204 protein-coding genes and 2 pseudogenes (2 of these 206 running past the window's edge) are annotated in these 225,060 nt (G+C 73.5%); 82 read left to right on the forward strand and 124 right to left on the reverse strand.

Annotated elements, in window-relative coordinates; translation table 11 throughout:
• Positions 1-1,474: the 5' portion of a hypothetical protein gene (locus ACZ79I_RS02760; protein WP_471493722.1), read on the reverse strand. The gene continues 23 nt to the left of window position 1, outside the view; only the first 1,474 of its 1,497 coding nucleotides appear in the window; it begins with the start codon at positions 1,472-1,474; the stop codon falls past the left edge of the window.
• A 319-nt stretch (positions 1,475-1,793) separates the two neighbouring features.
• Between ACZ79I_RS02760 and ACZ79I_RS02765 the strand changes: the two genes are divergently transcribed.
• Positions 1,794-2,180 (forward strand): anti-sigma factor antagonist, encoded by a 387-nt coding sequence (locus ACZ79I_RS02765; RefSeq protein ID WP_471504715.1) that lies wholly within the window; start codon positions 1,794-1,796, stop codon positions 2,178-2,180.
• A 62-nt stretch (positions 2,181-2,242) separates the two neighbouring features.
• Here ACZ79I_RS02765 and ACZ79I_RS02770 read toward each other — a convergent pair whose 3' ends face one another.
• From ACZ79I_RS02770 to ACZ79I_RS02805, 8 genes are all read right to left on the reverse strand, one after another.
• Positions 2,243-4,381 (reverse strand): DUF1996 domain-containing protein, encoded by a 2,139-nt coding sequence (locus tag ACZ79I_RS02770; protein WP_471493723.1) that lies wholly within the window; start codon positions 4,379-4,381, stop codon positions 2,243-2,245.
• 104 nt (positions 4,382-4,485) lie between these two features.
• Complete coding sequence (locus ACZ79I_RS02775) at positions 4,486-5,481, reverse strand: ribose-phosphate diphosphokinase (protein ID WP_471493724.1); 996 nt, start codon at positions 5,479-5,481, stop codon at positions 4,486-4,488.
• 102 nt (positions 5,482-5,583) lie between these two features.
• On the reverse strand, positions 5,584-7,344 hold the full coding sequence (locus ACZ79I_RS02780) for a complex I subunit 5 family protein (RefSeq protein WP_471493725.1): 1,761 nt from the start codon (positions 7,342-7,344) through the stop codon (positions 5,584-5,586).
• On the reverse strand, positions 7,344-7,691 hold the full coding sequence (locus ACZ79I_RS02785; RefSeq protein WP_471493726.1) for a sodium:proton antiporter: 348 nt from the start codon (positions 7,689-7,691) through the stop codon (positions 7,344-7,346). Before ACZ79I_RS02785 ends, ACZ79I_RS02780 begins: the two co-directional genes overlap by 1 nt.
• A complete protein-coding gene (locus ACZ79I_RS02790) occupies positions 7,688-8,434 on the reverse strand; it encodes an MnhB domain-containing protein (RefSeq protein ID WP_471493727.1) in 747 nt (248 codons plus the stop codon). The genes ACZ79I_RS02785 and ACZ79I_RS02790 overlap by 4 nt, the downstream gene beginning before the upstream one ends.
• Entirely contained in the window at positions 8,431-8,694 is a 264-nt protein-coding gene (locus ACZ79I_RS02795; protein WP_471493728.1) for a Na(+)/H(+) antiporter subunit B, read from the reverse strand. Before ACZ79I_RS02795 ends, ACZ79I_RS02790 begins: the two co-directional genes overlap by 4 nt.
• Entirely contained in the window at positions 8,687-9,139 is a 453-nt protein-coding gene (locus ACZ79I_RS02800) for an MrpF/PhaF family protein (protein ID WP_471493730.1), read from the reverse strand. The genes ACZ79I_RS02795 and ACZ79I_RS02800 overlap by 8 nt, the downstream gene beginning before the upstream one ends.
• Positions 9,136-9,318: a hypothetical protein gene (locus tag ACZ79I_RS02805; protein ID WP_471493731.1), complete on the reverse strand. Its 183-nt coding sequence runs from the start codon at positions 9,316-9,318 to the stop codon at positions 9,136-9,138. Before ACZ79I_RS02805 ends, ACZ79I_RS02800 begins: the two co-directional genes overlap by 4 nt.
• Positions 9,319-9,628: 310 nt before the next feature.
• Here ACZ79I_RS02805 and ACZ79I_RS02810 point away from each other — a divergent pair, with 310 nt between their 5' ends.
• Positions 9,629-10,858 (forward strand): ricin-type beta-trefoil lectin domain protein, encoded by a 1,230-nt coding sequence (locus ACZ79I_RS02810; protein WP_471493733.1) that lies wholly within the window; start codon positions 9,629-9,631, stop codon positions 10,856-10,858.
• 85 nt (positions 10,859-10,943) lie between these two features.
• Here the strand turns inward: ACZ79I_RS02810 and ACZ79I_RS02815 are convergent, their stop codons facing one another.
• From ACZ79I_RS02815 to ACZ79I_RS02830, 4 genes are all read right to left on the reverse strand, one after another.
• Positions 10,944-11,321 (reverse strand): peptidase inhibitor family I36 protein, encoded by a 378-nt coding sequence (locus ACZ79I_RS02815; RefSeq protein ID WP_471493734.1) that lies wholly within the window; start codon positions 11,319-11,321, stop codon positions 10,944-10,946.
• Positions 11,318-12,016, reverse strand: a complete 699-nt coding sequence (locus ACZ79I_RS02820; protein WP_471493736.1) for a hypothetical protein — start codon at positions 12,014-12,016, stop codon at positions 11,318-11,320. The genes ACZ79I_RS02815 and ACZ79I_RS02820 overlap by 4 nt, the downstream gene beginning before the upstream one ends.
• A 2-nt stretch (positions 12,017-12,018) precedes the next feature.
• Positions 12,019-12,369, reverse strand: coding sequence for a hypothetical protein (locus tag ACZ79I_RS02825; RefSeq protein WP_471493737.1), 351 nt, complete (start codon positions 12,367-12,369; stop codon positions 12,019-12,021).
• 232 nt (positions 12,370-12,601) lie between these two features.
• Positions 12,602-12,838, reverse strand: a complete 237-nt coding sequence (locus ACZ79I_RS02830) for a hypothetical protein (RefSeq protein ID WP_471493739.1) — start codon at positions 12,836-12,838, stop codon at positions 12,602-12,604.
• Between the two features lie 184 nt (positions 12,839-13,022).
• Between ACZ79I_RS02830 and ACZ79I_RS02835 the strand changes: the two genes are divergently transcribed.
• Positions 13,023-14,060, forward strand: a complete 1,038-nt coding sequence (locus ACZ79I_RS02835) for a PHP domain-containing protein (RefSeq protein WP_471493740.1) — start codon at positions 13,023-13,025, stop codon at positions 14,058-14,060.
• Positions 14,061-14,098: 38 nt separating this feature from the next.
• Positions 14,099-14,785, forward strand: coding sequence for an HAD family hydrolase (locus tag ACZ79I_RS02840; protein ID WP_471493742.1), 687 nt, complete (start codon positions 14,099-14,101; stop codon positions 14,783-14,785).
• 220 nt (positions 14,786-15,005) lie between these two features.
• Here ACZ79I_RS02840 and ACZ79I_RS02845 read toward each other — a convergent pair whose 3' ends face one another.
• Together ACZ79I_RS02845 and ACZ79I_RS02850 are read right to left on the reverse strand one after the other, a co-directional pair.
• On the reverse strand, positions 15,006-15,254 hold the full coding sequence (locus ACZ79I_RS02845) for a hypothetical protein (protein ID WP_471493744.1): 249 nt from the start codon (positions 15,252-15,254) through the stop codon (positions 15,006-15,008).
• 306 nt (positions 15,255-15,560) lie between these two features.
• Positions 15,561-16,850: an ROK family transcriptional regulator gene (locus ACZ79I_RS02850; RefSeq protein ID WP_471493746.1), complete on the reverse strand. Its 1,290-nt coding sequence runs from the start codon at positions 16,848-16,850 to the stop codon at positions 15,561-15,563.
• 349 nt (positions 16,851-17,199) lie between these two features.
• Between ACZ79I_RS02850 and ACZ79I_RS02855 the strand changes: the two genes are divergently transcribed.
• Complete coding sequence (locus tag ACZ79I_RS02855; protein WP_471493748.1) at positions 17,200-17,478, forward strand: hypothetical protein; 279 nt, start codon at positions 17,200-17,202, stop codon at positions 17,476-17,478.
• Between the two features lie 36 nt (positions 17,479-17,514).
• Here ACZ79I_RS02855 and ACZ79I_RS02860 read toward each other — a convergent pair whose 3' ends face one another.
• The 3 genes from ACZ79I_RS02860 to ACZ79I_RS02870 all read right to left on the reverse strand — a co-directional run bounded on the left by ACZ79I_RS02860 (position 17,515) and on the right by ACZ79I_RS02870 (position 19,719).
• Positions 17,515-18,030, reverse strand: coding sequence for a GNAT family N-acetyltransferase (locus ACZ79I_RS02860; RefSeq protein ID WP_471493750.1), 516 nt, complete (start codon positions 18,028-18,030; stop codon positions 17,515-17,517).
• Positions 18,031-18,081: 51 nt separating this feature from the next.
• Positions 18,082-19,401 (reverse strand): hypothetical protein, encoded by a 1,320-nt coding sequence (locus tag ACZ79I_RS02865; RefSeq protein ID WP_471493751.1) that lies wholly within the window; start codon positions 19,399-19,401, stop codon positions 18,082-18,084.
• A 93-nt stretch (positions 19,402-19,494) separates the two neighbouring features.
• The gene (locus ACZ79I_RS02870; RefSeq protein WP_471493752.1) at positions 19,495-19,719 is read right to left on the reverse strand and encodes a hypothetical protein; all 225 of its coding nucleotides are present in this window, start codon (positions 19,717-19,719) and stop codon (positions 19,495-19,497) included.
• 344 nt (positions 19,720-20,063) lie between these two features.
• Between ACZ79I_RS02870 and ACZ79I_RS02875 the strand changes: the two genes are divergently transcribed.
• The 3 genes from ACZ79I_RS02875 to ACZ79I_RS02885 all read left to right on the forward strand — a co-directional run bounded on the left by ACZ79I_RS02875 (position 20,064) and on the right by ACZ79I_RS02885 (position 23,027).
• A complete protein-coding gene (locus ACZ79I_RS02875; RefSeq protein ID WP_471493754.1) occupies positions 20,064-20,558 on the forward strand; it encodes an FBP domain-containing protein in 495 nt (164 codons plus the stop codon).
• An 81-nt stretch (positions 20,559-20,639) separates the two neighbouring features.
• Positions 20,640-21,917 carry an FUSC family protein gene (locus ACZ79I_RS02880; RefSeq protein ID WP_471493755.1) on the forward strand — a complete coding sequence of 426 codons (1,278 nt, stop codon included), beginning with the start codon at positions 20,640-20,642 and terminating at the stop codon, positions 21,915-21,917.
• Positions 21,918-21,974: 57 nt separating this feature from the next.
• Complete coding sequence (locus ACZ79I_RS02885; RefSeq protein WP_471493757.1) at positions 21,975-23,027, forward strand: hypothetical protein; 1,053 nt, start codon at positions 21,975-21,977, stop codon at positions 23,025-23,027.
• 135 nt (positions 23,028-23,162) lie between these two features.
• Here the strand turns inward: ACZ79I_RS02885 and ACZ79I_RS02890 are convergent, their stop codons facing one another.
• The gene (locus tag ACZ79I_RS02890) at positions 23,163-23,771 is read right to left on the reverse strand and encodes a TetR/AcrR family transcriptional regulator (RefSeq protein ID WP_471493759.1); all 609 of its coding nucleotides are present in this window, start codon (positions 23,769-23,771) and stop codon (positions 23,163-23,165) included.
• Between the two features lie 118 nt (positions 23,772-23,889).
• Between ACZ79I_RS02890 and ACZ79I_RS02895 the strand changes: the two genes are divergently transcribed.
• Positions 23,890-25,401: a cytochrome P450 gene (locus tag ACZ79I_RS02895; protein WP_471493760.1), complete on the forward strand. Its 1,512-nt coding sequence runs from the start codon at positions 23,890-23,892 to the stop codon at positions 25,399-25,401.
• Here the strand turns inward: ACZ79I_RS02895 and ACZ79I_RS02900 are convergent.
• From ACZ79I_RS02900 to ACZ79I_RS02950, 11 genes are all read right to left on the reverse strand, one after another.
• Entirely contained in the window at positions 25,363-26,193 is an 831-nt protein-coding gene (locus ACZ79I_RS02900; protein ID WP_471493761.1) for a pentapeptide repeat-containing protein, read from the reverse strand. The genes ACZ79I_RS02895 and ACZ79I_RS02900 overlap by 39 nt on opposite strands.
• 201 nt (positions 26,194-26,394) lie before the next feature.
• Entirely contained in the window at positions 26,395-27,285 is an 891-nt protein-coding gene (locus tag ACZ79I_RS02905; protein ID WP_471504718.1) for a sigma-70 family RNA polymerase sigma factor, read from the reverse strand.
• A 34-nt stretch (positions 27,286-27,319) separates the two neighbouring features.
• Positions 27,320-28,063 carry a PIG-L deacetylase family protein gene (locus tag ACZ79I_RS02910; RefSeq protein WP_471493763.1) on the reverse strand — a complete coding sequence of 248 codons (744 nt, stop codon included), beginning with the start codon at positions 28,061-28,063 and terminating at the stop codon, positions 27,320-27,322.
• 66 nt (positions 28,064-28,129) lie between these two features.
• Positions 28,130-29,431, reverse strand: a complete 1,302-nt coding sequence (locus tag ACZ79I_RS02915) for an alpha/beta fold hydrolase (protein ID WP_471493765.1) — start codon at positions 29,429-29,431, stop codon at positions 28,130-28,132.
• A gap of 158 nt (positions 29,432-29,589) precedes the next feature.
• Complete coding sequence (locus ACZ79I_RS02920; protein WP_471493767.1) at positions 29,590-30,615, reverse strand: LacI family DNA-binding transcriptional regulator; 1,026 nt, start codon at positions 30,613-30,615, stop codon at positions 29,590-29,592.
• 75 nt (positions 30,616-30,690) lie between these two features.
• Complete coding sequence (locus ACZ79I_RS02925) at positions 30,691-32,109, reverse strand: BNR repeat-containing protein (protein WP_471493768.1); 1,419 nt, start codon at positions 32,107-32,109, stop codon at positions 30,691-30,693.
• Between the two features lie 24 nt (positions 32,110-32,133).
• On the reverse strand, positions 32,134-32,454 hold the full coding sequence (locus tag ACZ79I_RS02930) for an L-rhamnose mutarotase (RefSeq protein ID WP_471493770.1): 321 nt from the start codon (positions 32,452-32,454) through the stop codon (positions 32,134-32,136).
• A gap of 17 nt (positions 32,455-32,471) precedes the next feature.
• Positions 32,472-33,560: a rhamnose ABC transporter substrate-binding protein gene (gene rhaS, locus ACZ79I_RS02935; protein WP_471493772.1), complete on the reverse strand. Its 1,089-nt coding sequence runs from the start codon at positions 33,558-33,560 to the stop codon at positions 32,472-32,474.
• A 13-nt stretch (positions 33,561-33,573) separates the two neighbouring features.
• Positions 33,574-34,581 carry an ABC transporter permease gene (locus ACZ79I_RS02940; protein WP_471493774.1) on the reverse strand — a complete coding sequence of 336 codons (1,008 nt, stop codon included), beginning with the start codon at positions 34,579-34,581 and terminating at the stop codon, positions 33,574-33,576.
• Positions 34,574-35,614, reverse strand: a complete 1,041-nt coding sequence (locus ACZ79I_RS02945) for an ABC transporter permease (RefSeq protein WP_471493776.1) — start codon at positions 35,612-35,614, stop codon at positions 34,574-34,576. Before ACZ79I_RS02945 ends, ACZ79I_RS02940 begins: the two co-directional genes overlap by 8 nt.
• A gap of 120 nt (positions 35,615-35,734) precedes the next feature.
• Positions 35,735-37,252: a sugar ABC transporter ATP-binding protein gene (locus ACZ79I_RS02950; protein ID WP_471493778.1), complete on the reverse strand. Its 1,518-nt coding sequence runs from the start codon at positions 37,250-37,252 to the stop codon at positions 35,735-35,737.
• A gap of 260 nt (positions 37,253-37,512) precedes the next feature.
• Here ACZ79I_RS02950 and rhaI point away from each other — a divergent pair, with 260 nt between their 5' ends.
• The 6 genes from rhaI to ACZ79I_RS02980 all read left to right on the forward strand — a co-directional run bounded on the left by rhaI (position 37,513) and on the right by ACZ79I_RS02980 (position 45,295).
• The gene (rhaI, locus tag ACZ79I_RS02955) at positions 37,513-38,673 is read left to right on the forward strand and encodes an L-rhamnose isomerase (RefSeq protein WP_471493780.1); all 1,161 of its coding nucleotides are present in this window, start codon (positions 37,513-37,515) and stop codon (positions 38,671-38,673) included.
• Between the two features lie 160 nt (positions 38,674-38,833).
• Positions 38,834-40,873: a bifunctional aldolase/short-chain dehydrogenase gene (locus ACZ79I_RS02960; RefSeq protein WP_471493782.1), complete on the forward strand. Its 2,040-nt coding sequence runs from the start codon at positions 38,834-38,836 to the stop codon at positions 40,871-40,873.
• Complete coding sequence (locus tag ACZ79I_RS02965; RefSeq protein WP_471493784.1) at positions 40,870-42,318, forward strand: rhamnulokinase; 1,449 nt, start codon at positions 40,870-40,872, stop codon at positions 42,316-42,318. The genes ACZ79I_RS02960 and ACZ79I_RS02965 overlap by 4 nt, the downstream gene beginning before the upstream one ends.
• Before the next feature lie 73 nt (positions 42,319-42,391).
• On the forward strand, positions 42,392-43,147 hold the full coding sequence (locus ACZ79I_RS02970; RefSeq protein WP_471493786.1) for a (Fe-S)-binding protein: 756 nt from the start codon (positions 42,392-42,394) through the stop codon (positions 43,145-43,147).
• A gap of 28 nt (positions 43,148-43,175) precedes the next feature.
• Positions 43,176-44,651, forward strand: a complete 1,476-nt coding sequence (locus ACZ79I_RS02975) for a LutB/LldF family L-lactate oxidation iron-sulfur protein (protein ID WP_471493788.1) — start codon at positions 43,176-43,178, stop codon at positions 44,649-44,651.
• Entirely contained in the window at positions 44,648-45,295 is a 648-nt protein-coding gene (locus ACZ79I_RS02980) for a LutC/YkgG family protein (protein ID WP_471493790.1), read from the forward strand. Before ACZ79I_RS02975 ends, ACZ79I_RS02980 begins: the two co-directional genes overlap by 4 nt.
• A 63-nt stretch (positions 45,296-45,358) precedes the next feature.
• Here the strand turns inward: ACZ79I_RS02980 and ACZ79I_RS02985 are convergent, their stop codons facing one another.
• Positions 45,359-46,822: an aminotransferase class I/II-fold pyridoxal phosphate-dependent enzyme gene (locus ACZ79I_RS02985; RefSeq protein WP_471493792.1), complete on the reverse strand. Its 1,464-nt coding sequence runs from the start codon at positions 46,820-46,822 to the stop codon at positions 45,359-45,361.
• Between the two features lie 29 nt (positions 46,823-46,851).
• Complete coding sequence (locus tag ACZ79I_RS02990) at positions 46,852-47,610, reverse strand: UdgX family uracil-DNA binding protein (RefSeq protein ID WP_471493793.1); 759 nt, start codon at positions 47,608-47,610, stop codon at positions 46,852-46,854.
• A gap of 131 nt (positions 47,611-47,741) precedes the next feature.
• Between ACZ79I_RS02990 and ACZ79I_RS02995 the strand changes: the two genes are divergently transcribed.
• Entirely contained in the window at positions 47,742-48,098 is a 357-nt protein-coding gene (locus ACZ79I_RS02995) for an ANTAR domain-containing protein (protein WP_471493795.1), read from the forward strand.
• A gap of 234 nt (positions 48,099-48,332) precedes the next feature.
• Here ACZ79I_RS02995 and ACZ79I_RS03000 read toward each other — a convergent pair whose 3' ends face one another.
• The 6 genes from ACZ79I_RS03000 to ACZ79I_RS03025 form a co-directional block, all read right to left on the reverse strand.
• On the reverse strand, positions 48,333-49,127 hold the full coding sequence (locus ACZ79I_RS03000; protein ID WP_471493796.1) for a SigB/SigF/SigG family RNA polymerase sigma factor: 795 nt from the start codon (positions 49,125-49,127) through the stop codon (positions 48,333-48,335).
• A gap of 295 nt (positions 49,128-49,422) precedes the next feature.
• A complete protein-coding gene (glgB, locus tag ACZ79I_RS03005; RefSeq protein ID WP_471504720.1) occupies positions 49,423-51,732 on the reverse strand; it encodes a 1,4-alpha-glucan branching enzyme in 2,310 nt (769 codons plus the stop codon).
• Positions 51,660-53,060 carry a maltokinase N-terminal cap-like domain-containing protein gene (locus tag ACZ79I_RS03010; RefSeq protein ID WP_471493798.1) on the reverse strand — a complete coding sequence of 467 codons (1,401 nt, stop codon included), beginning with the start codon at positions 53,058-53,060 and terminating at the stop codon, positions 51,660-51,662. Before ACZ79I_RS03010 ends, glgB begins: the two co-directional genes overlap by 73 nt.
• A 46-nt stretch (positions 53,061-53,106) precedes the next feature.
• Entirely contained in the window at positions 53,107-54,840 is a 1,734-nt protein-coding gene (gene treS, locus ACZ79I_RS03015) for a maltose alpha-D-glucosyltransferase (protein ID WP_471493800.1), read from the reverse strand.
• Positions 54,837-56,879, reverse strand: coding sequence for an alpha-1,4-glucan--maltose-1-phosphate maltosyltransferase (locus ACZ79I_RS03020; protein ID WP_471493801.1), 2,043 nt, complete (start codon positions 56,877-56,879; stop codon positions 54,837-54,839). Before ACZ79I_RS03020 ends, treS begins: the two co-directional genes overlap by 4 nt.
• A 90-nt stretch (positions 56,880-56,969) precedes the next feature.
• The gene (locus tag ACZ79I_RS03025) at positions 56,970-57,227 is read right to left on the reverse strand and encodes a DUF5133 domain-containing protein (RefSeq protein ID WP_471504722.1); all 258 of its coding nucleotides are present in this window, start codon (positions 57,225-57,227) and stop codon (positions 56,970-56,972) included.
• Between the two features lie 330 nt (positions 57,228-57,557).
• Between ACZ79I_RS03025 and ACZ79I_RS03030 the strand changes: the two genes are divergently transcribed.
• The 3 genes from ACZ79I_RS03030 to ACZ79I_RS03040 all read left to right on the forward strand — a co-directional run bounded on the left by ACZ79I_RS03030 (position 57,558) and on the right by ACZ79I_RS03040 (position 60,316).
• Positions 57,558-58,067, forward strand: a complete 510-nt coding sequence (locus tag ACZ79I_RS03030; RefSeq protein WP_471493802.1) for a pep a2 — start codon at positions 57,558-57,560, stop codon at positions 58,065-58,067.
• Positions 58,068-58,221: 154 nt separating this feature from the next.
• Positions 58,222-59,625: a Si-specific NAD(P)(+) transhydrogenase gene (gene sthA / locus ACZ79I_RS03035; protein WP_471493804.1), complete on the forward strand. Its 1,404-nt coding sequence runs from the start codon at positions 58,222-58,224 to the stop codon at positions 59,623-59,625.
• 70 nt (positions 59,626-59,695) lie between these two features.
• Positions 59,696-60,316 (forward strand): L-threonylcarbamoyladenylate synthase, encoded by a 621-nt coding sequence (locus tag ACZ79I_RS03040; RefSeq protein WP_471493805.1) that lies wholly within the window; start codon positions 59,696-59,698, stop codon positions 60,314-60,316.
• A gap of 29 nt (positions 60,317-60,345) precedes the next feature.
• On the opposite strand, the gene ACZ79I_RS03045 is transcribed toward ACZ79I_RS03040, so the two are convergent.
• From ACZ79I_RS03045 to ACZ79I_RS03080, 8 genes are all read right to left on the reverse strand, one after another.
• The gene (locus tag ACZ79I_RS03045; RefSeq protein ID WP_471493807.1) at positions 60,346-60,897 is read right to left on the reverse strand and encodes a hypothetical protein; all 552 of its coding nucleotides are present in this window, start codon (positions 60,895-60,897) and stop codon (positions 60,346-60,348) included.
• A gap of 77 nt (positions 60,898-60,974) precedes the next feature.
• Complete coding sequence (locus ACZ79I_RS03050) at positions 60,975-62,033, reverse strand: Acg family FMN-binding oxidoreductase (RefSeq protein ID WP_471493808.1); 1,059 nt, start codon at positions 62,031-62,033, stop codon at positions 60,975-60,977.
• Between the two features lie 155 nt (positions 62,034-62,188).
• A complete protein-coding gene (locus tag ACZ79I_RS03055; RefSeq protein ID WP_471493810.1) occupies positions 62,189-63,085 on the reverse strand; it encodes a universal stress protein in 897 nt (298 codons plus the stop codon).
• A 63-nt stretch (positions 63,086-63,148) separates the two neighbouring features.
• The gene (locus ACZ79I_RS03060; RefSeq protein ID WP_471493812.1) at positions 63,149-64,051 is read right to left on the reverse strand and encodes a universal stress protein; all 903 of its coding nucleotides are present in this window, start codon (positions 64,049-64,051) and stop codon (positions 63,149-63,151) included.
• 150 nt (positions 64,052-64,201) lie between these two features.
• On the reverse strand, positions 64,202-66,571 hold the full coding sequence (locus ACZ79I_RS03065) for a glycoside hydrolase family 65 protein (RefSeq protein WP_471493813.1): 2,370 nt from the start codon (positions 66,569-66,571) through the stop codon (positions 64,202-64,204).
• A gap of 207 nt (positions 66,572-66,778) precedes the next feature.
• On the reverse strand, positions 66,779-67,654 hold the full coding sequence (locus tag ACZ79I_RS03070; protein ID WP_471504724.1) for a universal stress protein: 876 nt from the start codon (positions 67,652-67,654) through the stop codon (positions 66,779-66,781).
• Positions 67,655-67,809: 155 nt separating this feature from the next.
• A complete protein-coding gene (locus ACZ79I_RS03075; protein WP_471493815.1) occupies positions 67,810-68,010 on the reverse strand; it encodes a hypothetical protein in 201 nt (66 codons plus the stop codon).
• A gap of 299 nt (positions 68,011-68,309) precedes the next feature.
• The gene (locus ACZ79I_RS03080; protein ID WP_471493817.1) at positions 68,310-68,825 is read right to left on the reverse strand and encodes a hydrogenase maturation protease; all 516 of its coding nucleotides are present in this window, start codon (positions 68,823-68,825) and stop codon (positions 68,310-68,312) included.
• A gap of 350 nt (positions 68,826-69,175) precedes the next feature.
• Here ACZ79I_RS03080 and ACZ79I_RS03085 point away from each other — a divergent pair, with 350 nt between their 5' ends.
• Positions 69,176-69,634 (forward strand): Crp/Fnr family transcriptional regulator, encoded by a 459-nt coding sequence (locus tag ACZ79I_RS03085; RefSeq protein WP_471493818.1) that lies wholly within the window; start codon positions 69,176-69,178, stop codon positions 69,632-69,634.
• Positions 69,635-69,717: 83 nt separating this feature from the next.
• Entirely contained in the window at positions 69,718-70,371 is a 654-nt protein-coding gene (locus tag ACZ79I_RS03090) for a CBS domain-containing protein (RefSeq protein WP_471493820.1), read from the forward strand.
• A gap of 137 nt (positions 70,372-70,508) precedes the next feature.
• Here ACZ79I_RS03090 and ACZ79I_RS03095 read toward each other — a convergent pair whose 3' ends face one another.
• Together ACZ79I_RS03095 and ACZ79I_RS03100 are read right to left on the reverse strand one after the other, a co-directional pair.
• Positions 70,509-71,099: an Rv1733c family protein gene (locus tag ACZ79I_RS03095; protein WP_471493822.1), complete on the reverse strand. Its 591-nt coding sequence runs from the start codon at positions 71,097-71,099 to the stop codon at positions 70,509-70,511.
• Positions 71,100-71,236: 137 nt separating this feature from the next.
• Positions 71,237-71,956: a CBS domain-containing protein gene (locus ACZ79I_RS03100; protein WP_471493824.1), complete on the reverse strand. Its 720-nt coding sequence runs from the start codon at positions 71,954-71,956 to the stop codon at positions 71,237-71,239.
• A gap of 363 nt (positions 71,957-72,319) precedes the next feature.
• Between ACZ79I_RS03100 and ppdK the strand changes: the two genes are divergently transcribed.
• Complete coding sequence (ppdK, locus tag ACZ79I_RS03105) at positions 72,320-75,016, forward strand: pyruvate, phosphate dikinase (protein ID WP_471493826.1); 2,697 nt, start codon at positions 72,320-72,322, stop codon at positions 75,014-75,016.
• 72 nt (positions 75,017-75,088) lie between these two features.
• On the opposite strand, the gene ACZ79I_RS03110 is transcribed toward ppdK, so the two are convergent.
• The 4 genes from ACZ79I_RS03110 to ACZ79I_RS03125 all read right to left on the reverse strand — a co-directional run bounded on the left by ACZ79I_RS03110 (position 75,089) and on the right by ACZ79I_RS03125 (position 78,389).
• The gene (locus tag ACZ79I_RS03110; protein WP_471493828.1) at positions 75,089-75,916 is read right to left on the reverse strand and encodes a universal stress protein; all 828 of its coding nucleotides are present in this window, start codon (positions 75,914-75,916) and stop codon (positions 75,089-75,091) included.
• A gap of 139 nt (positions 75,917-76,055) precedes the next feature.
• Entirely contained in the window at positions 76,056-76,556 is a 501-nt protein-coding gene (locus ACZ79I_RS03115) for a pyridoxamine 5'-phosphate oxidase family protein (protein ID WP_471493830.1), read from the reverse strand.
• Between the two features lie 71 nt (positions 76,557-76,627).
• A complete protein-coding gene (locus ACZ79I_RS03120) occupies positions 76,628-77,299 on the reverse strand; it encodes a helix-turn-helix domain-containing protein (RefSeq protein ID WP_471493832.1) in 672 nt (223 codons plus the stop codon).
• Positions 77,300-77,318: 19 nt separating this feature from the next.
• Positions 77,319-78,389: a zinc-dependent alcohol dehydrogenase family protein gene (locus ACZ79I_RS03125; RefSeq protein ID WP_471493834.1), complete on the reverse strand. Its 1,071-nt coding sequence runs from the start codon at positions 78,387-78,389 to the stop codon at positions 77,319-77,321.
• A gap of 295 nt (positions 78,390-78,684) precedes the next feature.
• Between ACZ79I_RS03125 and ACZ79I_RS03130 the strand changes: the two genes are divergently transcribed.
• The 3 genes from ACZ79I_RS03130 to ACZ79I_RS03140 all read left to right on the forward strand — a co-directional run bounded on the left by ACZ79I_RS03130 (position 78,685) and on the right by ACZ79I_RS03140 (position 81,250).
• On the forward strand, positions 78,685-79,071 hold the full coding sequence (locus ACZ79I_RS03130; RefSeq protein ID WP_471493835.1) for an STAS domain-containing protein: 387 nt from the start codon (positions 78,685-78,687) through the stop codon (positions 79,069-79,071).
• A gap of 203 nt (positions 79,072-79,274) precedes the next feature.
• Positions 79,275-80,414, forward strand: coding sequence for a site-2 protease family protein (locus ACZ79I_RS03135; RefSeq protein WP_471493837.1), 1,140 nt, complete (start codon positions 79,275-79,277; stop codon positions 80,412-80,414).
• A gap of 137 nt (positions 80,415-80,551) precedes the next feature.
• Entirely contained in the window at positions 80,552-81,250 is a 699-nt protein-coding gene (locus ACZ79I_RS03140; RefSeq protein ID WP_471493839.1) for a universal stress protein, read from the forward strand.
• Positions 81,251-81,334: 84 nt separating this feature from the next.
• Here the strand turns inward: ACZ79I_RS03140 and ACZ79I_RS03145 are convergent, their stop codons facing one another.
• From ACZ79I_RS03145 to ACZ79I_RS03155, 3 genes are read right to left on the reverse strand one after another with little or no spacing between them, the layout of a single operon-like run.
• Entirely contained in the window at positions 81,335-81,847 is a 513-nt protein-coding gene (locus ACZ79I_RS03145; protein WP_471493841.1) for a flavodoxin domain-containing protein, read from the reverse strand.
• Positions 81,848-81,864: 17 nt separating this feature from the next.
• Positions 81,865-82,596, reverse strand: coding sequence for a CBS domain-containing protein (locus ACZ79I_RS03150; protein ID WP_471493842.1), 732 nt, complete (start codon positions 82,594-82,596; stop codon positions 81,865-81,867).
• Positions 82,597-82,609: 13 nt separating this feature from the next.
• Positions 82,610-85,303 (reverse strand): bifunctional acetate--CoA ligase family protein/GNAT family N-acetyltransferase, encoded by a 2,694-nt coding sequence (locus ACZ79I_RS03155; RefSeq protein ID WP_471493844.1) that lies wholly within the window; start codon positions 85,301-85,303, stop codon positions 82,610-82,612.
• 291 nt (positions 85,304-85,594) lie between these two features.
• On the opposite strand from ACZ79I_RS03155, the gene ACZ79I_RS03160 reads away from it, so the two are divergent.
• A complete protein-coding gene (locus tag ACZ79I_RS03160) occupies positions 85,595-87,547 on the forward strand; it encodes a PAS domain S-box protein (protein ID WP_471493845.1) in 1,953 nt (650 codons plus the stop codon).
• Between the two features lie 60 nt (positions 87,548-87,607).
• On the opposite strand, the gene ACZ79I_RS03165 is transcribed toward ACZ79I_RS03160, so the two are convergent.
• From ACZ79I_RS03165 to ACZ79I_RS03185, 5 genes are all read right to left on the reverse strand, one after another.
• Positions 87,608-89,989 (reverse strand): phosphoketolase family protein, encoded by a 2,382-nt coding sequence (locus ACZ79I_RS03165; protein WP_471493846.1) that lies wholly within the window; start codon positions 89,987-89,989, stop codon positions 87,608-87,610.
• Positions 89,990-90,071: 82 nt separating this feature from the next.
• Positions 90,072-90,944, reverse strand: coding sequence for a universal stress protein (locus tag ACZ79I_RS03170; RefSeq protein ID WP_471493848.1), 873 nt, complete (start codon positions 90,942-90,944; stop codon positions 90,072-90,074).
• Positions 90,945-90,949: 5 nt separating this feature from the next.
• Positions 90,950-91,972 (reverse strand): zinc-dependent alcohol dehydrogenase, encoded by a 1,023-nt coding sequence (locus ACZ79I_RS03175; RefSeq protein ID WP_471493849.1) that lies wholly within the window; start codon positions 91,970-91,972, stop codon positions 90,950-90,952.
• A gap of 20 nt (positions 91,973-91,992) precedes the next feature.
• Positions 91,993-92,898, reverse strand: coding sequence for a universal stress protein (locus tag ACZ79I_RS03180; protein ID WP_471493851.1), 906 nt, complete (start codon positions 92,896-92,898; stop codon positions 91,993-91,995).
• A gap of 187 nt (positions 92,899-93,085) precedes the next feature.
• Positions 93,086-93,715, reverse strand: a complete 630-nt coding sequence (locus ACZ79I_RS03185) for a hypothetical protein (protein ID WP_471493853.1) — start codon at positions 93,713-93,715, stop codon at positions 93,086-93,088.
• A 251-nt stretch (positions 93,716-93,966) separates the two neighbouring features.
• Between ACZ79I_RS03185 and ACZ79I_RS03190 the strand changes: the two genes are divergently transcribed.
• Positions 93,967-95,682, forward strand: coding sequence for a SulP family inorganic anion transporter (locus tag ACZ79I_RS03190; RefSeq protein WP_471493855.1), 1,716 nt, complete (start codon positions 93,967-93,969; stop codon positions 95,680-95,682).
• 21 nt (positions 95,683-95,703) lie between these two features.
• On the opposite strand, the gene pflA is transcribed toward ACZ79I_RS03190, so the two are convergent.
• The 6 genes and pseudogenes from pflA to ACZ79I_RS03220 form a co-directional block, all read right to left on the reverse strand.
• A complete protein-coding gene (pflA, locus tag ACZ79I_RS03195) occupies positions 95,704-96,441 on the reverse strand; it encodes a pyruvate formate-lyase-activating protein (RefSeq protein WP_471493857.1) in 738 nt (245 codons plus the stop codon).
• Between the two features lie 11 nt (positions 96,442-96,452).
• Positions 96,453-96,758, reverse strand: a pseudogene (locus ACZ79I_RS03200) (glycine radical domain-containing protein); the annotation flags it as partial.
• A gap of 282 nt (positions 96,759-97,040) precedes the next feature.
• Complete coding sequence (locus ACZ79I_RS03205; RefSeq protein WP_471493859.1) at positions 97,041-97,964, reverse strand: carbamate kinase; 924 nt, start codon at positions 97,962-97,964, stop codon at positions 97,041-97,043.
• Positions 97,965-97,967: 3 nt separating this feature from the next.
• Positions 97,968-98,288: an ornithine carbamoyltransferase, subunit I gene (locus ACZ79I_RS03210; RefSeq protein WP_471493860.1), complete on the reverse strand. Its 321-nt coding sequence runs from the start codon at positions 98,286-98,288 to the stop codon at positions 97,968-97,970.
• 28 nt (positions 98,289-98,316) lie between these two features.
• Positions 98,317-99,531, reverse strand: coding sequence for an arginine deiminase (locus ACZ79I_RS03215; RefSeq protein WP_471493862.1), 1,215 nt, complete (start codon positions 99,529-99,531; stop codon positions 98,317-98,319).
• A gap of 33 nt (positions 99,532-99,564) precedes the next feature.
• Positions 99,565-101,061, reverse strand: coding sequence for an APC family permease (locus tag ACZ79I_RS03220; RefSeq protein ID WP_471493864.1), 1,497 nt, complete (start codon positions 101,059-101,061; stop codon positions 99,565-99,567).
• A gap of 338 nt (positions 101,062-101,399) precedes the next feature.
• Here ACZ79I_RS03220 and ACZ79I_RS03225 point away from each other — a divergent pair, with 338 nt between their 5' ends.
• Positions 101,400-101,858, forward strand: coding sequence for a pyridoxamine 5'-phosphate oxidase family protein (locus tag ACZ79I_RS03225; RefSeq protein WP_471493866.1), 459 nt, complete (start codon positions 101,400-101,402; stop codon positions 101,856-101,858).
• Here the strand turns inward: ACZ79I_RS03225 and ACZ79I_RS03230 are convergent.
• Positions 101,818-102,654, reverse strand: coding sequence for a universal stress protein (locus ACZ79I_RS03230; protein ID WP_471493868.1), 837 nt, complete (start codon positions 102,652-102,654; stop codon positions 101,818-101,820). The genes ACZ79I_RS03225 and ACZ79I_RS03230 overlap by 41 nt on opposite strands.
• Positions 102,655-102,724: 70 nt before the next feature.
• Positions 102,725-103,633 carry a universal stress protein gene (locus tag ACZ79I_RS03235; RefSeq protein ID WP_471504726.1) on the reverse strand — a complete coding sequence of 303 codons (909 nt, stop codon included), beginning with the start codon at positions 103,631-103,633 and terminating at the stop codon, positions 102,725-102,727.
• 406 nt (positions 103,634-104,039) lie between these two features.
• On the opposite strand from ACZ79I_RS03235, the gene ACZ79I_RS03240 reads away from it, so the two are divergent.
• Both ACZ79I_RS03240 and ACZ79I_RS03245 read left to right on the forward strand, forming a co-directional pair.
• Positions 104,040-104,504: a cyclic nucleotide-binding domain-containing protein gene (locus tag ACZ79I_RS03240; protein WP_471493869.1), complete on the forward strand. Its 465-nt coding sequence runs from the start codon at positions 104,040-104,042 to the stop codon at positions 104,502-104,504.
• Positions 104,505-104,532: 28 nt separating this feature from the next.
• Complete coding sequence (locus tag ACZ79I_RS03245) at positions 104,533-105,258, forward strand: CBS domain-containing protein (protein WP_471493870.1); 726 nt, start codon at positions 104,533-104,535, stop codon at positions 105,256-105,258.
• Positions 105,259-105,831: 573 nt separating this feature from the next.
• Here ACZ79I_RS03245 and ACZ79I_RS03250 read toward each other — a convergent pair.
• Positions 105,832-106,419, reverse strand: a complete 588-nt coding sequence (locus tag ACZ79I_RS03250; protein ID WP_471493872.1) for an Rv1733c family protein — start codon at positions 106,417-106,419, stop codon at positions 105,832-105,834.
• A 234-nt stretch (positions 106,420-106,653) separates the two neighbouring features.
• Here ACZ79I_RS03250 and ACZ79I_RS03255 point away from each other — a divergent pair, with 234 nt between their 5' ends.
• Complete coding sequence (locus tag ACZ79I_RS03255) at positions 106,654-107,355, forward strand: response regulator (protein ID WP_381082200.1); 702 nt, start codon at positions 106,654-106,656, stop codon at positions 107,353-107,355.
• A gap of 156 nt (positions 107,356-107,511) precedes the next feature.
• On the forward strand, positions 107,512-108,510 hold the full coding sequence (locus ACZ79I_RS03260; protein ID WP_471493874.1) for an Acg family FMN-binding oxidoreductase: 999 nt from the start codon (positions 107,512-107,514) through the stop codon (positions 108,508-108,510).
• Here the strand turns inward: ACZ79I_RS03260 and ACZ79I_RS03265 are convergent.
• Positions 108,496-110,226: a sensor histidine kinase gene (locus ACZ79I_RS03265; protein ID WP_471493876.1), complete on the reverse strand. Its 1,731-nt coding sequence runs from the start codon at positions 110,224-110,226 to the stop codon at positions 108,496-108,498. The genes ACZ79I_RS03260 and ACZ79I_RS03265 overlap by 15 nt on opposite strands.
• Positions 110,227-110,443: 217 nt before the next feature.
• On the opposite strand from ACZ79I_RS03265, the gene ACZ79I_RS03270 reads away from it, so the two are divergent.
• Positions 110,444-111,643 carry an AI-2E family transporter gene (locus ACZ79I_RS03270; protein WP_471493878.1) on the forward strand — a complete coding sequence of 400 codons (1,200 nt, stop codon included), beginning with the start codon at positions 110,444-110,446 and terminating at the stop codon, positions 111,641-111,643.
• 63 nt (positions 111,644-111,706) lie between these two features.
• Here ACZ79I_RS03270 and nadD read toward each other — a convergent pair whose 3' ends face one another.
• From nadD to ACZ79I_RS03315, 9 genes are all read right to left on the reverse strand, one after another.
• Positions 111,707-112,321 carry a nicotinate-nucleotide adenylyltransferase gene (gene nadD / locus ACZ79I_RS03275; RefSeq protein WP_471493880.1) on the reverse strand — a complete coding sequence of 205 codons (615 nt, stop codon included), beginning with the start codon at positions 112,319-112,321 and terminating at the stop codon, positions 111,707-111,709.
• A 67-nt stretch (positions 112,322-112,388) separates the two neighbouring features.
• On the reverse strand, positions 112,389-113,465 hold the full coding sequence (hypE, locus tag ACZ79I_RS03280; RefSeq protein ID WP_471493882.1) for a hydrogenase expression/formation protein HypE: 1,077 nt from the start codon (positions 113,463-113,465) through the stop codon (positions 112,389-112,391).
• Positions 113,458-114,582, reverse strand: coding sequence for a hydrogenase formation protein HypD (hypD, locus tag ACZ79I_RS03285; protein WP_471493884.1), 1,125 nt, complete (start codon positions 114,580-114,582; stop codon positions 113,458-113,460). Before hypD ends, hypE begins: the two co-directional genes overlap by 8 nt.
• Positions 114,579-114,887, reverse strand: coding sequence for a HypC/HybG/HupF family hydrogenase formation chaperone (locus ACZ79I_RS03290; protein ID WP_471493886.1), 309 nt, complete (start codon positions 114,885-114,887; stop codon positions 114,579-114,581). Before ACZ79I_RS03290 ends, hypD begins: the two co-directional genes overlap by 4 nt.
• A 52-nt stretch (positions 114,888-114,939) precedes the next feature.
• On the reverse strand, positions 114,940-117,339 hold the full coding sequence (hypF, locus tag ACZ79I_RS03295) for a carbamoyltransferase HypF (RefSeq protein WP_471493889.1): 2,400 nt from the start codon (positions 117,337-117,339) through the stop codon (positions 114,940-114,942).
• Complete coding sequence (gene hypB, locus ACZ79I_RS03300; protein ID WP_471493892.1) at positions 117,336-118,097, reverse strand: hydrogenase nickel incorporation protein HypB; 762 nt, start codon at positions 118,095-118,097, stop codon at positions 117,336-117,338. Before hypB ends, hypF begins: the two co-directional genes overlap by 4 nt.
• A 3-nt stretch (positions 118,098-118,100) precedes the next feature.
• The gene (locus ACZ79I_RS03305) at positions 118,101-118,496 is read right to left on the reverse strand and encodes a hydrogenase maturation nickel metallochaperone HypA/HybF (RefSeq protein ID WP_471493894.1); all 396 of its coding nucleotides are present in this window, start codon (positions 118,494-118,496) and stop codon (positions 118,101-118,103) included.
• Between the two features lie 221 nt (positions 118,497-118,717).
• Positions 118,718-119,272, reverse strand: coding sequence for a hydrogenase maturation protease (locus ACZ79I_RS03310; protein WP_471504728.1), 555 nt, complete (start codon positions 119,270-119,272; stop codon positions 118,718-118,720).
• Between the two features lie 892 nt (positions 119,273-120,164).
• The gene (locus tag ACZ79I_RS03315; protein ID WP_471493896.1) at positions 120,165-121,871 is read right to left on the reverse strand and encodes an enoyl-CoA hydratase-related protein; all 1,707 of its coding nucleotides are present in this window, start codon (positions 121,869-121,871) and stop codon (positions 120,165-120,167) included.
• Between the two features lie 286 nt (positions 121,872-122,157).
• Between ACZ79I_RS03315 and ACZ79I_RS03320 the strand changes: the two genes are divergently transcribed.
• Together ACZ79I_RS03320 and ACZ79I_RS03325 are read left to right on the forward strand one after the other, a co-directional pair.
• Positions 122,158-124,947, forward strand: a complete 2,790-nt coding sequence (locus ACZ79I_RS03320) for a SpoIIE family protein phosphatase (RefSeq protein ID WP_471493898.1) — start codon at positions 122,158-122,160, stop codon at positions 124,945-124,947.
• 142 nt (positions 124,948-125,089) lie between these two features.
• Positions 125,090-125,947: a chitosanase gene (locus tag ACZ79I_RS03325; protein ID WP_471493900.1), complete on the forward strand. Its 858-nt coding sequence runs from the start codon at positions 125,090-125,092 to the stop codon at positions 125,945-125,947.
• On the opposite strand, the gene ACZ79I_RS03330 is transcribed toward ACZ79I_RS03325, so the two are convergent.
• The 4 genes from ACZ79I_RS03330 to ACZ79I_RS03345 all read right to left on the reverse strand — a co-directional run bounded on the left by ACZ79I_RS03330 (position 125,932) and on the right by ACZ79I_RS03345 (position 131,482).
• Complete coding sequence (locus tag ACZ79I_RS03330; RefSeq protein ID WP_471493902.1) at positions 125,932-127,851, reverse strand: DUF2264 domain-containing protein; 1,920 nt, start codon at positions 127,849-127,851, stop codon at positions 125,932-125,934. The genes ACZ79I_RS03325 and ACZ79I_RS03330 overlap by 16 nt on opposite strands.
• Positions 127,848-128,879 carry a hydroxyacid dehydrogenase gene (locus ACZ79I_RS03335; protein WP_471493903.1) on the reverse strand — a complete coding sequence of 344 codons (1,032 nt, stop codon included), beginning with the start codon at positions 128,877-128,879 and terminating at the stop codon, positions 127,848-127,850. Before ACZ79I_RS03335 ends, ACZ79I_RS03330 begins: the two co-directional genes overlap by 4 nt.
• Before the next feature lie 141 nt (positions 128,880-129,020).
• Positions 129,021-129,359 carry a GNAT family N-acetyltransferase gene (locus ACZ79I_RS03340; protein ID WP_471493905.1) on the reverse strand — a complete coding sequence of 113 codons (339 nt, stop codon included), beginning with the start codon at positions 129,357-129,359 and terminating at the stop codon, positions 129,021-129,023.
• Between the two features lie 26 nt (positions 129,360-129,385).
• Positions 129,386-131,482, reverse strand: coding sequence for an ATP-binding SpoIIE family protein phosphatase (locus ACZ79I_RS03345; protein WP_471493907.1), 2,097 nt, complete (start codon positions 131,480-131,482; stop codon positions 129,386-129,388).
• A 406-nt stretch (positions 131,483-131,888) separates the two neighbouring features.
• Between ACZ79I_RS03345 and ACZ79I_RS03350 the strand changes: the two genes are divergently transcribed.
• Together ACZ79I_RS03350 and ACZ79I_RS03355 are read left to right on the forward strand one after the other, a co-directional pair.
• Positions 131,889-133,133: an MFS transporter gene (locus ACZ79I_RS03350; RefSeq protein WP_471493909.1), complete on the forward strand. Its 1,245-nt coding sequence runs from the start codon at positions 131,889-131,891 to the stop codon at positions 133,131-133,133.
• Between the two features lie 71 nt (positions 133,134-133,204).
• Positions 133,205-134,074, forward strand: coding sequence for a LysR family transcriptional regulator (locus tag ACZ79I_RS03355; protein ID WP_471493910.1), 870 nt, complete (start codon positions 133,205-133,207; stop codon positions 134,072-134,074).
• Between the two features lie 20 nt (positions 134,075-134,094).
• Here ACZ79I_RS03355 and ACZ79I_RS03360 read toward each other — a convergent pair whose 3' ends face one another.
• A complete protein-coding gene (locus ACZ79I_RS03360) occupies positions 134,095-134,883 on the reverse strand; it encodes a uracil-DNA glycosylase (RefSeq protein WP_471493912.1) in 789 nt (262 codons plus the stop codon).
• Positions 134,884-135,028: 145 nt separating this feature from the next.
• Between ACZ79I_RS03360 and ACZ79I_RS03365 the strand changes: the two genes are divergently transcribed.
• Positions 135,029-135,406, forward strand: coding sequence for a DUF488 domain-containing protein (locus tag ACZ79I_RS03365; RefSeq protein ID WP_471493914.1), 378 nt, complete (start codon positions 135,029-135,031; stop codon positions 135,404-135,406).
• Positions 135,407-135,497: 91 nt separating this feature from the next.
• Here the strand turns inward: ACZ79I_RS03365 and ACZ79I_RS03370 are convergent, their stop codons facing one another.
• From ACZ79I_RS03370 to ACZ79I_RS03380, 3 genes are all read right to left on the reverse strand, one after another.
• A complete protein-coding gene (locus ACZ79I_RS03370; protein WP_471504730.1) occupies positions 135,498-135,932 on the reverse strand; it encodes a hypothetical protein in 435 nt (144 codons plus the stop codon).
• 254 nt (positions 135,933-136,186) lie between these two features.
• Positions 136,187-137,098, reverse strand: coding sequence for a universal stress protein (locus ACZ79I_RS03375; RefSeq protein ID WP_471493915.1), 912 nt, complete (start codon positions 137,096-137,098; stop codon positions 136,187-136,189).
• 75 nt (positions 137,099-137,173) lie between these two features.
• A complete protein-coding gene (locus ACZ79I_RS03380; protein ID WP_471493917.1) occupies positions 137,174-138,046 on the reverse strand; it encodes a CBS domain-containing protein in 873 nt (290 codons plus the stop codon).
• A gap of 168 nt (positions 138,047-138,214) precedes the next feature.
• On the opposite strand from ACZ79I_RS03380, the gene ACZ79I_RS03385 reads away from it, so the two are divergent.
• The 10 genes from ACZ79I_RS03385 (at position 138,215) to ACZ79I_RS03430 (ending at position 146,523) form a co-directional block, all read left to right on the forward strand.
• Positions 138,215-138,652 carry a hypothetical protein gene (locus ACZ79I_RS03385; protein ID WP_471493918.1) on the forward strand — a complete coding sequence of 146 codons (438 nt, stop codon included), beginning with the start codon at positions 138,215-138,217 and terminating at the stop codon, positions 138,650-138,652.
• Positions 138,649-139,590: a hypothetical protein gene (locus ACZ79I_RS03390; RefSeq protein ID WP_471493920.1), complete on the forward strand. Its 942-nt coding sequence runs from the start codon at positions 138,649-138,651 to the stop codon at positions 139,588-139,590. Before ACZ79I_RS03385 ends, ACZ79I_RS03390 begins: the two co-directional genes overlap by 4 nt.
• The gene (locus ACZ79I_RS03395; RefSeq protein ID WP_471493922.1) at positions 139,577-141,040 is read left to right on the forward strand and encodes a V-type ATPase 116kDa subunit family protein; all 1,464 of its coding nucleotides are present in this window, start codon (positions 139,577-139,579) and stop codon (positions 141,038-141,040) included. The genes ACZ79I_RS03390 and ACZ79I_RS03395 overlap by 14 nt, the downstream gene beginning before the upstream one ends.
• Entirely contained in the window at positions 141,025-141,441 is a 417-nt protein-coding gene (locus tag ACZ79I_RS03400) for an ATP synthase subunit C (protein ID WP_471493923.1), read from the forward strand. The genes ACZ79I_RS03395 and ACZ79I_RS03400 overlap by 16 nt, the downstream gene beginning before the upstream one ends.
• Positions 141,442-141,443: 2 nt before the next feature.
• Positions 141,444-141,674, forward strand: coding sequence for a hypothetical protein (locus ACZ79I_RS03405; RefSeq protein WP_471493925.1), 231 nt, complete (start codon positions 141,444-141,446; stop codon positions 141,672-141,674).
• Positions 141,671-142,186 (forward strand): hypothetical protein, encoded by a 516-nt coding sequence (locus ACZ79I_RS03410; RefSeq protein ID WP_471493927.1) that lies wholly within the window; start codon positions 141,671-141,673, stop codon positions 142,184-142,186. Before ACZ79I_RS03405 ends, ACZ79I_RS03410 begins: the two co-directional genes overlap by 4 nt.
• On the forward strand, positions 142,174-143,934 hold the full coding sequence (locus ACZ79I_RS03415) for a V-type ATP synthase subunit A (protein ID WP_471493928.1): 1,761 nt from the start codon (positions 142,174-142,176) through the stop codon (positions 143,932-143,934). The genes ACZ79I_RS03410 and ACZ79I_RS03415 overlap by 13 nt, the downstream gene beginning before the upstream one ends.
• Positions 143,931-145,340, forward strand: coding sequence for a V-type ATP synthase subunit B (locus tag ACZ79I_RS03420; RefSeq protein WP_471493930.1), 1,410 nt, complete (start codon positions 143,931-143,933; stop codon positions 145,338-145,340). Before ACZ79I_RS03415 ends, ACZ79I_RS03420 begins: the two co-directional genes overlap by 4 nt.
• Positions 145,337-145,966, forward strand: coding sequence for a V-type ATP synthase subunit D (locus ACZ79I_RS03425; protein WP_471493932.1), 630 nt, complete (start codon positions 145,337-145,339; stop codon positions 145,964-145,966). Before ACZ79I_RS03420 ends, ACZ79I_RS03425 begins: the two co-directional genes overlap by 4 nt.
• A gap of 116 nt (positions 145,967-146,082) precedes the next feature.
• A complete protein-coding gene (locus ACZ79I_RS03430; RefSeq protein ID WP_471504732.1) occupies positions 146,083-146,523 on the forward strand; it encodes a universal stress protein in 441 nt (146 codons plus the stop codon).
• Here ACZ79I_RS03430 and ACZ79I_RS03435 read toward each other — a convergent pair.
• Both ACZ79I_RS03435 and ACZ79I_RS03440 read right to left on the reverse strand, forming a co-directional pair.
• Positions 146,459-147,172 (reverse strand): CBS domain-containing protein, encoded by a 714-nt coding sequence (locus ACZ79I_RS03435; protein WP_471493934.1) that lies wholly within the window; start codon positions 147,170-147,172, stop codon positions 146,459-146,461. The two genes, ACZ79I_RS03430 and ACZ79I_RS03435, sit on opposite strands and share 65 nt — an antisense overlap.
• A gap of 139 nt (positions 147,173-147,311) precedes the next feature.
• Positions 147,312-147,734: an Hsp20/alpha crystallin family protein gene (locus ACZ79I_RS03440; protein WP_471493936.1), complete on the reverse strand. Its 423-nt coding sequence runs from the start codon at positions 147,732-147,734 to the stop codon at positions 147,312-147,314.
• Positions 147,735-148,000: 266 nt separating this feature from the next.
• On the opposite strand from ACZ79I_RS03440, the gene ACZ79I_RS03445 reads away from it, so the two are divergent.
• Complete coding sequence (locus ACZ79I_RS03445; RefSeq protein ID WP_471493938.1) at positions 148,001-149,389, forward strand: nicotinate phosphoribosyltransferase; 1,389 nt, start codon at positions 148,001-148,003, stop codon at positions 149,387-149,389.
• A 121-nt stretch (positions 149,390-149,510) separates the two neighbouring features.
• On the opposite strand, the gene ACZ79I_RS03450 is transcribed toward ACZ79I_RS03445, so the two are convergent.
• Positions 149,511-150,956 (reverse strand): MBL fold metallo-hydrolase RNA specificity domain-containing protein, encoded by a 1,446-nt coding sequence (locus ACZ79I_RS03450; protein WP_471493940.1) that lies wholly within the window; start codon positions 150,954-150,956, stop codon positions 149,511-149,513.
• A 272-nt stretch (positions 150,957-151,228) separates the two neighbouring features.
• Here ACZ79I_RS03450 and ACZ79I_RS03455 point away from each other — a divergent pair, with 272 nt between their 5' ends.
• From ACZ79I_RS03455 to ACZ79I_RS03465, 3 genes are all read left to right on the forward strand, one after another.
• A complete protein-coding gene (locus ACZ79I_RS03455; RefSeq protein WP_471493941.1) occupies positions 151,229-151,507 on the forward strand; it encodes a DUF1918 domain-containing protein in 279 nt (92 codons plus the stop codon).
• A gap of 57 nt (positions 151,508-151,564) precedes the next feature.
• Entirely contained in the window at positions 151,565-152,446 is an 882-nt protein-coding gene (locus tag ACZ79I_RS03460; RefSeq protein ID WP_471493943.1) for a universal stress protein, read from the forward strand.
• 172 nt (positions 152,447-152,618) lie between these two features.
• Positions 152,619-154,931 carry a heavy metal translocating P-type ATPase gene (locus tag ACZ79I_RS03465; RefSeq protein ID WP_471504734.1) on the forward strand — a complete coding sequence of 771 codons (2,313 nt, stop codon included), beginning with the start codon at positions 152,619-152,621 and terminating at the stop codon, positions 154,929-154,931.
• Here ACZ79I_RS03465 and ACZ79I_RS03470 read toward each other — a convergent pair.
• From ACZ79I_RS03470 to ACZ79I_RS03510, 9 genes are all read right to left on the reverse strand, one after another.
• A complete protein-coding gene (locus tag ACZ79I_RS03470; RefSeq protein ID WP_471493944.1) occupies positions 154,917-155,222 on the reverse strand; it encodes a hypothetical protein in 306 nt (101 codons plus the stop codon). The two genes, ACZ79I_RS03465 and ACZ79I_RS03470, sit on opposite strands and share 15 nt — an antisense overlap.
• Positions 155,219-156,883 (reverse strand): glycoside hydrolase family 13 protein, encoded by a 1,665-nt coding sequence (locus tag ACZ79I_RS03475; protein WP_471493946.1) that lies wholly within the window; start codon positions 156,881-156,883, stop codon positions 155,219-155,221. The genes ACZ79I_RS03470 and ACZ79I_RS03475 overlap by 4 nt, the downstream gene beginning before the upstream one ends.
• Positions 156,880-157,953, reverse strand: coding sequence for a glycoside hydrolase family 130 protein (locus ACZ79I_RS03480; protein WP_471493947.1), 1,074 nt, complete (start codon positions 157,951-157,953; stop codon positions 156,880-156,882). Before ACZ79I_RS03480 ends, ACZ79I_RS03475 begins: the two co-directional genes overlap by 4 nt.
• A gap of 5 nt (positions 157,954-157,958) precedes the next feature.
• Complete coding sequence (locus tag ACZ79I_RS03485; RefSeq protein WP_471493948.1) at positions 157,959-158,852, reverse strand: carbohydrate ABC transporter permease; 894 nt, start codon at positions 158,850-158,852, stop codon at positions 157,959-157,961.
• Between the two features lies 1 nt (position 158,853).
• The gene (locus ACZ79I_RS03490; RefSeq protein ID WP_471493950.1) at positions 158,854-159,816 is read right to left on the reverse strand and encodes a carbohydrate ABC transporter permease; all 963 of its coding nucleotides are present in this window, start codon (positions 159,814-159,816) and stop codon (positions 158,854-158,856) included.
• A gap of 9 nt (positions 159,817-159,825) precedes the next feature.
• A complete protein-coding gene (locus ACZ79I_RS03495; protein ID WP_471493952.1) occupies positions 159,826-161,103 on the reverse strand; it encodes an extracellular solute-binding protein in 1,278 nt (425 codons plus the stop codon).
• Between the two features lie 129 nt (positions 161,104-161,232).
• On the reverse strand, positions 161,233-162,261 hold the full coding sequence (locus tag ACZ79I_RS03500; protein WP_471493953.1) for a LacI family DNA-binding transcriptional regulator: 1,029 nt from the start codon (positions 162,259-162,261) through the stop codon (positions 161,233-161,235).
• A 394-nt stretch (positions 162,262-162,655) separates the two neighbouring features.
• Positions 162,656-164,725, reverse strand: coding sequence for an ATP-dependent zinc metalloprotease FtsH (gene ftsH / locus ACZ79I_RS03505; RefSeq protein WP_471493955.1), 2,070 nt, complete (start codon positions 164,723-164,725; stop codon positions 162,656-162,658).
• Positions 164,726-164,902: 177 nt separating this feature from the next.
• Positions 164,903-165,778, reverse strand: a complete 876-nt coding sequence (locus ACZ79I_RS03510) for a universal stress protein (protein ID WP_471493957.1) — start codon at positions 165,776-165,778, stop codon at positions 164,903-164,905.
• Between the two features lie 488 nt (positions 165,779-166,266).
• On the opposite strand from ACZ79I_RS03510, the gene ACZ79I_RS03515 reads away from it, so the two are divergent.
• The 4 genes from ACZ79I_RS03515 to ACZ79I_RS03530 all read left to right on the forward strand — a co-directional run bounded on the left by ACZ79I_RS03515 (position 166,267) and on the right by ACZ79I_RS03530 (position 168,449).
• Positions 166,267-166,992 carry a CBS domain-containing protein gene (locus ACZ79I_RS03515; RefSeq protein WP_471493958.1) on the forward strand — a complete coding sequence of 242 codons (726 nt, stop codon included), beginning with the start codon at positions 166,267-166,269 and terminating at the stop codon, positions 166,990-166,992.
• The gene (locus ACZ79I_RS03520; protein ID WP_471493960.1) at positions 166,967-167,569 is read left to right on the forward strand and encodes a CBS domain-containing protein; all 603 of its coding nucleotides are present in this window, start codon (positions 166,967-166,969) and stop codon (positions 167,567-167,569) included. Before ACZ79I_RS03515 ends, ACZ79I_RS03520 begins: the two co-directional genes overlap by 26 nt.
• A 137-nt stretch (positions 167,570-167,706) precedes the next feature.
• Positions 167,707-167,991: a DUF1540 domain-containing protein gene (locus tag ACZ79I_RS03525; protein WP_471493961.1), complete on the forward strand. Its 285-nt coding sequence runs from the start codon at positions 167,707-167,709 to the stop codon at positions 167,989-167,991.
• An 11-nt stretch (positions 167,992-168,002) separates the two neighbouring features.
• The gene (locus tag ACZ79I_RS03530; protein WP_471493963.1) at positions 168,003-168,449 is read left to right on the forward strand and encodes a CBS domain-containing protein; all 447 of its coding nucleotides are present in this window, start codon (positions 168,003-168,005) and stop codon (positions 168,447-168,449) included.
• Positions 168,450-168,919: 470 nt separating this feature from the next.
• Here the strand turns inward: ACZ79I_RS03530 and ACZ79I_RS03535 are convergent, their stop codons facing one another.
• Positions 168,920-169,363: a universal stress protein gene (locus tag ACZ79I_RS03535; protein WP_471493964.1), complete on the reverse strand. Its 444-nt coding sequence runs from the start codon at positions 169,361-169,363 to the stop codon at positions 168,920-168,922.
• 227 nt (positions 169,364-169,590) lie between these two features.
• Here ACZ79I_RS03535 and acsA point away from each other — a divergent pair, with 227 nt between their 5' ends.
• From acsA to ACZ79I_RS03560, 5 genes are read left to right on the forward strand one after another with little or no spacing between them, the layout of a single operon-like run.
• The gene (acsA, locus tag ACZ79I_RS03540; RefSeq protein ID WP_471493966.1) at positions 169,591-171,462 is read left to right on the forward strand and encodes an acetate--CoA ligase; all 1,872 of its coding nucleotides are present in this window, start codon (positions 169,591-169,593) and stop codon (positions 171,460-171,462) included.
• Entirely contained in the window at positions 171,459-172,499 is a 1,041-nt protein-coding gene (pdhA, locus tag ACZ79I_RS03545) for a pyruvate dehydrogenase (acetyl-transferring) E1 component subunit alpha (protein WP_471493967.1), read from the forward strand. Before acsA ends, pdhA begins: the two co-directional genes overlap by 4 nt.
• Positions 172,496-173,485 carry an alpha-ketoacid dehydrogenase subunit beta gene (locus ACZ79I_RS03550; RefSeq protein WP_471493969.1) on the forward strand — a complete coding sequence of 330 codons (990 nt, stop codon included), beginning with the start codon at positions 172,496-172,498 and terminating at the stop codon, positions 173,483-173,485. The genes pdhA and ACZ79I_RS03550 overlap by 4 nt, the downstream gene beginning before the upstream one ends.
• Complete coding sequence (locus ACZ79I_RS03555) at positions 173,478-175,043, forward strand: dihydrolipoamide acetyltransferase family protein (RefSeq protein WP_471493970.1); 1,566 nt, start codon at positions 173,478-173,480, stop codon at positions 175,041-175,043. Before ACZ79I_RS03550 ends, ACZ79I_RS03555 begins: the two co-directional genes overlap by 8 nt.
• Positions 175,043-175,288, forward strand: coding sequence for an acyl carrier protein (locus ACZ79I_RS03560; RefSeq protein ID WP_471493972.1), 246 nt, complete (start codon positions 175,043-175,045; stop codon positions 175,286-175,288). Before ACZ79I_RS03555 ends, ACZ79I_RS03560 begins: the two co-directional genes overlap by 1 nt.
• A 7-nt stretch (positions 175,289-175,295) precedes the next feature.
• On the opposite strand, the gene ACZ79I_RS03565 is transcribed toward ACZ79I_RS03560, so the two are convergent.
• Both ACZ79I_RS03565 and ACZ79I_RS03570 read right to left on the reverse strand, forming a co-directional pair.
• Positions 175,296-175,883 (reverse strand): Rv1733c family protein, encoded by a 588-nt coding sequence (locus ACZ79I_RS03565; protein ID WP_471493973.1) that lies wholly within the window; start codon positions 175,881-175,883, stop codon positions 175,296-175,298.
• Between the two features lie 207 nt (positions 175,884-176,090).
• Positions 176,091-176,567, reverse strand: a complete 477-nt coding sequence (locus ACZ79I_RS03570; protein ID WP_471493975.1) for an Hsp20/alpha crystallin family protein — start codon at positions 176,565-176,567, stop codon at positions 176,091-176,093.
• A gap of 380 nt (positions 176,568-176,947) precedes the next feature.
• On the opposite strand from ACZ79I_RS03570, the gene ACZ79I_RS03575 reads away from it, so the two are divergent.
• From ACZ79I_RS03575 to ACZ79I_RS03605, 7 genes are all read left to right on the forward strand, one after another.
• On the forward strand, positions 176,948-177,466 hold the full coding sequence (locus tag ACZ79I_RS03575) for a hydrogenase maturation protease (RefSeq protein WP_471493976.1): 519 nt from the start codon (positions 176,948-176,950) through the stop codon (positions 177,464-177,466).
• 245 nt (positions 177,467-177,711) lie between these two features.
• Entirely contained in the window at positions 177,712-178,881 is a 1,170-nt protein-coding gene (locus ACZ79I_RS03580; protein ID WP_471493978.1) for a 4Fe-4S dicluster domain-containing protein, read from the forward strand.
• A complete protein-coding gene (locus ACZ79I_RS03585) occupies positions 178,878-179,354 on the forward strand; it encodes a cyclic nucleotide-binding domain-containing protein (protein WP_471493980.1) in 477 nt (158 codons plus the stop codon). The genes ACZ79I_RS03580 and ACZ79I_RS03585 overlap by 4 nt, the downstream gene beginning before the upstream one ends.
• A complete protein-coding gene (locus ACZ79I_RS03590) occupies positions 179,351-180,157 on the forward strand; it encodes an FAD/NAD(P)-binding protein (RefSeq protein WP_471493981.1) in 807 nt (268 codons plus the stop codon). Before ACZ79I_RS03585 ends, ACZ79I_RS03590 begins: the two co-directional genes overlap by 4 nt.
• A 1-nt stretch (position 180,158) precedes the next feature.
• Positions 180,159-180,950: an NADH-quinone oxidoreductase subunit B family protein gene (locus ACZ79I_RS03595; RefSeq protein ID WP_471493983.1), complete on the forward strand. Its 792-nt coding sequence runs from the start codon at positions 180,159-180,161 to the stop codon at positions 180,948-180,950.
• Entirely contained in the window at positions 180,947-182,332 is a 1,386-nt protein-coding gene (locus tag ACZ79I_RS03600) for a Ni/Fe hydrogenase subunit alpha (RefSeq protein ID WP_471493985.1), read from the forward strand. The genes ACZ79I_RS03595 and ACZ79I_RS03600 overlap by 4 nt, the downstream gene beginning before the upstream one ends.
• Positions 182,333-182,411: 79 nt before the next feature.
• Positions 182,412-184,148, forward strand: coding sequence for a GAF domain-containing sensor histidine kinase (locus ACZ79I_RS03605; RefSeq protein ID WP_471493987.1), 1,737 nt, complete (start codon positions 182,412-182,414; stop codon positions 184,146-184,148).
• A gap of 63 nt (positions 184,149-184,211) precedes the next feature.
• Here ACZ79I_RS03605 and narI (ACZ79I_RS03610) read toward each other — a convergent pair whose 3' ends face one another.
• The 6 genes from narI (ACZ79I_RS03610) to ACZ79I_RS03635 all read right to left on the reverse strand — a co-directional run bounded on the left by narI (ACZ79I_RS03610) (position 184,212) and on the right by ACZ79I_RS03635 (position 193,071).
• A complete protein-coding gene (gene narI / locus ACZ79I_RS03610; RefSeq protein WP_471493988.1) occupies positions 184,212-184,979 on the reverse strand; it encodes a respiratory nitrate reductase subunit gamma in 768 nt (255 codons plus the stop codon).
• Positions 184,976-185,674 carry a nitrate reductase molybdenum cofactor assembly chaperone gene (narJ, locus tag ACZ79I_RS03615; protein ID WP_471493989.1) on the reverse strand — a complete coding sequence of 233 codons (699 nt, stop codon included), beginning with the start codon at positions 185,672-185,674 and terminating at the stop codon, positions 184,976-184,978. The genes narI (ACZ79I_RS03610) and narJ (ACZ79I_RS03615) overlap by 4 nt, the downstream gene beginning before the upstream one ends.
• On the reverse strand, positions 185,671-187,356 hold the full coding sequence (narH, locus tag ACZ79I_RS03620; RefSeq protein WP_471493991.1) for a nitrate reductase subunit beta: 1,686 nt from the start codon (positions 187,354-187,356) through the stop codon (positions 185,671-185,673). The genes narJ (ACZ79I_RS03615) and narH (ACZ79I_RS03620) overlap by 4 nt, the downstream gene beginning before the upstream one ends.
• A complete protein-coding gene (locus tag ACZ79I_RS03625; protein WP_471504736.1) occupies positions 187,356-191,033 on the reverse strand; it encodes a nitrate reductase subunit alpha in 3,678 nt (1,225 codons plus the stop codon). Before ACZ79I_RS03625 ends, narH (ACZ79I_RS03620) begins: the two co-directional genes overlap by 1 nt.
• 286 nt (positions 191,034-191,319) lie before the next feature.
• Positions 191,320-191,805 carry a hemerythrin domain-containing protein gene (locus tag ACZ79I_RS03630; RefSeq protein WP_471493992.1) on the reverse strand — a complete coding sequence of 162 codons (486 nt, stop codon included), beginning with the start codon at positions 191,803-191,805 and terminating at the stop codon, positions 191,320-191,322.
• A gap of 18 nt (positions 191,806-191,823) precedes the next feature.
• Positions 191,824-193,071, reverse strand: coding sequence for a nitrate/nitrite transporter (locus ACZ79I_RS03635; protein WP_471493994.1), 1,248 nt, complete (start codon positions 193,069-193,071; stop codon positions 191,824-191,826).
• A 350-nt stretch (positions 193,072-193,421) separates the two neighbouring features.
• Here ACZ79I_RS03635 and ACZ79I_RS03640 point away from each other — a divergent pair, with 350 nt between their 5' ends.
• A complete protein-coding gene (locus ACZ79I_RS03640; RefSeq protein WP_471493996.1) occupies positions 193,422-193,844 on the forward strand; it encodes a pyridoxamine 5'-phosphate oxidase family protein in 423 nt (140 codons plus the stop codon).
• On the opposite strand, the gene ACZ79I_RS03645 is transcribed toward ACZ79I_RS03640, so the two are convergent.
• Positions 193,819-194,877, reverse strand: a complete 1,059-nt coding sequence (locus ACZ79I_RS03645; RefSeq protein ID WP_471493998.1) for an Acg family FMN-binding oxidoreductase — start codon at positions 194,875-194,877, stop codon at positions 193,819-193,821. The two genes, ACZ79I_RS03640 and ACZ79I_RS03645, sit on opposite strands and share 26 nt — an antisense overlap.
• A gap of 456 nt (positions 194,878-195,333) precedes the next feature.
• Here ACZ79I_RS03645 and ACZ79I_RS03650 point away from each other — a divergent pair, with 456 nt between their 5' ends.
• From ACZ79I_RS03650 to narI (ACZ79I_RS03665), 4 genes are read left to right on the forward strand one after another with little or no spacing between them, the layout of a single operon-like run.
• Positions 195,334-199,029 carry a nitrate reductase subunit alpha gene (locus tag ACZ79I_RS03650; protein ID WP_471494000.1) on the forward strand — a complete coding sequence of 1,232 codons (3,696 nt, stop codon included), beginning with the start codon at positions 195,334-195,336 and terminating at the stop codon, positions 199,027-199,029.
• 1 nt (position 199,030) lies between these two features.
• Positions 199,031-200,563: a nitrate reductase subunit beta gene (narH, locus tag ACZ79I_RS03655; RefSeq protein WP_471494002.1), complete on the forward strand. Its 1,533-nt coding sequence runs from the start codon at positions 199,031-199,033 to the stop codon at positions 200,561-200,563.
• Positions 200,560-201,342, forward strand: coding sequence for a nitrate reductase molybdenum cofactor assembly chaperone (gene narJ / locus ACZ79I_RS03660; RefSeq protein WP_471494003.1), 783 nt, complete (start codon positions 200,560-200,562; stop codon positions 201,340-201,342). Before narH (ACZ79I_RS03655) ends, narJ (ACZ79I_RS03660) begins: the two co-directional genes overlap by 4 nt.
• The gene (narI, locus tag ACZ79I_RS03665; protein ID WP_471494005.1) at positions 201,339-202,079 is read left to right on the forward strand and encodes a respiratory nitrate reductase subunit gamma; all 741 of its coding nucleotides are present in this window, start codon (positions 201,339-201,341) and stop codon (positions 202,077-202,079) included. Before narJ (ACZ79I_RS03660) ends, narI (ACZ79I_RS03665) begins: the two co-directional genes overlap by 4 nt.
• Before the next feature lie 37 nt (positions 202,080-202,116).
• Here narI (ACZ79I_RS03665) and ACZ79I_RS03670 read toward each other — a convergent pair whose 3' ends face one another.
• Positions 202,117-203,490: a SpoIIE family protein phosphatase gene (locus ACZ79I_RS03670; RefSeq protein WP_471494007.1), complete on the reverse strand. Its 1,374-nt coding sequence runs from the start codon at positions 203,488-203,490 to the stop codon at positions 202,117-202,119.
• Positions 203,491-203,740: 250 nt separating this feature from the next.
• Here ACZ79I_RS03670 and ACZ79I_RS03675 point away from each other — a divergent pair, with 250 nt between their 5' ends.
• The 6 genes from ACZ79I_RS03675 to ACZ79I_RS03700 all read left to right on the forward strand — a co-directional run bounded on the left by ACZ79I_RS03675 (position 203,741) and on the right by ACZ79I_RS03700 (position 207,588).
• Positions 203,741-204,082: an ArsR/SmtB family transcription factor gene (locus ACZ79I_RS03675; RefSeq protein WP_471494009.1), complete on the forward strand. Its 342-nt coding sequence runs from the start codon at positions 203,741-203,743 to the stop codon at positions 204,080-204,082.
• Positions 204,079-205,809 carry a SulP family inorganic anion transporter gene (locus tag ACZ79I_RS03680; protein ID WP_471494011.1) on the forward strand — a complete coding sequence of 577 codons (1,731 nt, stop codon included), beginning with the start codon at positions 204,079-204,081 and terminating at the stop codon, positions 205,807-205,809. The genes ACZ79I_RS03675 and ACZ79I_RS03680 overlap by 4 nt, the downstream gene beginning before the upstream one ends.
• Entirely contained in the window at positions 205,806-206,213 is a 408-nt protein-coding gene (locus ACZ79I_RS03685; protein WP_471494013.1) for a pyridoxamine 5'-phosphate oxidase family protein, read from the forward strand. The genes ACZ79I_RS03680 and ACZ79I_RS03685 overlap by 4 nt, the downstream gene beginning before the upstream one ends.
• A complete protein-coding gene (locus ACZ79I_RS03690; RefSeq protein ID WP_471494014.1) occupies positions 206,213-206,638 on the forward strand; it encodes an ATP-binding protein in 426 nt (141 codons plus the stop codon). The genes ACZ79I_RS03685 and ACZ79I_RS03690 overlap by 1 nt, the downstream gene beginning before the upstream one ends.
• A gap of 17 nt (positions 206,639-206,655) precedes the next feature.
• Entirely contained in the window at positions 206,656-207,075 is a 420-nt protein-coding gene (locus ACZ79I_RS03695) for an STAS domain-containing protein (RefSeq protein ID WP_471494015.1), read from the forward strand.
• Between the two features lie 162 nt (positions 207,076-207,237).
• Entirely contained in the window at positions 207,238-207,588 is a 351-nt protein-coding gene (locus ACZ79I_RS03700) for an ArsR/SmtB family transcription factor (RefSeq protein WP_471494017.1), read from the forward strand.
• 419 nt (positions 207,589-208,007) lie between these two features.
• On the opposite strand, the gene ACZ79I_RS03705 is transcribed toward ACZ79I_RS03700, so the two are convergent.
• The 10 genes from ACZ79I_RS03705 to ACZ79I_RS03750 all read right to left on the reverse strand — a co-directional run bounded on the left by ACZ79I_RS03705 (position 208,008) and on the right by ACZ79I_RS03750 (position 216,356).
• Complete coding sequence (locus tag ACZ79I_RS03705; protein WP_471494019.1) at positions 208,008-208,481, reverse strand: ATP-binding protein; 474 nt, start codon at positions 208,479-208,481, stop codon at positions 208,008-208,010.
• Complete coding sequence (locus ACZ79I_RS03710) at positions 208,478-208,816, reverse strand: ArsR/SmtB family transcription factor (protein ID WP_471494020.1); 339 nt, start codon at positions 208,814-208,816, stop codon at positions 208,478-208,480. Before ACZ79I_RS03710 ends, ACZ79I_RS03705 begins: the two co-directional genes overlap by 4 nt.
• Positions 208,817-208,932: 116 nt before the next feature.
• Positions 208,933-209,391, reverse strand: a complete 459-nt coding sequence (locus tag ACZ79I_RS03715; protein WP_471494022.1) for a hypothetical protein — start codon at positions 209,389-209,391, stop codon at positions 208,933-208,935.
• 1 nt (position 209,392) lies between these two features.
• Complete coding sequence (locus ACZ79I_RS03720; protein WP_471494023.1) at positions 209,393-210,988, reverse strand: AMP-binding protein; 1,596 nt, start codon at positions 210,986-210,988, stop codon at positions 209,393-209,395.
• A 20-nt stretch (positions 210,989-211,008) separates the two neighbouring features.
• Positions 211,009-211,842 (reverse strand): SDR family NAD(P)-dependent oxidoreductase, encoded by an 834-nt coding sequence (locus ACZ79I_RS03725; protein ID WP_471494025.1) that lies wholly within the window; start codon positions 211,840-211,842, stop codon positions 211,009-211,011.
• Positions 211,839-212,696 (reverse strand): alpha/beta fold hydrolase, encoded by an 858-nt coding sequence (locus tag ACZ79I_RS03730; protein ID WP_471494027.1) that lies wholly within the window; start codon positions 212,694-212,696, stop codon positions 211,839-211,841. Before ACZ79I_RS03730 ends, ACZ79I_RS03725 begins: the two co-directional genes overlap by 4 nt.
• 126 nt (positions 212,697-212,822) lie before the next feature.
• Entirely contained in the window at positions 212,823-213,398 is a 576-nt protein-coding gene (locus ACZ79I_RS03735; protein WP_471494028.1) for a 3-phenylpropionate/cinnamic acid dioxygenase subunit beta, read from the reverse strand.
• A gap of 68 nt (positions 213,399-213,466) precedes the next feature.
• Entirely contained in the window at positions 213,467-214,681 is a 1,215-nt protein-coding gene (locus ACZ79I_RS03740; protein WP_471494030.1) for an NAD(P)/FAD-dependent oxidoreductase, read from the reverse strand.
• Positions 214,678-215,013, reverse strand: a complete 336-nt coding sequence (locus ACZ79I_RS03745; RefSeq protein WP_471494032.1) for a non-heme iron oxygenase ferredoxin subunit — start codon at positions 215,011-215,013, stop codon at positions 214,678-214,680. Before ACZ79I_RS03745 ends, ACZ79I_RS03740 begins: the two co-directional genes overlap by 4 nt.
• Positions 215,010-216,356, reverse strand: coding sequence for an aromatic ring-hydroxylating dioxygenase subunit alpha (locus tag ACZ79I_RS03750; protein WP_471494034.1), 1,347 nt, complete (start codon positions 216,354-216,356; stop codon positions 215,010-215,012). The genes ACZ79I_RS03745 and ACZ79I_RS03750 overlap by 4 nt, the downstream gene beginning before the upstream one ends.
• A 102-nt stretch (positions 216,357-216,458) precedes the next feature.
• Between ACZ79I_RS03750 and ACZ79I_RS03755 the strand changes: the two genes are divergently transcribed.
• Together ACZ79I_RS03755 and ACZ79I_RS03760 are read left to right on the forward strand one after the other, a co-directional pair.
• Positions 216,459-217,442, forward strand: coding sequence for a zinc-binding dehydrogenase (locus ACZ79I_RS03755; protein ID WP_471494036.1), 984 nt, complete (start codon positions 216,459-216,461; stop codon positions 217,440-217,442).
• An 11-nt stretch (positions 217,443-217,453) separates the two neighbouring features.
• On the forward strand, positions 217,454-218,401 hold the full coding sequence (locus tag ACZ79I_RS03760) for a 3-carboxyethylcatechol 2,3-dioxygenase (RefSeq protein WP_471494037.1): 948 nt from the start codon (positions 217,454-217,456) through the stop codon (positions 218,399-218,401).
• 250 nt (positions 218,402-218,651) lie between these two features.
• On the opposite strand, the gene ACZ79I_RS03765 is transcribed toward ACZ79I_RS03760, so the two are convergent.
• Positions 218,652-219,461 carry an IclR family transcriptional regulator gene (locus ACZ79I_RS03765; RefSeq protein WP_471494039.1) on the reverse strand — a complete coding sequence of 270 codons (810 nt, stop codon included), beginning with the start codon at positions 219,459-219,461 and terminating at the stop codon, positions 218,652-218,654.
• 71 nt (positions 219,462-219,532) lie between these two features.
• On the opposite strand from ACZ79I_RS03765, the gene ACZ79I_RS03770 reads away from it, so the two are divergent.
• Positions 219,533-220,195, forward strand: a complete 663-nt coding sequence (locus ACZ79I_RS03770; RefSeq protein ID WP_471494041.1) for a helix-turn-helix domain-containing protein — start codon at positions 219,533-219,535, stop codon at positions 220,193-220,195.
• Between the two features lie 47 nt (positions 220,196-220,242).
• Here the strand turns inward: ACZ79I_RS03770 and ACZ79I_RS03775 are convergent.
• The 3 genes and pseudogenes from ACZ79I_RS03775 to ACZ79I_RS03785 form a co-directional block, all read right to left on the reverse strand.
• A pseudogene (locus ACZ79I_RS03775) lies at positions 220,243-220,595 on the reverse strand (transposase); the annotation flags it as partial.
• A 105-nt stretch (positions 220,596-220,700) separates the two neighbouring features.
• On the reverse strand, positions 220,701-221,663 hold the full coding sequence (locus ACZ79I_RS03780; protein WP_471494043.1) for a hypothetical protein: 963 nt from the start codon (positions 221,661-221,663) through the stop codon (positions 220,701-220,703).
• A 112-nt stretch (positions 221,664-221,775) separates the two neighbouring features.
• A protein-coding gene (locus ACZ79I_RS03785; RefSeq protein ID WP_471504738.1) for a golvesin C-terminal-like domain-containing protein crosses the window boundary here: on the reverse strand, positions 221,776-225,060 show its end. 5,355 nt of this gene lie beyond the right edge of the window; the window shows 3,285 of its 8,640 coding nt (coding positions 5,356-8,640); its start codon lies off the right edge, out of view — the gene reads right to left on this strand; its stop codon occupies positions 221,776-221,778.

Genomic DNA, 225,060 nt, shown 5'->3' on the forward strand with positions numbered 1-225,060 from the left:
TGGCGCCGGCCGCGGCCGTGGTGGCGAGGAGCCAGCCGAGGCAGACGAGGAGGACGGCCGCCCATTGCAGTGCCCCTCGGGGACTGAATGCCTGTTCCTGCCCGAAGTCGACGAGGGGCAGCAGCAGGTCGAAGGTGTAGATGGCGGGCTGGAAGTGCGGCGGCTTGCCCGGGTCGACGGCCTGGGGCGGCCACAGGCTGAACAGCAGGGTGCCGCTGATCATGATGGCGGCGAGCCACCACACGGCGCGCAGGGGCCGGTAGCCGTAGCCCACGGTGATGTCCTGCAGGCCGCTCCACAGTCTGCCCGGCCAGGCGAAGGTGCCGCGCAGTCGCCGCTGCTCGGCGAGCAGCACGGTGCGGGCGTCACCGTCCCTGCCGTGCTGCCGGTAGGCGGCCGCCAGCTGTTCGTACGGCTGCGGGGTGAAGCCGTCCGGATCCCGGGCGAGCAGGGGCAGCCGCTCGGCGGCGGGGAGTTGGGGCAGCAGGCTGTCGTAGACGACCCCCTCCAGCCGTATCGCCTTCGGCCAGGTGTCCGGGGTGCCGCGCAGGACCGTGACGCGCGTATGGCTGAGGTCGACGGTGCCGAGCACGGGTTCGCGCGTGCTCAGGAAGAGCTCGGACGCGGTCGAGCGGCGGCAGGTCAGGGCGGGCCGTCCGGCCGGTACGTCGATGACGGCGTCCTCGAAGCAGACCCTGCTGCGGACGGTGATGTTGCTCAGGGAGATCCTGCCGTGCGCGGTGAACCCGTCGCAGCAGTTGAACTCGGCGCCCACGTCGATGCCGTGGGCGCGCAGCGCCGGGCCGTGCGCGCAGGCGATCGTCGCGCCTTCGAGGAGCACACCGCCGCCCACCCGGGCGTCGCACAGGTCGACGGTGCCCTCGGTCACCGCCCCCCGGCCGTCCAGGTCCCCTCCGATGTGCAGCCGGTTGGCCTGCAGGGCCGTGCCCCGCGCAGTGCGGATCACGGTTCCCTTGAGGAGGACGCTGCCGCGCACGGAGGTGTCCCGCAGGTCGGCGCGGCCGTCGAGTTCGGTGGCCGTCAGGTCCAGGGGGCCGCCGATGCCGGCGCCGTACAGGTCCAGAGGCCCCGTCAGACGGCAGCGGGTCGCCTCCCACTTCCAGCCGACCGTCACGCCCACCGCTGACAGCCCGGGCAGCTCGCAGTCCCGCAGCTCCAGCGCGCCGAGGGACGCGCCGTCGAAGTGCGGGGCCTGTTCGAACCGGCAGGTGCGCAACCGCAGGGTTCCGGCGACATCGGCCTCGGCCAGGTCCAGGCGGCCGGTGATGTGCACGTCCTCCAGCCGCAGCCGGGCGAGGTGGCCGGGCTCGGCCTGGGGCGGGGCGAGCAGCAGCCGGCGGATGGTCGCGGCCCTGACCTCGCCCCCGTCCGCGTACCACTCGCCGCGGCGGTAGGCGGCCCACATCCCCCGCTCGCTCTCCCTCCACCCGACCGGCGCGAGGCTGCCCGACACGTCGACTCCCCCTGTGGTGACGGAAAACGCTGCATCGCTACCCGTCGGGCGCGCGGTGCAACCGGCGGGACGTGTGTGGCGGACGACACGTGCGCAGGGCCTGCCCGCGCAGCGGGCGGCGGTGCAACTGGCCCGTATTTCAAAGACATATGTCAATCGAACATGCTCAAATTCCCTCCATCGAGGGTAACTTGCAGGGCGGGGAACGGTTTTGCGCTCACTTGAGCCCGGCGGCACGTGTCCACGCTCGCGCACGTGTCACCCGGCCCGGTGGCCTCGGCCCCTGCCAGCGGAGTCGGTTGGAGGCGATGTCCACGTGTTGCAGCACGGCCCCACACCGCTCACCCGGCATCTGCGCATCCACCGGAACCGAGGTCACACCGTGCTCGAGTTCCGCGGTGAGATCGATGTCGTCGCGGCGTTCGAGATCATGCCGTTCCTGGACTCCGCGACGGCCCGCCCGCAGCCGCGGATCGTCATCGACCTGCGGCCGGTGGAGTTCTTCGACTGCTCCGGGCTGCGCCTGCTGTACCGGGCCAGGGGGCGCGTCCTCGCGCGAGGCGGCACGCTGCACCTCGTGTGCACCCATCCGCTGACGCTGCGCATCCTGCGGATCACCGGGCTGGCACATGTGCTGCCGCCGTGGACGTCGCTGGAGGAGGCCCTCGGCCGGCCGGAGGCCGCCGGGTCCCTGGAGACCAGCTGATGAAGGCGACGGGACCCGGCGGTCCCGTCGCCTTCACCGCGGTGCGTGTCCGGCCTGCGGCGTCAGTAGGGCCTGCGGGCCATCCGGCGCAGTACCACCAGGCCCGCGATCACGAGAAGCGCGCCGGCCGCGGCGGGCCACAGCTGGGCGCCGGTGTCGGCCAGTCCTCCCGAGACCGCCTGCGGCTCGGTCTGAGGCGGAACGGACGGGGCGTACCCGCCCGAGGTCGGCGCCTGGCCGGGCTGGGCCGCCTCACCGATGCTGCCCTGTCCGGAGCCGCCCGAGCCGCCCTGCGGTGCCCCGGCGGCATCGCCCTGGGCCGCCGATTGCGACGCGTACACCCTGGGCGCCTCGCCACCCTGGTCCCCGCCCGAGCCCGCACCCGGCGTCGCGGTGTCCTGCGCACCGGCCGGCGGGGACGCCGTCTGCTCACCGCCGGTGGAGGTGCCGGGGCCGGTACCGCCCTGACCGCCGCCGGAGGGGGTGCCCGGGGCGCCGCCGGCGTCACCGCCGGACGCGCTCCCCTGGCCACCGCCCGCGTTGCCACCGGACCCGGTCCCCGGGGCGGACCCGCCGTTCCCGCCGTTCCCGCCGTTCCCGCCGGACGAGGGGGATGCGGAGGGAGACGGCGTGTCCTGCGGCTGTCCGCCCGTGTCGCCGCCGCACTGCCGGCCGCTGTTGATGCAGTCGACCACCTGGTTCATCAGCCCGTCCGTCATGACGTTGATGAAGTCGTCGTGGTCCGTGACGGGCTTGTGCAGCTGCTCGGGGAAACCGTCCACCGCGTAGGCGTTCTTGACCTGGCCGTTCTCGATGACCGGCTGCGGCACGTCGTAGACCAGACGCATCGTCAGCTGCGGGATCGCCTTGAAGCCGTTCTGGCAGGTGCCGCTCGCGTCGGCGAAGGCCACGTGCGTGCGGTGGTTGGCGCTGTCGATGTTCTGGCCGTCCCAGCAGCTCTGGAAGGCGAACGTGCGCACCACCTGGCTGCCCTGCGGGCAGATCGGGTACTTCTCCGTCAGCTGGCGGTCCTCGAAGCCGGTGCAGCTCCAGTGGGCGTTGGCGTTCGCCGGGCCGTTGGTGAACGCCTTGGCGTCACCGGTGATGATGCGCAGGAACCGCGGCATCGCCACGACCTGGCTCGTCGGGCTGCCCACGAACGTGATCTCGGCCTGCTGGGCGACCAGGATCCGGCCGACGTTGCCTTCCTTGCCGCCGCCGTCGTTGTTCTGGTCGAAGTCCTGCGTGCCGTCCTGCACCCGCAGCACCGGCCAGTAGTACGACGACTTGTCGTCCTGGTTCTGACAACTCGTCTGGGCCGCCGCGAACGTGTCGTTGTCCGCGAAGGCGTCGTTCGACTGGTTGCCGACGTAGTCGTGCAGGTGGTGCGCGCCGTTCTTCACACCGGGCGCCACGATCACGTTGTCGGTGTTGTGGTTCTTGTTGGCGTTCACACCGCACTTCGTGACGAAGGAACCGGTCGAGGCGTCGGCCTGCCCGGCGGGCCTCCGGGCGTTCGGCTGCACGCTCCGGATGTCCACGAAGTCCGAGGCGACGGGGCCGCTGGCGGCCTGGCCGCCGCCCTGCTGGCCGCCGCCCTGCTGACCGGTGCCCTGTCCTCCGTTCCCCTGCTGCTGCCCGCCGCCCTGGGCGCCGTCGCCGTTCTGGCCGCCACCGCTCTGGCCGTCGTTGCCGCCCTGACCGCCGCCGGCGGCGGCGGTCTGCCCCGGATCGGCGGCGACTCCGGTGCAGGGGGCGAGGCCGTCGATCGAGGACGGTGCGGTGGCACCCGACCCCTGGTACGCGGTCTTGATGCGGTCGATCGCCGCGGTCCGCTGCTCCTTGAGCGGCCCGAGGATCGCGTTCTGGACGTAGCCGGGGTCGTCCGTCTGCGCCTGGCGCGTCGAGGCCAGCCGGGTGTACGCCTCGGTGATCTGCTTGTCGAGGGCAGCCAGTTCCTTGTCGACGGCCGGCTTCACCGCGCTCGGCATGTCGGTCAGCTGCTGGCCCACGTCCGGGCAGTCGATGGTGACGGTGCCCGACGACAGGACCTGGTCGCCGCTCTGGCCGCCGCCCCAGCCTTCCGTGGCCGAAGCGTAGACGTTCACGGCTACCAGCCCCCCTCCGCCCAATATGAGCGCGACCGCTGCGAAGGTCGCGCGCCGTGCGCCTGTAGGGCGTCTGCGCGTGCTGCGTCTCACGGGAGTACTCCTAGACGTCGTGCCGGGCCGGGCATGAAAATCCCCCCGCCCTGTACGCAGATGAAACCGGCCGTGTTCAATCGCCCCGCGAATTCACAGCAATCTCAGAGACGGGGCGGGTTGCCGCCGCACGGCGCCCGGCCCGCCTCCGGGCTGGGGGGCTCCTCGAACAGGGCGCTGACGGATTCGCCGTTGTGAATGCGGCGCACGGCCTCGGCCAGGGCGGGCGCCACGGACAGGATCCGCAGCTTGTCGGCGCGCTCCTCGGCCGGGACCGGGACCGTGTCGGTGCACACGATCTCCAGGACGTCCGGCTGCTCGCTCAGCCGTTTGAGGGCACCGGCGGCGAACAGACCGTGGGTGCAGGCGACACGGATCGACCGAGGCCCCGACTCCCGCAGCCGTTCCAGGAGTTCCAGCACCGTGCTGCCCTTGGCGATCTCGTCGTCCAGCACGATCACATCGCGCCCGGCGACGTCGCCGATGACCGCGCTGATGCTCACCCGGTCGTCCGGAAACCGCTGTTTGGCGCCCGCCGCCACCTGTGCCCCGATCATCCGCGCGAAGGCCGCGGCCTCCTTGGCGTAGCCGAGGTCGGGCGCCACGACGGTGGCCCGCGAGAGGTCGTAGCGCCGGAAGTGCGCGGCGAGCTCCTGCAGCGCGTGCAGATGATCGACCGGGACCGAGAAGAAGCCGTGCACCTGCGGCGAGTGCAGCGTCATGGCCAGGACCCGGCCCGCCCCGGCGGTGACCAGCAGGTCGGCCACCAGCCGCCCGCCGATGGAGATCCGCGGCGCGTCCTTCTTGTCCGAGCGGGCGTACGAGTAGTGCGGCATGACGACGGTGATCCGGCCCGCGGAGGCACCGCGCGCCGCGTCGCACATCAGCAGCAGTTCGACGAGGTGCTCCTGCACGGGGGCGATCAGCGGCTGCACGAGGAAGACGTCCCGCTCACGGCAGTTGGCCTGGAGCTGGACCTCCAGACAGTCGTTGGCGAATCGGCTGATCCGGACGGGGCTGAGGGGCACGCCGAGGTGCGCGCAGATCTCTGCCGCCAGCCGGGGGTGGGCACTGCCGGTGAAGACGGCGATGTCACGCACGGTCCGCTCCTCTCCCGGTCGAAAAGAGCCTGCCCGCCACATGCTACTGAGCGGCCACCGCGAGTGCCCCCGGAGGACGCCGGTGCCGCGCGGCCCGGGTGGTCAGCCGGACAGGATGCCCGGCAGGGCGAGCGCCCCCAGCAGGGCCGCGCCCGCCAGGAGCCAGGCCACGTAGTCCCCGATGTGGCCGGACTGCAGACGGCGCAGCGGGACCGTCCAGGGGCGCTCGCCGAACGGTCCGGGGTGGTGGACGGCGAGCGCGGCCAGCCCCACCGCGAGGGCCGTGGAGGCCAGTCCGAGCAGGAGGCCGCTCACGGTCCAGTGGGGTGGGGTGACCGCCCCGCCCGACGCGGCCTCGTTCACGGAGCGCGCCACGACCCCGGCGAAGCCCGGGACCGCGCCGACGGCGAGGGAGGCGGCGAGCAGCAGGGCGGGGACGGCGGTCATGGTGTCCGGGATCCGGCTCAGACGGCTGCGGGTCTCGGGCCGCTCACCGGTGCCGGGGGTCTCGTAGGAGGAGTCGTCCCGCGGTCTCGGACCGAGCCCGTGGAAGACGCGTGCGGCGACCCGCAGGACCGCGCCCGCCGTCACCGCGGACACGGCGACGAACAGCACGGTCAGCGGTCCGCCGGCCGCCTCCTCGGCGATCGCCTTGCCCATGAAGGTGCCGAACGGCGGCAGTCCGGCGAGTGCCAGGCCGCCGGCCACGAACATCACCCCGACGCCGCGCAGTGTCCGGGCGCGTCCGTGCAGCGCGTGCTCGTCGACCGAGCCGAACCGGTCCAGGAGCACACCGGTGCAGGCGAACAGCGCGGCCTTCACCCCGGCGTGGCCGAGGAGGTAGAGCGCCACGCCGTCGTCCGCCTCCGGGGTGAGCAGGCCGACACCGACGAGGAACAGTCCCATGTGGGCGACCGTCGAGTAGGCGAGCAGCCGCTTCACATGCCGCTGGTACCAGCACATGAGGGCGCCGAGCACGCCGGTCAGGGTGCCGAGCACGAGCAGGGCCCGCTGCAGGTCGGCCGCCGGGATCCCGCCGGGGCCGGAGAAGACGGTGTCGTACACCCGCCAGACGCCGTACACACCGAGTTCGACCATGACCCCGGACAGCAGCATGCAGACGGGGGTCGGTGCGACGGCGTGCGCGTCGGGCAGCCAGAAGTGGAAGGGCACGGCCGCGGCCTTGACCAGCAGTCCGGTCAGGACGAGGACGAAGGCGGCGAGTGTCAGCGCGTCGGGCCCGCCGTGGGCGTCGAGCCCCCGGCCGATCTGGGTCATGGCGAGTTGGCCGGTGCGCGCGTACAGCAGCGCGATGCCCATGAGCATGGCGTAGGCGCCGAGGGAGTTGACCACGGCGAAGGTCAGGGCGCCCTGCACGGCCTTGGGTTCCTCCACGCGATGGCCGGTCAGGGCGTAGGCGACGGCACCCATCAGCTCGAAGAACACGAACGCGTCGAAGAGGTCGCCCGTGAGCGCGAAGCCGGTCATGCCGCCCTGGAACAGCAGCATGAGGGCGGGATACGAGCCGGCATGCCGGCGGGGCGGTTCGTCGAAGTAGTGCCAGGAGTACACCAGGGCGGCCAGGGTGAGCAGCGAGGCGAGCGCGGCCATGCCGAGTCCGGGACCGTTCCCGACGAGGACGATGCCGACGCTCTCGCCGTTCCGGGGCGTCCAGGCGCCGACCCATTCGACCAGCGGCGGCGAGGAGTTGAGGCACAGCCAGATCGCCAGGCCCGCGGTGCCGGCCGAGACCGCGCACCCGGCGCTCTCGGCCGCGACGCGCGGCAGCCGGCGTCCGCACACGATCAGCACGGCGGCACCGAGCAGCGGGATGGCGACGACCAGCGGCAGCAGGTGGTTCATCAGCCGCGCAGCTCCCGCAGTTCGTCCGGGTCGATGGTGCCGTGGCGCTTGGAGACCTGCATGACGAGGGCGAGCAGGAGCGCGGTCACGGTGGCGCCGACGACGATGTCGGTGAGGGTCAGGGCCTGTACGACCGGGTCCACGACGGGCCGCGAGCCGGGCCTGATGTCGGAGTAGACGGGCGCGGTGGCGCCGTCGCGGTAGCCGACGGCGAGCAGCAGCACATAGGTGCCGGACTGGCAGACGGCCAGGCACCCGACCGCATGGATCAGGTTGCGGCTGGTCGCGAGGCCGTGACAGCCGATCAGAAAGATCCAGACGGCCACGAGGTACGGGAGTGCGCTCATCTCGTGCCGCCCTCCTCCCCCTCGATCTCGACGGCTTGGTCCAGGAAGCGGGCGAGCAGGACGACGACCGCGCAGGCGACCTCCATGCCGATGGCGGCGTTCAGGAGCGGGACGGTGCCGCCGGACGACAGGGTGTCGAAGGTGCCGTACGGGAGGAGGGTGTTGGCGAGGAACGCCGTGCCCGCGAGGACGCCCGCGAGCCCCAGGACCAGGTACGCGGAGGCGGCGAGGGCGTCACCGGCCTCGAACAGCCCGACCGGCCGGACGCGTTCCAGGGCGCGGTAGTCGGCGCCGAGGTAGAGCAGGTGGAGGGCCGTCGCGGCGACGACTCCGCCCTGGAAGCCTCCCCCGGGGCTGAGCTGGCCGTGGGCGATGACGTACAGGCCGGTGACGATGGCGACAGGCAGCACGACGAGGGCGTACCGGCGGACGGGAAGGGCGACCTCTTCCGGCTCCGGCCTCCCGCGTTTCTCGTCGCGGGTCTGGCGGAGCAGGACGACGGTGCCGAGGACGGACGCGAAGAGGATGCTCATCTCGCCGAGCGTGTCGAAGGCGCGCTGGTCGAAGTTGACGGAGGCGATGGTGTTGGCGGTCCGCCGGCTCAAGGAGGCGTGCACGGCCCGGTCGCCGTAGGGGTGCCGGTCGCCGCCGAAGCCGGGCAGGCCGAGGCACGCGGCGGCGAGCAGCGCCGCCAGGCCCGCGCCGCCGAGGGCCAGGACGATCAGCCGCAGACGCCGCGTCACCGCGCCTTCCCCTTCGGGCCCTTCCGTCTCCGGGTGACCTTGCGGACCGAGAGCAGCAGGAGGAGCGGAGTCAGCGCGGAGCCCACGGCGAGCTGCGACAGGGCCACGTCGGGGGCCTGCACCACGGTGAACAGCAGGGCGAGGGTGACGCCGAGGACGGACAGGACGAGGGCCTGGCGGACGGGGTCGCGGACGGCGACGGCCGCGGTCGCGGACGCGGCGACCAGCAGCAGGACGACGACGATCAGCGGGTCATCCACGGCGGCTCCCCTGGAATCCGCCCGACAGGGCCCGGGAGGCGACGAGGTTGCCGCCGGTCAGCAGGGCGCCGGTCACCAGCAGTTTGGCCATCGCCCGCCCGGGCCCGGTGGCGGCGCACAGGACCAGGACGACGACGGTTCCCAATGCCGCCGCGGCCAGGGTGACGGCCCGGGCGTGCGGCGGGTCGCCGGCCAGGTCGTCGGCGAGCAGCCGGGCGAAGACGAGGGTGCCGACCGGGCCGAGGAGGGTGAGGAGGAGGGCGACGTCGACGTACGCCGGGCGCCCGTAGCCCTGGGCGAGCAGGAGCAGGCCGGGGGCGGCGAGGGCGCTGGACAGGTTCTGGGCGATGACGCGGCGGCGCAGCGGTCCGGTGGCGACCGCCCACACCGTGGCGCCGACGCCCGCCCCGAGCACGACCGTGGCCGTGAGGGTCCAGCCGTTCACGGGGAGCCCACCGCCCGCCGCGCGGCCCGTGCCGCGACGGCGCCGACGAGCGCGACGGACGTCCCGACGGCCCACTCCAGGGTGTCGACGGTGCTGATGAGGACGAGCCAGAGCACGGTGAGACCGGCCCACCACAGGAGAATGCCGCGTGCGGCCCGGAGCGTCGTACCCGGGTTCATGCGCCACCTCCGCCCCAGCAGCCAAGGAAATGTCCGGTATGTCATCCAAGCACCGCCCCGGCCCCGGTCAGCGGCGGCGCGCGAGCGACTGGTGCCCGGAGTTCCCCTCACGCGCGAGGGGAAACCGCCGCCACGGATCCGGCCTTTGGTCCGGACCAGACTCTTGACGCCCCCTTATCTCACCTCTTGAATCAAGAAGCGAATCGGCACTCCGCGAACCCTTCCGGCGCGGTCGGCGCACTCGGCCGCGCCGGCACCCCCCACCACAGTGGCCCGCCCGGACCAGGGCGGCCGCACGGAAGGGAACGTCATGGACTCCCCGCGCCTGCTCCGCAGATGTCTGCTCGCCGCGCTCTCGGCGGTGCTCGCCGCGTCGGCCTTCACCGGCCCGGCGCACGCGGCGCCCGAGGCGGCGGACGCGACCGTCTTCTCCGACACCTTCGACGGGCCCGCCGGTGCGGCCGTCGACCCGTCCAAGTGGCAGACCGAGACCGGCGACAACGTCAACAACCACGAGCGGCAGTACTACACGCCGGGCACCGGCAACGCGGCGCTGGACGGCCAGGGCCACCTCGTGATCACGGCCCGCCGTGAGAACCCGGCGGGCTACCAGTGCTGGTACGGCACCTGCCAGTACACCTCTGCCCGCCTGAACACGGCGGGGAAGTTCACGACGCAGTACGGCCATGTCGAGGCCCGGATGAAGATCCCGCGCGGGCAGGGCATGTGGCCGGCGTTCTGGATGCTCGGCACTCCGGTGAACTGGCCGGACTCGGGCGAGATCGACGTCATGGAGAACGTCGGCTACGAGCCTTCGACCGTGCACGGCACCATTCACGGCCCGGGCTACTCCGGCTCGGGCGGCATCGGCGCCGCGTACTCGCTGCCGAACGGCCAGGCCTTCGCGGACACGTTCCACACCTTCGCCGTCGACTGGGCGCCCGACTCGATCACATGGAGTGTGGACGGCACGGTCTACCAGCGGCGCACTCCGGCCGATCTGGGCGGGAGGACATGGGTGTTCGACAAGCCGTTCTTCCTGATCCTCAATCTCGCCGTCGGCGGCTACTGGCCGGGGGACCCCGACGGCTCCACCGTCTTCCCGCAGCAACTCGTCGTCGATTCGGTGACGGTGACGACGAGCGGCAGCACCGGCGGCACCGGTGTGCCGATCACCGGACTCGCGGGCAAGTGCGCCGACGTGGCCGGAGCGAACCCCGCCGATGGCACACCCGTCCAGCTGTACGACTGCAACGGCACCGCCGCCCAGAAGTGGACGGTGGCCTCGGACGGCACGCTGCGGGCGCTCGGCAAGTGCCTGGACGTCGTCGGCAACGGCACGGCCGACGGTTCCAAGGTCCAGTTGTGGGACTGCACGGGCGGGCCCAACCAGAAGTGGACCGTCACCGCCGCACACGACATCGTGAACCCCCAGGCGGACAAGTGCCTGGACGTGACGGACAACGACTCCGCCAACGGCACACGGCTGCAGATCTGGTCGTGCTCCGGTGGCGCCAACCAGAAGTGGACGGTCGGCTGACCGGCCGGCCACGGCCGGCCGGCGGCCGGAGCGGACGAAGCCACGTCCGCTCCGGCCGCCGGCGCGAGCGCGGGCGCGGGAAGCCTCAGCAGCCCATGGTCCAGGTGTGGGAGTCGCCGCGGTCGTTGGCGACGGCGTTGTAGCCGACCTCCTCCCCCGGGGCGAGACAGATGGTCATGGCGCCGCCCTGCCAGGCGTCCTCATGGACCTGGACGTGGTCCTTGACGCCGGGGCCGGAGATGCCGTGGTTGGCCCACGAGGAGTCCGCGTCGGCGATCCAGCTCTCCCACCAGCCGTCGTCGCCGGACCAGTTGGCCCGCTGTCCGTCGAAGTTCGCGTGCTCCCAGACGCAGAAGTTGCCGCTCGGGCAGTCGGCCGCGCCGGACGGCGCGGCCACGGCCAGCCCTCCGGCGACGGCGAGGAGGACAGCGGCGGCCGAGAGCGTGAAACGCTTGCTGATCACGAGGTGGTACTGCCTTTCTGTTCGGTTGCCCGGACGGTCCGCGTGGCGCACAGGTCCGCCGCGCGGCGCAGTGCGCGGATGCGCAGCTGCCGGTAGGTGGTGAGGTGGCCGCTGTGCTCGGCACGCACCCGGGCCAGCAGGGCCGGCTCCAGACGGGCACGGAGGGCGGCGAGGCCGCTGCGCCGGGCGCAGCGCTCGGCGACGACGGGGTCGGGGCGCCGCGGGCGGGGGCCGCGCGCGGGGGCGCTGCAGCGGGCCCAACGGGCTGTCGCGGCACGGTAGTCGGGGTCGTTCCTCATCCGTTGCTGGGCCTCGGCCCGCAGGTTGTCCACGACGACCCGGGTGCGGAACCAGCGCCGCTGGTCGCCGTACAGCTCGCGCTGGGCGGCGGCCAGGCATCCGTCGGTGTGGGCCGTGACGGTGTAGCCGGTCGCGAGCGTCACGGACAGTTCGGGCCGGCCGCGGCCGAAGAGGGCGCCCTCCAGCCGCGGGTCCCGCCCGTCCGGGCCGAGGGTGAGCCCCTGCCGGGCCAGGCACCGGTCGACGAGCAGGCGCTGGGCGGTGTCGATGAGGTCGTCACGGGCCCGTTCGCCGGTCGGCAGCGCGGGCCGGGCGGGCCCGGCCGCCGTGGTGGCGCAGCCCGTGAGTGCGAGGACCGCGAGCGCGGCGGCGCACAGTGCGCGCGGCAGTCGCACGGTCAGCCGACCTCGCAGCCCATCGTGGTGTCGGCGACCCCGTCGAGACGGGCGCCCCAGGGCCAGTTGTCCGCCAGGTCATGGCCGCGGATCAGGCGGTAGTAGCAGGTGTCCCGGGCCCAGTCGATGGCGTACACCGCGGTGTCGGTGGTGGAGCGGAAGGACGCGGCCTTGTCGTGCAGGAACTCCGGCACGTCCGTGTAGCCCGGTGGTGTGTAGCACCACGAGACGCCGTGCTGTCCCGGCTCGGTCCAGAAGCACACGTCCCCGGCGCGGGCCGCGCCGTGGGCCGGGGCGGTGGCGAGGAGTGCGGCCAGGGCGAGGGCGGCGGGCAGGGCACGGCGACGGAACACGACGACTCCCGGAGCGAAGAGGAGGAGCCGGGCGGCTGTTGATCACCCGGCGAGATCAACGTGCCCTCGGGAAAGGTGCCACATGCACACTTCGCACTGATCGGCGGTCTTTGGCGGGGTGTGGGGGCATATCGCCGTGCCGGGGCTCACTCCGGCGTGTGAATCGCAGCTCGCCGCGCGCCCGGCGGAGCGGCCGACGGGCGCCGTCGTGGTCGCGGCACGGAACCGGCGGCTAGTGCAGCGTCCAGGTCAGCTTGTCGCCGCCCACCCAGCGGACCACGTCGGGGTCGTCGACGTCGTGGACCGGGATGCCCGCGTCCGCGGCGAACTCCAGCACCTGGGTGAGCGACCTCGCCTCGCCGACCATCTCGCCGTCGATCTCCACGATGCGGAACGGCGGCGTACCCGGCTGCACCGCGTGCACCACGATCCGCGGGTGGGAAATGTACGGGGCTGCGCTTTCGGTCATGTATCGAGCCTAGAGCGGTTCGCGCGACTCGGCGGCCGAGCGGTGCGCGCACGTCCCCGGGCCGCTGTGCGGAAGGCAGGAAGCCCCGCCCCCGGCGTTCGTCCGGGCGGGTGACGGCGCCCCTGCGCACGCTCGCCGTGCGGCGCGCGGGCGCGTGGGCAACGCTGAGGGGAAGGAGGTGCCGATGGATCCCGTCGCGGCCCTGGACCGGATCGCGTTCCTGCTGGAGCGGGCCCAGGCCCCCACCTATCGCGTACGGGCCTTCCGTACCGCGGCCGCCGTGCTGACGGCACTGCCCGAGGGCGAGGTGGCCGCGCGCGCCGCCGCCGGGACCCTGGAGTCGCTGAAGGGCGTCGGCCCGACGACGGCCCAGGTGGTGCGGGAGGCACTGGCGGGACGGATCCCCGGCTACCTGGAGAAGCTGGAGCACGAGGGCGCGGCTTTGCCGGAGGGCGGCGGCGAGCGGCTGCGGGCGCTGCTGCGCGGCGACTGCCATCTGCACTCCGACTGGTCCGACGGCGGCAGCCCGATCGAGGAGATGGGCAGGACGGCGGCGCGCATCGGGCACGAGTGGGCGGCGCTCACCGACCATTCGCCCCGGCTCACCGTGGCCCGGGGGCTGTCCGCGGAGCGGCTGCGCGAGCAGTTGGAGGCGGTCGCCGCGCTGAACGCATGGTGGGCGCCGTTCCGGCTGCTCACCGGCATCGAGTGCGACATCCTGGAGGACGGGTCGCTGGACCAGGAGCCGGAACTCCTTGAGCGGCTCGACGTGGTGGTGGTGTCGGTCCACTCCAAGCTCCGTATGGACGCCCGGTCGATGACCCGCCGCATGGTCGCCGCCGTCCGCAACCCGCTGGCCGATGTGCTCGGCCACTGCACGGGACGGCTGGTCACGGGGCGGGGGCGGCCCGAGTCCGAGTTCGACGCCGATGCCGTGTTCGCCGCGTGCGCGGAGTCGGGTACGGCCCTGGAGATCAACAGCAGGCCCGAGCGGCTGGACCCCCCGCGGCGGCTGCTGCGGCGGGCGGTGGGGGCGGGCGTGCTGTTCTCGATCGACACCGACGCGCACGCGCCCGGCCAGCTGGACTGGCAGATCCACGGCTGCGCGCGGGCGGAGGAGTGCGGGGTGCCCGACGAGCGGGTGATCACCACGTGGACCGCGGACGAGCTGCTGGCCTGGACCCGGGAGCGCAGGCTGCCCGCGCGTGTGGCGGGCGCATGACGTGGTACCCGCCCCGTACGTGAGGGAGGCTGGGAATCATGGGACGGGCGGCCGTGTTCGACGTGGACGGCACCCTCGTCGACACCAATCATCTGCATGTCACCACATGGTGGGAGGCGTTCCGGCAGGCCGGTCACCGGGTGCCGATGCACGCCGTCCACCGGGCGGTGGGCCTGGCGTCCGAGGACCTGATCGCGCATCTCCTGGGCGGCCGTGACCGGGACGAGGTCGACAGGCTCGTCGCCGCGCACACGACGCTGTACGCCACGTACTTCGAGCGTTTGCCGCCGTTGAAGGACGCCGGGCGGCTGCTGCGGCGGCTGGACCACGACGGCTGGAACGTCGTGCTCGCCACGTCGGCGGGCGGGCACGAGCTGTCGGCGCTGCGGCGGGCGATCGGGGCGGACACCGCCATCACGGCGACGGCGAGCGCGGACGACGTGGAGGCCGGCAAGCCGGCGCCCGAGCCCGTCGAACACGCGCTGGAACTGGCCGGGGTGCCGCCCGAGTCGGCGGTGTTCGTGGGGGACACGGTGTGGGACATGCGGGCAGGCACCCGGGCCGGGGTGACCTGCGTCGGTCTGCTGTCCGGGGGAATTCCGCGAGCGGATCTGCAGGAGGCCGGGGCGTGCGCCGTCTACCGCGATCCGGCGCATCTGCTGGAGATGCTGGGCGACAGCCCGCTGGCCCCGGACACCGAGGCGATCCGCGAGGAAGACCTGTGACGGGCCCGGCGGGCGAGTCGCGAGGGGGCCTGTGAGGGAGATCACTTCCAGGGGCCCGGCTTTCCGGAACGCCGGCAGGTAGTTTTTCGTTGAACAAGCTGTGGGCCGGGGCGACCCCCGCCGGGCCCGTCCCAGACCGCCCCGACCGTGATTCCCCCGTCCGGTCGGGGCTCTTCTCTGCCCGGGCGTCTCCGGCGCCTCTCGTTCCCGCGCGTCGCGGTCAGCCGGGGGCCTCGTCCGGGACGGGGTGCTCGGGGTGGACGGCGCCGGAGCGCGGGGTGCCCTGCCGGCCCGTACCCGCCTCGTCCGTGTCGGGGACGTCGGCGGCGTCCTCCGCCTCGGCGGTGCCGCCGCCCCGTGCGGAGCGGGGGTCCCACGGATCGCGGCCCTCGCGGGCCTGCTGGTCCGGCATGTCCCGCGGGACCGGACCGGCCTTCCCGCCGGGGCCCGGGTGCCGGTGATCGGTCACGGCGCACACTCCCTTCTGCGCGGGGGCTGCGCGGCGCGCGGCCCCCATACCGAAAGGCCGCGAGTACCGCGGCGGCCGTCACCGAAACGCGCACGCCGGCCCGCCGCCGAAAGCACCGTGATCCCGCCCGCGGGGGGCCCGTCCGGAATGACGCGTGACCGCGGGCGGCGCAAGGTGGTCCGCGCACCCGCGCCAGATGCCTCCGAGGGCGGCACCCCCGGCAACGCCCGCCCCGACCGGCGCCGTTCGGCCGCTCACGCCGCCGTCATCGGGCCCGGCGGCGGGCCCGTCCGGCCACCGCGGCGGTCAGCGCGGCATGCGCTGCCGCAGTGCTGCCCGCCATGCCGGGGGACGGCCCTCGCCGGTGGGTTCGGCGCGCCGGCCGCCCCGGGCGAAGAAGTCGGCGAGCGGCAGGATCGCCGCGCCGACCGTCACGGCGTCCGGGCCGAGCCTGCCGAGGCCGATGGAGACCCGCTCGGCCGGGTGGCGCAGGGCGTACGCCGCCGCGTGCCGCCGCACCGCGGGCAGGAACCGCGAACCGAGCTGGAGGCCCGCCCAGCCACCGATGAGGATCCGCTCGGGCTGGAAGAGATTGATCAGGTCGGACAGGCCCGCGCCCAGGTACTCGGCGGTCTCCTCCAGGACGCCGAGCGCGGCCGGGTCGGCCTCGGTGCCCTCGGACGGGTAGGCCGCGGTGAGCAGGGCGGTCAGCGCGGTCTCCTCGTCGGCGTCCCCGGGCGGCCGGCCGCCCTGCTCGCGCCAGCGGTCGAGAAGGGCCTCCGCGCCGGCGTACGCCTCCAGGCAGCCGAGGGCGCCGCAGCGACAGCGGCGCCCCCTGACCCGTACCGTCAGATGGCCCCACTCCACGGCCCGGCCGTTGCCCGCCTCCTCGGTGACGAGGCAGGCGCCGACGCCGGAGCCGACGAGGACCACGACCGCGCTGTGGGCGCCGCGTCCGGCGCCGAACCACATCTCGGCCTGGCCCAGGGTCCGCGCGCCGTTGTCGATGAAGTACGGGACGGAGTCCGGGAGTCGGCACGTGGCACGGAGCAGGGATTCCAGGGGGACGCCGTCCCAGCCGATGGTCTGGCCGTGCACGACGGCACCCCGGTCGGGTGTGCCGGCCACGATGCCGGGCACGCCGATGCCGACGCCGAGGAGCCCTTCGGGGGCGGTGCCCGCGGTTGCCAGGACCTCCGCGATGCCGTCGCGGATGTGACCGACGACGACCTCGACGTCGTACCGCTCGTGCTCCAGCGGCCGGTCGGCGCGGGCGAGTTCGGTGAGGGCCAGGTCGAACAGCTCGACGCGGACGCGGGTCTCGCCGACGTCGACGCCGATCATGTGACCGCTGCCGGGCGCGACCCGTAGCAGGGTACGCGGGCGGCCGCCGTCGGAATCGACGCTGCCGGCCTCCTCCACCAGGCCGTCGGCGACCAGTTCGGCGACCACGTTGCTGACGGAACCGGAGCTGAGCCCCGTGGCGGGACCCAGTTCGAAACGGCTCATGGGGCCGTCGAAGTACAGCCGCCGCAACACCTCGGCGCGATTGCCCCGGCGCAGGTCACGCACCGTACGCCCGTTCCGCCCCGCCATGTCGCTCCCTCCGGCCCTGTCCCGGCCCGCACGATACGCCGTGCCGGCCCGCTCGGCGCGCAGTCCGCCGCCGACGGCGACCGCGCTTAAATCACCACCTGATTTAAGGTATGAGGGGTGAGGGCGGCTTCGAGCGCCGGGGGCCATGAGCGTGATCGGGCAGAGGGCGTCCACGCGCCGGGCGGTGGCGGTGGCGGTGGCGGTGGCGCACGGTGGTGCGGCCCGAGGCGGCGCGACGAGGCATGAACTCGACGCCCGTGACAGCTCTAGGGCCGACCGGTCGATCTCCGCTCCCGTCGAGCGGGTCGCGGAACCCGGGCCGCCACGTGCGAGCCTAGTATCCGGGGCCGTGGCGAAGACCTTCGAAGAACTCGTGGAGATGCGGCGTGCGGCGAACGAGGCCCACGCGAGGACCCTGGAACTGCGCGAGAGGTACGGCCCGCCCACCGACGCCCTCTGGTCCAGGCAGCAGACCGACACCTACGAGACCGCATGGCGCGCCTGGCGCGACCTCGACCGCGACATGCAGGCAGAGGTCGCCACCTATGCGAAGGAGCACGGAAGGCAGCGGGGCGACATCGAGGCCGAGGTGCAGGCACAGGCCGGGGAGCCGGTGGAAGGCGCCTAGAAGGCCTTCTGGCCCGCGATGGCGGCGCGGGCCGCGTCACGCACCCCGGCCGAGGTCGATCCGCCAGTCGTTGGACTGGCCCCAGTGCCCCTTCGGGTACTCGAATTCGACCGGGCCGAGCAGTTCGAAGCCCGCCTTCCGGCAGACGGCGTTCGAAGCGTGGTGGTCGACGTGGGGAAACGCGTGCAGAAACCGGTGCGTACCCGCCAACCTCGCCTCGTCAATGACCGCGCGGGCCGCCCGTGCCGCAAGGCCCCGTCCCTGGAACTCGGGCAGCACCCCCCACCCGGTCTCCCACACCGTCGCGTCCCGCCACTCCCGCTCCCAGAAGCCGATGGACCCGACCGCCTCGCCGGTCCGCGCCAGGGTGATCCGGTACATCCCGCCCGGTTCCACGGCGAGATAGCGCTGGTGCCGGGCGCGCAGTTGCTCCTCGGTCTCGGGGCCGCCCAAGTGCTCCGTCATCTCCGGGCTGTTGGCCCTCCGCAGCAGCCAGAAGTCGCCCTGCGCCCAGGGCTCCAGCCGTACCCGCCGTGCGTCCGTGGTCTCCATGGCGGCCACCCTAGGGCAGGGGTCCGACAGCCGCCGGGGACCGGGCCGCCGTCAGGCGAACCGTGAGCTGCGTACCGGGCCGGACGAGGTCAGACGGGCGCGGTCGCCCCGCAGCCAGGTGTCGCGGACGGCCGCGGCGAAGGCCGCGAACCCTTCGTCCGGGTCCGCGGGAGTCCCGCCGTCGCCCTCGTCCGGCGACGGGTCGGCCGCCACGATGCCGGCGGAGACCTCCGCGGCGGGGCGGTCGTCGGCCGCCGTGCGTTCCACGCCTCCGTCGTCGCCCTGGCGCAGCTGCCCGTCCCACGGGGCCACCACCGACTGGCCCAGCAGTGTGACGCTGTCGGCGGTGACGACCGGGGCATCGGTCCAGCTGCTCGCGTGCTCGTGCAGCACCTGCCCGGGAGCGCGTTCGAAGAGCTGACCGAGGATCTCGGGCCCTTCGTCCGTCGCGGCCAGCTCGTTCAGGTCGTACGCGATCACGACGGTGTCCTGCCGTCCGGGCGTGAAGGGCTCCGCCGGGAGGTCCAGCACGTCGGCGGCGGCCAGGCCGAGGATGAGGCTGCCGCGGTCGGGCAGCAGCGACACCGAGCGCGGTCGCACCTCGGCGGCGGCCAGGAGGGCCTTCAGCCGCAGCAGGCCCCGCAGGCACGCGCCGTGGGAGTCCTGGACCCATGCGTACCGGCCGGTCATGCCCGCCGCGAAGCCGAACGGGGACAGTGTGCCGAGCACCGTGCCGCCGATGACGAACTGCCATCCCCGCAGGTCCGTGGAGTCCAGCGGGCTGACCCGCGCGGCGCTCGCGGCCCGCTCCAGCATGCGGCGCTGGCGGTCGCGCGCCGGCAGCCACTGCGGGTCCTCCGGATCGGGCAGCAGCGTGTGCTGACGGTTCGCCAGGGCCAGGTCGCCGGCCATGACGGCGTTGAAGGCCAGGAGGTAGCGGTCCGGCCAGTCCGCGAAGCCGCTCTCGTGCCGCGTCAGTTCCTCGACGGCCTCACGGTGCCAGCCCTCCCGCTCGTACGCCGACACCAGCTCGCGCACGACCGGGAGCGCGCCCGGGTGCCGGGCGAGGGCGCCGCGCAGGGCGGGGATCGCCAGATAGGACAGACCTCGCTCGACGCAGGCGTATCCGAAGTCGTAGAGGGCGCGGGCCTGCTCGGGACGGGCGGCCAGCGCCGCGGCGGCCTCCCGGAGGTCGTCGAACCCGGCCGAGCCGGCCGCGCGCCCCACCACGAGGGCCACCTCTGCCGGCGGCAGGTTCTCCGCGCCGGCCCGCAACCGGCGCAGGGCGCCGGGGACGTCCCCCGCGTCCAGGCACTCCCAGGCCGTGAGCAGTTCGGCGGACTTCGGACGGCGATTCCTGCGCGAGAACATGGCGGAGATCCTTGCCGATGGCGACGGGACCCCTCAACGCGTTTTCCCACCGGGAAACCGGGACGGGCACGCCGGTGGCGCCGGGGGCGGTGGTCAGGCGAACCGGGCCAGGACGGTCATGGTCGGGCGGAGGTTGCGCACCACGGGCAACCGGTGCTGCAGGGGCGCGAGCGCTCCGTGGTACAGGCCCCGGCCGCGCGGCGGACGCAGCTCGCGCACATCGGCGACGGCCGGGTGGGCGGTGCGCACCCGGGGCAGGTCCCCCGTGTCCAGCCCCCACGGCATGGGCGGCGGCCGGTAGCCCTGGGCGGTGCGCATCCGCCCGTGCAGGGTGCGCGTGCTGAACCAGCGCGGCACCGCGTCGAAGACCAGCGCGCCGCCGGGGAACCGCTCGTCCCGTGTGTCCGCACCCCGCCATTCGAACGGGCGCGGCGCCCGGATCCGAGTGCGGTGGGGCGGCCGGGGCCGGATCCGGAGCGCCGTACGCCGTGCCGGGCGGCATCCGTCGGGTCCGGCAGCCCGCCGGGACAGCGGACGCCGGCAGCCTGCCCGAACAGCGGACGCCGGAATTCAGTGGCTTGTCGGCATGGCCTTGAATAGCTTAGGCAGAAACCTAGTGCCCCTAGTTTCAGACTTGGCCGACCCGGCCCAGGAGGCTCCCCATGAGGTCACTCACCGAGCAGGACATCCGCAATTCCTTCATCAACTGCTCCAAGGGTGAGGCAAAACGCCTGGCGATCCCCCGCGACCTCGGCGAACGCCCCTGGGACGACCTGGACTTCCTCGGCTGGCGGGACCCCGGGGCGCCGGATCGCAGCTGTCTGGTCACCGAACACGCCGGCCGTCTCACCGGTGTGGCGCTGCGGTTTCCCTCCTCGCAGCGCGGCTTCCTGCACCGCAGCATGTGCTCGCTCTGCCTGACCACCCACCCCGGCGGCGGGGTCTCCCTGATGACGGCCCGTAAGGCGGGCGCGGCGGGGCGCGAGGGCAACTCGGTCGGCGTCTACATGTGCACCGACCTCGCGTGTTCCCTGTACGTCCGCGGAAAGAAGGTGCCGGAGGCCGGAGGCCGTTTCGAGGAGAGCCTCACCGTCGAGGAGCAGACGGCCCGCATGACGGGCAACCTGTCCGCCTTCCTCGACAAGCTGTACGCCTGACGCGCGGTACGGCACCCGGCACGCGTGTCCCTGACCCGGTCGCCCACATGCGATGCTTCTGGGGAACGGGAAAGGCTTGGGATGCGAGATGTCCGTGATGCCTGGGCGCGGGTGGCCGCCCGGATCGTGAAGTGGCGCCAGGAGCCCGAGGTCGTCCAGGCAGTGCGTTCGTCCGCGGCCGCGACCCTCGCCTACGTGGTCGCCCTGCGCCTCAGCTCCGAGCCCGCTCCGCTCACCGCACCGCTGACGGCCCTCCTCGTCGTCCAGGTGACGCTCTACGCCACCATCACCACCGGGGTGCGCCGGGTGAACTCCGTGGTGGCGGGCGTCGTCATCGCCATCGGCTTCAGCACCCTGGTGGGCCTGACCTGGTGGAGCCTGGCCCTGATCATCCTCGCCTCACTGGCCGTCGGGCATCTCGTGCGGGTCAGCGAGTTCGTGCCCGAGGTGGCGATCAGCGCCATGCTGGTCCTGGGGGTGACACAGGTCGGCACCACCGCCTGGGCCCGGGTCCTGGAGACCCTGATCGGCGCGGTGGTCGGCCTCACCGTCAACGTGGTCTTCGCTCCCCCGGTGTGGGTGGGCCCCGCCGGTGAGTCCATCGAGGATCTGGCGCGCCGCATGCGGCAGCTGATGCTGCGCGTCGGCGAGCAGGCGGCGGGCCGCACCCCGGTCGCCCAGGCCACGGCCCGGCTGTACGAGGCACGCCGGCTCGACCACGACATCTCACAGGTGGACGCGGCCCTGCGGCAGGCCGAGGACAGCCTGAAGCTCAACCCGCGGGTCCGCGACGGCCTGCTGCACCGGATCGTGCTGCGCACCGGGCTCGACACGCTGGAGATCTGCACCGTGGTGCTGCGGGTGATCGCCCGTACCCTCGCCGACCTGGCGAAGGAACGCGATCCGGAGCCGCTGTTCGAGGCCGGGATCGGGGCGATGCTGGAGCGGCTGCTGTCCGAGATCGGCGACGCCGTGGTCAGCTTCGGTGTCCTCGTCACCACTCAGGTCAGCAGCAACGCCGAGTCCGCAGAGGCCCGTTTCGCGGAGGAGCTGGGCACGGCCGGGGCGACCCGCGACAAGCTGGCCCAGCTGCTGCTGGAAGAGGTGCAACGGGGCACGCGTCAGTGGCACTTCCACGGCGCCGTGCTGACCGAGGTCGATCGCATCCTGGACGAACTGGACACGGAGCACCGCTCACGCCGGCTGTTCGAGGAGCTGGACCGCGGGACCCGGGAGCAGCGGGAACGGAATCCGCTGCTCACCCCGCTGCGGGAGCGCGTGCGCGGCCTCCGGCTCTCCCGGATCCGCCGGCTTGTGCGGCGCCGGAACCGTGCCGCCCCGGCCCGTCGTTCTAGGTGACGACGAACGGGTCGTCGCATGCGAGGGCGAAGGCCGGACGGGGAGAGGGGCGGGCGCATGGGCGCGGTGCGGATCGACGGGAACAGTCTGGTGCTGCCGGGGGGTGTACGGGTCCGCTTCATGCGGACGCTGCGGCTTCCGGAGTCGGGCACGCATGCGCTGCCGCCGGGGCTCGGTGAGTTCCCCGTCCGCCGGGTGGAGGACTACGCGGACGCGGTGCCCGCCGAGTGGCGGGCACGCGGCGGCGTGATGCTGCCCGTGTATCTGCGCGAGGCCATGTGGCTGAGCTTCGGTGCGACGGAACCGGCCGCCCTGCAGGTGGGGGTGGGCAAGGTCTGCGCGGTGTCCGGCAGGCCGTGGAGCTCGCGCCTGGCACGCCACCCGCAGAACTACGTGGTGCTGCCGCGCCAGCCGTGGCTGGACGGGATCAACTCGGGCAAGGGGACGGTCCGCCAGTTCGTGGCGGTGCCGCTCGGCCTCGGTGCCACGGTCGAGGGCCAGGTCACCGGCGAGGAGGTGTGGGGCGGCATACAGCTGCAGACCTTCCCTCTGCAGGAGGAGCCGCTCGCCCGGTGGCGCGAGGAGGAGCGGCGCAAGCGCGAGCGGGCCCGGGAGATCGCCCAGGCCGCGCCCGCCGCCGGGGGACCCGTCGGGGGCGCTCCGCCGGCCCCGGGCGCCGCGTTCCCCAGGGCCGTGGCCCCGGCCCCGGCCGGTGCCACGCGCGGCGCGCCCGCCATGGGGCTGGGTGTCGGCGGCGCGATGCGCCAGGAGGTCTACCGGGACAAGTGGCCGGCCGGGAGCTGGGCGGAGGAGCCGGGCGGGCGGGTGTTCGTGCATCTCGTCACGCCCCCGCAGTGGCGCCGGATCACGGGCGAGGCGCCTGAGCCGTCCCCGGTGGACCGCGCGGCGTACACGCAGGCCGGGCTGCCGTGGTTCGACTACTACGACCAGGACGGCGAGGACCTCGCGCCGGCGGACGCCCTCGGCCAGGTCAAGCCGGTGGGTGACTGGCTCGGCGAGGACCACGAGCCCTGGCAGGAGCCGTCGCCGCACCAGGTGAAGCCGCTCGGCGACGCCCCGGGCAAGCCGGTCCAGGACGGCGACTGGTAGCCCCGGCACGGCGCGCGGTGCGGCGGCCGGAACCGAGCGGGCGCGCCCGGCCGCGGAGGGCCCGGCCGTCCAGGTGGGGCAGTCACCCCTTCGGAGCGCGCCCCGGCCAGGCACCCGACCCGCGGAACGGGCTCGTCAGGGCGCGATGGCCCCCAGCAGCGCCCGGGCGCACAGATCGCGCACCTGCTCCCGGGACAGCTCGGCCCCCCGGAGCCATTCCAGGCACACGGCCGTCGTGAAGGCCAGCCAGCCGCGGACGGCGATCCGCAGGTCCGGGCGTTCCTCGGACAGCCGGCCGAACTCGGGATCCGCCGCGAGCGCCGCCAGAATCTGCCGCTCCTGCGCCGCCAGCGACCGCTGGTAGACCCTGCGCACGGCCTGGTCCCCGGCCGCGTCGGCGCGGTGGAAGGCGCGGAAGCCGTGCGCATGCTCCTCGACGTAGGACAGATAGGTGTCGAGCCCGGCGGTGAGCTGCTCGCGCACCGGGACACCGGGCACGGCCTCGGTCATCCGCAGCATCCGCTCGCTCTCCCGCTCGACCACCGCCGCGAAGAAGTCCCGCTTGGCCGGGAAGTAGTGGTAGAGCAGTCCGCGGGAGACGCCCGCGATCTCGGCGACCTGCTCGATCCACACGTCGTCGTACGGGCTCTCCGAGAACAGCCGCGCCCCGACCGACAGAAGCTGCTCCCTGCGCTCCTCGGTGCTGAGCCGGCGGCGCGTGCGCTCCCCCTGGTTCGCGGCCATGACCGCACTCTACTTGACGCCGGTTCAACGGCGGGACCACACTGAGGCGGCTATTGAACCCACGTACAACAGGCATGGGCACTGCTCGACGTGCCGCCGCACCAAGGGAGATGGCGTCATGGCGGAGACGACGGCGACCGCGCTTCCCAAGGGCTTCCGCGGTGCTGAGCTGGGCTGGCCGGAGCTGCACCGCATTCCGCACCCGCCGCACCGGATCCCGTTCGTCGGCGATGTGCTCGGCGCCGACCCCCGCAGACCGCTGCAGGACTCCATGCGGCACGGGCGCAGGCTCGGGCCGGTCTTCCGGCGGAAGTTCTTCGGCCGGGAGATCGTCTTCGTCTGGGGCGGGCGGCCGGTGGCCGATCTCTCCGACGAGTCGCGCTTCGCCAAGCACGTGGGCCTCGGCGTCGCCAATCTCCGGCCGGTCGCCGGGGACGGGCTGTTCACCGCCTACAACCACGAGCCGAACTGGCAGTTGGCGCACGACGTCCTGGCACCCGGCTTCAGCCGGGAGGCCATGGCCGGCTACCACCCGATGATGCTGGACGTGGCGGAGCGGCTGATGGACCGCTGGGACGCGGAGCAGGCGGCGGGCCGCGCCGTGGACGTGCCCGGCGACATGACCAAGCTGACGCTGGAGACGATCGCACGCACCGGCTTCGGACACGACTTCGGCTCCTTCGAGCGCTCCCGGCCGCACCCCTTCGTGACCGCGATGATCGGCACCCTGACGTTCGCGCAGCGGCGCAACGTCGTCCCGGGTCCGCTGACCCCCCTGCTGCTGCGCCGCGCCGCCCGGCGCAACGAGGCGGACATGGCCTACCTCAACCGCACGGTGGACGAGGTCGTACGGGACCGGCGGGCGGCCGGCGGCGAGGGCGATCTGCTCGACCGGATGCTGCGGACCGCCCACCCGGTGACCGGGGAACGCCTCTCGCCCGAGAACATCCGGCGCCAGGTCATCACCTTCCTGGTCGCCGGGCACGAGACCACCTCGGGCGCGCTCTCCTTCGCCCTGCACTACCTCTCCCGGCATCCGGAGATCAGCGCGCGGGCCCGGGAGGAGGTGGACCGGGTGTGGGGCGACGTCGCACGGCCGGGATACGAGCAGGTCGCCAAGTTGCGGTACGTGCGCCGCGTCCTCGACGAGTCGCTGCGCCTGTGGCCGACCGCGCCGGCCTTCGCCCGCGAGGCACGCCATGACACGGTCCTGGACGGCGTCCATCCGATGCGCCGGGGGGCGTGGGCGCTGGTCCTGACGGCGCTGCTGCACCGGGACCCGGAGGTGTGGGGCGCGGACGCGGAGCGGTTCGACCCCGACCGGTTCGACGCACGGGCGGTACGGGCCCGGCCGGCGCACACCTTCAAGCCGTTCGGGACGGGGGCACGCGCCTGCATCGGGCGGCAGTTCGCCCTGCACGAGGCGACACTGGTCCTGGGCCTGCTGCTGCGCCGCTACACGCTGCGGCCCGATCCCGGCTACCGGCTGCGGGTCGCGGAACGCCTGACCCTGATGCCGGACGGACTGCGGCTGCACCTCGACCGCGCGGCCGCGGCGCCCCCCGCGCCCCCTGTCCTCACCGAGGCACCGTCACCGGCGCGCTGCCCAGTGACCGGGGCGCACGACTGACGCCGGCAGGCGGGTGCCCGCGCCGCCCCGGGCGGAGTCGATCTGCTGCTGGGTCAGGAAGAGGGCGCCCGTCAGATCGGCGTCGGTGAGGTCGGTGCCGCGCAGGTCGGCACCGATCAGGTCCGCGCCGCGCAGGTCGGCGCCCGTGAGATCGGCGGCCGTCAACAGCGCGCCGCGCAGGCTCGCCCCGCGAAGGTCGGCCCCCTTGAGACGGGCGCCGACGAGGTCGGCGCCCCGCCGGTCCTTCCCCCTGCCCCTGGTTCCGGCCCGTGTCAGCTCGCTGGCCCGCAGCAGCAGGGCGTTGGCCTCCTGCCGGTGCGCGGGCACGTCCAGCTCCCCCAGTTCCCGCGCGGGGCGCAGGGTCAGCCGCTCGGTCCTCTCCAGCATCCGGCGCAGGTCGGCGTGGACCGGGCGGGCCGCGGGCAGGGTGAGCGCCTCCGTCAGGTACCAGAGAAGTTCGTGGAGCTGGCGCACCACGGGGAACACGTCGAACATCCGCCGGGCGTGCTCCCGGCCGCCCGACCGCCAGTCCCGCCCGGCGAAGGTGACCTGGGAGACCTTCTGTCCGGCGCCGAAGCAGTCGTAGACCGTGCAGCCGGGAAACCCGCGCGGCCGCAGCTCGGTGTGGACGCCGCAGCGGAAGCCGTCCCGGAGGTTCGGGCAGGGCGTGCCGGCGTCCTTGTCGATCGCGAAGTCCGACGAGGCGGCGAAGGGCACCGCCACGCAGCACAGCGCGAAGCAGCGGCTGCAGTCGGCGCGCAGCCGGGAACGGTCGGCGGCGGGTGTGCGCATGGCGTCCACCCTAGTCGGAGGCGGCACGGCCCCGGCGGCGAGGCCGTGACGGCCCCGGTCGCGGCGGGTGCCGGACGCGGCGGGTCCCGGACGCTGCCGGCTTGCGGCCGTGGACCTCTTCTCGCGCTCCTGGGAAGCGCTGCGCACAGCGGTCGCCGGGCTCCCGGACAGGGGCGTCCCGCCCGCGCCGCGATCGCCGGGTCAGGGCGCCGGTGCCGTGATGCCGAGCCGCTCCAGCCGCTCGGGATCCGCCAGGATGTACATGCCGGTGATCCTGCCCTGGGCGACGGTGACGCCCGTGACCGACAGCGGCCTTCCCTCGTGCACCGTGACGAGCCCGATCTCGCCGTTGACCAGCGCGAGCCGGGCGTAGCGCGCGAACTGCCGGAACATGAAAGCCTGTTCGGCGACCGCCGCCGCGCCGTGCACCACCTTGGACGCGGCCGCGCCGCCGGCCAGGACGCCCGCGTCGACCCGCAGCACCGCGTCCGGGTCGAGGACGGCGACCAGGGCGTCGAAGTCGCCGCCGCGCGAGGCCGCCAGGAACGCCTCCAGCGCCTCGCGCTGCCGCACGAGGTCCGGATCGGGCGCGGCGTCCGCGTCCCGCACCCTGCGGCGGGCCCTGCTGGCGAGTTGCCGGGCCGCGGCGGGCGTGCGGCCGACGGCGGGCGCGATGTCGTCGAAGGGCACGGCGAACATGTCGTGCAGGACGAAGGCGAGCCGCTCCGCCGGCTCCAGCGTCTGCAGCACGACGAGGAGGGCCAGCCCGACCGAGTCGGCGAGCAGCGCCTCCTGTTCGGGATCGATGTGGTCGAGGGGACCGACGACCGGGTCGGGCACGAAGGTCTCCGCCATCGGTTCCTCGCGGCGCGCGGAACGGGAGCGGAGCATGTCGAGGCAGATCCGGCCCACGACGGTGGTGAGCCAGCCGGCGAGGTTCTTGACCCCGCTCACGTCGGAGCGGCTCAGCCTGAGCCAGGTCTCCTGGACGGCGTCGTCGGCCTCGCTCAGCGAGCCGAGCATCCGGTAGGCGACGGCCCTGAGCTGCCCGCGGCTTTCCTGGAAGCGGTCCGCCAGCAGATCACTGTGCATGTACATGTGCATGTGGATGTCCACGATCGTCCGGCTAGCGGCTGAAGAGCTCGAACGCGACGGCCGGCCTGCCGCCGAAGCCCTCGCCCGTGGCCTCGGCCTGGGCCTTCAGGAAGGATCGTGCGTACGTCTCCGGGTCGTCGTCGGTCAACGCCTGTATGTACGTGCGGTGTTCCAGCAGTGAGCGCACCGCGCGCTCCATGCCGGGTGCCGCCTCCACGGCGTGCGTGGGCGCCGAGGAGCCCGCGACGGCGGCCCAGCGGACGCCGTTCCACGGCTGAAGACCCTGGGCGGCGAGTTCCGGGAAGATCCACCGGTTGCCGGCGTCCGCGACCGCGTCGAGCGTGGCACGCCCCACGGCCACATGGTCCGGGGTGTTCCAGGCGACGCCGCCCCAGGTGTCGCGGTGGTTGAGGGTGAGGACCAGCTCGGGCCGGTGCCGGCGGATCGCCGCCGTGATGTCCCGGCGCAGTGCGACTCCGTACTCGATGACGCCGTCCCGGTGGTCGAGGAACTCCACCGTGGACACGCCGACCACCGCCGCGCTCGCCCGCTGCTCCCGCTCGCGCAGCGGCCCGCAGACGGCCGGCTCCAGCGAGTCGATTCCCGCCTCGCCGCGGGTCGCGAGGACGTACACGACGTCACGGCCGCCGTCGGTCCACCCGGCGATCGCGGCGGCGCAGCCGTATTCGAGGTCGTCGGGATGGGCGACGACCGCGAGGGCGCGCCGCCAGTCTCCGGGCATGGGTTCGAGTCGGTCGCTCCGCGGCTGCGTCATGCCCGCAGACTAACTCCGTGTTCCCTCGGCCGCCGAGGAGTTTCGGGGCACGCCGCCGACGCCGCGTCAGATCTCGTTCCGTGCCAGCGCCAGCAGGCGGTCCAGGACCCGTGGGCCGCCTGCGCGGACGCCGTCGTGTTCGAACTCGTCCGTGACCCAGGTGCGCAGGCCGCGGATGGCGCGGGCCGTCTCCAGGGCGTGGGCCGTGTCCACGTACATGTCGTCGTGGTAGACCGCCGCGGCCACCGGCACCTCGTTGGCGGCGAGGCGGGCGCGGTCGTACAGCGGGGTCCAGCCGGTGCGCTCGGCGAGCAGGTGCGCGGTCTCCCGCAGCGGGCGCAGTGCCGGGTCGGTGTCGAACGTCCAGGGGTGCACGGACTCGCCCGTGAACAGCACCGGCCCCTCGCCCGTCAGCGCCTTCGCCGCGTCGAACTGCGGGAACTGTGCCCGCACCCGCTCCGCCGACCAGGCGGTGGGGCGGTCGTCCTGGCCGTAGGCCGCCTCGTGGACGAGTGCGTACAGGGGATGGCCCGCGTACGACAGGAGGTTGTGCGCCTCCTCCTGGAACGCGTCGGAGAGCGCGACGCCCCAGGGGGTGCGCACGAAGGCGTCCTCCAGGAGGAAGTGGAGGCGGTGACTGCCCTCGCTGCCGCCGAGGAGGATGCCGAGGGACTGGAACGCCTCGACGGTGAGCCGGTAGCCGCTGTTCAGGACCGGCTGGTGCTGGAGCAGGTACTCGGCGATACGGCGGACGCGTTCGGTGTCCTGCGGGTAGCGGGCGTAGTGCGCGGCGACCTTGCGCTCGATGCGCGGGTACGCGGCCCGGTAGACGTCGTCCGCGTGCGCGTCCAGCGACGGCAGGCCGCCGGTGATCAGCGCGGCGCGCAGGCCCTCGGGCGCCGTGGAGAGGTAGTTCACGGTGCAGAAGCCGCCGAAGCTCTGCCCGAGGACCGTCCACGGGGCACCGCCGGTGACCTGGCGGCGGATGGCCTCGCAGTCGCGGACGATGGCGTCGGCGCGGAAGTGCGTCAGGTAGTCGGCCTGCTCGCGGGGGCCGCCGCGCAGCGGGAGCGTCTGCCGGTTGGCGGGTGTGGAGGCTCCGGTGCCACGCTGGTCGGGCAGCAGCACCCGGAACTCCTTCAGGGCCCGGCCGAGCCATGCCTGGCGGCCGATGAAACGGTTTGCCCCGAAGCCGGGGCCGCCCTGGAGGTAGACCAGCCAGGGCAGGTCGTCGTCCGCCTTGTCGCTTGCGACGACCTCCCGCGCGTACAGCTCGATCGTCTCCCCCGCGGGGTCGTCGTGGTCGAGGGGCACGGTGAAGCGGCGGTCGGTCAGGACGACGCCGGGCTGGCGGTAGCTGAGGCTCAAGGGGGCTCCCGGGACGGACGGTTTCCAGGCCGCGTCCCAGTTCAGCACACGATTGCCGGGCGGCGGCGCACGAGGATCAAGAAATCGCCGCCGCCGGGCCGCCCGGACGGTTCGTCGCCCGGACCCCGGGCCGGCCGCTACCAGCGGCTCGGCCGGGCTCAGCGCGCCGCGAGGCTGGAGCGGCGCACCACCAGTTCCGGCTGCAGCACGACCCTTCGGTGCTCGTGGCGGCGCGCTCCGGTCTCCGCCTCCGTCTCCTCCAGCAGGAGTTCCGCGGCGAGCGCTCCCATGGTGACGGCGGGCTGCCGAACCGAGGTGAGCGGCACGGCGGCCGCCGCGGCGAACTCGATGTCGTCGTAGCCGACGATGGCGAGGTCGTCGGGGACGCTCACCCCGGCCGCGTACACGGCCTGCAGGACGCCGAGGGCGAGCAGGTCGTTGGCGCAGAACACGGCGGTCGGACGGTCGGCGAGCCCGAGGAGCCGGGCGCCGGCGTCCCGGCCCGCGGCGACGTCGAGGCGCTCGGTGGGCAGTTCCCGCAGCGCCTCGGGGCCGAGCCCGGCCTCGGCCAGCGCGTTCAGGGCGCCCGTGCGGCGGTCCCTGACCTGGTTGAGTCCGGGCGGCCCGCTGACATAGGCGAGGGAGCGGTGCCCCGCGTCGACCAGGTGCCGGACGGCCAGCGCGCCGCCCGTCACGTCGTCGACGGAGACCGAGCACTCGGTGGTGCCCTCGGCCACCCGGTCGACGAGCACGAAGGGGATGCCGTGGCGGCGGAACGCCTCGATGTTGCGGCCGGTCGCGTCGGCGGGCGTCAGCAGCACGCCGCGTACCCGCTGCTCGGCGAAGAGCGCCAGGTACTCGGCCTCTTCGGCGGGGCTCTGCGCGCTGTTGCAGACCATCACGCCGAGCCCGGCCTCGCGGGCGGCCCGCTCGGCCCCGCGGGCGACGTCCACGAAGAACGGGTTGCCCATGTCGAGGACGAGCAGGCCCATGATCCGGCTGCGGCCGGCCCGCAGCTGCCGCGCCGACTCGCTGCGGACATAGCCGAGCCGGTCTATCGCGGACAGCACGCGGGCGCGCGTCCCGGACGCGACCGTCTCGGGGCGGTTGATGACGTTCGAGACCGTGCCCACGGAGACTCCGGCGGCACGGGCGACGTCCTTGATACCCACCGACTGGGCCATCTGGCGGGGACCTCCAGGGATTGCGAGGGGCGGCGGGCGGGCCTTCACACTACCGGCACGCCGTCCCCGTTCCGGTCATGGTCGGGAAGGCAGCGCGAAGTCCACGACGTGGAGCGCGGAGGGCGTGGTACCGGTGGATTTCTCCTGGTACATGAACGACAGGACACCGTCCTGGGCGATACGCGTCTCGTCGACGACGGCCTCGCCGAAGGCGTTGAGGCCGCCGCCGTCGTACAGGACACTCCAGTCGGTGTGGCCGGATGCCTTCGAGGCGCCGGCGACGCGGCCGAACGGGAGGATCGCGTACGCGTTGTCGTACGCGTCCAGGACCAGTTTGGTCCGCTGGCTGGAGTTCAGGGGGATGGGGATCTCGGTCTTCCGCCAGGTTCCGGAGGAGTCCTTGCGGAGGTGGAAGGCGCGGCCGTGGGCGGTGCGGTCGGCGACGTAGTCCGTGGTGCACCGGCCGAAGCGGCGGGGCACGTAGCTGATGATCGCGTGCGGCAGGCCGGCGGAGTCGGTGGACTGGCTCTCCTGGTTCATCAGGGAGTGGTCCGGGTTCAGCGGGTCCACCACGAGCCCGGGGCCGGTGACCGGGACGGCGCCGGAACCCCCGGTGGTGCCGACGACCGTGCCCGCGTCGTTGCGCCAGGTGCGGCCGCGGTCGGCCGAGTACACGTAGCCGGTGTCGTGGTTGGTGATGCCGCCACCGTCGCACATGACGGACGCCGACCGCTCGCGCCAGGTGAAGAAGGCGTGCAGGCGGCCGTTCACGTCGTAGTCGATGCCGTGCAGGTACATGTTGCGGGCGGAGCTGGACCCGTGCGAGCTGGTGTAGGTGCCGGTCGAGCTCGTCCACTCCCCCAGCGCGGTCCAGGACGTGCCGTCGTACTCCGCGAGGGCGTTGCGCCCGTTCCCGGAGACGCCGGCGCGGTAGCTGAGCTGGAGCCTGCCCTCCGGGGTCGCGACGAACTGCGGATAGGTGAACTGCGACGTCAGGGCGAGGCCGTCGAGCGTCGTCCGCACGGGGCCCAGGACGGACGGGGTCCAGGCCGTGGAGGCGGGGGTGTCGAGCAGCCCCGCCACCGACTTCACGTAGAAGTACCCGTCGCTGTGCGCGTCCATGACGAGGTGGAGCCGGCCGTCGGCCCGCGACACGCCCAGGGAGATGACGTTGTGCGAGTCGTCGGCCTTGAGGGTGTGCGCGAGGGTCACCGTCGACCATGTGGTCGCGCCGAGCGCGCGGCGTGCGACGACCGCGTGGCGGGTCGCGGTGTACCAGGCCGCGTACTGGTGCCCCTGGTAGGTCAGCAGGCCGTTCTTCTGGAACGCGTTGTTGTTGACCAGGCCCTCGTACGACACGAAGTAGAGGGCCCGGTCGTCGAGCAGGCCGGTGCCGGTCATGGTGACCGAGGGACCGGGAGCGGCCGCCGTCGCGGTCCCCGGGTCCGCCACCGCGGCCGGCGGAGCGGTCGCCGGCACGGTGCGTCGTCTCATGTCAGCTCCTGCGGGATCATGGTGTCAGGCGAGGTGGAACACTTCGGTGAGGGGCTTCATGGCCTCGTCGGGCCGGGCGCCGTCCAGCGATTCGAAGAACGGCGCCATCTCGGCCTGCCAGCGGGCGTTGACGTCGGTGGCCTCCATGCCGGCCAGGGCCGCGGCGAAGTCCTCGGTCTCCAGGTAGCCGACCAGCAGGCCGTCCTCGCGCAGGAAGAGCGAGTAGTTGTGCCAGCCGGTCGCCGAGAGCGCCTCGCGCATCTCGGGCCATACCGCGGCGTGGCGCGCGCGGTAGTCGTCGAGACGGTCGGCCCGGACCTTCAGCAGGAAGCACACGCGCTGCATCAACAGCCCCCCGCCGGCTAGAAGTTGAACTGGTCGATGTTCTTGCCGTCGAAGACGGTCGGCTTGCCGAGGCTGATCACACCGTCCTTGCCGATGGTGAAGGTCCCCATGCCGCCGGCCTTGAAGGTCTCGCCCTCCTTGCCGGTGATCTGTCCGGACACCATGGCGACGGCGGTGCGGGCGGCCAGCTCGCCGAGCCTGGCCGGGTCCCACAGCTCGAACGCCTCGACGGTGCCGTTCTTGACGTACTTGCGCATGTCGTTGGGGGTGCCGAGGCCGGTCAGCTTGACCTTGCCCTTGTACTTGGAGCCGGACAGGTACTGGGCGGCCGCCTTGATGCCCACGGTGGTCGGGGAGATGATCCCCTTCAGGTTCGGGTGTTCCTGGAGGAGGCCCTGGGTCTGCTGGAAGGACTGCTGGGCGTCGTCGTTGCCGTAGGCGATCTTGACCAGCTTGACGTCCTTGTACTTGGGGTCCTTCAGCTCCTCCTTCATGTAGCCGATCCAGGTGTTCTGGTTCGTCGCGGTCTGGGCGGCGGACAGGATCGCGATCTCGCCCTTGTAGCCGATCTGCTGCGCGAGCAGCTGCACCTCGGTGCGGCCCAGGTCCTCGGCGCTCGCCTGCGAGACGAAGGCGCCCCGGCAGTCGGGCTTGGTGTCGGAGTCGTAGGTGACGACCTTGATCCCGTTGCTCATGGCCTGCTTGAGCGCGGTGCACAGGGCGCCCGGGTCCTGCGCGGACACCGCCATGGCGTCCACCTGCTGCTGGGTGAGCGTGTTGACGTAGCTGACCTGGCTGCTGGTGTCGGTGGCGCTGCTCGGGCCGACCTCCTTGTACGTGGAGCCCAGCTCGGTGAGGGCCTTCTGGCCGCCCTTGTCGGCGGAGGTGAAGTAGGGGTTGTTGACCTGCTTGGGCAGGAAGCCGACGGTCAGGCCCTTCTTGAGTGCGGCGCCCGGGTTCGCCTTGCCGGCCGAGGCGGCCTGGCCGCCGCCGCTGGAGTCCTTGACGTCGTTCTTGGTGGTGCCGCCGCAGGCGGTGGCGGCGAGCGCGAGGGAGGCGACGGCGGCGACGGCCGCGCAGGCACGGCGGATCGATGACTTGCGCATGTGGGAGGGTCCTTTACGAGGGTGAGCGGAGTGAGGAGGTCGGCGTCGAGGCGGCCCTGCGGCCCGCCCTCGCGACGGAGATCCGGCGCGCGACCCGGGGGCCGAGCACGGAGACGACGAGCAGCACGCCGGTGACGACGATCTGCGACTGGGCGGAGACGTTGAGCAGGCTCATCACGTTCTGCAGCGCGCCCAGCAGGAACACTCCCGCGACGGCGCCGCCGAGCGTGCCCCTGCCGCCGTCGAAGTCGATGCCGCCGAGCAGTACGGCGGCGACGACGGAGAGTTCGAGGCCGGTGGCGTTGTCGTAGCGGGCGCTGGCGTAGTGCAGCGCCCAGAAGACGCCGGTGAGCGAGGCCATGAGGCCGGTGGTGGTGAACAGGAGCAGCTTGGCCCGCCTGACCCGGATGCCGGCGAACCGCGCGGCCTCCTCGCTGGCGCCGACCGCGAACAGCGACCGGCCGAACGGGGTGGCGTGCAGGACGACCGCGGCGATCGCGAGCAGGACCAGGAAGGGCGGGAGCGCCTGCGGCACGAAGCTGTTCCCGATGCGCCCGGCCGCGAAGTCCAGGTACTGCGTGGGGAAGTCGGTCACGGCGTCCGAGCCGAGGACGATCTGTGCGATGCCGCGGTAGGCGGCGAGGGTGCCGATGGTGACCGCGAGGGACGGCAGCCCGAGGCGGGTCACCAGCAGGCCGTTGACCAGTCCGCACACCACGCCAAGGAGCAGGCACAGCGGGATGATCGCCTCGATGGCCATGCCCTCGTTCCACAGCCTGCCCATCACCGCGCCCGACAGGCCGGCGGTGGAGGCGACGGAGAGGTCGATCTCGCCCGCCACCACGAGGAGGGTCATCGGCAGGGCGATCAGGGCGATCGGCAGTGTGTTGCCGATCAGGAACGACAGGTTGAGGGCGTTGCCGAAGCCGTCCACGAGACCGAACGACAGCAGCAGGAGGACGAGGAGGAGCGCGCCGACGACCGTGTCCCAGCGGATCGCGCGCGTCAACGGGTCAGACATGGCGGGCGTTCCTCTTCTTCAGGGCCAGGGCCACGCGCAGGGCGACGATCCGGTCGACCGCGATGGCGAGCAGGAGCAGGACGCCGTTGATGGCGAGCACCCAGACGGAGCTGACGCCGAGGGCGGGCAGCACGCTGTTGACGGAGGTCAGCAGCAGGGCGCCGAGGGCCGCGCCGTAGACGCTGCCGGAGCCGCCGGTGAAGACGACGCCGCCGACGACGACCGCGCTGACGACGGTGAGTTCATAGCCGCTGCCGGTGCCCGAGTCGACGTTGCCGAACCGGGCCAGGTACAGCGCGCCCGCGAGTCCGGCGAGGGCGCCGCAGAAGGTGTACGCGGTCAGGATCCGCCTGCGCACCGGGATGCCGGCCAGCCGCGCCGCCTCGGGGTTGGAGCCGAGCGCGTACAGCTCGCGCCCGCTGCCGAAGTGCTTGAGGTAGTACGCGGTGGCGACCAGGACCGCCAGGGCGATGAGCGCCAGCCAGGGGACGGCCGAGAGGCCGCCGGAACCGAAGTCCACGAATCCGCCGGGCAGGTCGGCCGCCGTGATCTGGCGGGATCCCACCCAGATGGAGTCGATGCCGCGGATGATGTAGAGGGTGCCCAGGGTGACGACGAGGGCCGGCACCTGACCGAGGCTGACGAGGAGCCCGTTCAGCAGGCCGAAGCCGACGCCGAGCAGGATCGCCAGCCCCAGCGCGACCACCGGGTTCCCACCGCCGTGCAGATAGGTGCCGGCCGCGAAGGCGCTGATGCCGAGGGTCGAGCCGACCGAGAGGTCGACGTTGCGGGTGATCACGACCAGGGACTGGCCGGTGGCGACCAGGACCAGGATCGTGGCGTTCAGCAGCAGGTCCTTGACGCCCTGCTCGGAGAGGAACTCGCTGTTGCCCAGCTGGGTGATGACGATCATCACCAGGAAGACGGCCAGGATGGCGAGTTCGCGCATCTTGAAGACCCGGTCGGCCAGCCGGGTGCCGCTGGACCTGGGCACGTCGGCGGTGGCGGCGGGGTCGGTCGCGGTCACCGTCATGCCCCTGTCCTTCCGTTCGCTTCTGCGCCCGCGCGGCACAGAGGTGCGGGCATCGTGCTCGTCTGCGGCCCGGCGGCCGCACGTGCGTCGCTCACGCTGCCCTCCCGAAGGCTGTCGTCGTCATGCGGCGGCCCTCCCGGTGGCTGCGGCCATCACGGCTTCCTCGGTGGCTTCGGAGCGCGGGATCTCGGCGGTGAGCCGGCCCTCGTGCATGACGAGGACGCGGTCGGCCATACCGAGGATCTCGGGCAGGTCGGAGGAGATCATCAGGACGGCCACCCCGTCGGCGGCCAGCTCGCTGAGCAGCCGGTGCACCTCGGCCTTGGTTCCGACGTCGATGCCGCGGGTCGGCTCGTCCACGATCAGCACCTTCGGTCCGGTGGCCAGCCATTTGGCGAGGACGACCTTCTGCTGGTTGCCGCCGGACAGGGTGGAGACGGCGTCCGCGATCCGGGCGTACTTCACCTGGAGCCTGACGGCCCAGTCGAGTGAGCGGCTGCGTTCGGCGCCGCGGTCCATGAGCCCGGCCCTGGCCGTCGTCCGCAGCCCGGTCAGTCCGATGTTCCGTTCGATGGACATGTTCATCACCAGGCCCTGGGCGCGCCGGTCCTCGGGGACCAGGGCGAGGCCGGCGGCCATGGCGGTGGAGGGCACCCCGTTGGTCAGCGCCCTGCCGTCGACCTCGACCTCGCCCGCGTCCCAGCGGTCCACGCCGAAGACGGTCCGCGCCACCTCCGTGCGCCCGGCGCCCACCAGCCCGGCGAGGCCGACGATCTCGCCGCGCCGCACGTCGAACGACACGTCCGTGAACACGCCCTCGCGGGTCAGCCGCCGTACGCTCAGCGCCACCTTGCCCGGCGTCACCTGCTGCTTGGGATACAGCTCGTCGAGATCGCGTCCCACCATGCGGCGCACGAGATCGTCCTCCGTCATGCCCTCCACCGGCTCGCTGGAGATCCGGGCGCCGTCGCGCAGGGTGGTGACCCGCTGGCAGATCTCGAAGATCTCCTCCAGCCGGTGGGAGATGAAGAGCACCGCGGCGCCCTGTTCGCGCAGGGTGCGTACGACGGCGAAGAGCCGCGCCACCTCGCTGCCGGTCAGGGCCGCGGTCGGCTCGTCCATGATCAGGACGCGGGCGTCGAAGGAGAGCGCCTTGGCGATCTCGACGATCTGCTGGTCGGCGATGGACAGGCCGCGCGCGGGGCGCTCCGGGTCGAGGTCGACGCCGAGGCGCCCCATGAGGGCCGCGGTCGCCGCACGGGTGGCCTTGTGGTCGATACGGCCGAGAGCGCGCCGCGGCCGGCGGCCCATGAAGATGTTCTCGGCGATCGACAGGTCGGGGAAGAGGGTCGGTTCCTGGTAGATCACGGCGATACCGGCGTCGCGTGCGTCGGCCGGGCCGTGGAAGACCGTGGGCCGGCCGTCGAGCAGCAGGTGACCGGCGTCCGGTCGGTGCACACCGGCGAGCGTCTTGATGAGGGTCGACTTGCCCGCACCGTTCTCGCCGGCGAGGGCGTGGACCTCGCCGGGGAACAGGTCCAGGGACACGTCCCGCAGGGCGCGCACCGCGCCGAAGGACTTGGAGATGTCCCTGAGCGCCAGCACCGGGGCCGGATCCGTGTCGGACGGGTGGGTCATGGGGGCTCCTCGACGACGCCGGCGGGGGCTGCCCTCCCGGCGTCATGAAAGGTTTCAACTTGGTTGCCGGGACGTTAGGTGCGCCAGCCACGCCGCGTCAATGGGGTCACATCGAAAAAGTCTCGGTCGTCAAAGGTCACGGCGGAGTCACAGGGGGCGGTCCGCGCCGGAGGGCTTGACACCCCCGGAGGGGGCTCATAGCTTCCCTTCCTGAATCGTTTCATGAAGTTCGTTGCCACCGACGCCACAGGAGTCCCGAAGTGTCCGAGCTCGCCGCGGTGAAGGCCGCCCTGAAGACGCAGGCCGTCGAGACGCCGTCATGGGCGTACGGGAACTCGGGCACGCGGTTCAAGGTGTTCACGCAGCCCGGGGTGCCCCGCGACCCCCGGGAGAAGTTGCAGGACGCCGCGAAGGTGCACGAGTTCACGGGGGTCGCGCCGACGGTGGCGCTGCACATCCCCTGGGACAGGGTCGACGACTACGGGGCCCTCGCCGCCTACGCGGCGGAGCACGGCCTGACGCTGGGCGCGATCAACTCCAACACCTTCCAGGACGACGACTACCGGCTCGGCAGCATCTGCCACCCGGACGCCGCGGTGCGCCGCAAGGCCCTCGACCATCTCCTCGAGTGCGTGGACATCATGGACGCGACGGGCTCGCGGGATCTGAAGCTGTGGTTCGCCGACGGCACCAACTACCCGGGGCAGGACGACATCCGCGCCCGCCAGGACCGCCTGGCCGAGGGCCTGGCCACCGTGTACGAGCGGCTGGGCGAGGGGCAGCGGATGCTGCTGGAGTACAAGCTCTTCGAGCCGGCCTTCTACACCACCGACGTCCCCGACTGGGGCACCGCCTACGCCCACTGCCTGAAGCTCGGTGACAAGGCCCGGGTCGTCGTCGACACCGGACACCACGCCCCCGGCACCAACATCGAGTTCATCGTCGCCACGCTGCTGCGGGAGGGCAGGCTCGGCGGCTTCGACTTCAACTCCCGCTTCTACGCCGACGACGACCTCATGGTCGGCGCCGCCGACCCCTTCCAGCTCTTCCGCATCATGCACGAGGTGGTCCGCGGCGGAGGGTTCGGCCCCGGTGTCGCCTTCATGCTCGACCAGTGCCACAACATCGAGGCCAAGATCCCGGCGATCATCCGCTCGGTGATGAACGTGCAGGAGGCGACGGCCAAGGCCCTGCTCGTGGACCGCGAGGCCCTGACGGCGGCACAGCGCCGCGGTGACGTCCTCGGCGCCAACGCCGTCCTCATGGACGCCTACAACACCGACGTACGCCCCCTGCTGGCCGAGGTGCGCGGGGAAATGGGGCTGGACCCCGACCCCCTCGCCGCCTACGGCCGCTCCGGCTGGGCCGAGAAGATCGCCGCGGAGCGGGTCGGCGGACAGCAGGCCGGCTGGGGGGCGTGACCCCCGCGACGCGTGCGCCGGGCCGGGCCGGCGGCAGCTCCCCCGGCCGGACGTGACCGGTCGCGCCCGCGCGGCGGAGCCCCTCGGACCGCCCGCGCCCCACAGCCCCGCGCCCCTCGGGCGCCCTCCGTACCCCCTCTTCGCAAAGGACTGGCACCCCATGGCACCCCACCCCGAAGCCGCCGCCCTCCTCGCCCGCTCCCATCGGCTCGGCGCCGACCCCCGCAACACCAACTACGCCGGCGGCAACGCCTCCGCGAAGGGCACCGCCACCGATCCGGTGACCGGCGGCGATGTCGAACTGATGTGGGTGAAGGGGTCCGGCGGCGACCTCGGCACCCTGGCGGAGGCGGGGCTGGCCGTGCTGCGGCTGGACCGGCTGCGGGCCCTCACGGACGTCTATCCGGGTGTCGAGCGCGAGGACGAGATGGTCGCCGCGTTCGACTACTGCCTGCACGGCAAGGGCGGTGCCGCTCCCTCCATCGACACGGCCATGCACGGTCTGGTGGACGCGGCCCATGTCGACCACCTCCACCCCGACTCCGGCATCGCGCTCGCCTGCGCCGCCGACGGTGAGAAGCTGACCGCCGAGTGCTTCGGCGACACGGTGGTGTGGGTGCCGTGGCGGCGGCCCGGTTTCCAGCTCGGCCTGGACATCGCGGCCGTCAGGGAGGCCAACCCGCAGGCCGTCGGCTGCATCCTCGGCGGGCACGGCATCACCGCCTGGGGGAGCACGGCCGAGGAGTGCGAGCGCAACTCGCTGCACATCATCCGCACCGCCGAGGCGTTCCTCGCCGAGCGCGGCAGGCCGGAGCCGTTCGGGCCGCCGATCGACGGCTACGCGGCGCTGCCCGAGGCCGAGCGGCGCAAGCGGGCCGCGGCCCTGGCGCCGCACGTCCGCGCCCTCGCCTCCCAGGACAGGGCGCAGGTCGGCCACTTCACGGACTCCGACGTCGTCCTCGACTTCCTCGCCCGCGCCGCCCATCCACGGCTGGCCGCACTGGGCACCTCGTGTCCGGACCACTTCCTGCGCACCAAGGTCAGGCCGCTCGTCCTCGACCTGCCGCCGTCCGCGCCGCCGGAGGAGGCGATCGCCCGGCTGAAGGAGCTGCACGCCGTGTACCGGGAGGAGTACGCCGCCTACTACGAGCGGCACGCGCTGCCCGGCTCCCCCGCGATGCGCGGCGCCGACCCGGCGATCGTGCTCGTTCCCGGCGTCGGCATGTTCTCCTTCGGCAAGGACAAGCAGACCGCCCGGGTGGCCGGCGAGTTCTACGTCAACGCCGTCAACGTGATGCGCGGCGCGGAGGCCGTGTCGGCCTACGCGCCGATCGAGGAGTCGGAGAAGTTCCGCATCGAGTACTGGGCGCTGGAGGAGGCCAAGCTCCGGCGGATGCCGAAGCCCAGGGCGCTCGCCACCCGGGTGGCGCTGGTGACGGGGGCGGGCAGCGGGATCGGACGGGCGATCGCCCACCGGCTGGCGGCCGAGGGGGCGTGCGTGGTGGTGGCGGACCTCGACGCGGAGAGCGCCGGCCGGGTCGCCGAGGAGCTGGGCGGCGCGGACCGGGCCGTCGCCGTGACCGTGGACGTCACCTCCGAGGAGCAGATCGCCGCGGCGTTCGATGCCGCCGTGCTGGCCTTCGGCGGGGTCGACCTCGTGGTCAACAACGCGGGCATCTCCCTCTCCAGACCGCTGCTGGAGACCTCGGCGGAGGACTGGGACCTCCAGCACGACATCATGGCCCGGGGCTCCTTCCTCGTCTCGCGCGAGGCGGCCCGGGTGATGACCGCGCAGGGGCTGGGCGGCGACATCGTCTACATCGCCTCCAAGAACGCGGTCTTCGCCGGCCCGAACAACATCGCCTACTCGGCGACCAAGGCCGACCAGGCGCACCAGGTGCGGCTGCTGGCCGCCGAGCTCGGCGAGCACGGCATCCGCGTCAACGGCGTCAACCCGGACGGCGTGGTGCGCGGCTCCGGCATCTTCGCGAGCGGCTGGGGCGCGCAGCGGGCCGCCGTGTACGGCGTGGCGGAGGAGGAGCTCGGCGAGTTCTACGCCCAGCGGACCCTGCTCAAGCGGGAGGTGCTGCCCGAGCACGTCGCCAACGCCGTCTTCGCGCTGACCGGCGGGGACCTGACCCACACCACCGGACTGCACATCCCGGTCGACGCGGGTGTGGCGGCCGCGTTCCTGCGATGAGCGCCGCGACGAGGTCGTACGCCGCGGTCGATCTCGGCGCGTCCAGCGGGCGCGTCATGGTCGGCCGCGTGGGCCCGGGCGTCCTGGAGCTGACCGAGGCGCACCGGTTCCCGAACCGGGCCGTGCGGGTTCCGGAGGGGCTGCGCTGGGACATCCTCTCCCTGTACGCGGGCGTCCTCGACGGGCTGCGCGCGGCGGGCCCGGTCGACTCGGTCGGCCTGGACAGCTGGGCCGTGGACCACGGACTGCTGGACGCGGACGGCGCCCTGCTGGGCAATCCCGTGCACTACCGCGACGCCCGCACCGAGGGTGTCGCGGAGAAGGTGTGGGCGAGTGTCCCGCCCGAGGAGCTGTACGCGGCCACGGGCCTGCAGTACGCGCCCTTCAACACGCTGTACCAGCTGGTCGCGGCCCGTTCCTCCGCGGAGTTCGCGCGGGCCGAGCGCCTGCTGCTGATCCCGGACCTGCTGACGTACTGGCTGACGGGCGAGCAGGGCACCGAGCTGACCAACGCGTCCACCACCCAGCTCGTCGACCCCCGCACACGCGGCTGGTCGCACGAGGTGGCGAGCCGGCTGGGCATCGATCTGGGCCTGTTCGCGCCGCTGCGCCGGCCCGGCGATCCCGCGGGCGTGCTGCGGCCGGAGGTCCTGGAGGAGACCGGGCTGACCGGGCCCGTCCCGGTGACCACGGTCGCCTCCCACGACACGGCCTCCGCGGTGGCCGCCGTACCGGCCACCGGGGAGCGGTTCGCCTACATCTGCACCGGCACCTGGTCCCTGGCGGGCCTGGAACTGCCGGCTCCCGTGCTGACCGACGCGAGCCGCGCCGCCAACTTCACCAACGAGCTGGGACTGGACGGCACGGTCCGCTACCTGCGCAACATCATGGGGCTGTGGCTGCTGCAGGAGTGCCTGCGGGAGTGGGGCGACCCGGATCTGCCGGCCCTGCTGGCCGCGGCCGCCGAGGTGCCGGGGCTGCGGTCGGTGGTCGACGCGGGTGACACGGCGTTCCTGGCGCCCGGGCGGATGCCGGCGCGCATCGCCGAGGCGTGCCGGGTGTCGGGCCAGCCGGTGCCGGACTCCCCCGCCGAGGTCACCCGCTGCATCCTCGACTCGCTCGCCCTCGCCCACCGCAGGGCCCTCTCGCAGGCCCAGCGGCTCGCAAGCCGCCCCGTCGACGTGGTGCACATCGTCGGCGGCGGCACCCGCAACTCCCTCCTGTGCCAACTGACCGCCGACGCCTGCGGGCTGCCGGTCGTGGCCGGCCCGGCGGAGGCGGCGGCCCTCGGGAACGTCCTCGTCCAGGCGCGGGCCCACGGGCTCGTCGCCGACCGGGCCGCGATGCGGCGCCTGGTGGCCCGCACCCAGCCGCTCACCCGCTACGAGCCACGGGGCGACACCGCGCCGTGGCGCGACGCCGAGTCCCGGCTCACCCCGCCGTGACCCCGTGCCCCCCGGGGGCCGGATCCCCCCGTTACCCTGCACCCGTCCGATGATCGATCAACAAGGAGCCGCGATGCGTGTCGCCCTGTTCCTGACCTGTGTCAACGACACGCTCTATCCGGACACGGGGCGCGCCGTGGTGAAACTGCTGACCAGACTGGGCGTCGAGGTCGACTTCCCGATGGCGCAGACATGCTGCGGGCAGGCCCACTACAACACGGGCTACCGGCACCAGGCGGAGCCGCTCGCGGTGAGGTTCTCCGAGGTGTTCCGCGGCTACGAGGCCATCGTGACGCCGTCCGGCTCCTGCGGGGCGATGGTGCGGGAGCTGTATCCGCGGCTGGGCGAGCGGGCGCGGGCCGAGGGGCGCGGAGACACCCTCGCGGCCACCCTGGCCCCCGTGGTCCCCAAGACGTACGAGCTCACGGAGTTCCTCGTGGACGTGCTCGGCGTGACGGACGTGGGCGCCCACTACCCGCACCGGGTGACCTACCACCCCACGTGCCACGGCCTGCGGGGACTGGGCCTCGGTGACCGTCCCCTGCGGCTGCTGCGGGCCGTCAGGGGACTGGAGCTGGCGGAGCTGCCGGGCGCCGAGGAGTGCTGCGGCTTCGGCGGCACCTTCGCCCTGAAGAACCCGGACGTCTCGGCGGCCATGGGCGCCGACAAGGTACGCAACGCCGAGTCGACGGGGGCCGAGGTGCTGTGCGCCGGCGACAACTCCTGTCTGATGCACATCGGCGGCACGATGGCACGGCTGAGGGTCGGCATCCGGCCGGTGCACATCGCGGAGATCCTGGCGAGCACGGAAGAGGAGCCGCTGGTATGAGCGTCGTCGTGGTGAAGGGACCGGGCACATGAGCGGGACGTTCGTCGGGATGCCGGCGTTCCCTCGGGCGGCGCACGAGGCGGTGGGCAACCGGACCCTGCGCGGGAACCTGCGCCACGCCACCCACACCATCCGCGCCAAGCGCGCCAAGGCCGTCGCCGAGGTGTCCGACTGGGCGGCACTGCGGGAGGCGGGCCGGCAGATCAAGGACCACACGCTCCGTCACCTCGACCGCTACCTGGCGCAGTTGGAGGAGGCGGTCACCGCGGCGGGCGGCGTCGTCCACTGGGCCGCCGACGCGGACGAGGCGAACCGGATCGTCGCCGGCCTGGTCAAGGCCACCGGGGAGTCGGAGGTCGTCAAGGTCAAGTCCATGGCCACGCAGGAGATCGGCCTCAACGAGGCGCTGGAGGCAGAGGGCATCCGGGCGTACGAGACCGATCTCGCCGAGCTGATCGTGCAGTTGGGCGAGGACCGGCCCTCGCACATCCTGGTCCCGGCGATCCACCGCAACCGCGGCGAGATCCGGGACATCTTCCGCTCTCAGATGGGCCGGTGGGGCCGCCCCGCCCCCGAGGGGCTGACCGACACGCCCGCCGAACTCGCCGAGGCCGCCCGGCTGCACCTGCGCGAGAAGTTCCTGCGCGCGAAGGTCGGGATCTCCGGGGCGAACTTCATGGTCGCCGAGACCGGCACGCTGGTGGTGGTCGAGTCGGAGGGCAACGGGCGGATGTGCCTGACCCTTCCCGAGACGCTGATCTCGGTCGTCGGCATCGAGAAGATCGTGCCGGCCTGGCGGGACCTGGAGGTGTTCCTGCAGACACTGCCCCGTTCCTCGACCGCGGAGCGCATGAACCCGTACACGTCGATGTGGACCGGCACCACCGACGAGGACGGGCCCCGGATCTTCCACCTGGTGCTGCTCGACAACGGACGCACCGACACACTGGCCGACCAGGTCGGCCGCCAGGCGCTGCGCTGCATCCGCTGCTCGGCGTGTCTCAATGTCTGCCCGGTCTACGAGCGGGCGGGCGGCCATGCCTACGGCTCGGTCTACCCGGGCCCGATCGGCGCGATCCTCAGCCCGCAACTGCGGGGCACGCAGAGCGAGATCGACGCCTCGCTGCCGTACGCGTCCTCGCTGTGCGGCGCCTGTTACGAGGTGTGCCCGGTCGCCATCGACATCCCCGAGGTCCTGGTGCACCTGCGGGAGCGGGTCGCGGAGGGCGGGCCGGCGACGCGGGCCGGCAGCACGGTGGTCCTCAAGCCCGCGAAGGGGCATGCCGCCGAACGCGCGGCGATGCGGGCGGCACGCTGGGCGTTCGGGCGCCCTGGGGCGTTGCGCACCGGCCAGCGGCTGGCGTCGTGGTCGCGCCGCCTCCACCCCCGGAGCCTGCCCGGCCCGGGCAGGGCGTGGAGCGCGAGCCGTGACCTGCCGCGGCTGCCCGCGGAACCGTTCCGCGACTGGTGGCAGCGCACGCGCGGCGGGGAGGAGACGAAGTGAACAGCAGGGAGCTGGTCCTGAACCGGGTGCGGCGTGCGCTGGCGGACGTACCGAAGGACGACACGCCGTACGAGCAGGCCGTTTCCCGGGACTATCTACGGCGACACGAGGAGCGCTCGGCCGAGGAGACGGTGGATCTGCTCGCGGAGAACCTGGCGGACTACCGGGCGGTCGTGCACCGTACGGCCGCGGCGGAACTGCCGTATGTGATCGGGCGGCTGCTCGCCGAGCGCGGGTCCCGGCATGTGCTCGTGCCTCCGGGCCTCCCGCCGGAGTGGATGTCGGCCGCCGACCCCACCCGTGTCCACGACCGTGCGGCGAGCACGCCACGCGACCTGGACACGGTGGAGAGCGTGGTCACCGGCTGCGCGGTCGCGATCGCCGAGACCGGCACCATCGTGCTGGACGGCGGCCCCGATCAGGGCCGCCGCCGGATCACCCTCGTGCCCGACCACCACATCTGTGTCGTCCGCGTCCCCGGCCAGGTCGTCGCCTCCGTACCGGAGGCCCTGGGGCGGCTGGCGCCGACACGCCCGCTGACGTGGATCTCCGGCCCGTCCGCGACGAGCGACATCGAACTGGACCGGGTCGAGGGGGTGCACGGTCCGCGCACCCTGGAGGTCGTGCTGGTGAGCGAGGAGTGACGGGCGCACGGTTCCCGGAGTGCCGGACGGCGGCCCGCGGACCGCGCGGCCGAAGCGGAGGGCTCAGCGGCGGACGACGATCGTGCGCAGCCCGGGGTCGGTGGCGTCGGGGAGGTTCATGCCCGCGTCGAGGCCGGTGCGCAGGTAGCGCAGCACCGGTTCGGTGAGCCGTTCGCCGGGCAGGACGGCCGGGATGCCCGGCGGGTACGGTGTGATCATCTCGGCGCAGATCCTGCCGTCGGCGCGTTCCAACGGGAGCGGCTCCTTGGGGCCGAAGTACGCCTCGCGGGGCGAGCACACCTGCGGCAGCCGCATGGCCGCTCCCGCCGGTACCTCGACGGGGGGCAGGTCGGCCGCCAACTCGTCGGCATGCCGGGCGAGTTCCCGCAGCGCGGCGAGCAGGGGCCCCGTCGTCCCGGCCGAGTCGGCATAGGTGAGCTGGGCCTGGACGCGGCGGTGATCGGCGAGGTGCATGTCGATGTGGTGCTCGGCCCGCAGCCAGTCGGCGGCGCGGTAGCCGCTGGTGCCGAGGCCGCTGACGTCGATGACGACGGGCAGGGGGTCGTGGTCGGCGGCCAGCCGGGGCCCCACCAGGTCGTCGCGGCCGAGGACGTGCAGACCCGGGATCTCCTCGATGGCGGAACGGACCCGGGCGGCCAGCCGCAGGGCCTCGTCCAGCAGGTCCTTGCCGTGCAGGACCATCTGGCGGCGCCAGGCGTCGAGCGCCGCGAAGATCAGGGCGGAGGGACTGGTCGTGCCGAAGAGGTCGGCCCGCGACTTCAGCGCCGAAGGCTCGACGAGCGGCCCCTGGAGATGGAAGACGGAACCCTGTTCGAGGCCGCTGCCCATCTTGTGGATGCTGGTCACACAGACGTCCGCGCCCGCGTCCATGGCCCATGAGGGCAGGTCGGCGTGGAAGGGCAGGTGGGCGCCCCATGCCTCGTCGACGACGAGCGGCACGCCCCTCGCGTGGCAGATCTCGGCGATCGCGGCCAGATCGGCGGTGCCGCCGTACGGGGTGGGGCTGGTGACCAGCGCGCCCCGTGCTCCGGGGTGCCGGTCGAGCGCCTCCGCGAACGCCTCCGGGGACGGGGGGTGGGCGAAACGCCGTTCCTCGTCCCACTGCGGATCGGCCCAGACGGGTTCGATCCCCGCCAGGATCAGCCCGGCGGCCACCGACTTGTGGGCGTCACGCCCGATGACCAGGGGCTCGTGGGGGCCTGCCACGGCGAGCATCGCCGCCTTCACGGACAGCGAGCTGCCGCAGGTGGTGAAGAAGGTGTGCTCGGCATGGACGGCGTCGGCCATCAGCCGCTCGGCCCGCACCAGCACCTCGCCCTTCATGCGGCGGTCGTCGAGGCCGCCGGACACCAGCAGGTCGGAGTGGTAGACGGCGTCGCCGAGGATCTCCCTGGCCTCCGGGGGGGCGCCGCGCCCCTGCTTGTGCCCGGGCGGGGTGAAGGCGAGTTCGCCGCGCTCGTGGTAGGCCCGCAGGGCGTCGAGCACGGGCGCCTCGGTGTGGTCCACGGATGTGGCCCCTTTCGTCGAGCGGTCGGTCAGGAGGCGCCGTCGGAGGGCTGTCTCCCGGCGGCCTTCCGGTTCGCGTGGAGGCTCGGAGTGACCGGGTCGCCCGCGCCGCCCCCGTCGTCCTCCGCCCGCCCGTCCAGCGCCCGCGCGACCACCCTCAGGTCCGACACGAGTCCCTCGTACGCCGCGTCCCGGTCGTCGGCGCGCAGCACCGCGGAGGGGTGCACGGTGGCGACGACGTACTGCTCGTCCGGGGTGTCCGGCAGCGTCAGCAGGCTTCCCCGGTCCCTGGTCACCCGGAACGAGCTGCCCAGCAGTGCCTTGGCCGCGGTCGCGCCCAGGGCCACGACCACCTCCGGCCGGATCAGGTCCAGCTCGGCACGCAGCCAGGGCCGGCAGGCGGTCGTCTCGCGCAGGCTGGGCGCCTTGTGGATGCGTCGTTTGCCGCGTCCGGGAACGCTGTACTTGAAGTGTTTGACGGCGTTGGTGACATACGCCGTGCCCCGGTCGACCCCGGCCTGCGCGAGCGCCTCGTCGAGGACGCGGCCGGCCGGGCCGACGAAGGGCTCGCCCCGCCGGTCCTCCTGGTCGCCGGGCTGTTCCCCCACCAGCACGACCCGTGCCGAGGTGTCGCCCCGGCCGAACACGGTCTGTGTGGCGTTCTCGTACAGGGGGCAGCCGTGGCACTCCGCGGCCGCGCGCCGGTAGGCCGCGAGGCCGCCACCGCGCGGCAGGAACGGGGTGGCGTCGTACGCGCTCGCCCGGGCGTCGTCGGCGGAACCGCTCATCGCTGTGTCACCTCCGGAGCGCGCTGTGCGTTGGGTACCCCTCCCTCCGGCTCGCACACACCTGGGGCAACGACGACGATGGAGGAAAAGGCCCGACACCGGCGAACGCCACGTCACCCCCGGAGGGGACGATGACCTCGAGAGCCCGTCCGGGAAAGCACATGCCGGACGCCGCCGCCCCCGAAGCGGAGCGGATCTTCCAGCTGGAGGAGGAGGTCGACCAGCTCAAGGAGGCGGTCACCTCGCACGCGGTCGTCGACCAGGCGATCGGGATACTCGTCGCGCTCGGGCACGTGACGCCCGACCAGGGCTGGACGGTGCTCCGGGAGGTCTCCCAGCACGCGAACATCAAGCTGCGCAACGTCGCGGAGATGATCGTCGTCTGGGGCCGCGAGGGGGAACTGCCGGAGTACGTCCGTGTCCTCCTGGAGGACACGCTGGACCGCTACGGGCCCACCCGGCTTCCGGAGAATCCGCCGCCCCGGTGACCTTCGCCGGCTCGGGGGCCGGAAACCGGCAAAGGGGCGGCCGGAACCAAGGGCCCGTTCGCCCGGCCTCGTTGCCGTGCCTGACGGAGCGTTTCAAACACCCTCTCGTGGATAGTCCGGAAAGGGTCGGCCCACTCGCCCAACCGTTCCCGGGAGGGTTCGGCAGTGAGCCCGCCGCATACGGCCGTCCGGTCGAAGAGAGGCCCGGGCGGCCGCATGCGGCATCCTCAGTGCTCATGCGACATCGGAGAGCGCCTCCTCGCGCAGGCGTGCGCAGCAGCCGCTGAGCAGGCGTGACACATGCATCTGCGAGATGCCGAGCTGACTGGCGATGCGGCTCTGGGTCATGCCGCGGAAGTACCGCAGGTAGAGAATGGTGCGCTCCCGTTCGGGCAGGGACCGCAGGCAGGGCTTGACGGCTTCACGGTCGACGATCAGGTCGTAGCCGGTGTCGGCCTCGCCGAGGGCGTCACCGAGTGCGTAGCCGTCGTTGCTGCCGGCCACCTCCGCGTCCAGGGACAGGGCGGTGAAGCTGTCCATGGCCTCCAGGCCCACCCGGACGTCGTCCTCGCTGAGGTGGGTGCGCTCGGCGATCTCGGCGACGGTGGGGCCGTGCCCCGGGGTGTCCTGCGCGATGTCCTTGACGGCCGACCGCACACGATTGCGCAGGTCCTGGACGCGGCGGGGCACATGCAGAACCCACATGTGATCGCGGAAGTGCCGCTTGATCTCACCGGTGATGGTGGGGATGGCGTAGCTTTCGAAGGCGTAGCCGCGGGCGGGGTCGTAGCGGTCGACCGCCTTGACCAGGCCCAGTGCCGCCACCTGGCTCAGATCCTCGACGGCCTCACCGCGGCCGCGGTATCGCCGGGCGATGCGCTCGGCCATGGGGAGCCATGACCGGACGATCTCGTCGCGCAGCGCCTGCCGCTCGGGGCCGTCGGACAGATCGCACAGCCGTGCGAACGCCGCTGCCGTGTCGGGGGCGTCGTCGTGCGGGTGCTGCTTTGCTTTCGCCGTGATGCGCATGGTGCTTACTCCCTCAAGGGGCCGACGAGACAGTCACCATGGGAGGGCGCACTCACGGAACGCGCGGGACACACCCCGGGTCTGGTGGGCCAGCTCCCACAGAGGTGCCTCCTGTCCGAAGCACTGGACTCTCATTTTCCCGCATTGCGCACGGACAAACAATTCGAGACGCAAAGTGACCCGGAGCGGCCAGGTGTTTTCGAAAAGTGACGCGGTGCGCATCTGAGCCCGCATCCGAAAGGCCGGGAAATCGGCAGGGAATTCCCCGCGGTGAAAGAATTCGGGAAATCGCCTCTCAGTCCGGGCCGGGTGCCGGGCGGAGCCAGAGGGTGGCGAGTGGGGGCAGGGTGAGGCGGATGCTTGCCGGGTGGCCGTGCCAGGGGGTGGGTTCGGGTTTGAGGGGGTCGGGGTTGTGGACGTCGCTGCCGCCGTAGGCGGCGCTGTCGGTGTTGAGGACCTCGTGCCAGGCGGGGACGTCGTCGGGGACGCCGAGGCGGTAGTCGTCGCGGACGACCGGGGAGAAGTGGCAGACGGCCAGCAGGGGGGTGCCGTGGGCGTCGAGGCGCAGGAAGGCGAGGACGTTGTCGTCGGCGGCGTCGGTGACCACCCAGTGGAAGCCGGAGGGGTGGGTGTCGCGTTGCCACAGGGCGGGGGTGTGGCGGTAGACGGTGTTCAGGTCGCGGACGAGGTCGCGCACGCGGCAGTGGTCGGGTGCGGCGGGGTAGGCGGGGTCCAGCAGCCACCAGTCGGGTCCGTGGGCTTCGGACCATTCGGCTCCCTGGGCGAACTCCTGGCCCATGAAGAGGAGTTGTTTGCCGGGGTGGGCCCACATGTAGCCGAGGTAGGCGCGGTGGTTGGCGCGTTGCTGCCACCAGTCGCCGGGCATCTTGGAGACGAGGGAGCGTTTGCCGTGGACGACCTCGTCGTGGGAGACGGGCAGGACGTAGTTCTCGCTGTAGGCGTACACCATCGAGAACGTCATCTCGTCGTGGTGGTACCTGCGGTGCACGGGATCCTTGGACATGTAGACCAGCGAGTCGTGCATCCAGCCCATGTTCCACTTCAGGCCGAACCCGAGACCGCGGTGATCGGTGGACCGGGTGACGCCGTCCCACGCCGTGGACTCCTCGGCGATCGTGACCACCCCGGGGCAGCGGCGGTAGACGGTGGCGTTCATCTCCTGCAGGAACGCCACGGCGTCCGGATCGTCGTTCCCTCCGCGGTCGTTGGGGCGCCACTGGCCCGGCTCGCGCGAGTAGTCGAGGTAGAGCATGGAGGCCACCGCGTCCACCCGCAGACCGTCGATGTGGAACTCCTCGCACCAGTACACGGCGTTGGCGACGAGGAAGTTGCGCACCTCGCGCCGCCCGAAGTCGAACTCCAGCGTTCCCCAGTCGGGGTGCGCGGCGCGCTGCGGGTCCGCGTGCTCGTACAGGGGGCGGCCGTCGAACTCCGCCAGCGCCCACGCGTCGCGCGGGAAGTGGGCCGGCACCCAGTCCATCAGCACGCCGATGCCGGCCCGGTGCAGGGCGTCGACGAGGTACCTGAAGTCGTCGGGGGTGCCCAGGCGGGCGGTGGGCGCGTAGAAGCCGGTGACCTGGTAGCCCCAGGAGCCGCCGAAGGGGTGCTCGGCGACCGGCATCAGCTCCACGTGGGTGAAGCCCAGGTCGCGGACGTAGGCGGGCAGCTGCTCGGCCAGCCGGCGGTAGGTCAGTCCGGGTCGCCAGGAGGGCAGGTGCACCTCGTACACCGAGAACGGCGCCTCGTGCGCGGGGGTGTCCCCGCGGTGCGCGAGCCACTCCTCGTCGTGCCACTCGTACGACGACTCGGTCACGATCGACGCGGTCGCCGGCGGGACCTCGGTACGGCGGGCCATCGGATCCGCGCGGACGGTGTGCGTGCCGTCGGGACGGGTGATCTCGAACTTGTAGACCGTCCCGGGTCCGGCCCCGGGCACGAACAGCTCCCACACGCCGGTCGCGCCGAGCGACCGCATCGGATACGCCCTGCCGTCCCAGTGGCAGAAGTCCCCGCAGACCCTCACCCCTCGCGCGTTCGGCGCCCAGACCGTGAAGCGGGTGCCGCGGACGCCGGCATGGGTCATCACACGGGCGCCGAGCGCCGTCCACAGCCGCTCGTGCCGCCCCTCGCCGATCAGGTGCAGGTCGAGCTCGCCGAGCGCGGGCAGGAAACGGTACGGGTCCTCGGTCTCCGTCACGGCGCCCTCGTACGCGACCAGCAGCCGGTACTCCGGGACGTCGCGCAGCGGCAGCAGGCCCGAGAAGAAACCGTCCCCGTCGTCGTACAGTTCCGCCCAGGCGTCGCCCATGACGACGGTGACCGACAGCGCGCAGGGGCGCAGCGCGCGGAAGGCCACCCCACCGGGCACGGGATGGGCGCCCAGCACCGCGTGCGGGTCGTGATGGGTGCCCGACAGCAGCCGCTCACGGTCCCCGGGCGGCACCGGCGCGGGTCTCGGCGTGCCCAACCGCGGCGACGACAGGGGCGCCTGGGTCGTGGTGGTGGTGGTGCTCACGGCGTCAGCCTCCTCGGGCCCGGGCGTTCGGCGAGGCGTGTGACCGCCGCCATCGGCACCGGCAGCCAGTCGGGCCGGTGCCGGGCCTCGTAGAGGACCTCGTACACCGCGCGGTCCGTTTCGTACGCGCGCAGCGGTGCGGCCTCCGCCCTCGGGTCCCAGCCCGCCTCGGCGGCGTAGCCCGCGCAGTACGCCGAGCGGCAGCGCCGTGCCCACTCGGGACGCCACGGCCGCCGGGCGTGGGCGGCGTAGTCGAACGAGCGCAGCATGCCCGCCACGTCCCGCACCGGGGACTGGGGACGGCGCCGCTCGGGCAGCGGGCGGGCCGGTTCGCCCTCGAAGTCGATCAGCGACCACGATCCGGACGGCGAGCGCAGGCACTGCCCCAGGTGGAGATCGCCGTGGATGCGCTGTGCGGGCCGGGTCGCGTCGAGCGCGGCCAGCTCGGTGAAGGCGGAGCGCAGCCCGGACGCGTGGGGCAGGAGTTCCGGTACGGCGCGGATGGCGTCCCGCAGGCGCTCGGCCATGCCGGCCGCGAGCCGCCCGCTCTCGGGCGCGCCCTGGGACACCACGGGGAACGCGGCGGCGAGTGCCAGGTGTACCTCGGCCGTGGCCTGGCCGAGTTCGTACGCCTCGTCGGTGAACTCCCGCCCGGACGCGAGAGCGGCGAGTGCCTGTGTCCACCCGTCCGCGGCACCGTGCAGGAACGGCTGGAGCACGCCCAGCGTCGCGGCCCACGGGCTGGAGGTGCGGAACCAGGCGACGGGTGCGAGGACCCGGGTGCAGCCCCGCGGGGCGAGGGCCCGGGGCACCTCGAGATCCGGGTTGATGCCGGGCCGTACCCGCCGGAAGACCTTCAGGATGTACGCGTCTCCGTACACCAGCGAGGAGTTGGACTGCTCGGCTTCGAGCAGGCGCGGTGCGAGTCCGGCGGGGATGGTCACCCGGCCGTCGCGTTCGAAGCGGAGGGCCCCCGTGGTGCCCGGCGTCCGCAGCCGCTCCAGCAGCAGGGAGGCCGACCGCGGGTCCTGCAGCGCGTCGTACACCAGCAGCCCGGCCAGCGGGCCCTCGCTCGCGCGTCCCAGGACGGCCGGGGAGAGCCTCGGTGACAGCGACTCGCCCGTGCCCAGGAAGAGCTGGTAGCAGTCGTGGCCGGGGGCGGCACCCGGGCCGCGGATCGCGGGCAGCTCGCCGCAGTCGGCGCGGACCAGCAGGTGCAGACAGCCGGGGTGCAGCTCGGTCACCGACAGCAGCGCCAGTTCCGCGACCGGACGTCCCTTGCCGGCGAACCAGCGCTGGCGGGGCAGCCACTCGCGCAGCAGACCGGAGAGCGAGCTCAGCAGCGAGGCGGAGCCGAGGCTGTACGGGCGGAGCGTTGCGGTCTCGGTCTTCGGCATGACGTCGCGTCCTTTCACTCGCGGCCGATGGATCAGCGGCCATGAATCAAGGGCCCACGAACACGTTCACCTTGGTGGCCTGCGGGACGTTCTTGCGGAGCCGGAACCAGTAGAAGCCGTGGCCTGCGAGGGTGAGCAGATAGGGCAGTTCGCCGATGGCGGGGAAGCGGACCTGGCCGATGAGTTCCACCGGGTGGCGGCCGGTGAAGGGGCGCAGGTCCAGTTCGGTGGGCTGGGCGAACCGGGAGAAGTTGTGCACGCACATCACCAGGTCGTCCTTGTGTTCGCGCACGAAGGCGAGCACGGCCGGGTTGGAGGAGGGCAGTTCGGTGTAGGAGCCCAGGCCGAAGGCCGGGTTCTGCTTGCGGATCTCGATCATCCGCCGGGTCCAGTGCAGCAGCGAGGACGGGGAGGCCATCGACGCCTCCACGTTGGTGACCTGGTAGCCGTAGACCGGGTCCATGATCGTGGGCAGGTAGAGGCGGCCGGGGTCGCAGGAGGAGAAGCCCGCGTTGCGGTCCGGTGTCCACTGCATCGGGGTGCGTACCGCGTCGCGGTCGCCGAGCCAGATGTTGTCGCCCATACCGATCTCGTCGCCGTAGTAGAGGATCGGCGAGCCGGGCAGGGACAGCAGCAGCGCGGTGAACAGCTCGATCTGGTTGCGGTCGTTGTCCAGCAGCGGGGCCAGCCGGCGGCGGATGCCGATGTTGGCGCGCATGCGGGGGTCCTTGGCGTACTCGGCCCACATGTAGTCGCGTTCCTCGTCGGTGACCATCTCCAGGGTCAGCTCGTCGTGGTTGCGCAGGAAGATGCCCCACTGGCAGCCGGAGGGGATGGCGGGGGTCTTGGCGAGGATCTCGGAGACCGGGTAGCGCGACTCGCGGCGCACGGCCATGAAGATGCGGGGCATGACGGGGAAGTGGAAGGCCATGTGGCACTCGTCGCCGCCGCGGTGGTAGTCGCCGAAGTAGTCGACCACGTCCTCGGGCCACTGGTTGGCCTCCGCCAGCAGCACGGTGTCCGGGTAGTGCGCGTCGATCTCCTTGCGCACCCGCCTGAGGAACTCGTGCGTCGCCGGCAGGTTCTCGCAGTTCGTCCCGTCCTTGGCGTACAGATACGGGACCGCGTCCAGCCGGAATCCGTCGATCCCGAGATCCAGCCAGAAGCGGAGCGCCGCCAGGACTTCCTCCTGGACGGCCGGGTTCTCGTAGTTGAGGTCCGGCTGGTGGGCGAAGAACCGGTGGAAGTAGTACTGCTTGCGCACCGGATCGAAGGTCCAGTTGGACGCCTCCGTGTCGACGAAGATGACCCGCGCGTCCTGGTACTGCTTGTCGTCGTCGGCCCACATGTAGTAGTCGCCGTAGGGCCCGGACGGATCGTTCCTGGACTGCTGGAACCACGGGTGCTGGTCGCTGGTGTGGTTCATCACGAAGTCGATGATCACGCGCATGCCGCGCTGGTGCGCGGCGTCCACGAACTCCACGAAGTCCGCCAGGTCCCCGAACTCCGGCAGCACCGCCGTGTAGTCGGACACGTCGTAACCACCGTCACGCAGCGGCGACTTGAAGAACGGCGGCAGCCACAGGCAGTCCACGCCCAGCCACTGCAGATAGTCCAGCTTCGCCGTCAGCCCCTTCAGGTCGCCCACGCCGTCGCCGTTGCTGTCCTGGAAGGACCTGACCAGGACCTCGTAGAAGACGGCACGCTTGAACCACTCCGGATCGCGGTCCGCGGCGGGAGTGTCCTCGAAGGTGTCCGGGACGGGCTCGTTGACGATCATCGTGTGGGTGACCCTCCGATCTGCGGTGAGGACGGTCGCAGGACGGTCAGCACGTGTGCGGGGCTATCGCCCGGCGAAAGACGCACATAGTTGGCCCTGCCCCAGTGGTAGGTGACACCGGTGAGCTCGTCGCGCACCGGCACCGACTCGTGCCACTCCAGGCCGAGCCGCGGCATGTCCAACGAGACCGTCGCCTCCTGGGTGTGGTGGGGATCCAGGTTCACCACCACCACGACCGCGTCCGGACCCGAACACTTGCTGTACACGATCACCGCGTCGTTGTCGGCGTGGTGGAAGTGCAGGTTCCTGAGCCGCTGCAGAGCGGGATGCCGGCGCCGGATCGCGTTGAGCTTCGTGATCAGGGGTGCGATGCTGCGCCCCTCCCGCTCCGCGGCCTCCCAGTCCCGGGGCCGCAACTGGTACTTCTCCGAGTCCAGATACTCCTCACCGCCCTCCCGCAACGGCACGTTCTCACACAGCTCATACCCGGAATACACCCCCCACGACGGCGACAGCGTCGCCGCCAGCACCGCCCGCACCTCGAACGCCGGCCGCCCCCCACGCTGCAGATACGCATGCAGGATGTCCGGCGTGTTCACAAAGAAGTTCGGCCGCATGTACGCAGCCGTCTCCCCCGACAACTCCGTCAGATACTCCGTCAGCTCCCGCTTCGAATTCCGCCACGTGAAATACGTGTACGACTGCTGGAACCCCACCGCCGCCAGCGCCCGCATCATCGCCGGCCGCGTGAACGCCTCCGCCAGGAACACCACATCCGGATCCGACCGCCCGATCTCCCCGATCACCCGCTCCCAGAACACCACCGGCTTCGTATGCGGATTGTCCACCCGGAAGATCCGCACCCCATGCCCCATCCAGAACCGCAGAATCCGCAGCGACTCCGCCACCAGACCCTCCATGTCCGCATCGAAATACAGCGGATAGATGTCCTGGTACTTCTTCGGCGGGTTCTCCGCATACGCCACCGACCCGTCCACCCGATGCCGGAACCACTCCGGATGCTTCGCCACCCACGGATGGTCCGGCGAACACTGCAACGCGAAGTCCAGCGCCACCTCAAGACCCAGCTCCCCAGCCCGCCCCACGAACCAGTCGAAATCCCCGATCGTCCCCAACTGCGGATGCACCGCGTCATGACCACCCTCAGGCGACCCCACCGCCCACGGCACCCCCACATCCCCCGCACCCGCCGACAGACCGTTGTTCGGCCCCTTGCGAAACGTCGTCCCGATCGGATGCACCGGCGGCAGATACACCACGTCGAACCCCATCGACGCGATCACCGGCAACCGCCGCGCCGCCGACCGGAACGTCCCATGAGGACACCCCGCCGTCCCCTCCGACCGCGGAAAGAACTCGTACCACGACCCGAACAACGCCCGCTCCCGCTCCACCAGCAACGCGAACGGCCCCACCGGCGACACCGACTCCCGCAACGGACACGACGCCAGCACCGCATCCACCTCCGGCGTCAACGCCCCCGCCAACCGCGCCACCGGCGGCCGCGACTCATCACGCAGGGCACCGGCCGCGGCGAGAAGCACCCCCCGGCGGGGTCCTTCCGGGACTCCGGCGGCGGCCCGCTCGTACAGGTCGGCGCCCTCCTCCAGGACCAGGGCGACGTCGATGCGCGACGGCACCTTGATCCGTGCGTGCTGCCGCCAGGTGGTGACCGGATCGCTCCACCCCTCCACCAGATAGCTCCAGGTGCCGACCGAGTGCGGGGTCACCTCGGCACCCCAGCGGTCGCTGCCGGGTTCGAGTTCGCGCATCGGTGTCCACGGGCCGGGGCGGCCCTCGGGGTCCAGGAGGACGACGTTGGCACCGATCGCGCCATGGCCCTCGCCGAAGACCGTGGCGGTCACCTGGAAGGTCTCCCCCTCCACCGCCTTGGCCGGTCGCCGCCCGCAGTCGACGACGGGACGGACGTCCATGACCGGGATGCGCCCGATCCCGGGTCCACTCCCCACGACGGCGGCGGCGCTCGCCCCGCCCCCGTGCACGGCCTGCGGTTCCATGGACTTCGCCTCCTCCGCCGTTCTCGCTCCTCGGTGGGCTCCGGTTCTCCGGTTGTTCGTCTCACAGCGCCGGCGCCGTACGGCGGCCTCTCACACGTTCACCGACGGGGTGCTGCGGGGTGATCTGCGCACGGGCCGCTCGCGGCGGCCGCGGGGGTTCAGATAGAGCTCGGCGGCGTCGGCGGCCTCGCGCGCGCAGCGCTTGCCCATCAGCACGCACAACGTGTAGCCCGCGCTCTCGAAGGTGCCGCGTACCGCACGGTCGTCGGGGGACACGAGCATCAGGCGCTCCCACGCCCGGTACTGCTCGAGACGTCTGGCGACCTCGGCTCTGGCCGGCAGCAGCATGACGGCGGTCACCTCCACTCTCTCGGCTGAAGCGGTTCCGGACGGTTCGCGGGGGCCGCGGTCCGGGGGTGAGCGAAGGCCGCGCGCGCACGGAGCGATGTCGATCCGTTACGGCGATCGAGACCTTTCACCCATGGTGCACGGAGAGACACGCAGCGTCCTGTTCGCCTTTCAACCACATGGCGTGGACCGCTGAAGTTGCACGAATGGAGTACCGCGCGCACCCTGAGACTGACTCAGAAGCGATGACCGCTCACGCTTCGTGTTCGGGGCTCAGCCCTGCCAAGGGCGAGGAGGAGCGAGAGCTTCGCGGGTGAGGAGCCAACGACGATGAAGACCGCAGCGCCCTGCTACTACCACCTCGACGTGGAGATCCGCCCGGAGCGGATCGGCCGGATCCGGCGGATCCTGGCCGCCCATCTCCGGTACTGGAACCTGGACTTGCTCGTCGAGAGCGTCTGCCACTGCGCCGATGTGCTGTTGCGCACGATCGACGAACACGCGACGGACAAGAACGCCACCATCGAGATGTGGTGGAACGGTCAGCACCTCATCACCGCGGTCCAGGACAGCGAGCGTGACATCCTGCCGCACTCGGCGCCGAGCGGCTGCCTGACGCAGATCGCGGCGCTGAGCAACGGCTGGGGCTGCTGCGCCACCGACACCGGCGGCAAGATCATCTGGTTCTCGCAGCGGGCCCGGGCCGCCGAACGCGCCCCACTCGTCCCGGTGAGGCCCGCGCCGAGCCTGCACGACGCGCGGCCCCTCCCGCGCGCCCTGCCGCCGGCGACGGTGGCGACCGGGCGGGAGCGGGAGCACGCATCGGCCGGCAGCCGGTAAACCCGTCAACCCCCCGTCGCGGCCCGGTGGCCGACCGCGGGCGGACGGCCCGTCAGCCGGTGCCGCGCCGCCCCGCCGGCCACCCCGCGGTTTCCTCCCCCCTTCCGCCACATCGCTCTTCCGGGCGGGGGGTTGGGCCTGTCAGACTCCGGAGGTGCCCGACTTCGACATACTCGTCATCGGATCCGGACCGGGCGGCCAGAAGGCCGCCATCGCGGCGGCCAAGCTGGGCCGCCGGGTCGCCGTCGTCGACCGCCCCGACATGGTCGGCGGCGTCTCCATCCACACCGGCACCATTCCCTCCAAGACCCTGCGTGAGGCCGTCCTCTACCTCACCGGTCTCACCCAGCGGGATCTGTACGGGCAGAGCTACCGCCTCAAGGAGGAGATCACCGTCTCCGACCTGACCGCACGGACCCGCCATGTGGTGAACCGCGAGGTCGACGTCATCCGCAGCCAGCTCTCCCGCAACCAGGTCTCCGTGTTCGCCGGCACCGGCCGGTTCGTGGATCCCCACACCATCGCCGTACGCGAAGTGACGGGGCAGGAAAGGCTGTTGAGCGCCGCCACATTCGTCATCGCCACCGGCACCCGGCCGGCCCGGCCCGCGAGCGTGGAGTTCGACGGCCGGTCGATCATGGACTCGGACAACGTCCTCGATCTGGAGCGGGTGCCCCGTTCGATGGTGATCGTCGGGGCGGGTGTGATCGGCATGGAGTACGCCTCCATGTTCGCCGCCCTCGGCAGCAAGGTCACGGTGGTCGAGAAGCGGCCCGGGATGCTGGACTTCTGCGACGTGGAGGTCATCGAGTCACTGAAGTACCACCTGCGGGACCTGGCGGTCACCTTCCGCTTCGGGGAGACCGTCGCAGCGGTGGAACGGCATTCCCAGGGCACCCTCACGGTCCTGGAGAGCGGCAAGAAGATCCCCGCCGACGCCGTGATGTACTCGGCCGGCCGGCAGGGCCTGACCGACGAACTCGACCTCGACAAGGCGGGGCTCGTCTCCGACGCGCGCGGCCGGATCACGGTCGACGAGCACTACCGCACGGACGTGCCGCACATCTACGCCGTCGGCGACGTCATCGGCTTTCCTGCGCTGGCCGCCACCTCGATGGAACAGGGCCGCGTGGCGGCGTACCACGCCTGCGGGGAGCCGGTGCACGGGCTGGTCGGCCTGCAGCCGATCGGCATCTACACCATCCCGGAGATCAGCTTCATCGGGCGCACGGAGGACCAGCTCACCGAGGACCACGTGCCGTTCGAGGTCGGCATCTCCCGCTACCGCGAACTGGCCCGCGGGCAGATCATCGGCGATTCGCACGGCATGCTGAAACTGCTGGTGTCACCGGAGGACCGCACACTGCTCGGTGTGCACTGCTTCGGCACCGGGGCCACCGAGCTGATCCATATCGGCCAGTCGGTGATGGGCTGCGGCGGCACCGTCGACTACCTCGTCGACGCGGTCTTCAACTATCCGACGCTCGCGGAGTCCTACAAGGTCGCTGCGCTGGACGCGACGAACAAGATCCGGCAGGTCGACCGGATGGACGACTGATCCCGGCGGGGCCCGTGCCCGCGGTCCCCTCGCGTGGACAGCCGGCCCCGGAGTGATCGAGACTCGGCGGATGGCGAAGTACTACGACGTTCACCCCGACAACCCCCAGCCGCGCACGATCGGGCAGGTCGCCGACAGCATCCGCGAGGGCGCGCTCGTGGTCTACCCGACGGACTCCTGCTTCGCGCTGGGGTGCCGCCTCGGCAGCCGCGACGGCATGGAGCGCATCCGTGCGATCCGCCATCTCGACGACCGCCACCACTTCACGCTCGTGTGCCGGGACTTCGCGCAGCTGGGCCAGTTCGTGTACGTCGACAAGGATGTGTTCCGGGCGATCAAGGCATCCACACCGGGCAGCTACACGTTCATCCTCCCCGCGACGCGCGAGGTGCCGCGCAAGCTGCTCCATCCGAAGAAGAAGACGGTCGGCGTCCGTATCCCCGACCATGTCGTGGCGCAGGCCCTGCTGGCCGAACTCGGTGAGCCGCTGCTGTCCAGCACTCTGCTCCTGCCGGGCGAGGAGGAGCCGATGACGCAGGGCTGGGAGATCAAGGAGCGGCTCGACCACGTCGTGGACGCCGTGATCGACTCGGGCGACTGCGGGACCGTGCCGACCACGGTCATCGACTTCTCCGGCGGCGTGCCCGAGATCGTCCGCAGGGGCGCGGGCGACACGTCGCGGTTCGAGTGATCCGGGCGTCCCGCGAACGTCGTCCGGTGTCAGCCGGTGACGGGGTCTTCGAGCGGGCCCTGCTCGTCCGCGGGCTCGTCGTGCAGCCGCCGCACCAGGGAGTCCCGGTGCAGCGCGGCGAGCGCGGCCTGCAGATCGGGGTGGCGCAGCAGCGGCACCGCCCGGAGGTCCCCCTCGTCGGGGTGGGTGAGTCTGCGGAAGTCGAACGGGAGTCCGGCCGTGTGCTCGCAGCCGCCGAGCGCGGCGACCGCGGCACGGGCGAGGGACGGCGTGGTCAGCAGGCAGGCCGCCCAGCTCGCGACCACCTCGTCCACCCAGGTGCGCCAGCCCGGCTCGGCTCCGTCGGCGGCCGCCGGTCCCGGTCCGGCCAGCCGGTCCAGGCGGTCGGAGCCGCCCGGCCCGACGAACGCGACGAGGGCGGCGTCGGCCGCCGTGGGATAGCGCAGCCAGGCGGCCACCGTGGCGGCCTGGTGCGCCTGCACCTGCGCCAGGGCGGTGTCCAGGGCTCCGCCGGAGCCCGGGTAGGAGCGCAGCAGCCACTCCGTGGTGGCGGAGATCACGGGGGACAGATCGGCGGACATCGACGTCACCGTAGCCGTGCACCCGAAACGGAGAAATGACGCAGATCACTCCGGAGGGGTGGAAGGAGCCAGGGGCCCTACGGTGCCGGGCGGGAACGGCTCGGGGCACGCCGGGGACGGGGACCGCCGGGGGGCCGTCCGTCGCCCGTCGCGAGCACATCCGTCGCGGGGCGCCGCGGAACCGGGCCGCCGCCCGGCGCGTATCCGAGGCGAAGGACCATCTGGGGGAACTTCCCCGCGCTCAGGGTGTCCCTGACGACCGCCCTGAGGCGGGGGATCTCCAGCGGCTGCGTGTGGAAGGCGGCCACGACGTCGTGGGCGGCCGCGTACAGCAGGATCCGCTCCAGGGCCTGACCGGCGCGGAGCCAGTCCGGACGGTCGTCGTGGTCCGTGCTCAGCACCGCGACCAGTCCCGTCCGCGCCGGCCACCGCCGGGGCGGCGAAGGGAACGCCCGGGTGACGTCCGCGTAGTCGCGTCCGGCGAGGACCGTGCTGTCGGGGTGCGGCGCGGCCGTGTCGTGCGGAATCCCGTCGGTACGCGGCCAGGGGGTTCCCGCCCGCCAGGTCCACCGGGCCAGCTCGGCGGCATGCCCCCGGTCCATCCGGTGGAACTCCTCGGCCTCCCGGACCAGGCCGGCCAGATGCTGCCGGCTGTCGTTGTCGTCGATGCAGTACAGGGTGGCGCCCTCGTCGGCGGCGTGGGTCCGCAGCGCGTCGGTCAGCGCCGGTGGCAGCGGGTCCACCCGGAAGGGGCCGCGGGCGGTGCGCCGTAGCCGCAGCGCGCGGTACATGTGCTGCTCTTCGCCGGTGGGCCGCTCGTACGCTCCCCACAGCACCCGGGCCAGGAGCGCGCCGTCCCCGGGCCGCGGGAAGGGCTGCACGACCGGGTTGAAGCCCAGGTGCCGCATGGCGAGCCGGATGTTGAACAGGGCCGCGCCGCAGCTGATGACCATCTCCCGGCCCTGCGGATCGGTGAACACGAGGCGCCGGGTGACGTCGGCGTGCACCTCGATGCCCTTGCCTTGGCCCTCCTCGACGAAGATCCAGGGTTGTGTGTTGTACACCGAGGGCGCGGTGACGGCCGCGCGGACCAGATAGGTGGACGCGTGGCACGGACCCGCGTGCGAGACGGACATCGCCGGCGCCGCCCTTTCTCGAGCTTCCTGCTTCCATGCTCGTCCGCGCCGCCGGCCCGGGCATGGGCCGCACGGCCCTCCTCCTGGACCGAGCGGCCCAGGATGCCGCCCGGGACGGCGCCGCACGCAGACCGGCCTACCGGGCGCCGCGCCGGTCAGTCGTGCGGGACCAGGGCGACCGGGCAGATCACGTGGTGGATCAGGGCGTGGGCGACGGGACCGGTGTGCGAGCCGACCGCGGTGCGGCGCCGGCGGCGGCCCACCACCAGCAGGCACGCCCCGCCCGCCGCCTTCACCAGGACGTGGGCCGGGCGCCCCTCGTACAGGGTCTCGCGGACGAACACGGCGGGGAACTTCTCCCGCCACGGTGCGAGCAGCGCCGTGAGGTCCCGTTCCGCGTCCGCCTTGACCCGGGCGCGCTCCGCGGCGTCCGCGACGCCCCGTGTGTAGGGCACGTGCCAGGCGTGCGCCACCCGCAGCGGCGCCCTGCGCAGCTCCGCGGCGCGGAACGCGAACTCCAGCACGGCGTCGCAGGGCCGGCCGACGTCGAGGGCGACCGCGACATCGCGGTAGGGCGTCCGGTCGGAGGGCCGGCCCGAGCCGTCCGGAAGGCGCTCCTTCCAGGCGCTGTCACCGGCCCGTACGAGGACCACGGGCCGCTCCGCATGGGCCACGGTGGCCATGGCGACGGACCCGGAGAGGAATCCGCCGACGCTGCCCACTCCCTGGTTGCCGATGACCAGGAGCTCGGCCCGCTCCGCCTCGGCGAGCAGCGCGGGCCCCGGCTGCCTGCGCACCTGCTCGGTGGTGACGGTCACCTGCGGGTAGCGCTCGTTCAGCGGGTCGGCGGCGGCCCGCAGCACGCGCCGCGCCCGGGACTGCGGGGCCCGCAGCTCGGGCAGGACCGGGTGCGTGTCGTTCTCGGGCAGGCCCTCCCAGGCGTGCACCAGGCGCAGCGGCAGCCCCCGCCGCAGGGCTTCCCTCGCGGCCCAGTCGGCCGCGGCGAGGCTCTCGCGCGAACCGTCCAGGCCGGCGACGACCGGCCTCGGCATGACGGTCACCTCCTGTATCGTGCGGCATCCGGCCCGGACGCGGTCGTTCCGCGTCCGGGCCCGTCACGCATGGGGTACGACGGCCACGGGGCAGCCGACGTGATGGATCACGGCGTGGGTCACGGGGCCGGTCCGCGGGCAGGCGACCCGTTCGGACAGGCGGCGGCCGACGACCAGCAGGCTCGCCGACGAGGCGGCGCGCGCCAGGACGTTCGCCGCCTTGTCCGCCACCACCGACTCCGCGACCTCCACGTCGGGGTACTTGTCGCGCCAGGGCCGGAGCACGGCCGACAGGAAGCCGAGCCACTCGTCCGCCCGTTCGGGGTCGGCGACGAGACCGATGTCGCCGGCGCCCAGGCCGAGCGGCGAGGGCGCGTGCCAGGCGTGCACGGCCCTCAGCCGCGCACGGCGCAGCCGGGCGGACTCGAAGGCGAACTCGATGACCTCGTCGCACGGATCCTCGACGTCGATGCCGAGCACCACGTCCCGGTAGCCGGTGCGCGTGGAGCCGCTTCCGTCGTCCGCCGGGAGGTGTTCGTCCTCCGACTCCTCGCCCGCTCGCACGAGGACGACGGGGCAGGTCGCCCGCGCCACCACGCCGAGGGCGACCGAGCCCACCAGGAAGCCGGTGAAGCCGCTCAGGCCCCGGGAGCCCAGGACCAGCAGGTCGGCCCGGTCGCCGGCCTTCACCAGGGTCGCGACGGCGGAGCCCTGGACCTGCTGGTCGGACAGGCGCACGTCGGGGCATGTGCCGCGGAGGTGCTCCTCCGCCTGCCGCAGGACGCGCCGCGCCAGATGCCGCTGGGCGGCGTTCGCCGGCTCCCGCTGGCCCTGGGGCGGATGCCCGTCCCAGGCGTGCACCAGGCGCAGGGCACGCCCACGGCGCACGGCCTCCCGGGCCGCCCACCCGGCGGCGGACAGGCTCTCGTCGGATCCATCGACTCCGGCAACGACGGGCGGAAGCATGACGCCCACCTCCCACACTCGGTCCCGTTCCCCACCAGCGTCCCGCCGGGACCGCCGGGAGGCGATGGGCTGTCAGGTCCTGTGCGGGGACCGTCCGGCCCATGCCCACGGGCGGTGCGCCGGCCGGCCGCCGGACGCCGTTGCGGCCGTTCACTCCGCGAGCAGCAGCCGGCACGTCTCCCCCGGCCGCACGCACACCGCGCGGTCCGGCAGCCTGACGTCGATGGGATCGCGGTCCGACGTCGGCACCGCGATCTCCAGACTGCCGCGTTCCAGCCGCAGCCGCACGCCCCAGTGGCCCCGGTAGCGGATCGCGAACCCGTACGACGACAGCTCCGGCAGCGGCACGGGGTCGAGCCAGAGCGCCCCGTTGCGGGTCTCCAGTCCGGTCAGCCCGCGCTGCACGAGGTCGAGGGTGCCCCCCATGGCGCCGAGGTGGATGCCCTCCCCCGTGGTGCCGCCCTGCACATCGGCGATGTCGCCCCGCAGGGCCTCCTGGCAGAAGGTCCACGCGTCGGCGCCCCGGCACCGGGCCAGGACCCAGCCGTGGACGACGCCGCTGAGGGTGGAGCCGTGGCTGGTGCGGGCCAGGTAGTAGTCGACGGTGCGCCGCCAGACGTCCTCGTCGAGCCGGTGGCCCAGACGGCGGAAGAGCCCCTGGAGTTCGGACGGGGACAGGAGGTACCCCAGCATCAGCACGTCCGCCTGCTTGGACGCCTTGTAGCGGTTGACGGTGTCGCCCTCCGACTCCAGGATCCGGTCCAGGCGGCGGATGTCGCCGTACTGCCTGCGGTAGCCGTCCCAGTCCAGCTCGGCGAGGTCGCCGTAGCCGTCGAACTGGCTGATCACGTCGTCGTGGAAGGGCACGTGGAGCGTGCGCGAGACGTCCTCCCACTGTTCGAGTTCGCCCTCGTCGAGCCCGGTGCGCTCGACGAGTTCGCGCAGCCGGGGCTCCGGCAGGGCGCGCAGCGCCTCCAGCGTGCGGCAGAGCACCCATGCGGCCATCACGTTGGTGTACGCGTTGTCGTCGAGGCCGGGCTGCGCCGCACCGGGATAGCCGTCGTGGTACTCGTCGGGGCCGACCACGCCGCGGATACGGTGCCGCCCGAGGCTCTCGTCCCAGGTCGCCGCGTCCGCCCAGAAACGGGCGATCTGCAGCAGCATCTCGGCGCCCTTGGTGTGCAGGAACTCCGCGTCCCCGCTCGCCTCGCAGTACTGCCACACGTTGTACGCCACGGCCGAGCCGACGTGCCACTGGAGCCGGGAGTGGTCGGGCAGCCAGCGGCCCGAGCGCGGGTTGAGGTGCAGTTCCTGGGTCTCCTCGCGCCCGTCGCTGCCGCTCTGCCACGGGTACAGCGCGCCCTTCCTGCCGATCGCGCGGGCCGCGGCGAGGGCCCGGTCCAGGCGCCGGTGGCGGTAGCGGATCAGGGCGCGGGAGACCTCGGGGAAGTGCAGGTTGAGGCCCGGCAGCACGAACAGTTCGTCCCAGAAGACGTGCCCGCGGTACGCCTCTCCGTGCAGCCCCCGGGCGGGCACCCCCACATCGAGGTCGGCGGTGTGCGGCGAGAGGGTCTGCAGGACGTGGAAGAGGTGCAGCCGCAGTGCGTCTCCCGCCTCCCCGGGTACGTCGAGGGCGGCCCGCCGCCACAGCACGTCCCAGGCGGTGAGGTGGGTGTCGAGCAGATCGTCGAAGCCGGGTGCCGCGTCCACCCGGTCCACGGCGGCGCGCAGCGGGTCGCTGATCGCCGGGTCGCGGGAGGTGTGCAGGGCGACGGTCTTGTCGACGGTGACGGTCCGGCCGGGCGTCAGGGTCAGGCCGGCCCGCTGGACGGCGCGGGGGAACTCGTGGCGGGTCGCGATGGGCACCTCCGTGGTCAGCCGGGCCGCCAGGCCGATCCGGATGTCGGAGGTGCGGGTGCGGCAGCGCAGCCACACGGTGTCCGGGGCTGCGGTTCCGGTGTGCACATGGACGAGGTGATGGCCGTTCAGGTCGCGGTAGCGCGCCACGCCGGCGTTGACGACGCCGCCGTCGAGCGCGGCCTCGGCCTCCAGCTCGCCGGTGAACCCCTCGGCCGTGAACTCGGTGCGCAGGGCGGCGAGATGGGGGTCCGCCATGTGCACGAGCCGCTGCTGGCGCACCGACAGGGTGCGTCCCTCGCCGAGGTCGAACCGCGTCCGCCGCTCCAGCAGGCCCGACGACAGGTGGAGGACCTGACGGTGGTCGAGGACGGTCGCCGTGTCCGGGGTGAGCCACTGCTGACCGGCGAGGCGGAAACGCAGCGGCAGCCAGTTGGGGAGGTTGACCATGTCCTCGTTCTCGACCTCGCGTCCCGCGACCTGCGAGGTGAGCCGGTTGTAGCAGCCCGCCGCGTAGGTGCCGGGATAGTGCACGTCGTCCGCGCCGCACTCGGGCAGCGCGCCCCGGGTGGCGAAGTAGCCGTTGCCCAGCGTGCACAGAGACTCGCGCAGGCGTTCGTGCGCGGGGTCGTAGCCCTCGTACGGCCAGGTCCAGCCCGTCACTGCGGCGTTCCTCTCCCGAGCGGTTCTGCGAGGTCGCGTACGACGATGCCGGCGCCGCGCCGCATCAGTCTCGCCCCGCCGGCCGGTGCGGCGGCGCGGTCCACGCCGACCGCGAGGGCGAATCCACCGCGGTGGCCCGCCCCGGCACCCGGGGCGTGCTGCCGGACGGGACGGCCACGAGCACTCCTGTGGCCGGCGAGCGGGCGATCACATCCGCTGGGGCACGATCGCGACCGGACAGTCGGCGTGGTGCAGCAGCGTGTGCGCCACCCGGCCGAGCTGGAGGCCGAAGTGCCCCTGCCGGCGCGGGGCCCCGATGACGACGAGGTCGGCGGCGGCCGAGCGCTTCAGCAGCACCGTCCGGGCCGGCCCTTCGACGGTGGCCCGGCGCACCCGGACCCCCGGATGGTCCGCCGCCGCGTCGTGGATCAGGGCGTCGAGCAGGGCGGACGCCCGCTGCTCGGGCCGGCACGCCGGTTCCCCGGCCGGCGGCGGGTGACCGGTCGGCTCGTGCGAGGGGCGGCGCCAGGCCCGTACGACGTCGAGGACGCACCCGCGCGCCTCCGCCTCGCGGAAGGCGAACCGCACGGCCTCCCCCGTGGTGCCGGGCTCCCCGGCGCCGAGCATGATCCGTTCGTGGGCGCCGGACAGGCCCGCCTTGTCGCCGCGGACGACGATCACGGGGCAGGGGGCGCGGGCGGCCACGGCCAGGCCGACCGAGCCGAGCAGCAGCGTCGCCAGCCCGCCGCGGCCCCGGGATCCGGTGATCAGGGCGGAGGCGTTGTGGCCCTCGCTGAGCAGGGCGGACACCGCGTCCTCGGGCACCATGTCCGCGGAGACCTTCAGGTCCGGGCTGCGGCGCCGTGCGCGCTCCGCGGCGGAGGCGATGATGTGCTCCTCCAGCACCTGCTCGGACGGGCCTTGCGGGCCGCCCGACGGGGCGATCCCTTCGTAGCGTTCCCACAGGGAGGCGTACACCAGCCGGAGCGGGAGACCGTGGCGGACCGCCTCGTCCACGGCCCAGTCGACCGCCGCGAGGCTCGAGTCGGATCCGTCCACGCCCACGACCAGGGGCAGTTCCATCGTCGCCACCGCCTTTCCGCCCGGCTGCAGTCCACCACTCACCGTCGCACGGCGGGACCCGGCGGCGGGAGGGGCGCTTCGGCCCCCGTCAGGGACGTTGGGCCCCGCCTACGCCCCGCGCCCGCCCCGCGCCCGCCGCGCGCCCGCCGTGTCCGTCAGCAGCGGGCGGCGGGCCGGTGGCCTGCCGTGGTCGGCCGTGACGACGGCGCCGGGCGGGACGGTCCGCGTCCGCGGCGGCGCAGCAGGCGGACGGCCAGCGCGTCGCACGCGGCGGTGAGGACGAACGTCACGCCCATGGCCGCGACGAGCAGGACGGCGAACCGCTGCCAGAACTCCGGTGTGAGACTCGTACCCATGCTGCTCGCTCCCCTCGGGGTGGGCGGCTTCTCCTCGTTCAGCCAACTCCCTTGCGTGCGACGGCACATGAGCCGTCCGGCCCGGAGAGGGGTGGAAACCGGCCCTTGCGGCGCGGCCGGGACGGCGGGAGGCGGGGATCGTGTCCACCGGGTTGGGGCCGAACGGCCCTGGTGCTCCTGCTGCGGATGTGGTGTCCTGTAGGTGACGGGAAGGACCCAGAGAGACGCGGAGAAACGGCCTTAGTGCCGCGCACCGCGCAATCAGGATTCGCGAGAAGCGGATAGGGCCCTTCCCGCCGTCATGTCCGGCCGGCGCCGCCCGTGTCCCGCGCCGCCGCGACCCGGTGGCGGACGATCTCCTCCTCGACCCGCTCCGCCAGGACGTCGACCGCTCCCGCGACGGGCGCGGACAGTCCCCGGCCGAGCGTGGTGTCGGCCGCCTCGACGGCGTAGGAGACCAGCCGGCGGGGCAGCCGGTCCAGCTCCCGCGCCAGCTCGACGGCCTCGCCGAGACCGTGCGGCCCCAGGCAGTCCGGCCGCCGCAGCGCGGCAGAGTCCAGTTCGAGCCGGTAGACGCGGCCGGGATGCTCGGGGCGGCCGTGGGCGGGCTCCAGCACGATGGCGAGTTCGGCGGCGTCCCAGAGCCGGATCACCCACCCGGGATCCTGGTCGCATTCGGCGAGCACCGTGCCCGGCGGAAGCGGGCGGGCCGCCGCGCGCTCCCGCAGCCGGCAGAGCGCCTCCCAGCCGATCCCGTCGTCGTGCCGGAGCCGGTCTCCGACGGCGATGACCGCTATTCGGGTGGAGACAGCCATGGTTCCTCTCCCTCCACTGCATGTCTTTCCAGCCTGTGGGGTGGTGTGCGCCGCGCCAGGGGCCGAAGGACCCCGGCCCTGGTCCGGTGGGCCTCCACGCCGCTCACGCACGGCCTCGTGGGGCACATAGGGGCCGAACGACCCAGCGCCGGGACCGGGCGGCCCGTGGTGCCGTGCGGGGCCCCCGTCCAGGCTGGTAGCAGGCACCCGACGGCACCCCGGTCCGGTTGTGCGGGCCGCGGACGCCGCACCATGCGGTGCCCGGTCGGCACCGGCCTCCGAGGAGGTCGCGGCACGCACCACGAACTCGCCGGCCGGCTGCGGCGGCAGGAACGAAGGGAGACGGAGTGATGACCTCTGCCACCAGCATGGCCGCGGCCCTCCCGGCGGAGCACCGCGAACGGCTGATGCGGATCGCCCGCGAGGTGTCCTTCGACGCGGGGTCCCGGCTGTTCGAGGAGGGGCGGCGCGCCGACAAGTTCTGGATCGTCCGCACCGGGACCGTGGCCCTGGACCTCCATGTGCCCGGCCGGCAGGCCGCCGTCATCGAGTCGCTGGGGCACGGGGAACTGGTCGGCTGGTCCTGGCTCTACTCGCCGTACGTGTGGCAGCTGGGCGCCGAGGCCATGAGCCCGGTGCGTGCCTACGAGTTCGACGCGGTGACCGTACGGGCGATGTGCGAGGAGGACCCCGAGTTCGGCCGTGCGATCGCCGTCTGGGTGGGCCGTGTGCTCGCCCACCGGCTGCACGCCGCACGCACCCGGCTGCTCGACCTGTACGCCCCGTACGGCAGCGGCGGCCGGTCCTGACCGGTCCGCCCCTGGCGCACCGGCCTGCCGGCGGGTCCCTGGATCTCACCGTCGCCCCCGTCCGACATGTCGAGGAGGAGACCGTGCCCGCTAGCCCGTACCTCGTGAGCGACGTCATGACGCACACCGTCATCGCCGTCGGCCGCGACGCCCCGTTCAAGGACATCGTCAGGCTCATGGAGCAGTGGAGGGTCAGCGCCCTTCCCGTGCTGGAGGGGGAGGGCCGCGTGATCGGCGTCGTCTCCGAGGCCGACCTGCTGCCCAAGGAGGAGTTCCGCGACAGCGACCCGGACCGGTTCACACAGCTGCACCGGCTGTCCGACCTGGCCAAGGCGGGCGGGCTGTCCGCCGGGGAGCTGATGAGCGCGCCGGCCGTCACCGTGCACCCCGGCAGCACCCTCGCCCAGGCCGCCCGGATCATGGCCCAGCGCAACGTCAAGCGGCTGCCGGTCGTCAACGACGAGGGCATGCTCGAGGGCGTCGTCAGCCGTGCGGACCTGCTCAAGGTCTTCCTGCGGCCCGACAAGGACATCGCCGACGAGATCCGGCGCGACATCGTCGACGTCCTGCTGCCGGTCCCGGTCGAGCCGGTCCACGTCATGGTCACCGAGGGCGTCGTCACGCTCACGGGGAAGATCCGCGACGCCGACCTGATCCCCATGACCGTCCGCCTGGTGCGGGCCGTCGAGGGCGTGGTCGACGTGGACTGCCACATCTCGTCGGCCGACGCGTCGTGACGCGCGCCGGCCGGCTCGCCGAACACCGCTGTGTGCGCGGCCCGAGGCTTCCTCGGGCCGCGCACAGACGTGACCTCGGGCCACGCACAGACGTGAGGCGCGCCTCGTGATGTGAGGCGCGCCTCCGGTGAACCCGGTCAGCCGATCGTCCGACGCCACCGAGGGCCGATCTGCTCCCACTCCCGGTCCCATGCCTGCATGCGCTGCCGTTCGAGGCGTCCGCGCACCAGCCACCCGCCGGCCAGCACGCCGCCCGCGGCACCGAACCCCGCCAGAGCGCCCACGAGCGACGCCTGCAGCCGTGCCTCCGCGGCGGTGGCCGGCTTGGGGATCAGCTCGCCCGCCCGGTCCGTCCACACCGTGGTCGCGCTGCCGGCTCTGCTGCCGGCATCGACCTTCGCCAGACCCGTGTGGGCCGAGCCGTCGGCCGCGGTCCAGCGCACCTGCGCCCACACGGCGCCGTCGGTGTAGGGCGTCGCCTGCGGGAGCTTCGCCGCGTCCTCGGCCAGCACGGCCCGCACCGGGGAACTCTGCGCGCGGCGCGCGTCGAGTCCGTCCTGCACCGCTCCTGCCGCGGCCTGTCCCGCGAACACTCCGGCCAGAAGGACGAAGAACCAGGTGAGGAGCACGATCCACGCCTCCACGCGGTCGCTGCGACGCCGGAGGGAGTTGCGCCGCCACCGCCAGAGCCACCTGTTCCTCGCCGTCGTGCGCCGTGTCGTCGCCATCCGTCGTCACCTTCCTCCGCTCGCCGGCGGGCCCCGTGACACCCCCCTTGCTGCAAACGTCCCACGGCCCCCCTCCCCGCAGGAGGGGCCGACCGGGCACGCTGCCGGGACGTCCGGGCCCGCCGGCGGACCCGGGGTCACGTGATGGTCCCGGCTCCCCAGGGCCGCCGGGTGGACTGCGGCAGATCGGGGTCGAGGTCCGGACGGCGTGGCAGCCCCACGAGCGCGCAGTCCACGTCCACGACGCCCTCGACACCCCGGACCAGGCGCGTGGTGATGGGCACGAGCGTGGTGTCCGGGATGCGGCCGGTGAGCTTGACGACGCCGTCGTGGACCTCCACCTGGATGGGCTCCCGCAGCTCGGGGAACAGCCGCGCGATGATCTCGTCCCGGACCTCCTGGGCGATGTCCTCGTCGTCCCGCATGAACACCGTGAGCAGGTCGGCGCGGCTCACGATGCCCACGAGCGCGCCCTCGTCGCCGACGACCGGCAGCCGCTTCACCCCGGCCCGGGCCATGATCCGGGCGGCCTGCGCCAGGGTGGCCGTGGCGCGGACGGTGACGGCCGGCGCGGTCATCAGGTCCTGCGCGGTCACGGCGTCGGCCTTGGCGAGGCCGGACAGCCCCTGGAGCCGCGGGGTCCGGCCCGGGTCGCGGTCGCGGAACTCCTCCTTGCGCAGCAGGTCGGCCTCGGAGACGACCCCCACGACCTTCTTCCGCTCGCCTTCCACCACGGGAAGGGCACTGACCTTCCACTGCCGGAGGGTCTTCACGATGTCCTTGAACGTCGCATCACGGCTGACCGCCACCACTCGGCCCGTCATGACATCGCTCACGAGGTGGGGGGTGCGTTGCATGGTGCCCTCCGGTGGTGCTGAGGCGGGGACCGTCCTGCGACACCTCTCAGTCTCCGTCACCCCCCGGCCGGGGGCATGGGCCGAGTGGCCCCGTCCCGTGCCGGAGCCCATGACGGAGTCCTCCGCGGGCCCTGCGGGTCCGGTTGCGGACGGGCCGCGGAGGCGGAGTCTGGTGGCGTCGGGGTGCATCGGTCCGGGTCCGGCGGACACCCGCGTTCCAGGGCGGGGCGGCGCCCCGGGGCCGGGGGCCGACCGGCCCAGCGGACGGGACGCCCGGCACCTCCCGCCCCGAGGGGGCCCGTCCGACGCTGGAACGGCACCGAGCCCGTGCAGACGCCGTACCGAGCTGAGGAGCACAACGTCATGGTCCGTTACGTGTACGACTTCGCGGAGGGCGGCCGTGACATGGCCGACCTGCTCGGCGGCAAGGGTGCGAACCTCGCCGAGATGACCCGGCTGGGCCTGCCGGTGCCGCCCGGTTTCATCGTCACGACCGAGGCGTGCCGGGCCTTCCTGGCCACCGGCGCAGAGCCGGACGGGATGTCCCGGGAGGTCTCCCGGCACCTGTCGGCCGTGGAGGCCGGCGCGGGGCAGCTGCTGGGCCAGCCGGACGACCCGTTGCTGCTCTCCGTCCGCTCGGGGGCCCGGTTCTCCATGCCCGGCATGATGGAGACGGTCCTCGACATCGGCCTCAACGACGACTCCGTCCTGGGCCTGGCCAAGTCCTCGGGCAGCGAGCGGTTCGCCTGGGACTCGTACCGGCGGCTGGTCCAGATGTTCGGCAGCACGGTCATGGGCGTGGACTCCGCCTTGTTCGAGCGGGCCCTCGAGCGGCTCAAGGAGCTGCGCGGCGCCCCCGACGACCTGCGCCTGGAGGCGGGCGACCTCGCGGAGCTGGTGGAGGCCTACAAGACCCTGATCCGGGACGAGACGGGCGAGGACTTCCCCCAGTCCCCCGCCGAACAGCTCCGCCGGGCGATCCTCGCGGTCTTCCGGTCCTGGAACGGCGAACGCGCCCGTCTGTACCGGCGGCGTGAGCACATCCCCGACGACCTGGGCACCGCGGTCACCGTGCAGCGCATGGTGTTCGGCAATCTGGGGGCGGACTCCGGGAGCGGGGTCGCCTTCACCCGCGACCCGGCCACCGGACGGCCCGGCCCCTACGGCGACTACCTGTCCAACGCGCAGGGCGAGGACGTCGTCTCCGGCATCCGCAACACCGTGCCGCTGGCCGGCCTGGAGCGGCTGGCCCCGGACGCCTACCGGGAGCTGTGCGCCCATCTGCGGACGCTGGAGCAGCACTACCGGGACCTGTGCGACATCGAGTTCACCATCGAGCGCGGCAAGCTGTGGATGCTGCAGACCAGGGTAGGCAAGCGCACCGCCGAGGCCGCGTTCGCCATCGCCGCCGAGCTGGTCGACGAGGGGCTCATCGCCCCCGACGAGGGAGTGGCCCGGGTGAGCGGCGAGGGACTGGCGCGGCTGATGTTCCCGCGCTTCGACGTCTCCGCGACGGGTGCGGCGCTCGCTCATGGCATCGCGGCGTCGCCGGGTGCCGCGTTCGGTGCCGTGGTCTTCGACTCGGCGGAGGCGGTGCGGCGCGCCGCGGCGGGCGAGAAGGTCGTCCTCGTACGCCAGGAGACGACCCCCGACGACCTGCCCGGTATGGTCGCCGCCCAGGCGGTGCTGACCAGCCGCGGCGGCAAGACCAGCCATGCGGCCGTGGTCGCCCGCGGCATGGGCAAGGTGTGCGTGTGCGGCGCCGAGGAGCTGGCCGTGGACACCGGGGCCCGGCGCTTCACCACCCGCGACGGCACCGTCTTCGAGGAGGGAACGGTCGTCTCGGTGGACGGCTCCGCGGGCGCCGTGTACCCGGGGGCGGCTCCGCTGGTCGACTCCGCGGTCATGCGCTACCTGGAGACCGGCGAGCGGGACCCCGAGTCGGCCGGGGTGGTCGACGCGGTGGCCCGCGCGCTGCACCAGGCCGACACCGTACGGCGGATGGAGGTGCGGGCGAACGCGGACACCCCCGAGGACGCCGCGCGTGCGCGCCGCTTCGGCGCCCAGGGCATCGGACTGTGCCGTACCGAGCACATGTTCCTCGGCGACCGCCGCAAGCTCGTCGAGGAGATGATCCTGGCCCCTGCGGACGCCGAGCGCGACCGTGCGCTGGAGGCGCTGCTGCCGCTGCAGCGGCGGGACTTCACCGGCATCCTGGAGGCGATGGACGGCCTGCCGGTCACCATCCGCCTCCTGGACCCGCCGCTGCACGAGTTCCTGCCGGACCGCACGGAACTCGCCGTCCGGATCGCGGCCGCCGAGGCCGCCGGCAACCCGCCGGACCCGCACGACACCGAACTCCTCGGCGCGGTGAACCGCATGCACGAGGAGAACCCCATGCTGGGGCTGCGCGGTGTGCGTCTCGGCCTGGTGGTGCCGGGCCTGGTCGCCATGCAGGTGCGGGCCGTGGCGGAGGCGGTCGTCGAACGCACGAGGGCCGGAGGATCGCCTCAGGCGGAGATCATGGTGCCGCTGGTCGGCGCCGTGGAGGAACTCCGGCTCGCCCGCGAGGAGGTGGAGCGGGTCCTGGCCGAGGTCTCCGAGGAGTCCGGGGTGCCCGTGCGGTGCCCGGTCGGCACCATGATCGAACTGCCGCGGGCCGCGCTGACGGCGGGCCGGATCGCCGAGGAGGCGGAGTTCTTCTCCTTCGGCACGAACGACCTGACCCAGACCACCTGGGGCTTCTCCCGCGACGACGTCGAGGCGGCGTTCTTCTCCGCCTACCTCGACAAGGGGGTCTTCACCACCTCCCCGTTCGAGACGATCGACCGCACGGGCGTGGGCCGCCTGGTGGAGATCGCCGTCGCCGAGGGGCGTGCCGCCCGGCCCGGCCTGAAGATCGGCGTCTGCGGTGAACACGGCGGCGACCCCGACTCCGTCCACTTCTTCCACACCGCCGGGCTGGACTACGTCTCCTGCTCCCCGTTCCGCGTCCCGGTGGCCCGTCTGGAGGCCGGCCGCGCGGCACTGGAGGGGACCGACACCAGCGACAGCCGGTGAGGAGAACGCGGTGAGGGGGGAGGGCCCGTGGCCCTCCCCCCTCACGGGTGCCGCAACGGACGCGGCCGCCCGTCAGTCGTGCGGCACCACCGCGACCGGGGCCGCCGCGTGGTGCAGCACCGCGTGGGTCACGGGGCCGATGTGCGGGCCGACCGGCGCGGGGCGGCTCTTGCGGCCGACGACGACCAGTGACGCGTCGTGGGAGGCGTCCGCCAGGTGCGCCCCCGGTGTGCCGATCACGACCTGCTCGGTCGTCTCCACATCGGGGAACTTCTCGCGCCACGGACGCAGGCCGTCGGCCGGCTTCCGGCCGTGGACCACGCGGAGCGCGGCGTCGCGCCGGGACGCCGCGTCGAACGCGAACTCCAGGACCGCCTCGTCGGGGTCGTGCTGGTCGAGGCCGAGGACCACATCGCGGTACGGGCCCGCCGTGGCGGGCCCCACGGGAGCGGACAGGTGTTCGTCCGCCGCGTCGGTGCCGGCCCGTACGAGAACGACCGGCCGCTCGGCGCGGGCCACCACGGCCAGCGCCACGGATCCGAGCAGTACTCCCGCCGTCCGACCCAGGCCCCGTGACCCGAGCACCAGCAGCTCGGCCTCGCCGGCGGCGGCCAGCAGGACCGCCGCGGGCTGTCCCGCCACCCGGTGGGCGATGACCCGCAGACCGGGGTGACGGCTGGTCACCGAGGCCCGCACCTCGCGCAGCATGCTCGCGGACCGGTCGGCGTCCGGCGGCGGCACGGCCTCCCCGGCGAAGGGCACATAGCCGTAAGGTTGCTGGTCACCGGCGTGCACAAGGCGCAGGGCGGCCGATCGGCGCAGCGCCTCGCGGGCAGCCCAGTCGACTGCGGCAAGGCTCTCGGGCGAGCCGTCCAGGCCGACGGCGACGGTGGGGGACATGGCGGGCCTCCTTCGGTGTCACCTCCACCCTGGTGGAGGTGTGGCCCGTGTCAGGAGGGCCCACAGGTCCCTGTGTGCCGCCGACCGGCCCTCGGCGGCGGCCTCACCGGGCCCGGCGGGCGGCCCCGGTGAGGGCGCGTCACGCGCGGGGGTGCCACCGGGTACGGGTGCGCCGGCCCTCTCGGCGGGGTCCGGGACGGCAGGACGACAGGTCGACCCCGTACAGGCTGCGGCCGGCCACCAGGTCGCGCCCCGTCACCAGTTCCGGCTCGATGCGCACGAAGACCTCCTGCGGCCACGGCACCCAGGAGCGCGGTCCCGTCCGGGCCAGCCGCTCGTGTTCGGCGGGGTCGGTGACCACCGCCGCCCGCCCGGTGACGACGACGCTCCAGCCGGACTGCGCGGCCGCGTCGATCTCGTCCGCCTCGAAGGCGACCACCGCTCCGTCGACCGCGCGGACCAGCTCCGAGGTCGCGGAGGTACGGAACACCACCGCGCCGTCGCCGTCCACACTGAAGTTGAGCGGCAGGACCGCGGGCAGGGCATGACGTGTGTGGACGATGCGACCGACGGGAGCCTTGGCCAGCAGGCGCAGGCACTCATCGCGTTCGAGTTCGCGGAAACCGTCGTTCGGGTACATCAGTCAGTCCGTCTTCCGTCAGTCCGTTGTGCGCCTGGCACGGCGGCGCTGCCGTACGGAGCGAGGTCGTGTCACGACACCGTGATGCGACGCCCGGTGATGCTGAGGGGGTCGATGCGGATCCACATGTTGCGTTCCGGGACCGCCCAGGGCTTGCTGTACGCCTGCTCCTCCAGTCGCTTCACGGCTTCGGCGTCGGTCACGGTGCGGGCGTGTCCGCGTACGAGAACGCTCCAGCCCTGGCTGAACGCCTCGTCGATACGGTCGACCTCGAAGGCCACCTGCGCGCCGGACGCCTGTGCCGGCACGGCGTCGGGTGCGGTCCTGAAGACGACCGAGTCCCCGACGATGCCGTAGTTCACGGGGACGATCAGGGGCCCCGAGGCGGTGGGCACCGCCACCCGTCCCACGCCGTGCGTGGCGAGCAGGTCCCGGCACTCCTGCGGGGTCAGTTCGGTGAACTGCGGGTGCCGCCCGGCCTGTCCCATGCCAGGCGGCAGATCGACGTCACCGCCGGTGAGTTCGAGCACCGTGGTCTCCAGCGCGCCGGCGAGCCTGAGGAGGGTGGCCACACCCGGAGCGGCGGTGGGCTGCTCCTCCAGGTACTGCAGATAGCTGGGGGCCATGCCCGCCCGCGCGGCCGTTTCCTCCTGGGACAGGCCGAGTTCCTCGCGCCGGACGGCGACGCGGCGCCCGAGATCGCCCGTGGGGCGGCCCAGCTCGTGCGGTGCGTGTGCGGCCATGGCCCGTCACTTCCTCTCGTCACGCCGCCCGGACGGCGACGACTTCGTGCTGCTCCCCGCCGAGCACCACCTTGAGCGCACCGGTGTCGGCGGCGCGAGCGAAGACGTCGTACGCCTCCTCCATCCGGTCCAGCGGGAAGCTGTGCGTGACCAGCGACGAGGTGGGCAGCCGTCCGGCGACCGCCATCCGCAGCAGCGTGGGCGTGGAGTAGGTGTCCACCAGGCCGGTGGTGATGGTGAGGTTCTTGATCCACAGGTCCTCGAGGTGCAGGGTCACGGGCTTGCCGTGGACGCCGATGTTGGCGACGTGCCCGCCGGGCCGGACCATGCGGGTGCACATCTCGAAGCTCTCCGGCTCTCCGACGGCCTCCATGACCACGTCGGCGCCCAGCCCGTCGGTGAGGTCGGCGATCAGCTGCTCGGGGGTTTCGCGGGCGTCGGCCAGGACGTCCGCGCCGAGCTGCTTGGCGGCGTCCAGGCGGGCGGGCATGAGGTCCACGGCGATGATGCGCTCGGGCGCGAACAGGCGGGCCGTGGCGATCGCCGCGAGCCCGACGGGGCCGGCGCCGACGACGGCGACGGTGTCCCCCGGCCGTACGTGCCCGTTGAGCACGCCCACTTCGTAGGCGGTGGGGAAGATGTCCGCGAGCAGGACGGCGTCCTTGCTGTCCAGTGCGCCGGGCAGTACGTGGACGGACAGGTCGGCGTAGGGCACACGCACGTACTCGGCGTGGGTGCCGTCGATCAGATGGCCGAGTATCCAGCCGCCGCCACCGCGGCACTGGCCGTACGTGCGCTCCCAGCAGTAGCCGCAGCGGCCGCAGGCGGTGATGCAGGAGACCAGGACGCGGTCGCCCGGCTGTGTGGTGTGCACGTCGCTGCCGATCTCGACGACTTCGCCGACCGCCTCGTGCCCCAGCACCGTGCCGGGGCGCACCTCGGGCACGTCGCCCTTGAGGATGTGCAGGTCGGTCCCGCAGATGCTGACGGTGTCGATGCGCACGATCGCGTCGGTGGGTTCCTTGATCGCGGGGTCCGGAACGTCCTCCCAGGCGGACTGTCCGGGGCCGTGGAAGACGAAGCCCTTCATGACGATCCTTCCTTCCCTCTCCCCGGGTCTCCGGCTCCGGTGCGTGCCGGAGGCCGGTGCGGCCGGGCGTCCGAAACGATGCCGGGATTGCCCTGCACGTCCAGCTTGTCCAACCCCCCTGGGCTTGGCTTGGGCCGGTCGGCCCTCATCGCGGCGCCGGACGGGGCCGTCCGGGGGGCGGGGCCGCGGCGGGCGGGCACCGGCACCGAACGGCCGGGACCGGCACCGAACGGCGGGAACGGCGGGGACCGAACGGCCCTTCCGGGCGGCCCGCCGTTCCCGCTTTCCTCGCACCATGCCGGAAACCCCCCTGTCCCCGCCCAGCCGCACGGAACGCGCCGACGGCGCGACGGCCGTCGTGGAACTGTGCGGTGAGATCGACATCCTCACGGTGCCGCCGCTGGAGGCGCGTCTGGACGCGCTGACCGCCGGTCCGCACCCCGATGTGGTGCTCGACCTGCGGCCGGTGACCTTCATCGACTGCACCGGCCTCGGTCTGCTGTGCCGGACCCGCAACCGGGTCATGGCACGCGGGGGCCGGCTGCGGCTCGTCAGCGACAGCGGCTCCTTTCTCAAGATCCTGCGGCGGACCGGTCTGGCCGGTGCGTTCGAGCTCTGCTCCGGGCCGCCCGGCGGCCTCGTGACCGGGCCGCAGGCGTGCCTCGCCGCCGTGGCGGGCTGATCCGCCGCCGGAACCGCCCCGCCGCAGGGCCCTTCGTCCCTCCCGAGAGCCGACCGGCCCACTCCGGGTGCACGGACGCCGACGGAGGATGAAGGTGCACAGGACTGACCTCCGCAGGAGAGCGTCAGGAGAGCACGGCGCGCGTCCCGCCGGCCGCGGCGCACTGCGGCCGCCGGGCAGGACGCCGGGAAGGCGGGCGTTCGGTGAAGGAGACGTTGTCCCTAGGGCGGATCGCCGGCATACGCGTCGGCCTGAACTGGAGTGTGCTGGTCATCGTCGCGCTGGTGGCCGTCGTCCTGGCCGACGGGCGGCTCCCCATGGTCCATCCCGGCCACTCCGCCTGGACGTACTGGGCACTGGCGCTGCTGACGGCGGTGGTCTTCCTCGCCTCGCTGCTGGCCCACGAGCTCGCGCACGCCGTCGTCGCCCGCCGCAACGGCGTCCAGGTCGACGGCATCACGCTGTGGATGCTGGGCGGTGCCGCCCGCCTGCGCACCGAGGCGCCGACGCCGGGGGCGGAACTGCGCATCGCCGCGGTGGGGCCGCTGACCAGCGCCGTGGCGGGCGGGCTGTTCGCCGGCCTCGCCGTGTGGCTGGACGCCCTGCATGTGTCGGGGCTGCTGGTCGAGTCCGTCGCCTGGCTCGCCGCCATCAACATCGTGCTGGCCGTCTTCAACGCCCTGCCCGCCGCGCCGCTGGACGGCGGACGGCTGCTGCGCGCGTTCCTGTGGTACCGCACCGGCGACCGGCTGCGCGCGACCCGGGGCGCCTCGGCCGCGGGACGGGCCCTGGGCTGGTTCATGGTGGTCACAGGGTTCGCGGCCGTGCTCTTCGCCGGCAACCTCTCGGGGATGTGGGCGGCCCTGATCGGCTGGTTCCTCATCGTCACGGCGACCGCCGAGGCCCGCCAGGCGGAACTGCGGGGGGTCCTGAACGGCGTCCCGGTCAGCCGGGTCATGACCCCCGACCCGGTCACCGTCCCCGAGACGATGACCGTCGGCCTGTTCCTGGGCCAGGCGCCCTTCGACCACTACCGCCACTCCGCCTTCCCGGTCGTGACGCCCGACGGAGACGTGGCGGGGCTGGTCACCCTCGGCATCCTCAACCAGGTGCCCGCGGACGCCCGTTCGAGCACGACGATGGGCGACGTGATGCGCCCGCTGCCGGAGGTCGAGACGACCGCCCCCGGCGACATGGTGGTGGATCTGGTCCCCCGCCTCCAGGAGAGCAGGGAGCGCCGGGCCCTCGTCCTCGACGGAGGCCGCCTGGTCGGCATCGTGACGCTCGCCGACATCAGCCGCGTGGTCACGTGGCTGACCGCGGCCACGCGCCCGGGGAGCTGAGCACCGACGACGCCGGACACGAGCCGCCGGTCCCGCGGCCGGGGCCGTTCGGCCCCTGCGCGCGGCGGGTCGCGGACGCCAGGGTGGAGGCCGGGGAGGGACGGGACCCTCCCCGGTTGCCAGGAAGGCGGATCGCCGTGGACCACGTGGTCGTTGCCTGTGTCGACCGGCCGGAGGGCGAAGGCGGGGCGGTGTCCGACTGGGCCGCGCGCGAGGCCCGGCTGCGGGGGCTGCCGCTCCGGGTGGTCCGTGTCCCGTCGGCGGACGGTCTGGAAGCGGCCGCGATGGTCGTGGCCGGTGTGCCCCGGACGGACGCCGGGGCCGGCCCGCCGCCGGACACGACCGCGCGGAGCGTGCTGCGGGCCGCCGGGTGCCCCGTCGTGCTGGTGCCGGACGGACTCCGGCGGACGCGTTCGCTGTGGGGTTCCGCGGAGATCACGCTGGGGGTGGACGCCCGCGAACCGGATCGGGCCGCCGTCGACTTCGCCTTCGAAACCGCCTTGCTCCGGGGGGTGCGGCTGCACGTGGTGCACGCCTGGGCCCTGCCCGCCCGGGCCGCCGGGCTGCCCTTCGGGGTACCGGAGGAGGACCGCGCCACCTGGGAGGACCACGAGGTGCAACTGCTGGCCGACGCGATGCGGCCGTGGCGCGAGAAGTACCCGCAGGTGCGGGTGCGCGAGGACGTCCTCCTGTTCACCCCGGCACAGGCACTGGTCCACAACTCCGCCGCCGGCGCGCTGGTCGTGGCCGGGCGGCGGTCCGGCGGGGTGCCGGGAGCCGTCGTACGGGAGCTGCTGGAGAAGGCCGAGTGCCCCGTCGCGGTGGTGCCGTCGTAGCGGGCCGCGCACCCGGGCGGGGCCCGGTGCGGCGCACGGAATCCCGGTGCCCGTCGTGCGGGGCACCGGGATTCCGTGCACTGGTCAGCCGGTCCCTTCCGTCCGGCTCCCGAGTTCCCCGGCGATCCGCGCCGCCCATTCGCGGATCCGGGGGAAGTCACGGAAGTCCCCGGCCATCCCGGAGCTCAGCATCATCCGGGCCACACGCCCCGTCGCGCCCTCTTCGAGGCACCCCCCGAAGGTCCTGTGCTCCCGGGTGTCCAGCCGCGCCATGGCCCGCCGCACCCCCGGCACGGGCGGGATGTCCCGCTCCGAGGCCGAGGAGTCGAGCGGCCCGCTGCTGAAGAACCACAGCGGGCGCCGCGCGAGGTCCCCGCGGTGGCGGTGGACGAACCGCCGGGCGTCCCGGTGCCAGCGCCCCTTGTACAGAGCGCCCCCGACCACCACCGCGCAGTACGGTGCCACACTCGCCACGGAGGCGGCGGGCAGCGCCTCGGCGGTGATCCCGTCCCTGCGGAGGGCGCCGGCGACGGCTTCGGCTATCCGGGCCGTGGATCCGTTCGTCGTTCCGTAGGCGACCAGCACCGTGCCGGGCATGGCGGTCCGTCCCCCTCTCACAGCCTGCGCAGCCAGTCGTCGGCCACTCCGTGCAGGCGCGGTTCGTCGGGGTGCAGCCGGGAGTCGTCCAGCCGGTAGGTGAGCTGGTCGACCACGGCGACCACGCCGTCGATGTGCTTCGTCATGGAGACGGCGATCTCCGCGTCGCTCTTGCGCTCCATGTGTCCGGTGAGGGTGACCACGCCCTCCGTCACGGAGACGTCGACGGCCCGCGGTGCCAGCCACAGCGTGCGCACCAGCACTTCCCCGGTCACCTCGTCGCGGATGTCCGCGTCCGGCCGCAGGAAGACCTGGAGCAGGTCGCGGCGGGTGACGATGCCGACGAGGCGGTCCTCCTCGTCCAGCACCGGCAGGCGCTCCACGCGCCGCTGCGCCATGGTCCGGGCGGCCTCGGCGATGGTCTCCTCGGCGTGCACGGTGACGGGGGGCTCGGTCATCAGCTGGCCGGCGGTGCGGGCCCCGGCCTTCGCGGCCTGCTTCCGGGCCCTGGGCGTCAGACCGCGCAGGCGGAAGCCGCTCTTGGGCTCGTAGGGGTCGGGCGCCTCCGCCTGACGGGCCATGAGGTCGGTCTCGGAGATCACGCCGATGACCTTCTCGTCCTCGTCCACGACGGGCAGCCCGCTGATCCGGTTGTCGGCCAGCAGATGTGCGACCTCCTTGAACGGGGTGCCGTACCGGGCACGGACGACGTCCGTGGTCATCACGGAGCCGACCTTGTTGTGCTTCATGACTGTTCCCTCCTCAGCGGAGTCGGCGCAGATGGGGATCCTGGGGGCGGCGCGGCAGCAGGCGTACGCGTGCGTCGAGCACGGTCACTGCGCCCGGTGCCGCGAGAACGGGGTTGAAGTCGACCTCGGCGAGCTGCGGCAGATCGCTCGCCATGCGGGACAGGCGCAGCAGCAGCTGCTGAAGGTCCTCCAGATCGACGGGCGCGGCGCCGTGTGCGCCGAACAGCAGCGGGGCGCAGCGCGGGCCCGTGATCAGGTCGTGGACGTCGTTGTCGGTCAGCGGGGCGAGCCTGGCCGCGTGGTCGGCGAGCACCTCGGTGGCGGTGCCGCCGAGTCCGAACAGCACGAGCGGGCCGAAGACCTCGTCCTGGACCACGCCGGCGAACAGCTCGGTGCCGCGTGCGGCGAGCGGCTGCACGACCACGCCGTCCATCAGGCCGGCGAACCGCCTGCTCAGGTCCTGGAAGGCGGCACGCACCTGGGCGTCGCCCTGCAGGTCGAGATGGACCGCGCCCTGCTCGGTCTTGTGCAGCAGGCCCGGCCAGTGGGCCTTCATGACGACCCGGCCGTCGGGGCCGCGCAGCCGCTCGGCCGCGCCGACGGCGTCGTCCTCGGTCTCGGCCCAGGCCCAGGGGAGCTGCGGTATGCCGTAGCAGGCCAGGAGGTCGGCGCAGGTGCGGGGGTCGAGCCAGCCGCCGTCGGGGTGTGCGGCGAGATAGGCGTCGGTGACCTCCAGGGCGCGCTCCGTCTCGATCCCCTGGAGCGCGGGGACGGTGCCGACGGGCCGGGCGAGCCAGGACGCGCGGCGGGCCGCGTGGGCCAACGCGCGCGCCGCCGCCTGGGGTTCGGCGTACGAGGGGAGGGTGCCGCCGCCCGTGACGGGCAGCAGCTTCACCGGCAGGTCCTGTTCGAGGCGTACCGCGACGAGCGTGCGGGCCCGGTGCGCGGGGCCGCCGGTGACGGCCCGCACCAGGACGTCCCCGGTCGCGGCGGCGACCGCCGTCGGCACGAGGGCCACCAGGACGGCGTCGATGCCCGGGTACCGCATCAGCCGGTCCACGCACTCCCTCAGCTGTTCCTCCGTGACGGCGGCGCCGGCGTCGACCGGGTTGCCCGCGCAGGCCCCGTCGGGCAGCAGGGCGAGCAGGTCGTCCCTCACCTCGGACGTGAACGGGGGCAGGTCGAGTCCCGCCTCGGCGCAGGCGTCGGCCGCCAGGACACCGGCGCCGCCCGCGTTGGTGACGATCGCCACGCGCGGGCCCGCCGGGAGCGGCTGGGAGCGCATCAGGGCCGCGGTCTCGAGGAGTTCGGCGACCGAGTGGGTGGCGGTGATGCCGGCCTGGGTGAACAGCGCCTGCCGGGTCACGGTGGGGGTCGCGGCCGCCGCGGTGTGCGACGCGGCGGCACGGCGGCCCGCCTCGGTGCGGCCCGCGTCCACGGTCAGCAAGGGCATACGGCGGGTCACGCGGCGCGCGGTGCGGGAGAACGCCCGCGGGTTGCCGAAGGACTCCAGGTGCAGCAGGGCGAGATCGGTGCGCCCGTCGCTCTCCCACCACTGGAGCATGTCGTTGCCGCTGACGTCGTACTTGTCCCCGAGGGACACGAAGGACGAGACGCCGATGCCGAGCCGGGACAGTCCGTCGAGCAGGGCGATGCCGACGCCGCCGGACTGCACGGCGACGCCCGCGGTCCCGGGGCGCGGGTGGCCGGCGGCGAACGTGGCGTCAAGCCGCAGCGCCGGGTCGGTGTTGGAGATGCCGAGGCAGTTGGGGCCCACCAGCCGCATGCCGTAGGTGCGGCACGCCGTCATCAGCGCCTCTGCCTGGGCGCTGTCGAGGCCGGCCGTGACGACGAGCAGCGCCCGTACGCCCGCCTTGCCGCACTCCTCGGCGGTGGCGGGGACCGCCGCGGCGGGCACGGCGACGACCACGAGGTCGGGGGTCATGGGCAGGGCGCTGACGGAGGGGTGGCAGGGGACGCCGAGGACCGAGGAGACGCTCGGGTTCACAGCGAAGAGGCGGCGGGTGAAGCCGCCCGCGTGCAGGTGGTGCAGGATGGCCCGTCCCACCGATCCGGGCTTTCGGCCCGCGCCGACGACGGCCACCACCTCCGGCCTCAGCAGCGGCTCCAGGCTGGCCACGTCGGCGGCCCGGCCGCGCTCCTCCACGGCGGACAGATAGGCGTCGTTCTCGTCGAGTGCGAAGGTCCAGCGGACCTCGGGGCCCTCGAAACGGCGCACCATCCGCAGGCCCAGGTCGGTGAAGAGCCGCAGCACCTCGCGGTTCTCGCTGAGCGCGTCGGCCTGGAAGGTGGTGATGCCCTCCGCGCGGGCGGCCGCGATCAGATGTTCGACGAGCAGGGTGCCGACGCCGCGGTGGTGCAGCCCGTCGGCGACCGCGATGGAGATCTCGGCGCCGTCCGGCTCGCCGCCCGTGTCGTACTCGGCGAGGCCGATCACCCGGCCGTGGCGCTCGGCCAGCAGCGCGCCGTAGCCGGCGTGCGGGGGGTTGCACGCCCGTTCGGCGGCCAGGGCACCGGAGCGCCGGTTCACCGCGAAGAACCGCATCCGGAGGTTCTCCGGGGACATCTCCTCGTAGAACCGCTGCAACTGCTCGTGGTCGCCCGGCGCCACGGGGCGGATGCACACCGTGGTGCCGTCCGCGAGCAGGGCGTGGACCGTGGGGCGGCTGAGCACGTCGTGCGCCATCGCGGGTCTCCTCCCAACCTGTCGACACGTCGAGCATCCAGCGGACCGGGCACTGATCCCATGGGCTGTCCGGGGCGGGTGGGGGGCCGGACGGCCCTAAAGCCGCCGGTCGTCCGGCATGCCCCGCCGCACACCGCCGAGTGGGCGGACGCGGACCCGGAGCGGTCAGGCGGGCGGCCTCCGGCGGACAGGTTCGGCCGTTGTCGGGCCACTAAGCGACATGGGCCCGCGGAGCTGTTCGGTTTGCGCTGAGATGGCCGACTCATGGTGAGCCTGGGGACGGGTAGGGAAATGAGCGACTTGGCCGAAGCGTCCATGTCCCGCCCCACCGATGTGGTGGGGCAGGAGACGTGCCGGTGCGGTGCGCACCACCGGGCGGGCGGCCCGGCGGCCGCCGAGGAGAGGTTCCGCGGGCTGCTGGAGGCCGCGCCGGACGCCATGGTGATCGTCGACGACACCGGCACCATCCGGCTCGTCAACGCCCAGACCGAGGCGCTCTTCGGCTACCACCGCGACGAGCTCCTCGGCCGGCCCGTCGAACTCCTCGTCCCCGGCCGCTTCCGCACCCACCACACCGCACACCGCAGCGCCTACGCCCACAACCGTCAGGTCCGCCCCATGGGCGCCGGGCTGGATCTGTACGGGCTGCGCAAGGACGGCACCGAGTTCCCCGTCGAGATCAGCCTCAGCCCCCTGGAGACCGCCGACGGCCTCCTGGTCTCCGCCGCCGTGCGCGACGTCAGCGAACGCAAGGCCGCCGAGGCGAGGATCAACGAGCTCGCCGCGCTGGTCGAGTCCTCGCAGGACGCCATCCTCGCCAAGACCCTCGACGGACGCATCACCTACTGGAACGCGGCCGCCCAGCGGTTGTACGGGTACACCGCGGCCGAGATCCTGGGGCGGCACATGTCGGTGCTGGCACCGGCAGAGCGGCAGGACGAGATCGTCACACTGCTGGAGCGGCTGCGCCGGGGCGAGAAGGTCGAGCACTTCGAGACGCTGCGGGTCACCCGCTCCGGCGGCCTGCTCGACGTCGACGTCACCTTGTGGCCCACCCGTGCCCCGGACGGCACGGTCCAGGGGGCGTGCGCGATCGTGCGGGACATCGGCGACCGCAAGCGCGCCGAGGCGGAGCTGACGGAGCTGTACGAGCAGCAGCGGCACATCGCCCTCACCCTGCAGCGCAGTCTCATGGGCACCCCGCCCGCCATCCCCGGCCTGCCCACCGCGAGCCGCTACCGGCCGGCGACCCAGGGCGCCGGCGTCGGCGGCGACTGGTTCGACCTGATTCCGCTCGGCGCGGGCCGGGTCGGGGTGCTGATCGGCGATGTGATGGGCCGCGGGCTGGAGGCCGCGGCCGTCATGGGCCAGCTCCGGTCCGCCGCGCACGCGCTGGCCAAGACCGGGCTGCAGCCCCGCCAGTTGATGCAGGCCCTGGACAGCGTCGTCGCCGACCTCGACGCCCCCGACCAGCTGGTCACCTGCTGCTACCTGGTGATCGCCGCGGACACGGGAGAGGTGACCATCTGCTCCGCCGGGCATCTGCCGGTGCTCGTCGCCGTCCCGGGTGAGGAGGCGCACACGCTGCCCGCCCCGGTGAACGCGCCCCTCGGTGTCGGGGGCGTGCTGCACGAGCAGTGCTGCACCACGATCCCGCGGGGCGCCACCCTCGTGCTCTACACGGACGGGCTGATCGAGACGCCGGGCACCGACATCGAGGACCAGCTCGACCGGCTCGTCGCGACGCTGGGCAGGCTGGCCACCGCGGCCCCCGACCTGGAGGCCGCCGCCGACCACGTCCTGGCCGCCATGCTGCCCGACGCGGACGGCCACGACGACGTCACGCTCCTGCTGACGCGGTTGCCCGCGGCCCCGCTGGCCTCGGCCACCACGGACCTGCCCTCCGCGCCGGAGTCGGTGCCGGCGGGCCGCGCCTTCCTCGACCGGACGCTCGCGACGTGGGGCTGCGCGAAGACCGCGGACGACGCGCGGCTGCTGCTCTCCGAGGTGCTCACCAACGCCGTGCGGCACGCCCAGGGCCCGATCGGGATGCATGTGTGCCGCACGGACACCGACCTCACCGTCGAGGTCAGCGACCGCAGCTCCCGCCTGCCCCGGCCGCGCCTCGCGGCCGAGGACGACGAGTCCGGCCGCGGACTGCTCCTGGTGCGTGCCCTCGCGGCCGACTGGGGGGTGCGGCCCACCGACGACGGGAAGACGACGTGGTTCAGCCTCAAGCTGTAGCGGTTCCCCACGAACGGCCCCGGTCGGCGGCGGGCGGGCCGGCGGCGCGGAGCACGGTCATCAGGCCCAGGTCCAGTCCGCGACCTCGGGCATGTCCGTGCCGTGCTCGCGGATCCAGGCGTGGTGGCGGGTGCGGGCGTCGGCCATGTGCTGGCGTACGGCGGCGGCGCGGACCGCCAGTCCGGGCACGCGGTCGATGACGTCCATGACCAGTCGGTAGCGGTCCAGGTCGTTGCGCACCACCATGTCGAACGGCGTGGTCGTGGTGCCGGCCTCCTTGTAGCCGCGCACATGCAGGTTCTTGTGGCCGGTGCGGCGGTAGGCGAGGCGGTGGATCAGCCACGGGTAGCCGTGGTACGCGAAGATCACCGGCTTGTCGGTGGTGAAGAGGCCGTCGTACTCGAAGTCGGTCATGCCGTGCGGGTGCTCCTCCTTGGGCAGCAGCCGCGTCATGTCGACGACGTTGACCACCCGGACCGCGAGCTGCGGCAGGTGGCGGCGCAGCAGTTGCGCGGCGGCCAGCACCTCCTGCGTGGGCACGTCACCGGCGCAGGCGAGGACCACGTCCGGCTCGCCGCCGTTCTCGGTTCCGGCCCACTCCCAGATCCCGGCGCCGCGCGCGCAGTGCACGCGGGCCTGGTCCATGGACAGCCAGTCGAAGCAGGGCTGCTTGCCCGCCACGATCACGTTGACGTAGTCCCGGCTGCGCAGGGCGTGGTCCGCCACGGACAGCAGCGTGTTGGCGTCCGGCGGCAGATAGACGCGGACGACCTCGGGGCTCTTGTTGAGGACGTGGTCGACGAAGCCGGGGTCCTGGTGGGAGAAGCCGTTGTGGTCCTGGCGCCATACGTGCGAGGTGAGCAGGTAGTTGAGGGAGGCGATGGGGGCGCGCCAGGGCAGCTCCCTGGACGTCCTGAGCCACTTGATGTGCTGGTTGACCATCGAGTCGACGATGTGCACGAACGCCTCGTAGCAGGAGAACAGTCCGTGCCGGCCGGTCAGGAGGTAGCCCTCCAGCCAGCCCTGGCAGAGGTGTTCGGAGAGGATCTCCACCACCCGGCCGTGCCGGTCGAGGTGTTCGTCCACCGGCAGCCTCTCGGCCTGCCATGCCTTGCCGCTGGCGTCGAAGACCGCCTGCAGCCGGTTCGAGGCGGTCTCGTCCGGGCCGACCAGGCGGAAGTCCCGCCGGGCTGCGGTGTCCTTCATGATCTGTTCGAGCAGGCCGCCGAGGATCCGGGTGGGTTCGTGGAGGGTGGCGCCCGGCTTGTCGACGGGTACCGCGAACGCGTCCAGGGACGGGATCGGCAGATCGCGGACGAGCAGCCCGCCGTTGGCGTACGGGGTGGCGCCCAGCCGCCGGTCGCCGTCGGGTACGCAGGCCAGCACGTCGGCGCGCGGGCGGCCGTCGGTGCCGAACAGCTCCTCGGGCCGGTACGACGTCAGCCATTCCTCCAACTGCCGCAGGTGCCCGGGGTTTTCGCGCACGCCGGCCAGCGGGACCTGGTGGGCGCGCCAGGTGCCCTCGACCGGTTCGCCGTCGACCTCGGCCGGCCCGGTCCAGCCCTTGGGGGTGCGCAGCACGATCACCGGCCAGTGCGGCCGCTGTGTGACGCCCTCCTGGCGCGCCGTGCGCTGCATCAGGGCGATGCGGTCCAGCGCGTCGTCGAACGCCTCGGCCAGGGCGCGGTGCACCGTCATCGGGTCGTCGCCGGTGACATGGATCGGCTCGTGGCCGTATCCCCGCAGCAGCGCGTCGAGTTCGGGCTCCGGGAGACGGGACAGCACGGTCGGGTTGGCGATCTTGTACCCGTTGAGGTGGAGGATCGGCAGGACCGCGCCGTCGTGGACCGGGTCGAGGAACTTGTTGGAGTGCCAGGAGGCGGCCAGCGGTCCGGTCTCCGCCTCCCCGTCCCCGATCACACAGGTGACCAGCAGGTCCGGGTTGTCGAAGGCGGCTCCGTAGGCGTGGGCGAGCGAGTAGCCGAGTTCGCCCCCCTCGTGGATCGAGCCGGGCACCTCGGGCGCGACATGGCTGGGTACGCCGCCGGGGAACGAGAACTGCCTGAACAGCTTCTCCATGCCCGCCGCGTCCCGCGTCACGTCCGGATAGGTCTCGCTGTAGCTGCCCTCCAGCCAGGAGTTGGCGAGCACGGACGGACCGCCGTGGCCCGGTCCCCAGATGCACAGCGCGTCGAGGCCGCGCGCCTTGATGACGCGGTTGAGGTGGGTGTACACGAGGTTGAGCCCGGGCGAGGTGCCCCAGTGGCCCAGCAGCCGCGGCTTGATGTGCTCGGGCCTGAGGGGCTCGGTCAGCAGCGGGTTGGCCATCAGATAGATCTGGCCCGCCGCCAGGTAGTTGGCTGCCCGCCAGTGGGCGTCCAGGGTGCGCAGTTCCTCGTCGCTCGGTGTGGTGCTGTGCCGGTGTTCGGGGGCCTTGGGCATCGGTGACTCCACTGGTCGTCGACGGTGGTCATCGGTTGCGGAGCGCGGCGGCCACGCCGCGCGGGAGGTACGAGCGCCCCCGTCATTCTCGCTGGGGGACGACGGCGACGGGGCATGCCGCGTGGTGCAGCACTCCGTGGGCGACCCGGCCCAGCTGGAGCCCGATGTGCCCGGGGCGGCGCCGGGCGCCCACGACCAGCAGGTCCGCGTCGGCGGCGGCGTCCAGCAGGATCGTGCGGGCCGGGCCCTCGACCGTACGGCGGTGCAGGTCCACGTCCGGCGGGACGTCCCGCAGCGCCGCGTCCAGCGTCTGCGCCGCCCGCTGTTCGTGCAGGTGCGCGGGTTCCGCCGCCAGCTGCGGATGGTCGGTGGTCTCGTGGGCGGGGCACCGCCAGGCCCGTACGGCCTCCAGGGACGCGTGGCGCCTGTGCGCCTCCTCGGCCGCGAACCGTACGGCGGCCGAGTCCCCCGGGTGCTCGCCCACGCCGACCACGATGCGGCCCCGGGGTCCGGCCGGGGCCGGGCCGTCGTGGCCGCCGCGCACCACGATCACGGGGCAGTCCGCGTGGGCGGCGGCCGTGAGGCTGACGGAGCCGAGGAGCAGTTCGGCGACGGGGCCGCGGCCGCGGCTGCCCACGACCAGCGCGGCGGCCTGCCGTGCCTCCCTCAGCAGGGCGTACTCCGGTTCCTCGGCCAGGATTCCGGTGGAGACCTCGATGTCGGACCGGCGCAGGCGCGCACGGCGCTCGGCGGTCCCGACGATGTCCTCGGCCTTCATCTGCTCCTCGGCCTCACCGGTGTGCCGGCCCGGAACGGCGCCTTCGTAGCGCTCCCACAGCGACGCGTACACCAGGCGCAGCGGCAGCCCGCGCAGGGCGGCCTCGTCGGCCGCCCAGTCGACCGCCCGCAGGCTCGGCTCGGAGCCGTCGACGCCCACGACCAGGGGGAGTTGCATCGTTGTCACCCTTCCGTTGCGAGGTCGAAGACGATGCGGGCCCTGACCCGGCCGCCGAGCACGTCCTCGATGGATTCGTTGAGCGAGGTGAGCGGCCGGGTCTCGCGGATGACCCTGGTGCGCCCGGCCGCGTGCAGCTGGAACACCTCCGCCAGGTCCTGCCGGGTGCCCACGATGGAGCCGATCACCGAGGTGCCGTTCAGGACGGTGTCGAAGATCGGGACCGGCATGGTGCCGTGGGCGGGAAGGGCGACCATGACGAGCTTGCCGCCGCGGCGCAGCCCCGCGTTCAGCGCCGAGAAGGCGGCCTCGTTCACCGCCAGCGCGAGCGCGGCGTGCGCGCCGCCGTGGCGTTTGAGGACCTCGCCGACGTCGTCCTTGCGGGCGTCGATGACGAGGTCGGCGCCCAGCTCGGCGGCGAGTCGGAGCTTCTCGTCGGTGACGTCGATCGCCGCGACCCGTGCTCCGGCGATCCTCGCGTACTGCAGCGCCAGATGGCCGAGGCCGCCGACACCGGAGATCGCGACCAGTTGGGCGGGCCGGACACCGGCGACCTTGAGTGCCTTGTACGTGGTCACGCCGGCGCACGTCAGCGGCGCGGCGTCCAGCGCCGTGACGCCCTGCGGTACGGGCTGGGCGAAGTCGGCCCAGGCCAGCATCTTCTCGGCATGGCCGCCGTCGCAGCCGTATCCGGTGTTGATCTGCCGCTCGCACAGGGTCTCCCACCCGGACAGGCAGTGCTCGCACCGCCCGCAGGCCCAGCCCAGCCACGGCACGGCCACGCGCTGTCCGACCGCCAGACGGGTGACGCCCTCGCCGAGCTCCTCGACGAGACCGACGCCCTCGTGGCCGGGCACGAACGGCGGAGTCGGCCGCACCGGCCAGTCGCCGTGCGCCGCGTGGATGTCGGTGTGGCACAGCCCGGACGCCTCGACACGGATCCGGACCTGGCCCGGGCCGGGCTCCGGGTCCGGGCGCTCCTCGATGACCAGGGGTTCGCCGAGGGCCCGTACGACCGCTGCCTTCATGATGTCCTCCCCGGAGGCGGTCAGTCGTGCGGGACGACGGCGACGGGAACGACGGCGTGGTGCATCACCGCGTGGGTGACGGACCCGATGTGGGTGCCCAGCGGATTGCGGCGGAAGCGCCGGCCGACGACGACGAGCGACGCCTCGCGGGAGGCGTCCGCCAGGAGGTCTCCGGCACTGCCGAACCGGGACTCCTCGACCACCTCGACGGACGGGTACTTCTGCCGCCAGGGGCGCAGCACCTCGGTGAGGGCGGCGGCCTGCTGGCCGGAGAGCTCGTCGCGCAGGTCCACGCCGGCGGCGAGGCTGTAGGTGTAGTACGACGGCAGGCTCCAGCCGTGCACGGCGTGCACGGAGGTGGCGCGGCGGGCGGCCTCCTCGAAGGCGAAGGCGATCACCGTGTCGTCGGGGCTGTCGGTGTCGAGGCCGAGGACCACGGGCCGGAACGGCGCCGCGGCGGACGGGACGCCGGCGGCGTCCATCTCGTGCTCGTCGGCCGCCTGTTCCCCGGCGCGGACCAGCACCACCGGCCGCGTGGCGTGGGCCACGACGGCCAGGGAGACCGAGCCGACCATGAAGCCGCCGATCCCGCCCAGTCCACGGGTGCCCAGGGCAAGCAGTTCGGTGTCCTGTGTCAGCCCCGCCAGCACCTCGGCGGGGCCTCCGCTCAGCTGCTCGGTGGTCACGTCGAGTCCGGGGTGGCGGCGCCGGAGTCCTTCGGCGGCGTCGCGGGGGATGCGCCCGGTCCAGTGCTCGTGCGTCTCGTCGCCCAGCGGCGGCGCCTCCGCCATGGCTCCGGGCACGGGCTCCCAGACGTGGACCAGCTTCAGCGGCAGGCCGCGCAGGTTCGCCTCGCGGGCCGCCCACTCGGCCGCGGCCCGGCTCTCTGCCGAACCGTCGAGGCCCACGGTGACGAAGCGGGGCATGATCTTTACCTCCTGAGTCGGGATCCCGGGGTCCGGGTATCCGTCTTCCGCGTGCTCGTGCACGCGGCGTCGTGCGGGGGGATGGGTGCGGGGGGATGAGCGGCCAGGGCGTCCGTCCGGGGCCGGCCGGCTCCTGGAGCCGGCCGGCCCGGCGGACCGCCGGGCGGTTCCGCCGCCCCGGGGCGGGTCAGCGGAGCCAGCCGTGGTCACGGACGAACGGCAGCCGGGCCCACAGCCGGCCGAGGCCGAGGGTGTCGCCGGCGGAGGCCGCGGCCAGCGCGATCAGGACGACCGCGTAGATCACGTGGTAGTCCGCGAACGGGTTGGTCGACATGCTCAGCGAACCGTCCGAGAGGTGCCGGGCGGGCGGCCACTCGGCGATCCACATGAGAGCCATCATCGCGGTCCCGGCGACGGCCGCAATCCGAAGCGCGAAGCCGCCGACCAGGGCGAGCCCGACACCGAGCAGTCCGGCCATGAACAGCCAGTCGGCCCAGGTGTCCCCGGCCCACGAGTGGAAGGTGGACTCCATCGGCCCGGCGGCCACACCGCTGAGGAATCCCTTGGTCGGCGAGCCGCCGTCGATCCAGCCCTTGCCGGAGGGGGTGGCGTAGCCGAAGCCGAAGGTCTTGTCGAGGAACGCCCACAGGAAGACGAATCCGGTGAGCAGGCGCAGCGACGCGAAGGCGTAGGCCCGCGCGGTGTGCGCGTCGGTCCGAGCCGAGACGGCGGGCTCGGAGGCGGAGGCGGTCCGGTGCCTGCGGAACGACGGCAGGTGGAATCCCGCGCTCCCGTGAGGGTGCTCGTGCACGGCCATGATGTGATCCCTTCGGGGATGGTCCGGTCGGTGCCTGACACCCTCACTGTGTCCGCGCGGCGCCCCGTCCCGCCGGGTGCCGAAGGTCCGCGGACCCCGGGCTGAACGGCCCCTTACCCGGGACCAGTTGGCGGCCCGGCGGGGCGCCGGCCGTCCCGACCGCGCAGGTGGTGGCGCACGGGGACCGACCGGCCCCTCGCCGGTCGGGGGTGATGCCGTGGATCCTTGGACCACCACGGGGAAGGAGGCCGATGCCGAAGAGCTCGCAGCAGCGGGACGTGGGGTGGCTCCAACGGCTCGCGCCAGGGGTCGGAGCCCTCGTCGGCTACCGCCGCTCATGGCTGAGGGGGGACGTGCTGGCGGGCATCACGGTGGCCGCCTACCTCGTGCCGCAGGTCATGGCGTACGCGGGCGTGGCCGGACTGCCCCCGGTCGCGGGACTCTGGGCGATCCTGCCGGGTCTCGCCCTGTACGCGCTGCTCGGCTCGTCGCGTCTGCTGTCGGTCGGCCCGGAGTCCACGACCGCGCTGATGACGGCGACCGTGGTCGGCCCGCTGGCCGCGGGGGATCCGGGCCGGTACGCCATGCTGGCGGCCGCCCTCGCGGTCACGGTCGGGCTGCTGTGCCTGGGCGCGTGGGCGGTGCGGCTCGGCTTCGTCGCGGACCTGCTCTCCCGGCCGGTCCTGATCGGCTACCTGGCCGGTGTGGCCGCGATCATGATCACGGACCAGCTGCCCAAGGTCACCGGCGTCGAGACGACCGGCTCCGGGTTCCTCCCCCGGCTCCGGTCCTTCGCGGGCCACCTGGGCGACGTCCGTCCGGCGACGGTCGCCCTCTCCGCCGTGGCGCTCGCCTTCCTGCTCCTGACGGCGCGGTTCCTCCCCCGCGTTCCGGGCCCGCTGCTCGCCGTGGTCCTCGGTACGGTGGCCGTGGTGGCCCTCGGCCTCGACGACCGGTACGGCATCGAGGTGATCGGGCGCGTGCCGTCCGGGCTGCCCCGCCTCGCCGTCCCGGACCTCGCCGAGCTGCCGCGTCTCGTGCTCCCCGCCCTCGGCGTACTCCTCGTCGCCTACAGCGACTTCATCCTCACCGCCCGGGCGTTCGCCCGCCGGGACGACGACGGCGCCGGGCTCCGGGCCAACCAGGAGTTCCTCGCCCTGGGAGCGGCCAATCTCGGCGCGGGCGCCGTGCACGGCTTCCCGGTCAGCAGCAGTGCCAGCCGCACCGCGCTCGCCTCCTCGACGGGCGCCCGCAGTCAGGCGTACGCCCTCGTCGCGGGCGCGGCGGTGCTGGCCGTGCTGCTCTTCGTGAGCCCGCTGATGACCCGTACGCCCTCCGCCGTCCTGGGCGCGCTCGTCGTCTACGCCGCCCTCCGCCTGGTCGACCTCGCGGGCTTTCGGCGTCTGGCGTCGTTCCGCAGGAGGGAGCTGCTGCTGGCCTTCGGCTGTCTGGCGGGCGTCCTCGCCCTGGGCCTCCTGTACGGGGTGCTGGTGGCCGTCGGCCTGTCGGTGGCGGAGCTGCTGACGCGGGTGGCCCGCCCGCACGACGCCGTCGAGGGGATCGTGCCGGGGGTGGCGGGGATGCACGACGTCGACGACTACCCGCAGGCCCGCACCGTCCCGGGTCTGCTGGTCTACCGGTACGACTCGCCGCTGTTCTTCGCCAACGCGGAGGACTTCCGCCGCCGGGCGCTGGCCGCGGTCGACGGGCAGCACGACCCGGTCCGCTGGTTCCTGCTCAACATGGAGGCGAACGTGGAGGTCGACATCACCGCGCTCGACGCGGTCGACGAGGTGCGCCGCGAACTCGCCCGGCGCGGCGTCGTCTTCGCCCTCGCCCGCGTCAAGCAGGACCTCCTCGGCGACCTGCGCGCCTACGGACTCACGGACTCCGTCGGCGCGGACCGGATCTTTCCGACGCTGCCGACCGCCGTGGACGCGTACCGCGCCTGGTGCGGCGCCCGGTAGGCCGCACGCCGTGCGTCCCGGTCAGTGGGCGGGCACGCCGTGCGCCCGGAACCGCTCCAGGACGCGCTCCGTCGACCGGGGATCCGGTACCGGTGTGTCCCGCAGCGGGAAGGGGAGCCCGAGCGCCTCGTACTTCGCGGAGCCCAGTTTGTGGAAGGGCAGGACGTCCACGCGGTCGACCGTTTCGAGCCCCGCCGCGAAGCGGGCGAGGCCCTCCACGGACGCCGGGTCGTCCGTCCAGCCGGGAACCAGGACGTAGCGGATCCACATCGGGATGCCGAGCCGGTCGAGGCGGGTGGCGAAGTTGAGCGTGGGGGCGAGCACACCCCCGGTCAGCTTCCGGTAGGTGCCGGCGTGGAACGCCTTGACGTCCAGCAGCACCAGGTCGGTGTCGGCCAGGAGCTCGTCGGTGGCACGGGCCCCGAGGAAGCCTGAGGTGTCGAGCGCGGTGTGCAGACCGGCCTCCTTGCAGCGGCGCAGGACCGCGGCGGTGAAGGCGGGCTGCAGCAGCGGCTCGCCGCCCGTGATCGTCACCCCTCCCCCGGCCGTGGTGACGAAGTCCCGGTACCCGGTCACCTCCTCCATCACATCGTCGGCGGTGGCCTCCCGCCCGTCCCGCATGTGCCAGGTGTCCGGGTTGGCACAGTACAGGCAGCGCAGCGGGCAGCCGCTGACGGAGAGCGCGAACCGCGTCCCGGGACCGTCCACGCCGGTGGACAGGTCCCAGGAGTGGATCCGGCCGGTCGTGGTGTCCGTCACGGCACCCTCCTTCACAGCGATCCGTGGAAGGTCCGGCTGATCGCGTCGAGTTGTTGTTCCGGGGTCAGCCGCACGAAGTCGACCGCGTAGCCGGAGACACGGGGTGTCAGGTCCGGGTACGTCTCCGGGTGTTCCATGGCGTCCTCCAGCGTCGCCCGGTCCAGCACGTCGACGTTCATGTGGAAACCGCCGGCGGCCGTGTACCCGTCGAGGACGCCCGCCAGGTTGCCCGGGCGCTCGGCCGGGTCGTGCCCCAGCCCCTCCGGCGTGATCGTCGACGTCGGCGAGATGCCGTCGCGGGCCTGCTCGTACGGCAGCCCGGTCAGGAAGTCCGGACCGCCGGTGTACGGCGTGTGGTCGGCCTGGACGAAGTCGCGTACGTCGATACGCTCGCGCCGGCGCGTCCCGGTGAACTCCCGCCGGGCACCGGCCGTCCGGCTGCCGGCCGTCGTGGTTGCGCTCATCGACGGTCCTCTCCCCTGTCGCGCATGTCCGCTCTCCCTCCGGATCCTGGTCGTTCGCGGTGGCCGCCGGGAGTGCCGGGCAGTTCCCGGGCGGGGGCCGTTCGGCCCGCTTCCCGTGGCCCTGCCGGCCGGGCGTCATCCGACGGGCAGATCGGGCCGCACGAGCGTGCCCGAGCGGCCGTGGACGATCTCGTACGCCGCGTCGAGGGAACCGATCGCGGCGAGGCCCCCGGTGCGTTCGACGAACCGCGCCACGGCCTCGGTCTTCGGCCCCATCGAGCCGGCCGGGAAGTGGCCGCGACGCAGCTCGCTGGGAGTGGCGTCCAGGACGGGCCGCTGGCCGGGGGTGCCGTAGCGCTCGTAGACGTACGGGACGTCCGTGAGGATGAGCAGGAAGTCCGCCTTCAGGTCCTCGGCGAGCAGCGCCGCGGTGAGGTCCTTGTCGACGACCGCCTCCACACCGGTCAGCGCGCCGGTGTCCAGATCGGAGGTGACGGGGACACCCCCGCCGCCGGCGCAGATGACCAGGGTGTGGTCCATGAGCAGGTCGTGGACGGTGTCGGTCTCCAGGATCCGCTCGGGTGCCGGCGAGGCGACGACGCGCCGCCATCCGGTGGTGTCCCGCGCGATGGACCAGCCGTGCTTGCGCGCGAGGGAGCGGGCCAGGTCCGCCGAGTACACCTGGCCGACGAACTTCGTGGGCCGGTCGAAGGCCGGGTCGTCGGCCCTGACGAGGGTGTGGGTGACGAGCGCGGCGACCCGGCGTCCGGGGAGGGCGTTGTACAGGGCCCGGGCCAGCAGCGAGCCGATCATCCCCTCGGTCTGCGCCCCCAGCAGGTCCAGCGGATAGGGGGCGCTGAGGGCGGGATCGGTCGATGTCTCGGCGGCGAGCAGACCGATCTGGGGCCCGTTGCCGTGGGTGATGACGATCTCGTGGTCACGGGCGAGGGACGCGATGGCGGTGGACACCCGGTCGATGTTCGTCTGCTGCACGTCCGCGTCGGGGCGCTCGCCCCGGTGCAGCAGGGCGTTGCCGCCGAGGGCGACGACGATGCGCATGGTTCAGTCCTCCAGAGTGGCGAGGAGCACGGCCTTGATGCTGTGCAGCCGGTTCTCCGCCTGGTCGAAGACGAGGGATGCGGGCGAGGAGAAGACCTCGTCGGCGACCTCGAACGCGTCCAGGCCGTGGGTCTCGAAGAGTTCCCGGCCGAGCCGGGTGCGGCGGTCGGGGAGGGACGGCGGGCAGTGCGTGAACCGCATGTCCGGGTCGCCGGTGGCCGCCACCGTCTTGTCGTCTTCCCGGTACGGGCGCCCGGCGGGCGAACGGCGGCCCGCGACCAGGGCCGGGCCTGGCCGCAGCGTCTTCCGCAGGTCGGTGGTCATGTCGGTGTCCCTCGCGGGTGCGGGCCGGTCAGACGGCGGGGTCGCGTTCGACGGGGCAGCTCATGCAGCGCGGGCCGCCGCGGCCGCGGCCGAGTTCGGCGCCGGCGATGGTGACGATCTCGATGCCCTGCTTGCGCAGATGGGTGTTGGTGGTGACGTTGCGTTCGTAGCCGACGATCACGCCGGGGGCGAGCGCGAGGAAGTTGCTGCCGTCGTCCCACTGTTCTCGCTCGGCGTTGCGGATGTCCTGGGGTGCGGAGAGCATGCGGACCTTGTCCACGTCCAGGGCCTTCGCCAGGGCGGTCGCCAGATCCGGGTTCGGGACGACGCCGAAGCCGGTGGGGCGCACGTCGCTGGGTTCCAGCGTCCACGAGCGCAGCGAGTCGGCGAGGCCCGGGTAGATGGTGAAGGCGTCGTGGTCGACCATGGTCAGCACGGTGTCCAGGTGCATGTACGCGCGTGCCGCGGGCAGCCGGACCGCGATCAGCCTGCTCGCCGTACCGGCCTCGAACAGCCGTGCCGCCAGGTTCTCCACCGCCTGTGCGGTGGTCCGCTCCCCCATGCCGACCATGACGGCGCCGTTGCCGAGGACGTGGACGTCCCCGCCTTCGAGGGTGCCGACGGGGCCGTCCAGGAGCGGCGCGGGCGCGACGTGGGCGAACATCGGGTGGAACCGGTAGACGGCCTCCGCGTGCAGGCTCTCCCGCCGCCGGGCGGGCCTGGCCATGGGGTTGACCGACACCTGGTCGTACACCCAGCAGGAGTTGTCACGCGGGAAGAGGTGGTTGGGCAGCGGCGCGAGGGCGAAGTCGTCGTCGTCCAGCGCGCTCCAGACCAGGCTGCGCGGGGCGGCGAGGTCCAGATCGCTCTTGAGCAGCCCGCCGATCAGGTATCCGGCGAGGGTCTCCCCGTCGAGTGCGGCGCACCGTTCCAGCACCGGGTCCATCAGGGCCGGCCCGACGGTGGCCGGGGTGACCACCCGCTCCAGGAGCCAGGTGCGGGCCTGGGGCACGTCGAGGGTCTGCGCCAGCAGGTCGGCGAAGTAGTGCACACGGGCGCCGTGGTCGCGCAGGACCTGGGTGAAGGCGTCGTGCTCCTCACGGGCGCGCTTGGCCCACAGGATGTCGTCGAACAGGAGCGCGTCGACGTTGCGCGGGGTGAGGCGGGAGAGTTCGAGCCCGGGGCGGTGCACGATCACCTGGCGCAGGCGGCCGACTTCGGAGTCGACGTGGAAGGTGTTCATCTCTCGGCTTCCTCGGTGGTGGGGGGCGGGTGGTCAGTCGCGGTGGCCGAGGCCCTGCCTGCGCGGCCCGCCGCTGCGGCCCCGCCGCGGCCGGGGAAGCGCCGGCGGGCGGGAGGGCGGAGTCTCCGGGGCACGTGCGGCACGTGCGGCACGGTCGCCGGCCGCCGGCTCCACGGGCGCGGACCGCGCCGCCCCGCGGGCCTGGCCGCGCTTCAGCCACACATAGACCGGCAGCCCCAGCAGCAGCACGAACAGCCCGTAGTAGACGGTCTGGTAGCCGCTTCCTTGGATCGACCAGTAGGAGAACGCCATGGCCAGCGCGGCGACGGTGACGTCCCGGGCCAGGCGCCGCGGCGCGATGCCCTCCCGGCCGCGCACCAGCAGCCGGTGCAACTGGGCGGCCGCGGAGAACAGATACGGAATCACGGCCGTGAGCACGCTCAGCAGCACGATCTTGGTGAAGACGTCCTCGAAGCGGGTGTAGCTGAACACGGTGATCAGCGACGCGAGGAGGGTGGAGGAGACGATGCCGAAGACCGGAACGCCGCCTCGTCCGCGGAGCCGGGCGAAGGCCGCGGGGAAGAGCCCGTCGCGGGCGGCCGCGTACGGCATCTCGGCGCTCAGCATGGTCCAGCCGTTGAGGGCGCCGATGCCGGAGACGACGGCGGCCACGGCGACGGCGTCGCCCGCCCAGGTCCCGCCGGCGATGCCGTTCGCCGCGTCCGTGAACGGCGCGGTCGAGGACGCCAGTTCGCCGTGCGGGACCGTGCCGAAGACCGCCAGGGTGCCCAGCACGTAGATGACGGCGCAGACGAGCGTGCCGTAGACCGTGGCGCGCGGCACGTTCCGTCCGGGCTCGCGGACCCGCCCGGCGACCACGGACGCGGCCTCCAGGCCCAGGTAGCTGAACAGGGCGATGGCCGCGGCCGCCGAGACGGCGCCCGGCACGGACCGGCCGCTCGCGTTGAACGCCCCGAAGTTGGCGGGGTCGATGAACAGCAGCCCCACGGTGGCCATGAAGAGCAGCGGAACGAACTTCAGGACGGTGGTGATCACCTGGAAGGCGCCGGTGTTCCGCACCCCGGTGAGGTTGATCACCGCGGGGATCCACAGCCCGGTCAGCGCGATCAGCACGGATGTCCATGTGCGGTGACCGGTGTTGACGAAGACCTCCACGTAGCCGACCCAGGCCACCGCGATCGCGGCGTTCCCGGCCCACACCGTGATCCAGTACGACCAGGCGTTGAGGAATCCCGCGAACTCGCCGAACGCCTCGCGGGCGTAGACGTAGGGCCCTCCGGACGCCGGTACGCGCCTCGACAGCGACCCGAAGGTCAGGGCCAGCGCGAGCGCTCCCAGGGTGACGGCGCCGAACGCCACGAGGGAGACCGGCCCGTAGGGTGCGAGGGCCGCGGGGAGCGCGAAGACTCCCGTACCGATGATGCTGCCGATGACGAGCGCGCTGGCGGCGGGCAGGCCGAGCGCGGCCCCCTCGGCCGGCCTCTCGCCGTCCTTCGTGGTGGTGGACATGGGTGTGCTCCTTGTGCGGCTGCCGTGGAGTACCGATCCGGGACGATCCTTCTGCACCGCGCACGGCGCGATCAGCGGCCGGAAGGCCCCTGCGGGGCCCATTGGTCCCCCGGCCGGCTGCCCGCTCGGCCCCGTGCGGGGCTCCGCGTCCCGCACCCGGCCGCCCCGCCGTGGCGGTCACCCGCCACAACGGGCCGGGCGCCCCGGTCATCCGGGCCGAACGGCCCTACCGCGCGCCCGTCCGCCCGCCGTTCCATAGAGGCCGCTCCGCCCGTCGCAGAAGGCAGCCGCTTCGCCCGCGACACGGAATGAGGCAGCTACCCGCACGGAAGACCACCATGTCCCCCGACACTCCTGAAGCGACCGTCGTGAAGCCACGCCACTCCCTCGACCTCACCGGCGAGGAGGCGCTGCGGCTGCTGGGCGAGGTTCCCCTCGGCCGGCTCGTCTTCACCCGGCACGCCCTGCCGACGATCCGGCCCGTCAACCACGTCCTGCACAACGGCGACATCGTCATCCGCACCCAGGAGGGCACGGCTCTGACGTCCCGCATCCGGGAGGCCGACAGCCGGGGTGTGGTCGTGGCCTACGAGGCCGACAGCATCGATCCCGACTCCCGGCTCGGCTGGAGCGTCGTGGCCACCGGCTACGCGCGCCCCGTCACCGACCCCGGCGAACTGGCCTACTACCGGTCGGTGCTGCGCCCGTGGCTGAGCGGCACCATGGACCAGACGTTCCGCATCCGCCCTGACCTGGTCACGGGCGTCCGGCTCGTCCCCGCGCCCGGCGAGGGATGACGCCGGCCGGTTCGCGCCCCGCCGGCGGTGGGCGGAACGGCACGGTCACACCGGGAACGAGCAGGACGGGACAGTGGGCCCGGTGCAGGAGCGCCCTGGCGACCGGCCCGGGCCGCCTGCCCGGCCCCGGCGGACCCGGCCGGCCGGCCACGACGACGAGGTCCGCGGTGCGGCTGGCCTCCACCAGCGCCCGCGCCGACGCTGCGGCCACCCCGGCGTCCGGTGACAGCCATGCGGTGCGCCCGCCGCGCCGGTGCTCCGTCTGTTCCGCCCCGCCGCGCCGGGCCGGGGACCGCAGGACCCGCAGCCGGGCGCCCCGCAGTTCCGCCTCCTGAAAGGCGTACGCGGCCGTGTCGGCGTCGGCGGGGTCCTCCAGGCCGACCAGCACCTCCCCGTGCCGGCGCGAGGACACGCCGCCCCTCACCACGAGCAGGGGGCCCGGCGCGTGCGCGGCCAGGCGCATGCTCACCGAACCCAGCAGCGTGCCGGAGACGCTGCCGAGGCCCCGGCAGCCGACGACGGTGAGCGCGGCGTGGCGTGCGCGTTCCACGAGTGCGGCCGCCGAGTGCCCCTCGGCCCCGAGGGTGGTGACGGGGACCTCGGGATGACGGCGGCGCACCCGCTCGGCGGCCGACGCCAGCACCGGTTCCGCCTCGTCCCGGTCCGGTACCGCGTACACGATCTCCAGGCCGAGGGCACGCAGGGCCGCCTCCTCGGCGGCTCGGTCCAGTGCGCGTACCGAGACGGCCGAGCCGTCCACGCCGACGGTGACATGCCGGCTGGTCGTGGCGGTCATGGGCTCTTCCTCCCCTTGGTCGGCGGCTCCCGGAAGGCGGTCGGGGCGCCGGTCCGGTCCGGGCGCCGGTTCAGGCGTGCGGGACGACGGCGACCGGGCAGCCGACGTGGTGGAGCACGGCCTGGGTGACCGCGCCGATGTGCGTGCCGATCCGGGCGTCCCGCATCCGGCGCCCGACCACGACGAGAGAGGCGTGCGCGGAGGCACGCACGAGCTCCGGGGCGGCTCGCCCCTCGGAGACGGTCTCGGTCACCGGGACCCCGGGAAACTTCTCGCACCACGGACGCAGCGTCGCGACCACGTCGTGTTCCCGCTCGGCGAGCAGTTCGGGCCCGGCCGCCGGGCCCGTCCGGCCCTGGACGGCGTGGGCCGCCGGGGCTGTGAAGGTGTGGACGACGCGCAGCGAGGCGCCGAGACGGCGGGCGGACTCGAAGGCGAACTCGATCAGCTCGTCGCAGGGGTACCGGGTGTCCAGGCCGAGGACGACGTCGCGGTAGGGGGTCTCGGGTATCTCGTCGGGCGAGACGCCGACGGAGGCCGGCAGGTGTTCGTCGGCGAAGGTCTCGCCCGCGCGTACGAGCACCACGGGACGCGGGCACCGGGCGACGACGCGCTGGGACACCGAACCGACCACGAAACCCGCGACCCGGCCGAGACCGCGGGACCCGAGCACCAGCAGGCCGGAGTCGCCGGCCGCGTCGAGCAGGGCGGTGACCGCGGAGTCCTGCACCAGCCGGTCCTCGACCGTCAGCCCGGGGTGCGCGGCGCGGACGCTGCCGGCCGCCCGTTTCAGGGTCTCCTCCGCCCAGTCCCGCTGGGTCATGCCCATGGGTACGGAGGGCGCCGGTGTCAGCTGCCACGTCCAGGCGTGCACGAGGCGGAGCGGGGCGCCCCGGCGCAGGGCCTCGCGGGCGGCCCAGTGCGCGGCTGCGAGGCTCTCGCTGGATTCGTCGACCCCCGCGGTGACGTGCCGAACCATGGTGCGGACCTCCTCGTCCGGGTTCTCCGGCTCCTCCATCGAGCCTCGGGCACAGGACGTACCCGTGCGCAGGGGCCGCACAGGCCTTTCCCGGGGCCTATCGGCCCATCGTCCCGCCGTGCCGCTCCCTCGCGGCGAAGCACCGGGGCGGCCGGGGAGGCCCCTGTGGGGCGCGGGGAGGCACGCGAGCGCCCGTCACGGACCCGCGGGCGTGCCGCACCCGGGCCGGCCGCGGCGCTCACCCCCTGAGGGCCCGGGAACACAACCCGCGGAGCCCGGCGCCCCCGAAGCCCCGGCGCCGCCGCGGTGCCGGACGGCCCGGCCGGGGGGCCAGGTGGCCCATGGCCGGTCAGGCGGCACCGGGACAGGCTGAGAGCGCGGACCCGTATGTCCTCTGGAGGCCGTGATGAACGCTCCCCCGACGACGAGCATGCTCCGCGCACTGCCCGCCGAGCACCGCAGGCGGCTGATGAGCCGCGCCCGTGAGGTGTCCTTCCCCCAGGGAACGCGTCTGTTCGAGGAAGGCGGGCGCGCCGACCGGTTCTGGACCATCCGCACCGGCACGGTCGACCTGGACATGCATGTGCCGGGCCGCCGCCCCGCCGTCGTCACCACCCTCGGGCACGACGAACTCCTCGGCTGGTCCTGGCTGTTCGCCCCGCACGTCTGGCACATGGGCGCGGCGACGACGAGCCCGGTGCGCGCGTACGAGTTCGATGCCGCGACGGTCCGCGCGATGTGCCAGGACGATCCGGCGCTCGGCCTGGGCGTGGCCCAGTGGGTGGGCGGGATCGTGGTCCACCGCCTGCACTCGGCCCGGACCCGGCTGCTCGACCTCTACGCCCCGTACGGCAGCGGCGGCTTCCACTGATCGCGCACCTTCCACCGGAGGAGGCTCCATGCTCGGCACCCCGCACATCGTCAGCGATGTGATGACCCATACGGTCGCCGCCGTCGGCCGCCGCGCGGCCTTCAAGGAGATCGTGCGGATGATGCAGGACTGGAAGGTCAGCGCCCTGCCCGTGCTGGAGGGCGAGGGCCGCGTCGTCGGCGTCGTCTCGGAGGCCGACCTGCTGGCCAAGGAGGAGTTCCGCGAGAACGTCTCCGGCCTCCTCCCGTCGAGGCCGGGCGCGCCCGAGGGTGCCTTTCTCCCGCCGCCGGGCCGGCTCTCCGACCTCGCCAGGGCGGACGCGGTGACCGCCGAGGACCTGATGACCTCCCCGGCCGTGACCATCCGTCCGGACGCCACGCTCGCGCAGGCGGCGCGCGCCATGGCGCTGTCCCGGGTCAAGCGGCTCCCCGTGGTCGACGAGCTGGGCATGCTGCAGGGCATCGTCAGCCGCGCGGACCTGCTGAAGGTGTTCCTGCGCGACGACGAGGAGATCGAGCGGGAGGTCCGGCGCGAGGTCGTCTCACGCCTCTTCCCCTCGGCGGACGTGCGCATAGGTGTGGAGAACGGGGTCGTGACGGTCGGCGGCCACGTCCGGGACACCTCGCTGGTGCCGGTGGCCGCGCGTCTGGTCAGGGCCGTCGAGGGCGTCGTGGACGTGCGGTTCGACCTCACCGGTCCGGGGGCCGCCGACGCTGCCGCGGCGGGCGGGGACAAGAGGGCCGCCGCACCCTGACCGGTGGGGGTGGCCGCGCGGGAGGGGGTGGCGTCCGGGCCGGGACGGCCGTGCGGCCCGCGGCCCCCGCCGCCGGGAACCGGCTCCCGGGGAACGCCGCGGCGGCCGGCACGGCCATGCGGCCCGCAGCGGGACGGGGCGGCCGGCACGGCCATGCGGCCCGCAGCCCCGCGGGGTGACGTCCCGGACAGGACAGCCATGCGGCCCGCAGCCCCGCGGGAGGAGGTGGCGTCCGGGCCGGGACGGCCGTGCGGCCCGCGGCCCCCGCCGCCGGGAACCGGCTCCCGGGGAACGCCGCGGCGGCCGAGGCGTCGTCGTCCTCGCCGCCGGCAACCGGCCGGAGGCCCTCGGCCCGGCCCTGCTGCGCCCCGGACGCTTCCGACCGCCAGGTCACCGTCCCGCTGCCCGACCGGGCCGAGCGCGCCGCCATCCTGCGGGTGCACGCCCGGGGCGAGATCCTCGCCCCCCGAGGTCGACCAGCCACGGCGTTCGCGGTGGGCCCGGCAGGCGCCGTGCGGAGAGGGGGCACCCGGGGTGCCCGCCGCGTCCCGCGTCTCCGGGCGGAGCCCGGTGTCAGCTCGTCTTGCGTCGCCACTGCGGCTCGACGCGGTCCCATTCGGCGCCCCAGCTCTCCGTGGCGCGCCGCTCGATCCGCAGGCGCACCACGCGTCCGCCGACGAGAACGGCGAGGCCCCCGGCCGCGGCGGCCGCGGCCCCGGTCAGGACGACCCGTGCGGCGGCCTCCGACGCGCTCAGCGGGGCGGACACCAGGTGGCCGTGCCCGTCGGTCCACGCCGGTACCCCGGTGCCGGCCTTCACTCCCGTCTCCACGCTCGTGGTGCCGGTGCGGACGGCGCCGTCGCCGTCGGTCCAGCGGACCTTCGCCTGCAGGTGGTCGTAGCGGGATCCGCTGGCCGGGTCGCGCAGGTCGTCCGGCGTGGTCTGCAGCAGGACCGCGGCGACCGGCTGCCGCTGCTGCCGCTGCTGGTCCGCCGCCTCGCCCACGGCATAGGCGCCCAGGGCGCCGGCGGCGGTCCCGCCGGCCACGGCGACCAGCCAGGTGGCCAGCACGACCCAGCCCTCCACGGTGTCGCTGTGCCGTCGCAGCGGATTGCGCCGCCACCGCCACGCAAGGACCGTCCCGCGCCTGACCTTCCGCATCGGTCGCACCCCCTCCCGGGCTCCCGGGCCCGACGGCCCGAACACTGTGAGCAAGATCCCACCCCCCGGCCGATCCCCGGGAGGGGTCTCAGGGCCATGACGAGAGGGCCGGTGAGGGAGCATTGTGGGGGGAGCACTGGGGCCGGACGGCCCTGGTACGTCCGGTACCGGCGGCCGATCGTCGTCGGCACCGGCACTCCGCAGTCTGTCCGCACCGGAAAACGAGAGGTCCTCATGGACGAGGCACGTACCTTCACCGAGGAGAACCCGATCCGGGTCTTCCTGCTGGACGACCACGAGGTCGTACGACGCGGCCTGGCCGACCTGCTGGACGCCGAACCGGACATCTCGGTGGTCGGCGACGCCGACACGGTCGAACACGCTCTCGCCCGTGGGCCGGCGGTGCGGCCGCACGTGGCCGTTCTCGACGTGCGCCTCCCGGACGGCGACGGCATCACCGTCTGCCGCGAGCTGCGCAGCCGGATGCCGGAGCTGGCCTGCCTGATGCTGACCTCGTTCGACGACGAGGACGCGTTGCTGGACGCGATCATGGCCGGCGCCTCGGGCTATGTGCTCAAGCAGATCAGGGGCTCCGACCTGGTCTCGGCGGTCCGCACCGTGGCCTCCGGGCAGTCCATGCTCGACCCGGCGACGACCGCGCGGCTGATGCACTCGCTGCGCGCCGACCCGGCCGAGCAGCCGGCCACCTCACCGGAACTGGCGAGCCTGTCCCCCCGGGAGCGGGACATCCTCGCGCTGATCGGGGACGGCCTCACGAACCGTGAGATCGGCAAGAAGCTGTATCTGTCGGAGAAGACCGTCAAGAACCACATCTCCCGCCTGCTGGCGAAGCTCGGCGTCCAGCGACGTGTCCAGGCCGCGGTTCTCGCCTCCCAGCTGGAACCGCAGGAGTCCGGGGAGCACACCGCCCGGTGAGCCGGGACCCGGGGCCGCCCCGCCGGGCGGGTCCGGGCCCTTCGGGACCCCATGAGGCCGCATGGCCCCTGCACACTCCCCGTACCCCGCGCCACGCTGGTGGCCGGTCACCGACTAGCCCACCGGCCTGCCGGCAGGGGGCGGGGAGGAGTTCCGATGACCACTGCGACCCTCGACGTCGCGACCTTGGAGACCCTGGTCTCGGCGGCCGTCGCCGCACCCTCCATCCTCAACACCCAGCCGTGGCGCTTCCGCCTCGATCCGGACACCGTCACGGTGGAGATCCGCGCCGCGACGGACCGCGGCCTGCGCCACATCGACCCGACGGGGCGTGCGCTGCACCTCTCCGTGGGCTGCGCGGTCCTCAATCTGCGGGTGGCCGTCGCGCACTTCGGCTGGGAGCCGGTCACCCGGCTGCTGCCCAGGCCCGAGGAGCCCGACCTGCTGGCGACGGTACGGCTGGCCGGTCCGGCCAGGAACTCCACGGCTCCCCGGCTGTACGACGCCGTGTGGCGCCGGCACAGCAGCCGGTTCCCGTTCTCGGAGCGGCCGCTGCCCTCCGCCGTGCTCACCGAACTCGGCGAGGCCGCCCGTGCCGAGGGGGCGCTGCTGAACCGTCCCGTGCCACGCGACACCGACCGTCTGCTGCGGCTCACCTGGGAGGCGGAGCGCCGCAACACCGCCGACGCGGACCGGGCCGCCGAGAGCCGCCACTGGGTGCAGGACGGACCGGGGTCCGCGGGCCTCGGCATAGCGCCCGGGGCGCTGGGGCCCCAGGACTTCCGGGACCGGATCCCGATGCGGGACTTCGGTGCCCACCGGCACCCGGCGGCGCTGCCGTCCCGGCCCTTCGAGACCCGTCCGCTGCTCGCCACGGTGACCACCGCGCACGACCGGCGCGCGGACTGGCTGCGCGCCGGTCAGGCGCTGGAGCGCGTGCTGCTGGTGGCCACCGCCCGCGGGGTACGGGCCTCCCTGCTCCACCAGGCGCTGGAGTGGCCCGACCTGCGCGACGAACTCGGATCGCGGTCGGGCGAGCGCCGCGACCACGTCCAGATGGTGGTCCGTCTCGGGTACGGCCCGGAGGGTCCCCCGTCGCCGCGCCGCACGGCGCGGCAGGAGCTGGCGGACACCGCGCGGTCAGTTCTGCGCTGAGCCCACCGGCACCCGCCACACCAGCCGTGTCCCGCCGCCCCCCTGGCACTCGCCCACGGCGAACGTGCCGCCCAGGGCGACGGCCCGCTCCCGGAGGTTCCGCAGCCCGCTGCGCGCCACTCCCTCCGGGACTCCACAGCCGTCGTCGGCCACCGTGAGCATCAACTCACCCTTGGCGCACCGCAGATGGACGTCCATGGAGCGGGCCCCTGAGTGCCGCGCCGCATTGCTCAGAGCCTCGCCGAGAACCGCGATCACATGGTCGGCCACATCGCCGGGGACATCGGTGTCCACGAGCCCCTCGATGCGCAGCGCGGGCGGGAAGCCCAGCGATCGGGCGGACGCCGTCACCGCCTCGGACACCCGCCTGCGCAGGCCGGCCTCCTCCTTCGCTCCGCCGTGCGTGCGCAGCCCGAAGATCGTGGACCGAATGATCTTGATGGTCTCGTCGAGGTCCTCGACGGTCCGCGTCAGCCGGTCGACGGCCTCGGGGTGGTCGACGAAGCGCTGGGTGCTCTGCAGGGTCATGCCCGCCGCGAACAGCCGCTGGATCGCCAGGTCGTGCAGATCGCGGGCGATCCGGTCGCGGTCCTGCAGCAGTGTGATCCGCTCCGCGTCCCGGCGCCGCTCGGCGAGCTCCAGCGCCAGCGCCGCCTGCCCGGCGAATCCGAGCAGGGGGCCGGAGTCGGAATCCGCGAAGGGCGTACGGCCCGTCGCGCGGCCGAGCAGCAGCACCCCCATCGACTTGCCGCCCGCGTTCAGCGGCACGCCGACCACGGGCCCCAGCCCGGCCCACAGGTCCCTGGCCGCGCCGATCCGGGGGTCCTGTTCGATGTCCGCGCTGATCAAGGGGTCGGAGGCGCCCAGGGCGGCCTCCACGAAGCCGTCCTCGCCGGACATCACGAGGCCGCGCCGCCGCTCGGCTTGGATGCCGACGGCGAGCAGGGGCCGCAGCACGTCCTCGCCGGGCACGCGCTCGGCGAGCATCCCGACGTCGGCGGAGGCGATCTCCCGCGCCTGTTCGACGATCAGCTCCAGCACGTCGGCGCTCGGGGCGCCCGACAGCAGGGCGCTGGTGACCTCGGAACTCGCCCGCAGCCAGCGTTCACGCAGCCGCGTCTCCTCGTACAGCCGGGCGTTCTCGACGGCGACGCCGGCCGCCACCGCCAGGGTGGAGAGCACCGATTCGTCGTCGGCGTCGAACTCCGAGCCGCCGCGCTTCTCGGTGAGGTAGAGGTTTCCGAAGACGTGGTCGCGTACCCGGATGGGCACGCCGAGGAAGGAGCCCATCGGCGGGTGGTGGGCCGGGAAGCCGTAGGAGGCCGGGTGCTCGGAGATCCGGGCGAGGCGCAGCGGCTCGGGGTGCCGGATCAGCTGCCCGAGGATGCCGTGCCCGCTGGGCGGCGCCCCGATCCTGGCCCGGTCCTCGTCGCTGATGCCGGCGGTGTGGAACTCGGCGAGCGTGTTGTCCTCGCCGATCACGCCCAGCGCCCCGTACTGGGCGTCCACGAGGACGACCGCCGCGTCGACGATGGCCCGCAGCACCTGCGGCAGATCGAGCTCGCGGCCGACCGACAGGACCGCCTCCAGCAGGCTGTGCACCCGGTCCTGGGTACCCCGTGCCGCGTCGATGCGCGCCTGCAGCTCGTCCAGCAGTTCGTCCAGCCGCAGCTTGGGCAGCTGCTGCTCCGAACGCCGTCGCCCATCCCCGCTCATCGCTTCCTCCGACCGGCTCGCGCAGACGTGGTGCGGATCGACAGCGAACCTTCAGGTCATCACGATACTGGCTGGGATGCCGAACTGAGGACCGGCGATCACGTTCAGTGGACCTCTGGCCTCTTCCTATGACGTGCGGCTTCATGTATGGGCATCCCCGTCGGAAGGGCGCGTTGCGGACCGTCCCATGTCCGCTTTGCCCCTACTGTGCTATGAGATGACCAATGGTCAGGACATGGGAGACGCGGTGGCGGATGCGGGCGGTCCGGCGGCCGGGCCGGGGCGAGCACGCCGGCCCGGCGCCGTCGTGCTGGGCAGCCGGCCCTCCCGCTCCCTGCGCGCCGTCCGCCGTGCCCGGCCCGCCCGCGGCGCGGTCGCCGAGCGCACCGTTCCCTGGCTGCGGGTCGCCGCCGCCTACGCCTGGCGCGTGCTCCTCGTCGGGCTGGTCGTCTACGGCGTCTTCACCGTCCTCGGACGCTTCCAGCTCATCGCCGTGGCGCTGTTCCTCGCGCTCATCATCACCTCGCTCATGCGCCCCCCGACCGACCTGCTGAGCCGGTGGCTGCCGCGGTCCCTGAGCGTCACGCTCTCCCTCGTCCTCAGCATCCTGCTCCTGTTCTCGCTGCTCGCCCTCGTCGCCGACGCCGTGGTGGGCGAGTGGACGAAACTGACCGGGGAGTTCCGCCACGGCGTCCGGCAGATCGAACAGTGGCTCCAGCGCCCGCCGTTCCGGCTCAGCGCCGCCCGGCTCGCCGAACTGCAGCGGCAGATCGTCTCCTATGCGACCTCCCACCGGTCCGCCCTCCTCAGCAGCGCCGTCAGCGGCTTCGGCCGGGTCGTCGAAGTGGTCACCGGCGGGGCGCTCGCGCTCTTCTCGGCGATCTTCTTCATCCATTCCGGCGACCGCATGTGGTGCTGGACGCGCGACCAGTTCATGCCGCGCGCCGCCCGGCAGGTGTGGGACCGGGCCGGGCGCGCGGCCTGGCGGACGTTCGCCGGGTACACGCGCGGCATCATCATCGTGGCCGCCACCAACGCGGTGCTCGTCGGCGTCGTCCTGTTCGTGCTGCGGGTGCCGCTCGCACTGCCGCTCACCCTGCTGGAGTTCTTCGCCGCGTTCGTGCCGCTCATCGGCTCACCGGTCGCACTCGGCGTGGCCACGGTCGTCGCCCTCGCCGGGCGCGGTCCGCTCACGGCCGCGGGGGTGCTGCTGCTCATCGTCTTCATCGGCCAGCTGGAGGGGCATGTCCTGCATCCCCTGGTGATGAGCTGGGCCGTCAGCCTGCACCCGGTCGTCGTCGCCGTGTCCGTCATCGGCGGCAGCATCGTCGCGGGCGTGATCGGCGCCGTCGTCGCGGTCCCGCTCGTGTCCGTCGCCTGGGCGGTGCTGCAGGCGCTGCGCGCCAAGCCCCCGTGACCGCCCGCGGGGGGAGCGGGGCCCGCCGCCGTGCCCCGCGAGGAGTGCCGTGTGAGCGCCGTGTCACCCCGTCGCCCGGCGGTGGGCGCGGAGGGAAGGGGACCCGTACAGGCCGTTCGCACGGATGAAGGCGTGCACGGCGGCCGGCAGCAGATCGCCCACCGGAGCGCCCAGCGCCAGGCGTCGTCTGCACTCGGTGGCGGAGATCGGCGAGCCGGCGCCGGGCACCACATGGACCCGGCGCCGATCGAAGGGGGCGGGGATGTCGACCGGTTCCGCCCGGGGGCAGACCGCGACGTCCACGTCGGCCAGCAGCTCCCGCGCGCCCAGCCACCCCGGGATGGTCCGGAACGTGTCCGCCCCGACGATCAGCGTCAGCTCCGCATCCGGCCCGTACCGTGCCCTGACGGTTCGTACCGTGTCCACGGTGAACGTCGGTCCCGGCCGGTCCACGTCGACGCGGCTGGCCCGGCACACCGTGGTCGACGGGGCCGCGAGACCCGTCATCGTCCAGCGCTGCGCCGCGTCGCACACCGGCCGGCGGCGCCGGTGCCACGGCACGCCCGCCGGGACCAGGAGCACCCGGTCGAGGGCGAGGGCCCGGGCCGCCGACTGTGCGTTGCTCAGGTGTCCCCAGTGAACGGGATCGAACGTGCCGCCCATGATGCCGATGCGCATCCGTCCCCCGATGCCCTTGCCGCACGCCCGCCGGGATCGTAGCGGGGCCAGGCACGGGGTACGGACATCAGCAGATCCTCGGCAGCTGTTCCCCGATCGGCATGTCGACCACACGGGTGCCGCCCAGTCCGGTGCGGGCCACCACCATGCCCGGATGCTCCGCCACGGCCTCGCCGATGATCCTGGACTCCGCGCCCAGCGGGTGCGAGCGCATCGCCTGCAGGACGGCGTCGGCGTGCTCGCGCGGCACGAACGCCACCAGCTTGCCCTCGTTGGCGACGTACAGGGGGTCGAGGCCCAGCACGGCGCACGCGTTGGCGACGGCCGGCGGGACCGGGACCTCGCGTTCGCTGATGACGGTCCCGGTGCCCGAGGCCGTCGCGATCTCGTTCAGCGCGGCCGCGAGCCCGCCCCGGGTGGGATCGCGCAGCACGTGCAGGTCCGGGGTGACGGCGAGCATGGCGTCGACCAGTCCCCCGAGCGCGGCGCAGTCGCTCTCGATCTCCACACCGAATTCCAGGCCCTCGCGCACACTCATGATCGCCACGCCGTGCACTCCGACGGCACCGCTGACGATCACGACGTCGCCGGGGACCACCCGCTGCGGCCGCAGGTCGACGCCCGCGGGGATGAGCCCGATACCGGCCGTGTTGACGAAGACGCCGTCCCCGTGGCCGGCCTCCACGACCTTGGTGTCGCCCGTCGCCACCTCGACGCCCGCGGCCCGGGCGGCCGCGCCGAGCGCGTCGGCGACACGGGCGACCGTCTCCAGTTCGACGCCTTCCTCCAGGATGAAACCGCAGGAGAGGTACGACGCCCGGGCGCCGCTCATCGCGAGGTCGTTGACGGTGCCGTTGACCGCCAGGTCGCCGATGCTGCCGCCGGGGAAGAAAAGCGGCCGCACCACGAACGAGTCGGTGGACAGGGCCAGCCGGAGACCGCCGAGCGACACCGCGGCGGCATCACCGAGCTGGGCGAGCGCCTCCCCGCCGAAGGCGGGCGCGAACACGTGCCGGACCAGTTCGGCGGAGAGCGCACCGCCTCCGCCGTGCCCCATGACGATGCGGGGCTGGTCGCGCAACGGAGCCGGGCAGGTCCAGGCCGCCGGGTCCGGGATCGGCTGCAGGTCGAGGGTGTCAGACAACGGGGGTCGCCTCCCGGGCCGCGGGGGTGGTGTCCAGGCGCCGGTAGAGGTGGTACGCGGCGCAGGCGCCCTCGCTGGAGACCATCGTGGCTCCCAGCGGGGTGCGGGGGGTGCACAGGGTGCCGAAAGCCTCGCACTCGTGCGGCTTGATCAGGCCCTGCAGGACCTCGCCGCTGCGGCACGCGGCCGGTTCCCGGGTGCTGACGCCGCCGACCGGGAAGCGGTGCTCGGCGTCGTACTCGCGGTACTTCTCCGACAGGCGCCAGCCGCTGTCCGGGATCACGCCGATGCCGCGCCAGGTGCGGTCGGTGACCTCGAAGACGTCCTCCAGCATGGCCTTGGCGGCCGGATTGCCCTCGGCGCGGACGGCACGCGGGTAGGCGTTGTCGACCGTGTGCTCGCCGCGCTCCAGCTGCGCCACGGTCCGGCGCACGCCCTCCAGGATGTCCAGGGGCTCGAACCCGGTCACAACGATCGGTACGCGGTGGCGCTCGGCCAGCTCCGGGTACTCGTCCACGCCCATCACACTGCACACGTGCCCGGCCGCCAGGAATCCCTGCACCCGGCAGTGCGGGGATCTCATGATCGCCTCGATGGCGGGGGGCACGCGGACATGGGACACCAGGAGGCTGAAGTTGGGGATGCCGAGCCTGCGGGCCTGGTAGACCGTCATCGCGTTGGGGGGCGCGGTCGTCTCGAAGCCGATACCGAAGAACACCACCTCCCGGCCGGGGTTCTGCCGGGCGATCCGCAGGGCGTCCAGCGGCGAGTAGACGACCCGTACGTCGCCGCCCTCCCCGCGCACCTGGAACAGGTCGCGTCCGGTGCCGGGCACCCGGAGCATGTCGCCGAACGAGCAGAAGATCACCTCCGGGCGGGAGGCGATCTCCAGCGCCTTGTCGATGACCTCCAGGGGGGTCACGCACACGGGGCAGCCGGGCCCGTGGATCAGTTCGACCCGGTCGGGCAGGAGCTGGTCGATGCCGTGGCGGATGATGGTGTGCGTCTGCCCGCCGCAGACCTCCATCAGCGCCCAGGGCCTGGTCACCGTGGCATGGATCTCGTCGAGGAGCCGGCGCGCCAGATCCGGGTCCTGGAACTCTTCGATGTACTTCACTTCCGCGCCTCCTCACGCGCTGGCGGGAGCGCTCCGCCCGCCTCCGCGGCCGCTTCCCAGGGGTCGCCGAACTCCTCCTGCAGCATGCCGAGGGTTTCGAACAGTTCGAGCGTCTGCTTCGCCGACTCCTCGTCCAGGCGCTGCAGGGCGAAGCCGACGTGGACGACGGCGTACTCGCCGACCTGGAGGTCGGGCAGGTACTCCAGGCACACCTCCTTGACCACGCCGCCGAAGTCGACGCTGGCCATCCGGGTGCCGTCACGTTCCTCGATGTCCAGCACTCTGCCGGGTACCGCCAGGCACATGGGCCTCTCCTCGCTTGGGTGGTGCGTCGCCCGGCGCTGCCGGGGCGGCTCGTCAGTCGGGGGATCCGGTGCGCTCCTCCACGCGGGCGGCCACCATGAGCTGGCCGAGGGCCAGGCCGCCGTCGCCCGGCGGGACCAGGTGGTGGCGCAGCACCGTGAAGCCGTCGGCGCCGAGGGCCGCGGCGCAGTCGGAGGAGAGCAGGGAGTTGAGGAACACGCCACCGGTCAGGGCGACGGTGTCGACTCCGTGCGTGTCCCGGGCCGACACGCACACGCGGTGGACGAGGCCGGTGACCGCACGGTGGAAGCGGGCCGCGACCAGGGCCGGTGCCACGCCCGCCCGCAGGTCGCCGGCGATCGCCGTGAGAACGGGCCCCGGGTCGGCCCGCAGCGGGCCTGCGCCCGGCCGTGGTGCCGTGACGGCGAACCGGTAGGCGGCGGTGTCGCCGGCCGGCGCCCGCAGCGCGGCCGCCTCCAGTTCGACGGCTGCCTGGGCCTCGTATCCGGCCCGGTGGCAGATGCCGGCGAGGGACGACACCGCGTCGAAGAGCCGGCCCATGCTGGAGGTGGGGACGCAGTTCAGGTTGCGCTCCAACTGCCGCCTGAGCACACGCCGTTCGTCGGGCGGGCAGGCCGTCGTGCAGGCGAGGTCGTCCGACCAGCCGATCCCGGCCGCGCGCAGGTGGGCCAGGGCCATGCGGTAGGGCCGGTGCACCGCGGCGTCGCCCCCGGGCAGCGGTACGTACGCGAGGTGCGCGAGGCGGGTGAAGCCCGCGTAGTCGGCGAGCAGGAACTCCCCGCCCCATACCGCCCCGTCGTCGCCGTATCCGGTGCCGTCGAAGGCGACGCCGATCACCGGCCGGCCGCCGTCGAGTCCCTGCTCGGCCATCGCGGAGGCGACGTGGGCGTGGTGGTGCTGGACCCGGACGACCGGCCGGCCCGCCGCGTTGCGCAGCGCCCACCGGGCGGAGCGGTAGCCGGGATGCCGGTCGGCGGCCAGCAGCCGCGGCCGTACCGGGGTGATCGACTCCAGTTGTGCCACGGCCCGTTCGAAGGCCCGCTGGGTGGCGAGGTCGTCCATGTCGCCGATGTGGGCGGACAGCCACGCCCGGCGGCCCTCGGCGAGGCAGAACGCGTTCTTGAGGTCTCCCCCGACGGCCAGAGCGGGGCGTACCGGCACCGGAAGGGTCAGCGGCAGGGGCGCGTACCCGCGGGCGCGGCGCACGGGCAGCGGGCTGCCGTCGCACACGCGCACCACCGAGTCGTCGCAGGGCACATGGATCGGCCGGTCGTGCGTGAGCCAGGCGTCGGCCAGGTGCGCCAGCCTGCGCAGCGCCTCGCCGTCGTCGGTGACGATCGGTTCGCCGGACACGTTGCCGCTGGTCATGACGAGCAGTCGGGGGCCCTCGGCATCGCCGGGGAGGCCGAACAGCAGCCGGTGCAGGGGGGTGTAGGGCAGCATGACCCCGAGGTCGGGGCTGCCGGGCGCGACGGTCTCGGCCGGGCACGGGCGGCCCGGCGCGGACGGGGTGTCCGTGCGGCGGCGCAGCAGCACGATGGGCCGGGTGCTGCCGGTGAGCAGGCCGCGCTCCTGCGGGGCGAGCCGCACGAGGTGCTCGATGTCGTCGAGGCCCCCGGCCATGACGGCGAAGGGCTTGTTCCCCCGGTCCTTGCGCCGGCGCAGCCGGGCGACGGCGGCGGGATCGGTGGCGTCACAGGCCAGGTGGTAACCGCCCAGGCCCTTGACGGCGAGGATCGCGCCGCCCGCCAGGAGCCTTCGGGCCCCGGCCACCGGATCGGCGTCCGCGGCCGGCCGCGGCGGGCCGCCGTCCGGCCGCCGCACGAGCAGGCGCAGCCGTGGGCCGCAGCCCGGGCAGGCGACCGGCTGGGCGTGGAAACGGCGGTCGGCGGGATCGGCGTACTCGCGGGCGCACCCGGGACACATCGGGAAGCCGGCCATGGTGGTGTGCGCCCGGTCGTAGGGCAGGCCGGTGACGATCGTGAACCTCGGGCCGCAGTGGGTGCAGTTGATGAACGGGTGGCGGTGGCGGCGGTCCGCGGGGTCGGCCAGTTCGCGCAGGCATGCGGCGCACGTGGCCGTGTCCGGAGGGATCAGGGTGCCCGCCGGTCCTCCGGTGCGGGAGGCGAGGATGGTGAACGCGGGGTCGCCGGTGGCGGGGACGTCGTGGTGGTCGACGGAGTCCACGCGGGCCAGCGGGGGCGCGTCCGCGGCAACCCGCTCGCAGAACCGGATGACGTCCGCGGGGGCGCCCTCGACCTCCACGACGACGCCCTCGGGGGTGTTGGTGACGTGCCCGCACAGGTCCAGGGCGGTGGCGAGGGTGTGCACGAACGGCCGGAAGCCGACGCCCTGCACGACGCCCCGCACGGTGACCCGGCGGCGCAGCCGCGCCGGGACGGCGACGGCCGTCGGGGGGCGGGGGCCGCTCACGAGCGGGACGGCGCCATGACGCCGGTGCCGTCCGTGTGGTCATGGGCGTGGCCGTGCGGCGCGGCCTGCGGACGGCGGGTCATGACGGGTGTGTGGAGGGGGGCGCCGTCCGCGGCCGCCAGCGCCCGGTCGAGCAGGGCGCCGGTCCCCAGGTCGCGCCGGGCGGAGGTCAGCAGCACGTCGACTCCCGGGTTCACCCGCTCCACGTTCGCGCGGAAGGCCGCCTCGTCGAACGCGACGGCCTCGGCGATGTCGGTCTTGGTGACCACGACCAGGTGGGCGAGGCCGAAGGCGGTGGGGTACTTGAGCGGCTTGTCCTCGCCCTCGGTCACGGAGGCCAGGACGACGCGGAGGGTCTCCCCCAGGTCGTAGGAGGCGGGACAGACCAGATTGCCCACGTTCTCCACGAACAGCAGCCGGGTCGCGTCCGGCAGCCACCCCTCCAGGTGGCGGGCGAGCATCGTGGACTCCAGGTGGCACAGTCCGTCGGTGAGGACCTGCTTGACGGGCACGCCCGACCGCGCCAGGCGCGCGGCGTCGTTCTCGGTGGCCAGGTCGGCGGTCAGCGCCGCCACCGGCACCGACCGCTCCCGGGCCAGCACCAGTTCGCGTTCCAGGAGGGCGGTCTTGCCGCTGCCCGGGCTGGACAGCAGGTTGACGACGGTCGTGCCCCGGGCCGCGAGTTCGGTGCGCAGGGTGTGCGCGGCCCGGTCGTTCTTGGCGAGTACGGCCTGTTCCAGGTCGACCACACGGCACATGGTTCAGCGCTCCTCGGGGATCGGTTCGCGGGTGGGTGCGTGCGTCCGGCCGTCCTCCCAGTGCACGCTGACGATCTGCAGTTCCCGGCCCGACAGCAGGTCGGTGCTCGCCCCGCCACACCGCGGACAGCACATGAGCGGCGGCATGCCGACGGGCCATTCGTGCGCGCAGGGTGCGCAGCGGGCCCGGCCCGGCACCGCGTCGGTGACCAGTTCGGCTCCCTCCAGCACGGTCCCGGCACAGGCCAGTTCGAAGCAGAACGCCAGCGCGTCGGGGACGACGCCGGCGAGTTCGCCCACCCGGAGCAGCACCGAACGCACCGCCGTGACGTCCCCGGCCCGCTCGGCCGCCTCTTCCACCTGGCCGATCACGGCCAGCGCGATGGACATCTCGTGCATCGGTCTCCGTCCCGGCCGCGGCCGGGACCCGCCCCGGGAGGCGGGACGTGCGGGCGCGGCCCGCCGACGTCCATTAGAGGTGGCCGGGGCGGGGCGCGCGGACCGGCACGCCGTCGCCGCCCGGCCGCGTACGCCGTTCGCCCCAAGAGGGCGGCCGCATCTCATGCCGCCGCATCTCATGCCGCCGCATCTCATGCCGCCGCTTCTCATGTCGCCACTTCTCATGTCGCCACTTCGCCGGCGACGGCCTGCCGCGCGGACCCGCCCGGTCCGCCGGCCCCCAGCATCTCCTCGATCAGCCGGACGGCCTCCGGCACGGCACCGGCGACCGCGGGGCTCAGCCCGACGCCCTCCTCCACCGCGGCCGGTTCGCATCCCACGACCAGCGTGCGCCGCGGCGGCCGCCCTCCGGTTCCGGCACTGAGCGTGCCCAGCAGCGCGAGTACGGCGTCGGGGGTCATCCGGTGGCCGTCGAGCGGCGCGCCGTGGGGATCGTTCCCACCGGGGCCGTCGTGCTCGATGACGTACAGCGTGCCGGGATCGCCGCCGCGCGCGGTGGCGTCCACCAGGACGAGGGTGTCGTAGCCGTCGAGCACCTGGTAGGCGAGGTGCACGCCCCGCACCCCGATGTCCGCGACCTCGACGCCGGGCGGCAGATGACGCCCCTTCAGGGCGCGTACGGTCTCCACCCCGAAGCCGTCGTCGCCGAGGAAGACGTTCCCGATGCCGGCGACGAGCACCCGGCCGCCGGCCGGGACGCCTTCCGGGGCGAGCACGGGGTGGTCGTCGAGGATGACCGGTGAGGACAGCACCACATCTGCGTGGCCGGGCTCGCCGGCCAGTACGGGCCAGGTGTGCAGATTGCGGCAGGATGCGGCCGCGTCCTTCGCCCATGCGGGCGGATCGGTCATGGACAGGAACGATCCGGCGCTCAGGGCCATCAGGACGTGGGCGGCCACCAGGGAGTACGGCAGCGCCGCGTCCCGGCCGGCGGTACGGGCGTCGGCCGGCGTCCAGGGACTGGTGTTCTCGACGACGGCCGTCAGCCGCACGACGGGGCGGGGCCCGTCGAGGACGCGCGCCGACAGCCGCAGGGCGCCGCTGACCTCCTCGTGGCGGCGGACCGTACGGCCGATCGGACGGCCTGTCACGTCGAGGACCGGTTCGCTCTCCTCCCCCGCCGGGCGGCCGAAGGGGATCGTGACCCCGTCGCCGTCCAGGAGCTCGTCCACCGTCACCACCACGCCGACGCGTTCCTCGGTGCCCTCGTCCCCGGCCGCCAGGACCAGGTCGCCGGGCCGGAGTTCGGGAACGCTCTCGAACACGCCGTCGGAACCGGCCCGCTGGAGCGTTCGCCGCCGGGCGCGCAGGAAGCGCAGCTCCACCGCCAGGGTGGCGTCCGCGCCGGGTTCCATCAGGCACTCGGTGTGCTGGAAGTCGTACTCCTCGCCCTCGGCGCCCCAGCCGGGCGGTACGAGCACCCCTGACTGGCGGTGCACCCGGTTCCTCGCCGCCGGGTCCCGGCGGGGGCACAGCACGCACCCCTCGAAGAGGACGGTGTCGGCCACCCGCCGGGCGCGGGTGAGGCGTTCCTCGGTCCGGGGGGCGAACGCGGTCACGCTCACGGGGCGGTCCTTCCGGTGGGTGCGGCGGGGGTGGACTGCGGCGTCACCGGGGGTGCTCCTCCGCCCCGGTGCGGCAGCCGGTGGCGCGGGCGAGATACGGCGGCGTGCCGGGCGGCTCCTCCTTGCGTACGAAGGCGCGCCGCAGGGCGTGGTAGGGGGCGTCCGGGTCGTGGAACACGCGGTGCATCTCGGCCAGCTCCCGTTCCCGGAAGGCGGACAGGGGCCCGCCGCTCTCCCGGCGTTCGCGTTCGGCCTTCTTCGCGGCGATCCGTGACCGTGTCCCCGGCAGCGAGGCGAGCCGGACCGCCAGCCGGCCGGCCTCCTCGGCGAAGTCCTCCGGCGCGCAGTCCACCACCCGGTCGACGAGCCCGAGGCCGAGCGCGCTCCGCGCGCTCATCGGCAGGGCCTCGCGCATCAGCCGCCCGGCCGTCGCGGCACCCACGCGGCGCGGCAGGGTGTACGTCCAGTACTCCGAGCCGTACAGGCCCATCAGCCGGTAGTGCGGGTTCAGCACGCAGCCGGCGCGGCACCACACCTCGTCGGCCGCCAGGGCGAGCATGACGCCGCCCGCCGCCGCGTTGCCCGCCAGGGCGGAGACCACCAGCCGGTCCGTGGTCGTCAGGACCGCCTCGACCAGGTCGTCGATGGCGTTGATGTTCGCCCAGGACTCCGCGGCGGGGTCCGCGGCGGCCTCGATGACGTTGAGGTGGATCCCGTTGGAGAAGAAGTCCCGCCGGCCGCCCAGCACCAGGACCGAGGTGGGGCGTGCGCACGCCTGGCGGTAGGCGCTCAGCAGGCGCCGGCACTGGGTGGTGCTCATGGCGCCGCCGGGGAAGGAGAACGCGAGGAAGCCGGCGCCGCCCTCCTCGCGGTAGCGGATGTCCGTCCAGGTGCGCGGGTCCGCGTCGGGCGGCGCGGGGAGCTCAGGAAGCCTGGGCAGCCGGTCGCCGAGGGCCTGGACCGCGGGGAGTCTGAACGTGGCCGGCCCCCCGGGACGGCGGGGGCGTCTGAGCTCCGGGATCCAGACGGCACCGTCCCCGGTCGCCCGGCAGACCGCCCCGGCCCGGGTGGCGAGCAGCTCCCCCGGGACCCCGCGCAGCCTCTCCTCGGGGTGGCCGCCGTGCAGGTACCACTCCTCGCCGAGCAGCACGTCGCGCACTCCGGGCTGCGAGTCCGCGGCACGCAGCTTGCGGACGACGGTCCGCGTGGGGTCGGCGTGCCAGTCGATGCGCCGGACGCTCTGGTCCAGGTACGGACGGGTCCGGGCGGTGTTCTGCCGCAGCGGGGTGAAGGTGCCGTCGGCGAAGCGCTCCACGGCGAGCGTGACGGCCGCGAGCGCGGCGTCGGCGATCTCGCCCCGGTACAGGTCGCTCTTGGCCACGGGCGGGACCGGGCACGCCACGGACGCCCACACGTCGCCCGCATCCATCTCCTCCTCGGCCTGGAAGACCGTCACGCCCCACCGTCGGGCGCCCTCCTGGATCGCCCAGTCGAGGGAGGACGGCCCGCGGTCGCCGACCGGGCCCGGGTGGACGACGAAACACGGGTAGGCGGCCCAGACCTGCCGGGGGATCGCCGTCTTCAGCAGAGGCGCGAGCACGAGGTCCGGCGCGTGGCGCGGCACCGCCTGTGTCAACGGGTTCCCCGGCAGGGCGAGTTCCACCGCGACGGTGTGACCGCGGTCGCGCAGTTCCGCATGGACGCGCTGGGTGAGGCTGTTGAACGCGCTGGCCACGAGCAGGATGTGCACGACGAACTCCCGGATCCCTCCCGGCGGACGACGGTGCGGGCGAAGGCGCCCGGCCGACTGCGATCGTCGGGCACACCCCCGCACCGCCACCGCAGACAGGCGGCCGGGTCACCCGAAAGCGGACGCCGAGCCGCCACCCGGCCGCCACGGCGGCGCGGGAGTGCCGCCCGGGGGCCCGCTCCGGGCGGGCCGCCCGCCGGCACCGGCGGTGCCTGTCCGAAGGCGCGATCCGTCACCGTATGTCATGGCTCTCGCCTCCCGGAGCCCGGCAGTGTAGACATGGCACATGGTCCGACTCGTGGGTCGAGTGGGCGATCGGTCGGCCCGTCGTCCCAGTGGTCCGCGCGCACCGGGCGCGCGGATCCGTATGCGCGCGCACGAGCCGGGCGCGCGGCGGGCTCCGCGCCGGCCTCCCGCGCGGGACCCGGGGGGCCGGTCACCGTCGGTCGCGGGACTGCGGTCGGCGCTGGGTGGGCGCAGTGTCGCAGGCCAGGTGTTCGTCCTCCAAGTGGTCATCGTGCTGCTGCTGGTCGTGTCGGCGGCGGTGGCACTGCTCCTTCAGGTACGGCACGACACGACGCAGGAGGCCCGCAACCGATCCCTCGCCGTCGCCGAGTCGTTCGCCAACGCGCCCGGCACCCGTGAGGCGCTGGGCGGCCCCGACCCGACGGCCGTGCTGCAGCCCCGGGCCGAGGCCGCGCGCCGGGCGGCGAAGGTCGACTTCGTCGTCGTCATGAACACCGACGGGATCCGCTACACCCACCCCAGACCGGACCGCATCGGGAAGAAGTTCGTCGGGACCATCGGGCCCGCGCTGGCCGGCGGCACCGTCACCGAGGAGATCAACGGGACCATCGGACGGCTGGTGCAGGCCGTCGTGCCCGTCAGGGCTCCCGACGGCAGGGTCGTGGGCCTGGTGTCGGCCGGTATCACGACGGCGCGCGTGGGCGGCGCCGCGGACCGGCAGCTGCCGCTCGTGCTGGCCGCCGCGGCCGCCGGACTCGGTCTGGCCACGGGCGGGACGGCGCTCGTCAGCAGGCGGTTGCTGCGCCAGACGCGCGGCCTGGGGCCGCGCGAGATGACCCGCATGTACGAGCACCACGACGCGGTGCTGCACTCCGTCCGGGAAGGAGTGATCATCGTCAGCGGTGAGGGTGATCTGCTGCTCGCCAACGACGAGGCGCGGCGCCTGCTGAACCTGCCCGACGACGCGGAGCGGCGCCATGTGACCGACCTCGGCCTCGACGACGGCACCGCCGCCCTCCTGGCCTCCGGGCGGATCGCCACGGACGAGGTACGCCTGGTCGGGGACCGGCTGCTGGCCGTCAACCAGCGGCCCACGGACCTGGCGGGGGGACCGCCCGGCAGTGTGGCCACACTCCGTGACTCGACGGAGCTGCGGGCCCTGTCCGGCCGCGCGGAGGTGGCGCGGGAGCGGCTGACCCTGCTGTACGACGCCGGAGTGGGGATCGGGACGGGCCTGGACGTGACCCGCACCGCCGAGGAGTTGGCGGAGCTGGCCGTGCCCCGGTTCGCGGACTTCGTGACCGTGGACCTCTTCGAGGCGGTCCTGAGCGGTGAGGAGCCGGAGGCGTCGACCGGTCTGCGCCGTACGGCGTCGAGCGGGATCCGGCCGAACGCCCCGCTCCGCCCGGTGGGCGAGCGGATCCGCGTCGAGGGGTCCTCGCCGCAGGCCCTCGGTCTCACGGGCGGCCGGGCCGTCCTCGAACCCCGCCTCGGTGACGCGTCGGGCCGGCCCGGGCAGGACCCCGAACGCATCGCGGACGTCGTCGCGTTCGGCATCCACTCGCTGATCACGGTGCCGGTGCGGGCGGGGGCGCTGGTGCTCGGCGTGGTCGACTTCTGGCGGTCCGAGAAGCCGGAGCCCTTCGACGTGGAGGAGCTCGCCCTCGCGGAGGAGCTGGTCGCCCGGGCCGCGGTCTCCATCGACAACGCCCGCCGCTACACCCGGGAACACGGCATGGCGGTGACGCTGCAGCGCAGTCTGCTGCCGCGCACGCTGCCCGAGCAGGGCGCCCTCGACATCGCCTACCGCTATCTTCCGGCGCAGGCGGGCGTGGGCGGGGACTGGTTCGACGTGCTGCCGCTGTCCGGCGCACGCGTCGCGCTCGTCGTGGGCGACGTCGTCGGCCACGGGCTGCACGCCGCGGCCACGATGGGACGGCTGCGCACCGCGGTGCACAACTTCTCCGCCCTGGATCTGCCGCCCGACGAACTCCTCGCTCTCCTCGACGAGTTGGTCGGCCGCATCGACCAGGACGAGACGGCCGACGGCGGCAGTGCCCCCATCACGGGAGCGACGTGCCTGTACGCGGTCTACGACCCGGTGTCCCGGCGCTGCACCGTCGCCCGTGCCGGCCATCCGCCGCCCGCGGTCGTCCGGCCCGACGGCGGCGTCGACTTCCCCGACGTACCGGCCGGTCCCCCGCTCGGGCTCGGGGGCCTGCCGTTCGAGACGGCCGATCTGGAGCTGGCGGAGGGCAGCCGGCTCGTCCTCTACACGGACGGGCTCGTCGAGGACCGGGAACGGGACATCGACGCGGGGCTCGAACGGCTGCGGACGGCCCTGGAGGGCGCCGGGCCGTCACCGGAGGATACGTGCCGAGCCGTCCTCGACACCCGGCTGCCGTCCCGGCCGAGCGACGACATCGCCCTGATCGTGGCGCGCACCCGGGCCCTGGCGGCCGACCGGGTCGCCCAGTGGGAGGTGCCGATGCAGCCGGCGGCGGTCGGGGAGGTGCGCGCGGCGGTGACACGGCGGCTGGCGGAGTGGGGGCTGGAGGAGCTGGCGTTCACGACGGAGCTGATCCTCAGCGAGCTGGTCACCAACGCGCTCCGTTACGGCAGCGCCCCCGTCCGCGTCCGTGTGCTGCACCACCGCAGTCTGGTCTGCGAGGTCTTCGACGGCAGCAGCACCTCGCCCCATCTGCGCTACGCGGCCATGACGGACGAGGGCGGACGCGGCCTCTTCCTGGTCGCCCAGGTCGCCGAGCACTGGGGCACCCGCTACACGCCGACGGGCAAGGTCATCTGGGCCGAGCAGCCGTTGCCCTGAGACCCGTCGCCGGGGCCTGAGGTCCACCGCGGAGCCGGCCGCCGGGCGCGGAAGTACCGCTTGATGGGTACCGATCAGGCACCGAATCTGATAGGAAACTTTCCTATCAGATTGAGCGCCACCCCCACCCACTGGAGTCCTCATGGTGCACCCGTCCCGCCCGTCCCCCGGCACGGCAGGCCCCGGCGCCACCCCGCGCCGCACCGTCCTCGCCCTGATCGGCGCGTCCCTGGCGGCGGCCCCCCTCCTGCGCTCCGGGTACGCCTCGGCGGCGCCCACGGCCGCCACGGCGGCCGGGCTCGACGACCCGGCCAAGAAGGAGATCGCCATGCAGCTGGTGTCGAGCGCGGAGAACTCCTCGCTCGACTGGAAGGCCCAGTACCGGTACATCGAGGACATCGGTGACGGTCGCGGCTACACCGCGGGCATCATCGGGTTCTGCTCCGGCACCGGCGACATGCTCGACCTCGTCCAGCTGTACACCGACCGCGAGCCCGGCAACGTCCTCGCCCGCTACCTGCCCGCGCTGCGCGATGTGAACGGCACGGACTCGCACGACGGCCTCGACCCGGACTTCCCCGACGACTGGCGCACGGCGGCCGAGGATCCGGCCTTCCAGCAGGCGCAGAACGACGAACGCGACCGGGTGTACTTCGATCCCGCCGTCCGGCAGGGCAAGACGGACGGGCTGGGAGTCCTGGGCCAGTTCGCGTACTACGACGCCATCGTCATGCACGGCGACGGCGGGGACCCCACGAGCTTCCGCAACATCCGCAAGCGGGCCCTGCGCTCCGCGCAGCCGCCGGCGCAGGGCGGCGGGGAGGCGGCGTACCTGAACGCCTTCCTCGACGCACGGGTCTGGGCCATGCGGCAGGAGGAGGCCCACAGCGACACCAGCCGGGTCGACACCGCGCAGCGGGTGTTCCTGCGCGAGGGCAACCTGAACCTGGACCCGCCGCTGGACTGGAAGGTGTACGGGGACAGCTACCACATCGGCTGACGGGACGTCGGCTCCGGCACGAGGGACACGGTCACCGGGTCGAAGCCGACTCGTGAACGTGCCCCGTCCCGGGCCCATGTGACCTCCACGCCGTCGTCGGCGACGATCACGCCGGCGACGGCCTCCGTCACGGAGTCGGCCCCGGGCTCGGCGGTGAGGACGGCCAGGCACACATGCACCGAGGTGCCGCCGGCGCGCCCGCCGAGCCGGGGGACGCCGGCCCAGCGGGTGTAGGCCGTGCCCTGGGGGGCGCGGACCGCCTCGGGGCCCTCGTCCCAGCCGTGCAGCCCGTGAAGGACCGACACGACGGACTGGTCGGGTCCCGTCGCCCACCCCGTGTGGGTGACCCGGGCCCCCTCCGGGGCGCCGACCACGCGGTGCACACGCAGTTCATGGCGTCCCCGGACCACGGTGACGCTCTCCACCCGCAGGCCGGGCACCATCGGCGGCCCGGACACGAAGACGGGACGGTGCCAGGACGCGGCCCATCCCCAGCCCTCGCCCTGCCCCGCCCCCAGGGGACGGATGCGGCGCCGTACGCTCGCGCGGCCGGCCACCTCGACCGACAGATGGTTGTCGGCGATGTTCCCCGGGGCCGTGGGTCCGGTGCGGGTCGAGTACGCCTGGCGTCCGTAGTGCGGATCGTCGTCGGCCGCCGACTCCCCCTCGTGGGGCCGCACATGGTCGCTGCCGTGGTTGTGCAGCCGTACGATCCCGTCCGCGCGCGTCGTCTGCAGGAGCAGCCCGGGCGCCGGCAGGGCGAGAACCCGGTCGGCCTCCTCGACCGGCGCGGGCTCCTCCCGGGCCGTCCACAGCGGGTCACCGGCCGGCGCCAGCAGGCACACGAACGCCTTCGACGCCCAGTACGGGGATCCCGGCCCCGAGTACGTCTGCAGGGTGGCGTCGTGCGGGCCGTGCCAGCCGAGGCTCAGCAGCCCGTCCCCGGTCAGCGCTCCGCGGTCCAGGAAGTAGCGCAGACTGCCGCTCAGCAGACGCCGGGACGTGCCCGGGGGCAGCGGGGTGCGGCCGGTGAGGGCGCCCAGGCCGACGGCCGCCGAGGCGGCGAACCGGTAGGCCAGCGACCGGCCGAAGTGCAGCGGCGCGCCGTCCGCCCCGAACATCAGCGACAGGCCCCGCAGATGCGCGTGCAGCCGGGCCCCGTACCGGGCGGACCGCTCCTCGTCCGCGGCGAGATGGGCGTCGAGCACCGGATACAGGTGCAGGGCCCAGCCGTTGTAGTGGTCGAAGGCGCGGCCGTCCCCGTCCGCGTACCAGCCGTCGCCGCGGTACCAGCCCTCCAGCAGGTCCAGGGCACGCCGCCGGGCCGCGGCCGTCTCCGCGTCGCCGCGGCCCACCGACTCCAGGAATCCGGCGACGGTGTACGGGAAGAGGTACCAGTTGTTCGGTGCGGGTGTGTGCCGCAGCGCCCCGCGCAGCCATTCCTCCGCCCGGTCCCGTACGCCGGGGCCGAGGTGCGCCCACAGCCAGGGCACGGTCAGCCGCAGGCCGAGCGCCACCGACGCCGACTCCACCATCGGCTGGCCCTGCACGTCGTGATCGAGGATCAGGGGCCAGGACTCGGTGTCGTCGCGGCCTGGGGAGCGGGTGCCTGCGGCCAGACCCCGTGCGTACCGGTCGAGGTGTCCGTGCGGGTCGTCCCCTCCGGCGCCGGCCACCCGGAAGGCGGCCGCGAGGAACGTGCGGGCGAAGCCCTCCAGACCGTCGGAGCGCGCTCCGGAACGGGAGGGCCGCCCGGGCAGGTCGAGCAGGGCTCCGCCCGGTGTGCTCCAGCGCCGGGCGGCTGCCAGCAGCCCGTCCGCCACGGCCTCCCAGTGGGCTCGGGTGTACCCCGTGTACGGGCTGGACTCCCGGTCCTCCGGGGGAAACGGGAAGGGCATGCTCACGCCTGGAACGCCAGCCTCTCGCGTCGTACGGGGTGCAGGAAGCCGGCGCCGGAGGCCCAGCGCGCGGTCTCCGCGAGGGCGAGATCGGCCAGACGGCGCCACTCGTTGCCCTGGGAGCCGGCGAGGTGGGGCGTGATGAGCACGTTCTCGCAGTCCCACAACGGGTGCCCGGGCGGCAGCACTTCGGGGTCGGTCACATCGAGGACGGCCCGGATGCGGCCGGCCACCGCGGCGTCGGTGAGCGCGTCCTGGTCGACGACCGCGCCGCGGGAGGTGTTGATCAGCACCGCGCCGGGGCGCATCGCCTCGATCAGCCCGCGGCCCACCAGTCCGCGGGTCGCGGGCAGCAGCGGGGTGTGCACGCTGACGGTGTCGCACCGCGCGAACAGCTCGTCCAGGCCCACGCGGGTGACGCCGAGTCCGGCCGCCCGGGCGTCGTCGACGTACGGGTCGTGGAGGAGCACGTCGAGGTCGTGGGGGCGCAGCAGTTCGATGACCCGGCGGCCGATGAGCGACGCCGAGACGATGCCCACGGTGCGGCGGTGGTTGCCGACGGTACGGGGGGTGCGCAGCCAGTCGTCGCGCGTGCGGGAGGCGCGGTAGTCCCGGGCGCGTTCCAGGACGTTCTTGCCGGTGAGCAGGATCATCGCGAGGGTGTACTCGGCGACCGGCAGGGCGTTGGCCGAGGCGGCGGAGGACACCTCGATGCCGCGCTGCCAGCAGGCGTCGGTGATGTGGGCGCGCACACTGCCCGCGGTGTGCACGACGGCACGCAGCCGGGGCGCCGCCTCCAGCGCCTCCGCGTCGAGCCGGGGGCAGCCCCAGCCGGTCACCAGGAGGTCGGCCCCGGCGAGGACGGAGCGGGCCCGCGGGGTGGTGAAGTCGTCCAGGACGGGCGGCGGGGCGAGATCACAGACCGCGGCGAGGGCGTCCAGCGACTCGGGGTCGAGGACGGCCGCGGCGGCCTCCGGGGACATGGCGAGGGCGGCACGGGGACGGAAGCCGGGACCCTGCGTCGAGACGGTCATCTGGATGCGGACTCCTCACGCGGCAGGTCGCGCTGGTGTGCGGCGCGCACCGATCGACGTGTCAGGGACACGGGAAATCCTCGGCGGCCGGCGCGAGGCGGTCAAGGGATCGATCAGATGACCGGGACTCCCGAAGGCCCGTCAGCCCAGTTCCTCCTCCAGCCACTGCAGGACGCCGGGGGTCACGGGGTCCGTGATGTCGCTGAACTCATCGTGCTCCCCGAGCCACTTGGCCACGTACGGACACACCGGCACGATGCGCATCCCGCGGGCGCGTACGTCGGCGAGCGCTTCCCGGACCAGTCGCCCGGCCAGGCCCTGCCCGGCGAAGGCGTCGTCGACCTCCGTGTGGTGGAAGACCCGCTGGGCCCCGCGGTCGCGGTAGGCGGTCAGACCGGCGCGTTCGCCCTCGACCAGGATTTCGTAACGGTGCCTGGCATCCACGCGCTCGACGGTCGGCGCGGCGGAAGGCTGGCTCATCGGGTGCCTCTCGTCAGACGACGGCGTCAGTCTTCCACGAGTTGCTCGGTCCAGATGGTCTTTCCGCCGGGGTGGTAGCGGCTGCCCCAGCGGTGGGCGAGCTGGGCGATCAGGAACAGGCCCCGGCCGCCCTCGTCGGAGAGGCGGGCGCGGCGCAGGTAGGGCTGCGACTGGCTGGGGTCGGACACCTCGCAGATCAGCCGGCGCTCCTTGATCATCCGCAGCCCGATGGGACCTCCCGCGTAGCGGATGGCGTTGGTGATGAGTTCGCTGACGATCACTTCGGTCGTGAAGTCCAGCTGTTGCAGGCCCCAGCGGGCCAGCTGGGCGGAGGCCAGCGCGCGGGCGTGCGCGACGAGGCCGGGGTCGGCGGGCAGTTGCCAGGAGGCCGTGTGGCTGGGCGGGATCCGGTCGACGCGGGCCAGCAGCAGGGCGATGTCCTCGGCACGGGGCACTTGCCGCAGGCGGGTCAGCAGTTCTTCGGCGGTGTCGACCAGGGGGTCATGGGAGCGGGCGGCGAGCTGGGCGTCCGCACACAGCTGTTCGAGGTCTCGTTCGGTGTCCTGCGACCGCCGGGTGGCCGGGGCGCTGTGGAAGGCGAGCACGTCCCCTGACTGCAGATGCAGTTCCACCGACTCGAAGGGCTCCGTGGAGCTGCCGAGCGGCGGCCCCGGCTGGAGGTCGACCACCTCCACGGTGTCCTGGTGCCGGACGAGGACGGGGGCCGAGTGTCCCGCGCTGGCCACGAGGCACTGGCCGGTGACGGGGTCGTAGGTGGCGTACAGACAGGTCGCCCCGCCCAGGGAGCCGGTGACCGACCCGGGGCGGTGCCGCTCGTCGTCGCTGATGCGGGTCACCAGGTCGTCCAGATGGTTCAGCAGTTCCTCGGGAGGGGGATCCAGGTCGGCCAGGGTCTGTACCGCCGAGCGCAGGCGTCCCATCGCGCCGGCGGCGTTCACCCCGTGCCCGGCCACCTTGCCCACCACGAAGGCCACACGGACACCGGACAGCCGGATCACGTCGTACCAGCTGCCGCCGGTGCCGGCGGCCGTGCTCGCCGGCGCGTAGACGCCCGCGGTCTCCGCTCCCGCCAGGCGCACGACCGGAGGCGGCAGCAGGCTGCGCTGGAGCACCTCGGCCGCGTGCCGCTCCCGGGTGTAGCGGCGGGCGTTGTCCAGCCCCAGAGCCATACGGGAGCCGATCTCCTCGGCCAGGGCGGCGTCGGCCTGGTCGAACGGTACCCGGTCGCCGCACCGCCACAGCGGGACGGCACCCAGCACGGCCCCGCGGGCCTGCAACGGAATGACCAGCAGCGACCTCGCGGCCGGGGGCAGGATCAGCCGGGACCGCTGCGGGTCCTCGGACACCGTCGCGCGCAGCCGGCCGAGGTCCGGCAGGACACCGGCCGCTCCCTGCCGCACATGCTCGGCCTCCACACGGCCCATCACCACCCGCTCCCCCAGCCCGTAGACCTCCTGCGGCCAGGGCCCCTCCGCGGCGGCCACCGCCACGCGCCGCAGCGGCGTGCCGGGGAGGAACTGCCCGGGCTCCTGTCCGGCCAGCACCTCCTCGGTGAGGTCCACCGCCCCGAGATCGGCGAAGACCGGCACCAGCAGATCGACCAGCTCCCGGGCATTGCGCACCACGTCCAGGGAGCCGCCGATGCGCACCGCCGCCGCGCGCAGCAGATCCAGCCGCTGGTGCACCCGCGGGTCGGCCGCCGACAATCCGCCACCGCGCGAGGCCACGCGCATCCCCAGCTCGTCCTCGCGCTCGGCCTCCGCCACCGGGACCAGCCGGACCAGCAGGCGCGCCTGGGTGCTCCCGGCCAGCACCGCCACGGTCACCTCCACGTCCACGCGGCCGCCGTCGGCGCGGCGCAGCACCGCGTGACCGCTGCGGAGGGGCCCGCCATCCGCCGTCTCGGCCTGCGCCGCCCAGGCGGAGGGGTCCACGAAGAAGGACTTGAGGCTGCGCCCGCGCACCTCGCCGACCGAGGCGCCCAGCAGCCCCAGCGCGGGCCGGGTGCAGGCCAGCACCGTCCAGGCGGCGTCCAGCACCAGTTCGGCGGGCTGCCCCCACTCCGCCGATCCGGTACCGAACCGGTCATCACCGCCGGTCATATTCCTCCCGGAACCACGCCACCGCCGCGGTGGCCCACACCTCTCAGGGGACGACCCCGTGGCAACGACCGCAAGTCAACGCGAGTGCCGGCCGCGGACGGGCGCCCATCTCCCACGGAGATGACTGACATCCCGCATCATCGCCGTCGATGAGGAAGGCGGCGGGCCTGCCGAACGCTGTGTCCAGGAGAGCGGCGAGCAGTCCGCCCGGTCGGACAAGGCGTCTCCCACGAGCCGGCCCCGGCTCCCTCACCCGATGAAGGTCACCGTGTCCCAGTCACCCGATGCGTCCCCGTCACCCGGCGTGTCCCCGTCACCGGATGCGTCCCCGTCACCCGGGGTGTCCCCGTCACCCGGCCCCCGGAGCCCGCGGGCTCCCCGCGCAGCCGCGGAGCCCGCGCTCGGGGTGCCGGGCCGGCTGATCACGCTGCTGGCCGTCGCCTGCGGCATGACGGTCGCCAATCTCTACTACGCGCAGCCCCTGCTGTCGTCGCTGCGCGACGTCTTCCACGTCAGCGCGTCCACCGCGGGGCTGCTGATCACGCTCACCCAGATCGGCTATGTGATCGGCATGCTCTTCCTGGTCCCGCTCGGGGACCGGCTCGAAAAGCGCGGCCTGGTCACCGTGCTCCTGGCGGTGACCACCCTCGCCCTGGTGGCGGCCGGCCTCGCGACCGGCTTTCCGATGCTCCTGGCCGCCTCGCTGGTCAGCGGCACCACGTCCGTCGTCGCCCAGATCCTGGTGCCGTACGCCGCGAGCCTGGCCCCGGATCATGCGCGCGGGCGGATCGTGGGCCGGGTGATGAGCGGGCTGCTCACCGGCATCCTGCTGTCGCGGACCCTCAGCAGCCTCGTCTCCGACGTCGCCGGCTGGCGCGTCGTCTATCTCGGCTCGGCCGCCCTGACGGCCCTCCTGGCCGTCGCCCTGCGCACGGCGCTGCCCCGGCACGCGCCCACCACCACGATTCCGTACGCCCGGGTGCTGCGCTCCACCGCCGCGCTGCTGCGCGCACATCCCGAGCTGCTGCGCCGGGGCCTCTACCAGGCGGCGATGTTCGGGGCGTTCAGCGCCTTCTGGACCACTGTCTCCTACCTGCTGACGGGCCCTCACTTCCGCTATTCGCCGATCGGTGTCGGTGTGTTCGCGCTCGTGGGCGCGGCCGGAGCCGCGGTGGCCCCGCTCGCCGGGCGCTGGGCCGACCGGGGCCTCGTCCGCCCCATGACCGGCGCCGCGTTCGCCGCCGCGGCGCCGGCGTTCGCCGCCGCGGGCCTCGGCCGGCACAGCGTCGCCCTGGTCGCTCTGGCCGCCGTGGTTCTCGACATGGCCGTGCAGACCACCCTCGTCCTCGGCCAGCACACCGTCTACCGGCTCGACCCCACCGCCCGGGCCCGTCTCAACAGCGCCTTCATCGCGACCTTCTTCGTCGGGGGCGCCGTCGGATCGCAGCTCGGCTCGGTCGCCTACCACGTCGGCGGCTGGGGCGCGGTCACCGTCCTCGGCGCGGTCCTGCCGGTCCTCGCGTTCCTGTACTGGACCACCGAGCACCGGACGCCCGGCCGGCACCCGGCCCGCGAGACGGCCCGCGACGCGGCCCCCGACTCGGCCCCCGACTCGTCCCCCGACGGCGCCCGGCAGGCGACCGGGACCTGACGCGGGCCCGCATACGATGCACCGGAGATCGCTGCCTTGCTCGGGCGGACGCTGCGTCACGGGAGCGGATGATGGATCTGCGGCAGATGGAGGTCGTCGTCGCCGTGGCGGAGGCCGGCGGGTTCACGGCGGCGGCCAGACGTCTGCACGTGGTCCAGTCCGCCGTCTCCGGCACGGTCCGGGCCCTCGAACGCGAACTGGGCACCCCGCTGTTCAGCAGGACCACGCACCGGGTGGCGCTCACCCCGGCCGGCGAGGCGTTCGTTCCCGCCGCCCGAGCGGCGCTGCGGGCCGCCGAACTCGCGCGCGAGGCAGTCGACGCCGCGAAGGGGGAGCTGCGCGGCCGGGTGACGGTCGGCACGATGCAGGGCGTGTGGGCCGGGCTGCACCACGCGCTGGCCGCGCTGCGGGCGGAGCACCCCGGTGTGGTGGTCCAGCTGCGTCAGGCGGCGGTGGCCGACATCCGGCAGGCGCTGCGCGAGGGCACGGTGGACCTGGCCGTGGTGGCCCTCGACCGCCGGCAGCAGCAAGGACTGGTGACCCGCCTGCTGTCCCGTGAGGACATGGTTCTGGTGGCGGCACCGGGGCGGAGCGTCACCCCGGGGTCCGCGGACGGCACGGTGGGGCTCGCCGCGGTCGCGGGGCTGCCCCTGGTGGACTTCCCGCCCGGGTGGGCCATCCGCCACGCGGTCGACCGGGCCTTCCGCGCGGCCGGGGTCGACCGCACGACGACCTTCGAGGTCAACGACATCGTCGCGGCGTCCGAACTGGTCCGCAACGATCTCGGGGTGTGCATCATGCCCCTGTCCATCGCCGCACGCTTCCCGGACCTGGCGACGCACCGGTTCGACCGGTACACGCCGAACTGGACGGTGATGGTGGTGCGTCCGCCGGGTGAGCCGCCCGCCGCCGTCGCGGCCCTGATGCGGCACATCACGTAGGGCGCGGGGCCGCGGGCCGGTCAGGGATGCCCGCGGTGCGGGGCCGTCGGCAGCCCGGCGAGGCCGGCTCCGCGGCGCAGCGCCTCCCGCAGCATGGCGGGGGTGAGGGTGCGGGTGGACATGTTGCGCCGGCTCGGGTGGTAGGCGCCGACGAGGTGCACCCGGTGTACCCCGCCGGGGTCGAGGAGCAGCGCCTCGGCGCCGTGCCCGAAGCCCGGCCTGGGGCGCGGCAACCGCCATCCCGCGTCCGCGAGCACCGGCAGCAGGCTGTGCCAGGCGAAGCCGCCGAGTACCACGATCGCGCGCAGGGTCGGCCGCAGCAGTTCCAGTTCCCGGGCGAGCCAGGGCCGGCAGGTGTCCCGCTCGATGGTGGTCGGCCGGTTGCCGGGCGGTGCGCAGTGCACCGGCACCGTGATCCTCACCCCGTACAGGCGCATGCCGTCACCGCGCCGGGTGGCGGTGGGCTGGGACGCCAGGCCCAGGTCGTACAGGGCCGCGTACAGCACGTCGCCGGACGGGTCGCCGGTGAAGATGCGCCCGGTGCGGTTGCCGCCGTGCGCGGCCGGAGCCAGCCCGATGATCGCCAGCCGCGCGTCGGCCGGGCCGAAGCCGGGCACCGGCCTGGCCCAGTACTCCCAGTCCGCGAACGCCCTGCGTCTGACGCGCGCGACCTCCTCCCGCCAGGCCACCAGCCGCGGGCAGGCCCGGCAGCCGGTCACCGCGGAGTCCAGTTCCCGCACCGCGCCCAGCCCGGGGGCCGTCGTGGCGGGGAAGCCGGGCGCGTCCGGCCCGGTCTGGCTGCCGTGCACGCCGAACCCCTCTCGCCGGGCCGGACGATGAAGACCACGGCCCTCCGATACGATGGACGGACCGGAAAGCCCGCCCGTTTCACGGAAGAGGCAAGCCGTCGAACCGGCTTCGAGCCGGCGGCCGATCGATCCGGAGGGCCGTGTCATGACCGCACAGGTCGCCTGCCGTCGAGTCTACGAGGACACATCGCCGCAGGACGGTACGCGGGTGCTCGTCGACCGGGTCTGGCCGCGGGGGATGCGCAAGGAGGACGCCCGCCTGGACGAGTGGCTGCGCGATGTGGCCCCCTCCACCGAGCTGCGCCGCTGGTACGGTCACGAACCCGACCGGTTCGCCGAGTTCCGCCGCCGCTACCTCGCCGAACTCCGCGATCCGGGCCACCGGGAGGCCGCCGCGCACCTGCGGGACCTCGCCGCGCACGCACGGCTCACACTGCTGACCGCCACCAAGGACGTGGAGCACAGCCAGGCGGCCGTCCTGGCCGAGTGGCTGACCGGCCGCGGAGGGTCCGCGGACGGCTGAACCCGAACGGCTGAACGCGGCCGGCTGAACGCGGCCGGCCATGTCCGCGCGGGCGGGTGACCGCGCGGCTCCGGCGCCTCGCGGGAGGGGATCAGCGGGCCACGAGCACGCTCACGCCGAGCGCGATCAGGAGGACGGCCTTCACGCACTCCAGGGCCACGTAGTACACGTGCCCCTGGGAGAGGGGCATGTTCTCCTCCCCCGCCAGGACGCGGTCGGACCGCCGGTTCAGACGGGGGCGCACGATGCCGAGCTGCACCACGAGCAGCACGGCGAGGACGCCGGTGAGCACGGTGACGGACACGGGCGGGCCGCTGACGGCGACCGCGGCGACCACGGCGGCGGCCAGGACGGCCTCGACGAGGTTGAGGGCCCGGAAGACCAGGCGTCCGATGCCCAGGCCGAGGGGGATGGTCACCCCGGGGGCGCGGAACTTCAACGGCGCCTCCAGGAAGGAGATCGCCAGGACCATGCCGAGCCAGACGAAGACCACCGCGCTCGCGATAGCCGCACCGACCGTGTTCATCCCACTCATCGCCCTTCCGCGACCGCCCGCACGCACACCGGCCGCCGGCCACGCTACCGGCTCTTTCCGGCCGGACCCGCACCGGGTGGCGGCCGGCCCGGAGCCGGGCCGGCCGGCTGCCGCGGGTCGGGCGGATGCGGCGGCGGCCCCCCGCCCCGTCCGCCGGCAGGGGCCCGGCCGGCCCGCGTACGAGCCGCGCGGCTGTCCGCGCGGCGCCGCGCTCCGTGCGCCGGACGCGCCCGGGGCGGCCCCGGTCAGTCGTGCGGGACGACGGCGACGGGCGCCGCGGCGTGGTGGAGCACCGCGTGCGCGACCGACCCGAGGCGGGTGCCGACCGGAGCGCGCCGGATCCTGCGTCCCACGACGACGAGGCAGGCGGTGCGGGACGCCTCGATCAACTGGCTCGCGGGCCTGCCGGGGCGTGATGCCTCGACGATCCGCACGGCGGGGAACTTGCGCCGCCACGGATGGAGCGCCTCGGTCAGGGCGGTGGCCCGTCGGCGGGCGTGTTCGACATGGACGGCGGGGCCGATGGTCAGTCCCTCGAACGCCGGGGGCGGATACCAGCCGTGGACGACGCGCAGCGTGGTGTCCCGGACGGCGGCCTCCTCGAAGGCGAACCCGATGACCGCCGCGGCCTCGTCGCCGAGGTCCAGGCCGAGGACGACGGGACGGTAGGGGGCGGTCGAGAACGGGCTGCTGGGCGAGTCCGCCGCACGGGCGTCCGCGGCCCGGTCCCCGCCGCGGACCAGCACCACGGGCCGTTCGGCGTGCGCCACGACGGCCAGGCCGACGGAGCCGACCAGGAAGCCGCCGACCCCGCTCAGCCCGCGCGAGCCCAGCACGAGCAGTTCCGACTCCCCCGCCACACCGGTCAGCGCCTCGGCGGGGCGCCCGGTCCGCTGTTCCGGCGTCACCTCGACCCCGGGGTGGCGCAGCCGGATGTCCTCCGCCGCTTCGCGGGGGATCCGCTCGCCGCGCTCGCTCCACTCCCCCGGCGTCCACGCCCCGAGCCCCTCGGCCCGCGCCAGGGGGGCCGGAACCGGTTCCGCCACATGGACGAGCCTCAGGGCCAGACCGCGCAGTTCCGCTTCGCGGGCCGCCCACTCGGCCGCGGCCGCGCTCTCGGGCGAGCCGTCCACTCCCGCGGCGATGGTAAGGGGCATGGCCTTTCCCTCCTCAAGACATCCGACGACAATCCGACGACAGTCCGACGACAACCCGTGCGGTCCCGGCCGGCGTCACACGGGGGTGAGGTGGTTGTCCACGTCGACCACGTCGTCGATGCCCTCCACCTCCGCGACCAGCCTGAGCATCGCCGCCCTCGGCATCCGGCCCGTCAGCTCCACCACGCCGTCGCGCACCTTCACCTCGACGCCGGCACGGTCCGCCGGGGAGCAGACGGCGTGGACCCTCGCCTCGGCCTCCTCCCTGATGGCGGCGTCGTCCCTGACGAGGGCCCGGAGCAGCGCGTTGCGGTGCACCACGCCCACCAGGCGCCCGTCGTGGTCGGTGACCGGGAGCCGCTTCAGTCGCGACAGCGCGGCCAGCCACGCGGCCTCCGCGACGGTCGCGCCCGGCAGCACGGTGATCGCGGGGCTGGTCATCAGGTCCGCCGCCGTCTCGCCACGGGCCTTGTCGTGCATCCGCCGCTCCCGCAGCCGGCCGATGCGTCCGGGCCGGTGCCCGGACGCCTCGAAGGCGACCTTCGCCAGCAGATCGGACTCCGACACCACACCGATCACCCGGTCCTCGGCGTCGACCACCGGGATCGCGCCGATGTGCTCGCGCGACAGCAGCCGGGCGATGTCGCGGTACGCCAGGTCGTCCCGCATGGACGCCGCGGGTACCTCCATCACGTCCCGTACCAGCGGTCCTTCGGGCTCGGCGGGCGGCTCCGGCGGCCGCGCCGCCGTGCGCTCCGTCTCCGGACGGGAGGCGGGCGCCGGAGCGGGCTGCCGCCGCGCCCCCGGGTGCCGGGCCGAGACCGCTTCGACGGCGCCCAGGTAGCGCAGGAGCGCGTCCCGCCGTGCGTCCTCGCCGGGGCGCCAGGTGTGCGACGGCACGGCGTGGCGAGCCTCGGCGCCGGTGGAGAAGTTCTCGTGCTCGGTCACGGCAGCCTCCGGACTCGGTCGGTGGTCCACCCTCCCAGTCTCACGCCCCGCCGCCCCGGGCCAAGAGCCGACCGGCCCAGGTGGAGCAGCAGACGGCCCCAGTTGGTGCGAGCCCGCACACGAGCGGTGAGACTGAAGGAGGAGCAGACCGTCAGGAGGACGCCCGTGATGAGCCTGCGGGACTTCCTCGCGCGGTTCCGTCCGACCGGCACACCGGGAGCAGCCGCCACCGGAGTCCCCGCCGACCGGGCGGCGGAGCGCGCGGCGGAACTGGAGCCGTCCCTCGCGCGGCTGACAGAGGTTCAGCGGGAGGCGGCCCGCATCCGGGCCGCGGCCGAGCGCGAGGCCGACACGATACGGCGGGACGCCGCGCGGCAGGCGGCGGAGATCGTCGCCGCGGCCCGGGCCGGGGCGCCACGGGTGCGGCAGCAGGCCGCGGCGCCCGCGCGGCGGGCCGCCCTGCGGGAGGCCGAGGCCCTGCGCGCCGCCGGGGAGCACACCGCCTCACTGGTGCGCGAGCGGGCCCGGGAGCGCCTGCCGGACCTGGTCGGCCATGTGGTGGCCGACGCCCTGGACGTCACGGACCGGGCGGGAGGGGCGCCGTGAGTGCCGGCTGGGTCGCGGGCGTGGTCAGGGCCCGCGACCTGACCCGCCGGTGCCCGGGCCCGGGCGGCGCCCGCCAGATCGCGGCGGCCGCGTCGCTCGACGACGCCGTGCGCCGCCTGGCCGGGACGCCGTATCGCAGGTACGCGCGGCCGGCCGTCGGCCTGCCGGAGGCGCAGCGCGCGGTCATGGCGACGCTGCTGTGGCATCTGCGGGTGCTCGCCGGATGGCTGCCCCCGGGCGGGGCGGCCCTGCTCCGCCCGCTCGCCGCGGGTTTCGAGATCGCCAACGTGGCGTCCCGGCTGACGGCCCGCGACGGTCCCGGGGCGGATGGAGAGGCCCCTGCCCGGCCGCCGTACCGGCTGGGTGCCCTGGAGACCGCGTGGCGGGCCCTGGAACGGGCCCCGACGCCCACCCAGCTGCGTGCCGCGCTCAGGGCCTCGCCCTGGGGAGACCCGGGGGCCGAGACGCCCTGGGCGCTGGTCACCGGCATGCGGATGGCGGCCGCCCGGCGTACCTCCGCGGAGGTGGAGCCGGCCCGCCGCTGGGCCCGGGGGCGCGCCGCCCTGCTGGCGGCGCGCGAACGGTTCGTGCACGAGCGCCGTCTGCCGGGGCCCGTACGCCGGGACGCGGTGGAACTCCTGGGGCCCCGGGCGGTCGACGCGGCGTCGTTCCGGGACTTCCGCGAGCGGCTGCCGTCGGCGGCCCGCTGGGTCCTGGCGGACGTCGAGGAGCCGGGCGGGCTGTGGCGCGCGGAGGCCCGCTGGTGGCGGGTGCTCCACCGGGAGGGCGCCGCCCTGCTGCGCGACGGCGGCTACGGGCCGCGGGCGGTCGTGGGCGCCGTCGGGGTGCTGTCCGCGGACGCCTGGCGGGTGCGGGCGGCCCTGGAGTCCGCGGCCCGGGGAGGACGGCCGCTGGAGGTGTTCGATGCCCTGGCCTGAGGCGATGACACCGGTGCCCATGCGACGCGTCGCGGTGATCGTGCCGCACACGGCGCTGCGGGACACGCTGGTGCGGATCGCCGAGGCGGGCTGCGTCGAGCTGGACCGGGCCGAGGAAGAGCCGCCGGGACCGGCGGCCCGGCGGCTGCAGCGGCTGCAGGGCCGTCCCGAGTCGGTCCCGCCCGCGGCCGCGGACACCGTGCCGCCGTCCGGCCGGGCCCCGGTGCTGGCCCCGTCGGCACCCGATCTCGACGCCCTCGAACGGCGGCGCAGCCTGGATCTGCTGGCGGGTGAGGCGCAGCTGGAGGAGCGCGCCCGGGGTGCCGTCCGGCGCGGGGAGGTGTCCGCGCTCGCCGGATGGTGCCCGGCGGCCGAGGTGCCACGGCTCGCCCGGCGCCTCGCGGCCGCCGGTGGCGCGCTGGTGCCGCTGCGGGTGCCGCGCGGGACCGATCCCCCCACCCAGCTGCGGTCCGCGCCGGCCGGGTCGTTCACGCCGCTGGTGACGACGTACGGCACCCTGCCGTACGCGGACCTCGACCCCTCCTGGCCGGCGGGCGTCGCGTACGTCGTCATGTTCGGGATGATGTTCGGGGACGTGGGTCACGGGGCGCTGCTGCTGCTCGGGGCGCTGGCGTTGCGGCGGGGACGGCCCCGCCGGCTCGCCCGGTTCCGCCGCCTGTGGCCCTTCCTCGCCGGTGCCGGGCTGGTGGCCATGGTCGCGGGCGCGGCCTACGGCGAGTTCTTCGGGCCGACGGGTGTGCTGCCGGTGCTCTGGCTGAGCCCGCTGGAGAGCCCGGAGCGGCTGCTCGCCGCGGCGGTCGTGTTCGGGGCGGTCCTGCTCGCGCTCGCCCACGCGGCCGGCGCGGTCAACCGCCTGCGCGAGGGCGGTCCGGGCAAGGCCCTGTACGCGGCGTCCGGCGGCGCCGGTCTGCTGTTCTTCCTGGGGCTCGCGCTGTCGGCGGCCGGTCTCCTCCTGCACCGGCCGGCCGTGGCCGTCCCGGGGGCGGCGCTCGCCGCGGCCGGGCTGCCGCTGCTGGCGGTGGGGCTGTTCCGGGCCACCGCGGGCGGCCCCGAGGGATTCGCGGAGACGGGGCTGCGGGTGTTCGACGTGGTCGTGCGGGCGGGCACCAACACCCTGTCGTTCGCGCGGCTCGCGGCCTTCGGCCTCACCCACGCCGCGCTCGCCGGCCTGGTGTGGCAGGGCACCGCCGGCCTGGCGGGCCGGGGGGCCGCGGGGGCGGTGGGGGCGGCGGCGCTCTTCGCCGTGGGCACCGCCGTGTCCTTCGGTCTGGAGGCCCTGGTGGCCGGGGTGCAGGCGCTGCGGCTGGAGTACTACGAAATCTTCTCGCGGCTGTTCGAGACGGAGGGCCGCCCCTTCCGCCCCTGGCATGTTCCGCCGGCGGCACCGGCCGAACCCGAAACGGAGGCGACCACGTGCTCACCTGGTTGATGGTCCTGCCCGTCCCGGCCGCGGCGCTCGCCGCCGTCCGGCTGCTGCGGCGGCGCCGGGCGAAACGCGCGTTCCGCTGGCTGCTGGCGACGAACCTCGCTCTGCTGGCGGGTGCCGGTGTGCTCCTCGCGACGGCCCTGTCGGCGTCGGCGCAGGGCGCGCACGCACAGGCCGCCGCGACGGCCGCCCCCAACGGATCCGCTCTGATCGGCGCGGCCATCGCGGTGGCCAGCGCGTCGATCGGCGCCGCCATCGCCGTCTCGTACACCGGCGCCGCGGCGCTGGCCGCGCTGAGCGAGCGTCCCGAGTTGTTCGGCCGCGCCATCGTGATCGTCGGGCTGGCCGAGGGCATCGCGGTCTATGGCCTGGTGGTCGCGATCCTGCTGATCGGGAAGGCGTGACGATGGGCACCGTGGCCGCGATCGGCGCCCGGGCCAGGGTGGGCGGGCTGGCCCTGGCCGGTGTCGACGTCCTGGTCGCGGAGGACGCCGACGCCGTCCGCCGGGCCTGGCGGGCGCTGCCCGGGACGGTGTCGCTGGTCATCGTGACCGCCGAGGCGGCGGACGTCCTGCGCCGCGACGGAACGGCCGGGCCGGATCCCTCCCGTCCGCTGACCGCGGTGATGCCGCCGTGACCGCCGGCACCGCGGGCGCCGACGCGCTGGCCCCCGTCCGCGCGGAACTGCTCCGCGCGGCACGGGCGGACGCCGACGCCGTGCTGGCCGGCGCCCGGGCGGACGCGGAGGAGGCGCTGCGGGCCGCGCGGGCGGAGGCCGATGCGGTGCTCGGCCGGGCGCGGGCGCGGGGCGCGGCGGACGGTGCCGCCGCGGCGGCCCGTGAACGGGTGCGGGCCCGCCAGGACGCCTGGGCACGGGAGCTCGCGGCGCGCGCCGAGGTCTACGCGCAGCTGCGTGCCCGCACCCGCGCCGCCGTTCGCGACGCCCTGGCGTCGGACGCCGCCCTGCGCTCCCGGCTCGCGGAGCGGGCGCGGGCGCTGCTCGGGCCCGGCGCACGGGTCACGGCCGCCGCCGACGGCGGGGTGACGGGCGTGGCCGGCGGCCGCCGGGCCGATCTCACGGCGGACGCCCTCGCGGACCGCGCGCTGGAGCGGTGCGGCGCCCGGGCGGAGGCCCTGTGGGCGCCGTGACGTCGCCGCCCGCCGCGGTGCGCCGCGGCGCCGGCGGCGGAGCGCCGCGGGTGCTGCGGGTGGCGGGGCCCCTGGTGGAGATCGCCTGCGCCGAGGGCGTCGCCATGCACGACGTGGTCCTGCTCGGCGAGGACCGGCTGCCGGGCGAGGCGGTGGCGATCCGCGGGGACGTCGTCACCGTGCAGGCGTACGAGTACACCGGCGGTCTGGCACCCGGCGGGCCGGCCCGGCCCAGGGGCGGTCCGCTCACGGTGCGGCTGGGGCCGGGGCTGCTGGGCGGGGTCTTCGACGGTCTGCTCCGCCCCCTGGCCCAGGCCGGTGACCTGCTCGGGGCGGGCGGGCGCGCCGCGGAGGCGGACGATCGCACCTGGCCGTTCACCCCTCGGGTGGCCGAGGGCGCGCGGGTCGCGGCGGGGGACGTCCTCGGCGACGTCGGGGCCTCGGTGCCGCTGCGTGTCCTGGTGCCCCCCGGCCGTTCGGGGGCGCTGACATGGGTCGCCCCGGCGGGAGACCTCGCCGAGGACGCGGTGGTGGCCGTGGTGGACGGGTACGAGGTGCGGATGGCCCAGGACTGGCCGGTGCGCAGACCGCGGCCGGTGCGGGAGCGGCTGCCGGCCGTCGTGCCGCTGCACACCGGGCAGCGGGCGGTCGACCTGCTCTTCCCGGTGGCCCGCGGCAGCACGGTCGCCGTGCCGGGCGGTTTCGGCACCGGCAAGACCATGCTGCTGCAGCAGATCGCCAAGTGGTGCGACGCGGACGTGATCGTGTACGTGGGCTGCGGGGAGCGCGGCAACGAGATGGCCGATGTCATCGAGGAGCTGTCCGAGCTGACCGACCCGCGCACCGGGGGCCGGCTGTCGCAGCGCACGGTCACCGTCGCGAACACCTCGAACATGCCGATGATGGCCCGTGAGACGAGCGTGCACACGGGCGCGACGGTCGCCGAGTACTTCCGGGACATGGGGCTCGACGTGGTCGTGATCGCCGACTCGACCTCCCGCTGGGCGGAGGCGCTGCGCGAGTTCGCCTCCCGGATGGGCGAACTGCCCGCCGAGGAGGGCTACCCCGCGCGGCTCGCCTCGGAGCTGGCCGCCTTCTACGAGCGGGCCGCGGCGGTGCGCACCCTGGGCGGCGCCACCGGTTCGGTCACCGTCATCGGTGCGGTGTCGCCGCCCGGCGGGGACCTCACCGAGCCGGTCACGGCGCACACCGAGCGGTTTGTGCGCTGCCTGTGGAGCCTCGACCGCGACCTCGCCTACGCGCGCCACTATCCGGCGATCTCCTGGGCGGACTCCTTCTCCCGGGACGCCGCCGCACTGGCCGCCCGGCACGCCCTGGCCGGCGACGCCGAGTGGGCCGAGCGGCGCGGGCGGGTGGCCGGACTGCTCGCCGAGGCGGACCGGCTGGCCGACCTGGTGGAACTGGTCGGGGTCACGGCGCTGCCGCCGCGGGAACGGGTCAGTGTGCTGGCCGGCCGGCTGTTGCGGGAGGGGCTCGTCCAGCAGAGCGCGCTGTCCCCGTCGGACGCCTACTGCACGCCCGCGAAGACGGCGGCCCTGGCGGACGCGGTGCTGGCGGTGATCGACCGCTGTGCCGCGCTGGCGGACTCCGGCGCCCGCGCGGACGCCGTGGAAGCCGTCGACTTCACTCCGCTGCTGCGGGCCCGTGAGGAGGCCGGGCCCGGCGACACCGCGTCCGTGGCGGCGGCCCGCGACACGGTGCTGGCGCGGCTCGGGGAGCCGGCGTGAGCGCGCCGGGCGAGATCGAGTACACGGGAGTGCGGGAGCTGCGCGGGCCGCTCGTGGTCGTCGAGGGGGTGGCCGGCGTGGGCTGGGACGAGTTCGCCACGATCGTCCTCGACTCCGGCGAGCGGCGCCACGGACTGGTCCTGGAGGTGGACCGGGACCTGGCGGTGGTGCAGGTTCTGGAGGACACGGCGGGGATGGACCCGGGTGGTACCCGCATCGCGTTCTCCGGCAGCCCGCTGCGGATCCCGGTGGGCTCCGGGTGGCTGGGCCGGGTGTGCAACGGGCGGGGCGAGCCGGTGGACGGCGGGCCGCGGGTCCTCGGCCGCACGGACGCCGCGGTCGGCGGGGCGCCGATCAATCCGGTGCGCCGCCGGCCGCCGACCGAGCCGGTGCTGACCGGAGTGGGCGCCGTCGACGTCCTGACCACCCTCGTGCGGGGCCAGAAGCTTCCGGTGTTCTCGGCCGCGGGGCTGCCGCACCTCGAACTGGCGGTGCAGATCGCCGCCCAGGCCACCTGCGGCGGCGAGGCGTTCGCCGTGGTGTTCGCCGGCATGGGGCTCACGCACGCGGACGCCGCCTTCGTCCGCGACGGGCTGGCCGAGCGCTCCGCCGCGCGGGAGCTGGTGCTGCTGCTGAACACCGCCGACGATCCGGTGATCGAGCGGCTGCTGACGCCGCGGCTGGCGCTGACGGTCGCCGAGCACCTCGCGTTCGCGGAGGGCCGCCACGTCCTGGTGGTGATGACGGACATGACGGCCTACTCCGAGGCACTGCGGGAGGTGTCCGCCGCGCGCGGTGAGATCCCTGCCCGCCGCGCCTACCCCGGCTACCTCTACAGCGACCTCGCGTCCCTGTACGAGCGGTGCGGCAGGATCGAAGGGCGCCCGGGGTCGGTGACCGTGCTGCCGGTGCTCACGATGCCGGCGGGCGACATCACCCACCCCGTGCCCGACCTGACCGGTTACATCACGGAGGGTCAGATCGTGCTGTCCGCGGAGGTCCACGCCCGCGGCACGTATCCGCCCGTGGACCCGCTCGCCTCGCTGTCCCGGCTGATGCGCAAGGGGGCGGGCGAGGGACGGACCCGCGCCGACCATCCGCACGTGGCCGCGCAGCTGATCGCCGCGCTGGCCCGCGCCCGGCAGGTGCGGGAACTCGCCGACCTGATCGGCCGGCCGGCGCTGAGCCCCACCGACCACCGGTATCTGGACCTGGAGGACGCGTTCCTGCGCTCGTTCCTGGCCCAGGGCACCGACGAGGACCGGCCGCTGGAGGAAGCCCTCGACCGTGCCTGGGACGTGCTGCGGACCCTGCCGCGCAGCCAGCTCGCCATGATCCCGGCGGCCCTGCTCGACGGCCACCTCGTCGCCCGCGACGGCGGCGCGGGCGAGGAGGGGCGCTCGTGAGCCCGCGTCGGCACCGGGTGCCCCCCGGGCGCGCGGGGCGCCTGCGGCTGCGGCACGGTCTCGACACCGCGCTGCGGGGAGCGGATCTGCTGGAGCGCAAGCTCCGGCTGCTGCTCGACCGGGAGCGGGAACTGCGGCGGGCGGCGGACGAGGCGGGCCGCGCATGGCGGGAACGGCTCGCCGAGGCCGAGACCTGGCTCGTGCGCGGGCTGCTGCTCGGCGGTGAACGGGCCCTGGCCGATGCGGTCCCGGCCGCCCGGGCCCGGGTCGACGTCGCCTGGACGTCCCTGATGGGCGTGCCCCACCCGTCCGGCGCGTCCGTGGCCCCGCCCGTGCGCTCACCGTCGGAACGGACGCCGGGGAACACCGCCCTCGCGCACGCCGAGACCGCCTACCGGGCGGCGGTGCGTGCCGCCGCCGAGCACGCCGCCGCCCGCACGGCGGCGGAGGTGGTCGGTGCCGAGGCCGGACGGACCCGGCGGCGGGTCCGTGCGCTGCGCCGGCACTGGATCCCCCGGCTGACGCGGGACCTGGCGGCGGTGGAACTGGCCCTGGAGGAGGCGGAGCACGAGGAGTCCGTACGACGCCGCTGGGCCGCCTCGGCCCCTCGGCGGCCGCGGCGCTGAGCGCCCGCGCGGCACGTCCGCCACGCCCTCGGACGCGCTCCCATGGCGGACGGCCGTGCGGCCCCGCAGCCTGGTGGTGCGGCAGGTGCGGGGGCGTGCACGAGAGGTGGGACGGCATGGACGGCAGCGCCCTCGGTCCGCGGGTCGTGGTGGGTGTCGACGGGTCACCGTCGTCGTGGGAGGCGCTGCGCTGGGCGGTCCGGCATGCGGAGCTGACCGGCGCGACGGTGGACGCGGTGACCGCGTGGGACGTGCCCCAGGGCTGGTTCGCCCCCACCTCCGCGGACGCCGACGTCGACCTGGAGAGCGCCCGGCAACGGCAGCTGAGGGAGCTGAGGGACGCGCTGGGTGACGAGGCGGCCGCCTCGGTGCGCGTCCGCCTGGTGCGCGGCAACCCCACCGACGTCCTGCTGTCGGCGGCGGAGGGAGCGCAGGCCCTGGTCGTGGGCAGCCGGGGGCGGGGCGGTATCGCCCGTGCGCTGCTGGGCTCGGTCAGCCTGGAGGTGGCGCATCACGCGACGTGTCCCGTGGTGATCGTCCGCCCTCCGTCCTCGTGAGCGGGGCGGTCCCGGCCGCAGTCCCGGCCGCGGTGTCGTCCGCGGTGTCGTCCGCGGTGTCGTCCCGGTCGAAGCGGAGCCGGGCATCGACGTCCACCACCCCGTCGACGCTCTCGCACAGCCGCACGGTGACGGGAACCAGGCTCCTGCGCTCCACGCTGCCGCTCAGCGTGACCCTGCCGTCGGTGACGTCGACGGTCAGCGCCGAGGGCGGCAGGCCGAGCGTGCGGACGATGACGTCCTCGACGATCTCCTCCTGGATCGCGCGGTCCCTGCGCAGGAAGAGCTGCACCAGGTCGCTGCGGCTGATCACACCGATCAGCCGGCCCGTGGCGTCCACCACCGGCAGTCGCTTGACCTTGCGGCGCTCCATGGCCCGCGCGGCGTGGACCACGCTCCAGTCCGCGTCCGCGACCACGGCGGGGCTCGTCATCAGGTCCCGGGCGGTGCTTCCGGCGCCCTCGGACGTCTGCTTGTGCAGGAGGTCGGCCTCGGACACCACTCCCAGGGGCCGGCCGTCGTCGTCGACCACCGGCACGGCCGTGATGTCGTACTCGTCGAGGAGCCGTGCGATCTCCTTGAACGCCGTGCCCGGTCGCACGCTCACTGCGGTCGGTGTCATGAGATCGCCAACGCTGCGGTGCCTCATCGCTCGCCGGCTCCCTTCCGGTCGCCTCCGGGCGGCGCGCCCCGGTGCCGGTGTTCCTGAGCGTGCGGTGCGCCACCACAGAGGGTGCCGTGCGCCGGGACGCGGCCGCGTCCCGGCGCACGCGGTGGCGCCGGCGCGCTCACGCGCCGTGCTTGACCTCGATGTGCTTGGCCTCGGCCTTCTCGCCTCCGAGGCCCACGCTGACGGTGAGCATCCCGTCGGCGTAGTCGGCCTTGACGTCGTCCTCGTTGGCGCTGGGCGGCAGGGTGACGCTGCGGCTCATGGAGCCGTAGCGGATCTCGCTGCGGTTCTTCTCCACCTCGCGTTCGGTGCGCTCGGCCTTGACGGTCAGCACGCCCTCGCTCAGGACGACGTCGATGTCCTCGGCGGAGATGCCCGGAAGCTCCGCCCGCATGACATACCGGTCGTTCTCGATGTAGTCCTCGATCCGGACCGTGTACAGGTCGCCCATGGTGGGCATCGCGAAACGTGCCGGGAAGGACTCGAACCACTCGGGCAGCTCAGGGAACGAGAACCTCTGTCGGCGTGTGAGTGCTGTCATCGCCGTATCTCCTTGGGTGTGGTGTCACGGCTCCTGACACTGCCAGTGCACCGCGCGCGGCCCCCTCCCCGCTGAGGCCGAACAGCCCATTCAGGGACCCAAAAGTCCCTTCCGCCCGCCGGGGACGCCTCCTCGGGGGCCGGCCGGCCACGTGCGTGCCCGGACGCCGCCCCCCAGACTGGTGACGAACGAACCTCCCGGCCCCGGTCCTCCCGGCTCCGGTCATCCCGGCCCCTCCCCGTCCCGGCGCACGCGTGGCGATCACCATGTCCGATGTCACCACCACCGATCTGTACGAAGTGACGATGGCCCTGTCCTACCTGCGGGAGGGCATGCGGGCCCCGGCCACCTTCAGTCTCTACGTCCGCGACCTGCCGCCCGGCCGCGGCTTCCTGGTGGCCGCCGGCCTGGAGCCGACCCTGGACTACCTGTCGGGCTACCGGGTGGAACGCAAGGACGTCGAGGACTTCGCGGCAGCCCTGCGCCGCCCGCCCGAGGAGCTCGAACCGCTGCTGGGGCTGGCCTTCGAGGGCGAGGTCCGCGCGGTACCGGAAGGGCATGTCGTCTTCGGCGGGGAGCCCCTGCTGGAGGTGACCGCCCCGCTGCCGCAGGCCCAGCTCGTCGAGACCTCCGTGCTCAACCAGCTGTGCCATCAGACGTCGGTGGCGTCCAAGGCGGCGCGCTGCGTCCTGGCGGCGGCCGGCCGGCCCCTGGTGGACTTCTCCCTCCGGCGCACGCACGGTCCCTGGGCGGGCATGCAGGCGGCCCGTCTGGGAGCCCTGGTGGGTTTCGCCGCCACCAGCAACGTCGCCGCGGCCACCGCTCTGGGCATCCCGGCCGCGGGCACGATGGCCCACTCCTACATCGAGGCCTTCCCCGGCGAGGAGGAGGCGTTCCGTGCCTTCGCTCGCACGCACCCCGGCCCGGTGACGTTCCTCGTCGACACCTACGACACCGAGGCGGGCGTCATGGCCGCGGCCCGGGTCTTCCGGGAGATCGGGCGCGGGCCGGGTTGCGCGATCCGCCTGGACAGCGGGGATCTGGGACAGCTGGCGCGACGGGCGCGGGCCCTCCTCGACGCCTCCGGGCTGACCGATGTGCGCATCGTCGCGAGCGGCGGGCTCGACGAATACGCCGTCGCCGATCTGGTGGGCGGCGGGGCCCCGATCGACGTGTACGCGGTGGGCACCCGGGTGGGCGTGGCCGCGGACGCCCCGTACCTGGACATGGCGTACAAGCTCGTGGAGTACGACGGGCGCCCGGTGATGAAGCTGTCCTCGGCGAAGGCCACGGCCCCGGGCCGCAAGCAGGTCTTCCGCCGCCCCGGGCGGCCCGATGTGATCGGCCTGTGGGCAGAGGAGCCGCCCCCCTCCGGGCGGCCGCTGCTGCGCACCGTCATGCGGGGCGGCCGGCGGACGGGCCCGCCGGACCGGTGGGAGGACGCGCGCGCCCGCTTCACCCGTGACGTCGAGGCCCTGCCCGCCTCGGCACGCAGGATCGACGGTCCCGAGCCCCTGCGTCCGGTCCGGTCGCAGGCGCTGGAGGACCTGACGTCCCGGGTCCGGGGGGAGATCGAGCGGAAGGTCCGCCGGGGGCATGCGGCGGCGTCCGGCAGCGGGGACCGTGCGCCGGAACGCCCCCGCCCCGGCTCCTGATCCCGGGGTTCCCGGCGGAGCCCGGACGGGGCGCCCGGACGAGGGCGACCGGACGAAGGCGGGCCCGGGAGGGCCACGGGGCGAGGCGGGCCCGGGAGGGCCACGGGGCGAGGCGGGCCGCTCAGCGGACGAGAACCGCCTCACCGGACCGGGGCACCACGGTGTTCCAGCCCAGCTCCCGCACGATGCGGTCGCGCAGCGCCGTCGAGGCACCGGGTTCCCCGTGGACCACGTAGGTGGTGTGCGGGGCGGGCGCGGCGCGCAGCCAGTCGACGATCTGGCCGCCGTCGGCGTGGGCCGAGAAGTGCGGCACATCGGCCACTTCGGCGCGTACGGGAACGTACTCGCCGAACATCTTGAGCGACTGCGCGCCGTCCACGAGGTCCCGGGCCCGGGTGCCCAGCGCGGCGAACCCCACGATCACCACGGCGTTGCGCGGGTCGGGAAGCAGCCTGCGCAGGTGGTGCAGGACGCGCCCGCCGGTCGCCATCCCGGCCGACGACACGATCACGGCCGGGCCCCGGGCGTCGTTGATGTCCATGGATTCCTGGACCGTCCTGGCGGCGATGAACGGCTCGGGGCTCAGTGCCGTGGTGCCGGCCGACATCACATCGGCGCGCAGGCCGGCGGCCCGGGCCCGGATCGCGTCCCGGTAGACGTCCAGCGCTCTGAGGGCCATCGGGCTGTCGACGTAGACGGGCACTCCGCGCGGCAGGGTGCCGTCCCGCCGCAGTCCGGCCAGTTCGTCGAGCACGACCTCGGTGCGGTCCAGGGCGAACGCCGGGACGACCACGATGCCGCCGCGGCGCAGCGTGCGGGTCAGCACGTCGGCGAACCGGGCCCGCCCGGCCTCGTCGTCGTGCGTGCGGTCGCCGTAGGTGGACTCCACCAGCAGCACGTCCGCGCCGGAGAACGGTGCGGCCGGCACCAGCAGCGGATGTCCCGGGCGGCCGAGGTCGCCGCTCACCGCCAGGGTGTGGCCGTCCTCCAGCGTCATCAGGGCCCAGGCGGAGCCGAGGATGTGCCCCGCGTGCCGGAGGACGAGGGTGGTTCCCGTGGTGACCTCGACCTCGGTGTCCAGGGGCACGGGGTCGATGTACCGCAGTGTGCGGTCGACGTCGGCGTCGTCGTAGAGCGGTTCGGCGGGGCGGTGCTTGGACCAGCCGTGCTCGTTGGCGTGCGCCGCCGCCTCCATCTGCAGACGGGCGCTGTCGCGCAGCACGATCTCGGCGAGGCGCGCGGTGTAGGTGCTGGTGAGGATCGGTCCCCGGAAGCCGTCCCGGACGAGTCGGGGCAGGTATCCGCAGTGGTCCAGGTGCGCATGGGTCACCACGACGGCCTGGATATCGCGGGCGTCGCACGGCAGCTTCCGCCAGTTGCGCCTGCGCAGCTCGGCCAGGCCCTGGAAGAGCCCGCAGTCGACGAGGACCCTGGCGTGGTCGCTCTCCACGAGGAACTTGCTGCCGGTGACGGTGCCGACACCGCCCAGGAAGGTCAGCAGCGCGGGCCGTACCCGGGCCGGGGCGGGTGCCGGCGGGGCGGGAGACGTCTCGTTCACCGTGTCCATGGCCCGGCCTCCTCGTCTCGACGGTCGTACGCCCACCGTGGCACCGCGGCAACGGCCTCCGCAGGGGCCGACGGGTGCGCAATGGGGACCAATGGCCCCTTGGATTCGCATACCGATTGTTTTTTCATGAAAGTGACGGAAAGGGTCCACCGGAAGCGCAGGCGCACGGACGAGGGCCATGAGCGGCGGTCCCACCCGCGCACGGCGTGGTCCGGATCCGCGAGAAGCGGGCTGGGTCCTTTCCGCCACCGCGTCGAGGGAGGCGAGGCGCCATGGCCGCACCCGCACCGGCCCGCAAGACCCACTCCACCGCGGGCCCCCCGGTGGAGTCGACGGGCAACGGCATGCGCGCCCGCATCGGTGACGAGATCGTCGTACGCGGCACCGCCATCGGTGTGATCAGCCGCTCCGGCCAGGTCGTCGGCCTCCACCACCCCGACGGCAGCCCTCCGTACGACGTCCGCTGGGAGGACACCGGACGGGTGACGCTCTACTTCCCCGGATCCGACGCGTACGTCAAGCACCTGGTCCCGGCGCCGCCCGCGCAATGAGCCCGTCGCCCCACGGCGGCCCACCGGCGTGTCGGGAACGAGCTCCTGGAGATGACGATGGCCCGACCCGATGAGCACCGGCCGATCGTGGTCGGTGTCGATCCCGATCCCGCGAGGCGGATGGCGCTGGCCTGGGCCGTCGACGAGGCGGCGCGGCGCCGGGTGCCGTTGCGGCTGGTGCACGCCGAGGGCCTGCCGACCGCGGGGTACCGGCGATGGGAGCTGCCGCCCTCCTGGGAGGAGTGGAACCGGGCGCTGCACGAGGCGGGCGAACAGGTGCTCAAGGCGGCGGTGGCCTTCGCGGAGGCCCGGCGGCCGCTGGTCGAGGTGTCCACACTGCTGGCGGAGGGGAACCCGGCGTGGGTCCTCGGGGAGCAGAGCCACGACGCCACGGCCGTGGTGGTGGGCTCCTGGCATCTGAGCCGGATGAGGGAGGTGTTCGGCGCCACCTCGGTCGCCCTGCCCGTCATGGCGCACGCCCGCTGCCCGGTGGTCGTGGTGCCGGAACCGGAGCACATCACGCAGGAACCCGCGTACTTCGTCGTCGGCGTGGACGGCAGCCCCCGGTCCGCGGCCGCCGTCGACTTCGCCTTCGAGGAGGCCGCCCTGCGGGGTGCGGCGCTGCGGGCGCTGTACGTGTGGCAGCCCGGGCCGCTGGGGACGCTCGACGAGGACGCGGCGCGGCAGGAGAGCCGGCGTCTGCTCTCGGAGACGCTGGCCGGCCACGCCGCGACGTATCCGGACGTGGAGCTGCACCACGAGCTCGTCACGGGCCATCCCGTGGAGGTGCTGACCAAGGAGTCCGCCCATGCGCTGGGCCTGGTCGTGGGGACCCGGGGGCACGGCGGCTTCGCCGGCATGATGCTCGGCTCGGTGAGCCAGGGTGTGCTGCGCTACGCGCGCTGCCCCGTCATCGCCGTGCCGCACCCACCCGAATGAAGCCCCGCGGACGGGCCCGTGCCCGGGGTCCCGACGGCCCGGGCGGTGGACCATCCGGCTCTGTCCGGTGGCCCGCGGCGGGTGCTGGAGTGGATGGCGCGGGGGCGCGAACCGATGCCGACCGGCGTGGAGGGCAACCATGCATGACGACGACCGTCCTGGTGGCCGCACCATGAACCCGGGCCCGTCGGCCACTCCGCCGGGCCGGCGCCTGCTGGAGGCCGCGCTGCTGGTGGTGACGGCGGGCGCGCTGGTCGGCGGCGGCATCGCGTGGCTCCTGGGCCGGCCGGACATCGCCGACGTCTTCTGGGCGGTGGGGACCGCCGTGGCCGTCGTTCCGGCGATCGGCTGGGTGATGAGCGCTCTGCACAAGGGACGGGCCGGCGTCGATGTGATCGCCGTACTGGCACTGGCCGGAACGCTGGCCGTGGGCGAATACCTCGCGGGCGCGCTGATCGGTCTGATGCTGGCGACCGGACGGACCCTGGAGACGGCGGCGGAACAGCGCGCCTCGCGCGATCTGCGCTCGCTGCTGGAGCACGCCCCGCGTTCGGCGCGCCGCCGGCGCGGCTCGGAGGTCTCGGTCGTGCCGCTGGACGAGGTCGTCCCCGGTGATGTCCTCGTGGTCGGGCCCGGCGAGGTGGTCCCGGTGGACGGCGAGGTCACCGTGGGCCCGGCGGTGCTCGACGAGTCCGTGCTGACCGGCGAGTCCGCACAGGTGGAGCGCGCCGAGGGCGAGCCCGTGCGCAGCGGCGTGGTCAACGCCTCAGGCGTCTTCGAGGTGACGGCGACGGCCACCGCGGCGGACAGCACCTACGCGGAGATCGTCCGGCTGGCCGAGCAGGCCGGGGCCGAGCGGGCCCCCACGGTGCGCCTGGCGGAGCGCTATGCCGCCTGGTTCCTGCCCCTGTCCCTGGGGCTCGCCGCCGTGGCCTGGGCGGTCAGCGGCTCGGCGGTACGGGCCGTGGCCGTCCTCGTCGTGGCCACTCCCTGCCCGCTGCTGCTGGCCACGCCCGTGGCCATCGTCTCCGGCCTGTCCCAGTGCGCCCGGCGGGGCGTCGTGGTGCGGGACGGCGGCGCGCTGGAGCGGCTGGGCCGGGCCCGCACCCTCGTGATCGACAAGACCGGCACCCTGACCGTGGGGCGGCCGCGGGTCCTGCAGGTGGCCGGCGCCCCCGGCGGGCCGTCCCAGTCCGAGGTGCTGCGGCTGGCCGCCTCGCTCGACCAGGTGTCGGCGCACGTCCTCGCCGAGGCCGTCGTCCACGAGGCCAGGGCCCGCGGTCTTTCCCTGACGGTGCCGAAGGAGGTCACCGAGGAGCCCGGCCGGGGGGTCACCGGCACCGTCGACGGCCACCTCGTCGCCGTCGGCAAGGCCGGCCTGGCCCCGGGCGAACTGCCCGAATGGGCGCGTGCCGTGGACAACCAGGCCCTGCTCGACGGGGCGGCCACCGTCTGGCTGACCCTGGACGGTGTGCTCACCGGAGCCGTGCTGCTGCGGGACCCGCTGCGCCACGACGCGCCCCGCACCATCCGCCGGCTGCGGGCGGCGGGCCTGGACCGGCTGCTCATGCTCACCGGGGACCGTCCCGAGCCCGCCCGTGAGGTGGGCGCGGTCCTGGGGCTCGACGACGTGCGCGCGGGTCAACTGCCCACGGACAAGATCGCCGCGGTGCGCGCGGAGAGCGACCGCGCCGTCACCGTCATGGTCGGTGACGGCGTCAACGACGCGCCCGCCCTGGCCGCGGCCGACGTCGGTGTCGCCATGGGGGCCCGGGGCTCCACCTCGGCCTCGGAGGCGTCCGACATCGTCCTCACCACGGATCGTGTGGGGCGCCTGGCCGACGCGATGGACATCGCCGCCCGCGCCCGCCGGATCGCGGTGCAGAGCGCCGCCGGCGGCATGATGATGTCGCTGGCCGCCATGGTCGCCGCCCTCTTCGGATGGCTGCCGCCCGCGGCCGGCGCCCTGCTGCAGGAGGCCATCGACGTGGCCGTCATCCTCAACGCGCTGCGGGCGCTGCTTCCCGTGCCCGGTACCCGGCCCGCCCTGGAACCGGAGGCGGAGAGCCTCATCCACCGGTTCGCCACCGAGCACGACGACCTCAGGGACACCCTCGACGCCATCCGGGAGGCCGCCGGCCTGCTCACCACGGACCACGGCCCGCGCGCCCTGGAGGCGGTGCGCGAGATCCACCACCTGCTGACGGACCGTCTGCTCCCCCACGAACACGCGGAGGAACAGCAGTTGTATCCGGCGCTGAACCGGCAACTCGGCCCGGAGGCGACCGACACCATGAGCCGCGCCCACTCCGAGATCGAGCGCCTGTCCCGGCGCATCGCCACCCATGTGCACCTCGCGGACGAGGAGGGCGGACTGCGCCCCGAACAACTCGACGATCTGCGCGCGTCGTTGTACGGGCTGCACACGATCCTGCGCCTGCACTTCACGCAGGAGGAGGAGAGCTACTTTTCACTGGCGCCGTGACGCGGCGCGGGAGCGGCCGCCCTCAGGCGCGGACGATCCCCAGCACCTCGTCGCGGGTGTGGAGCACAGGCCGATCTCGGTCACGTCGGCGGAACTGGGGCGCATGCCGTGCCCGGTGACGATCGCGTCCGTCCCGGTCGTCTCGACGAAGGCGGCGCCGAACAGCCGGGCGAGGTCGTCGTCGAGCCGGTCCGGAACGATGCCGCGGACGTCGCATGCCTCCACCGGGCCGGAGAGGTCGTCGTATGCCTCCACCGGGCCGGAGAGGTCGACGCCGGGTCTGTCACTCACTGGTCGTACTGCTCCTTGTACGTCATCCATACGGCCGTGTCCCGTGGGATGTTCCGGCCGTCGAGCGGTGCGCTGGACAGCAGGACGTCGGCGTCCTCCTCCAGGGGGAGCGGGCGCGCGCCGAAGTTGACCACGCAGCGCAGTCCCGCCCCGCGTTCGAAGCCGAACCACTCGCCGCTGTCGGGGCCGTCGAGCTTCAGTGCCGCGTCCGAGGCGGGGTGGCCGCGCCGCAGCCGCAGTGCCGCCCGGTACAGCGCCAGCATGGAGTCGCCGTCGTCCCGCTGCGCCGCGACGGACAGCCCCGCCCAGTCCCCGGGCTGGGGGAACCAGCAGTCCTCGGGGGCGGCGGTGCTGAAGCCGTACGGGGCGGCGTCCCCCTCCCACGGCAGCGGCACCCGGCATCCGTCCCGTCCGCGTTCCCGGTGCCCGGAGCGCTCCCACAGCGGATCGCGCAGCCGGTCGTCGGGGAGTTCGGCCTGCGGGAGACCGAGTTCCTCGCCCTGGTAGACATAGGCGGCACCCGGCAGCGCGAGCATCAGCAGGGCGGCGGCGCGGGCCCGGCGCTCACCGAGCAGGCCGCCGCCGTAGCGGGTGACCGGCCGGACCGCGTCATGGCTGGAGAGCACCCAGGTGACCGGGGCCCCCACCGTCTGCATGGCCGCCACCGACTGCTCGACCACGTCCCGCATCGCCGGTCCGTCCCACGCGCACTCCAGGAAGGCGAAGTTGAAGGTCTGCTGCATCTCGCCGGGGCTGACGTAGCGGGCCAGCCGGTCGCGGTCGAAGATGCCGGCCTCGGCCACCATCACCCGTTCCCCCGCGGCCGCCGGGCCGAAGGGCGTGGGATGGCTGTCCAGGAGGGCGCGCCAGCGGCGGAACAGCGGGTGCAGTTCCTCCTGGTCGTAGTAGGGCATCAGATGGTTGCGGTGGACGTCCCGGTGCTGGCCGGGGCCGGCGTCGGGCAGGCCCTCCGCCTTGAACAGGGTGTGGGCGACATCGATCCGGAAGCCGTCGACACCGCGGTCCAGCCAGTGCCTCATGGTGTGTTCGAAGTCGGCGACGACCTCGGGGTCGTGCCAGTTGAGGTCCGGCTGCTCCGGCGCGTGCAGGTGCAGGTACCAGGCGCCGGGGCGGCCGTCCGGCTCGGCCACCCGGGTCCAGGCGGGGCCGCCGAACGCGGACTGCCAGTCGTTGGGCGGCAGTTCGCCCCCCTCCCCGCGGCCGGGCCGGAAGATGTAGCGGTCCCTGGCCCGGCTGCCGGGCCCGGCGGCGACGGCCTCCCGGAACCAGGGGTGCCGGTCGGAGGTGTGGTTGGGGACCAGGTCCACCAGGACCCTGATGCCCAGCGCGTGGGCCCGTTCCACCAGGGCGTCGAAGTCCGCCGGGGTGCCGAGGTCGGGGGCGACCGCGGTGTGGTCGGTGATGTCGTAGCCGCCGTCCGCCAGCGGCGAGGGGTAGAAGGGTGTGATCCACATCGCGTCGACGCCCAGCCACCGCAGATGACCGAGGCGTTCCGCGGCCCCGCGCAGGTCGCCGGTGCCGTCGCCGTCGCCGTCGGCGAAGGCGCGGGGGTGGACCTCGTAGCAGACGGCGTCCCGCCACCAGGGAACGGCCGCGTCCGGCCCGCCGGCCCCGGGACCCGCCTCGGGTGCCGCGCTCACTCGGCCCGGTCCAGGCGGGCCACGCCGATGTGGGCGTCGGCCATGCCGTAGAAGACGTACCGCACTCCGTCGATCTCCTCGACGGCGGTCGGGAACACCACGTTCGGCACGGTGCCGGAGCGCTCCTCCTCGGTCTCGGGGGCCATGAGCGGCTCGGCGGTGCGCGCGAGGACCCGGGAGGGGTCGGCGGGGTCGAGGATCATCGCTCCGGCCGCGTAGTGCACGGTCCCCGACGGGGAGAAGGGGTCGTCGATGCTGCCGGAGACACCGTGGTGGATGAGCAGCCAGCCCTCCTCCACCCGGATCGGGGCCGGACCCGCGCCGATCTTGAGCGCTTCCCAGGGGTGCTCGGACAGTGCGACCAGGCGGTGGTGGCGCGGGCGTACCAGCGCGCGGATGTCCCGCTCGGCCTCGTCGAAGGGGACGTAGGAGATCCAGATGCCGGGGCGCTCGTCGGTGACGCCGGCGGGCAGGTGGACCCCCTCGCCGGGGCGGAACCAGCCCAGGTCCCACATCGGGCGGTGCAGCATGGCGATGCACAGCTCGCCGTCCGGACCCGGCACGGGCTCGGGGAAGTGCACGACGTCCTTGTTGGGGAACAGGTTGAGGTCGGTGTCGAGGTCGGCCTGGTACGCGAACTGGAGGGGGCCGAGGCGCTCCCAGTTCACCAGGTCCTCGGAGACGGCCAGGGCCGGCTTGGGGCCGAGCGGGCCGTACGCCACGTACGACATCACGTGCCGGCCCAGCGACTCGATCCAGGTGGTACGGGGGTCCTCCACCCCGGCGTTGTTCTTGCCGCGCTCCCAGCCCGCGTCGGGGGCGAGGACCACGCCGCGGCGCCGCACTCCGGTGGGCACGCCGTCCTGCACGGTCACCTCGGCGAGCCCGACCCGGGAGACGTTGCCCTGCGCGACCAGCCGCGGCAGCAGATGGAGCGTGCCGTCCGGGGTGCGGCCGGAGGCGGGATTGAGCACGCCCTCCACCTCGTTCGCCTCGCCGGGCAGCGGGGACATCACGACGCCGACCCGGGTGAGGCGGTAGGGGACGGAAGTGGTGGTGCTGTGGGACACGGGGTTCAGCCCTTCGTGGCGGAATCGATGTCGGTGGAGGTGAAGCGGTGCTGGAAGACGATGAAGAGCGCCACCGCGGGGGCCGCCAGCACGCACGCCCCGGCGAGGATGGTGCCGAACGGGTTGGCGGCGGCCGCGGCGACGGTGCTGATGTAGTTGGCCAGGGAGACGGCCAGCGGCTGCATGTCCTGCCGTTTGGTGACCAGGAACGGCCAGAGGAACTCGTTCCAGGGCCCGGTGAAGCTGAGCAGCACCACCGAGAGCAGGGCGGGCCTGCACAGCGGTACGGCGATGCGGAACAGGATCTGCAGTTCGCCGGCGCCGTCCATGCGGGCCGCCTCGAACATGGCGGCCGGCAGTTGCAGGAAGAACTGCCGGAAGACGAAGACGGCACTGGTGTTGATCGCGAAGGGCAGGATCATGCCCAGGTAGGAGTCGGCGAGGCCGTAGTCGCGGACGATCAGCACGTACAGCGGGATCATCAGGAGCTGGAAGGGGACGACCTGCACCAGCAGGACCAGCGCGAAGGTGGAGCCCCGGCCCCGGAAGTGCAGGCGGGCCAGCGCGTATCCGGCGAGGAGCCCGAAGACGGTGGTGCAGAGGATGACACCGCCGGTGAAGATCCCGGAGTTCACCAGCGAACGTCCCAGCGAGATGGCCGAGTTGATGGCCGTGTAGTTGTGCAGGCTCAGATTGCCCGGGTCGGGGAAGGCCCCGGCCGGAGTGGAGTCGGGCTCCTTCTGCAGCGAGCCGATGACCATGTAGTAGAAGGGGAAGAGGAAGGCGAACGCCCCCACGAGCAGCGCCGCCTTCGACCAGAGCGATCCCGCGGCACGTCCCGCGGCGCCCGCCCTGCGGCGCTGCTTCGCGGCCGGCGTGGCTGTGATGTCTGCGGCCATCTCAGTCCCTCTCCATGAAGCGCCGGTAGGCGAGCGACACGGCGGTGATCAGCACGATGAGGATCACGCCGATGGCGGCGGCCTCGTCGGGGTGCCCCTGCTGCAGTCCCCGCTGGTACATCAGCAGGACCGGAGACGTCGTGGCCCCGTCCGGCCCGCCGCCGCTGGTGAGCAGATAGGGCTCGGTGAAGAGGTTGGCCCCCGTGATCGTGGCCAGGACCAGGACCAGCAGCGTGGCGGGGCGTACCGCGGGCACCGTGATCGACCGGAAGATGCGCAGCCGGCCCGCGCCGTCGAGGGCCGCCGACTCGTACAGCTCCTGGGGGACGTTCTGCAGTGCCGACAGATACAGCACCACGAAGAAGCCCAGTTGCTTCCAGGCGACGAAGACCGCGACGACCGGCATCGCCAGATGGGAGTTCACCAGCCAGGACGGGTCGGGTGCCAGCGGCCCGAGGGCGCGGTTGACGAGGCCGCCGGAGTTGAACAGGAACATCCACACGCCCACGACCGCGACACTGGCCGTGATGTAGGGGACGTAGTACGCCGTCCGGAAGAACGAGCGGAACCGCAGCTTCTGGTTGAGCGCGCCGGCCAGGACCAGCGAGGCCACCACCGTCAGCGGCACGTTGATGACGAGGAAGACGGCGATGTTGAGGAAGGAGCGCCACACATCGGGGTCGGTGAGGACCGTGGTGTAGTTGTCCAGCCCCACGAAGGGCCGGTCGACCTGTACGCCTGGCGCGGCGAAGAAGTAGTCGTGGAAGGACATCCACACCGCGAAGCCGAGCGGATACACGAAGATCGCGGCCAGATACAGCAGATACGGAGAGACGAACAGCAGGCCGACGGGCTGGCGTCCGGCGAGCCGCGGCCGCCGTCCCCGCCCGCGCCCGGCCGCCCTCCTCGCGGCTCCGGGGACGGCGTGCCCGGAGCCGTGGGTGTCATGCGTGGTGGAGGACATGGCCGTGGATCACTGGCTCCCGGCCAGCTTGCCGGCCTTGTCCGCGGCGGCCTTCAGGGTGCCGGTGAGGTCGCCCTTGCCGAAGATGACGGCCTTCGTGTACGCGTCGCGGAAGGTCTGCCAGATCTCCACCGAGTTGGGCACGTTCGGCGCCTCGACGGTGTGCCCGGCCTGCTGCGCGAAGACCTCGTAGTCCTTGTGGGACGCGAAGTAGGCGGGGTAGGCGGAGGTGAGGTCCGAGCGCATCGGCATCTGCCCGGTCGCCTCCAGGAGCTTGCCGTCCTGCTCCTTGCCGGTGGCGAACTTCATGACGTCCCAGGCGGTGGCCCGGTTCTTGCAGGAGGTGTACATGCCGATCGACTTCTCGTCGCTGAACGTGCCCTTGCCGGGCGCGCCGTCGGCGGTCGGCACCGGCACCGCGCCCCACTTCACCTTGTCGCCGTAGACGGCGACCGCCCAGGGGCCGACGATGGCCATGGCGGACTTGCCCTCGCCGAAGGCGTCGCCGTTGTAACTCTCCTTGGGAGCCAGGCCGTCGGCATACATGGTCTTCCACAGCTGGGCGGCCTTCAGGCCCTCGGGCGAGGCGAACTGGGCCTTGCCGTCCTCGACGAGCTGCTTGCCGGTCTGCGCGGTGAACAAGGGGTAGAAGTCGAACCAGGACTGGTAGAACTCCGAGGTGGGCGCGGGCCAGATGGCGGCCTTGGCGCCGCTGCTCCCGACGAGCTTCCGCGAGGTCGCCAGGAAGTCCTGGTAACTGGCCAGCTTGGGGTGCTCGGGGTCCAGCCCGGCCTTCTTGAAGAGCTCCTTGTTGTAGAAGATCATCACCGGGTTGCTCTTCCACGGCATCTGGTAGTACTTGCCGTCAGGGGAGGCGTACTGGCCGAGCCGGTCGCCGACCCGGGACTTCAGGTACCGCGTGCCGTCGGGGAAGTCGTCCAGGGCGACCAGGCCGCCCTGCTTCTGGAATCCGGGCACGGCCGCCGGGGCGGTGTTGAGCACCAGGCACGGCGCGTTGCCCGCCGTGATCGCCGCGCCGATGACCTCTTCGGAGCTCTTGCCGGCGGGTATCTCCTGCGCGGTCACCTTCTCCTTGGGGTGGGCGGCGTTCCAGGCGGCCACCATGCGCTTGCCCCACGCGACTTCCTGGGCGTTGTTCGAGTACCAGATCGTGATCGGGCCACGGGCGTCGTTCGCGGCGCTGCCGGAGTCGGATCCGGCGCCGCTGCCGCACGCGGTCAGCGCCAGGGCGGTCGCCGGCAGTATGGCGAGGAGGGCCTTCTTCATGGGGAGTTCCGTTTCTCACTGGTGTGGAATCAGTCGGCGGGACGGCGTCGCTGGGCGGGCGCCGGCCGTCTTCCTGAATGAAGGAGGGGGAGCGAGGAGGGGGATCCGGGAGGCCGCCGTCACCGGCGGTCATCCGGCCCCGCGGGTGGGGGCGGGACCCGTGGAGCCGCGTACCACCAGCGTGGCCGGGTCCAGTTCCACGTCGGCCGTGGTGCCGTCCGCTATGACCTCCACCAGCGCCTGTGCGGCGGCCCTGCCCCAGGACACGGGGTTGGCGCGGCAGGTCGTCAGCGGAGGGCTGGTCCAGGAGGCCAGGGGCACGTCGTCGAAGCCGACCACCGAGAGATCGTCGGGCAGCCGCAGGCCGGCCTCCTGGGCGACCGCCATGCCGGCGGTGGCCGACAGATCGTTGCCGTACACGATGGCGGTGGGGGGTGTGGGCCGGGCCAGCAGCGCCCGGGTGGCCTGCGCCCCTCCCTCGGCGGTGAAGCCTCCCGGCAGTGAGGTCCCGGCGGGCAGGCCCGCTTCGGCGAGCGCGTCGGCCCACGCCTGGCGGCGGCGCCGTGCGTGCACGTACTCCTCCGGGCCCGCCACGTAGGCGATGTCGCGGTGCCCCAGTTCGACCAGGTGCCGCATGGCGCCGCGTACCGCGGGACGGTCGTCCAGGTTCACCGCCGGAAGGTCCGTGCCCCCCTCGACCGCGCCCACCGCCACCGCGGGCAGACCGAGCTCCGCGACGAGGGCCGGCCTCGGGTCGTCCACGCGCAGGTCGGTGAGGAACACTCCGTCGACCCGCTGGTCGGCCGCGAGCCTGCGATAGGTCTCCAGTTCGTCGCGGGGGCGGCTCATCTGGAGCATCAGACCGTCGCCGGTCTCGGAGATCACCGTCTCGATGCCCGCCATGAACGCCGGGAAGAAGGGATCGGTGCCGATCAGCTCGGGCTCGCGGGCCAGGACCAGGCCGACGGCACGCGCCCTGCCCGTGGACAGTGCCCGCGCGCTGCGGCTCGGGGTCCAGCCCAGTTCCTCGGCCGCCGACCGGACGCGCTGCTGAGTGGCGAGGGCCACGCCGGGGCGGTTGTTGAGGACGAAGGAGACGGTTGCGCGGGACACCCCGGCCAACTGCGCCACATCCGCGATGGTGGGACGACGGGCCATTGCGCGACTCCGGTTTCTGCGGGGACGGGAACTACGGCGTCCGACCGGTTCGTCCCGGCCCCGGAGTGTCCGACGCCGGGGCTTGAACCGGTTTAAACGATGGCCCGTAGCTTCGGCGTAACCCCGCCGTAAAGTCAAGAGCCCGCGAGGGACTGTCCCCTTAGGGGCATAGTGATGAGAATTGGCAATATTTGTCCGATACGGACATCCGCGACCGTCTCACGCCGCCGGCGCACGAAATCCCATACAGCGAAGACAGGTCCCCATATTCACCTGATGAGCCGTCAGGTGAATATGGGGTGCGGCCGTCGATGCCGGAGAATTCCCGCCGGCCTTTCGGACGACGGCACCAGAAATACACGGAGGGGGATTCCACCGCGCACGGCGCCGGAATTCATCCGCGTCCTCGGCTCTCGTTTCCCTCGTCGGGTACGCGGATTCGCGGGGTGACGGTTCGCAGATCACCGCGGTCGCGGTCATGGTCGCGGTCGCGGTCCGGGAGGCTTCCGTCCCGCTCCCGGCGGTCCTGCCGCTCCCGCTGCTCCCGCTGCTCCCGCTGCTCGTCGCGGAGCACCTCCAGGACGGTGGAACCGTCGATGGTCTCGCGGGTGACGAGCAGGTCGGCGAGCCGGTCCAGGGCCCCGCGGTGGTCGCGTATCAGTCCCGTCGCCCGGCTCTCCGCCTCGCGCAGCAGCCGGGCGGCCTCCTCGTCGATGATCCGCTGGGTCTGCTGCGAGTACGGCTGCCCGAAGGGTTCCTCGGCGTTCTCGCCCAGATAGCGCGGGTTCGTGGAGGCATATCCGACGGGCCCGAGAGCCGATGACAGGCCGAAATCCCGGACCATCCGTGTGGCGATCTGGGTGGCGCCGGCCAGGTCGTTCGCGGCGCCACTGGATCCCTCGCCGAAAACGACGAGTTCGGCAGCCCGGCCACCGAGCCGGACGGCGAGCAGATCGGTCAGATATCCCTCGCTGTACAGATGGCGTTCGGCCTCGGGGAGCTGCTCGGTCACCCCGAGCGTCATGCCCGACGGCAGGATGGTGACCTTGGCGACGGGGTCGGCGTGCTCGCACAGGGCGGCGACGAGGGCGTGGCCCGATTCATGGATCGCGACCGAGTGGCGCTCTTCGGGCAGCAGGGCGTTGGACGCGTCACGGCGGCCGAGCAGGACGCGGTCCCGGGCGGCGTCGAGGTCGTCCGGCTCGATCAGCACCCGGTCGGCGCGGACGGCGTTGATGGCGGCCTCGTTCACCAGGTTGGCGAGGTCCGCGCCGGAGAATCCCGGAGTACCGCGGGCGACGATGTCGAGGTCGACGTCGGGGGCGAGGATCTTGCCCCGGGCGTGCACCCGCAGGATGGCGGCGCGCTCGGCCTGGTTGGGCAGCGGGACGGTGACCTGGCGGTCGAAGCGTCCGGGGCGCAGCAGGGCCGGGTCGAGGGCCTCCGGCCGGTTGGTGGCGGCGAGGACGACGATGCCCGTGGACTGGTCGAAGCCGTCCATCTCGGCCAGCAGCTGGTTGAGGGTCTGTTCGCGCTCGTCGTTGCCGCCGAGTCGCGCACCCCCCGCGCGCCGCGCGCCGACGGCGTCGATCTCGTCGATGAAGATGATGGACGGCGCGCGTTTGCGGGCGTCCTCGAACAGGTCCCGCACCCTGGACGCGCCCACTCCGACGAACATCTCCACGAAGGCCGATCCGGTCACGGACAGGAACGGCACGTCGGCCTCCCCCGCGACGGCACGGGCGAAGAGCGTCTTGCCGGTGCCGGGCGGCCCCACCATGATCACCCCACGTGGGCCCTTGGCGCCGGCGGCCGCGTAGCGCGCCGGGTTGCGCAGAAAGTCGACGACCTCGCTGATCTCCTGTTTGACCCCGTCGTACCCGGCCACGTCGTCGAACCGGGTGGTGGGCCGCTCCGCCTCGATGATCTTCGCCCGGGAGCGGCCGATGGCGCTGAGCCCGCCGGTCACCGAGCGGGAAGCGCGGCGCCCGATCCACCAGAAGAAGCCGAACAGCAGGAGCAGCGGCAGGAAGGCCACCAGGACCGACAGGAACGGGTTGCCGCCGCTCTTGGTCTGGGTCGCGGTGATCTTCACATGCTTGGCCTGGAGCTGCTGCTGGAGCGATCCGGTGCCGAGAGCGGTGGGAAGCTGCGTGGTGAACTTGGTGCCGTTCGCCAGGGTGCCGCTGACCGCCCCCTTGTCGTTGATGTCGACCGTCTTGACCTGGCCGACACCGACCTTGGTGACGAAGTCGCTGTAGGTCAGGCGGGTGGGCGAGGGCCCCGACGGGGACCGGACCAGGATCAGGACGGTCAGGAACACCACCCACACCAGCGGGATGACCCACCACGGCCAGCCCGACCGCGGCTGCCGCTCCGTCGGCGGTGTGGGCGTGTCCCGCGGCGGCCCGGACTTGGCCGGCGGTGTGAGGTGCCGGTGCGGCATCCGCACTCGCGTGATCACAATGCGCCTCCTGGGACGAACCTCATGTCACCCGGCCGTTCCGTACCGCCGTCCGGGTCGCACGACAGGTCCCCTCCTCTCATGGTCCCTCGGTCGGCGCATTGCCATCGGCGGCGCCGGGGCCGCCTGCGGCGGAAACCCGGCGCGCCGGCCGGCGCGCATGCCCCCGGTCGCCGCTCACGGCAGTTCCGGTACGACGGCCACCGGGCACCGGGCGTGGTGCAGCAGGGTGTGCGCCACCCGCCCCAGCTGGAGCCCGCCGCGGTCGTGGCCGCGCCGTACGCCGACGATCAGGAGGTCGGCGGCGGCGGAGCGGTACAGGAGGACCTTGCGGGCGAGCCCCTCGACCGTGGACCGGTTCACCCTGACGTCCGGGTGGTCGGCCAGGGCGTCCTGCAGCAGGGCATCGATCAGCGTGGCCGCCCGCTCCTCGTGGTAGCGCGCCGGGTCCCCGGCGAGCAGCGGGTGGTCGACGGGCTCGTGGGCGGGGCGGCGCCAGCTGCGTACGACGTCGAGGGCGCACTGCCGGGCCTCGGCCTCGCGCAGGGCGAACCGGACGGCCGTGCCGCAGGTGCCCGGTTCACCGGCGCCGAGCACGATCCGCCCGTGCGCGCCCTCCAGCGCCGCCCGGTCGCCGCGGACCACGATCACCGGCCCGGAGGCACGGCCCGCCACCGTCAGGCTGACGGAGCCGAGGAGCAGTTCCTTCAGCTCGCCCCGGCCCCGGGATCCGGTGATCACGGCCGTGGCGTTGCCGCCCTCGCGCAACAGCGCCACCACCGGGTCCTCGGGAAGGACCTCGGCGGTGACCTTCACCTCCGGATTGCGGCGCTGCACGCGCTCCACCGCGGTCGCGACGATGTTGTCGGCCATCACCTGGTGCGACGGGCGCTCCAGGCCGCCCGAGGGCAGAACGCCCTCGTATCGCTCCCACAGCGACGCGTAGACCAGACGCAGCGGCAGGCCGTGCCGTGCGGCCTCGTCGGTCGCCCAGTCCACCGCGAGCAGGCTGGAGTCGGATCCGTCGACGCCTGCCACCAGGGGCAGATCCATGGTTCCCCACCGCCTTTCGGTCCCGTTGCGGACATCCGCAGCCGAGCAGGTCCCCCTGTCACCGTCACACCCGCCGGGAGGAGGTGAGAGGGGCGGTTCGGCCCTTGTCGGGGACGACCGGCCCCCCAAGCCGTTGCGCGTCCCGGGAGATCGCCGGGCTCGTGGAGGGGCCGGGCCCGGAGAGGACGTTCGGACCCCTGCGGCGGACTGTTCGGCCCCAGCGCCCGAGGATCGGGCGCGGTGCACTGGAACGTGCCAGGAGCCGTAACGGCGGCCGAGGAGACAGGGCCATGGCCACCCTCGCACACCGGCACGGGTCTCCGCTCCCCGAGCCGCCCCGCCGATCCCCCGACGGGGTCGCGCGGGCACGGACCGAGCGCACCGAGATCCGGCAGACCACACGGTCCGCACCCGGCGGGCCCGGGCGGGCGGAACCCGCCGGCGCCTGCCGGAGCCGGTGCGGAGCGCGCACGGAAGGAGTGCGGAGCATGCAGCACCGGACCGTCGCCGAAGTCATGACACACCGGGTGGTCACGGCGCACCCGGACTCGTCCTTCAAGCACATCGCGCAGTTGTTGCGCGACAACGACGTCACGGCGGTCCCCGTCGTCGACGACGAGGGGCGCCCCGTGGGGGTGGTGTCCGAGGGGGACCTGCTCCGCAAGGCGGCGAGCCTGCCCGACCCGGAGGGACGGGCGCTCGGACGCCGGCTCGGTCTGGACGAGCTGAGCCGCGCCGGCGCCGAGACCGCGGAGGCGATGATGACCACGCCCGTGGTGACGGCACGGCCCGGCTGGAACGTCGTCGAGACCGCGCGGACCATGTACCGCAACAAGGTGAAGCGCCTGCCCGTGGTGGACGACACCGGCAGGCTCGTCGGCATCGTCAGCCGGGCCGACCTGCTGCGGCCCTTCCTGCGCGGCGACGGGGCCATCCGCGACGAGATCCGCCACGATGTGCTGGGCGCGGTCCTCGGCCTTCCGGCGGACACCGTCGGGGTCGAGGTGCGCGAGGGCGTCGTGACGCTCACCGGGCGGGTCGAGCAGCGCTCGCTCGTCCCGGTCGTCGAGCGCCTGTGCCGCTCCGTGGACGGCGTCGTCGCCGTCCACCAGTCGCTCGGCTACGCCTACGACGACCTCGGCTCCGACCTGGAACCACCGAGGCTGCGCGGAAGGGGAGGCAGCGGTCATGAGACATCTGCGCACCGTGGGTGATGTGATGACCCGCGAGGTCGTCTCGGTCGGCCGTGACGCGCCGTTCCGGGAGATCGTGGAGTCGATGCGGCAGTGGCGCGTCAGCGCTCTGCCCGTGCTGTCCGAGGAAGGGCGCGTCGTCGGCGTGGTGTCCGAGGCCGATCTGCTGGTGCGGGCACAGGGCGACGACACGTCCGGGGCACTGACGGCCGCGCGTCTGATGACCGTCCCGGCCGTCACCGTCCCGCGGACCGCCACGATCGAGGGCGCGGCACGGCTGATGGCGCGCGGGCCCCTGAAGCGGCTGCCCGTGGTGGACGACGAGGGGCGCCTGGTGGGGGTGGTCAGCCGCTCCGACCTGCTCAAGATCTACCTGCGCCCGGACGAGGACATCGCTCAGGAGGTCAGGAGCGGCCTGGATGCCCTGCTCCCGGCCGGTCACCCCGGCCTCGACGTGCGGGTGGAGAACGGTGTGGTGACCCTGCGCGGAACCGTGCCCGAGCAGGCACCGGTGGCCGCACTGGTCCGGGTGGCACGCGCCGTGCCCGGCGTCGTGGACGTGCGCGAACGTCTCGGCGCCGGACTGTCCGCCGGGTGAGGCCCGGCGCACCACGACGGGGAGCCCGCGGACGGCCCGGCCCTTCGGGTGATTCCCGGCCCGTCCGGGTGTCGCGGGCCGTACCTCCGTGAGAGCGGCAACACCGTGGGGACTGACCGATCCGCCAGGAGGCCCCCATGGAGATGCCCTTCATCAACGAGTGCGCGGTCGAGACGTGCGCGTACAACGTCGGCAGCGCCTGCCACGCGCTGGCCATCACCGTCGGCGACCCCCCGCACGCCCGGTGCGACACCTTCTTCGTCACCTCGGGCAAGGGCGGCGACCCGGCCGCCACCGGACAGGTCGGGGCCTGCAAGATGACCGACTGCCGGCACAACACACGGCTGGAGTGCCAGGCATCCGGAATCGCCGTGGGGCCCGGCCAGGACCGTGCCGACTGTCTGACGTACAGCGTCCGCTGAGGAGCCGGCACGTGAAGATCTCCGAGGCGATGAGCACTCCGGCTGTCGCGCTGCCCCCCGGCGCCTCCCTCGCGGAGGCGGCCCGGCAGATGGACGAGTACGGCATCGGTTCCGTGCTCGTCGTCGACGACGGCGCGCTGCGCGGCATCGTCACCGACCGCGACCTCGCGGTGCGCGGGCTGAGCGGCGGCCTGGACCGGGAGGCGCGGGTGGACACGGTGATGTCGCCGCAGGTGGTGACGGTGGACGTGGCCGACGACGTCCACGTGGCCTACCGGACCTTCCGCGGGTCGGGGGTGCGCCGCCTGCCCGTGCTGGACGGGCACCGGGTCGTGGGCGTGCTGACGGTGGACGACCTGCTGCTGGACGTGTTCCAGCGGCTGGCCGACCTCCTGGGGCCGGTCGCCTGGAGCATCCTCGAAGAGCCGCCCGGCCCACCCTCGGCGACACCCGCGTAAGGGCGCCCCCCCGCCCGCCCCGGTAAGGGCGCCCCCGCCCGCCCCGGTACGGCGGTCGGGCGGCCGCGGGGACGGCTCGGCGGCGGCCACGGCGCTCCAGCAGGCGGCCACAGCGCCCGGCGGCGGCCACGGCGCTCCAGCAGGCGGCCACAGCGCCCGGCGGCAGCCACGGCGCTCCGGGGCGGCCGCGGGGTTCCGGCGGCGGTCACGGCGCCCCAGCAGGCGGCCACGGGACTCGGCGGCGGCCACGGCGCTCCGGGGCAGTCACGGCGCTCCAGCAGGCGGCCCCGGCGCTTCGGGGCGGCCGCGGGGTTCCGGCGGCGGTCACGGCGCCCCAGCAGGCGGCCACGAGACTCGGCGGCGGCCACGGCCCTCCCGGGCAGTCACGGCCCTCCCGGGCGGTCACGGCCCTCCGGGGCAGTCGGGGCGTTCCGGCCGCGTCACTGCGGCGCACGGCGATTCCGGCGGCGTCACGGCGATTCCGGGCGGACGATCACTACCGGGCAGTTCGCGTGCAGCGCGACCTGCTGGCTGACGGATCCCAGCAGGGCCCGGCTGAAGCCGCCGCGCCCCCGGCTGCCGACCACCAGGGCCTCGGCGCCCTCGGCCGCCCTCAGCAGCACGTCGGCGGGGGTGCCGCGCACCAGGATCGCCCTGACCGAGGCGGCCCCCTCGGCGCCGAGCACCTCGCGCAGCTCCCGCTCCAGCGCCTGGCGCGCATTCGCCTCGTCGAAGTCGGTGTCCGTGGCCGGACCCGACCAGCCGTACACACCCGGCAGCTCCCACACGGCCACCGCGTCCACGTCCGCGCCGATCAGCCCGGCGTGCCGGACGGCCCAACGCAACGCCTCGCGCGAGGACGGCGAACCGTCGACGCCCACCACGACCCTAGGCCCCGGGGCAGCCCTCTCCATGCGTCCCACCTCTTCCGTGCCCTGGCCGGCCGTGGCGCCCTCGCCGGCGGCTCTCACCGGACCCCGCCTCCACGCTGCGCGACGCGGGGGCGGCCCGCCACGGGAGGGCGGCCGAGGGCGTGGCGCACGGGCGGGTGGTCCTCCGTTCGCGGACGCGGACCCCCGCGCCGAGCATGAGAGGGAGCACCCACCCGAACGGCACGCGCGGGGGCGAGGAAGGGACCGCCATGACGCAGGACGTCATCGCCAAGACGACACCGGCTCCCGTGCCCCCGGTCCTCACCGACTACGACCGGGCCTGCGCCGAGTTCAGCTGGACCGCCGCACGCCGTCGGCTGTCCGGGCTGCCGGACGGCGGACTGAACATCGGCCACGAGGCCGTCGACCGCCATGTGGCCGAGGGCCGGGGCGAGAGCGTCGCGCTGCGCTGTGTGCGCCGCGACGGGACGGCCGAGTCCGTCTCCTACGCACGGCTCGCCCGGCTGACGAACCGGTTCGCCAACGTGCTGCGGTCCCTCGGTGTGGATCGCGGGGACCGCGTCTTCACACTGCTCGGCCGCTGCCCGGAACTGTTCACGGTGGTCCTCGGCACGCTCAAGAACACATCCGTGCTCTGCCCGCTGTTCCCGGCCTTCGGCCCGGATCCCGTGGCCCAGCGCATGCGGCTCGGCAACGCCCGCGTCCTGGTCACCACCGAGCAGCTGTACCTGCGCAAGGTCGCTCCGGTGCGGGACGGTCTTGCCGAACTGGACCACGTGCTGATCCTCGGTGACCGCCGCGCGGACCTTCCCGGGACGCTCTCCTTCGAGGCGCTGATGGAACGCGCCGACGACGACTTCCGGGTGCCGTCCACCGATCCCGGGGAGATGGCGCTGCTGCACTTCACCAGCGGCACCACCGGGGCCCCCAAGGGCGCGGTGCATGTGCACGAGGCCGTCGTCGCCCACCACGTCACGGCCGCGTACGCGCTCGACCTGCACCCGGACGACCGGTACTGGTGCACCGCCGACCCCGGCTGGGTGACAGGCATGTCGTACGGCATCATCGCCCCGCTCACCCTCGGCGTCACGGTCGTCGTCGACGAGGGCGACTTCGACACCCGCCGCTGGTACGGCATCCTCGCCCGGGAGAAGGTCACGGTCTGGTACACGGCCCCCACCGCCCTGCGCATGCTGATGCGGGCCACCCCCCGGCAGGGCCCGTACGATCTGCCGCGCTCGTTCGACCTGTCGGCGCTGCGGTTCATCGCCTCGGTGGGCGAGCCGCTCAACCCCGAAGTGGTGCTGTGGGGCCGGGACGTGCTGGGACTCCCGGTCCATGACAACTGGTGGCAGACCGAGACCGGCTGCATCGTCATCGCCAACCTGGCGGCCTGCCCCGTCAAGCCCGGCTCGATGGGGCGCCCCCTGCCCGGCATGACCGCGGCCGTCCTGGCCCGCGGGCCCGACGGCACGGTGTGGCGCTCGCCCGAGGGCCGTGTCCGGGAGGTCCAGCAGCCCGGCCAGGAAGGCGAACTGGCGCTGCGCCCGGGCTGGCCGTCGATGTTCCGCGGCTATCTGCACGCGGACGAGCGGTACGCGGCCTGCTTCGCCGACGGCTGGTACCTGACCGGCGACGTCGTGCGCAAGGACAGCGAGGGGTACTTCTGGTTCGTGGGCCGCGCGGACGACGTCATCAAGTCCGCGGGCCACCTGATCAGCCCGTTCGAGGTGGAGAGCGCCCTGCTGGAGCACCCCGCGGTGGCGGAGGCGGGGGTGATCGGGCGGCCGGACCCGACGGCCGGCGCGATCGTGAAGGCGTATGTGTCGCTGCGCCCCGGGGTGGAGCCGGACGACGGCATCCGGAACGACCTCCTCGCCTTCGCCCGTCGCAAGCTGGGACCCGCCGTCGCGCCCAGGGAGATCGCCTTCGACCGGAACCTGCCGCACACCAGGAGCGGCAAGGTCATGCGGCGGCTGCTGCGGGCGCGCGAGACGGGCCTGCCGGAAGGCGACACCTCCACCCTCGAGACACCGGAGCCCGCGGCGGCGCCGGGCCCGTCCGCTGCGCCGGCGCCGGGCTCCGCCGCGGCCCATGAGACCTCGGAGCACGCGCCATGAGCCCCACCCGCAGGCATCCGGCCAGGACCACGCACCGCACCCCGCACCAGGACGCCGCCGCCAAGCACCGCCGCGGCCTGCTGGCCTCCATGCTGCTGATCCGCCGCTTCGAGGAGCGCTGCGTCGAGTTGTACAGCGCCGCGAAGATCCGCGGCTTCGTGCACCTGTACATCGGGGAGGAGGCGGTGGCGGCCGGTGTGCTGGAGGCGCTCGAACCGGAGGACGCGGTCGTCTCCACCTACCGCGAACACGGCCATGCCCTCGCCCGCGGCGTCCCCACGGACGCCGTCATGGCGGAGATGTACGGGAAGGCCACCGGGTGCAGCCGCGGCCGGGGCGGTTCCATGCATCTGTTCGACGCGGGCCGCCGCTTCTACGGCGGCAACGCGATCGTGGGCGGTGGCATCCCCCTCGCCGCGGGGCTCGCCCTCGCCGAGAAGATGCGCGGCACGGCGGGCATCGTCTGCTGTTTCTTCGGCGACGGCGCCTTCGCGGAGGGCGAGTTCCACGAGACCGCGAACCTGGCCACGCTGTGGGGCCTGCCGCTGCTGCTGGCGTGCGAGAACAACCTGTACGCGATGGGGACGCCGCTGCGCGTCGAGCACGCGCAGACCGACCTGGCCATGCGCGCCGCCTCCTACGGCATGCCGGCCTGGGCCGTCGACGGCATGGACGTCCTCGCGGTCGAGGAGGCGGCCCGTCGCGCGGTGGCCGGCATCCGCGCGGGGCACGGCCCGCACTTCCTGGAACTGCGCACCTACCGCTTCCGTGCCCACTCCATGTACGACCCCGACCGGTACCGCGACAAGGCGGAGATCGCCCGCTGGCGGGCCCGTGACCCGCTCACGCTGCTCGGCGAACGGATGCGGGCGGCGGGCGAGCTGGACGAGGCGTCGTACGCCGAACTGGACCGGCGCGCCACGGAGGAGGTCGACCGCGCGGTGGCGGCCGCGGAGGCCGCTCCGGCGGAACCGGTGGCGGACCTCCTCCGGTATGTGACCACGGCCCCCGGCGACGCGTCGGAGACGGACCGATGAAGACCGTCACGACGACCTACCGCGAGGCCCTGCGGGAGGCCCTGCGCGAGGCGCTGTCGTCCGACGACCGGGTCTTCCTGCTGGGTGAGGACGTCGGCGGCTACGGGGGCTGCTTCGGCGTCAGCCTCGGCCTCGTCGAGGAGTTCGGCCCCGGCCGGGTGCGCGACACCCCGCTGTCCGAGTCGGCCTTCGTCGGTGCGGGCATCGGTGCGGCCGTCGCCGGCATGCGGCCCATCGTCGAGATCATGACCGTCAACTTCAGCCTGCTGGCGCTCGACCAGATCCTCAACAACGCCGCCACCCTGCGGCACATGTCCGGCGGGCAGCTCTCGGTGCCGGTGGTCATCCGGATGACCACCGGCGCCGGACGGCAGCTGGCGGCCCAGCACTCGCACAGTCTGGAGGGCTGGTACGCCCATATCCCCGGCATCCGCGTCCTCGCGCCCGCGACGCTGGAGGACGCGCGCGGCATGCTGGCCCCCGCGCTCGCCGACCCCGACCCGGTGGTCATCTTCGAGCACGGGTCCCTCTACAACTTCTCGGGCGAACTGGCCGTCCCCGACGGCCCGCTGGACATCTCCTCGGCGGCGGTCCGCCGCCCCGGCGACGACGTCACGGTGCTCACCTACGGCGGCTCGCTGCCGAAGGCCCTCACCGCGGCGGACCTGCTGGCCGCCGAGGGCATCGGCGCCGAGGTCGTGGACCTGCGCGTCCTGCGCCCCCTCGACGACGCCACGGTCATGGCGTCCGTCACCAGGACGCACCGTGCGGTCGTCGTCGACGAGGGCTGGCGCACCGGGAGCCTCGCGGCCGAGATCTCCGCCCGGATCACCGAGCAGGCGTTCTACGAACTCGACGCACCCGTCGGGCGGGTGTGCAGCGCCGAGGTGCCGATCCCCTACGCCAGGCATCTGGAGGAGGCCGCGCTGCCGCAGGCGGAGGACATCGCCGCCGCGGCCCGTGAGGCGGTGGGACGCCGTGGGTGAGTTCACCATGCCGTCGCTCGGTGCGGACATGGAGGCGGGCACCCTCCAGGAGTGGCTCGTCGCACCCGGGGACACGGTGACGCGCGGTGACGTGATCGCCGTCGTGGAGACCGAGAAGGCCGCCATCGAGGTCGAGTGCTTCGAGTCGGGAACCGTCGGCCGCCTGCTGGTGGCGCCCGGCACCAGGGTGCCGGTCGGCACCCCGCTGGCCCTGATCGAGGCAGCCGGGGTGCCGACCGGGACACCGCCGCAGGCCCGCCCCGCGGCGGCCGAGGGTGCGGAGGAGGCCCCGGTGGCGGAGGCCGCGGTACCGGAACGGGGCAAGGAGGCCGCAGTGCCGGAACCGGCGCCGGAGGCCGCAGTACCGGAACCGGCCCCGCAGGCCCCACCACCGGTCCCCGGCGCGCCGGCGCCGCCCGCGGCCCCGGCCAGGGGCGCTCCCCCCGCCGGGCGCGCGGCTTCGGCCCGCCGGAAGCGGCCGGCACAGCCCCCTCCACCGGCACCGGCCGCGGCGGCCGCGCCGGGTCCCGCCGTCGCCCATGCCGAAGCCGGGCCGCTGGTGCGGCACCTCGCCGACGAGCGGGGCGTCGACCTGGCGGCGCTGCGCGGCAGCGGGCCCGGCGGCAGGATCACCCGCACCGACGTCGCACACGCCCTGCCACAGCGCGGCCGGCGGGTGCGCGCCACGCCCTACGCGCGCCGCCTCGCCGGGGAGCTGCACATCGATCTGGCCACCGTGCACGGCACCGGCGAGGACGGCGCGGTACGGGCGGCCGACGTGCAGGAGGCCGCGCGCGCACCCGCCGCGGCACCCGCCCCCGCCGCCCCGCAGGCCCCGGCGCCGGCCCGTACCCCACCCGGTCCCCCGCCCCGGACCGGGCCGGCCCCGGCGGAGTCCGCGGGGATGCGCCGGGCGATCGGCGAGCTGATGAGCCGCGCCAAGCGGGAGATCCCGCACTACTACCTGGCCACGACGATCGACATGGACGCGGCGGTCGCATGGATGCGAGCGCGGAACCGGGAACTGCCCGTGGGCGAACGCATGGTGCCGGCGGCGCTGCTGCTCAAGGCGGTGGCCACGGCGGCCCTCCAGGTCCCGGATCTCAACGGCTTCTGGCAGGACGGGGGTTTCGTCCCCGGCGACGGTGTGCACCTCGGTTTCGCCGTCTCGCTGCGCGGCGGGGGGCTCGCCGCGCCGGTCATCCGTGACGCCGGCTCCCTCACCCCGGTGGAGCTGATGGCCCGGCTCAAGAGCCTCGTCGAACGGGCCCGGAGGGGCCGGCTGCGCGGCACCGAGATCACCGGAAGCACCCTCACCGTCACCAGCCTCGGCGACCAGGGCGTCGAGGCCGTCTTCGGCGTCATCCACCCGCCCCAGGTCGCCCTGGTGGGTCTCGGGGCCGTGGTCGAGCGTCCCTGGGCGGACCGCGGGATGCTCGGGGTGCGGCCGGTCGTGACGGCCACCCTGTCCGCGGACCACCGGGCCACCGACGGCGCGGTCGGGGCCCGGTTCCTGAGCGCCGTCGACCGTCTGCTGCAGAGACCGGAGGACCTGTGATGGACCGCAGCGATGCCGAGACCCTCGTCAAGGACGCGATCATCCGGGTGGTGCCGGGCGCCGACCTCAGCCGTCTGGGGCCCGACGACCCGTTCCGCGACGCGCTCGAATTCGACTCGCTGGACTTCCTCAACTTCGTCGAGATCCTGTCCGAACGCAGCGGCCTGCACATCGACGAGGAGGACTATCCACGGCTGACGACCCTGAAGGACGCCGGCGATTTCCTGGTCGCACGGGCACCGTGATGCGGCGTCAGCGGCCGCGGTGCCGGGTCCACCGGGGTTCGACGAGTTCCCATTCGCGGTCCCACCGCGCGAGGCGGCGGCGGTCCAGGGACAGCCGGACGCCCCTCCAGGCGCCGCCCAGGCCCAGCGCGACGGCGGTCGCGGCGGCAAGGCCCGCGCCGACGCTCACGGTCGTGTTCACATCGCGGGTGACGGGCGGCGCGGTGACCCGGCCACCGGCGTCCAGCCAGATGACCACCGTGGCCCCCTTCCGCTCCCCGGACGCCACGGGGGCCACCGCGACATGGGCTCCCCCGGCGTCGCTCCACCGGACCGGCGCCCGCGCGCCGATGTCGCCGCCGGGGCGGTCGAGGCCGGCCTGCGCATCGGACAGCAGCCGCGCCGCGACCGGATGCCGTTCGGCGAGCTGCGCCTGGCGCAGCTGCCCGTAGTGGCGGTGGGTCGCGCTCCCGGCCACCCACGCCGCCGCGGGCAGCGCCACCACCAGCAGCGCCGTCAGCAGCAGCCGAAGGCGCCGCTCCAGGCGGTCCGACGGTCGTTCGAGGGGGTTGCGCACGCTGTCCGGACGGTGCCCCCGGAGATGCGGTGTCCGCATGACGCGGCCTCCCGTCCCGGCCCGGGGCAGCTGCACCGCCGGCGCCGATCCCGCGCGTACCGTCCGGCACGGGAGGAGGGGGGCGGTCGGCGGCGGCTGCGCGGCACCACGGCGAGGAAGGGCCGTCGCACGGCGGCTCGGGGCGTGCGAGGACGGCGGCCCGGCGGCTGCCGTGTGACGGCGTCGTGAGGCGACGGGCGCGGCCCGTCAGGACTCGGTGATGCGGATGTGCCGCGACGCGGCGGCCCGCACCTTGGGCGCGGTGACGGTGAGCACACCCTCGCCGAGGCTCGCGCTGATCTCGTCGGCCTTGACGTCGGCGGGCAGCAGGACGCGGTATGCGAAGCGCCCGGTGCGGCGGGTGCTGCGGCGCAGCACGCCTTCTCGCTCGCGCTCCCCGCATTCGCCGGTGATGCGCAGCTCCCGCTCACTGATCTCGATGTCGATGGCGTCCCGTCCGATGCCGGGCAGGTCCGCCTCGATCACGTACGCGTCATCGGTCTCCCGCATCTCTGCGGCGGGTGTCCAGGCCGACGTCCCCGGGGCGGTGGCGGCGGTCTCCAGCAGCCGGCTCATGCGCTCGAACAGGTCATCGAACCCGGCGGCGGCCGGTTCACCCCGTCCCCGTGCCGGAAACGACCTCTCCAGCAGGCTGCCGGGCCGGTGTCGTACGGGCAGGGTCATCGCGGGTCACCTCCGCGAACGTGTGCCATTCGGGTCAATTTCCATGGTGCACGCCGCCCGGGTGCCGGGCGACTCGGGCCCCGGGGCCCGCTCGCCCGCGCCGCCGTCGGCACTCACCCCCAGACGCCGTACGAACGCGATCTCGCCGCGTGCCAGGGCACGCCTCAGGTGCTCCCGCAGATCCGCGTACGCCGTGCGCCCGGCGTGTGCCTGTGCCGCCATGCCCGGACCAACGACGGACGCCCGGCGCCCGGCGTGGGCCGGACGGGCGGACCTGCGCGCCGTGGTGACCTCCCGTCACCCGTGACCGCCACACTCGTGGGCGGGCGGGACGGCCACCGGGGCGCGGGAGGGACCGTACGGAGCGGAAGGAGGGACCGGTGACGGCACTCGTCGGCGCGGTGGTCATCGGGATCGGCAACGCGTTCCGGCGGGACGACGGTGTCGGGCGGGCCGTGGCCGCGCTGGTGCGGGAGCGGGCCGCGGCGCGGCCGCTGCCGCCGGGCACCGAGGTCCGGGAGTGCGACGGGGACCCCGGCCGGCTGATCGGGCTGTGGGAGAACACCGGCCTGGCGGTCGTCGTCGACGCCTGCTTCCCCGCTTCGGCACGGCCGGGGCGGATCCACCGGTGGTGTCCCACCCCGGGCGCCCTTCCGCGCCCCGCCGCGGGGCGGCACAGCACCCACGGACTCGGTCTCGCCGAGACGCTGCGCCTGGCCCACTGCCTCGGGCGCCACCCCGGCCGGCTCGTCGTCTACGCCGTCGAGGGAGCCGACCGGTCGCTGGGCACGGGTCTGACGCCCTCGGTGGCCGAGTCGCTGCTGCCGGTGGCGGAGCGCGTCGAGGCGGACGTCGTGCAACACGCCGGAGCCGCACCGCACCCCGGGCCCGACGGGTGAGGCGACCGCCTGGGGCCGCACCACCCGGGGCCGCGGCCACCCGATCGGCGGACCGGGCCTCGTCCCGTGGGACCGCCCGTGGGACCGCCCGTGGGACACGCCGGACCGGCGTCGGACCCGGTGGCGCCCGCGCCTGACACGCTGTGCGTGGCCGGCGTTCGCCCGCGCACCGCTCCGGGCGCCGCGGGCCGCGCCGCCACCCGGGTACGTCCCGGCCCGCTGGACCAGGATCGAGGGGAACGAGGATGACTGACCCCGGGGAGGCCGCAGCGGCCGTCGGCGACCAGGCCGAGGCGGTCCTCGGCCGCGACGGTCTCGACGCGCTGGTGCGGGTGCTGAGGCGGCGCGGCCGCACGGTGATCGGCCCCACCGTACGCGACGGCGCCGTCGTCCTCGCCGAGCTGGACTCCGCCGCCGAACTGCCCCACGGCTGGGGCGTCGAGCTGGAGGCGGGACGGTACCGGGTCCGCCGGAGAACGGACCCGGCCGCCTTCGCGCACAGCGCGGGGCCGCAGTCGTGGAAGTCGTTCCTGCACCCGCAGCGGGTACGCCAGTGGACCGCCGACCGCGGCACCGACGGCGAGCTGACCGTGCGCGCCGAGGAGCCCGCGCGCGTGTCGTACGCGTTCCTCGGGGTGCGGGCCTGCGATCTGCACGCCATCCGGATCCTGGACCGGGTGATGACCGGCGGCCGGTACGCGGATCCGGCCTACGGCTCCCGCCGTTCGGGGGCCTTCCTGATCGCGGTCGAGTGCACGGAGCCGGGTGCCACCTGTTTCTGCGTCTCCATGGGCACCGGGCCCGCCGTGGAATCCGGGTACGACCTCGCCCTCACCGAGGTGCTGGACGGCGGCGGCCACCGCTTCCTGTGCCGCAGCGGGAGCGAGGAGGGCGCCGCCGTGCTCGCCGAACTCCCCCGGCGCGCCGCCGACGAGGCCACCCGCACCGCGGCGGCCGACGCGGTGAGCGGGGCCGCCGAGCGCATGGGCCGGTCCATGCCGCCCGTCGACCTGCGCGCCCTGATGCGCGACACCCTGGAGGCCGACCGCTGGGACGACGTCGCCTCCCGCTGTCTGAGCTGCGGGAACTGCACCATGGTGTGCCCCACCTGCTTCTGCACCACCACCGAGGACGTCAGCGACCTGACCGGCGACCACGCCGAGCGCTGGCGCCGCTGGGACTCCTGCTACGACCTGGAGTTCAGCCTCCTGCACGACGGTCCCGTCCGGCCCGGCAGGCGCAGCCGCTACCGCCAGTGGCTCACCCACAAGATCGGCACCTGGCACGACCAGTTCGGCAGTACCGGATGCGTCGGCTGCGGCCGCTGCATCGTCTGGTGCCCCACCGGCATCGACCTCACCGAGGAGGCGCACGCCCTGCACCGGGAGGCCACGGAGGAGAGGGCCTCGCCATGACCTCGTACACGGGCCCGGCCCCCCGGACGGGCCTGCTCGCGGCGCTGCCGCCGGAGCATCGCGCGCGGCTCATGGACCTCGCCCGCGAGGTCCGTTTCCCCGGCTCCGCCAGGCTGTTCGAGGAGGGCGGGGAGGCCGACCGCTTCTGGATCCTGCGCACGGGCACCGTCGCCCTCGACATCCATGTTCCCGGCCGTGGACGCGCCGTCGTCGAGACGGTCGACGCGGGCGGCCTCATCGGCTGGTCGTGGCTGTGCCCGCCGCACCAGTGGCATCTCGGGGCCGAGACCAGGACTCCCGTGACCGCCTGGGAGTTCGAGGCGGCCGCGGTCCGCGTCCTGAGCGCGGCCCACCCGGAGTTCGGCCTGGCGCTGGCCACCCTCGTCGCCGAGACGATCGGACACCGGCTGCGCGCGACGCGCACACGGCTGCTCGACCTGTACGGGCCGCCGGGGGGCGGACCGGTGCCATGACCCTGGTCCCCCTCCCCCACCGCGTCACGGGCCGGCACGAGGAGACGGCCGACACCGTCACGCTCGTCCTGGAGCCGGCCGGCGCGTCCCTGCGGCCCTTCGCGCCCGGCCAGTTCGCCATGCTGTACGCGTTCGGTGTCGGCGAGATCCCGGTCTCGGTGTCCGGCACGACCGGGGACGGCCGGCTCACGCACACCGTCCGCGCGGTCGGCGCCGTGTCCCGAGCACTGTGCGGGCTGCGGGTGGGCGCCTCGGTCGGGGTGCGCGGCCCGTTCGGGACCGGCTGGGACCTGACGGCCGCCCGAGGCCACGACCTGCTCGTCGTCGGCGGAGGCATCGGGCTCGCCCCGCTGCGCCCCCTGATCCACGCCGTCCTGGCCGAGCCCGGCGCCTACGGGCGTCTGAACGTCCTCGTCGGGGCCCGGACACCCGAGGACCTGCTGTACCGGGAGGAGCTCCCGGCCTGGCGCCGGCCGTTCGGCGCCGTCACGGTCGACCGGCCCGCGGACGGCTGGACCGGCCGGGTCGGAGTGGTGACCACGCTGCTCGACGAGGCGCACTTCGCCCCGGCACGCACCTCGGCGTTCGTGTGCGGCCCGGAGGTCATGATCCGCGCCGCAGGCCGCCAGCTGACCCACCGGGGCGTGGCCGCCGGCCGCGTCCGGATCTCCCTGGAGCGCAACATGCGCTGCGCCACCGGCCACTGCGGCCACTGCCAGCTCGGGCCTCTGCTGCTGTGCCGTGACGGCCCCGTCGTCGGCTACGACCTGGCCGAGCCGCTGCTGACCGTACGGGAGCTGTGAGATGACCGACCCCGCCCCGTCTCCCGGGCGTGCCCGCCCCCGGCTCGGCGTGTTCAAGTTCGCCTCGTGCGACGGCTGCCAGCTGACCCTCCTCGACTGCGAGGACGAGTTGCTGGGCCTGGCCGCCGAGGTGGAGATCGCCCACTTCCTGGAGGCGTCCAGCGATGTCGCGCCGGGACCGTACGACCTGGCGCTCGTCGACGGCTCGATCTCCACCCCCGAGCACCTGGAACGGATCCGGCGCATCCGCGCCGAGTCCCGCTTCCTCGTCACCATCGGTGCCTGCGCGACCGCCGGAGGTATCCAGGCGCTGCGGAACCACGCCGACGTGACGGAGTACCTGGAGACGGTCTACGCCCGCCCCGACTACATCGAGACCCTCGCCGACTCCACCCCGCCGTCCGCCCACGTGCCCGTCGACTTCGAGCTGCGCGGCTGCCCCATCGACCGCACCCAGCTCCTGGAGGTGATCACCGCCTTCCTCGCCGGCCGCAGACCGGGCATCCCGGACCACAGTGTCTGCTTCTCCTGCAAGCAGCGCGGCACCGTCTGCGTCCTCGTCGCACACGGCACGCCCTGTCTCGGCCCGGTCACCCACGCCGGGTGCGGGGCCCTGTGCCCCGCCTACGGGCGCGGCTGCTACGGCTGCTTCGGCCCCGCCGGGACCACGAATCTCGGCGCCCTGGTCCCGGTGCTGCGCCGGGACGGGATGAGCGACGAGGACGTCGGGCGTTTCCTGCACACCTTCAACGTCACCGCCTTCACCGCGGCCGAGGAGAAGGACCTGCCGTGACCGAGCCCTCCGCCTCATCCCGAGTCGTCCGCGTCCCGGCGCTCACGCGCGTCGAGGGCGAGGCGGCGCTGCACCTGAGGGTCCACGACGGAACCGTCACCGAGGCCCGGCTGAAGATCTACGAGCCCCCGCGGTTCTTCGAGGCCTTCCTCCGGGGCCGCGCGCACACCGAGCCCGTGGACATCACCTCGCGCATCTGCGGGATCTGTCCCGTGGCCTACCAGCTGAGCGCCTGCCGGGCCGTCGAGGACGCGTGCGGGGTCGTCGTCCAGGGCCCGGTGGCCGCCCTGCGCCGCCTCCTGTACTGCGGCGAGTGGATCGAGAGCCAGACCCTCCACATCCATCTGCTGCACGCTCCGGACTTCCTCGGGTACGACGACCTGATCGCCATGGCGCGCACCCACCGTGCCCACGTCGAGCGCGGGCTGCGGCTGAAACAGGCGGGCAACGCCGTGATCGAGCTGCTCGGCGGTCGGTCGATCCACCCCGTCAACGTCCGCCTCGGCGGCTTCCACCGAGCGCCCACCCGCTCCGAACTGCGCCCTCTGGCGGAGCGCCTGCGCATCGCCCTCGACGACGCCTGGGACACCGTGCGCTGGGTCTCCGGCTTCGACTTCCCCGACGCCGCGTGCGACGCGGACCTGTTCGCCCTAGCGGAGCCGGGCACCTACGCCATCGAGTCGGGCCGGCCCACCGTGCTCCCCGCCGACGCGACGCTCCCGCCCCGCAGCTTCGCGCTGCGCGACTTCCCCGGCCACGTCGTCGAGGAACAGGTGCCGCACTCCACCGCGCTCCACTCCCGGCTGGACGGCCGCAGACACCTCACCGGCTCCCTCGCCCGCTACGCGGTCAGCGGCCACCTGCTCTCGCCGACGGCGCTCCAGGCCGCGCGGGAGGCCGGGCTGCCGGAGCCCCCGCTGATCCGCTTCGCCGGGGCCGGCGTGCGCGGTGAGGTGTGCGCCAACCCCTACCGCAGCATCCTCGTACGCGCCGTCGAGGTCCTCTACGCCGTCGAGGAGGCCCTCCGCATCATCGACGGGTACGAGCCACCGGAGCGCCCGCACGTGGAGGTGCCCGCGCGGGCGGGCGTCGGCCACGGTGCCACCGAGGCGCCGCGCGGGCTGCTCTACCACCGCTACGCGCTCGACGGCGAGGGCCGGATCACACACGCCTGTCTTGTGCCGCCCACGGCCCAGAACCAGGGCGCCATCGAGGACGACCTGCGCGTTCTCGTCCAGGCCGCCCTGGCGAGCGGGCCGGTGTCCGATGCCGATCTCGCCCATCTGTGCGAACGCGCCGTGCGCAACCACGACCCGTGCATCTCGTGCTCCGCGCACTTCCTCGACCTCGACATCCAACACGACTGCGACCTCGGCCGATGAACCGGGGGTGCGGTTTCGCGAGCGGCCACCCCCTCGGGCATCCTGAAAGTAGTCCGAGGAGAGGGCGAGGGGAGCTGTGGTGGAAGAACGGGCGCAAGGGCCGGGCGACACCGGTACGCCCGGAGCGCACCCCCAGCTGCGGCTGGACGAGCTGCTGGACGGTCTGCAGGACCAGGTCCAGCAGGTCCGTGCGGCCCGGGACAGGATGCACACCCTCCTGGACGCGGTGCTGGCCGTCGGCTCGGACCTGGATCTGGAAGTGGTGCTGCACCGCCTCGTGGAGTCGGCGGTCGCCCTCGTCGACGCCGAGTACGGGGCGCTGGGCGTGCTGGGCGAGGAAGGCACGATCAAGCAGTTCATCACGGTCGGCATCGGCGACGAGACGGTGTCCCGGATCGGGCACTACCCGCGCGGCGAGGGCATCCTGGGGCTGCTGATCCGCCACCCGGAGCCGCTGCGCCTGACGAACCTGGCCGAGCATCCGGCGTCCACCGGCTTCCCTCCCGGGCACCCGCCGATGACCAGCTTCCTCGGCGCCCCGATCCGGGTGCGCGACCAGGTGTTCGGCAACCTCTACCTGACCAACAAGCAGGGCGGCGCCGGATTCGGCGCCGACGACGAGGCGGTGCTGCGCACCCTGGCCGCGGCGGCCGGCGTGGCCATCGACAACGCTCGGCTGTACGACGACGCCCGCCGCAGGCAGCGGTGGCTGGCGGCGAGCGACGAACTGACCCGCAGCCTGCTGTCGGGCCGGGAGCCCGCCGAGGTGCTGGAGTCGGTCGTCGCGCGGGTACGCGAGCTGGCCGCGGCCGACCTGGTCACCCTGGCGGTGCCCATAGGCGACAGCGGTGAACTGGTCGTCGAGGTCGCCTCCGGCACACGCTCCGACGACGTACGGGGCCTGGTACTGCCCTCCACGACGCTGGCCGCGAAGGTCTTCGCCTCCGGCGAGACCATCACCACCGAGGCGGTGAGCGCCGACCCGCGCGCCGAGGGCGGCAGCGCCTCGGTGGTGGAGCTGGGCCCGGGGTTCTTCGTGCCGCTCGGCACCCGCGACCACATGCGCGGGGTCCTGCTGGTGGCGAACGTGCCGGACCGCCCGGTGTTCTCGGACGCCGTGGTCGACATGATCACGGGGTTCGGCAACCAGGCGGCGCTGACCCTGGAGGTGGCCGAGCACCGGCGGGACGCAGAGCACATGCTGGTGCTGCACGACCGCGACCGGATCGCCCGCGACCTGCACGACCTGGTGATCCAGCGGCTGTTCGCCGGGGCCCTGTCCCTGCAGTCCACGCTCGGCCGGGTCGACGACCGGCCGCAGGTGAGCGAGCGGATCCAGCGGGTCGTGGACGACCTGGACGACACCATCAAGGTCATCCGCTCCACCATCTACGCCCTGCGGGAGAGCGACCGCGCCCGGGGCGGCGGGCTGCGCGGCCGGCTGGTGACGGTGACCGAGCGGGCCGCCGAAGCCCTCGGCTTCTCCCCGGCGCTGCGTATGACCGGGCTGCTGGACACCAACGTGCCCGCGGAGTACGCCGAGCACCTGGTGGCCGTGCTGGGCGAGGCGCTGTCCAACGCGGCCCGGCACGCCCACGCCGGGGCGGTCGACATCATCGTCGAGGCCACCCGGGCCAGCCTGCGGCTGAAAGTGGCCGACAACGGCAGCGGCATCGACCCCGGCGTCACCCGGCGCAGCGGCCTGGCCAACCTGGAGCGCCGCGCCGAGGAACTCGGCGGCACGTTCACCCTCAGCCCGAACGAGCCGACCGGCACCGTGCTCGAGTGGCTCGTTCCGCTGCCCGCTCCGGCGTGACAGGCGCGGCACCGGGCCGGCGCGCCGCAACGGCGGTGCGTCCCGCGCGCGGGGCCGGCCCGGTCATCCGATGCGCTCCCAGCCGCGGCGGGGGGCCCGGGCGCCGAGCTGGGTGTCGCGGCTGCGGTAGACGATGTAGGGGCGGGTGAGGTAGCCGACCGGCGCGGTCAGCATGTGGACCAGGCGGGTGAACGGCCAGGCGGCGAAGAGCAGCATGGCGCTGACGGCGTGGAGCTGGAACAGCAGCGGGGCCCCGGCCATCCGGTTCGGTGCGGGCTGGAAGAGGAAGATGCTGCGGAACCACACGGAGATGGTCTCGCGGTAGTCGTAGCCCCCGCCGAGCAGGTTCGCGGCGACCGTGGCCGCGAGACCCAGGAGGATGGTCACGGTGAGCGAGAGGTACATCGCCTTGTCGTTGCGGGTGGTGACGGAGAAGACCGGGCCGACGGTGCGGCGCCGGTAGACGAGGATGGCCAGGCCGCCCAGGGTGCACACGCCGGCGATCGTGCCGAGGGTGACCGCGGTGACGTGGTAGGCGTCCTCGCTGACACCGGCCGCCTCGGTCCAGCTCTTGGGGACGACCAGGCCGCCGATGTGGCCGAGCAGCACGACGAGGATGCCGAAGTGGAACAGCGGGCTTCCGATGCGCAGCATGCGGTTCTCGTAGAGCTGGGAGGAGCGGGTGGTCCAGCCGAACTTGTCGTAGCGGTAGCGCCAGAGGTGGCCGAGGACGAAGAACGCGATGGCGAGGTACGGCAGCACGACCCACAGCAGGACGGCGCCGGTGCCGGTCTGCGCGGCGGCGGTGACGGGCTGTGCGGATGCGGTCATCGGGCATCTCCTGCCGGGTGGGGCGGGAACAGCGCGGACGGGTAGGGGGCGAGGCCGACCTCTTCCTCGGGCGGGCCTTGTGCGGCGAGGCGTGCGACGGCGGCGCGTTCGTCGCCGGCGAGCGGGGGCAGGGTGGCGGAGACGGACTCCAGCACGGACGCCCAGGGCGAGTCCTCGTCGTGCAGGGCGAGGCGCAGCAGTTCCAGGCCGGCGCGGTGTTCGCCGAGCAAGCGGTGTCCGGCGTCCGGGTCGGCGGCGGCGAATTCGAGGACGACCGCGAGGTGGTCGGGCAGTTCGCCGTCCGTCAGGCGCCAGCCCGCGGCGGCGTAGGTCTGCTTCAGGCGCAGCAGGGCGAGGCCGCGTTTGCGGGTGTCGCCGTGGGCGTAGTAGGTCAGGTACGGGCAGCAGCGTTTGCGGTGGTCGAACGTGGCCACGTAGGCGGCGGCCAGTTCGGCCGGGGCGGCCGTCCCGGCGTGGGCGGCGAAGTCCAGCAGGGGGCGGCCGACCGGGTCGGGGAGATGGCCGGCGACCTGCCGGGCCAGGACGAGGCGGGAGGGCAACTGCTCGTCGGGGTAGGCCAGGAGGAGGGACTGGGTCTGCCAGGCGTGCGGGTGCCAGGGCCGGCCGCGCGCCGGGGCGGCGGTCGCGTTCTTCGTGCTCCTGTCCGTCTTCGTCCTCTTCTTCGTCCTCTTCATGGCGTCGGCTCGCCGTCCTCACGGTCGTCGTCACCGCGCGCGGACGGGAACAGCCCGGGGGGCGTCCCCTTGCCGTCCCAGTTGAGCAGGTTGACGCGGGTGGCCTTGTCGGCGGGGGCCGCGGAGGTGTCGGAGGTCTGCCGGTCGCGCAGGGCCCGGTAGGTCTCCACCGCGATCGGCGTCGCGCCGCCCGAGGTCTCTCCGAACGGGCCGGAGCCGCCCATGCCGGGGCCGCCCTCGTAGTCGAGGCTGCACTCGGTGGCGAGTTCTTCGAGCCGGTGGGCCTGTTCCGCGTGCGCCGGCGGAATCACGTAGCGCTCGTCGTACTTGGCCAGCGCCAGCAGCCGGTACATGTCGTAGAGCTGCTCGCCGGTCATGTCCACGGCGGCCGGGACGGTGTCGTCCGGTTCGCGGCCCAGGTTGATGTCGCGCATGTAGGAGCGCATGGCGGCCAGGCGGCGCAGCACGGCGTCGACGGGGGCGGGGTCGCCCGCGGTGAACAGCTGGGCGAGGTAGTCGACGGGGATGCGCAGGGCGTCGACGGCCGCGAAGAGATTGCGGTGGTCCTCGGCGTCGTGACCGGTGTCGCGGACGGCGTCGACCACCGGGGACAGGGGCGGGATGTACCAGACCATCGGCAGGGTGCGGTACTCCGGGTGCAGGGGCAGGGCCACGCGGTAGGTGGTGATGAGGGAGTGGACCGGGGAGCGCTGGGCGGCCTGGATCCAGTCCCGGGGGATGCCCGCGCGCTCGGCCTGTGCGACGACGTGCGGGTCGTGGGGGTCGAGGAAGACCTCGCGCTGGGCGGCGTACAGGTCCTTGGGGTCGGGCGTGGAGGCGGCCTGCAGCACCTTGTCGGCGTCGTAGAGGACCAGGCCGATGTAGCGCAGCCGGCCGACGCAGGTCTCGGAGCACACGGTGGGCAGCCCGACCTCGACGCGCGGGAAGCAGAACGTGCACTTCTCCGCCTTGCCGGTGCGGTGGTTGAAGTACACCTTCTTGTACGGGCAGCCCGTGACGCACATCCGCCAGCCGCGGCAGCGGTCCTGGTCGACCAGCACGATCCCGTCCTCGGTCCGCTTGTAGATCGCCCCGGAGGGGCAGGAGGCGGCGCAGGAGGGATTGAGGCAGTGCTCGCAGATGCGCGGCAGATAGAACAGGAACGTCTGCTCGAACTCCAGCCTGATCTTCTGTGAGACCTCGGCCAGCAGCACGTCCTTGTCGCCGTGCTCGGCGGAGCCGCCCAGGCTGTCGTCCCAGTTGGCCGACCAGGAGATCTTCATGTCCTTGCCGGAGATCAGCGACTTGGGGCGGGCGACGGGGGTGTGCTCCTGCAGCGGGGCGTCGGTCAGCGTCTCGTAGTCGTAGGTCCAGGGCTCGTAGTAGTCGTCGAGCGAGGGGAGTCTGGGGTTGGCGAAGATGCTGATGAGCTTCTTGAAGCGGCCGCCCGCCTTGAGCGTGAGGCGGCCGCGCTTGGTGAGGGTCCAGCCGCCCTGCCAGGTGTCCTGGTCCTCGTACCGGCGGGGATAGCCCTGTCCGGGACGGGTCTCGACGTTGTTGAACCACACGTATTCGACGCCGGTGCGGTTGGTCCACGCCTGTTTGCAGGTGACCGAGCAGGTGTGGCAGCCGATGCACTTGTCGAGGTTCATCACCATCGCCATCTGGGCCATCACCCTCATCAGTACGTCACCTCCTGGTCGCTGCGGCGGCGGATGACGGTGATCTCGTCGCGCTGGTTTCCGGTGGGGCCCAGGTAGTTGAACGCGTAGGACAGCTGGGCGTAGCCGCCGATCAGATGGCTCGGTTTGATCAGCAGCCTGGTGAGGGAGTTGTGGATGCCGCCGCGCCGGCCGGTGGTCTCGGTGCGCGGCACGTCGATGAGCCGGTCCTGGGCGTGGTGCATGTAGACGGTGCCCTCGGGCATGCGGTGCGAGACGACGGCGCGGGCGGCGACCACGCCGTTGCGGTTGACCGCCTCGATCCAGTCGTTGTCGCGGACGCCGATCCTGGCCGCGTCGGCGGTGCTCATCCAGATGGTGGGCCCTCCCCGGGAGAGGGAGAGCATGAACAGGTTGTCCTGGTACTCGGAGTGGATGGACCACTTGTTGTGGGGCGTCAGATAGCGGACGGTGAGGCCGAGTTCGCCCGTCTCGCCGACACGGGGCTCGTCGAAGAGGGCGTGCATGTCCAACGGGGGCCGGTAGACGGGCAGGTGCTCGCCGAGCGCGGTGATCCAGTCGTGGTCGAGGTAGAAGTGCTGCCGTCCGGTGAGGGTGTGCCAGGGCTTGAGGCGTTCGAGGTTGACGGTGAACGGCGAGTACCGCCGCCCGCCCGTCTCGGAGCCGGACCACTCGGGGGACGTGATGACCGGGACGGGGGCGGCCTGGGTGTCGGCGAAGGTGATCTGCCTGCCCTCGTGCTCCGCGGCCAGGTCCGCGAGCCGGGTGCCGGTGCGTGCCTCCAGTGCCCGGAAGCCCTGGGTGGCCAGATGGCCGTTGGTGGTGCCGGACAGGGCCAGGATCGCCTCGCAGGCGTGGACGTCCCGGGCGAGCGAGGGGCGCCCGTCGGCCGCGCCCCCGCGCACGGTGCCGTTCTTGTGGCGCAGGTACTCAAGCTCCCGGTCGACGCGGAAGGTGACGCCCTTGGTGGTGGCGCCGAGCGTGTCGAGCAGCGGGCCGAGCGCGGCCATCTTGGCGGCCACGGCGCCGTAGTCGCGCTCCACGGGGATCAGTTTCGGCATGGTGCGGCCGGGTACGGGTTCGCACTCGCCGGCCTTCCAGTCGCGGACCCGGCCGTGCGGGGTGGCCAGTTCGTCGGGTGTGTCGTGCAGCAGCGGGGCGGCCACCACGTCCCGGCGCACCCCGAGATGCCCGGCGGCCAGGCGGCTGAACTCCCGGGCGAGGGTGTGGAAGGCGTCCCAGTCGGTGCGGGTCTGCCAGGGCGGGGCGATCGCCGGGTTGAAGGCGTGCACGAAGGGGTGCATGTCCGTGCTCGACAGGTCGTGCTTCTCGTACCAGGTCGCCGCGGGCAGCACCACGTCCGAGAAGACCGTGGTGCTGGTCATGCGGAAGTCCAGCGTCAGCAGCAGGTCGAGCTTGCCGGTGGGGGCCTCCTCACGCCACACCACCTCGCGCGGCCGGGCCTCGGGCGGGGCCTCGGTGGCGCGGACCGCGGAGTCGGTGCCCAGCAGGTGCTTGAGGAAGTACTCGTTGCCCTTGGCGGAGGAGCCCAGCAGGTTGGCCCGCCATATCGTCAGCACGCGGGGGAAGTTCTCCGGGGCGTCCGGGTCCTCGCCCGCGAAGCGCAGCCTGCCGGCGCGCAGTTCCTCCACCACGTGCTCGCCGACGTCGCGGCCCGCGGCCTCGGCCTCGTCGGCGAGGTCGAGGGGGTTGCGGTCGAAGGTCGGGTACGAGGGCATCCAGCCCATGCGCGCGGAGGCGGCGATCACATCGGCGGTGGCCTTTCCCTCGAACGGGCCGCCGGAGCCGGCCGCGGCGAGCGTGCCTGCGGAGAAGGGGTCGTAGCGGAACTGGTCGCTGTGCAGGTACCAGTACGCGGTCTGGATCATCTGCCGGGCCGGGCGGTGCCAGTCCGAGGCCGTGGCGAGGGCCGTGTAGCCGGTGAGGGGACGCACCTTCTCCTGGCCCACGTAGTGCGCCCAGCCGCCGCCGTTGACGCCCTGGCAGCCGGTCAGCGTGGTCAGGGTCAGGAACGCCCGGTAGATGGTGTCGGAGTGGAACCAGTGGTTCGCCCCCGCCCCCATGATGATCATCGAGCGGCCGCGGGACTCCTCGGCGTTGGCCGCGAACTCCCGCGCGATGCGCGCCGCCCGGCCCGCGTCCACGCCGGTGATCGCCTCCTGCCAGGCCGGGGTGTACGGCTCGCTCGCGTCGTCGTAGTCCGTGGGCCACTGCCCGGGGAGCCCGGGGCGGGCCACTCCGTACTGGGCCAGGAGCAGATCGAAGACGGTCGTCACCAGCCGCCCGGCCACACGCCGCACCGGCACGCCGCGCCGCAGCCGCCCCGCGCTGCCGTCCGGGGCGTCGAACCGGGGCAGTTCCACCACCACCGGCTCCTCGCCGCCGGCGTCGGCGGACAGCAGTGGGTCGGTGTCGCCCAGGTCCAGGTTCCACTTCCCGGCGCCGCTCTCGCCGAAGCGGTCGCCGAGGGTGCCGTTCGGCACCACGGGCCGGCCGGTGGCGGCGTCCAGCAGGACCGTGCGGAACTCCGCGTGCTCGGCCGCCGCGTGCTCGCCCCCGAGGTCGGCGGCGGTCAGGAACTTCCCCGGCGTGTACGTGCCCGGCTCGCGCTCGTCCAGGGCGACCAGGAACGGCAGATCCGTGTACCGCTTGGCGTAGTCCTCGAAGTAGGGGGTGCGCCGGCCGACGAAGAACTCCTTGAGGACGACGTGCCCCATGGCCATGGCGAGGGCGCCGTCGGTGCCGGGCCGGGCGGGGAGCCACTCGTCGGCGAACTTCACGTTGTCGGCGTAGTCGGGGGAGACCGCGACGACCTTCTGTCCGCGGTAGCGGGCCTCGGTCATCCAGTGCGCGTCCGGGGTGCGGGTGACCGGCAGGTTCGACCCCCACATGATCAGGTAGCCGGCGTCCCACCAGTCGCCGGACTCCGGTACGTCGGTCTGGTCGCCGAACACCTGCGGCGAGGCCACCGGGAGGTCGGCGTACCAGTCGTAGAAGGAGAGCATGACGCCGCCGAGCAGCGCGTAGAAGCGGGCCCCGGCCGCGTGCGAGACCATCGACATCGCGGGGATCGGCGAGAACCCGGCCAGCCGGTCCGGGCCGTAGGTCTTGACGGTGTGCACATGCGCGGCGGCCACCAGCTCCACCGCCTCGTCCCAACTCGCCCGTACCAGCCCGCCCTTGCCCCGGGCGGCCTTGTAGCGCCGGGCGCGCTCGGGGTCGGACACGATCTCCGCCCAGGCCGCGACCGGATCCCCGAGCCTGGCCTTGGCCTCCCGGTACATCTGCAGCAGCACCCCGCGCACATACGGATAGCGCACGCGGGTCGGCGAGTACGTGTACCAGGAGAAGGCGGCGCCGCGCGGGCAGCCGCGCGGCTCGTACTCCGGCCGGTCCGGGCCGACGGAGGGGTAGTCGGTCTGCTGCGACTCCCAGGTGATGATGCCGTCCTTGACGTACACCTTCCACGAGCACGAACCCGTGCAGTTCACCCCGTGCGTGGAGCGGACCACCTTGTCGTGCGACCAGCGGTCCCGGTAGAAGGCGTCCGCCTGCCGTCCGCCGGTCTTGTACAGCGCCCTCAGGTCGTCGGAGACGTCTGCCCGGGTGAAGAACCTCCGCGAGCGCACCAGCGCCTCGGCCACCTCGCCGTCCAGCCCCGGCGGCCGCCCTCCGCGCTTCCTCCCCGACGTCGCTTCGCTCTCCGTGGCCACAGTGCGCCGCCCCTTCCCGGGCCTCGTCGTCCCACCGGATGGTCGTTGGGGTACCACCTTCAGGAAACGTCATTCCCCTGGGCGCCTCAAGTGTCGACGTCGGCATCCGGCGTCCCTCGTGGCACGGAACCCACCCGGCGGCCGCGCCCGGCACCCGGCTCGCCCGACAGGCGTTCGCCCGGCGGGCGGACCGCGCCGGGCGAACGGACGAGGACGGGGCGGCCGCCGGTCAGGGCGAGGGCGAGGGCGAGGGCTGCGGCACACGGCTGCCGACACGGGCGCGCACCGCGTCCACGGCCTCCCACTGCTGTGTGCTCAAGGACGCCAGGGCGGCGGGGAAGACACCGTCCTGCTCCTTCAGGATGTGCTCGCGCAGCAGGGCCAGCGCGTCCAGCAACCGCTCCGGCCAGCCGGCGTCCGCGGGCGGGCCGTCCGCGGCCTCGGCGAGCACGGCCTCGATCCGGCGGTGCTCGTCCTCCAGGGCGGCGATGTGGTCGGGGAACTCCTCGGCCATCGCGGGGAACAGCCCGTGTTCCTCCACCTGTGTGTGCGGGGCCAGCACGGCGGCGATGGTCCGGGCCAGTTCGGCCATGCGGGCGATGTCGCCCTCGCGGCCGGCGTCCCGGACATGGCTGACGAGGGTCACGACGGCGTCGTGCTCACGGGTCAGATCGGCAATCGACGCCAGCGACTGGCAGCCGCAGTACTCGCACATCTCGGGCTCCCTTCCTGCTCAGTGCGAGGAGGCGGCGGGCATCTGCCGGCCGACCGAGTGCCGCACACCGGTGCCGGTGAACGTCAGGGCGGCCGCCGCGACCACGCCCAGCAGGACCAGGCCGATCGCATAGGAGCCGTAGGCGCCGTAGAGCGAACCCATCACCAGGGGCGGAACGAACCCGCCCAGACCGCCGGCGGCGCCGACGACCCCGGTGACCGAGCCGACCCGGTTCGCGGGGGCGAGCAGCGCCACCAGGGCGAACACCGCGCCGCTGCCGGCGCCCAGGGCCGCCGCCATCGCCAGGAAGGCGATCGTGCCCACCGGCACCAGCGACGGCGTCAGCGACTGCACGAAGGCCCCGGCCAGCACCACGGCCAGCGCCCCGCCCAGCACCCGCACCGGGCCCATGCGGTCCGACAGCCAGCCGCCCACCGGCCGCATGAGCACCGCCAGCAGCACGAAGCCCGCCATCCGGTTGGCCGCGTCCGCCTGGGTGAGGCCGTAGCCGTTCTTCAGGTAGGTGGGCAGGTAGACGGAGAAGGCGACATAGCCGCCGAAGGTCACCGCGTACAGCGCGGACGCCTGCCAGGTGACGCCGAGGCGCAGGGTGTCGGCCAGGCGGCGCGGCAGCGGCTCGGTCGGCACCGTGCGGCCGGGTGCGTCCCGCAGCACCAGCGCGGCGATCACCGCGTACGCCGCCAGCGCCCCGGCGGTGATCAGGAACGGGTTCGCCATGCCGTGCGCGTCGACCAGCTTGACCGTGGTCAGCGCGCTGATCGCGGTGCCGCCCATGCCGGCGCCGAAGATGCCGATGGCCAGGCCGCGCCGCTCGGGCGGGAACCATTGGTTGACGAAGGGCACCCCGACGGCGAACGCGGTGCCGCCGATGCCGAGGAAGAAGCCGCCCGCCAGCAGGGCCGCCAGGGACGAGTGCCCGGCGAGGCCGAGGTAGAGCACCGGGACGATGGTCGCGGCCGAGACCGCCGGGAACATCACCCGCCCGCCGAGCCGGTCGGTCAGCGCGCCCACCGGGATGCGGCCCAGCGAGCCGACCACCACGGGCACCGCCACCAGCAGCGACTGCTCGAACGAGGTGAGCGCGAGGGAATCCTTGAACCGCGGGCCGAGCGGGCTCAGCAGCGCCCACGCCCAGAAGTTCACGGCGAAGCCCACCGTGGCCAGGGTCAGCATCAGCCAGGCCCGGCCGGACACCGACGCGTCCCCGGCCGAGACGTCGTTCGGGTTCCTCGATGGCTGGAGCATGCGGTCCATCCCTTCGTGTCGCGCGGGGGCGGTGCGGTCGTCGCGCCGGAGCCGCGAGCGTGCGCTCTTCTGGCCGGCAGCCCGTTGCCACTGTCGGTCCCGCGCCACCGTCCAGGCATGGGCCATGGGTCCCGGTCGTGCGGCAGAGGGTCCCAAGGACGGGGGCCGGCCGACCCCCGAACGGCCCTGTCATGCATGGCCCGTCCGCATCCCCGGGAAACCCGCGACCGTGCCCTCGGGAAACCCGCGACCGTGCCCCCGGGAAACCACGACCTGCCCCCTCCCGCGGCAGGCGGAAAAAGGCCGACCGGCCCTAACACGGTGACGGCATCAGCCGGGATGATGGACCGATGCTCCAGGACAACGGCTTTCGTGCACTCGACCGCGAGGAGTGCCTGCGTCTGCTGGCCAAGGTGCCGGTCGGCCGCGTCGTGTACACCCGGCAGGCGCTCCCCTCGGTCCTCCCGGTCAACTTCTCCTTGGACGACGACTCCTCGGTGCTGCTGTGCACCTCGCCGGCCGCCGAGCTGGTGCGCGCCATCGACGGCGTCGTGGTCGCCTTCGAGGCGGACGAGTTCGACGCGGCCACCCAGTCCGGGTGGAGCGTCGTCGTCACCGGCCGGGCCGCCGTGGTGAGGGATCCCGCCGAGCACGAGCGGCTGCTGCGGGACGGTCCCCGCTCCTGGATGCCGATGCGCAACGGGGTCTTCGTACGGATCGAGTCCGAGATGATCAGCGGCCGGGAGCTCACCGGCGGGCACGGCACGCACTGACCGGGCCGGCGACGGCGCCCGGGCCGACCCCTGAGCCGGCGTCCGCGTCGGCGCCGCGGCGAGGAGCCCCGAGCCGCGCGGACGCCCGCGGAGTGCGGCCGCCGTCGGGGCCGTAGCCGAAGCGGATCAGCAGCTGGGGGCAGCAGCGCCGCCTGGCTCCGCCCGTCGCCGCCCTCAGGTCGGGCCACTCCATCGCCTGGTGCATCATCGAGGTGCGCACATCGTGCGCGGTGGCCACGAGCAGCGTGCGCTCCAGCGCCTGGCCCGCCCGCAGCCAGTCCTCCGGCCGGTCGCGCACCGTCCACAGCAGCGCCACCTGTGCGTGGCGCTCGAAGCGCACCGCGGGCAGGCGAGGACCGGCCGGGGCACCGGTGAAGTCGCGCATCGGCACCCTCCCGGCCGCATCCAGAGGACCGAGGGCGGTGGCCGGGATCCCATAGGGGGTGCGGGTCTGCGGTGCGGTGATCCACCCGCGGGCCTCGGCGGTACGGGCCCGGTGGACGGCGTTGCGCGCCTCGGCCGCGGCGGTCAGGCGCAGCAGCCGCCGAGTCCGGACGATGTCCGGTATGTCAAGGTATGCACCTTCCGCGTGGGCGGCCTCGGTCATCTCGGCCAGGATGCGCTCCGGCACCGGGCGGCCGGTGAACGGCAGGCGGCTGGTGTGGCGCCGTTCGAGCGCCTCGTGCAGATCGGGCTCCGGCGCCCGCCCGGGCGCGGTGCGCACGGCCAGTCGTACCCTGGCCAGCAGATCGGGATCATAGGGATCGGGCAGCAGGTCGACGACCGGATGCCAGCCCAGGTGTGCCGCGGCCACACGGAGGTTGAAGACGGCCGCCCCCACCGACAGATGCTGGGCTCGGCGTTCCGGATCGGCCAGCGGCAGCGCGCGCCTGCGGTCGGCGCGGACCTCGATCGAACGCGCGGCCGGATCCATACCGAACCGCCAGGGCTGCGTGTTGTGGATCGACGGCGCCGCCACGGCTGCCGACAGCAATGCTTCCAGGGCAGTCGCGTCGACCTCCGGCGTCTGCATGACGGCTGGCTCCTTCATCGGGCTCCCTCCGGCGCGGGCCGGCCTCGGGAGGCGCCCCGCGGCGCGGCGGCGGGCGGGGCTCACCACGCCTCGCGGCCGGCGGCGAGGGCCCCGAGCCATGCGTCCGGCCGCCCGCGAGGGAGTCAGGGCAGACGTGACAGGCGGCCGGACGATGACCGGACCGGAGCCACCGGCGTCCCCCCACGCCCCGCTCGGCTGACGACGGGAGACATGTGCCGAGACGGCGGCGTCCGGTGCGGACGTACCCACCGGTGCCTCCGGTTCGATCATCGTCAGCATGCCCCGCCGGACGCCTCGGCCTCTCCGGCCGACCGGTCCCTGTCCGGGGACCGTTCGGCCCTGTTGCGGGTCCTGCGACAGGGGCCGGAAGGTCGGGGCGCGGGGACTGCCCGGCCCCAGGTGCGCACCGGCGCATCCCCCCTAGTGTTCCCGCTCATGGAGAACCATCAGAACGCACGGCAGCGGGAGTCGCGCGTCGCCCAGGGCTGGCCGCTGTCCGGCCGGCGACTGCTGACGCGCCGCGAGGTGTCGGCCGACGGTCGCGCCGTGTTCGGCGCGAACGACCCCAAGTGGGAGGGCTTCTACCGGGACCGCTGGGCGCACGACAAGGTGGTGCGTTCCACCCACGGCGTGAACTGCACGGGGTCCTGCTCGTGGATGGTGTACGTCAAGGACGGCATCATCACCTGGGAGCACCAGGCCACCGACTACCCGTCGATCGGCACGGACTGCCCCGAGTACGAACCGCGCGGCTGCCCGCGGGGGGCGTCGTTCTCCTGGTACACGTACTCGCCCAGCCGGGTCCGCTACCCCTATGTGCGCGGCGAGTTGCTCAAGCTGTGGCGTGAGGCGCGGCGGCGCCTCGGCGACCCGGTGGCCGCCTGGGCCGAGATCACCGGCGACCCGGCCAAGGCCCGCGCCTACAAGCGGGCCCGGGGCAAGGGCGGCCTGGTGCGGGCGGACTGGGACGAGGTGACCGAGCTGATCGCCGCGGCGCACGTGCACACCATCAAGGCGTACGGCCCGGACCGGGTGGCGGGCTTCTCGCCGATACCCGCGATGTCCATGGCCTCCTTCGCCGCCGGCGCCCGGTTCATGTCGCTGATCGGCGGCACGCTGCTCTCCTTCTACGACTGGTACGCCGACCTGCCGGTCGCGTCGCCGCAGGTCTTCGGCGACCAGACCGACGTACCGGAGGCGGCCGACTGGTGGAACACGGGCTATCTGGTGATGTGGGGCTCCAACATCCCCGTCACCCGCACACCCGACGCGCACTTCCTGACCGAGACCCGCTACAACGGCACCAAGGTCGTCGCGGTCAGCCCCGACTACGCGGACAACGTCAAGTTCGCCGACGAGTGGCTGGCGCCGCACCCGGGCACGGACGGCGCGCTGGCCATGGCCATGGGGCACGTGATCCTGCGGGAGTTCCTGGTCGACCGTGAAGTGCCGTACTTCCGGGACTACTTGAGGACATTCACCGACGCGCCGTTCCTGGTGACCCTGCGCGAGAAGGACGGCGGCTTCGTGCCGGACGGGTTCCTGACCGCCGCCGACCTCGGGGACACCGGCGAGCACGCCGGCTTCAAGACCGTCCTGCTGGACAGCGCGACCGGCGAGCCGGTGGTGCCGAACGGCTCCCTCGGCTTCCGCTGGGGCCAGGAGGGCGAGGGCCGCTGGAACCTCGACCTGGGCGATACCGTGCCCGAGCTGAGCCTTCTGGAGCGCGCCGGGGAAGCGGTCGCCGTGTCCCTGCCGCGCTTCGACGAGGGCGCCACCGAGGGCGGCTCGGCCATGGTGCGCGGCGTTCCGGTGCTGCGCGTCGGCGGCCGCACGGTCACCACCGTCTTCGACCTGATGCTCGCCCAGTACGGGGTGGCCCGGCCCGGCCTTCCGGGCACCTGGCCGTCCTCCTACGAGGACGCCGCCCAGCCGTACACCCCGGCCTGGCAGGAGACGATCACGTCGGTGCCGGCCGGGCAGGCGGCCCGGATCGCCCGGGAGTTCGCGCGCAACGCCGAACGCACCCAAGGCCGTTCCATGATCGCGATGGGCGCGGGCACCAACCACTGGTTCCACTCCGACACCATCTACCGGGCCTTCCTGGCGCTGACCACGATGACCGGCTGCCAGGGCGTCAACGGCGGCGGCTGGGCGCACTACGTGGGCCAGGAGAAGGTCCGCCCGGTCACCGGGCTGCAGCACCTCGCCTTCGCCTTCGACTGGCAGCGGCCCACCCGGCACATGGCGGGCACCTCGTACTGGTACCTCAACACCGACCAGTGGCGTTACGAGGCGTTCGGGCCCGACGAACTGGCCTCCCCGCTCGGCAACGGCCGGTTCAAGGGCAAGGCGTTCGCCGACTGTCTGGCGCAGGCCGTCCGGCTGGGCTGGACCCCCGGCCACCCCGGCTTCAACCGGAATCCGCTCGACCTGGCGGACGAGGCCGCGGCGGCCGGCCGGCCCGTGGCGGAGTACGTCGTCGACGAACTGAAGGCGGGACGGCTGCGGTTCGCCGCCGAGGACCCCGACGACCCGGCCAACTTCCCGCGGGTGCTGACCGTGTGGCGGGCCAATCTGCTCGGCTCCTCCGGCAAGGGCAACGAGTACTTCCTGCGCCATCTGCTGGGCACCGACAGCGCCGTACGCAGTCAGGAGACACCGCCCGAGGCTCGGCCCGCGGAGGTGGAGTGGCACGAGGAGGCGCCCGAGGGCAAGCTCGACCTGATGGTCGCCGTGGACTTCCGGATGACCTCCACCGGCCTGCTGGCCGACGTGGTGCTGCCGGCCGCCACCTGGTACGAGAAGGACGACCTGTCCAGCACGGACATGCACCCGTTCGTGCACGCCTTCACCCCGGCGATCGCCCCGCCCTGGCAGGCCCGCACCGACTACGACACGTTCCTGACGATCGCCGACCGGTTCACCGAACTCGCGGCCGGGCACCTCGGCACCCGCACCGACGTCCTCGCGGTGCCGCTGCAGCACGACACCCCCGACGAACTCGCCCAGCCGGGCGGCACCGTACGGGACTGGAAGACGGGCGAGTGCGAGCCCGTTCCGGGCCGCACCATGCCGAAGCTGGTCACCGTCGAACGGGACTACGCGTCCGTCGCGCAGAAGATGCGTGCCGTCGGCCCGCTGCTTGACACCCTGGGCACCACCACCAAGGGCGTCACCGTGCGTCCGGACCGTGAGATCGAGGACCTGCGGCGGCGCTGCGGCACCGTACGCGACGGGGTGGCCGCCGGACGGCCCTCGCTCGCCACGGCCTCCGACATGTGCGAGGCCATCCTCGCCCTGTCCGGCACCACCAACGGCCGCCTGGCCACGGAGGGTTTCCGTGAGCTGGAGCGGCGCACGGGCAGCGAGGGCCTGGTGGAACTGGCGGCCGAACGGGAGGCGGAGCGCATCACCTTCGCGGACACCCGCACCCAGCCCCGAGCGGTCATCACCTCCTACGAGTGGTCGGGGTCGGAGGCGGGCGGGCGCCGCTACTCGGCGTTCGTCATCAACGTCGAGCACCGCAAGCCCTGGCACACGCTCACCGGCCGCCAGCACTTCTTCGTCCAGCATGACTGGATGGCCGAGCTGGGTGAGCAACTCCCGGTGTTCCGGCCACCGTTGGACGCCCGGCGGCACTACGGCGACGAGCACCTGAGGGACGGCGGAGCCGAGGTGACGGTCCGTTACCTCACACCGCACTCCAAGTGGTCCATCCACTCCGAGTACCAGGACAACGCGTACATGCTGGCCCTCTCCCGCGGCGGCCCGGTGATCTGGATGTCCACCGCGGACGCCGAGAAGATCGGGGTGAAGGACAACGAGTGGGTCGAGGCGTACAACCGCAACGGCGTGGTGGCGGCCCGCGCCGTGGTCACGCACCGGATGCCCGAGGGCACGGTGTACATGTACCACGCCAAGGACCGCACGGTGAACGTCCCCAAGACCGAGGTCAGCGGCAGGCGCGGCGGCATCCACAACTCCCTGACCAGGCTGCTGCTCAAGCCGAGCCATCTGGCCGGCGGCTACGCCCAGTTCACCTACGCGTTCAACTACTACGGCCCCACCGGCAACCAGCGCGACGAGGTCACGGTCATCCGCCGCCGCAGCCAGGAAGTGGAGTACTGATATGCGCGTCTTGGCGCAGGTCGCGATGGTGATGAACCTCGACAAGTGCATCGGGTGTCACACCTGCTCGGTCACCTGCAAGCAGACCTGGACCAACCGCACCGGCGTCGAGTACGCCTGGTTCAACAACGTCGAGACCAAGCCCGGCGTCGGCTACCCGCGCCGCTACGAGGACCAGGAGCAGTGGAAGGGCGGCTGGATGCTCGACAAGCGCGGGCGCCTGGTCCTGCGCTCCGGCGGTCGGGTCAAGCGGCTGCTGTCCCTGTTCGCCAACCCCGACCTGCCCGCCATCGAGGACTACTACGAGCCGGTCACCTACGACTACGACAACCTCGTGAACGCCCCGGCCGGGCAGGACGTCCCGGTGGCCCGCCCCCGCTCCGTGCTGACCGGCAGGCCCACCGCCATCACCTGGGGCGCCAACTGGGAGGACAGCCTCGGGGGCGCGCCCGAGCACGCGGGGGCCGACCCCAACCTCACCGGCCCGTGGGCGGAGAAGGTGAAGTTCTCCTTCGAGCAGACCTTCCTGTTCCACCTGCCGCGGCTGTGCGAGCACTGCCTCAACCCGGCCTGCGTCTCCGCCTGCCCCTCGGGCGCGATGTACAAGCGGGTCGAGGACGGGATCGTGCTGGTCGACCAGGACCGCTGCCGCGGCTGGCGGATGTGCGTGACGGCGTGCCCGTACAAGAAGGTGTACGTCAACCACGCCACCGGCAAGGCCGAGAAGTGCACGTTCTGCTTCCCGCGCATCGAGGCCGGCCAGCCCACCGTGTGCTCCGAGACCTGCGTCGGGCGGCTGCGCTACCTCGGTCTGCTGCTGTACGACGCCGACCGCGTGGGTGAGGCGGCCGCGACCCCCGACGAGCAGGACCTGCTGGACGCCCAGCGCGACGTCTTCCTCGATCCCTCCGATCCCGCCGTGATCGCCGCGGCCCGTGCCTCGGGCATCCCGCAGGACTGGCTGGAGGCGGCCCGCCGCTCCCCGGTGTACGACCTGGTCAAGAAGTACCGGGTCGCGCTGCCGCTCCACCCGGAGTACCGCACCCTGCCCATGGTCTGGTACGTCCCCCCGCTCTCCCCGGTCCTGGACGCCGTGGGCGAGGCGGGCGGCGACGCGGACGACCCCGACCACGTCTTCGCCGCCGTCACCCGGCTGCGCATCCCGATGGAGTACCTGGCCGGCCTGTTCACCGCCGGGGACACCGACGTGGTCGCGGGGGTGCTGATGAAGCTCACGGCCCTCCGCTCGTACATGCGTGAGCGCATCCTCGGCGAGGAGGGCGACGAGACCGCGCTCAAGGCCGTCGGCCTCACCGCGCGCGAGGCGGAGGACCTGCACCGGCTCCTCGCCGTCGCCAAGTACGCGGACCGCTACGTCGTTCCGGCCGCGCACAAGGAGGACGCCGCCGCCCTGACCGCCCTGGAGAACCGCTGCCCGGTCGAGTCCTCCGGCGACGCGCCCGGCACTCCGGGCCGCCGCGTGATGCTCGGCATCCCCACCCTGCGCCGCACGTCCGAGGGAGGCTCCGCATGAGCCCGCTGCCCGCCACCGTTCCCGCCATCGTCCGCACCCGTCTGCGCGCGGCCGTGCGCCGTCGTGCCGCATCGGACCCGGTGGAGGGAGAGCGGCGCAGCATGCTGCTGCGGCTGATGTCGCTGCTGCTGCAGTACCCCGACGCCGAGCTGGCGGCCGCCCGTCCCACGGTGACCGCCGCGGTGCGGGCACTGCCCCCGTCCCCCGCCGCGACCGAACTGGCGGCCTTCACCGCCTGGTTCACCGCCCAGTCCCCCGACGCGCTGGAACGGCACTACGTCGAGATGTTCGACCTGCGCCGCAAGAGCAGCCTCTACCTCACGTACTACCTGCACGGCGACACCCGCCGCAGAGGCATGGCCCTCCTCGCCCTGGCCCAGTCCTACCGGGCGGCGGGCTGGGAGACGGACGGCGGGGAACTGCCCGACCACCTCCCGGTCGTCCTGGAGTTCGCCGCGCTGTGCGGGCCGGGCGCGGGCGAGGCCCCCCTGCACCGGCACCGGCGCGGCCTCCGGTTGATCCACCGGGCGCTTCAGGACGCGGAGTCGCCCTACCGGCATGTCCTGGCCGCCCTGCTGGCCCTGCTGCCCCCGCCCACCGAGGCGGATCTGACGGCGGTGGCCCAACTGGCCGCCGAGGGCCCGCCGGGCGAGGAGGTCGGCGTCGACCCGTACACCGGCGGGCTGTTCGCCCCGCCGGGCGCCTTCGTCCCGCCCGAGCAGGCACCGCCGACCCTTGCACCCCCTTCCCCGACGACATCCGCGGACGGTCACCGATGAACGCTTCCGGAGCCGACCTCCTCCTGTGGGTCGCCTTCCCCTACATCTGCCTGGCCGTGTTCGTCGTGGGGCACGTCTGGCGCTACCGCCACGACCAGTTCGGCTGGAGCTCGCACACCAGCCAGCTGCTGGAGCACCGCTGGCTGCGCTGGGGCAACCCGCTGTTCCACCTGGGCGCGTTCATGGTGATCGGCGGGCATGTGGTGGGGCTCGCCGTGCCCGCCTCGTGGACCGAGGCCGCCGGCATCAGCGAGCACGCCTACCACACCACCGCGGTCTGGGCCGGCTCGGTCGCGGGCGCCGCCATGCTCACCGGTCTTGGCATGCTCAGCGCCCGGCGCCTGCTGACCCGGCGGATCCGCCTGGGCACCGACCGCAGCGACAAGGTCCTCTTCCCCCTGCTGGCGGCGGCGGTGCTGCTCGGCATCAGCGCCACGGCCGCGCACAATGTGTTCGGCGGCGGTTACGACTACCGCGCCACCGTCTCCGTCTGGTTCCGGGGCGTCTTCACGCTCCAGCCGCAGCCCGAGGCGATCGCCGGTGCCCCGCTGCTGTTCCGGTTGCACGCGCTGACCGCCTGCCTGCTCTTCGCGGCCTGGCCGTTCACCCGCCTCGTCCATGTGTGGAGCGTCCCCGTCGGCTATCTCGTCCGCCCGTACCTCGTCTACCGCCGTCGGGCGGTCCCGGCGGCGCGCGGCGCCTCGGCGGCCGAGCCGCCGGCCCGGCAGTCCGTGTGAGCACCGGACCGGACGTCCGCCGCGCCGCTCTGCCGGCTCACGGCCGCGGGCCGGTGGCGCGCAGCAGCAGCACGGCGATGTCGTCGGTGTGCCATCCGGTCGGCCGGGTGCGGTGGACCAGGCCGTCGATGAGGTGCTCCAGGTCCTGGTCGTCGGCGTCGGCCAGATGCCGGACGAGGCCGTCGATGGTCCGTGCGACATCCCTGCCGGGGACCTCCACGAGGCCGTCGGTGTAGAGGGTCAGGATCGCGTCCGGGGGCAGGGAGGCGGCGGTCAGGGGATAGCGGACCTGGGGCTCGACGCCCAGCAGCGGCCCGGGATCGACGCCGAGGACACGGGCGTGGTGGCGGGCCAGGCGCAGCAGTGGCGGGACATGGCCCGCGCTGGCGAGGGTGATCGTGTGCCGAACCAGGTCGAGCTGGGCGTACAGGCAGGAGACGAGCAGCTCGGACTCCAGGTCGGCCAGGAGCCGGTTGGTGCAGGCCAGGACCTGGTCCGGGCTCGCGCCCGCGGTGGCGTGGGCGTGGATGGCGGTGCGGACCTGGCCCATCAGGGCGGCCGCGGCGATGATCCGGACGCTGATGCCGCAGGAGCCGGGATAGAGCTCGAAGAGCAGCCAGTGGTCGGGCGGGCGCAGCGCGGTGAAGGACTGTGGGGTGCGGCTGACGACCGCCGTGCGGTAGCGGTGCTCGCAGGCCGGCTCGTCCAGCCAGTGCAGCGCCTGCCAGGGCCGGGTGCCGAGCAGCCGGTCGGCGTCGAGGCCCAGCAGGCGGGCGGCGGTCGCGGTGACGAAGGTCGTCCTGCCCTCCAGGTCGAGGGCCAGGCCGCCTTCGGGGAGGCGTTCGGCGTAGTCGGCGGCGACCAGTTCCGTCTGGACGGGATGGCGTGAGGTGGCGACGGGGACGACGCACGGCTGGTCGGGGAGGGCGGGCGGGCGGGGGGCGTCGTCCAGCAGCCGGGCCAGGCGGCGGGCGCTGGAGGTCATGTGGCTGCGCTCGCGGGGTGCGGCCTCCCGCGGGTGATCGGCGGGCCACAGCAGGACGATGCCGCCCCACAGGCGGCGGACCCCGCGCAGCGGTACGGCGCCGAGGACGAACCGGTAGGGGATGACCGCGGAGGCGCGCGGATAGCGCCGGGCCATGTCGTCCTGGCTGCCGACCCAGACGAGCCGGTCCTCGCGGACGGCGTCGGCGACCGGTCCGGAGGCGGCGAGCGGCAGGCGCCGCCACGGGACGGAGAGGTGGACGGGCAGACCGCACAGCGCCACCAGGCGCAGCGCCGGCTCTGTCTCCTCGACCAGGTACAGGCCGCCGGCGGAGGCACCGATACCGCGCACGGTGTCGGCCAGAGCGGCCCCGAGGCCGTCCGGCAGCGACCAGGGGGCGCCGGAGGGCTGATCCGTCCCGGACATGTCCTCCTCCCGAAAGCCCCGCGTGATGCACATCACCACTTATTCGGACGTTACGCCCGATAAGGCGCCCCCTGATACACCATTTGAGCAAAACAGGCACTCCGCCCTCGCAGGCATGCGGAATTGCAAAATTTCGCAATTGGTTAGATGCTTTGTTCGCTGTGCCCGCAGGTAGCCGCGGGCACAGCATTCGCGCTGCTCCCCGCTGCCCCGCCGCCCGGAGCCGGGTCCCGAAGGGAAGTCGAGGATCGTGTCCGTTCCGCTGTACCAGGCCAAGGCCGAGTTCTTCCGGATGCTGGGGCATCCGGTACGGATCCGGGTGCTGGAACTCCTGCAGGACGGGCCCATGCCGGTGCGGGATCTGCTGGCCGCCATCGAGGTGGAGCCGTCGGCCCTGTCCCAGCAACTGGCGGTGCTGCGCCGCTCCGGGATCGTCACCTCCACCCGGGAGGGCTCCACGGTGGTCTACCAGCCCGCCGGAGGGGACGTCACGGATCTGATGAAGGCCGCCCGCCGGATCCTCACCGAGATGCTGGCCGGGCAGAACGAACTGCTGGCCGAGCTGCGGGAAGCCGAGGTCGCCGCGCGATGACCTCGGGGACCAGCCGGGCCCTTGCCCGGATCGCATCGCTGCTGCCCGGCCGCTCCGATCTCACCGAGATGCGCCGCGACCCGCGCCGGAACCTGCTCGCGGGCCTCACGGTGGCGATCGTCGCGCTGCCGCTCGCCCTCGGCTTCGGTGTCTCCTCCGGGCTGGGCGCGGAGGCGGGCCTGGCGACTGCGGTGGTCGCGGGCGCGCTCGCCGCTCTGTTCGGCGGCTCGAATCTGCAGGTGTCGGGGCCCACCGGTGCCATGACGGTGGTCCTGGTGCCGATCGTCGGGCGGTACGGGCCCGGCGGAGTGCTGACCGTCGGACTGATGGCCGGTGTCATCCTCGTCGCGCTCGCCGTGCTGCGGGCGGGCAAGTACATGCAGTACGTGCCCGCGCCCGTCGTGGAGGGCTTCACGCTCGGTATCGCCTGTGTGATCGGGCTGCAGCAGCTGCCGAACGCGCTGGGTGTGCCCAAGCCCGAGGGCGACCGGGTCCTGGTGGTGACCTGGCGGGCCGTGCAGGAGTTCGCCACGTCCCCCAACTGGACGGCGCTCGGCCTCGCGGTGGCGGTGGCCGCCGTCATGCTGATCGGGGCCCGGTGGCGGCCGACGATCCCGTTCTCCGTCCTCGCCGTGATCGCGGCGACGGCCGTGGCTCAGGTCGCCGGCCTGCACGCGGCGAAACCGATCGGCACCCTGCCGTCGGGGCTGCCCGCCCCCTCGCTGTCCTTCCTCGACCCCGGATCGCTGGGAACCCTGCTCGCACCCGCGGTCGCCGTCGCCGCGCTGGCCGCGCTGGAGTCGCTGCTGTCGGCGTCGGTCGCCGACGGCATGACGGTGGGCCAGAAGCACGACCCGGACCGCGAGCTGCTCGGCCAAGGGGTGGCCAACATCGCCGCGCCGCTGTTCGGCGGCGTGCCCGCGACCGGTGCCATAGCGCGGACCGCGGTCAACGTCCGCACCGGCGCCGACTCCCGGCTCGCGGCCCTCGTCCACGCCGCGGTCCTCGCCGTGATCGTCTTCGCGGCCGCACCGCTGGTGTCCAGGATCCCGCTCGCCGCGCTGGCGGGTGTGCTGCTCGCCACCGCCATCCGCATGGTCGAGGTCGGCTCGCTCAGGGCCATGGCCAGGGCCACCCGTTCGGACGCGCTCATCCTCGTCCTGACCGCGGCCGCGACCCTGGCCCTCGACCTGGTCTACGCCGTGATCATCGGTCTCGTCGTCGCCGGCGCCCTCGCCCTGCGCGCCATGGCCAAGCAGGTCCGGGTCGAACAGGTCCCGCTCGACCGCGGGGACCACAGCGCCGAGGAGCACGCACTGCTGGCCGAGCACATCGTCGCCTACCGCGTCGACGGTCCGCTGTTCTTCGCCGCCGCCCACCGCTTCCTCCTCGAACTGACCGAGGTGGCCGACGTCCGCGTGGTGATCCTCCGCATGTCGCGGGTGTCGACGATGGACGCCACGGGGGCGCTGGTCCTCAAGGACGCGATCGAGAAGCTCGGCCGGCGCGGCATCGCCGTCATGGCCTCCGGCATACGTCCCGGCCAGCGCCAGGCCCTCGACTCCGTCGGCGCTCTCGACCTGCTACGCCGCGAGGGCCGGGAGTACGCCACCACGCCCGAGGCGATCCGCGGCGCGCGGGAGTACCTCGAATACGCCGGGGTGCTGCCCACCGCCGTGCCGAAGCCCGCGAAGAACAGCAGGACCAGCGAGGAAGCCGTCCTATGAGCCCGTCCGCCACCGCCGTGCACATGGTCGAGCTGTCCGGGGCGGAAGCCCTGTGGATGCTGGAAGGCAGGGGCCTGGGGCGACTGGTGTACGTGCAGCACGACTCGGCCGTCATCCGGCCCGCCCGGCATGTGTGGGAGTTCGGCCGCCTGGTCGTCCGCGCCCCCGCACCCGCCGCGGTCGTGCCGGCCTCGGCGACGTACCACGTGGACGAGGTCCGTGCCGCGACCGGCACCGGCTGGACCGTCGCCGCCTCCGGCCCGGTGCAGGTCGTCGACGATCCCGACGAGGCGGCCCACTACCGGCGCACGCTGCCCGGCTGGAGCCACGGCCCCCATGACACCCTGCTGTACCTGCGCCCCAAGATCGTGCGCGGCTACCGTCTCGCCGGCCCGGAGGCGTGATGCAGGTACGCCTCGAGGCACTCCCCCATCGGCACGTGCTCACCCTGCCCAGCGAACCGTCCGCCGTCCGCCTGGCCCGGGAGACGGCGGAGATGGCCCTCATGGAGTGGGGGATCGGACTGCGCCACCCCGCGGTGGACCCGGCACTGCTGATCCTCGGCGAACTGGTCACCAACAGCGTCCGGCACGCCGCGGCGGCCTCCCCCCAGGTCACGATCGTCTACGCGGCGAGCGAGGACTGCCTCGCCCTCGCCGTCCACGACCGCCACCCCTACCAGCCGCCGTTGTACGGACCGGCCCTCGGCAGCGGGACGAGCGGGCTGGGCATCGTCATGGAGCTCACCCTCGGCCTCGGCGGCACCGCGGTCGTCCGGGCGGATGCCGACGGCCGGGGCAAGAGCATCTGGATCACCCTGCCCCTGTGACGGACAAGGAAGTTCACATGACCATCGAGTGGCGCTACACGGTCGAGGAGAACCTCGGCGTCCTCTCCGTCGCCGGGTACCTGGGCCCCGAGGCCGTGCACCGGTTCACCGGCGCCGTCGGCTGGGTGCTGGCCCGCGGCACCAGCCCGGTCGTCGTCGACCTGACCGAGCTGCGCAGCTGGTCCGCGGAGGGGCAGCTCGCCATCGTCGAGGCGGCGCGACGGCTCGCCGCGGGCGGCCGGAGCCTGGAGCTGGCCGCCATCCCCGCCGACGGCTCCCTCGTGCCCGACGGGGACTGCCCGCCCATTCCGGTCCACCCCGACCTGGCCACCGCGCGCGCCGCGCACCGCGCGGGCGACGACGGGCAGGCGGAGGGCCGTCACGAGTGGCGCACCACCGGGTGGCCCGACGACGAGCGGCCGGACAACGCGTCCTGAGGCCGTAGCCGACCGTCCCGTTGCCCGGTGTCCGGACGCGGATTCGGTCCTGTCCGCGGCGCACGCGAGGATGGACCGCATGTTGTCGACGAGTGGGTGGATGCGATGCATGGAGGTCCGGCCGGTGGGGCCGTGCTGGTGCGCCGGGAAGGGGACGGCGCGATGAGCACGCCGCTGTACCAGCTCAAGGCCGAGTTCTTCAAGACGCTGGGTCACCCGGCGCGCATCCGGGTCCTGGAACTGCTGAGCGAACGCGAGCACGCGGTCGCCGAGATGCTGCCCGAGGTGGGCATCGAGCCCGCGCACCTCTCCCAGCAGCTCGCGGTGCTGCGGCGGGCGAACCTGGTGGTCACCCGCAAGGAGGGGTCGACCGTGTACTACTCGCTGACCAGCCCGTACGTCGCAGAGCTGCTCCGGGTCGCCCGCACGATCCTGTCGGGTGTCCTGGCGGGACAGGCCGAACTGCTCGCCGATCTCCGGGCCGCCCAGGGCGAACAGAGACCTCCGTCGTAGCGGCGCCCCTGGACCGGCGGCCGTCCCCGAGCCGGGCGCCGCTCCGCGCACGGGCCGACGGCGCCCCGAACTGACAGTCCCCGGGACGGCACCCGACATGACGTGCGGCGCACGGCGCCCGGTCCGGACAAGCGGCGCACGGCCCCCGGCGTCCCCAACCCCCAGCCCCCAGTCCCCGGTGCACGGCGGCCCGGTAAGGCGCTTGCCCGCAAGCGGTGCCCGGGGTCCGGAGACCGGCCACGGTGCCAGGGGCAGCGGCCGCCGTGCCTCCCCGTGCGGTGCCCTGCGCCCGGCCTCCGGTCCGGGGCCCGGCACCCGGCACGGGCGTCAGGCCCCCGCCGTGCGGACCCGCGCCCGGCGACGGCAGCCGGCGCACGGCGCTCGGCCCGGCACCCGCCGCCCCCGCTTGCCGGTGTGTGCTACGAGGGGATCTCGAAGCGTACGAGGACGATCTTGCCGCTGCGGCCGACGGCCGGCTCGGCGCTGACGCCGCCGTCGTAGGCGGCGGCGAGTTCGGCCACCATGCGCAGCCCCTCGCCCGTCCCCTCGCCGGTGAGGCCGGGCAGCCGCGGCTCGGCGTCCGTGACGCCGACGACCAGCCGCCCTCCCGCGACGGTCGTACAGACATCGGTCACCGGCGACCGGGGGGCGTGCCGCAGCACGTTGGTCACCAGCTCGCTGACGACCAGCAGCACCGTGTCCGCGAACGCCGACCCCGGGACGACACCGACCGCGGCGAGGTGTCCCGACACCGCCTCCCGGGCCCGCCCGACCGCCTCGGGTCCCACCTCCACCGAGGTGACATGGCGTCGCACCGGGGGCGGCACATGCTCGATCGCCGCCGCCGGCCTGCCGCGCCACCACGGCAGCCGGAAGCCGCCCTTGCCCGTCACCGCGCCGTCTCCGCCCCGCGCAGCTCGTCCAGCAGGTCCTGCCGGCCGGCCAGCAGGACGGCCAGGATGCGCCGCGCCGCGGCGAGCAGCTCCGCCACATCGCCGCCGGCCAGCTCGTACACCACGGTGGAGCCGGTACGCGTGGCGGTCACGATGCCCGAGCGGCGCAGCACGGCCAGCTGCTGCGACAGGCTCGACGGCTCGACCCCGATCACGGCCAGCAGCTCACGCACCGGCTTCGGCCCGTCCTGAAGCAGTTCCAGCACCCGGATCCGCACCGGGTGCCCCAGTATGCGGAAGAACTCCGCCTTCGCCTCGTACAGCGGAACCGGCATCCGGATCGCCCCTCTTCCGCCCCTCCGCGGTCGCCTTCCCCGGCAACTGGTGAATTGAAGAACTCTTCAATCCCCTCCAGACTAGAGGACGATCGGCGGCCCTGGCGCGGCAGCGCTCACGTTCCCGGTGGGCGATCCGGGTCCGCGCCGGCGGCGGTGCCCCGGCCGGGTTCGGCGACCAGCAGGCTGAGCTGCTCCTCCCCGAGATCGACGTCGACGACATGGCGGAAGCCGGCGGCCTCCGCCGTCGCGAGCGCGCCCCGGTCGCCCTCGGGGACCGCGTGGACGATCCGCCGGCAGTCCGGATCCGATGTCCCCACGGCCTGGACGAGGACCCGGAGGACCTCGGACAGGGCGCCGTCGGGGCACCCCGGTCCGATCCGCAGTTCCAGGTCGCGCGCGCCGGCCGGGTAGGCGTCCCTCAGCCGCCCGGCCGCACAGCGCTCCACCTGGACGCCCACGTCCAAGTCCCGGCGGTGCAGCCGCATTCGGCCCGTGACGCGGGTCCACGACTCGACGGCGGTCCGCCATCCGCGCGGGACGCCGAATTCGGGCAGGCGCGGTACCGCGAGCATGTCAGCCCTCCTGCGCCAGCCGCCGGACGGCGGCCTTGTCCAGCTTCCCGGCGGCGTTCCGCGGGACGGCGGGAACGACCTTGAGGCGGGTCGGCAGCTTGTACCGGGCCAGTTGGGCGCCCCCGTGGGCGCGGACGTCCTCCAGGGTGATCTCCACCCGGTCGTCCACGCTCATCACGGCGGCCACGGTCTCGCCCCACTGCTCGTCGGGCACCCCGACGACGGCGACGTCGACCACGCCCTTCAGGGCGGCCAGGACCCGCTCGGCCTCCGCCGGGTAGACGTTCTCACCACCGCTGATGATCATGTCCTTCAGCCGGTCGACGATGTACAGGTATCCGTCCTCGTCGAGGTGGCCGATGTCGCCCGAGTGGAACCAGCCCTCGTCGTCGAACGCCGCCCGGTCGGCCTCCGGGTTGTTCCAGTACCCGGCGGTCACATGGGGGCCGCGGACGACGATCTCACCGGGCTCGCCGGGCCCGACGGGTTCGTTGGTGATCGCGTCGACGACACGGATCTCCGTGAACGGCATGGGGATGCCGGCGGATCCGGTCTTGTCCAGGGTGCGTTCGGCCGGCAGATGGGTGGCGAAGGGGGCGGTCTCCGTCAGCCCCCACGCCTGCTGGAGCAGCACACCGTGCTCCGCGTAGCGGGAGATGAGCGCGGGCGGCACCGGAGCGCCCGCGACCACCACCGAGCGGAGGTGGCTCAGGTCCTGCTCGAAGACGCCGGGGACCCGGGCGAGGGCGGCGAACATCTGGGCGACGCCGAACATGGAGTTGACCCGGTGGGTGACGATGTCGCCGAGACACTCCTGAGGGTCGAAGGCGCGGCGTATCACCACCGTGCCGCCCCGCACCAGGGTGCGCAGCACAAAGCTGTTGAGGGCTCCGATGTGGAAGAGCGGGGCGGCCGCGTACGTGACGTCGCCGCGCCGTGTGTCCAGCCGCAGCTCGACGTTGACGGAGTTCCACCAGACGTTGCCGTGCGTCAGGACGACCCCCTTGGGCAGGCCGGTGGTGCCCGAGGTGAACATCAGGACCGCCGGGTCGTCGGCGTGCCTGACGGCCACCGCCGAGGCGGGCCGGGCGGCGGCGATCAGCGTGGACCACGGCTCCCAGCCGTCCGCGCCGGCGGTCGGCGCCTCCGGGTCGTCGTCCACGAGGAGGAAACGGGTCAGCCGGGTTCCGGCCCGCACCGTCTCGACGCTCGCCCGGTGTCCTTCCTCGCACACGACGACGGTGGCTCCGCTGCCGTCGAGCACGCGCTGCAACTCCGGTTCGGCGAGCCGGAAGTTGACGGGGACGAAGACGGCACCGAGGCGGAAGGCGGCCAGCATCGTCACCAGGAAGGAGCTGCTGTTGAGGCCGAGATGGGCGATCCGGTCCCCGTCGGTGGTGCCGCCGTCCGCCAGCGCGGTCGCCAGGCGCGCGGCCTTGTCGTCGAGCTGGGCGTACGTCAGGTCGCCGCCGGCGTAGCGGACGACGACGGCATCACCCTGCCAGCGGGCGTTGCGCGCGACCGCGGCGGCGGGGTTGAGGTCGACCCGGAGACCCGAGTTGCGCGGGTGAGGGGTCGTCGCTGTAGGCGTGGTCACTGTCGGCTCCTCGTCGGGCTTCAGAGGTCGTCGCCGCCGGCGGCGCGCGTGAATCCGCGTACGCCGATGCCGCCGTCGACGGAGATCGCGTGTCCGGTGATCGGCCCGCTCTGCTCGCGGGCGGCGAGCAGGACGTACGGTCCGGTGAAGTCCCTGGGGTCGGTGCTGGAATCGTGCAGGGGGATGGGCGGCGTCGCGCCGGGGCCCTTCCTGGCGAAGGACGCGGAGATGGAGCGGCCGGCCAGGGCGAGGGACTCGGGCCCGCGCAGGTCGGTGTTCATGCCGCCGCAGGCGACGCCGTTGACGCGGACCTTGGGAGCGAGTTCGTAGGCGAGTTCGCGCATCAGGCCCAGGCAGGCGTGTTTGCTGGCCGTGTAGAGGGGTCCGCCGCCGTTGACGTGGAACGAGGCGTTGGACAGCGTCATGACGATGCTGCCGCGTGCCTTCACCAGCTCGGGCCACGCCGCCTCAGCGGCGAGCAGATACCCCTTGACGTTGACGGAGAAGATCTCGTCGAAGGCCGTGTCCAGTTCCGCGGCGCCGAGCCGGGTGAGCTGCCGCTGGTAGTCCCACACCCCCGCGTTGGCGACGAGGGTGTCGAGCTTGCCGAAGCGGCTGACCGTCTCGGCGACGGCCCGGTGCAGGCCGTCGGAGTCGCGCACGTCCGCCGTGACGGCGTGGATGCGGGACGGGTCGGCCGCCGAGCGTACGACGTCGTCCAGCTGCTCCGCGTCGCGGCCCAGGACGGTGACCGAGGCGCCCTCGGCGAGGAAGCGTTCGGCCACCGCGCGGCCGATGCCCGATCCGCCCCCGGTGATCAGGGCGGCGTAGCCGCCGAGCCAGCCCCCGCTCACGCCCGCTCCGCGAGGAACCCGGTGACCAGCTCGTCGAACTCGCGCTGCCGCTCCAGCTGGACCCAGTGACCGCAGCGGCCGAACACGTGCAGCCGCACGTCGCGGAGGTGCTTGAGCATGAGCTGGGCGCCGTCGAGGGTGATCGTCCGGTCGTCGCGGCCCCACAGCAGCAGGGTGGGTGCAGTGATCCGGTGCAGGTCACGCCACAGCGGGTCCATGCCGCCGCGCCGGGCGAACGCGGCGTTGTAGCGGTGGTAGAAGGCGATGTGGCCCTCGTCGAGCGACGCCTCGTAGCGGGCCCGCACCACGTCCTCGCCGAACTGCCGGTGGTCGTAGACCATGGTGCGGATGAACGCGGCCATCTTCTTCTCGCTGGGCCCGCCGCCGTTGTAGTAGCGGAACATCTCCTTCTGACCCTCGGTGGGGGTCGGGCCGAACGGCACCCAGCCGCCGCCGGGTGCCATCAGGACGAGCCGGGTCACGCGCTCCGGGCGGTGCTGGGCCATGGCGATGGCGGCGGCGCCGCCGAGGCTGTTGCCCAGCAGGTGGAAGGTGCCGATGCCGAGGGCGTCGAGGGCCTGGAAGAGTGCGTCCACGGTGATCTCGGTGATCGATCGCTGCTCCAGGTCCTCCTCACCGGGGCGGTAACTGCCGCCGAAACCGGGCTGGTCCGGCAGCACGACACGGAAGTGCCGGGCCAGCGCCGGGAGGTTCTGGCGGTAGTTGCTGACGCCGGAGGCGCCCGGCCCGCCGCCGTGCAGCATGACCAGCACGGGGCCTTCGCCGGTTTCGGCCACGGCGATCTCACCCAGTGAGGTGGGCACGCGGTGCTGCTTGAGGTCGAGGTCGGTCACGGGATGTCCCATCGGAGTGGAGAGCGGGGCCCAAGCGGGGTCGAGGCAGGGCCGGGGAGGACCCGGGAGGAGAGCCGGGAGGAGAGCCGGGAGGGGCAGGAGGGGCGGGAGCGAGGGCGGGAGGCGTCAGAAGAACGTCGAGATGTTCTTCGCCTGCAGCACGTTCTGCTCCAGGAGGACGGTCCTGCGGGCCACTCGGAGGTGTCCGTCGCCGGTGCGGCGCAGCAGGTCGGTGCGGGTGCCGGCGAAGACGTTCTCCTCCCTCTCCAGCCGGTTGCGGTAGACCAGGAAGGCCGAGCGGGCCCACAGGTCCTCCGCCGTGAAGCCGTCGTGCTCGGCGGGGTCCGCGTGCCTGACCATCACGTTCGTCACCAGGTGCCGGGTACGCGAGGGCGGGTCCTCGGACCAGGCCATGCCGGAGTCGAAGCGGCGGATGCGCCAGGCGAGACTGTCCTTGGTCTCGTCGTAGTAGGCGGCCTCGCCGCGGGCGGCGACGGACAGGGACTGCTGGCGGCGCAGCCGGTTGGTGCGCGTCGGCATCCAGTAGTCGAGGTCGTCGGCGAGCAGGTCGAGCCAGTCGGCGTAGCGGCCGGCGTCGAGGAGGTCGGCCTCCTCGTAGTAGAACTGCTCGACCTCGAAGTGGGTGTCGCGGTCGGCGCGCGTCCCCGCACGTGACCGGATCTGCTCGGTGGCGGTGCTCACGGTGTCATTCGATCCCTTCTCCGCATCGAGGCGGTACGGGCTGTGCCGCTGGGCGGCACAGCGGCACGTCATCCGCGCAGCAGGGTGCGCAGGTTCACGTCGGGGTCGGCCAGCCGGGCGGCGTCGGCCGGGACGCGGCGGTCGATCATGCGGCGGGCGGCACGGACGGCGGTCGGGTCGTCGACGGAGGCCGCGGCGACGACCAGACCGTCGCACAGGCCGAAGACCGCGAAGGCCGGGTCGTCGCCGCAGCCGCGGGCGACGATGTGCGCGGCCGCGTCCATGCGGCCGACGGCCTCGACGTGGCGTCCGTGGCGGTCCGTCCAGAACCAGGGGGCGGCCGGGTCCGGCGGGCGGGTGCCGAGGAGGGTGGCCGCCGCGCGGGCCGCGTCGTGCCGGGCCGCCTCCCAGTGCTCGGTGCGCGGCAGGAGCACCCCCTCGCGGCGGGTGCGTGCCGGGTCGCCGACGGCGAGCACGGCCGGGTTCGAGGTGACCTGTCCCGGGTCCACGACGATGCCGCCGTCCACGTCCAGGCCGGCCGCCTCGGCGAGTTCGGTGCGCGGCACCATGCCGACACCGAGCACCACCGCGTCGAACAGCCGGGGTGCGGCGGCGCCCGCGAACCGTGCCTCGATGCCGCCGGTCCGCTCGGTGAGCGACTCCACGACATCGCACACGGTCGTGACACCGTGCCGGGCGTGCAGGGCGTGCACCCAGGCGGCCAGTTCGGGCCCGAGTGCCGCGGCGAGCGGCACGGCCGCCGGATCGACCAGGACCACGTCGCAGCCGCGCCGCACGGCGGTGGAGGCGACCTCGGCCCCGATCAGCCCGGCTCCGACGACCAGCAGGCGGGCGCCGGGCACGAGGGCCGGGCGCAGCCGGTCGGCGTCGTCCGCCGTGCGCAGCACGTGGACGCGTGCGCCGCCGGCTCCCAGGACGGGCGGGCGGGCCGCGCCGCCGCCGGTGGCGAGGACGACGCGGTCGGCGGGCAGCAGACTGCCGTCGTCGAGTTCGACGGCGCCGTCCCGCGGCCGCAGCGCGGTGACGGCCGTCCGGTCGACCAGCCGGATCCGCTGGTCGTCGTACCACCGGGGCGGCTGCAGGGCGATCCGCTCGATGTCCTTGGTCCCGGCCAGGAAGTCCTTCGACAGCGGCGGCCGGTCGTAGGGGAACTCGCCGGTGTCGACGAGGGTGACGTCGCCGTCGAAGCCGCCCGCACGCAGGGACGCCGCCGTGCTGACGCCGGCGATGCCGCCGCCCACGATCACCACACGGTCGGTCACGGCGCCTCGCCGGGGAAGAGGTAGACCTCGCCGTCGCGCACCTCGACACGGTGGGGGCAGGCGTCGCGGGTCGCGGGCAGCCCCTGGACCTCGCCGCTCTTGAGGCAGAACTTGCTGGAGTGCAGGGGGCACTCGACGTATCCGTCCTCGACCCAGCCGTCGGCGAGGGAGGCGGTCTCGTGGGTGCAGGTGTCGTCGAGCGCCCACACGGTGCCGTCGGTGTCGCGCAGCACGGCGATGTCGTCGACGGTGCCGGTGATCGCCTTGTCGACGGCGATGCCCTCGCCCTGGGGGATGTCGTCCAGGGCCGCGACGCGGATGCCGTCGCTCATGTCTGCTCCTCGTGCCAGGCGGGGGTGTTCATCAGCTCGCGCCAGCGGGCGTAGAAGGCCCGTCCCGCCGCGTCGCTGTACAGTTCGCTGGTCGTGCCGGGGTGGCGGCCGTCCTCGCGTTCGGTGCCCAGTCCCATCTGGTAGTTCAGGGCCACGTTGTTGGTGATGAAGCCGTGGGAAATGGCCTGCACCTCGCTCCAGTTCTCCCCGTCGTCCTGCTCGAAGACGCCGCTGGGGCCGAAGGTCCGCAGGTTGTACAGGCGCTGGGCCTCGCGCACCTCGTCGGGCATCGACTTGTCGACGACGGTCCAGGCCCACACCTCCATCCGGTCGGGGCCCTTGGGGTGCCAGACCCGGATGGAGCCGTTGACCGGGAGGTAGGAGAAGTTGGGGAAGACGGTGGCGTGCCCGTTGGTCAGCGGGCCCTCGACGCGGGCCTCACCGAGGCGCTCGCGCAGCGCGTCGTAGTCCATCCATGTGTGCACGCCCTGGGCGTCGAACCGGTTCTTCGGGTGGACCGGGAAGCCCGCGCCGTTGCCCCGCGCGTCGGAGTACTGGCGGCCGGTGCGGTGCACGACCTCGTCCTTGGGCTTCCTGCCCGGCGCGAGCACCATGAGCGCCGAGGCGTGGCTCATGTTGACGTGGTACCAGTCGGTGGCGAACTGCTCGGCCGAGAGCTTCCAGTTGCCCTCCAGGACCCACTTGTGCACCCCGCCCACCACGACGGTGCCCTCGTCGTCGTGGTCCAGCATCGCGTCCATGTACCACGCCATGTCCCCCAGCGACTCGCGCAGCGGCAGCGGGTCGGGGTTCCAGGTGCCGAAGACGAGGCCGCGGTAGGTCTCCACGTGCGGGACCTCGACCAGGCCCCACTCTCCGGTGTCGAAGGAGCCGGGGTAGCCGTCCTTGTTGGGCACGCTCACCAGGGAGCCGTCCAGGCCGAACGACCAGCCGTGGTAGGTGCAGGTGAAGCTGCGGGTGGTACCGGAGTCGGCGCGGCAGACGCGGGCGCCGCGGTGGCGGCAGTTGTTGAGGTAGGCGCGCAGGCGCCGGTCGCGGTCGAGGGTGACGATGACCGGGTCCTCGCCCATGTACGTGGTGAAGAAGTCGCCCGGCTTGTGGAACTGGTCGGTGTGCGCGAGGAACAGCCAGCTCGGTGCGAAGACGCGGCGCAGTTCCTGACGGTAGAGCTCCTGGTCGGTGAAGATGACGCGATCCAGCAGCCCGCCCTCGGTGTCCACGAGCCCGGAGACGTCGATGTTCCGCGCCAGGTCTGCCGGGCGCCGCAGGGCCCCGCGCGGGGCCGTCGTGGCCGCGCCCTGGGTTTCGTTCGTCGAGGTCATGGCACTGAGGCAACAGCAGTGCCGCCCGAGGGGGCCATCCGACGTTCCGTACGACGGCACACCCGCTGTCGGCGGCCGGTGGCCGCGGGAGAGCGTGAGCGCATGCTTGCCGCAACCGCCGTCTCCCAGAGCGCGACCGACCCGCTGGCCGGGCTCGTCCTGGGTGACGTACCCGAGCCCGAGCCCCGGCCCGGCTGGTCCGTCGTCCGTGTCGTCTCCTCGTCGCTGAACATGCACGACCTGTGGACCCTGCGCGGCGTCGGCCATCCGTCCGAGCGGCTTCCGATCGTCCTCGGCTGCGACGCCGCGGGCTACGACGAGGACGGCAACGAGGTCCTCGTGCACCCCGTCATCGGCGACCCGGACGCCGGACTGGGCGACGAGACGCTCGACCCGGGCCGTGCCCTGCTGTCGGAGCGGCACGACGGGGCGTTCGCCGAGTACCTCGCCGTCCCCACCCGCAACCTCGTCCCCAAGCCGTCGTGGCTCTCCTTCGACGAGGCCGCCTGTCTGCCCGTCGCCTGGGGCACCGCGTACCGCATGCTCTTCACCCAGGCCCGGATCACCGCCGGCGACCGGGTCCTCGTGCAGGGCGCGGGCGGCGGGGTCGCCTCCGCGGCGATCAAGCTGGCCGTGGCCGCGGGCGCCGTCGTGTACGCCACCAGCCGCAGCGAGGAGAAGCGGGCCCGGGCCCTCGAATGGGGCGCCCGGGCGGCCGTGGCGACCGGAGAGCGGCTGCCCGAGCGGGTGGACGTCGTGGTCGAGACGGTCGGCGAGGCCACCTGGGGGCACTCGCTGAAGTCGCTGCGCCCGGGGGGCACGATCGTGATCGCCGGAGCGACCAGCGGCACCAACTCGCCCGCCGGCCTGGGGCGGATCTTCTATCTGCAGCAGCGTGTTCTCGGCTCGACCGGCTGCACACGCGGCGAGTTGCTGGCGCTGCTGAAGCTCATGGACGCGACCGGCGTGCGCCCGGTGATCGACCGCACGCTGCCGCTGGACGAGATCCACAAGGGTTTCCAGCTCATGATCGACGGGCGGCTCACCGGGAAGCTCGTCATCCGCCCTTCCGGCCCCCACCAGTGAGGAGCACCGCGATGACCGCCGCCGCAGTCGGCCTGTCCCACTCTCCCCTCATCGGCAAGATCGATCCGGCGCCCGAGGTCGTCGCCGCCGTCGAGGACGCCGTCGGCACCGCGCGCGCCTTCGTCCGCGCCTTCGACCCCGACCTGGTCGTCCTGTACGCCCCGGACCACTACAACGGCTTCTTCTACGGGGAGATGCCACCGTTCTGCCTGGCCACGGACGCGCGTTCCGTCGGCGACTTCGGCTCGGCCGCGGGCCCGGTGTCGGTCGACGGCGATGCCGCGCGCGCCCTCGCCCGTGGTGTCCTCGACCGCGGTGTGGACCTGACGGTGTCGGCCCGCATGACCGTCGACCACGGCTTCGTACAGCCGTTGGAGGTCCTGTTCGGCGGGATCGACACGATTCCCGTCGTCCCCGTCTTCGTCAACGGCGTCGCCGCACCGCTCGGGCCGGTCGGCCGCATCCGGGCCCTGGGGACCGCGCTCGGCGAAGCGGCGGCCGCACTCGACCGCCGGGTCCTGTTCATCGGATCCGGCGGGCTCTCGCACGACCCGCCGGTGCCGACGCTCGACGGTGCCCCGCCCCGTGTGGCCGATGCCCTCATCGAGGGGCACCCGCCCACCCCGGAGCAGCGGGCCAGGGGGGAGCAGCGCGTCATCCAGGCCGGACGGGACTACGCCGCGGGCTCGACCACGATGCTTCCGCTCAACCCCACCTGGGACAACCACGTCCTGGACACGCTGGAAGGCGGCCGGCTGGCGGAGGTGGACGGCTGGAGCGTGGAGTGGATGGCCGCCGAGGGCGGTGGTTCGGCCCACGAAGTACGCGCCTGGATCGCCGCGTTCGCGTCCCTGGCCGCCACGGGCCCGTACCGCATGACGTCGCGCTTCTACGCACCGGTTCCCGAATGGATCGCGGGCTTCGCCGTCGCGACCGCGGAGCAGTCCGGGGGACGGTAGCCGACCGGTCCGCCGTCCTCGGCGGTCCGCCGTCGTCCCGGTTCCGGACCGGGCCGTCGGCGGACCGCCGACGGCAACCCGGTCGACGACGGACCGCCGAGGACGGCCCGAGCGGCGGTCACGGCCCGAGCGGCGGTCACGCTCCCGGTACGCCGTGCCGTCACACCGCTCGCGGCGGGCAGTCGACTCGGCGCCGGGCGAAGGGACTTCGCGCCGGAGGGCCGGTGACGATCACGGCGGCCCGGGCGGGCTACGCCCGGGCCTCCCGCACCACCGCGTGCACCCTCGCGGTCCGTCCCGACCATGCCCGGGACGCGGCGGCGGCGACACGGCGGGCCTGTGCGCTCAGCCCCCGCGTGTCGATCTGCCCTCGCCGGCCCGCGACCGACAGGGCCGCGACCGCCCGTCCACCGCGCCCGAGCACCGGTGCCGCCACGCACACGAGTCCCGGCTGGTACTCCTCGTCGTCGAATGCCACCCCGGTGCGGCGGATGGCCTCCAGTGCGGCGGCCAGGTCGCCGGGGCCGGTCAGGGTGCGGTCGGTGAAGCGCGGCAGCGGCTCGGACGCCGCCCGCTCCGCCGCGGTCGAGTCGTAGGCGAGCAGGACCTTCCCGACGGCGGTCGCGTGGGCGGGCAGCCGCCCGCCGATCCGGGACGGCACCGGCGCGGAGCGGTGACCGTAGAGCTTGGCGAGATAGACGACGTGCGTGTCGTGGAGCACGGCCAGGTGCACCGTTTCCCGGGTCGTCTCGTACAGGTCGGCCAGGTGGGGCAGCAGCACGTCGCGGACGCTCTCGGCGCCCGGCGCGTAGACGGCCCGGCCCAGGTGGTGCAGGCGCTCGCCGAGCCGGTAGTCCGTGCCCACCCGTTCCACGACGCCGTTGCGCTCCAGCATGCCGAGCACCCGGTACGCGGTCGACTTGCTCATCCGCGCGCGCCGCGCGAGCTCGCTGACACCCGTCCCCGCGCTGGCCCTGTCCCCCAGGGCGACGAGGAGGCTGATGGCCTTGTCGACGGCGGCCCGGTCGTCGCGCCCGGGGCCGGCGAGGGTGGCGGTCATGCTGGTTCACCTCAGCTTCAGGGGGAGGTGTCACTTTCAATACACCACCCGGAAACCTTTACGTGACAAGGATGCGAAGAGACCGTCCGTTCGTCAACAATGACGACATGGCAATTAAAAGTGACACCCTGGCCCGGGAGAACGATCTCGTCGCCCGCAACGTCCGTCGCTTCCGGCTGGAGAGGGCGATGTCCCTGGGCGACCTCGCCCGCCGGTCCGGCCTCTCCAAGCAGACGCTGTCCAAGATCGAACAGGGGGTGGGCAATCCCACCGTGGAGACGCTGGCCCTCCTGGGGGCCGCACTGGACATGCCGGCGCGCCGGCTGCTGACCGAGTGGGGCACCCCGGTCTACGTCCAGCGGCACGACGAGGGCGAGTGGTCGGACCGCGTGAACTGGTCCGAGCGCCTCCTCGACGAGACCTACGGCTCCGGCTATGTGCGGACCCTGGTCCTGCGCCTGGAGCGGGGCGGCAAGGACCAGCGGCCGGTGACCGCGCACGCCGCGGGCACGCTCCACCACGTCTACGTCTTCTCCGGGAAGCTGCGCACCGGCCCCCTCGACGAGCCCGTGGACCTGGCGGCCGGCGACTTCGTCCGCTTCCCCGGTGACGTCCCCCATCAGCTCGTCTGCCTGAGCGACCGGGTCGTGGCGCACATGGTCACCACCCTTCCCCAGGTCCGCCGGTTCGGCCCCACCGTCACCAAGGGAGGAGTGACCGCACGACCGAGCTGACGGCGCGGGACCACGTCCTCGACGCCCCCGGCGGCCGAGGGGTGACGTCATGGCGGTGTCCAGGTGAGGCCGGTCTCGGCGATGAAGCCGTCGAGGAGGTCGGGCCGGTACTGCATCTTCTTCAGCCGAGCGCGGGTGAGGTCGGCGAGGGCATCGACGGGGGCGGGGCGTAGGCCGGCAGGCGGAAGACGGTCAGCCACCGTTTCCGTGCGGCCGGCAACTCGCGCATCAGCGCGTCCTTGTGCTGAGTGGAGTTGTCCCACACCAGCACGATGCCCGCGCCGAGCTGCTGATGAGCGGCGTCCAGCAACTCGGCGAAGTCCCGCTCCCTGAAGCCGTGCTTCTCACCCCGCCGACCCGGGGCCCCCTGCTCCCTCACCTTCATCCGGGAGAGGCGTCCCCAGGGCACGTTCGGTGCCGGACCACTCGAGTGCGCGGTGTTCGGCGCTCCAACCCGTCACCGTCATCGTCACCAGGCGGTCGACCCACTCCATGTGCGCCCCCGTCAGAACAGCGAGTTGTTGCCCTTCAGCCGGCGTCGCAGGAACGTGGCGAAGGTCTGGTCCTCCAGGTGTGTCAGCGAGGTGCCGCCAGGCTCGATGTAGGCGACCCGCCACTTCTGGGCGTCGCTCCCCAGGGCGAGCCAGCCGAACGCCCTGCCTTCCAGTTCACCCCACTGCAGGAACACCGGGTCCTCGGTCAGCCAGGCGGCCCGGGCGACGGGGAACACCTGCATGCCGGCGATCACCCCGCCGGGGAACTCCCGCATAACCGACAGGTAGTCCTGCGGGAACACGATGGACGATGCCGTCGGGTCGTCCACGGCGCGGCCGACGAGTTCCTGTGCGTACTGCCGGATGCCCGGCACACCGATATTGCGGATCCTGGTGACGAGTTCCGTCACCGCGTCGACGTCCGGGTTCGACAGCACCGTGGCTGTCGACCGCATGTCGTCGGCGACCTTCCAGAAGGAACCCGATTCGTATTCCTCGACGGTCTCGAATGCCGGAGTTCCCTCGGCACGCCCGAGCAGCGCCCGCGCGACGAACTCCGAGGCGGAAAAGGGAAGGTCGAGCCACAGCTGGAAATCGTCGTCCGTGACGACGGTCGTCCAGTCCGCGGTGTCGGCGGCGCTGGTGTCCCACAGCAGCACGCCGTCGGTGGCGGTGCGGCCCCACGGCACCATGCCCCCAGGCTCTGGAAAGAGGGGCAGCCACAGCCGCTGCTCGCGACTGACCAGGGACTGCTCCATGTCCTCCATCCGCAGCGCGGTGGCCCGGGTGAACTCCTCCAGGGAGCGCACAGGGCCGTCCGGCCGCTCGAGCAGCACGGAACCCGCGAAGACTCCCGCCGGCACGGCCTGGACCAGCAGCTCGAAGTCCTCGGGGACGACCCGCCCGTACCCCTCGTCCTCCGGTCGCCTGGGGGCGTCGAGGCCGAGCAGTCGGATGACGTCGAGATGATTCATGTGTTCCTCCATGAACGACGTCGGCGGTGGGGTGGGCGAGTAACGATCGCGCACCCCACCGCCTCGGCCGTGTCAGATCAGTCAGTCAAGTCTTTCATGACTCCGGAGCCCGTCAATCGTGAACTCCGCTGTTGATCAGCCGTGAGAACGTACCCGACGAACTCGACACATACATGTGCACGCCGATCGGAGTCACCCTGTTCGGGACGTAGATTGGAATGGACTGGTAGTAGACCCGCTCGCCCAGCTTGAGCCGCCTCTCGATCTCGTACTCCACCGACCGCATCTCCGTCTGATTGGCGTAGGCGGTCGTCGGAACGATGTTCTTCCGGAGGTGAGTGCCGCCGAATTCACGGGCAATCAGGTGAGCCCTGTTCCATTCGTCGGACTCGTCCTGCAGACTCCAGCCGACCGGATTTTGCGGTTCGCTCGTGTTCGTCGTCGCCGGAGCGTCCGGGTTCAGACAGGCGAACCCGCCGGTCGCCCGACCCTGTCCGTCCACGGGGGAGTTCCACACGTTGCTCGGCCCGGAGGAGCTCTGGCACTTCTTGTTCTCGTCGTCGGCGTCGTCGATCGCCTTACGCTGGAAAGACGTGTCCGGTTCGGAGCTGAGCGCCGACAGGCCCTGGAAGATCCGGACGATCATGGAGACCGCCGCTCCGGTGGCCAGCCCCTTAGGACCGCTGCCGCCACCGCCGCCCGAGGGCGGGGTGGGCGTCGGCCCCGGCGCCGGCGCCGGCGTGGGCCCGGTGGCGGTCCGGCTGGACGACTCGGAGGAGGCGACGTCCTCCGCCGACGGCATCAGCTGGCCAAGAGCCATGGCCATGTCGTTCAGGTTCTGCTGCCCCTGCGGCGTCGCCGCGTACAGGGCCGTGACCAGAGCCGCGCCCGCGTACCAGATCAGCGGGATGGCGAAGTGGCCGTCCAGTTCCACGAAGCTGGTCGGGTTGCCACCGGCGAACGCGTAGCGGTTGCCCGTGAACGGGTCCGCGCCGAGGTTCATGTCGGCAAGGGCGCCGTTGTACATGTCCCGGGTGGTGAACCGGTTGAGCCCCGGGTTGTAGTCCCGGAAGCCCATGTCGTACGTACCCGACTGGGCGTCCCAGCGCTTTGCGTTGTAGCGGTAGGGGTTGTACTCCTGCTTCGTCGGGTCCGCGGCGTCCGGCTTGTCGATGCCCGTAAACTCGGACTTGTCGTCCGAGCCGTAGGCCGAGTAGCCGTACGTCGCCTTGGTGTCGCCGGCCTGGTCGGTCAGCGTCTCGACGTCACTGTGCGAGTTGTAGCCGTAGTAGCCGTCTTCGCTCGTGCCGTCCGTGTTGTGCTTGACCTGGGACAGCCGCTCGCCCCACGGGCTGTACTGGTACGACTTGGTCAGCGCGCCAGCGACCTCCTCGGTCAGCACCTCGTTGGACAGGCCGAGGTAGCCGAAGTCGGTCGTCTTGCCGTCGACGGTCTTCGAGGCGGTGCGGTCCAGCGGGTCGAACGTGTACGTCGTCGACTTCATCACGCCGGTCCCGTCCGTCTTCTGGGACTCGACGACATGGTCGAAGCCGTCGTACACGCTCCTCTCGATGACCTTGCCGCCCGAGGTGACCGACTCCTGTCGGCCGAACGGGTCGTAGTTGTACGCGGCCGTCGTGCCGCCGGTGGTGGCGCGGAGCAGCCGGTTCCGGTCGTACTCGTAGGCAGTGGTGACGTTCTTGACCGTCTGGCTGATGACGTTGGCGTTGTCGTCGTGGACGTACGTCTCGGTGCCCGCGCCGTTGCCGGTCTTGACCGACTCGGTCAGCCGGCCCACTGGGTCGTAGGTGTAGTTCGTCGTGGAATCGAGGTACGCCGCGTGGTTGTCCGCGCTCATCTTCTTCGCGACATCCTGCGCCTTGTTCCCGTTCAGGTCGTAGGCGTAGGTGTGCGAGGAGACGAGGGTGGTGTCGGGCTTCTCCTCCGTGGTCGACCTGACCTCACCGCCGCGGTAGTACGCGTAGTCGACGGTGTTGCCGTTCGCCTTGGTCTCCTTGAGCCGCTGGCCGCGGTCGTTGAACGTGAACGAGGTGACCTTCGGCGACGCGTCCGTGGCGGACTTGCCGACCGAGATCGACTTGACCAGCTCACGCAGGTCGTAGCTGTACTTGGAGAACTGGCTCGGGTGCGTGACCGTGTCGGCCTGGCCGTTCGCGTCGTACGTGTATGACGTGACCTTCTTCTCCTGGCCCGCGAGGGCCTCGGTCACCTTCTGAACCTGATTCAGCCCGTTGTAGACGACCGTGTACGCGTCGATCTTCGCGCCCGACGAGGTGTCGTCGATCGACGTCAGATTGCCGTTGACGTCGTAGGCGTACGCGAAGGTCTTCTTCTCGGTGTCGGTCTCGCCGGTCGTGTCGCGCACCAGCTTGACCGCGTCGGCGACAGCGATGCCCGAGCTGCTCTGCTCCAACGTCAGCGTGGCGTCGTTGCCCTGCTTCAGGCTGTAGGAGCCCAGCGACACCCAGGTCCCGGTGCTCGCCGTCTGGTCCTTGGCGACCGGCGGGTGAGTCGTCGCGCCCTGCGCCAGCGTGTACTTCGCCGCCGTCGTCGCGCCCGTGACCATCGGGTACTTCACGTACGCGGTGTACGTGCCGTCCTTCGGGATGTTGAGCGTCCAGGTGAAGGCGTCCGTGCCCGCGGCGGCCGTGTGGGTGCGGTGGTTGTAGCCCTGCTGACCGGTGATGTCGCCGGTCGCCCAAGTACCCGTGGCGGAGATGTGCTGGGCGTCGGAGTTGTCGACGAGCACCACCGACTTGCCCGCCGGCACGCCGTCGTCCGACTTGGACTTGAGCTTGCCGTCGGGGTAGTACGACTGCGTCATCGTGCGGTCCGAGGAACCGCCCGCCGACGTGAGGGTGCGGGACTCCTGTTGCCCGATCTCGTTGTAGTCGTACGTGGTGACGATGTCCCACGGGTCGGTGGATTTCCTCGTCCAGCCATTGTCGAAGTACTCGAAGACCGTGTCGTTGCGGACCGTCTGGCCCGCCGACGGCGGCAGCGACTGCCGTGCCACCCTGCCCACCGCGTCGTACACGGTCTGCGTGTAGACGTTCGGGTCGGCGTGGTCCGGGTCGGCGGGGTCGTACGGCTGGTACTGCTTGACCGGACGGTTCAGCGCGTCGTACTCGGTACGTGCGGCGAAGTCGTCCGCGGTGGTCGTCGCCGCGCCCCGCGGAGTGATCACCTTGGTGGTGTTGCCGACCTGGTCGTACTCGTACTTCGTGATGCGGAACGTGGTGTCGTCGTACGGGACCTTGACCTCGGTCTGCTTGCCCCGCTCGTCGTACGTGTAGGTCGTGGTGCTGTTCGCGGGGTCCGTGGACGTGAGGCCGAGGCCGTCCTTGTCATAGGTACGCGAACTGGACTTGCCCGC

Source organism: Streptomyces sp. PSU-S4-23, from assembly GCF_055632315.1.

What these genes read in the sequence shown, in the direction of transcription:
- ACZ79I_RS02780 (WP_471493725.1), bottom strand. Translation starts at nt 7,344, where the DNA reads ATGAACCACCTGCTGCCGCTGGTCGTCGCCATCCCGCTGCTCGGTGCC.
- ACZ79I_RS02785 (WP_471493726.1), bottom strand. Translation starts at nt 7,691, where the DNA reads ATGAGCGCACTCCCGTACCTCGTGGCCGTCTGGATCTTTCTGATCGGC.
- ACZ79I_RS02805 (WP_471493731.1), bottom strand. Translation starts at nt 9,318, where the DNA reads ATGAACCCGGGTACGACGCTCCGGGCCGCACGCGGCATTCTCCTGTGG.
- ACZ79I_RS02810 (WP_471493733.1), top strand. Translation starts at nt 9,629, where the DNA reads ATGGACTCCCCGCGCCTGCTCCGCAGATGTCTGCTCGCCGCGCTCTCG.
- ACZ79I_RS02830 (WP_471493739.1), bottom strand. Translation starts at nt 12,838, where the DNA reads ATGACCGAAAGCGCAGCCCCGTACATTTCCCACCCGCGGATCGTGGTG.
- ACZ79I_RS02835 (WP_471493740.1), top strand. Translation starts at nt 13,023, where the DNA reads ATGGATCCCGTCGCGGCCCTGGACCGGATCGCGTTCCTGCTGGAGCGG.
- ACZ79I_RS02840 (WP_471493742.1), top strand. Translation starts at nt 14,099, where the DNA reads ATGGGACGGGCGGCCGTGTTCGACGTGGACGGCACCCTCGTCGACACC.
- ACZ79I_RS02850 (WP_471493746.1), bottom strand. Translation starts at nt 16,850, where the DNA reads ATGGCGGGGCGGAACGGGCGTACGGTGCGTGACCTGCGCCGGGGCAAT.
- ACZ79I_RS02860 (WP_471493750.1), bottom strand. Translation starts at nt 18,030, where the DNA reads ATGGAGACCACGGACGCACGGCGGGTACGGCTGGAGCCCTGGGCGCAG.
- ACZ79I_RS02865 (WP_471493751.1), bottom strand. Translation starts at nt 19,401, where the DNA reads ATGTTCTCGCGCAGGAATCGCCGTCCGAAGTCCGCCGAACTGCTCACG.
- ACZ79I_RS02870 (WP_471493752.1), bottom strand. Translation starts at nt 19,719, where the DNA reads ATGCGCACCGCCCAGGGCTACCGGCCGCCGCCCATGCCGTGGGGGCTG.
- ACZ79I_RS02875 (WP_471493754.1), top strand. Translation starts at nt 20,064, where the DNA reads ATGAGGTCACTCACCGAGCAGGACATCCGCAATTCCTTCATCAACTGC.
- ACZ79I_RS02880 (WP_471493755.1), top strand. Translation starts at nt 20,640, where the DNA reads ATGCGAGATGTCCGTGATGCCTGGGCGCGGGTGGCCGCCCGGATCGTG.
- ACZ79I_RS02885 (WP_471493757.1), top strand. Translation starts at nt 21,975, where the DNA reads ATGGGCGCGGTGCGGATCGACGGGAACAGTCTGGTGCTGCCGGGGGGT.
- ACZ79I_RS02890 (WP_471493759.1), bottom strand. Translation starts at nt 23,771, where the DNA reads ATGGCCGCGAACCAGGGGGAGCGCACGCGCCGCCGGCTCAGCACCGAG.
- ACZ79I_RS02895 (WP_471493760.1), top strand. Translation starts at nt 23,890, where the DNA reads ATGGCGGAGACGACGGCGACCGCGCTTCCCAAGGGCTTCCGCGGTGCT.
- ACZ79I_RS02900 (WP_471493761.1), bottom strand. Translation starts at nt 26,193, where the DNA reads ATGCGCACACCCGCCGCCGACCGTTCCCGGCTGCGCGCCGACTGCAGC.
- ACZ79I_RS02905 (WP_471504718.1), bottom strand. Translation starts at nt 27,285, where the DNA reads ATGCACAGTGATCTGCTGGCGGACCGCTTCCAGGAAAGCCGCGGGCAG.
- ACZ79I_RS02910 (WP_471493763.1), bottom strand. Translation starts at nt 28,063, where the DNA reads ATGACGCAGCCGCGGAGCGACCGACTCGAACCCATGCCCGGAGACTGG.
- ACZ79I_RS02920 (WP_471493767.1), bottom strand. Translation starts at nt 30,615, where the DNA reads ATGGCCCAGTCGGTGGGTATCAAGGACGTCGCCCGTGCCGCCGGAGTC.
- ACZ79I_RS02925 (WP_471493768.1), bottom strand. Translation starts at nt 32,109, where the DNA reads ATGAGACGACGCACCGTGCCGGCGACCGCTCCGCCGGCCGCGGTGGCG.
- ACZ79I_RS02930 (WP_471493770.1), bottom strand. Translation starts at nt 32,454, where the DNA reads ATGCAGCGCGTGTGCTTCCTGCTGAAGGTCCGGGCCGACCGTCTCGAC.
- rhaS (WP_471493772.1), bottom strand. Translation starts at nt 33,560, where the DNA reads ATGCGCAAGTCATCGATCCGCCGTGCCTGCGCGGCCGTCGCCGCCGTC.
- ACZ79I_RS02940 (WP_471493774.1), bottom strand. Translation starts at nt 34,581, where the DNA reads ATGTCTGACCCGTTGACGCGCGCGATCCGCTGGGACACGGTCGTCGGC.
- ACZ79I_RS02945 (WP_471493776.1), bottom strand. Translation starts at nt 35,614, where the DNA reads ATGACGGTGACCGCGACCGACCCCGCCGCCACCGCCGACGTGCCCAGG.
- ACZ79I_RS02950 (WP_471493778.1), bottom strand. Translation starts at nt 37,252, where the DNA reads ATGACCCACCCGTCCGACACGGATCCGGCCCCGGTGCTGGCGCTCAGG.
- ACZ79I_RS02960 (WP_471493782.1), top strand. Translation starts at nt 38,834, where the DNA reads ATGGCACCCCACCCCGAAGCCGCCGCCCTCCTCGCCCGCTCCCATCGG.
- ACZ79I_RS02965 (WP_471493784.1), top strand. Translation starts at nt 40,870, where the DNA reads ATGAGCGCCGCGACGAGGTCGTACGCCGCGGTCGATCTCGGCGCGTCC.
- ACZ79I_RS02970 (WP_471493786.1), top strand. Translation starts at nt 42,392, where the DNA reads ATGCGTGTCGCCCTGTTCCTGACCTGTGTCAACGACACGCTCTATCCG.
- ACZ79I_RS02975 (WP_471493788.1), top strand. Translation starts at nt 43,176, where the DNA reads ATGAGCGGGACGTTCGTCGGGATGCCGGCGTTCCCTCGGGCGGCGCAC.
- ACZ79I_RS02990 (WP_471493793.1), bottom strand. Translation starts at nt 47,610, where the DNA reads ATGAGCGGTTCCGCCGACGACGCCCGGGCGAGCGCGTACGACGCCACC.
- ACZ79I_RS02995 (WP_471493795.1), top strand. Translation starts at nt 47,742, where the DNA reads ATGACCTCGAGAGCCCGTCCGGGAAAGCACATGCCGGACGCCGCCGCC.
- ACZ79I_RS03000 (WP_471493796.1), bottom strand. Translation starts at nt 49,127, where the DNA reads ATGCGCATCACGGCGAAAGCAAAGCAGCACCCGCACGACGACGCCCCC.
- ACZ79I_RS03010 (WP_471493798.1), bottom strand. Translation starts at nt 53,060, where the DNA reads ATGCCGAAGACCGAGACCGCAACGCTCCGCCCGTACAGCCTCGGCTCC.
- treS (WP_471493800.1), bottom strand. Translation starts at nt 54,840, where the DNA reads ATGATCGTCAACGAGCCCGTCCCGGACACCTTCGAGGACACTCCCGCC.
- ACZ79I_RS03020 (WP_471493801.1), bottom strand. Translation starts at nt 56,879, where the DNA reads ATGGAACCGCAGGCCGTGCACGGGGGCGGGGCGAGCGCCGCCGCCGTC.
- ACZ79I_RS03025 (WP_471504722.1), bottom strand. Translation starts at nt 57,227, where the DNA reads ATGCTGCTGCCGGCCAGAGCCGAGGTCGCCAGACGTCTCGAGCAGTAC.
- ACZ79I_RS03030 (WP_471493802.1), top strand. Translation starts at nt 57,558, where the DNA reads ATGAAGACCGCAGCGCCCTGCTACTACCACCTCGACGTGGAGATCCGC.
- ACZ79I_RS03040 (WP_471493805.1), top strand. Translation starts at nt 59,696, where the DNA reads ATGGCGAAGTACTACGACGTTCACCCCGACAACCCCCAGCCGCGCACG.
- ACZ79I_RS03045 (WP_471493807.1), bottom strand. Translation starts at nt 60,897, where the DNA reads ATGTCCGCCGATCTGTCCCCCGTGATCTCCGCCACCACGGAGTGGCTG.
- ACZ79I_RS03050 (WP_471493808.1), bottom strand. Translation starts at nt 62,033, where the DNA reads ATGTCCGTCTCGCACGCGGGTCCGTGCCACGCGTCCACCTATCTGGTC.
- ACZ79I_RS03055 (WP_471493810.1), bottom strand. Translation starts at nt 63,085, where the DNA reads ATGCCGAGGCCGGTCGTCGCCGGCCTGGACGGTTCGCGCGAGAGCCTC.
- ACZ79I_RS03060 (WP_471493812.1), bottom strand. Translation starts at nt 64,051, where the DNA reads ATGCTTCCGCCCGTCGTTGCCGGAGTCGATGGATCCGACGAGAGCCTG.
- ACZ79I_RS03070 (WP_471504724.1), bottom strand. Translation starts at nt 67,654, where the DNA reads ATGGAACTGCCCCTGGTCGTGGGCGTGGACGGATCCGACTCGAGCCTC.
- ACZ79I_RS03075 (WP_471493815.1), bottom strand. Translation starts at nt 68,010, where the DNA reads ATGGGTACGAGTCTCACACCGGAGTTCTGGCAGCGGTTCGCCGTCCTG.
- ACZ79I_RS03080 (WP_471493817.1), bottom strand. Translation starts at nt 68,825, where the DNA reads ATGGCTGTCTCCACCCGAATAGCGGTCATCGCCGTCGGAGACCGGCTC.
- ACZ79I_RS03085 (WP_471493818.1), top strand. Translation starts at nt 69,176, where the DNA reads ATGACCTCTGCCACCAGCATGGCCGCGGCCCTCCCGGCGGAGCACCGC.
- ACZ79I_RS03095 (WP_471493822.1), bottom strand. Translation starts at nt 71,099, where the DNA reads ATGGCGACGACACGGCGCACGACGGCGAGGAACAGGTGGCTCTGGCGG.
- ACZ79I_RS03100 (WP_471493824.1), bottom strand. Translation starts at nt 71,956, where the DNA reads ATGCAACGCACCCCCCACCTCGTGAGCGATGTCATGACGGGCCGAGTG.
- ppdK (WP_471493826.1), top strand. Translation starts at nt 72,320, where the DNA reads ATGGTCCGTTACGTGTACGACTTCGCGGAGGGCGGCCGTGACATGGCC.
- ACZ79I_RS03110 (WP_471493828.1), bottom strand. Translation starts at nt 75,916, where the DNA reads ATGTCCCCCACCGTCGCCGTCGGCCTGGACGGCTCGCCCGAGAGCCTT.
- ACZ79I_RS03115 (WP_471493830.1), bottom strand. Translation starts at nt 76,556, where the DNA reads ATGTACCCGAACGACGGTTTCCGCGAACTCGAACGCGATGAGTGCCTG.
- ACZ79I_RS03120 (WP_471493832.1), bottom strand. Translation starts at nt 77,299, where the DNA reads ATGGCCGCACACGCACCGCACGAGCTGGGCCGCCCCACGGGCGATCTC.
- ACZ79I_RS03125 (WP_471493834.1), bottom strand. Translation starts at nt 78,389, where the DNA reads ATGAAGGGCTTCGTCTTCCACGGCCCCGGACAGTCCGCCTGGGAGGAC.
- ACZ79I_RS03130 (WP_471493835.1), top strand. Translation starts at nt 78,685, where the DNA reads ATGCCGGAAACCCCCCTGTCCCCGCCCAGCCGCACGGAACGCGCCGAC.
- ACZ79I_RS03145 (WP_471493841.1), bottom strand. Translation starts at nt 81,847, where the DNA reads ATGCCCGGCACGGTGCTGGTCGCCTACGGAACGACGAACGGATCCACG.
- ACZ79I_RS03150 (WP_471493842.1), bottom strand. Translation starts at nt 82,596, where the DNA reads ATGAAGCACAACAAGGTCGGCTCCGTGATGACCACGGACGTCGTCCGT.
- ACZ79I_RS03155 (WP_471493844.1), bottom strand. Translation starts at nt 85,303, where the DNA reads ATGGCGCACGACGTGCTCAGCCGCCCCACGGTCCACGCCCTGCTCGCG.
- ACZ79I_RS03160 (WP_471493845.1), top strand. Translation starts at nt 85,595, where the DNA reads ATGAGCGACTTGGCCGAAGCGTCCATGTCCCGCCCCACCGATGTGGTG.
- ACZ79I_RS03165 (WP_471493846.1), bottom strand. Translation starts at nt 89,989, where the DNA reads ATGCCCAAGGCCCCCGAACACCGGCACAGCACCACACCGAGCGACGAG.
- ACZ79I_RS03170 (WP_471493848.1), bottom strand. Translation starts at nt 90,944, where the DNA reads ATGCAACTCCCCCTGGTCGTGGGCGTCGACGGCTCCGAGCCGAGCCTG.
- ACZ79I_RS03175 (WP_471493849.1), bottom strand. Translation starts at nt 91,972, where the DNA reads ATGAAGGCAGCGGTCGTACGGGCCCTCGGCGAACCCCTGGTCATCGAG.
- ACZ79I_RS03180 (WP_471493851.1), bottom strand. Translation starts at nt 92,898, where the DNA reads ATGCCCCGCTTCGTCACCGTGGGCCTCGACGGTTCGGCAGAGAGCCGG.
- ACZ79I_RS03185 (WP_471493853.1), bottom strand. Translation starts at nt 93,715, where the DNA reads ATGGCCGTGCACGAGCACCCTCACGGGAGCGCGGGATTCCACCTGCCG.
- ACZ79I_RS03190 (WP_471493855.1), top strand. Translation starts at nt 93,967, where the DNA reads ATGCCGAAGAGCTCGCAGCAGCGGGACGTGGGGTGGCTCCAACGGCTC.
- ACZ79I_RS03205 (WP_471493859.1), bottom strand. Translation starts at nt 97,964, where the DNA reads ATGCGCATCGTCGTCGCCCTCGGCGGCAACGCCCTGCTGCACCGGGGC.
- ACZ79I_RS03210 (WP_471493860.1), bottom strand. Translation starts at nt 98,288, where the DNA reads ATGACCACCGACCTGCGGAAGACGCTGCGGCCAGGCCCGGCCCTGGTC.
- ACZ79I_RS03215 (WP_471493862.1), bottom strand. Translation starts at nt 99,531, where the DNA reads ATGAACACCTTCCACGTCGACTCCGAAGTCGGCCGCCTGCGCCAGGTG.
- ACZ79I_RS03220 (WP_471493864.1), bottom strand. Translation starts at nt 101,061, where the DNA reads ATGTCCACCACCACGAAGGACGGCGAGAGGCCGGCCGAGGGGGCCGCG.
- ACZ79I_RS03225 (WP_471493866.1), top strand. Translation starts at nt 101,400, where the DNA reads ATGTCCCCCGACACTCCTGAAGCGACCGTCGTGAAGCCACGCCACTCC.
- ACZ79I_RS03230 (WP_471493868.1), bottom strand. Translation starts at nt 102,654, where the DNA reads ATGACCGCCACGACCAGCCGGCATGTCACCGTCGGCGTGGACGGCTCG.
- ACZ79I_RS03235 (WP_471504726.1), bottom strand. Translation starts at nt 103,633, where the DNA reads ATGGTTCGGCACGTCACCGCGGGGGTCGACGAATCCAGCGAGAGCCTC.
- ACZ79I_RS03240 (WP_471493869.1), top strand. Translation starts at nt 104,040, where the DNA reads ATGAACGCTCCCCCGACGACGAGCATGCTCCGCGCACTGCCCGCCGAG.
- ACZ79I_RS03245 (WP_471493870.1), top strand. Translation starts at nt 104,533, where the DNA reads ATGCTCGGCACCCCGCACATCGTCAGCGATGTGATGACCCATACGGTC.
- ACZ79I_RS03250 (WP_471493872.1), bottom strand. Translation starts at nt 106,419, where the DNA reads ATGCGGAAGGTCAGGCGCGGGACGGTCCTTGCGTGGCGGTGGCGGCGC.
- ACZ79I_RS03255 (WP_381082200.1), top strand. Translation starts at nt 106,654, where the DNA reads ATGGACGAGGCACGTACCTTCACCGAGGAGAACCCGATCCGGGTCTTC.
- ACZ79I_RS03260 (WP_471493874.1), top strand. Translation starts at nt 107,512, where the DNA reads ATGACCACTGCGACCCTCGACGTCGCGACCTTGGAGACCCTGGTCTCG.
- ACZ79I_RS03265 (WP_471493876.1), bottom strand. Translation starts at nt 110,226, where the DNA reads ATGAGCGGGGATGGGCGACGGCGTTCGGAGCAGCAGCTGCCCAAGCTG.
- ACZ79I_RS03270 (WP_471493878.1), top strand. Translation starts at nt 110,444, where the DNA reads ATGACCAATGGTCAGGACATGGGAGACGCGGTGGCGGATGCGGGCGGT.
- nadD (WP_471493880.1), bottom strand. Translation starts at nt 112,321, where the DNA reads ATGCGCATCGGCATCATGGGCGGCACGTTCGATCCCGTTCACTGGGGA.
- ACZ79I_RS03290 (WP_471493886.1), bottom strand. Translation starts at nt 114,887, where the DNA reads ATGTGCCTGGCGGTACCCGGCAGAGTGCTGGACATCGAGGAACGTGAC.
- hypB (WP_471493892.1), bottom strand. Translation starts at nt 118,097, where the DNA reads ATGTGCCGTGTGGTCGACCTGGAACAGGCCGTACTCGCCAAGAACGAC.
- ACZ79I_RS03305 (WP_471493894.1), bottom strand. Translation starts at nt 118,496, where the DNA reads ATGCACGAGATGTCCATCGCGCTGGCCGTGATCGGCCAGGTGGAAGAG.
- ACZ79I_RS03320 (WP_471493898.1), top strand. Translation starts at nt 122,158, where the DNA reads ATGGTCCGACTCGTGGGTCGAGTGGGCGATCGGTCGGCCCGTCGTCCC.
- ACZ79I_RS03325 (WP_471493900.1), top strand. Translation starts at nt 125,090, where the DNA reads ATGGTGCACCCGTCCCGCCCGTCCCCCGGCACGGCAGGCCCCGGCGCC.
- ACZ79I_RS03335 (WP_471493903.1), bottom strand. Translation starts at nt 128,879, where the DNA reads ATGACCGTCTCGACGCAGGGTCCCGGCTTCCGTCCCCGTGCCGCCCTC.
- ACZ79I_RS03340 (WP_471493905.1), bottom strand. Translation starts at nt 129,359, where the DNA reads ATGAGCCAGCCTTCCGCCGCGCCGACCGTCGAGCGCGTGGATGCCAGG.
- ACZ79I_RS03345 (WP_471493907.1), bottom strand. Translation starts at nt 131,482, where the DNA reads ATGACCGGCGGTGATGACCGGTTCGGTACCGGATCGGCGGAGTGGGGG.
- ACZ79I_RS03355 (WP_471493910.1), top strand. Translation starts at nt 133,205, where the DNA reads ATGGATCTGCGGCAGATGGAGGTCGTCGTCGCCGTGGCGGAGGCCGGC.
- ACZ79I_RS03365 (WP_471493914.1), top strand. Translation starts at nt 135,029, where the DNA reads ATGACCGCACAGGTCGCCTGCCGTCGAGTCTACGAGGACACATCGCCG.
- ACZ79I_RS03370 (WP_471504730.1), bottom strand. Translation starts at nt 135,932, where the DNA reads ATGAACACGGTCGGTGCGGCTATCGCGAGCGCGGTGGTCTTCGTCTGG.
- ACZ79I_RS03375 (WP_471493915.1), bottom strand. Translation starts at nt 137,098, where the DNA reads ATGCCCCTTACCATCGCCGCGGGAGTGGACGGCTCGCCCGAGAGCGCG.
- ACZ79I_RS03385 (WP_471493918.1), top strand. Translation starts at nt 138,215, where the DNA reads ATGAGCCTGCGGGACTTCCTCGCGCGGTTCCGTCCGACCGGCACACCG.
- ACZ79I_RS03395 (WP_471493922.1), top strand. Translation starts at nt 139,577, where the DNA reads ATGCCCTGGCCTGAGGCGATGACACCGGTGCCCATGCGACGCGTCGCG.
- ACZ79I_RS03405 (WP_471493925.1), top strand. Translation starts at nt 141,444, where the DNA reads ATGGGCACCGTGGCCGCGATCGGCGCCCGGGCCAGGGTGGGCGGGCTG.
- ACZ79I_RS03430 (WP_471504732.1), top strand. Translation starts at nt 146,083, where the DNA reads ATGGACGGCAGCGCCCTCGGTCCGCGGGTCGTGGTGGGTGTCGACGGG.
- ACZ79I_RS03435 (WP_471493934.1), bottom strand. Translation starts at nt 147,172, where the DNA reads ATGAGGCACCGCAGCGTTGGCGATCTCATGACACCGACCGCAGTGAGC.
- ACZ79I_RS03440 (WP_471493936.1), bottom strand. Translation starts at nt 147,734, where the DNA reads ATGACAGCACTCACACGCCGACAGAGGTTCTCGTTCCCTGAGCTGCCC.
- ACZ79I_RS03445 (WP_471493938.1), top strand. Translation starts at nt 148,001, where the DNA reads ATGTCCGATGTCACCACCACCGATCTGTACGAAGTGACGATGGCCCTG.
- ACZ79I_RS03450 (WP_471493940.1), bottom strand. Translation starts at nt 150,956, where the DNA reads ATGGACACGGTGAACGAGACGTCTCCCGCCCCGCCGGCACCCGCCCCG.
- ACZ79I_RS03455 (WP_471493941.1), top strand. Translation starts at nt 151,229, where the DNA reads ATGGCCGCACCCGCACCGGCCCGCAAGACCCACTCCACCGCGGGCCCC.
- ACZ79I_RS03460 (WP_471493943.1), top strand. Translation starts at nt 151,565, where the DNA reads ATGGCCCGACCCGATGAGCACCGGCCGATCGTGGTCGGTGTCGATCCC.
- ACZ79I_RS03465 (WP_471504734.1), top strand. Translation starts at nt 152,619, where the DNA reads ATGAACCCGGGCCCGTCGGCCACTCCGCCGGGCCGGCGCCTGCTGGAG.
- ACZ79I_RS03485 (WP_471493948.1), bottom strand. Translation starts at nt 158,852, where the DNA reads ATGGCCGCAGACATCACAGCCACGCCGGCCGCGAAGCAGCGCCGCAGG.
- ACZ79I_RS03490 (WP_471493950.1), bottom strand. Translation starts at nt 159,816, where the DNA reads ATGTCCTCCACCACGCATGACACCCACGGCTCCGGGCACGCCGTCCCC.
- ACZ79I_RS03495 (WP_471493952.1), bottom strand. Translation starts at nt 161,103, where the DNA reads ATGAAGAAGGCCCTCCTCGCCATACTGCCGGCGACCGCCCTGGCGCTG.
- ACZ79I_RS03500 (WP_471493953.1), bottom strand. Translation starts at nt 162,261, where the DNA reads ATGGCCCGTCGTCCCACCATCGCGGATGTGGCGCAGTTGGCCGGGGTG.
- ACZ79I_RS03510 (WP_471493957.1), bottom strand. Translation starts at nt 165,778, where the DNA reads ATGGATCTGCCCCTGGTGGCAGGCGTCGACGGATCCGACTCCAGCCTG.
- ACZ79I_RS03515 (WP_471493958.1), top strand. Translation starts at nt 166,267, where the DNA reads ATGCAGCACCGGACCGTCGCCGAAGTCATGACACACCGGGTGGTCACG.
- ACZ79I_RS03520 (WP_471493960.1), top strand. Translation starts at nt 166,967, where the DNA reads ATGAGACATCTGCGCACCGTGGGTGATGTGATGACCCGCGAGGTCGTC.
- ACZ79I_RS03525 (WP_471493961.1), top strand. Translation starts at nt 167,707, where the DNA reads ATGGAGATGCCCTTCATCAACGAGTGCGCGGTCGAGACGTGCGCGTAC.
- ACZ79I_RS03535 (WP_471493964.1), bottom strand. Translation starts at nt 169,363, where the DNA reads ATGGAGAGGGCTGCCCCGGGGCCTAGGGTCGTGGTGGGCGTCGACGGT.
- acsA (WP_471493966.1), top strand. Translation starts at nt 169,591, where the DNA reads ATGACGCAGGACGTCATCGCCAAGACGACACCGGCTCCCGTGCCCCCG.
- pdhA (WP_471493967.1), top strand. Translation starts at nt 171,459, where the DNA reads ATGAGCCCCACCCGCAGGCATCCGGCCAGGACCACGCACCGCACCCCG.
- ACZ79I_RS03550 (WP_471493969.1), top strand. Translation starts at nt 172,496, where the DNA reads ATGAAGACCGTCACGACGACCTACCGCGAGGCCCTGCGGGAGGCCCTG.
- ACZ79I_RS03560 (WP_471493972.1), top strand. Translation starts at nt 175,043, where the DNA reads ATGGACCGCAGCGATGCCGAGACCCTCGTCAAGGACGCGATCATCCGG.
- ACZ79I_RS03565 (WP_471493973.1), bottom strand. Translation starts at nt 175,883, where the DNA reads ATGCGGACACCGCATCTCCGGGGGCACCGTCCGGACAGCGTGCGCAAC.
- ACZ79I_RS03570 (WP_471493975.1), bottom strand. Translation starts at nt 176,567, where the DNA reads ATGACCCTGCCCGTACGACACCGGCCCGGCAGCCTGCTGGAGAGGTCG.
- ACZ79I_RS03580 (WP_471493978.1), top strand. Translation starts at nt 177,712, where the DNA reads ATGACTGACCCCGGGGAGGCCGCAGCGGCCGTCGGCGACCAGGCCGAG.
- ACZ79I_RS03585 (WP_471493980.1), top strand. Translation starts at nt 178,878, where the DNA reads ATGACCTCGTACACGGGCCCGGCCCCCCGGACGGGCCTGCTCGCGGCG.
- ACZ79I_RS03590 (WP_471493981.1), top strand. Translation starts at nt 179,351, where the DNA reads ATGACCCTGGTCCCCCTCCCCCACCGCGTCACGGGCCGGCACGAGGAG.
- ACZ79I_RS03595 (WP_471493983.1), top strand. Translation starts at nt 180,159, where the DNA reads ATGACCGACCCCGCCCCGTCTCCCGGGCGTGCCCGCCCCCGGCTCGGC.
- narI (WP_471493988.1), bottom strand. Translation starts at nt 184,979, where the DNA reads ATGACCGCATCCGCACAGCCCGTCACCGCCGCCGCGCAGACCGGCACC.
- narJ (WP_471493989.1), bottom strand. Translation starts at nt 185,674, where the DNA reads ATGAAGAGGACGAAGAAGAGGACGAAGACGGACAGGAGCACGAAGAAC.
- narH (WP_471493991.1), bottom strand. Translation starts at nt 187,356, where the DNA reads ATGAGGGTGATGGCCCAGATGGCGATGGTGATGAACCTCGACAAGTGC.
- ACZ79I_RS03630 (WP_471493992.1), bottom strand. Translation starts at nt 191,805, where the DNA reads ATGTGCGAGTACTGCGGCTGCCAGTCGCTGGCGTCGATTGCCGATCTG.
- ACZ79I_RS03635 (WP_471493994.1), bottom strand. Translation starts at nt 193,071, where the DNA reads ATGCTCCAGCCATCGAGGAACCCGAACGACGTCTCGGCCGGGGACGCG.
- ACZ79I_RS03640 (WP_471493996.1), top strand. Translation starts at nt 193,422, where the DNA reads ATGCTCCAGGACAACGGCTTTCGTGCACTCGACCGCGAGGAGTGCCTG.
- ACZ79I_RS03645 (WP_471493998.1), bottom strand. Translation starts at nt 194,877, where the DNA reads ATGCAGACGCCGGAGGTCGACGCGACTGCCCTGGAAGCATTGCTGTCG.
- ACZ79I_RS03650 (WP_471494000.1), top strand. Translation starts at nt 195,334, where the DNA reads ATGGAGAACCATCAGAACGCACGGCAGCGGGAGTCGCGCGTCGCCCAG.
- narH (WP_471494002.1), top strand. Translation starts at nt 199,031, where the DNA reads ATGCGCGTCTTGGCGCAGGTCGCGATGGTGATGAACCTCGACAAGTGC.
- narJ (WP_471494003.1), top strand. Translation starts at nt 200,560, where the DNA reads ATGAGCCCGCTGCCCGCCACCGTTCCCGCCATCGTCCGCACCCGTCTG.
- narI (WP_471494005.1), top strand. Translation starts at nt 201,339, where the DNA reads ATGAACGCTTCCGGAGCCGACCTCCTCCTGTGGGTCGCCTTCCCCTAC.
- ACZ79I_RS03670 (WP_471494007.1), bottom strand. Translation starts at nt 203,490, where the DNA reads ATGTCCGGGACGGATCAGCCCTCCGGCGCCCCCTGGTCGCTGCCGGAC.
- ACZ79I_RS03680 (WP_471494011.1), top strand. Translation starts at nt 204,079, where the DNA reads ATGACCTCGGGGACCAGCCGGGCCCTTGCCCGGATCGCATCGCTGCTG.
- ACZ79I_RS03685 (WP_471494013.1), top strand. Translation starts at nt 205,806, where the DNA reads ATGAGCCCGTCCGCCACCGCCGTGCACATGGTCGAGCTGTCCGGGGCG.
- ACZ79I_RS03690 (WP_471494014.1), top strand. Translation starts at nt 206,213, where the DNA reads ATGCAGGTACGCCTCGAGGCACTCCCCCATCGGCACGTGCTCACCCTG.
- ACZ79I_RS03695 (WP_471494015.1), top strand. Translation starts at nt 206,656, where the DNA reads ATGACCATCGAGTGGCGCTACACGGTCGAGGAGAACCTCGGCGTCCTC.
- ACZ79I_RS03700 (WP_471494017.1), top strand. Translation starts at nt 207,238, where the DNA reads ATGAGCACGCCGCTGTACCAGCTCAAGGCCGAGTTCTTCAAGACGCTG.
- ACZ79I_RS03710 (WP_471494020.1), bottom strand. Translation starts at nt 208,816, where the DNA reads ATGCCGGTTCCGCTGTACGAGGCGAAGGCGGAGTTCTTCCGCATACTG.
- ACZ79I_RS03715 (WP_471494022.1), bottom strand. Translation starts at nt 209,391, where the DNA reads ATGCTCGCGGTACCGCGCCTGCCCGAATTCGGCGTCCCGCGCGGATGG.
- ACZ79I_RS03745 (WP_471494032.1), bottom strand. Translation starts at nt 215,013, where the DNA reads ATGAGCGACGGCATCCGCGTCGCGGCCCTGGACGACATCCCCCAGGGC.
- ACZ79I_RS03750 (WP_471494034.1), bottom strand. Translation starts at nt 216,356, where the DNA reads ATGACCTCGACGAACGAAACCCAGGGCGCGGCCACGACGGCCCCGCGC.
- ACZ79I_RS03755 (WP_471494036.1), top strand. Translation starts at nt 216,459, where the DNA reads ATGCTTGCCGCAACCGCCGTCTCCCAGAGCGCGACCGACCCGCTGGCC.
- ACZ79I_RS03760 (WP_471494037.1), top strand. Translation starts at nt 217,454, where the DNA reads ATGACCGCCGCCGCAGTCGGCCTGTCCCACTCTCCCCTCATCGGCAAG.
- ACZ79I_RS03765 (WP_471494039.1), bottom strand. Translation starts at nt 219,461, where the DNA reads ATGACCGCCACCCTCGCCGGCCCCGGGCGCGACGACCGGGCCGCCGTC.
- ACZ79I_RS03770 (WP_471494041.1), top strand. Translation starts at nt 219,533, where the DNA reads ATGCGAAGAGACCGTCCGTTCGTCAACAATGACGACATGGCAATTAAA.
- ACZ79I_RS03780 (WP_471494043.1), bottom strand. Translation starts at nt 221,663, where the DNA reads ATGAATCATCTCGACGTCATCCGACTGCTCGGCCTCGACGCCCCCAGG.